This is a genomic window from Nonomuraea composti (assembly GCF_012034275.1).
GTDB classification, from domain to species: Bacteria; Actinomycetota; Actinomycetes; order Streptosporangiales; family Streptosporangiaceae; genus Nonomuraea; species Nonomuraea composti.
In genome coordinates this window covers 1-225,127 of the sequence record NZ_JAATEP010000002.1, presented here as the reverse complement: position 1 = coordinate 225,127, position 225,127 = coordinate 1, and the positions used below count along the sequence as shown (strand labels likewise).

General features: G+C 73.6%; 215 protein-coding genes and 1 pseudogene. 114 read left to right on the top strand and 102 right to left on the bottom strand.

Annotated elements, in window-relative coordinates; all coding sequences use genetic code 11:
* Positions 1–99: 99 nt before the first annotated feature.
* From HCN51_RS03875 to HCN51_RS03855, 5 genes are all read left to right on the top strand, one after another.
* Complete coding sequence (locus HCN51_RS03875; RefSeq protein WP_168006819.1) at positions 100–753, top strand: response regulator transcription factor; 654 nt, start codon at positions 100–102, stop codon at positions 751–753.
* Positions 750–1,925 carry an ATP-binding protein gene (locus tag HCN51_RS03870; protein ID WP_168006817.1) on the top strand — a complete coding sequence of 392 codons (1,176 nt, stop codon included), beginning with the start codon at positions 750–752 and terminating at the stop codon, positions 1,923–1,925. The genes HCN51_RS03875 and HCN51_RS03870 overlap by 4 nt, the downstream gene beginning before the upstream one ends.
* Positions 1,926–1,937: 12 nt before the next feature.
* Positions 1,938–2,534 carry an NUDIX domain-containing protein gene (locus HCN51_RS03865; RefSeq protein ID WP_168006815.1) on the top strand — a complete coding sequence of 199 codons (597 nt, stop codon included), beginning with the start codon at positions 1,938–1,940 and terminating at the stop codon, positions 2,532–2,534.
* A 267-nt stretch (positions 2,535–2,801) separates the two neighbouring features.
* A complete protein-coding gene (locus HCN51_RS03860) occupies positions 2,802–3,461 on the top strand; it encodes a lysophospholipid acyltransferase family protein (RefSeq protein WP_240972392.1) in 660 nt (219 codons plus the stop codon).
* Positions 3,462–3,538: 77 nt separating this feature from the next.
* Positions 3,539–5,113 carry a penicillin-binding transpeptidase domain-containing protein gene (locus tag HCN51_RS03855; protein ID WP_346433525.1) on the top strand — a complete coding sequence of 525 codons (1,575 nt, stop codon included), beginning with the start codon at positions 3,539–3,541 and terminating at the stop codon, positions 5,111–5,113.
* Positions 5,114–5,205: 92 nt separating this feature from the next.
* Here HCN51_RS03855 and HCN51_RS03850 read toward each other — a convergent pair whose 3' ends face one another.
* The 4 genes from HCN51_RS03850 to HCN51_RS03835 are packed head-to-tail and all read right to left on the bottom strand — an operon-like array spanning position 5,206 to position 8,029.
* The gene (locus HCN51_RS03850; protein WP_168006811.1) at positions 5,206–6,075 is read right to left on the bottom strand and encodes an alpha/beta fold hydrolase; all 870 of its coding nucleotides are present in this window, start codon (positions 6,073–6,075) and stop codon (positions 5,206–5,208) included.
* 2 nt (positions 6,076–6,077) lie between these two features.
* A complete protein-coding gene (locus HCN51_RS03845) occupies positions 6,078–6,731 on the bottom strand; it encodes a PadR family transcriptional regulator (RefSeq protein ID WP_080037670.1) in 654 nt (217 codons plus the stop codon).
* A gap of 51 nt (positions 6,732–6,782) precedes the next feature.
* The gene (locus HCN51_RS03840) at positions 6,783–7,595 is read right to left on the bottom strand and encodes an NmrA family NAD(P)-binding protein (RefSeq protein ID WP_168006809.1); all 813 of its coding nucleotides are present in this window, start codon (positions 7,593–7,595) and stop codon (positions 6,783–6,785) included.
* Positions 7,592–8,029, bottom strand: a complete 438-nt coding sequence (locus tag HCN51_RS03835) for a nuclear transport factor 2 family protein (protein WP_206066527.1) — start codon at positions 8,027–8,029, stop codon at positions 7,592–7,594. The genes HCN51_RS03840 and HCN51_RS03835 overlap by 4 nt, the downstream gene beginning before the upstream one ends.
* Positions 8,030–8,120: 91 nt before the next feature.
* Between HCN51_RS03835 and HCN51_RS03830 the strand changes: the two genes are divergently transcribed.
* Together HCN51_RS03830 and HCN51_RS62900 are read left to right on the top strand one after the other, a co-directional pair.
* Complete coding sequence (locus tag HCN51_RS03830) at positions 8,121–8,714, top strand: TetR/AcrR family transcriptional regulator (protein WP_168006807.1); 594 nt, start codon at positions 8,121–8,123, stop codon at positions 8,712–8,714.
* A 210-nt stretch (positions 8,715–8,924) separates the two neighbouring features.
* Positions 8,925–9,167 (top strand): OsmC family protein, encoded by a 243-nt coding sequence (locus HCN51_RS62900; RefSeq protein WP_240972391.1) that lies wholly within the window; start codon positions 8,925–8,927, stop codon positions 9,165–9,167.
* Here HCN51_RS62900 and HCN51_RS03820 read toward each other — a convergent pair.
* On the bottom strand, positions 9,156–9,878 hold the full coding sequence (locus tag HCN51_RS03820) for a TetR/AcrR family transcriptional regulator (RefSeq protein WP_346433523.1): 723 nt from the start codon (positions 9,876–9,878) through the stop codon (positions 9,156–9,158). The genes HCN51_RS62900 and HCN51_RS03820 overlap by 12 nt on opposite strands.
* Before the next feature lie 91 nt (positions 9,879–9,969).
* Between HCN51_RS03820 and HCN51_RS03815 the strand changes: the two genes are divergently transcribed.
* The 4 genes from HCN51_RS03815 to HCN51_RS03800 all read left to right on the top strand — a co-directional run bounded on the left by HCN51_RS03815 (position 9,970) and on the right by HCN51_RS03800 (position 13,228).
* Positions 9,970–10,716, top strand: coding sequence for a siderophore-interacting protein (locus HCN51_RS03815; protein WP_346433522.1), 747 nt, complete (start codon positions 9,970–9,972; stop codon positions 10,714–10,716).
* 47 nt (positions 10,717–10,763) lie between these two features.
* Entirely contained in the window at positions 10,764–11,603 is an 840-nt protein-coding gene (locus HCN51_RS03810) for a metalloregulator ArsR/SmtB family transcription factor (protein ID WP_168006801.1), read from the top strand.
* The gene (locus HCN51_RS03805) at positions 11,600–12,202 is read left to right on the top strand and encodes a dihydrofolate reductase family protein (RefSeq protein ID WP_168006799.1); all 603 of its coding nucleotides are present in this window, start codon (positions 11,600–11,602) and stop codon (positions 12,200–12,202) included. The genes HCN51_RS03810 and HCN51_RS03805 overlap by 4 nt, the downstream gene beginning before the upstream one ends.
* A gap of 96 nt (positions 12,203–12,298) precedes the next feature.
* Positions 12,299–13,228, top strand: a complete 930-nt coding sequence (locus tag HCN51_RS03800) for an RNA polymerase sigma-70 factor (protein ID WP_168006797.1) — start codon at positions 12,299–12,301, stop codon at positions 13,226–13,228.
* A gap of 343 nt (positions 13,229–13,571) precedes the next feature.
* On the opposite strand, the gene HCN51_RS03795 is transcribed toward HCN51_RS03800, so the two are convergent.
* On the bottom strand, positions 13,572–13,853 hold the full coding sequence (locus HCN51_RS03795; RefSeq protein WP_168006795.1) for a DUF3040 domain-containing protein: 282 nt from the start codon (positions 13,851–13,853) through the stop codon (positions 13,572–13,574).
* Positions 13,854–13,985: 132 nt separating this feature from the next.
* On the opposite strand from HCN51_RS03795, the gene HCN51_RS03790 reads away from it, so the two are divergent.
* The 5 genes from HCN51_RS03790 to HCN51_RS03775 all read left to right on the top strand — a co-directional run bounded on the left by HCN51_RS03790 (position 13,986) and on the right by HCN51_RS03775 (position 22,324).
* Positions 13,986–15,017 carry an Rv2578c family radical SAM protein gene (locus tag HCN51_RS03790; RefSeq protein WP_168006793.1) on the top strand — a complete coding sequence of 344 codons (1,032 nt, stop codon included), beginning with the start codon at positions 13,986–13,988 and terminating at the stop codon, positions 15,015–15,017.
* 463 nt (positions 15,018–15,480) lie between these two features.
* The gene (locus tag HCN51_RS03785; protein WP_240972390.1) at positions 15,481–17,421 is read left to right on the top strand and encodes an elongation factor G; all 1,941 of its coding nucleotides are present in this window, start codon (positions 15,481–15,483) and stop codon (positions 17,419–17,421) included.
* A gap of 101 nt (positions 17,422–17,522) precedes the next feature.
* Positions 17,523–17,645 (top strand): hypothetical protein, encoded by a 123-nt coding sequence (locus HCN51_RS61055; protein ID WP_277349896.1) that lies wholly within the window; start codon positions 17,523–17,525, stop codon positions 17,643–17,645.
* 83 nt (positions 17,646–17,728) lie between these two features.
* The gene (locus HCN51_RS03780) at positions 17,729–20,866 is read left to right on the top strand and encodes a S41 family peptidase (RefSeq protein WP_168006789.1); all 3,138 of its coding nucleotides are present in this window, start codon (positions 17,729–17,731) and stop codon (positions 20,864–20,866) included.
* 165 nt (positions 20,867–21,031) lie between these two features.
* A complete protein-coding gene (locus tag HCN51_RS03775) occupies positions 21,032–22,324 on the top strand; it encodes a glycosyltransferase (protein WP_168006787.1) in 1,293 nt (430 codons plus the stop codon).
* Here HCN51_RS03775 and HCN51_RS03770 read toward each other — a convergent pair whose 3' ends face one another.
* From HCN51_RS03770 to HCN51_RS03745, 6 genes are all read right to left on the bottom strand, one after another.
* On the bottom strand, positions 22,325–23,239 hold the full coding sequence (locus HCN51_RS03770) for a S1C family serine protease (RefSeq protein WP_168006785.1): 915 nt from the start codon (positions 23,237–23,239) through the stop codon (positions 22,325–22,327).
* Between the two features lie 24 nt (positions 23,240–23,263).
* Positions 23,264–24,322, bottom strand: a complete 1,059-nt coding sequence (locus tag HCN51_RS03765) for a class I SAM-dependent methyltransferase (RefSeq protein WP_168006783.1) — start codon at positions 24,320–24,322, stop codon at positions 23,264–23,266.
* A 108-nt stretch (positions 24,323–24,430) separates the two neighbouring features.
* A complete protein-coding gene (crcB, locus tag HCN51_RS03760; protein WP_080037654.1) occupies positions 24,431–24,787 on the bottom strand; it encodes a fluoride efflux transporter CrcB in 357 nt (118 codons plus the stop codon).
* Entirely contained in the window at positions 24,784–25,251 is a 468-nt protein-coding gene (locus HCN51_RS03755; RefSeq protein ID WP_168006781.1) for a fluoride efflux transporter FluC, read from the bottom strand. Before HCN51_RS03755 ends, crcB begins: the two co-directional genes overlap by 4 nt.
* A gap of 90 nt (positions 25,252–25,341) precedes the next feature.
* On the bottom strand, positions 25,342–25,803 hold the full coding sequence (locus tag HCN51_RS03750) for a cupin domain-containing protein (protein ID WP_168006779.1): 462 nt from the start codon (positions 25,801–25,803) through the stop codon (positions 25,342–25,344).
* A gap of 12 nt (positions 25,804–25,815) precedes the next feature.
* Positions 25,816–26,769: a helix-turn-helix domain-containing protein gene (locus tag HCN51_RS03745; protein ID WP_168006777.1), complete on the bottom strand. Its 954-nt coding sequence runs from the start codon at positions 26,767–26,769 to the stop codon at positions 25,816–25,818.
* Positions 26,770–26,795: 26 nt separating this feature from the next.
* Between HCN51_RS03745 and HCN51_RS58925 the strand changes: the two genes are divergently transcribed.
* Positions 26,796–27,143, top strand: a complete 348-nt coding sequence (locus tag HCN51_RS58925; RefSeq protein ID WP_346433521.1) for a hypothetical protein — start codon at positions 26,796–26,798, stop codon at positions 27,141–27,143.
* Here the strand turns inward: HCN51_RS58925 and HCN51_RS03735 are convergent.
* The 3 genes from HCN51_RS03735 to HCN51_RS03725 are packed head-to-tail and all read right to left on the bottom strand — an operon-like array spanning position 27,115 to position 32,017.
* Positions 27,115–27,627 (bottom strand): hypothetical protein, encoded by a 513-nt coding sequence (locus HCN51_RS03735; RefSeq protein ID WP_168006775.1) that lies wholly within the window; start codon positions 27,625–27,627, stop codon positions 27,115–27,117. The two genes, HCN51_RS58925 and HCN51_RS03735, sit on opposite strands and share 29 nt — an antisense overlap.
* Positions 27,624–31,640, bottom strand: a complete 4,017-nt coding sequence (locus tag HCN51_RS03730) for a proline-rich domain-containing protein (protein ID WP_168006773.1) — start codon at positions 31,638–31,640, stop codon at positions 27,624–27,626. The genes HCN51_RS03735 and HCN51_RS03730 overlap by 4 nt, the downstream gene beginning before the upstream one ends.
* A complete protein-coding gene (locus tag HCN51_RS03725; RefSeq protein ID WP_168006771.1) occupies positions 31,640–32,017 on the bottom strand; it encodes a YbaB/EbfC family nucleoid-associated protein in 378 nt (125 codons plus the stop codon). The genes HCN51_RS03730 and HCN51_RS03725 overlap by 1 nt, the downstream gene beginning before the upstream one ends.
* Positions 32,018–32,134: 117 nt before the next feature.
* Between HCN51_RS03725 and HCN51_RS03720 the strand changes: the two genes are divergently transcribed.
* Positions 32,135–32,440: a hypothetical protein gene (locus HCN51_RS03720; RefSeq protein ID WP_168006769.1), complete on the top strand. Its 306-nt coding sequence runs from the start codon at positions 32,135–32,137 to the stop codon at positions 32,438–32,440.
* Positions 32,441–32,750: 310 nt separating this feature from the next.
* Here the strand turns inward: HCN51_RS03720 and HCN51_RS03715 are convergent, their stop codons facing one another.
* Positions 32,751–34,316 carry an SMI1/KNR4 family protein gene (locus tag HCN51_RS03715; protein WP_168006767.1) on the bottom strand — a complete coding sequence of 522 codons (1,566 nt, stop codon included), beginning with the start codon at positions 34,314–34,316 and terminating at the stop codon, positions 32,751–32,753.
* A 446-nt stretch (positions 34,317–34,762) separates the two neighbouring features.
* On the opposite strand from HCN51_RS03715, the gene HCN51_RS03710 reads away from it, so the two are divergent.
* Complete coding sequence (locus tag HCN51_RS03710) at positions 34,763–35,476, top strand: HNH endonuclease family protein (RefSeq protein ID WP_206066526.1); 714 nt, start codon at positions 34,763–34,765, stop codon at positions 35,474–35,476.
* A 10-nt stretch (positions 35,477–35,486) separates the two neighbouring features.
* Here HCN51_RS03710 and HCN51_RS03705 read toward each other — a convergent pair whose 3' ends face one another.
* Positions 35,487–36,326, bottom strand: a complete 840-nt coding sequence (locus tag HCN51_RS03705) for a GDSL-type esterase/lipase family protein (RefSeq protein WP_168006765.1) — start codon at positions 36,324–36,326, stop codon at positions 35,487–35,489.
* A 218-nt stretch (positions 36,327–36,544) separates the two neighbouring features.
* Between HCN51_RS03705 and HCN51_RS03700 the strand changes: the two genes are divergently transcribed.
* Positions 36,545–37,774 (top strand): isochorismate synthase, encoded by a 1,230-nt coding sequence (locus HCN51_RS03700; protein WP_080037645.1) that lies wholly within the window; start codon positions 36,545–36,547, stop codon positions 37,772–37,774.
* A gap of 24 nt (positions 37,775–37,798) precedes the next feature.
* Here the strand turns inward: HCN51_RS03700 and HCN51_RS03695 are convergent, their stop codons facing one another.
* On the bottom strand, positions 37,799–38,419 hold the full coding sequence (locus tag HCN51_RS03695) for a YigZ family protein (RefSeq protein ID WP_168006763.1): 621 nt from the start codon (positions 38,417–38,419) through the stop codon (positions 37,799–37,801).
* 79 nt (positions 38,420–38,498) lie between these two features.
* Here HCN51_RS03695 and HCN51_RS03690 point away from each other — a divergent pair, with 79 nt between their 5' ends.
* From HCN51_RS03690 to HCN51_RS03680, 3 genes are all read left to right on the top strand, one after another.
* Complete coding sequence (locus tag HCN51_RS03690) at positions 38,499–38,858, top strand: hypothetical protein (protein WP_168006761.1); 360 nt, start codon at positions 38,499–38,501, stop codon at positions 38,856–38,858.
* 84 nt (positions 38,859–38,942) lie between these two features.
* A complete protein-coding gene (locus HCN51_RS03685) occupies positions 38,943–40,967 on the top strand; it encodes a hydantoinase/oxoprolinase family protein (protein ID WP_168006759.1) in 2,025 nt (674 codons plus the stop codon).
* Positions 40,964–42,592 carry a hydantoinase B/oxoprolinase family protein gene (locus tag HCN51_RS03680; RefSeq protein WP_168006757.1) on the top strand — a complete coding sequence of 543 codons (1,629 nt, stop codon included), beginning with the start codon at positions 40,964–40,966 and terminating at the stop codon, positions 42,590–42,592. Before HCN51_RS03685 ends, HCN51_RS03680 begins: the two co-directional genes overlap by 4 nt.
* A gap of 58 nt (positions 42,593–42,650) precedes the next feature.
* Here HCN51_RS03680 and HCN51_RS03675 read toward each other — a convergent pair whose 3' ends face one another.
* Complete coding sequence (locus tag HCN51_RS03675; protein ID WP_346433520.1) at positions 42,651–43,940, bottom strand: MFS transporter; 1,290 nt, start codon at positions 43,938–43,940, stop codon at positions 42,651–42,653.
* Complete coding sequence (locus tag HCN51_RS03670; RefSeq protein WP_168006755.1) at positions 43,937–44,518, bottom strand: ArsR/SmtB family transcription factor; 582 nt, start codon at positions 44,516–44,518, stop codon at positions 43,937–43,939. The genes HCN51_RS03675 and HCN51_RS03670 overlap by 4 nt, the downstream gene beginning before the upstream one ends.
* Before the next feature lie 112 nt (positions 44,519–44,630).
* Between HCN51_RS03670 and HCN51_RS03665 the strand changes: the two genes are divergently transcribed.
* Together HCN51_RS03665 and HCN51_RS03660 are read left to right on the top strand one after the other, a co-directional pair.
* Positions 44,631–45,251, top strand: coding sequence for a helix-turn-helix transcriptional regulator (locus HCN51_RS03665; RefSeq protein ID WP_168006753.1), 621 nt, complete (start codon positions 44,631–44,633; stop codon positions 45,249–45,251).
* On the top strand, positions 45,248–46,378 hold the full coding sequence (locus HCN51_RS03660) for an aminotransferase class I/II-fold pyridoxal phosphate-dependent enzyme (RefSeq protein ID WP_168006751.1): 1,131 nt from the start codon (positions 45,248–45,250) through the stop codon (positions 46,376–46,378). Before HCN51_RS03665 ends, HCN51_RS03660 begins: the two co-directional genes overlap by 4 nt.
* Here HCN51_RS03660 and HCN51_RS03655 read toward each other — a convergent pair.
* The 9 genes from HCN51_RS03655 to HCN51_RS03615 form a co-directional block, all read right to left on the bottom strand.
* Positions 46,373–47,224 carry a metallophosphoesterase family protein gene (locus HCN51_RS03655; RefSeq protein ID WP_428981527.1) on the bottom strand — a complete coding sequence of 284 codons (852 nt, stop codon included), beginning with the start codon at positions 47,222–47,224 and terminating at the stop codon, positions 46,373–46,375. The genes HCN51_RS03660 and HCN51_RS03655 overlap by 6 nt on opposite strands.
* Before the next feature lie 162 nt (positions 47,225–47,386).
* The gene (locus HCN51_RS03650; RefSeq protein ID WP_168006747.1) at positions 47,387–49,060 is read right to left on the bottom strand and encodes a PucR family transcriptional regulator; all 1,674 of its coding nucleotides are present in this window, start codon (positions 49,058–49,060) and stop codon (positions 47,387–47,389) included.
* Between the two features lie 34 nt (positions 49,061–49,094).
* Positions 49,095–50,129 (bottom strand): S-methyl thiohydantoin desulfurase domain-containing protein, encoded by a 1,035-nt coding sequence (locus HCN51_RS03645; protein WP_168006745.1) that lies wholly within the window; start codon positions 50,127–50,129, stop codon positions 49,095–49,097.
* The gene (locus HCN51_RS03640) at positions 50,117–51,163 is read right to left on the bottom strand and encodes a hypothetical protein (RefSeq protein ID WP_168006743.1); all 1,047 of its coding nucleotides are present in this window, start codon (positions 51,161–51,163) and stop codon (positions 50,117–50,119) included. The genes HCN51_RS03645 and HCN51_RS03640 overlap by 13 nt, the downstream gene beginning before the upstream one ends.
* Positions 51,160–52,467 carry an MFS transporter gene (locus HCN51_RS03635; protein ID WP_168006741.1) on the bottom strand — a complete coding sequence of 436 codons (1,308 nt, stop codon included), beginning with the start codon at positions 52,465–52,467 and terminating at the stop codon, positions 51,160–51,162. Before HCN51_RS03635 ends, HCN51_RS03640 begins: the two co-directional genes overlap by 4 nt.
* Before the next feature lie 344 nt (positions 52,468–52,811).
* Positions 52,812–53,570 carry an ATP-binding cassette domain-containing protein gene (locus tag HCN51_RS03630; RefSeq protein ID WP_206066525.1) on the bottom strand — a complete coding sequence of 253 codons (759 nt, stop codon included), beginning with the start codon at positions 53,568–53,570 and terminating at the stop codon, positions 52,812–52,814.
* Positions 53,567–54,598: an ABC transporter permease gene (locus HCN51_RS03625; RefSeq protein ID WP_168006739.1), complete on the bottom strand. Its 1,032-nt coding sequence runs from the start codon at positions 54,596–54,598 to the stop codon at positions 53,567–53,569. The genes HCN51_RS03630 and HCN51_RS03625 overlap by 4 nt, the downstream gene beginning before the upstream one ends.
* Complete coding sequence (locus HCN51_RS03620; RefSeq protein WP_346433519.1) at positions 54,595–55,578, bottom strand: sugar ABC transporter substrate-binding protein; 984 nt, start codon at positions 55,576–55,578, stop codon at positions 54,595–54,597. Before HCN51_RS03620 ends, HCN51_RS03625 begins: the two co-directional genes overlap by 4 nt.
* 104 nt (positions 55,579–55,682) lie before the next feature.
* Positions 55,683–56,462, bottom strand: coding sequence for a helix-turn-helix domain-containing protein (locus tag HCN51_RS03615; RefSeq protein ID WP_168006735.1), 780 nt, complete (start codon positions 56,460–56,462; stop codon positions 55,683–55,685).
* A gap of 63 nt (positions 56,463–56,525) precedes the next feature.
* On the opposite strand from HCN51_RS03615, the gene HCN51_RS03610 reads away from it, so the two are divergent.
* On the top strand, positions 56,526–57,332 hold the full coding sequence (locus tag HCN51_RS03610) for an SDR family oxidoreductase (protein WP_168006733.1): 807 nt from the start codon (positions 56,526–56,528) through the stop codon (positions 57,330–57,332).
* 36 nt (positions 57,333–57,368) lie between these two features.
* On the opposite strand, the gene HCN51_RS03605 is transcribed toward HCN51_RS03610, so the two are convergent.
* The 3 genes from HCN51_RS03605 to HCN51_RS03595 are packed head-to-tail and all read right to left on the bottom strand — an operon-like array spanning position 57,369 to position 59,905.
* A complete protein-coding gene (locus tag HCN51_RS03605) occupies positions 57,369–57,944 on the bottom strand; it encodes a helix-turn-helix domain-containing protein (RefSeq protein WP_168006731.1) in 576 nt (191 codons plus the stop codon).
* A complete protein-coding gene (locus HCN51_RS03600) occupies positions 57,941–58,678 on the bottom strand; it encodes an alanyl-tRNA editing protein (protein WP_168006729.1) in 738 nt (245 codons plus the stop codon). Before HCN51_RS03600 ends, HCN51_RS03605 begins: the two co-directional genes overlap by 4 nt.
* A 36-nt stretch (positions 58,679–58,714) precedes the next feature.
* The gene (locus tag HCN51_RS03595) at positions 58,715–59,905 is read right to left on the bottom strand and encodes an MFS transporter (RefSeq protein WP_168006727.1); all 1,191 of its coding nucleotides are present in this window, start codon (positions 59,903–59,905) and stop codon (positions 58,715–58,717) included.
* 86 nt (positions 59,906–59,991) lie between these two features.
* Here HCN51_RS03595 and HCN51_RS03590 point away from each other — a divergent pair, with 86 nt between their 5' ends.
* Genes HCN51_RS03590 through HCN51_RS03580 form a run of 3 tightly spaced genes read left to right on the top strand, consistent with a single transcriptional unit; the run spans position 59,992 to position 62,327 of the window.
* On the top strand, positions 59,992–60,966 hold the full coding sequence (locus HCN51_RS03590; protein ID WP_168006725.1) for a helix-turn-helix domain-containing protein: 975 nt from the start codon (positions 59,992–59,994) through the stop codon (positions 60,964–60,966).
* Positions 60,967–60,996: 30 nt separating this feature from the next.
* Entirely contained in the window at positions 60,997–61,740 is a 744-nt protein-coding gene (locus tag HCN51_RS03585) for an SGNH/GDSL hydrolase family protein (RefSeq protein WP_168006723.1), read from the top strand.
* Positions 61,737–62,327, top strand: coding sequence for a TetR/AcrR family transcriptional regulator (locus tag HCN51_RS03580; RefSeq protein ID WP_168006721.1), 591 nt, complete (start codon positions 61,737–61,739; stop codon positions 62,325–62,327). The genes HCN51_RS03585 and HCN51_RS03580 overlap by 4 nt, the downstream gene beginning before the upstream one ends.
* Before the next feature lie 6 nt (positions 62,328–62,333).
* On the opposite strand, the gene HCN51_RS03575 is transcribed toward HCN51_RS03580, so the two are convergent.
* Positions 62,334–63,479 (bottom strand): epoxide hydrolase family protein, encoded by a 1,146-nt coding sequence (locus tag HCN51_RS03575; RefSeq protein WP_168006719.1) that lies wholly within the window; start codon positions 63,477–63,479, stop codon positions 62,334–62,336.
* Between the two features lie 29 nt (positions 63,480–63,508).
* Positions 63,509–64,132 (bottom strand): HAD-IA family hydrolase, encoded by a 624-nt coding sequence (locus HCN51_RS03570; RefSeq protein ID WP_206066524.1) that lies wholly within the window; start codon positions 64,130–64,132, stop codon positions 63,509–63,511.
* A gap of 55 nt (positions 64,133–64,187) precedes the next feature.
* Here HCN51_RS03570 and HCN51_RS03565 point away from each other — a divergent pair, with 55 nt between their 5' ends.
* Positions 64,188–65,477: an ROK family transcriptional regulator gene (locus HCN51_RS03565; protein ID WP_206066523.1), complete on the top strand. Its 1,290-nt coding sequence runs from the start codon at positions 64,188–64,190 to the stop codon at positions 65,475–65,477.
* A gap of 45 nt (positions 65,478–65,522) precedes the next feature.
* On the opposite strand, the gene HCN51_RS03560 is transcribed toward HCN51_RS03565, so the two are convergent.
* From HCN51_RS03560 to HCN51_RS03540, 5 genes are all read right to left on the bottom strand, one after another.
* Entirely contained in the window at positions 65,523–66,386 is an 864-nt protein-coding gene (locus tag HCN51_RS03560; RefSeq protein WP_168006717.1) for an alpha/beta hydrolase, read from the bottom strand.
* A 62-nt stretch (positions 66,387–66,448) separates the two neighbouring features.
* Positions 66,449–67,417 (bottom strand): alpha/beta hydrolase, encoded by a 969-nt coding sequence (locus HCN51_RS03555; RefSeq protein WP_168006715.1) that lies wholly within the window; start codon positions 67,415–67,417, stop codon positions 66,449–66,451.
* A 177-nt stretch (positions 67,418–67,594) separates the two neighbouring features.
* Positions 67,595–69,856, bottom strand: coding sequence for a tetratricopeptide repeat protein (locus HCN51_RS03550; RefSeq protein WP_168006713.1), 2,262 nt, complete (start codon positions 69,854–69,856; stop codon positions 67,595–67,597).
* 97 nt (positions 69,857–69,953) lie between these two features.
* Positions 69,954–71,246 carry an alpha-amylase family protein gene (locus tag HCN51_RS03545; protein ID WP_346433518.1) on the bottom strand — a complete coding sequence of 431 codons (1,293 nt, stop codon included), beginning with the start codon at positions 71,244–71,246 and terminating at the stop codon, positions 69,954–69,956.
* A gap of 100 nt (positions 71,247–71,346) precedes the next feature.
* Positions 71,347–71,787: a MarR family winged helix-turn-helix transcriptional regulator gene (locus tag HCN51_RS03540; RefSeq protein ID WP_080037615.1), complete on the bottom strand. Its 441-nt coding sequence runs from the start codon at positions 71,785–71,787 to the stop codon at positions 71,347–71,349.
* A 97-nt stretch (positions 71,788–71,884) separates the two neighbouring features.
* Between HCN51_RS03540 and HCN51_RS03535 the strand changes: the two genes are divergently transcribed.
* The 3 genes from HCN51_RS03535 (at position 71,885) to HCN51_RS57965 (ending at position 73,103) form a co-directional block, all read left to right on the top strand.
* Entirely contained in the window at positions 71,885–72,199 is a 315-nt protein-coding gene (locus tag HCN51_RS03535) for a hypothetical protein (RefSeq protein WP_168006709.1), read from the top strand.
* Between the two features lie 37 nt (positions 72,200–72,236).
* Positions 72,237–72,764 (top strand): tetratricopeptide repeat protein, encoded by a 528-nt coding sequence (locus HCN51_RS03530; protein ID WP_168006707.1) that lies wholly within the window; start codon positions 72,237–72,239, stop codon positions 72,762–72,764.
* 120 nt (positions 72,765–72,884) lie between these two features.
* Positions 72,885–73,103 carry a hypothetical protein gene (locus tag HCN51_RS57965; RefSeq protein WP_206066522.1) on the top strand — a complete coding sequence of 73 codons (219 nt, stop codon included), beginning with the start codon at positions 72,885–72,887 and terminating at the stop codon, positions 73,101–73,103.
* Here the strand turns inward: HCN51_RS57965 and HCN51_RS03520 are convergent.
* From HCN51_RS03520 to HCN51_RS03510, 3 genes are read right to left on the bottom strand one after another with little or no spacing between them, the layout of a single operon-like run.
* Complete coding sequence (locus HCN51_RS03520) at positions 73,088–73,816, bottom strand: NAD(P)-binding domain-containing protein (protein WP_168006705.1); 729 nt, start codon at positions 73,814–73,816, stop codon at positions 73,088–73,090. The two genes, HCN51_RS57965 and HCN51_RS03520, sit on opposite strands and share 16 nt — an antisense overlap.
* The gene (locus HCN51_RS03515; protein ID WP_168006703.1) at positions 73,813–74,919 is read right to left on the bottom strand and encodes an LLM class flavin-dependent oxidoreductase; all 1,107 of its coding nucleotides are present in this window, start codon (positions 74,917–74,919) and stop codon (positions 73,813–73,815) included. Before HCN51_RS03515 ends, HCN51_RS03520 begins: the two co-directional genes overlap by 4 nt.
* Before the next feature lie 5 nt (positions 74,920–74,924).
* Positions 74,925–75,488 carry an NADPH-dependent FMN reductase gene (locus HCN51_RS03510; RefSeq protein WP_168006701.1) on the bottom strand — a complete coding sequence of 188 codons (564 nt, stop codon included), beginning with the start codon at positions 75,486–75,488 and terminating at the stop codon, positions 74,925–74,927.
* A 216-nt stretch (positions 75,489–75,704) separates the two neighbouring features.
* Here HCN51_RS03510 and HCN51_RS03505 point away from each other — a divergent pair, with 216 nt between their 5' ends.
* The 10 genes from HCN51_RS03505 (at position 75,705) to HCN51_RS03460 (ending at position 88,308) form a co-directional block, all read left to right on the top strand.
* The gene (locus HCN51_RS03505) at positions 75,705–76,121 is read left to right on the top strand and encodes a VOC family protein (RefSeq protein ID WP_206066521.1); all 417 of its coding nucleotides are present in this window, start codon (positions 75,705–75,707) and stop codon (positions 76,119–76,121) included.
* Between the two features lie 185 nt (positions 76,122–76,306).
* Positions 76,307–77,860: an ankyrin repeat domain-containing protein gene (locus tag HCN51_RS03500; RefSeq protein WP_168006699.1), complete on the top strand. Its 1,554-nt coding sequence runs from the start codon at positions 76,307–76,309 to the stop codon at positions 77,858–77,860.
* A gap of 387 nt (positions 77,861–78,247) precedes the next feature.
* On the top strand, positions 78,248–79,270 hold the full coding sequence (locus tag HCN51_RS03495; RefSeq protein ID WP_168006697.1) for a substrate-binding domain-containing protein: 1,023 nt from the start codon (positions 78,248–78,250) through the stop codon (positions 79,268–79,270).
* A gap of 65 nt (positions 79,271–79,335) precedes the next feature.
* The gene (locus HCN51_RS03490) at positions 79,336–80,586 is read left to right on the top strand and encodes a sugar ABC transporter substrate-binding protein (protein WP_168006695.1); all 1,251 of its coding nucleotides are present in this window, start codon (positions 79,336–79,338) and stop codon (positions 80,584–80,586) included.
* Between the two features lie 11 nt (positions 80,587–80,597).
* On the top strand, positions 80,598–81,527 hold the full coding sequence (locus tag HCN51_RS03485) for a carbohydrate ABC transporter permease (RefSeq protein WP_168006693.1): 930 nt from the start codon (positions 80,598–80,600) through the stop codon (positions 81,525–81,527).
* Positions 81,524–82,330: a carbohydrate ABC transporter permease gene (locus HCN51_RS03480; protein WP_168006691.1), complete on the top strand. Its 807-nt coding sequence runs from the start codon at positions 81,524–81,526 to the stop codon at positions 82,328–82,330. The genes HCN51_RS03485 and HCN51_RS03480 overlap by 4 nt, the downstream gene beginning before the upstream one ends.
* 17 nt (positions 82,331–82,347) lie before the next feature.
* Entirely contained in the window at positions 82,348–84,255 is a 1,908-nt protein-coding gene (locus HCN51_RS03475; RefSeq protein ID WP_168006689.1) for a glycoside hydrolase family 127 protein, read from the top strand.
* Position 84,256: 1 nt separating this feature from the next.
* On the top strand, positions 84,257–85,957 hold the full coding sequence (locus tag HCN51_RS03470; protein ID WP_168006687.1) for a CBM35 domain-containing protein: 1,701 nt from the start codon (positions 84,257–84,259) through the stop codon (positions 85,955–85,957).
* Between the two features lie 149 nt (positions 85,958–86,106).
* Entirely contained in the window at positions 86,107–87,096 is a 990-nt protein-coding gene (locus HCN51_RS03465; protein ID WP_206066520.1) for a LacI family DNA-binding transcriptional regulator, read from the top strand.
* A 159-nt stretch (positions 87,097–87,255) separates the two neighbouring features.
* The gene (locus tag HCN51_RS03460) at positions 87,256–88,308 is read left to right on the top strand and encodes a hypothetical protein (protein ID WP_346433517.1); all 1,053 of its coding nucleotides are present in this window, start codon (positions 87,256–87,258) and stop codon (positions 88,306–88,308) included.
* Positions 88,309–88,405: 97 nt separating this feature from the next.
* Here HCN51_RS03460 and HCN51_RS03455 read toward each other — a convergent pair whose 3' ends face one another.
* A complete protein-coding gene (locus tag HCN51_RS03455; protein ID WP_206066519.1) occupies positions 88,406–89,851 on the bottom strand; it encodes an MFS transporter in 1,446 nt (481 codons plus the stop codon).
* A gap of 127 nt (positions 89,852–89,978) precedes the next feature.
* Here HCN51_RS03455 and HCN51_RS03450 point away from each other — a divergent pair, with 127 nt between their 5' ends.
* Positions 89,979–90,320, top strand: coding sequence for an ArsR/SmtB family transcription factor (locus tag HCN51_RS03450; RefSeq protein ID WP_168006683.1), 342 nt, complete (start codon positions 89,979–89,981; stop codon positions 90,318–90,320).
* Positions 90,321–90,330: 10 nt separating this feature from the next.
* Here the strand turns inward: HCN51_RS03450 and HCN51_RS03445 are convergent, their stop codons facing one another.
* Entirely contained in the window at positions 90,331–90,990 is a 660-nt protein-coding gene (locus HCN51_RS03445; protein ID WP_168006681.1) for a VC0807 family protein, read from the bottom strand.
* Positions 90,991–91,031: 41 nt separating this feature from the next.
* Between HCN51_RS03445 and HCN51_RS03440 the strand changes: the two genes are divergently transcribed.
* Entirely contained in the window at positions 91,032–91,874 is an 843-nt protein-coding gene (locus tag HCN51_RS03440) for a PaaX family transcriptional regulator C-terminal domain-containing protein (protein WP_168006679.1), read from the top strand.
* Between the two features lie 108 nt (positions 91,875–91,982).
* On the opposite strand, the gene mobA is transcribed toward HCN51_RS03440, so the two are convergent.
* On the bottom strand, positions 91,983–92,900 hold the full coding sequence (gene mobA / locus HCN51_RS03435) for a molybdenum cofactor guanylyltransferase (protein ID WP_168006677.1): 918 nt from the start codon (positions 92,898–92,900) through the stop codon (positions 91,983–91,985).
* Between the two features lie 209 nt (positions 92,901–93,109).
* Between mobA and HCN51_RS03430 the strand changes: the two genes are divergently transcribed.
* From HCN51_RS03430 to rodA, 5 genes are read left to right on the top strand one after another with little or no spacing between them, the layout of a single operon-like run.
* Entirely contained in the window at positions 93,110–94,138 is a 1,029-nt protein-coding gene (locus tag HCN51_RS03430) for a rod shape-determining protein (protein ID WP_155126734.1), read from the top strand.
* A gap of 26 nt (positions 94,139–94,164) precedes the next feature.
* Positions 94,165–95,169, top strand: a complete 1,005-nt coding sequence (mreC, locus tag HCN51_RS03425; protein ID WP_168006675.1) for a rod shape-determining protein MreC — start codon at positions 94,165–94,167, stop codon at positions 95,167–95,169.
* Positions 95,159–95,962, top strand: coding sequence for a rod shape-determining protein MreD (gene mreD, locus HCN51_RS58915; protein WP_240972389.1), 804 nt, complete (start codon positions 95,159–95,161; stop codon positions 95,960–95,962). The genes mreC and mreD overlap by 11 nt, the downstream gene beginning before the upstream one ends.
* Positions 95,844–97,703 (top strand): penicillin-binding protein 2, encoded by a 1,860-nt coding sequence (gene mrdA / locus HCN51_RS03420; RefSeq protein WP_240972427.1) that lies wholly within the window; start codon positions 95,844–95,846, stop codon positions 97,701–97,703. Before mreD ends, mrdA begins: the two co-directional genes overlap by 119 nt.
* A 5-nt stretch (positions 97,704–97,708) precedes the next feature.
* Entirely contained in the window at positions 97,709–98,887 is a 1,179-nt protein-coding gene (gene rodA / locus HCN51_RS03415; RefSeq protein ID WP_346433516.1) for a rod shape-determining protein RodA, read from the top strand.
* Between the two features lie 39 nt (positions 98,888–98,926).
* On the opposite strand, the gene HCN51_RS03410 is transcribed toward rodA, so the two are convergent.
* A complete protein-coding gene (locus HCN51_RS03410; RefSeq protein WP_168006669.1) occupies positions 98,927–99,772 on the bottom strand; it encodes an NAD(P)H-binding protein in 846 nt (281 codons plus the stop codon).
* A gap of 82 nt (positions 99,773–99,854) precedes the next feature.
* Between HCN51_RS03410 and HCN51_RS03405 the strand changes: the two genes are divergently transcribed.
* Positions 99,855–100,775, top strand: coding sequence for a cupin domain-containing protein (locus HCN51_RS03405; protein WP_168006667.1), 921 nt, complete (start codon positions 99,855–99,857; stop codon positions 100,773–100,775).
* Positions 100,776–100,865: 90 nt separating this feature from the next.
* Positions 100,866–102,116, top strand: coding sequence for a cytochrome P450 (locus tag HCN51_RS03400; RefSeq protein ID WP_240972388.1), 1,251 nt, complete (start codon positions 100,866–100,868; stop codon positions 102,114–102,116).
* 82 nt (positions 102,117–102,198) lie between these two features.
* Here HCN51_RS03400 and HCN51_RS03395 read toward each other — a convergent pair whose 3' ends face one another.
* On the bottom strand, positions 102,199–102,813 hold the full coding sequence (locus HCN51_RS03395) for a TetR family transcriptional regulator (protein ID WP_168006665.1): 615 nt from the start codon (positions 102,811–102,813) through the stop codon (positions 102,199–102,201).
* Between the two features lie 70 nt (positions 102,814–102,883).
* On the opposite strand from HCN51_RS03395, the gene HCN51_RS03390 reads away from it, so the two are divergent.
* From HCN51_RS03390 to HCN51_RS03375, 4 genes are all read left to right on the top strand, one after another.
* On the top strand, positions 102,884–103,528 hold the full coding sequence (locus HCN51_RS03390; RefSeq protein WP_168006663.1) for an MSMEG_1061 family FMN-dependent PPOX-type flavoprotein: 645 nt from the start codon (positions 102,884–102,886) through the stop codon (positions 103,526–103,528).
* Positions 103,529–103,543: 15 nt separating this feature from the next.
* Positions 103,544–104,452, top strand: coding sequence for a PDR/VanB family oxidoreductase (locus HCN51_RS03385; RefSeq protein ID WP_168006661.1), 909 nt, complete (start codon positions 103,544–103,546; stop codon positions 104,450–104,452).
* 13 nt (positions 104,453–104,465) lie between these two features.
* A complete protein-coding gene (locus HCN51_RS03380; protein ID WP_168006659.1) occupies positions 104,466–105,272 on the top strand; it encodes an SIP domain-containing protein in 807 nt (268 codons plus the stop codon).
* Positions 105,273–105,342: 70 nt separating this feature from the next.
* Positions 105,343–106,200 (top strand): NmrA family NAD(P)-binding protein, encoded by an 858-nt coding sequence (locus HCN51_RS03375; protein ID WP_168006657.1) that lies wholly within the window; start codon positions 105,343–105,345, stop codon positions 106,198–106,200.
* Positions 106,201–106,272: 72 nt separating this feature from the next.
* On the opposite strand, the gene HCN51_RS03370 is transcribed toward HCN51_RS03375, so the two are convergent.
* Genes HCN51_RS03370 through HCN51_RS03360 form a run of 3 tightly spaced genes read right to left on the bottom strand, consistent with a single transcriptional unit; the run spans position 106,273 to position 107,996 of the window.
* A complete protein-coding gene (locus HCN51_RS03370; protein WP_168006655.1) occupies positions 106,273–107,010 on the bottom strand; it encodes a TetR/AcrR family transcriptional regulator in 738 nt (245 codons plus the stop codon).
* A gap of 39 nt (positions 107,011–107,049) precedes the next feature.
* Positions 107,050–107,454, bottom strand: coding sequence for a cupin (locus HCN51_RS03365; protein ID WP_168006653.1), 405 nt, complete (start codon positions 107,452–107,454; stop codon positions 107,050–107,052).
* Entirely contained in the window at positions 107,451–107,996 is a 546-nt protein-coding gene (locus HCN51_RS03360) for a YbhB/YbcL family Raf kinase inhibitor-like protein (protein WP_168006651.1), read from the bottom strand. The genes HCN51_RS03365 and HCN51_RS03360 overlap by 4 nt, the downstream gene beginning before the upstream one ends.
* A 101-nt stretch (positions 107,997–108,097) precedes the next feature.
* Here HCN51_RS03360 and HCN51_RS03355 point away from each other — a divergent pair, with 101 nt between their 5' ends.
* Positions 108,098–108,745, top strand: a complete 648-nt coding sequence (locus HCN51_RS03355) for a GntR family transcriptional regulator (protein ID WP_206066516.1) — start codon at positions 108,098–108,100, stop codon at positions 108,743–108,745.
* A gap of 72 nt (positions 108,746–108,817) precedes the next feature.
* On the opposite strand, the gene HCN51_RS03350 is transcribed toward HCN51_RS03355, so the two are convergent.
* From HCN51_RS03350 to HCN51_RS03310, 9 genes are all read right to left on the bottom strand, one after another.
* Entirely contained in the window at positions 108,818–110,020 is a 1,203-nt protein-coding gene (locus HCN51_RS03350; protein WP_168006649.1) for a thiopeptide maturation pyridine synthase, read from the bottom strand.
* Positions 110,008–111,300: a lantibiotic dehydratase C-terminal domain-containing protein gene (locus HCN51_RS03345; protein ID WP_168006646.1), complete on the bottom strand. Its 1,293-nt coding sequence runs from the start codon at positions 111,298–111,300 to the stop codon at positions 110,008–110,010. Before HCN51_RS03345 ends, HCN51_RS03350 begins: the two co-directional genes overlap by 13 nt.
* Positions 111,297–114,152 (bottom strand): lantibiotic dehydratase, encoded by a 2,856-nt coding sequence (locus HCN51_RS03340; RefSeq protein ID WP_168006644.1) that lies wholly within the window; start codon positions 114,150–114,152, stop codon positions 111,297–111,299. Before HCN51_RS03340 ends, HCN51_RS03345 begins: the two co-directional genes overlap by 4 nt.
* A gap of 119 nt (positions 114,153–114,271) precedes the next feature.
* Positions 114,272–114,451: a thiopeptide-type bacteriocin gene (locus tag HCN51_RS03335; protein ID WP_080037577.1), complete on the bottom strand. Its 180-nt coding sequence runs from the start codon at positions 114,449–114,451 to the stop codon at positions 114,272–114,274.
* Positions 114,452–114,498: 47 nt separating this feature from the next.
* On the bottom strand, positions 114,499–116,259 hold the full coding sequence (locus tag HCN51_RS03330) for a SagB family peptide dehydrogenase (RefSeq protein ID WP_168006642.1): 1,761 nt from the start codon (positions 116,257–116,259) through the stop codon (positions 114,499–114,501).
* A 134-nt stretch (positions 116,260–116,393) separates the two neighbouring features.
* On the bottom strand, positions 116,394–118,346 hold the full coding sequence (locus HCN51_RS03325; RefSeq protein WP_168006640.1) for a TOMM precursor leader peptide-binding protein: 1,953 nt from the start codon (positions 118,344–118,346) through the stop codon (positions 116,394–116,396).
* Positions 118,339–120,324, bottom strand: a complete 1,986-nt coding sequence (locus HCN51_RS03320; protein WP_168006638.1) for a YcaO-like family protein — start codon at positions 120,322–120,324, stop codon at positions 118,339–118,341. The genes HCN51_RS03325 and HCN51_RS03320 overlap by 8 nt, the downstream gene beginning before the upstream one ends.
* A 154-nt stretch (positions 120,325–120,478) precedes the next feature.
* Positions 120,479–122,137 (bottom strand): multicopper oxidase family protein, encoded by a 1,659-nt coding sequence (locus HCN51_RS03315; protein WP_240972387.1) that lies wholly within the window; start codon positions 122,135–122,137, stop codon positions 120,479–120,481.
* Positions 122,138–122,189: 52 nt separating this feature from the next.
* Positions 122,190–122,609, bottom strand: coding sequence for a hypothetical protein (locus tag HCN51_RS03310; RefSeq protein WP_168006636.1), 420 nt, complete (start codon positions 122,607–122,609; stop codon positions 122,190–122,192).
* A 109-nt stretch (positions 122,610–122,718) separates the two neighbouring features.
* Between HCN51_RS03310 and HCN51_RS03305 the strand changes: the two genes are divergently transcribed.
* Complete coding sequence (locus tag HCN51_RS03305; RefSeq protein ID WP_240972386.1) at positions 122,719–123,606, top strand: LysR family transcriptional regulator; 888 nt, start codon at positions 122,719–122,721, stop codon at positions 123,604–123,606.
* Here the strand turns inward: HCN51_RS03305 and HCN51_RS03300 are convergent.
* From HCN51_RS03300 to HCN51_RS03290, 3 genes are all read right to left on the bottom strand, one after another.
* Positions 123,572–123,964 carry a hypothetical protein gene (locus HCN51_RS03300; protein ID WP_168006486.1) on the bottom strand — a complete coding sequence of 131 codons (393 nt, stop codon included), beginning with the start codon at positions 123,962–123,964 and terminating at the stop codon, positions 123,572–123,574. The two genes, HCN51_RS03305 and HCN51_RS03300, sit on opposite strands and share 35 nt — an antisense overlap.
* A gap of 8 nt (positions 123,965–123,972) precedes the next feature.
* Complete coding sequence (locus tag HCN51_RS03295; RefSeq protein WP_168006634.1) at positions 123,973–125,001, bottom strand: NACHT domain-containing protein; 1,029 nt, start codon at positions 124,999–125,001, stop codon at positions 123,973–123,975.
* A gap of 124 nt (positions 125,002–125,125) precedes the next feature.
* Positions 125,126–126,352 carry an MFS transporter gene (locus HCN51_RS03290; RefSeq protein ID WP_168006632.1) on the bottom strand — a complete coding sequence of 409 codons (1,227 nt, stop codon included), beginning with the start codon at positions 126,350–126,352 and terminating at the stop codon, positions 125,126–125,128.
* A 229-nt stretch (positions 126,353–126,581) separates the two neighbouring features.
* Between HCN51_RS03290 and HCN51_RS03285 the strand changes: the two genes are divergently transcribed.
* Together HCN51_RS03285 and HCN51_RS03280 are read left to right on the top strand one after the other, a co-directional pair.
* A complete protein-coding gene (locus HCN51_RS03285; RefSeq protein WP_168006630.1) occupies positions 126,582–127,631 on the top strand; it encodes a LysR family transcriptional regulator in 1,050 nt (349 codons plus the stop codon).
* 231 nt (positions 127,632–127,862) lie between these two features.
* Positions 127,863–131,204 (top strand): 3-keto-alpha-glucoside-1,2-lyase-like domain-containing protein, encoded by a 3,342-nt coding sequence (locus HCN51_RS03280; protein WP_168006628.1) that lies wholly within the window; start codon positions 127,863–127,865, stop codon positions 131,202–131,204.
* 44 nt (positions 131,205–131,248) lie between these two features.
* Here the strand turns inward: HCN51_RS03280 and HCN51_RS03275 are convergent, their stop codons facing one another.
* A complete protein-coding gene (locus HCN51_RS03275; protein ID WP_168006626.1) occupies positions 131,249–131,827 on the bottom strand; it encodes a TetR/AcrR family transcriptional regulator in 579 nt (192 codons plus the stop codon).
* A 101-nt stretch (positions 131,828–131,928) separates the two neighbouring features.
* Between HCN51_RS03275 and HCN51_RS03270 the strand changes: the two genes are divergently transcribed.
* Positions 131,929–132,819, top strand: coding sequence for a TIGR03620 family F420-dependent LLM class oxidoreductase (locus HCN51_RS03270; protein WP_168006624.1), 891 nt, complete (start codon positions 131,929–131,931; stop codon positions 132,817–132,819).
* 12 nt (positions 132,820–132,831) lie between these two features.
* Here the strand turns inward: HCN51_RS03270 and HCN51_RS03265 are convergent, their stop codons facing one another.
* The 3 genes from HCN51_RS03265 to HCN51_RS03255 are packed head-to-tail and all read right to left on the bottom strand — an operon-like array spanning position 132,832 to position 135,085.
* Positions 132,832–133,281 (bottom strand): hypothetical protein, encoded by a 450-nt coding sequence (locus tag HCN51_RS03265; protein WP_168006622.1) that lies wholly within the window; start codon positions 133,279–133,281, stop codon positions 132,832–132,834.
* A 28-nt stretch (positions 133,282–133,309) separates the two neighbouring features.
* Positions 133,310–133,735, bottom strand: coding sequence for a GlcG/HbpS family heme-binding protein (locus tag HCN51_RS03260; protein ID WP_168006620.1), 426 nt, complete (start codon positions 133,733–133,735; stop codon positions 133,310–133,312).
* Between the two features lie 36 nt (positions 133,736–133,771).
* A complete protein-coding gene (locus HCN51_RS03255; protein WP_206066515.1) occupies positions 133,772–135,085 on the bottom strand; it encodes an MFS transporter in 1,314 nt (437 codons plus the stop codon).
* A gap of 86 nt (positions 135,086–135,171) precedes the next feature.
* Here HCN51_RS03255 and HCN51_RS03250 point away from each other — a divergent pair, with 86 nt between their 5' ends.
* Positions 135,172–135,615 (top strand): MarR family winged helix-turn-helix transcriptional regulator, encoded by a 444-nt coding sequence (locus HCN51_RS03250; protein ID WP_206066514.1) that lies wholly within the window; start codon positions 135,172–135,174, stop codon positions 135,613–135,615.
* Between the two features lie 34 nt (positions 135,616–135,649).
* On the opposite strand, the gene sigJ is transcribed toward HCN51_RS03250, so the two are convergent.
* Together sigJ and HCN51_RS03240 are read right to left on the bottom strand one after the other, a co-directional pair.
* Entirely contained in the window at positions 135,650–136,600 is a 951-nt protein-coding gene (gene sigJ / locus HCN51_RS03245) for an RNA polymerase sigma factor SigJ (protein ID WP_168006618.1), read from the bottom strand.
* 53 nt (positions 136,601–136,653) lie between these two features.
* Complete coding sequence (locus tag HCN51_RS03240; RefSeq protein WP_168006616.1) at positions 136,654–137,397, bottom strand: SDR family NAD(P)-dependent oxidoreductase; 744 nt, start codon at positions 137,395–137,397, stop codon at positions 136,654–136,656.
* Positions 137,398–137,529: 132 nt separating this feature from the next.
* Here HCN51_RS03240 and HCN51_RS03235 point away from each other — a divergent pair, with 132 nt between their 5' ends.
* Both HCN51_RS03235 and HCN51_RS03230 read left to right on the top strand, forming a co-directional pair.
* Positions 137,530–137,808, top strand: coding sequence for a hypothetical protein (locus HCN51_RS03235; protein WP_168006614.1), 279 nt, complete (start codon positions 137,530–137,532; stop codon positions 137,806–137,808).
* Positions 137,809–137,860: 52 nt separating this feature from the next.
* Entirely contained in the window at positions 137,861–138,244 is a 384-nt protein-coding gene (locus tag HCN51_RS03230; RefSeq protein WP_168006612.1) for a hypothetical protein, read from the top strand.
* Positions 138,245–138,248: 4 nt separating this feature from the next.
* On the opposite strand, the gene HCN51_RS03225 is transcribed toward HCN51_RS03230, so the two are convergent.
* The 4 genes and pseudogenes from HCN51_RS03225 to pdxR all read right to left on the bottom strand — a co-directional run bounded on the left by HCN51_RS03225 (position 138,249) and on the right by pdxR (position 142,249).
* A complete protein-coding gene (locus HCN51_RS03225) occupies positions 138,249–138,587 on the bottom strand; it encodes a metalloregulator ArsR/SmtB family transcription factor (protein WP_168006610.1) in 339 nt (112 codons plus the stop codon).
* Positions 138,588–138,646: 59 nt separating this feature from the next.
* Positions 138,647–140,044, bottom strand: coding sequence for an FAD-dependent oxidoreductase (locus HCN51_RS03220; RefSeq protein WP_168006608.1), 1,398 nt, complete (start codon positions 140,042–140,044; stop codon positions 138,647–138,649).
* An 84-nt stretch (positions 140,045–140,128) separates the two neighbouring features.
* A pseudogene (locus HCN51_RS03215) lies at positions 140,129–140,671 on the bottom strand (MFS transporter); the annotation flags it as partial.
* A gap of 159 nt (positions 140,672–140,830) precedes the next feature.
* Positions 140,831–142,249, bottom strand: coding sequence for a MocR-like pyridoxine biosynthesis transcription factor PdxR (gene pdxR, locus HCN51_RS03210; protein ID WP_168006606.1), 1,419 nt, complete (start codon positions 142,247–142,249; stop codon positions 140,831–140,833).
* 92 nt (positions 142,250–142,341) lie between these two features.
* Between pdxR and HCN51_RS03205 the strand changes: the two genes are divergently transcribed.
* The gene (locus HCN51_RS03205) at positions 142,342–143,637 is read left to right on the top strand and encodes an FAD-binding oxidoreductase (protein ID WP_346433515.1); all 1,296 of its coding nucleotides are present in this window, start codon (positions 142,342–142,344) and stop codon (positions 143,635–143,637) included.
* Positions 143,638–143,649: 12 nt separating this feature from the next.
* On the opposite strand, the gene HCN51_RS03200 is transcribed toward HCN51_RS03205, so the two are convergent.
* The gene (locus HCN51_RS03200) at positions 143,650–144,318 is read right to left on the bottom strand and encodes a class I SAM-dependent DNA methyltransferase (protein ID WP_168006602.1); all 669 of its coding nucleotides are present in this window, start codon (positions 144,316–144,318) and stop codon (positions 143,650–143,652) included.
* Between the two features lie 99 nt (positions 144,319–144,417).
* On the opposite strand from HCN51_RS03200, the gene HCN51_RS03195 reads away from it, so the two are divergent.
* The 4 genes from HCN51_RS03195 (at position 144,418) to HCN51_RS03180 (ending at position 147,196) form a co-directional block, all read left to right on the top strand.
* Complete coding sequence (locus HCN51_RS03195; RefSeq protein WP_168006600.1) at positions 144,418–145,398, top strand: patatin-like phospholipase family protein; 981 nt, start codon at positions 144,418–144,420, stop codon at positions 145,396–145,398.
* Between the two features lie 33 nt (positions 145,399–145,431).
* Positions 145,432–146,223, top strand: a complete 792-nt coding sequence (locus HCN51_RS03190; RefSeq protein ID WP_168006598.1) for an SDR family NAD(P)-dependent oxidoreductase — start codon at positions 145,432–145,434, stop codon at positions 146,221–146,223.
* Complete coding sequence (locus HCN51_RS03185) at positions 146,220–146,798, top strand: TetR family transcriptional regulator (RefSeq protein WP_168006587.1); 579 nt, start codon at positions 146,220–146,222, stop codon at positions 146,796–146,798. The genes HCN51_RS03190 and HCN51_RS03185 overlap by 4 nt, the downstream gene beginning before the upstream one ends.
* 140 nt (positions 146,799–146,938) lie before the next feature.
* Positions 146,939–147,196, top strand: a complete 258-nt coding sequence (locus HCN51_RS03180) for a hypothetical protein (protein WP_080037548.1) — start codon at positions 146,939–146,941, stop codon at positions 147,194–147,196.
* A gap of 83 nt (positions 147,197–147,279) precedes the next feature.
* Here HCN51_RS03180 and HCN51_RS03170 read toward each other — a convergent pair whose 3' ends face one another.
* The 6 genes from HCN51_RS03170 to HCN51_RS03145 all read right to left on the bottom strand — a co-directional run bounded on the left by HCN51_RS03170 (position 147,280) and on the right by HCN51_RS03145 (position 154,180).
* Complete coding sequence (locus HCN51_RS03170) at positions 147,280–149,319, bottom strand: MFS transporter (protein ID WP_346433514.1); 2,040 nt, start codon at positions 149,317–149,319, stop codon at positions 147,280–147,282.
* 71 nt (positions 149,320–149,390) lie between these two features.
* On the bottom strand, positions 149,391–150,839 hold the full coding sequence (locus HCN51_RS03165) for an ATP-binding protein (protein WP_168006584.1): 1,449 nt from the start codon (positions 150,837–150,839) through the stop codon (positions 149,391–149,393).
* A complete protein-coding gene (locus HCN51_RS03160; RefSeq protein ID WP_168006582.1) occupies positions 150,836–151,519 on the bottom strand; it encodes a response regulator transcription factor in 684 nt (227 codons plus the stop codon). Before HCN51_RS03160 ends, HCN51_RS03165 begins: the two co-directional genes overlap by 4 nt.
* Positions 151,516–152,043 (bottom strand): GerMN domain-containing protein, encoded by a 528-nt coding sequence (locus HCN51_RS03155; protein WP_206066513.1) that lies wholly within the window; start codon positions 152,041–152,043, stop codon positions 151,516–151,518. The genes HCN51_RS03160 and HCN51_RS03155 overlap by 4 nt, the downstream gene beginning before the upstream one ends.
* An 80-nt stretch (positions 152,044–152,123) precedes the next feature.
* Positions 152,124–153,404, bottom strand: coding sequence for an acyltransferase family protein (locus HCN51_RS03150; RefSeq protein ID WP_240972385.1), 1,281 nt, complete (start codon positions 153,402–153,404; stop codon positions 152,124–152,126).
* On the bottom strand, positions 153,404–154,180 hold the full coding sequence (locus HCN51_RS03145) for an SGNH/GDSL hydrolase family protein (protein ID WP_168006580.1): 777 nt from the start codon (positions 154,178–154,180) through the stop codon (positions 153,404–153,406). The genes HCN51_RS03150 and HCN51_RS03145 overlap by 1 nt, the downstream gene beginning before the upstream one ends.
* Before the next feature lie 178 nt (positions 154,181–154,358).
* Between HCN51_RS03145 and HCN51_RS03140 the strand changes: the two genes are divergently transcribed.
* A complete protein-coding gene (locus HCN51_RS03140; RefSeq protein WP_168007328.1) occupies positions 154,359–155,240 on the top strand; it encodes an aminoglycoside phosphotransferase family protein in 882 nt (293 codons plus the stop codon).
* A 17-nt stretch (positions 155,241–155,257) separates the two neighbouring features.
* Here the strand turns inward: HCN51_RS03140 and HCN51_RS61045 are convergent, their stop codons facing one another.
* On the bottom strand, positions 155,258–155,710 hold the full coding sequence (locus HCN51_RS61045) for a MarR family transcriptional regulator (protein ID WP_168006578.1): 453 nt from the start codon (positions 155,708–155,710) through the stop codon (positions 155,258–155,260).
* Positions 155,711–155,804: 94 nt separating this feature from the next.
* Between HCN51_RS61045 and HCN51_RS03130 the strand changes: the two genes are divergently transcribed.
* Together HCN51_RS03130 and HCN51_RS03125 are read left to right on the top strand one after the other, a co-directional pair.
* The gene (locus HCN51_RS03130) at positions 155,805–156,485 is read left to right on the top strand and encodes a flavodoxin family protein (protein ID WP_168006576.1); all 681 of its coding nucleotides are present in this window, start codon (positions 155,805–155,807) and stop codon (positions 156,483–156,485) included.
* Entirely contained in the window at positions 156,475–157,956 is a 1,482-nt protein-coding gene (locus HCN51_RS03125) for an MFS transporter (protein ID WP_346433513.1), read from the top strand. Before HCN51_RS03130 ends, HCN51_RS03125 begins: the two co-directional genes overlap by 11 nt.
* A 302-nt stretch (positions 157,957–158,258) precedes the next feature.
* Here HCN51_RS03125 and HCN51_RS03120 read toward each other — a convergent pair whose 3' ends face one another.
* Together HCN51_RS03120 and HCN51_RS03115 are read right to left on the bottom strand one after the other, a co-directional pair.
* Positions 158,259–159,371: an FAD-dependent oxidoreductase gene (locus HCN51_RS03120; RefSeq protein WP_206066510.1), complete on the bottom strand. Its 1,113-nt coding sequence runs from the start codon at positions 159,369–159,371 to the stop codon at positions 158,259–158,261.
* A gap of 134 nt (positions 159,372–159,505) precedes the next feature.
* Complete coding sequence (locus HCN51_RS03115) at positions 159,506–160,207, bottom strand: GntR family transcriptional regulator (protein ID WP_168006574.1); 702 nt, start codon at positions 160,205–160,207, stop codon at positions 159,506–159,508.
* 262 nt (positions 160,208–160,469) lie between these two features.
* On the opposite strand from HCN51_RS03115, the gene HCN51_RS61040 reads away from it, so the two are divergent.
* The 7 genes from HCN51_RS61040 to HCN51_RS03080 all read left to right on the top strand — a co-directional run bounded on the left by HCN51_RS61040 (position 160,470) and on the right by HCN51_RS03080 (position 167,911).
* Positions 160,470–161,672 carry a protein kinase domain-containing protein gene (locus tag HCN51_RS61040; protein WP_168006572.1) on the top strand — a complete coding sequence of 401 codons (1,203 nt, stop codon included), beginning with the start codon at positions 160,470–160,472 and terminating at the stop codon, positions 161,670–161,672.
* Positions 161,673–161,678: 6 nt separating this feature from the next.
* Positions 161,679–163,286, top strand: coding sequence for a WD40 repeat domain-containing protein (locus HCN51_RS03105; protein WP_168006570.1), 1,608 nt, complete (start codon positions 161,679–161,681; stop codon positions 163,284–163,286).
* A 70-nt stretch (positions 163,287–163,356) separates the two neighbouring features.
* Entirely contained in the window at positions 163,357–163,929 is a 573-nt protein-coding gene (locus tag HCN51_RS03100) for a dienelactone hydrolase family protein (protein WP_168006568.1), read from the top strand.
* A 100-nt stretch (positions 163,930–164,029) separates the two neighbouring features.
* The gene (locus tag HCN51_RS03095) at positions 164,030–165,178 is read left to right on the top strand and encodes a hypothetical protein (RefSeq protein WP_206066509.1); all 1,149 of its coding nucleotides are present in this window, start codon (positions 164,030–164,032) and stop codon (positions 165,176–165,178) included.
* A gap of 232 nt (positions 165,179–165,410) precedes the next feature.
* Positions 165,411–166,331 (top strand): histidine kinase, encoded by a 921-nt coding sequence (locus HCN51_RS58895; RefSeq protein WP_168006566.1) that lies wholly within the window; start codon positions 165,411–165,413, stop codon positions 166,329–166,331.
* 187 nt (positions 166,332–166,518) lie between these two features.
* Positions 166,519–167,145 (top strand): response regulator, encoded by a 627-nt coding sequence (locus tag HCN51_RS03085; protein WP_168006564.1) that lies wholly within the window; start codon positions 166,519–166,521, stop codon positions 167,143–167,145.
* A gap of 19 nt (positions 167,146–167,164) precedes the next feature.
* Positions 167,165–167,911 (top strand): enoyl-CoA hydratase/isomerase family protein, encoded by a 747-nt coding sequence (locus HCN51_RS03080; protein ID WP_168006562.1) that lies wholly within the window; start codon positions 167,165–167,167, stop codon positions 167,909–167,911.
* Between the two features lie 57 nt (positions 167,912–167,968).
* Here HCN51_RS03080 and HCN51_RS03075 read toward each other — a convergent pair whose 3' ends face one another.
* Positions 167,969–169,036 (bottom strand): hypothetical protein, encoded by a 1,068-nt coding sequence (locus tag HCN51_RS03075; protein ID WP_206066508.1) that lies wholly within the window; start codon positions 169,034–169,036, stop codon positions 167,969–167,971.
* Between the two features lie 84 nt (positions 169,037–169,120).
* On the opposite strand from HCN51_RS03075, the gene HCN51_RS03070 reads away from it, so the two are divergent.
* Positions 169,121–169,717, top strand: a complete 597-nt coding sequence (locus HCN51_RS03070; protein ID WP_168006560.1) for a TetR/AcrR family transcriptional regulator — start codon at positions 169,121–169,123, stop codon at positions 169,715–169,717.
* 73 nt (positions 169,718–169,790) lie between these two features.
* Here the strand turns inward: HCN51_RS03070 and HCN51_RS57960 are convergent, their stop codons facing one another.
* The gene (locus HCN51_RS57960; protein WP_206066507.1) at positions 169,791–169,964 is read right to left on the bottom strand and encodes a hypothetical protein; all 174 of its coding nucleotides are present in this window, start codon (positions 169,962–169,964) and stop codon (positions 169,791–169,793) included.
* A gap of 36 nt (positions 169,965–170,000) precedes the next feature.
* Here HCN51_RS57960 and HCN51_RS57955 point away from each other — a divergent pair, with 36 nt between their 5' ends.
* Genes HCN51_RS57955 through HCN51_RS03050 form a run of 4 tightly spaced genes read left to right on the top strand, consistent with a single transcriptional unit; the run spans position 170,001 to position 171,530 of the window.
* The gene (locus HCN51_RS57955; protein WP_206066506.1) at positions 170,001–170,264 is read left to right on the top strand and encodes a cytochrome P450 family protein; all 264 of its coding nucleotides are present in this window, start codon (positions 170,001–170,003) and stop codon (positions 170,262–170,264) included.
* On the top strand, positions 170,264–170,806 hold the full coding sequence (locus HCN51_RS03060) for a cytochrome P450 (protein WP_168006558.1): 543 nt from the start codon (positions 170,264–170,266) through the stop codon (positions 170,804–170,806). Before HCN51_RS57955 ends, HCN51_RS03060 begins: the two co-directional genes overlap by 1 nt.
* Positions 170,803–170,994 carry a ferredoxin gene (locus HCN51_RS62095; RefSeq protein WP_168006556.1) on the top strand — a complete coding sequence of 64 codons (192 nt, stop codon included), beginning with the start codon at positions 170,803–170,805 and terminating at the stop codon, positions 170,992–170,994. The genes HCN51_RS03060 and HCN51_RS62095 overlap by 4 nt, the downstream gene beginning before the upstream one ends.
* 2 nt (positions 170,995–170,996) lie before the next feature.
* Entirely contained in the window at positions 170,997–171,530 is a 534-nt protein-coding gene (locus HCN51_RS03050; RefSeq protein ID WP_240972384.1) for a hypothetical protein, read from the top strand.
* 4 nt (positions 171,531–171,534) lie between these two features.
* On the opposite strand, the gene hemC is transcribed toward HCN51_RS03050, so the two are convergent.
* From hemC to HCN51_RS58890, 3 genes are read right to left on the bottom strand one after another with little or no spacing between them, the layout of a single operon-like run.
* Positions 171,535–172,470 (bottom strand): hydroxymethylbilane synthase, encoded by a 936-nt coding sequence (gene hemC, locus HCN51_RS03045; RefSeq protein WP_080037530.1) that lies wholly within the window; start codon positions 172,468–172,470, stop codon positions 171,535–171,537.
* Between the two features lie 46 nt (positions 172,471–172,516).
* Positions 172,517–172,837 carry a VOC family protein gene (locus HCN51_RS03040; protein ID WP_240972383.1) on the bottom strand — a complete coding sequence of 107 codons (321 nt, stop codon included), beginning with the start codon at positions 172,835–172,837 and terminating at the stop codon, positions 172,517–172,519.
* A complete protein-coding gene (locus HCN51_RS58890; RefSeq protein ID WP_168006484.1) occupies positions 172,830–173,204 on the bottom strand; it encodes a hypothetical protein in 375 nt (124 codons plus the stop codon). Before HCN51_RS58890 ends, HCN51_RS03040 begins: the two co-directional genes overlap by 8 nt.
* On the opposite strand from HCN51_RS58890, the gene HCN51_RS57950 reads away from it, so the two are divergent.
* From HCN51_RS57950 to HCN51_RS02985, 10 genes are all read left to right on the top strand, one after another.
* Positions 173,128–173,763, top strand: coding sequence for an aldehyde dehydrogenase family protein (locus tag HCN51_RS57950; RefSeq protein ID WP_346433540.1), 636 nt, complete (start codon positions 173,128–173,130; stop codon positions 173,761–173,763). The genes HCN51_RS58890 and HCN51_RS57950 overlap by 77 nt on opposite strands.
* A gap of 9 nt (positions 173,764–173,772) precedes the next feature.
* A complete protein-coding gene (locus tag HCN51_RS03025; RefSeq protein WP_168006552.1) occupies positions 173,773–174,087 on the top strand; it encodes a PadR family transcriptional regulator in 315 nt (104 codons plus the stop codon).
* Position 174,088: 1 nt separating this feature from the next.
* Positions 174,089–174,589, top strand: a complete 501-nt coding sequence (locus HCN51_RS03020; RefSeq protein ID WP_168006550.1) for a hypothetical protein — start codon at positions 174,089–174,091, stop codon at positions 174,587–174,589.
* A gap of 59 nt (positions 174,590–174,648) precedes the next feature.
* Positions 174,649–174,936, top strand: a complete 288-nt coding sequence (locus HCN51_RS03015) for a DUF1905 domain-containing protein (protein ID WP_168006548.1) — start codon at positions 174,649–174,651, stop codon at positions 174,934–174,936.
* 578 nt (positions 174,937–175,514) lie between these two features.
* Positions 175,515–177,215, top strand: a complete 1,701-nt coding sequence (locus tag HCN51_RS03010; RefSeq protein WP_346433512.1) for an ABC transporter family substrate-binding protein — start codon at positions 175,515–175,517, stop codon at positions 177,213–177,215.
* Between the two features lie 92 nt (positions 177,216–177,307).
* On the top strand, positions 177,308–178,816 hold the full coding sequence (locus tag HCN51_RS03005; protein ID WP_168006544.1) for an ABC transporter permease subunit: 1,509 nt from the start codon (positions 177,308–177,310) through the stop codon (positions 178,814–178,816).
* Between the two features lie 35 nt (positions 178,817–178,851).
* On the top strand, positions 178,852–179,820 hold the full coding sequence (locus HCN51_RS03000) for an ABC transporter permease (protein ID WP_080037522.1): 969 nt from the start codon (positions 178,852–178,854) through the stop codon (positions 179,818–179,820).
* A 1-nt stretch (position 179,821) separates the two neighbouring features.
* Positions 179,822–180,865, top strand: a complete 1,044-nt coding sequence (locus HCN51_RS62090; protein WP_168006542.1) for an oligopeptide/dipeptide ABC transporter ATP-binding protein — start codon at positions 179,822–179,824, stop codon at positions 180,863–180,865.
* On the top strand, positions 180,862–181,860 hold the full coding sequence (locus tag HCN51_RS62085; RefSeq protein WP_168006540.1) for a dipeptide ABC transporter ATP-binding protein: 999 nt from the start codon (positions 180,862–180,864) through the stop codon (positions 181,858–181,860). The genes HCN51_RS62090 and HCN51_RS62085 overlap by 4 nt, the downstream gene beginning before the upstream one ends.
* 146 nt (positions 181,861–182,006) lie before the next feature.
* Complete coding sequence (locus HCN51_RS02985; protein WP_080037518.1) at positions 182,007–182,267, top strand: hypothetical protein; 261 nt, start codon at positions 182,007–182,009, stop codon at positions 182,265–182,267.
* A gap of 26 nt (positions 182,268–182,293) precedes the next feature.
* Here the strand turns inward: HCN51_RS02985 and HCN51_RS02980 are convergent, their stop codons facing one another.
* Positions 182,294–183,034: an SDR family NAD(P)-dependent oxidoreductase gene (locus HCN51_RS02980; RefSeq protein WP_168006538.1), complete on the bottom strand. Its 741-nt coding sequence runs from the start codon at positions 183,032–183,034 to the stop codon at positions 182,294–182,296.
* Between the two features lie 67 nt (positions 183,035–183,101).
* On the opposite strand from HCN51_RS02980, the gene HCN51_RS02975 reads away from it, so the two are divergent.
* On the top strand, positions 183,102–183,659 hold the full coding sequence (locus HCN51_RS02975) for a TetR family transcriptional regulator (protein ID WP_168006536.1): 558 nt from the start codon (positions 183,102–183,104) through the stop codon (positions 183,657–183,659).
* Positions 183,660–183,819: 160 nt separating this feature from the next.
* Complete coding sequence (locus HCN51_RS02970) at positions 183,820–184,692, top strand: M23 family metallopeptidase (protein WP_168006534.1); 873 nt, start codon at positions 183,820–183,822, stop codon at positions 184,690–184,692.
* Between the two features lie 22 nt (positions 184,693–184,714).
* Here the strand turns inward: HCN51_RS02970 and HCN51_RS02965 are convergent, their stop codons facing one another.
* Entirely contained in the window at positions 184,715–185,506 is a 792-nt protein-coding gene (locus HCN51_RS02965) for an enoyl-CoA hydratase/isomerase family protein (RefSeq protein WP_346433511.1), read from the bottom strand.
* The gene (gene paaZ / locus HCN51_RS02960; RefSeq protein ID WP_168006532.1) at positions 185,503–187,542 is read right to left on the bottom strand and encodes a phenylacetic acid degradation bifunctional protein PaaZ; all 2,040 of its coding nucleotides are present in this window, start codon (positions 187,540–187,542) and stop codon (positions 185,503–185,505) included. Before paaZ ends, HCN51_RS02965 begins: the two co-directional genes overlap by 4 nt.
* A 104-nt stretch (positions 187,543–187,646) precedes the next feature.
* Between paaZ and paaA the strand changes: the two genes are divergently transcribed.
* The 8 genes from paaA (at position 187,647) to HCN51_RS02920 (ending at position 194,374) form a co-directional block, all read left to right on the top strand.
* Positions 187,647–188,657 carry a 1,2-phenylacetyl-CoA epoxidase subunit PaaA gene (paaA, locus tag HCN51_RS02955; RefSeq protein WP_168006530.1) on the top strand — a complete coding sequence of 337 codons (1,011 nt, stop codon included), beginning with the start codon at positions 187,647–187,649 and terminating at the stop codon, positions 188,655–188,657.
* Positions 188,654–188,947, top strand: coding sequence for a 1,2-phenylacetyl-CoA epoxidase subunit PaaB (gene paaB / locus HCN51_RS02950; protein WP_080037512.1), 294 nt, complete (start codon positions 188,654–188,656; stop codon positions 188,945–188,947). The genes paaA and paaB overlap by 4 nt, the downstream gene beginning before the upstream one ends.
* A gap of 7 nt (positions 188,948–188,954) precedes the next feature.
* The gene (gene paaC / locus HCN51_RS02945; protein WP_168006528.1) at positions 188,955–189,872 is read left to right on the top strand and encodes a 1,2-phenylacetyl-CoA epoxidase subunit PaaC; all 918 of its coding nucleotides are present in this window, start codon (positions 188,955–188,957) and stop codon (positions 189,870–189,872) included.
* A 107-nt stretch (positions 189,873–189,979) separates the two neighbouring features.
* Positions 189,980–190,468 (top strand): 1,2-phenylacetyl-CoA epoxidase subunit PaaD, encoded by a 489-nt coding sequence (paaD, locus tag HCN51_RS02940; RefSeq protein WP_240972410.1) that lies wholly within the window; start codon positions 189,980–189,982, stop codon positions 190,466–190,468.
* 3 nt (positions 190,469–190,471) lie between these two features.
* Positions 190,472–191,554 carry a 1,2-phenylacetyl-CoA epoxidase subunit PaaE gene (gene paaE, locus HCN51_RS02935; protein WP_206066504.1) on the top strand — a complete coding sequence of 361 codons (1,083 nt, stop codon included), beginning with the start codon at positions 190,472–190,474 and terminating at the stop codon, positions 191,552–191,554.
* Positions 191,555–191,583: 29 nt separating this feature from the next.
* On the top strand, positions 191,584–192,774 hold the full coding sequence (locus HCN51_RS02930; RefSeq protein WP_168006526.1) for an acetyl-CoA C-acyltransferase: 1,191 nt from the start codon (positions 191,584–191,586) through the stop codon (positions 192,772–192,774).
* On the top strand, positions 192,771–193,529 hold the full coding sequence (locus tag HCN51_RS02925) for an enoyl-CoA hydratase/isomerase family protein (RefSeq protein WP_168006524.1): 759 nt from the start codon (positions 192,771–192,773) through the stop codon (positions 193,527–193,529). The genes HCN51_RS02930 and HCN51_RS02925 overlap by 4 nt, the downstream gene beginning before the upstream one ends.
* A complete protein-coding gene (locus tag HCN51_RS02920; protein ID WP_168006522.1) occupies positions 193,526–194,374 on the top strand; it encodes a 3-hydroxyacyl-CoA dehydrogenase family protein in 849 nt (282 codons plus the stop codon). Before HCN51_RS02925 ends, HCN51_RS02920 begins: the two co-directional genes overlap by 4 nt.
* Positions 194,375–194,431: 57 nt before the next feature.
* Here HCN51_RS02920 and HCN51_RS02915 read toward each other — a convergent pair whose 3' ends face one another.
* The 4 genes from HCN51_RS02915 to HCN51_RS02900 form a co-directional block, all read right to left on the bottom strand.
* The gene (locus HCN51_RS02915; protein ID WP_168006520.1) at positions 194,432–195,061 is read right to left on the bottom strand and encodes a TetR/AcrR family transcriptional regulator; all 630 of its coding nucleotides are present in this window, start codon (positions 195,059–195,061) and stop codon (positions 194,432–194,434) included.
* A 110-nt stretch (positions 195,062–195,171) separates the two neighbouring features.
* A complete protein-coding gene (locus HCN51_RS02910; RefSeq protein WP_206066503.1) occupies positions 195,172–197,682 on the bottom strand; it encodes a CBM35 domain-containing protein in 2,511 nt (836 codons plus the stop codon).
* Between the two features lie 402 nt (positions 197,683–198,084).
* Complete coding sequence (locus tag HCN51_RS02905) at positions 198,085–199,359, bottom strand: glycosyltransferase (protein WP_168006516.1); 1,275 nt, start codon at positions 199,357–199,359, stop codon at positions 198,085–198,087.
* The gene (locus tag HCN51_RS02900; protein ID WP_346433539.1) at positions 199,356–201,668 is read right to left on the bottom strand and encodes a glycoside hydrolase domain-containing protein; all 2,313 of its coding nucleotides are present in this window, start codon (positions 201,666–201,668) and stop codon (positions 199,356–199,358) included. The genes HCN51_RS02905 and HCN51_RS02900 overlap by 4 nt, the downstream gene beginning before the upstream one ends.
* 175 nt (positions 201,669–201,843) lie before the next feature.
* Here HCN51_RS02900 and HCN51_RS02895 point away from each other — a divergent pair, with 175 nt between their 5' ends.
* Positions 201,844–202,149: a hypothetical protein gene (locus HCN51_RS02895; protein ID WP_168006514.1), complete on the top strand. Its 306-nt coding sequence runs from the start codon at positions 201,844–201,846 to the stop codon at positions 202,147–202,149.
* A 28-nt stretch (positions 202,150–202,177) separates the two neighbouring features.
* Here HCN51_RS02895 and HCN51_RS02890 read toward each other — a convergent pair whose 3' ends face one another.
* Positions 202,178–202,840 carry a S1 family peptidase gene (locus HCN51_RS02890; RefSeq protein ID WP_168006512.1) on the bottom strand — a complete coding sequence of 221 codons (663 nt, stop codon included), beginning with the start codon at positions 202,838–202,840 and terminating at the stop codon, positions 202,178–202,180.
* A gap of 116 nt (positions 202,841–202,956) precedes the next feature.
* Here HCN51_RS02890 and HCN51_RS02885 point away from each other — a divergent pair, with 116 nt between their 5' ends.
* On the top strand, positions 202,957–204,252 hold the full coding sequence (locus tag HCN51_RS02885; RefSeq protein ID WP_240972381.1) for a PP2C family protein-serine/threonine phosphatase: 1,296 nt from the start codon (positions 202,957–202,959) through the stop codon (positions 204,250–204,252).
* A gap of 78 nt (positions 204,253–204,330) precedes the next feature.
* A complete protein-coding gene (locus HCN51_RS62080) occupies positions 204,331–205,203 on the top strand; it encodes a GAF domain-containing protein (protein ID WP_168006510.1) in 873 nt (290 codons plus the stop codon).
* 13 nt (positions 205,204–205,216) lie between these two features.
* Here HCN51_RS62080 and HCN51_RS02875 read toward each other — a convergent pair whose 3' ends face one another.
* From HCN51_RS02875 to HCN51_RS02860, 4 genes are read right to left on the bottom strand one after another with little or no spacing between them, the layout of a single operon-like run.
* Entirely contained in the window at positions 205,217–208,693 is a 3,477-nt protein-coding gene (locus tag HCN51_RS02875) for a hypothetical protein (protein ID WP_168006508.1), read from the bottom strand.
* Positions 208,690–209,502, bottom strand: a complete 813-nt coding sequence (locus HCN51_RS02870; protein ID WP_222107975.1) for a carbohydrate ABC transporter permease — start codon at positions 209,500–209,502, stop codon at positions 208,690–208,692. Before HCN51_RS02870 ends, HCN51_RS02875 begins: the two co-directional genes overlap by 4 nt.
* The gene (locus HCN51_RS02865; RefSeq protein WP_080037497.1) at positions 209,499–210,413 is read right to left on the bottom strand and encodes a carbohydrate ABC transporter permease; all 915 of its coding nucleotides are present in this window, start codon (positions 210,411–210,413) and stop codon (positions 209,499–209,501) included. Before HCN51_RS02865 ends, HCN51_RS02870 begins: the two co-directional genes overlap by 4 nt.
* The gene (locus HCN51_RS02860; RefSeq protein ID WP_168006506.1) at positions 210,410–211,717 is read right to left on the bottom strand and encodes an extracellular solute-binding protein; all 1,308 of its coding nucleotides are present in this window, start codon (positions 211,715–211,717) and stop codon (positions 210,410–210,412) included. Before HCN51_RS02860 ends, HCN51_RS02865 begins: the two co-directional genes overlap by 4 nt.
* A 252-nt stretch (positions 211,718–211,969) precedes the next feature.
* Here HCN51_RS02860 and HCN51_RS02855 point away from each other — a divergent pair, with 252 nt between their 5' ends.
* From HCN51_RS02855 to HCN51_RS02840, 4 genes are all read left to right on the top strand, one after another.
* On the top strand, positions 211,970–212,707 hold the full coding sequence (locus tag HCN51_RS02855) for a DeoR/GlpR family DNA-binding transcription regulator (protein WP_080037495.1): 738 nt from the start codon (positions 211,970–211,972) through the stop codon (positions 212,705–212,707).
* A 92-nt stretch (positions 212,708–212,799) separates the two neighbouring features.
* A complete protein-coding gene (locus tag HCN51_RS02850) occupies positions 212,800–214,371 on the top strand; it encodes an alkaline phosphatase D family protein (protein ID WP_168006504.1) in 1,572 nt (523 codons plus the stop codon).
* 13 nt (positions 214,372–214,384) lie between these two features.
* Positions 214,385–215,215 (top strand): discoidin domain-containing protein, encoded by an 831-nt coding sequence (locus HCN51_RS02845; protein WP_168006502.1) that lies wholly within the window; start codon positions 214,385–214,387, stop codon positions 215,213–215,215.
* Between the two features lie 14 nt (positions 215,216–215,229).
* Positions 215,230–216,654 carry an L-fucose/L-arabinose isomerase family protein gene (locus HCN51_RS02840; RefSeq protein ID WP_168006500.1) on the top strand — a complete coding sequence of 475 codons (1,425 nt, stop codon included), beginning with the start codon at positions 215,230–215,232 and terminating at the stop codon, positions 216,652–216,654.
* A gap of 2 nt (positions 216,655–216,656) precedes the next feature.
* Here HCN51_RS02840 and HCN51_RS02835 read toward each other — a convergent pair whose 3' ends face one another.
* Positions 216,657–218,258, bottom strand: a complete 1,602-nt coding sequence (locus HCN51_RS02835; RefSeq protein WP_168006498.1) for an ADP-ribosyltransferase domain-containing protein — start codon at positions 218,256–218,258, stop codon at positions 216,657–216,659.
* Between the two features lie 173 nt (positions 218,259–218,431).
* On the opposite strand from HCN51_RS02835, the gene HCN51_RS02830 reads away from it, so the two are divergent.
* The gene (locus HCN51_RS02830) at positions 218,432–219,103 is read left to right on the top strand and encodes a macro domain-containing protein (protein ID WP_168006496.1); all 672 of its coding nucleotides are present in this window, start codon (positions 218,432–218,434) and stop codon (positions 219,101–219,103) included.
* A gap of 15 nt (positions 219,104–219,118) precedes the next feature.
* On the opposite strand, the gene HCN51_RS02825 is transcribed toward HCN51_RS02830, so the two are convergent.
* Positions 219,119–219,973, bottom strand: coding sequence for an AfsR/SARP family transcriptional regulator (locus HCN51_RS02825; protein ID WP_168006494.1), 855 nt, complete (start codon positions 219,971–219,973; stop codon positions 219,119–219,121).
* A gap of 124 nt (positions 219,974–220,097) precedes the next feature.
* On the opposite strand from HCN51_RS02825, the gene HCN51_RS02820 reads away from it, so the two are divergent.
* Both HCN51_RS02820 and HCN51_RS02815 read left to right on the top strand, forming a co-directional pair.
* Complete coding sequence (locus HCN51_RS02820) at positions 220,098–221,054, top strand: GlxA family transcriptional regulator (protein WP_168006492.1); 957 nt, start codon at positions 220,098–220,100, stop codon at positions 221,052–221,054.
* A gap of 87 nt (positions 221,055–221,141) precedes the next feature.
* Complete coding sequence (locus HCN51_RS02815; protein ID WP_168006490.1) at positions 221,142–222,149, top strand: serine hydrolase domain-containing protein; 1,008 nt, start codon at positions 221,142–221,144, stop codon at positions 222,147–222,149.
* Here HCN51_RS02815 and HCN51_RS02810 read toward each other — a convergent pair.
* On the bottom strand, positions 222,142–225,127 hold a 2,986-nt coding region (locus HCN51_RS02810; protein WP_206066501.1), incomplete at its 5' end, for a CARDB domain-containing protein. The two genes, HCN51_RS02815 and HCN51_RS02810, sit on opposite strands and share 8 nt — an antisense overlap.

Sequence of the window (225,127 nt, the reverse complement as noted above, 5' to 3'; positions counted from 1 at the left end):
GTCCTCCTTCTGAAGGTGCGGCCCCACTTCAGACGACGGGGTGCTAGAACCGGATAAACCCTTATCCGCCGCTAACACGTGATCCGCCACGCTCGGGGCATGCGAGTGCTGGTCGTCGAGGACGAAGAGCGGTTGGCGGACGCGGTCGCGCACGGCCTGAGGCTGCACGCGATCGCCGTGGACGTCGCCTACGACGGGCAGGAGGCGCTGGAGATGGCGTCGTACGTGGGCTACGACGTCGTGGTGCTCGACCGTGACCTGCCCGGCGTGCACGGCGACGACGTGTGCAGGCGGCTGCGCGCGGACGGCCGGGGCGGGCGGGTGCTCATGCTGACCGCCGCGGGCCAGATCCACGACAAGGTGGGCGGGCTGGCGCTGGGGGCGGACGACTACCTGGTCAAGCCGTTCGCGTTCGCCGAGCTGGTGGCGCGGGTCAGGGCGCTGGCCCGGCGCTCGGCCAGGTCGGCGGCGCCGCTGCTCGAACGCGGCGGCATCGCGCTCGACCCGGCCCGCCGCACCGTCGCCAGGGACGGCCGCCCGGTCTCGCTCAACCGCAAGGAGTTCGACGTGCTGCGGGTGCTGCTGAGCGCGGACGGCGCGCTGGTCACCTCCGGCGAGCTGCGCAGGAGCGTGTGGGACGAGTACGCCGAGCCCGGCACGGGCGCGCTGCGCGTCACGATCACCTCGCTGCGCAAGAAGCTCGGCCTGCCGGCGGCGATCCACAACGTGCCCGGCAAGGGATACCGGCTGTGACCGCCCGTGCTCTGCGGTGGTGGAACGCCCGGCGGTTACGGCTGCGGCTGACCCTGCTGTTCGGCGGGCTGTTCCTGGTCGCGGGCTCGATCCTGCTCTGGCTGACGTACTGGATCACCGCGCGGGCCCTGGCGCAGAAGTTCGCGGTCGGCCCCGTGCGCGTCGCGGGCCCGCCGCCGGGGGCCGCCGCGCCGGCGCCGTACCCGGCCGAGGGGGACGTGGTGTTCCGGGCCGAGATCGAGTACCGGGTGGACGGCGTGCTCAGCGAGATGGTGCGCTGGTCGATGCTGGTGATGATCCTGGTCGGGATCATCGCGCTGCTGCTCGGGTACGTGGTCGCGGACCGGGCGCTGCGCCCGCTGGACCGGGTGACGGAGACGGCGCAGCGGCTGTCGGAGAGCACGCTGCACGAGCGGATCGGGCTGCGCGGCCCGCCCGACGAGGTGCGGCGGCTGGCCGACACGTTCGACGCGATGCTCGACCGGCTGCGCCGGGTGTTCGACGCGCAGCGCCGCTTCATCGCCAACGCCTCGCACGAGCTGCGCACCCCGCTGGCCGTCAACCGTACGGTGCTGGAGGTGTCGCTGGAGGAGCCGGCGGCGTCGGAGGACCTGAAGGCGCTGGCCAGGGCGCTGCTGGGCACCAACGCCCGCTACGAGCGGCTGATCGAGGGGCTGCTCCTGCTCGCGCAGTCCGAGCAGGAGCTCACCGTGCGCAGGGCGGTCGACCTGGAGCAGGTGGTGCGGACGGTGCTGGAGCAGATCGACCCGCGCTCACGCAAGCGGCCGGTCACGCTGCACCAGGACCTGCGGCCCGCGCTGGTGGAGGGGGATCCGCTGTTCCTGGAGCGGTGCGTGGTCAACCTGGTGGAGAACGCGATCAAGTACAACGTGCGCGGCGGGCACGTCTGGCTGACCGTGGCAGGGGAGCCGGAGGGCGGCTCGATCGTGGTGGAGAACACGGGGCCGCTGGTGCCCGCGTACGAGGTGGAGGACCTGTTCGAGCCGTTCAGCCGGATGCAGGGCGAGCGGGTGCGCTCCTCGCAGGGCTCGGGGCTGGGGCTGTCGATCGTGCGGGCCATCGTCAGCGCGCACGGCGGTACGGTGACGGCGCGGGCGCGCTCGGAAGGCGGGCTGCGGGTGGAGGTACGGCTGCCGCGCGCGGCGGCGTGAGATCCTGGAGCGGTGCTGACGCCCATCGACACGCTGCGCGAGCAGGTCACCGCCCGGCTGGCCGCCTTCGAGCGCAGGCAGGTGCCGCCGGCCGGCGGGGTGCGCAGGGCCGGCGTCACCGTGTGCGTGCTGGAGGACGGCGACGGCGCCCCGTACGTCGTGGTGATCAGGCGGGCCGCGCGCGGCCGCAACCCCGGGCAGTGGGCGCTGCCGGGCGGGCGGGCCGACGACGGGGAGCGGCCTGAGGACGCGGCGCTGCGCGAGCTGGCCGAGGAGACCGGCATCACCGGCGTCCAGGTGGCCGGGCTGCTCGACGACTTCGTCACCGACTCCGGGTTCGTGATCACGCCGGTGGTGGCGTTCGGCGGCCGGCAGCAGCCGGTGCCCGACCCCCGGGAGGTGGCGTCGGTGCACGCGGTGCCGCTGGAGCGCTTCCTCGCGCCGGGGGTGCCGCGCTGGCGGGGCGAGCTGCTGCAGATGCCGCTGGGGCCGTCCATCGTGATCCACGCGCCGACGGGGGCGATCCTGTGGCAGTTCGCGGAGGTGGCGCTGCGGGGGCGGGAGCAGCGCGTCTTCGATGTGGCGCAACCGCACTGGACCAGGACGTAAGCCCGCCAGGGGCGGCCCGAGGGGAGAGCGCGATTACCTTCAGGGGCGGGCGGTGTGCTTAACTCAAGATTGCCGATGTGGTTAGTGTCCCCCGGGCCGCAAATTACCGCCTTCACGGAATACCGTCCGGCTGGAGCCGTGTTGTGCACCTCGCCGAGGAGGCGACCGCCACATCGGCCTAACAGCTTTTCCCAGGCGTCCCGCCGCACCGGCGGGGCGCCTGCCCTATGGTGGGGTGGCCACCGGCCCGATGATCAGGAGAGCTCGTTGCTGTACGAAGTGGTCAAGTTCGCCGCCGCTCCGCTCGCGCACGCGATGTGCACGCCTCACATCTCGGGCGCGGCCCACGTGCCGAGGAGCGGGCCCGCGATCCTGGCCGCCAACCACCTGTCGGTCCTCGACTCGTTCCTGCTGCCGGCGCTGCTGCCCCGGCACGTGACGTTCACCGCCAAGAACGAGTACTTCGACGGCAACCCCGTCTCCGGCTTCTTCATGCGGCTGGGCGGGAGCCTTCCGATCGACCGGGAGAGCGCGCACGCCGCGCAGGCCATGCTCGACGACGCCGCCGCGCTGCTGGAGCGGGGCGAGCTGTTCGGCATCCACCCCGAGGGCACCCGCTCCCCCGACGGCCGCCTCTACCGCGGCAAGGTCGGCGTGGCCTGGCTGGCGCTCAAGACCGGCGCGCCGGTGCTGCCGGTGGCGCTGCGCGGTACGGAGAAGGTGCTGCCGTTCGGCTCGAAGGTGCCGAGGCCGGCGCCGATCGGCATCACCATCGGGGCGCCGATGCGGTTCGAGGGCGAGCACACCAGCGCGCGCGACCGGCGGCGGGTGACCGACGAGATCATGGCCGCCATCCAGCGGCTGTCCGGCCAGGAGTACGTGCCGACGTACGCGGCCAGTTACAAGGCTTCCAATGGAATGTCCTGATTTGGACGCTAGGCTCTGACACCTGTCGTCGAGAAGCAGGGGGCTGATCAGTGGCGCGGGGTCGTACGATCGCGATCGTGTCCGTGTCGGCCGTGCTCGCGGTGGGGGCCGCGGCCGGTGGCGCGTACTACGTACTGCACACGAGAGGCACGCCGGCCGAGACCGCGCAACGCTTCGCGGCGGCCTGGCAGGCCGGTGACAAGACCGCCATGGCGGCCCTGCTGGCCACGCCGAAGCAGCTCACCGCCTACGACCAGCAGCGCACCGCGCTCGCCGTCGAGTCGGCCGCGATCAAGCTGGGCAAGGTCACCGAGGGCGACGGCCGCGCCAGCGTCCCCTACACCGCCACCCTGAACATGAAGAACGTCGGCGAGTGGAGCTACCAGGGCGAAATCGACCTGGTGGTGGCCGACCGCACGTGGAAGGTCGACTGGAAGCCCGCCACGCTGCACCCGTCGATGACCGAAGGGGCCACGTTCTCGCTGGAGACGAAGTGGCCGGAGCGGGCCGAGATCACCGACGCCGACGGCGGCCGCATCGACACCGGCACGGTCGGCGGCTCCGTGCAGCAGCTCGTCGGCTACCTCGCCAAGGCGACCAAGAAGGACGTGGCCAGGCTCGGCTCCTCCTACAAGGTCGGGCAGCCCATCGGGGCCCACGGGTTGCAGGCGACCTTCCAGGAGCAGCTCGCCGGCACGCCCACCACCGAGATCAAGCTCGGTGACAAGACGCTGGAGACCATCGAGGGCACCGAGGGCAAGCCCGTCGAGACCACGCTCGATCCGCAGGCGCAGGCCGCCGCCGTCACCGCCGTCAAGCACATGAAGAAGCCCACCTCCCTGGTCGCGATCAAGGCTTCGACCGGTGAGATCCTGGCCGTGGTCAACAATGTGGGCGGGTTCAACCGGGCGCTCGACGGCCGCTACCCGCCCGGCTCCACGTTCAAGGCGGTCACCGCGATCGGGCTGCTCGCGGCCGGCCTCTCACCCCAGGACACCGTGACCTGCCCCAAGAACGTCAACGTCGGCGGGCTGCCGATCCGCAACTCCGACGAGGAGGCGTTCGGGTCGATCTCGTTCCTCGACTCCTTCGCCCACTCGTGCAACACGACGTTCGCGCCGCTGGCGAAGTCGAAGCTGGGCGCCGACAAGCTGCTGGAGGCGGCCGAGAACGTCGGCTTCAACCAGCCGCTGAACATCGGGGTGTCCGCCACCCGGCCCAGCTTCCCCAAGGCCGAGTCCGACGCCGAGCTGGCCGCCGAATCGTTCGGCCAGGCCCGCATCACGGCCAGCCCGCTGTCGATGGCCTCCGTCGCCGCCGCCATCGCCGACGGCACCTGGCGTCCGCCGACGCTGGTGCCCGCGATCAAGCAGAAGGCCGAGGAACGCAAGCTGCCCGACGGGGTGAAGGCCGGGCTGCACTCGATGATGTCGGCCGTCGTCACCAAGGGCACCGCCAAGTCGGCGGGGCTGCCCGCGGGCACCCACGGCAAGACGGGCACGGCCGAGTTCGGCACCGGCGAGAAGCTCGACACGCACGCCTGGTTCATGGGGTTCAAGGGGGACGTGGCGTTCGCCGTGGTCGTCGAGGGCGGGGGCGGCGGCGGCGCGGTGGCCGCGCCGGTCGCGGCCACCTTCCTCAAGAACCTCTGACGCGTGCTGGGCGCTCAGCAGCCGGCGCGCCCACGGCGGGCGGTGACGGGCTGACGGACGCTCAAGCTGCCGGGAGCCGGGCTGACGGACGCTCAAGCTGCCGGGAGCAGGAAGCGGCGGATCTCCGCCGCCACCCGCTCCGGCCGGCCGCGCTGGGCGGCGTTCTGCGTGGCGCCGTGATCGAGCCCCGCCAGCTCCACCCGCCGCGCGTGCGGCAGGACGCCCTCCAGGCCGGCGAGCGCGGCCCGGAGGTAGGGCCGGCTCTTGGTCCCGCCGAGCAGCAGCGTCTCGACCTCGACCGGCCGGTATCGCGCCAGGTCGCCGGTGGCCTCGGCCACGACCGTGATGTCCTGCCGCTGGGTCGGGGCCAGCTCCCGGAACGTCGGCTCCTCGCCCCCGCCCTTGTCCTGACTTTTCAGCATCAGCCCCGTCAGCCATTCCTGGACGGGGCGGGGCAGCGCGGCGAACAGCGGCGGGGCGAGCCGGGCGGCCCGCATGCCCGTGACGAGCGCCGCCGCCGTCCTGCCCGCGGCGATCTCCCGGTCGAAGCGCTCCAGGGTGCCGCCCAGATCGACGTCACCCAGGCCCAGCGGCGGCTCGAACAGGACGACCTTGCTCAGGGCGTCCGGCCGGGCGAGCGCGGTGTGCAGGGTGATGATCGCGCCCGCGCTGACGCCCACGGCGTACCGGGCGCCGGTGGCCCGCAGCACCGCGTCGAGGTCCTCGACCTCGCGCTCGATCCCGTACGCCGCCCCGGCGGGGCCGCTGCCGCCCCGGCCGCGCCGGTCGGGGAGGTAGCAGGTGAACTCGGTCGATAAGGCGCGGGCCAGGTCGATCTGGCTGTGGCCGGTCTGCATGGCGCCGTGCACGATCACCAGGCCGGGGCCCTGCCCGACCTCGCGATAGCTGATCGTGGTGCCGTCGGTGGCCGTGATGGTGCCGGTGGTGCTGGTCGTGGCCATACTCATTCCCCTTCTTCCGGGCGGCCGCGCTCCGCGAGGGCCGCCACGTCGGGCGACATCTCGCCTGACTGGTGGTATGTCCGCCATTCCTCCTGGCCGGGGAACGTGCCCCCGTCCAGCTCGGCCAGCACCGAGGCCACCCAGGCGGCCTGGGCCTCCAGCAGCGCCAGCGCGTACTCCGACTCGACGAGGAACAGCCGCGGCACCTCGGCCCGGTGCGCCTCCAGCTCCCGCCGATCCGCTTCGATCCGCTCCTCCAGCAGCTCCAACCGCCGCCGCAGCAGGGAGGCGACCTCATCAGGGCCGAGCCCGCCCATCACCGACAGGCCCGCCTCGAACGCCGACGGCTCCCGGCGCGGCTCGGCCAGCAGCTCCCTGGTCCAGTCGTCGGCCTCGCGGCGGCCCGCGTCGGTGACCCGGTAGACGGTCCGCTCGGGGCGGGCCCCCTGCCTGCCGCTCTCGACCGCCTCCAGCAGGCCGTGTTTCTCCAGGTTGCGCACGACGGTGTAGAGGGACCCCCACTTGATCGGCATGTCCTGGTCCTTGCCGCGGGCGCGCAGGACCGAGGCCATCTCGTAGGGGTGCATCGGGCGCTGGGTGACCACGGTGAGGACGGCCAGCGCCAGCAGGTTGCTCACCGGACGCCGTCGGGGCATCTCCGCTCACCGCCTTCGCTTCTTTACTCGTCTGCGAGTATACGTAGGCGATTATTCGTCCGCAAGGATCGCTTCGCGGAAGGGGCGGGGCGGGCGGCCGGTGACGCGTTCGACGGTGTCGGTGACGCGGTCCTCCGCGCCGCCCCGGATGTCGTCGTCGAGCGCGGCCAGCAGGGCGGCGTACTCCGGGGACAAGCCGCGCTGCGCGAAGTGCCCGGCCAGTTCCTCCACCGGCACCGCCCGATGACGCACCGGCCGGCCGTGCCGCTCCGTCAGCAGGGCCGCCACGTCGTCGTAGCTCAGCGCCTCCGGCCCGGTCAGGACGTGGTCGGTGTCGTGCGACCGCTCGTCGGTCAGCGCGTGCCCCGCGACGGCGGCGATGTCGCCCGCGTCGATGAACGCGACGCGCCCCTTCCCGGTCGCGGAGAGCAGGTCACCGTCCCGCTCGCGCAGCTCCAGGGACGGCCCGGTGAAGTTCTGCATGAACCAGGACGGCCGCAGCACCGCCCACTCGGGCACCGTCGTCCGGACCAGGCGGTGCACCTCCCCCAGCCCCGGCGCGCCCTCCGGCACGGCGGACGAGCTGAGCTGCACGACCCGCCGCACCCCCTGGCGCACGGCCTCCTCCAGAAACGGCTCGACGAAGGGGACGGGGTCGGCGACCCCGACCGGGCCGACGAGGTAGACGGCCGAGACGCGGCGCAGCGCGGGCGCGTACGTCTCCCGTTCGGTCCAGTCGAAGCGCACGTGCCGCGGATCCCCCCTGCGGCTGGCCGTGCGGACGGGCACGCCGCGCCCGCGCAGGAAGGCGGCCACGCGGGAGCCGGTCGTGCCGGTCGCCCCGAGCACGAGCACGCCGCTCATCGGGCACCGCCGGAGAAGGCGTCGTTCAGCGCGTCCGTGCCGCCCATGATCTCGGCGGCGGCGAGCGGGCTCCAGTAGTCGCGGTAGCTGCGGATCTCGCCGTCGCGCACGGTGATCACCGCGATGTACCGCATCGTGTACGGCCGGCCGGTGGCGGCCACGACGCCGGCGACCTCCATCTCGACGATCACCACGTCGGGGTCGACGCTCTGGTGCACGGTCTTCGAGGTGATCTCCCGGATGTCGAGGATGTCGGGGTAGTCGCGCAGGTACTCGTGGATCGCGGCCCGCCCTTCCACGCGCTGCGGGTAACCGGGCTGGGCGAAGGGGAACTCGATCACGCCGTCCTCGGCCCAGAGCCCGGCGAAAGCCGTCATGTCCTTGGCGAGCAGCAGGTCGAGGGCGTGGTCGACCAGCCCACGTGCGTTCATCATGAAGTCTCCTTACGTTCGGACGGTACGGTCCCGTCTCGTCGACAACGTACCACGGGACGGAACCGTCCCGTCCACTCGCTAGACTCACCCCATGACACGTCGCACCCCGACCGGCGCAGCCGTCCTGCAGCCGTCCGTCACCAGGGCCATCACCGAAGCCGTGCTGGACGAGTGGGCCGAGCAGGGCTACGGGAGGCTGTCCATGGAGGCGGTCGCCAAGCGGGCGGGCGTGGGCAAGAGCGCGCTGTACCGCCGCTGGCCGTCCAAGCAGGAGATGGCGATGTCGGTCATCTCGGAGTTCACCGTCGGCTCCGCGACCGTCCCCGACACCGGCTCGCTGCGCGGCGACCTGCGCGCGCTCCTCGACGTCCTGATGGAGTGGATGACCCACCCCCGCTTCCGCAGGATCCTGCCGGACCTGGTGGCCGAGGCGGCCCGCAACCCCGAGCTGGCGGACGCCAGCATCGCCATGATCGGCACGCCGCGGCGGGAGCGGGCCAGGCCGATGTTCGAGCGTGCGATCGAGCGCGGCGAGCTGCCCCCGGACACCGACGTCGAGCTCGCCCTCGACCTGGTCGCCGCCCCGATCTACTGGCGGCTCACCGTCCGGGGCGTGGAGGCGGGGCCCGGCTATCTCGACGCGCTCGCCGACACGCTGCTCGCCGCGTTGCGGGCGCGCGCATGAAACGGGCTTGAGCCTCGGCTTGAGTCTCCAGCGGGTGGAAGGTGCAGGCTGCCAGGCGTGAGTGACGGGCTCTACCCGATCGGCGAGCCGGCTCGCCGATCGGGCTGCCGGTGCGGACCATCAGGTTCTGGTCCGACAGCGGCGTGCTGCAAGCCGCTGGTCGGCTCCCCGTCGCAGTGTCACATGCTGTGGTGCCTTCACAAGTGCGCCATGGCCGGCGTGATCGTCACCGCGTACACCGACACCGCGACCGGCACCATGGCCACGACCGCCGACGGCGGCCGGTTCACCGAGGTGGTGCTGCGCCCGGCGGTCACCGTGGCGGCCCAGGAGATGGCCGAGAAGGCGCTCGCCCTGCACGCCGACGCCCACGAGTCGTGCTTCATCGCCTCCTCGGTCAACTTCCCCGTCCGGCACGAGCCGACCGTCCGGGTACCCTCGTCACAGGTCTGACGGGCCTTCGTAGTCGAATCCGAGCCTGGGCGCGATCTCGCGCAGGCACTCCTCGAACACCGCCTCCATGTCCGGATAGACGAAGTCGAGCTGGTTCAGCACCTCCATGCAGAGCAGGCCGTACAGCCTGATCCAGCACGACATGACCACGTGGATCGCCTCCACGGGCAGCCCCATGCCCGTGGCGTCCACGTACGCGTGCAGCTGCGACCTGATGGACGGATGCAGCTCCCCGGGGGCGGGCACCGGGAACGGCCGGCTCCGCCACAGCTCGGCGACCTCCTCCAGGAAGACCTGCTCGAAGTCGCGCCCGGCCAGCTCGCGCGGCGAGTCGGGCCGCCGCTCGGCGGTGATGGGGCTGGCGAACACCCACCCGAACTCCGCCCGGTGCGTGACGGCCCAGCGCCGCATCGCCCGGCAGGCCGCCAGCAGCCGCGGCCCGTGCTCCCCGGGCGGGCGGGAGTCGCGCCCGGCCTCCACCGCCGCCGTGAGCTCGCGGAAGAAGTCGGCCGTCACGGCGCCGACCAGCTCGTCGTGCCCGGCGAAGTAGTGGTAGAGCGCCGGGCCGCTCATGCCCATCTCCCTGGCCACCGCGTTGATCGTGACGGCCTGCGACCCCTGCTCGATCAGCAGCCTGCGGGCCGCCGCGCGGATCTCCGCCAGCGTCGCCTGCCGTACTCGTTCGCGCCTGCCGACGCCCTGTGCCGCCACTCGCCCACCTTCCTCACGATCCTTTGACATCTTAGGGCATCTATGTTTGCTTAATGCCTCTAAACATTCTTAGTGATCGTAAGGAGATGTCGTGGCACGCAACCCCTTGGCCGGCGCGTTCGCCAAGTACGTCATGCGGGCCCGGGTCACCGAGACCGGCCTGGTCACGCCCACCATGCGGCACATCCGATTGGCCACCGAGACGCCGATCGCGTTCCCCTACCGGCCCGGCCAGCACATCCGGGTGCAGATCAACGACCCGCTGTCCGTCCAGGGGATCCTGCGGCCGTCCGAGACGCTGCGCACGTACACGATCTGGGACCTCGACCCCGACCGGCGGGCGCTGGAGCTGCGCGCGCACCTCTACGGCGGGGACGGTATCGGGCTGCGCTGGGCGCAGGAGGCGGCGCCGGGGGACGCGGTGACGTTCTGGTGGCCGCAGGGCGACTTCTTCGTCCGGGACGAGGCGCCGTTCCACCTGTTCGCGGGCGACGAGACGGCGAGTGCGGCGTTCGGGCCGATGCTGCGCGCGCTCGGGGCGGGCGCGCGGGTGCACGGGGTGCTGGAGAGCGAGTCCCCCGAGCACGACCCGCTCATGCCGGGCCCGCACGAGCTGCGGCGCGTCCACCGTCGCGGCGCGCCGGCCGCGTCCTCGAAGACGCTGCTCGCCGCGGTGGCCGAGCTGGAGCTGCCGGGCAACACCGGCGCCGCCTACCTGGCGGGTGAGGCGCGTACGTGCCAGATGATCCGCGACTACCTGGTACGCGAGCGCAACTGGCCCCGCAAGGCCATCCACGTCAAGCCGTTCTGGGCCCCGGGCAAGCGCGGCCTGCACTGAAAGATATTCCTTGGCACGAATATTCTCCATGGTGAATACTTCTACCCATGGAGGCACTCCTCACCGCACTGGCCGACCCGGCCCGCTGGCGGCTCGTGAGCCTGCTGGCCGAGCGGCCCCGCCCGGTCGGCGTCCTCGCGCAGCTCGCCGGGGCGCGCCAGCCGCAGACCACCAAGCACCTGCAAGCGCTCGAACGCGCCGGCCTCGTCACCTCGCAACGCACCGGCCAGCGCCGCATCTACGCCCTCCGCTCCACTCCCCTGCGCGAGCTGGCCGGGGCGCTCACCCGCCTGGCCGACACCGCCGACCAGGCCGGCGGCTCCCGCGAGACCTTCGACCGTTACGCGCTCAGCCTCGACGCGGCACGGCAGGAGGCGGCGGAGCCGGGCTGGGCCGACGGGCGGTCGTTCAGATTCCAGCGGTCGCTGGCGGGCGGGCCCGAGCTGGTGTGGCGGCACCTGACCGAGACGTCCCTGCTCGCCCGCTGGTGGACGCCCGACGACCTGCGCGTCTCCGAGCTCGTCTTCGAGGCGCGGCCCGGCGGCCGGATCGTCCAGGAATACCGCGACATCGAAGACACCGACGGCTCCGACCAGGTCGCCGGCCGCGCGGAAGGCGTCGTCGAGCACGTCACCCCCGGCGAACGCCTCTCCTACCGACTCTCCCCGCAACTGCCCGGCGGCGGCCTCGCCTTCACCGCCCACGTCGATCTCACCCTCCGACCCACCACCACGGGCACCGACCTCGACGCGCACTGGCGGGTCACCGGCAGCACCGTCGAATCCGCCGACTTCATCGCGGGCATCGAGCTCGGCTTCGGCCAGAGCCTCGACAAGCTCGCCGCCACCCTCACCACGCACGACCACGACCTCAGGAGCACGACATGACACAGCAGAGCACCGGCCGCAGGGTCGTCACCAACATGAGCCTCTCCCTCGACGGCCGCTACGCCCGCCAGGACGACCCGGTCGACATGAGCTGGGTGATGCCGTACGCGGTCACCGACGTCGCCCGCGACCACCTCACCAGCCTCTGGCAGCCGGCCACGACGGCGCTGCTCGGCCGCGTGAACGCCGAAGGGTTCCTCGGCTTCTGGCCCACCGTGATCGGCATGGAGGGCGCCGACCCGCGCGACGAGGGGTTCGCCAAGTGGCTCGTCGACGCTGACAAGGTGGTGCTCTCCTCCACCCTGCGCGAAGCCCCGTGGGAGCGCACGACGATCGCCGACCGGCCGGCCGCCGACGTGGTCGACACCCTCAAGGCGGACGAGGGCGGCGACATCCTCGTCCTGTCCAGCGCCAGCGTCATCAAGGCGCTCCTGGCCGCCGACAAGGTCGACCGGCTGGCCCTGACGATCTTCCCGGTCTTCCTCGGCGGCGGGCCGCGCCTCTTCGACGACGGCCTGCCCGCCGCGCAGTGGAGCCTGGTCCGGCAGGCCGCGGGGGAGCATGGGACGCTGTCGCTGGTGTACGACCGGGTGCGGTGAGCGGCATGTGACGCGGGTCACCGTGGGCGGGTGTCACAGACCAGAGGGCGCCGGCATCTGATGAACGTGACAGTCAAGAGTGAACAGGAGCCGTCCATGGCCGACACGCCGGAACCCGACGCTTCGCCCGAGGATCGCGTTGCAGGCGCGGGCGATCGCCCCGACCCCGCGACCGAGGCGTTCGTCACGCACCGCAGGCTGCTGTTCACCGTCGCCTACGAGATGCTCGGCTCGGCCGCCGACGCCGAGGACGTCCTCCAGGAGACCTGGCTGCGGTGGGTGGGCGTGGACCTGGACGAGGTGCGCGACCATCGGGCGTACCTCGTGCGGATCACCACCCGGCAGGCGCTGGCCCGGCTGCGCACGCTCGGCCGCCGCAAGGAGTCCTACGTCGGGCCGTGGCTGCCGGAGCCGCTGCTCACCTCGCCCGACGTGGCCGAGGACGTCGAGCTGGCCGAGAGCGTGTCGATGGCGATGCTGCTCGTCCTGGAGACGCTGCAACCCACCGAACGGGCCGTGTTCGTGCTGCGCGAGGTGTTCGACCTCGACTACGACGAGATCGCCGAAGCCGTCGGCAAGACCCAGGCCGCCGTCCGCCAGATCGCCCACCGGGCCCGCGCCCACGTCGCCGCCCGCCGTCCGCGCGGCCCCGTCTCGCCCGCAGAGTCCCGCGACGCCCTCGCCGCCTTCCAGCGCGCCGTGGACACCGGGGACCTGCAGAGCCTGCTCGACATCCTCGCCCCGGACGTCGTCCTGCTGACCGACGGCGGCGGCATCAAGCAGGCGGCCCTGGCACCCATCGTGGGCGCCGCGAACGTGGCCGCCGTCCTGGGCCGGATCTCCGGCACCAGGTCGCTGGTGGCGGCCCAGGTCAACGGCTACCCGGCGCTGGTCGTCCGGATCGCGGACGAGCTCGACACGGTGGTGGCGCTGCGCATCGAAGGGGGGCTCATCACGGGCCTGTACGCCGTACGCAACCCGGAAAAGCTCTCCCACATGGAACAGGAGACCAGCCTGCACCGGTGATCGCGGGGCACAGAACCGACCCCGCACGCGCCCACCCCTGCACGCCGCCGGCCTGCACCACACACAGCCAGCAGGCCCCGCGGCCGACAGGACCACCAACCGCAGCCGGCGCAACCCACCGGCCAGCCGTCACACTCAACCATCCGCGGCCGCCGCCACTCACCGGCGGCCGCAGCCAGCACAGCCCACGACCCGCGCACGGCACGGCCAGAAACGTAGCCGACAGCGGCAGGAGTTGTGGACGGCAGAGCCAAGAGCTGCGTGCGGTAGGGGCATCAGCCGGCGACGGGAAGGCCGGAAACAGCGGGCGGCCGGGACAAGAGGCGCCCTGGTGTCGGGTGGGTCAGAAGGCCACGGCCAGGGCCATCGCCGCGGCGGCCTCGTGCCGGAGGAGCATGATCAGGAGCGTGGCCACCAGCGTGGCGATGAGCAGCCAGCTGATCAGGATGATGACCGTGGTCCGGCGCGGCCGCCGCCTCGGCGTGCGCTGCCCGCTCGACTTCGCCTCGCTGCGGCGCACCCGTTCGTTGAACGACTCAAGCCGAGCGACGAGTCGCGGATCGTCATCGACGAGGTGCTGCTCGATCTGGGCCAGCATCCGCTCCTCGTCCTGCGACCAGGCCATGGGTACCTCCCGAACGCAAGCTCTGTGGCGTCTTCCTGCCCAACCATGAAGATCATTAGCCCCCGCCTGACCACTTAATTGCACCCTCTTTTCAGTTTGCGATCAAGCTCGAACTGCTGTTCTAATCATGCCATGCGCTGGGACAACCTCCGCCTGACCGCCCCGGGCGGGGCCGACCCGACCGAGCCGCTCTTCGCCCGCGGCGCGGTCACCCGCACGTTCGACACGCCCGATTTCAGGGGGATGACCTTCTACGAGATCCGGGCCCGATCGATCATCAACCGCGTCCCGGGCGCGAGCCGCGTCCCGTTCGACTACACGATCAACCCCTACCGGGGCTGCGGCCACCGCTGCGTCTACTGCTTCGCCCGCAAGACCCACGAATACCTCGACCTGAATTCCGGCGCCGACTTCGACTCGAAGATCGTCGTCAAGGTCAACGCCGCCGAGCTCGCCCGCAAGGAGCTCGCCGCACCCCGCTGGGGCGGCCACCACGTCGCCATGGGCACCAACGTCGACTGCTACCAGCGCGCGGAGGGCCGCTACCGGCTGATGCGCGGCATCCTGGCCGCGCTGCGCGACGCCGCCAACCCGTTCTCCATCCTCACCAAGGGCACCCTGATCCTGCGCGACCTCGACCTGCTCACCGAGGCCGCCGACGTCACCGACGTCAGCGCCAACGTCTCGGCCGGGTTCGTCGACGAGGAGGTCTGGCGCGCCGTCGAGCCCGGCACCCCCAACCCGCACCGCCGCCTCGAAACCTGCGCGACCCTCAACGACAACGGCATCGCCTGCGGCGTCCTGATGGCCCCCATCCTGCCCTACCTCACCGACTCCCCCGCCCAGCTCGAACGCACCGTCAAGGAGATCGCCGCCGCCCGCGCCACCCACATCGCCCCCATCGTGCTGCACCTGCGGCCGGGAGCGCGGGAGTGGTGGCTGGGCTGGCTGTCCCGCGAGCACCCGCGCCTGGTGCCGCGCTATCTGGAGCTGTACGGGCGGGGGGCGTACGCGCCGAAGTCGTACCAGCAGCGGATCACGGGCCTGGTCAAAGAGCTGGCCGAACGCCACGGGGTCGGCCGCGCCACCCCAGCCATGGCCCGCCGCGTCCCCCGCCACCGCCCCGCGCTCCCGGAGGAGCCCGAGCAACTCCGCCTCCTGTGACACCCCGCCACGGTGCCTCGGGCAGTGAACTCCGCTGACCGCCCAGCGGGAACCGCCGATCACCCGGAGGGGCTGGAGTGGGCCGTCGCAGACGCCGCCGCGCGAGGATCGCCCGCCCACGGCCGAAGCGGTGGCACGCGGGCGTAGGGCTGCGACCCTCGGGGTGCAGAGCGGTGGCGCGCGGGGCGCTGGGCGGGCGCAGGGCGTAGTGCGGGGGCGCGTGCGGCGTGGAGCGGTAGCGCGCGGGGCGCTGAACGGTGGCATGTGCGGCGCAAAGCGGGGGCGCACTGGGCGTAGCGCGTGGGGCGTGGGGTGGAGGCGCGGGTGGAAAATCGTTGGATCGGGGGCGACCCCGGTGGCAGGATGGCCGGGCACGATCGGACGGCGATCAAGGAGCTTGGGATGCGGCGCGACCTCGGAATCTCCCAGCACAGCATCCGGACGAGAGTTTCCCGAGGGCTCCTTGATCGATCATGTCCTGAACATCGGCATCCTCGCGCACGTGGACGCGGGAAAGACCAGCCTCACTGAGCGGCTGCTGTTCGAGACCGGCGTCATCGACCGGCTCGGCAGCGTAGACGACGGCAGCACCCAGACCGACACCGGTGAGATCGAACGCCGGCGTGGCATCACCATCCGCACCGCCGTGGCCTCCTTCGTCCTGGGTGGCCTGCGGGTCAACCTGGTCGACACGCCCGGGCACGCCGACTTCGTGGCCGAGGTGGAGCGGGCGCTGGGCGTGCTGGACGGCGCCGTGCTGGTGCTGTCGGCCGTCGAGGGGGTGCAGCCGCACACCCGGGTCCTGATGCGAACCCTGCGCAAGCTGCGCCTGCCGACCCTGATCTTCGTGAACAAGATCGACCGGGCGGGGGCGCGGGAGCATGACCTGCTCGCCGACATCCGGCGCTGGCTCTGGCCGTCCTGCGTCCCGCTCAACACCGTGGACGGCATCGGCGGCCCCCGCGCCGTCACCCGTCCCGTCGCCGATCCGTACGAGGCCGCGGAGGTGCTCGCGGAGCGGGACGACGAGCTGCTGGAGCTGCTCGTCGAGGGCAAGGTGCCCGATGACGCGACGGTGCGGGCGGTGCTGGCGCGGCAGTGCGGTGCGGGTGTGGCGTATCCGGTGCTGTTCGGCTCGGCGATCACCGGGCAGGGGCTGCCCGAGCTGCTGGACGCCGTCGCCGAGTTCTTCCCCGCCGTGCCGCGGGTCATCCTGGAGGGCCCACCCGTGGGCACGGTGTTCGCGATCGAACGTGCGCCGTCCGGGGAGAAGGTGGCTTATGTGCGGGTCCGGTCCGGGGTGTTGCGGGTGCGGGAGCCGCTGACGTTCCATCGGGGACAGGGGCAGGGCGGCGGCGCCACGAGCAAGCCTGCTGGCACAAGGATAGGTGGCGGCGCGGGCGTGAACCGCGGGCCGGGCCCGCATGCGTACGAAGGCCGGTTGACCGCGTTGACCGTGGCGGGTGATCCGCGCGAGACCCAAGCCCTGGCCGGCGACATCGTCAAGATGTGGGGGGTGCCTGAGATCCGGGTCGGCGATCAGCTGGGCGAGCCGGAGCGGGCGGGTGTGGCGCGGCATTTCACGCCGCCGAGCCTGGAGACGGTGGTCAGGCCGCGCGTCCCCGGGCAGGAGCCGCGGCTGCATGCCGCCCTGCTGACGTTGGCCGAGCAGGACCCGCTGATCGGCACCCGGACGCTGGCCGGCGGCGACACCTCGGTCCTGCTCTACGGCGAGGTGCAGAAGGAGGTCATCGGGGAGACGCTGGCGCGGGAGTTCGGGGTGGAGGCGGTGTTCGAGCCGAGCCGCCCCGTGTACTTCGAGCGCCCGGCGGGCACCGGCGAGGCGGTCGAGGAGATGCAGCGCCAGGGTCGCAACGCGTTCATGGCGACCGTGGGCCTGCGGGTCGAGCCCGCGCCCAGAGGGTCGGGGGTCGGTTACCGGCTGGAGGTGGATCTGGGGTCGCTGCCATTGGCCTTTCATCGGGCGATCGAGGAGAGCGTCCGGCTGGCGTTGCGGGAGGGGCCGCACGGGTGGCCGGTGACGGACGTGCTGGTGACGCTGACCAGGACCGGGTACTCGTCGCCCGTGACGGTGGCGGGTGATTTTCGCGGGCGTACGCCGATCGTGCTCGCGCGGGCGCTGCGCCGGGCGGGCACGGTCGTGTACGAGCCGTGCCACCGGTTCGAGGCGGAGGTGCCGCTGGAGGCGTTCGGGCCGGTGACGGCGCAGCTCGCCGGGCTGGGCGGTGAGGTGCGGGACGCGCGCCGGCACGGTGAGGGGTGGGTGCTGGAGGGGGAGATCCCGGCGGCGGTGGTGCACGAGGTGGAGCGGCGGCTGCCCGGGTTGTCGCACGGGGAGGGGGTGTGGTGGTCGGAGCCCGCGGGTGATCGTCCCCTCAGATGACGACCCGGATACGTGGTATGTCGGGTTTCGGCGCTAGATGGGTATTAAGGGGCTTGGTGTACCAATCAGGTGCATCTCGTCCGTTACAGGGGGGAATTCCAATGGCTGACACGAAGAAGAAACCCGCGTCCAAGTCCGGCAAGTCGAAGAAGCAGGCCATCAAGACGAACCGGCAGGCCAAGGAGACGAAGCGGGAAGGCCGGAAGAGCACCGACGAAGGCTGAGCTTCGGCCGCCCGACGGTGACGTGATCGGACGGCCGCGGCCCGCGGGGTGCCCCGGCTGTCCGATCGACCAGTGGAGCTGCCATGTCGGCTTACCTGCGTTTCCCCACCGTCTTCCAGGACGTCGTGGTCTTCGCCGCCGAGGACGACCTGTGGATGGTCTCGGCCCGTGGCGGGCGGGCGTTCCGGCTGACGGCCGGGCTCGCCGAGGCCGGTTACCCGCGCATCTCCCCGCGCGGGGACCAGCTGGCGTTCGTCGGCCGCGAGGAGGGCCAGGAAGAGGTGTACGTGATGCCGTCCGGCGGCGGTGCGGCCCGCCGGGTGACCTTCCACGGCGCCCGCTGCACGGTGACCGGGTGGGATCCGCAGGGCCGCATCCTGTACGCCAGCGACCAGTCCCAGCCGTTCGAGGGCCGCAAGTGGCTGCACCGGGTGGCGCCGGGCGGGGTGCCGGAGCGGCTGCCGTACGGGCCGGCGAACGAGATCGCGTACGGACCGGAGAACATGATCGTGCTGGGCCGCAACACGGCGGATCCGGCGCGCTGGAAGCGGTACCGCGGCGGGACGGTGGGCGACCTGTGGATCGACCGGCGGGGCGACGGCGAGTTCGGGCGGTTGATCAGGCTGCCGGGCAACCTGGCCGCGCCGTGCTGGAGCGGCGGCCGGGTGTGCTTCATCTCCGACCATGAGGGTGTCGGCAACGTCTACTCGTGCACCCCCGACGGGCAGGACCTGCGCCGGCACACGCACCACGACGACTACTACGCCCGCAACCTGTCGGGCGACGGCCGGCGGCTGGTCTACCACGCGGGCGCGGACCTGTACCTGCTGGAGCCGGGCGAGCGGCCGCACCGGCTGGAGGTGCATCTGGCCAGCTCCAGGACGCAGCGCAACCGCAGGTTCGTCGAGGCCGCCGACTACCTCGACAGCGCCACGCTCAGCCCGGACGGCAGCGCGCTGGCGATCACGGCGCGCGGCAAGGCGTACGCGATGGCGAACTGGGAGGGCCCGGTGCGCCAGCACGGCTCCTCCGACGGCGTCCGCTACCGCTTCCTGACCTGGCTGAACGACGGGGTGCGGCTGATCGCGGCGGCCAGCGACGACGGCGACGAGGAGAAGCTGGTCGTCCTGGAGGGCGGCGAGGGCGGCCCGGGCACGGAGGTGGCCCGGCTGGGCCGGATCAACGAGCTGGTGCCCGACCCGGCGCACGACCGGGTCGCGGTCGTCAACCACCGCCACGAGCTGCACCTGCTGGACCTGGAGAGCGGGCGTTCGGAGCTGGTGGAGGCGAACCCGCACGGGCCGCCGGAGGATCCGGCGTGGTCGCACGACGGCGAGTGGCTGGCGTACGCGAGCCCGCTGAACGCCCAGACCACCGCGATCAAGCTGCACCATCCGGGGACGGGACGGACGGCGCAGGCCAGCGAGCCGGTGCTGAAGGACGCGATGCCGGCCTTCGACCCCCTGGGGAGGTACCTGTACTTCATCGGCCAGCGTGCCTTCTCCCCCGTCTACGACCAGCTCCAGTTCGACCTGGGCTTCCCGTTGGGCACCCGCCCGTACGCGGTGGCGCTGCGCGCGGACGTGCCGGACCCGTTCGTGCCCAGGCCGCGCCCGCTGCACGACAAGGACGACGACGAGCACGAGGACGAGGAGGACGGCGAGGACGGGGACGAGCCGGAGCCGCTGCGCGTGGACCTGGACGGGCTGAGCCGCCGGGTCACCGCGTTCCCCCTGCCGGAGGGCCGCTACGAGCAGGTGGCGGGGCTGAAGGGCAAGGCGCTGATCCTGACCAGCCCGCTGCACGGGGACGACACGCTGCACCTGTTCGACTTCGCCAAGGGCGAGAGCGAGACGTTCGCGGACGGGGTGTGCGGGTTCGAGCTGGGGCGCGACCACAAGACGCTGCTGTACCGGGCGGGGTCGAGGCTGCGCGTGGTGAAGGCGGGCGAGGTGCCGGGCGAGGAGGAGGCTCCGGGGCGGCAGAGCGGCTGGGTGGACCTGTCGCGCATCAAGGTGTCGGTGTGCCCGGAGACGGAGTGGCGGCAGATGTTCAGGGAGGCGTGGCGGCTGCAGCGGGAGAACTTCTGGACCGAGGACATGGCGGGCGTCGACTGGGCCGCCGTGTACGACCGGTACCGGCCGCTGGTCGAGCGGGTGACGACCCGGGGCGAGTTCTCCGACCTGCTGTGGGAGCTGCACGGCGAGCTGGCGACCAGCCACGCGTACGAGAGCGGCGGCGAGTACCGCCCCGGCCCCGACTACAGCCAGGGCAAGCTGGGCGTGGACTGGCGGCTGCTCGACGGCGTCTACCACATCGCCGCGATCGTGACGGGCGACCCGTGGGACCCGGAGGCGACCTCGCCGCTGAACCGGGTGGGGCTGGACGTCCGTACGGGTGACGCGGTCCTCGCGATCAACGGCGCCCCGATCGGCATGGGAACGGCCACCCCGAACGAGCGCCTGGTCAACCAGGCCGGCGAGGAGGTGGAGCTGACGCTGCGCCGCGACGAGCGCGTCTTCACCGTCACGGTGAAGACCCTGGCCGACGAGCGGCCGGCCCGCTACCGCGACTGGGTGAACCTCAACCGCGCCCGGTGCCACCAGCGCTCCGGCGGCCGGATCGGCTACCTGCACGTGCCGGACATGGGGACGGAGGGGTTCGGGGAGTTCCACCGGGGGTTCCTGGCCGAGTACGACCGGCACGCGCTCATCGTGGACGTGCGCTTCAACGGCGGCGGGCACGTGTCGTCGCTGCTGCTGCAGAAGCTGTCGAGGCGGCGGCTGGGCTACGACTACCCGCGGTGGGGCGACGCCGAGCCGTACCCGCCGGAGTCGCCGCGCGGCCCGCTGGTGGCGATCACGAACGAGTGGGCCGGCTCGGACGGCGACATCTTCAGCCACACCTTCAAGCTGCTGAAGCTGGGCCCGCTGGTCGGCAAGCGCACGTGGGGCGGCGTGATCGGCATCTGGCCGCGCCACACGCTCGCCGACGGGACGGTGACGACGCAGCCGGAGTTCTCCTTCGCCTTCGACGACGTGGGCTGGCAGGTGGAGAACTACGGGACGGACCCGGACATCGAGGTGGACATCACCCCGCAGGACTACGCCAGGGGCGTGGACACGCAGCTCGAAAGGGCCATCGATGTCACGCTGGAGCTGCTGGCCCAACATCCGCCGCACACGCCCGATCCCCGGCACAGGCCGCGCATGCAACCTTAATGACCTTTCCGGCGTCTAAAGATCATAGGTGGGGATAGTGCATCGGGGATGAACAACATGCACTCCGCCGACGGAGAGACGATAGGCCGGTGGTGAGGTGACCGTTCTCACCACCGGCCACGTGTGTTGAGAAGACTGCTTCCGCTACTGAGGGGGATCTGTCAGGTGCGCGCACTGGCACGCAAGGGCAAGTCGGCGATGCGACGGCTGTACCGGGGATACAACAGGCGCAAGGCGAGCAGCGCGCCGCCGCCCTCGACCCGGCAGGTCCGCATCCTGCTGCTGCACGCCTACGGCATGGGCGGCACGATCAGGACCGTGTTCAACCTGGCCAGTTACCTGGCCGAGCACCATGACGTGGAGATCGTCTCCATCTTGAAGGAGGCGGAGGAGCCGTTCTTCCCCATTGACCCGCGCGTGAAGTTCCGCTTCCTGGACGACCGGCTCGACCCGGGCCACGACCCGCTGCGCGCGATGTTGTCGAAGATGCCGAGCAAGCTGATCCCCAAGGAGGAGAACGCCTACCACCGCTTCAACCTGTGGACCGACTTCAAGCTGGCCCGCTACATCCGCTCCCTCGACACCGGCGTGCTGATCGCCACCCGGCCGGGCCTGAACCTGGCGATGGCGCAGTTAGCACAGCCCGGCGTGATCACGATCGGGCAGGAGCACGTGGCCCTGCGCACCCAGCCCGAGCCGGTCCAGGAGCTCATCAAGTGGCGTTACCGCCGCCTCGACGCCCTGGTCACGCTCACCAAGGCCGACCTGAAGGACTACCGCGAGACGCTGCCGAAGAAGCCGCGCAGGCTGACGCGCATCCCGAACGCGGTGCCGCCGATGACGGGCGACGTCTCCAAGCTCGACACCAAGGTGGCCGTGGCGGTCGGCCGGATGACCCGCATCAAGGGCTTCCACCGGCTGATCACCGCTTGGGAGACGGTCGCCGCCGCCCATCCCGACTGGAAGCTGCGCATCTACGGCGCCGGTCCGCAGGAGGCCAACCTGCGCCAGCAGATCGCCGAGGCGGGCCTGGAGGACAAGGTCGAGCTGCCCGGGCCGACCACCGACGTGGGGGCCGAGCTGGAGAAGGCGTCGATCTACGTGCTCAGCTCGCGGCACGAGGGCTTCCCCATGACGATCCTGGAGGCCATGGCCAAGGGGCTGGCCATCGTCAGCTTCAACAGCCCGCACGGGCCCAAGGAGATGATCACGCACGAGGTGGACGGGCTGCTGGTCAAGCCGCGGACCAACGCCAACCTCGCCGAGTCGATCATCCGGGTCATCGAGGACGAGCCGCTGCGCCGCAGCCTGGCCGCGCGGGCGCTGGAGACGGCCCGCACGTACGACGTGGACGTCATCGGCGAGAAGTGGGACGCGCTGCTGGCCGACCTGCTGGCCCGGCGCGAGGCCCGTTCCCGCCCGGCCACCTCGCCCGAGCTGCCGCCCCCTTGCCCGTGATCACACGCCGGTCAGCTCGACCGGCTCGGCGATGACGTCGACCAGGGCGCCGTTGCGGTAGACGGTGATCGGCAGCGGCTGCCCGATCGCCTCGGCGAACATCAGCCGCTGCAGGCTCTGCGCGTCCCCGACCGGGGTACGCCCGGCGCTCAGCACGAGGTCGCCGGCCCGCAGCCCGGCCCGGTACGCCGGCGACCCCGGCACCACCTCGACCACGCGCAGCGCCGCGCTCTGCCCGGTGCGCCGCCGCAGCTCCTCGGGCAGCGGCGCCGGCGAGGTCACCAGGCCGAGGAACGCCCGGCGCACCCGGCCGTCCCTGATCAGGGCCGCGATGATGGAGCGGGTCGTGCCGTTCACCGGCACGGCCAGCCCCACGCCGATGCCGGCGACCGCCGTGTTGATGCCGACGACCCGCGCCCGGGAGTCGGCCAGGGCGCCGCCGGAGTTGCCGGGGTTGAGCGCGGCGTCGGTCTGGATCACGTCCTCGATCAGCCGCATGCCGGCGCCGCTGCGTGCGGGCAGCGACCGCCCGAGGCCCGAGACCACGCCGGCCGTCACCGACCCGGTGAGGCCGAGCGGGTTGCCGACGGCGACGACGAGCTGCCCGACCACGAGAGCGTCGCTGTCGCCCAGCTCGGCGGGCGGGGGCGTGGCCGCCTGGGCCCTGATCACCGCCAGGTCCGACAGCGGGTCCCGCCCGACCACCTCGAACTCGCCGGAGGAGCCGTCGGCGAACGACACGGTGCCGGAGCGGGCGGAGCCGACCACGTGGGCGTTGGTCAGCAGGAACCCGTCGGCGTTGAACACGACGGCGGACCCGCTGCCCTGGCGGGTCCGCACGCCGGCCACCTTGGGCAGCAGCTCGGCCGCCACGGAGGTCACGACTTGGGAGTAGGCGTCGAGGGGATCCGCCATGGAAGCCTCCAGATGATTACCTGCTTACACGGTAACTCCTCCGGGGCGTGCCTCGTAGACGATGTTGAACGGGGTCTGCGCCACCCGCCGGAACCGGCCGAACCCGGCCTCGGCCGCCAGCCGCCGCACCGGCTCCTCGCCTGCCTGCGCGCCCAGCGCGTAGCCGCCCTCCTGCGACAGCGCGTTAGGCACGCACAGGAACGCCGAGAACCCGTAGTAGGCGCGGCCCACCGGGTTGAGGTTCTCGCTCAGCGACGAGCCCGCCGCCGGCTCCACGATCATCCAGGTGCCGTCGTCGCTCAGCTGCTCGCGAACCCGGCGCGCGGCGCCGAGCGGGTCGCCCATGTCGTGCAGCGCGTCGAACGTGGTCACCAGGTCGTACGGCCCGCCGTCGAACGTCTGCCCGCTGCCCACCCGGAACTCCGCCCGCCCGGCCAGCCCGAGCGCTTCGGCCCGCCGGCGGGCCTCCCCCACGGACGCGCCGTGGTAGTCCCAGCCGACGAACGCCGAGGCCGGGAACGCCTGCGCCATGATCGTGGTGGAGGCGCCGTGCCCGCACCCGACGTCGGCGACCTTGATGCCGGAGCGCAGCGCGCCTTCGACGCCGTCGAGCGCGGGCAGCCACTCGCCGACGAGGCTGTGGGTGTAGCCGAAGCGGAAGAAGCGCTCGCAGCCGGCGAAGACGTCCCCGTCGTGCTCGTGCCAGCCGAACCCCTTGCCGGTGCGGAACGCCTCGGTGATCCGCGGCTCCGCCTTCAGCGCGCCGAGCGCGAGCTGGAAGCCGCCGAGCACGGGGCCGTCCGGGTCGGTCAGCGCGTACGCCTGCTCCTCGGTCAGGAAGTAGCGGCCGGTCGCGGCGTCGTACTCGACGTAACCGCCGGCCGCCTGGCCGCGCAGCCACTCCTCGACGTAGCGCGGCGCCGTGCCGGTGCGGCCGGCCAGCTCGTCCGGCAGGTGCGGCCGGTCGGCGAGCGCCTGGTAGAGGCCGAGCCGGTCGCCGATGACGACGCCGCCCGCGGTGATGGTGGCGCCGACGTCGCTGACGAACCTGCCGAGGAACTCCATGAGGCGTTCTTCGTTCATCGTCGTGTCCTCCCTGATGGATACCGGCGACCGGCCGTGCCGCCCCCGTTTTCCCTGGAGGCGTGCCATCCCGTTCCATCAGGTGCCCCGCCGTTCCAGCGGCGGGGCTCAGAGCGCCTGCGCCAGCGCCGCACCGCAGTAGGCCGCGCCGAGCCCGGCCACGACGCTGGCCACCGCGTTGGCCACCGCGTGGAAGCGGGCCCCCTCCTCCGCCAGCCGCACCGTCTCGTAGCCCAGCGTCGAGTACGTCGTCAGCGCCCCGCAGAACCCCGTGCCCGCCAGCGCCATCACCGGGCCCTGCGCCGGCAGCGCGGCCAGGAACCCGAGCAGCGCCGACCCGGCGACGTTGACCGTCAGCGTCCCCCAGGGGAAGACGGTGTCGTGGCGCGCCTGCACGGCCCGGTCGGCCAGGTAGCGCAGCGGCGCCCCGACCGCCGCGCCCAGCACGATGAGCAGCACCGTCATCGCGCGCCCACCCCCGCCCTGACGCCGGCGACCCGCCGGGTCAGCCACATGCCCGCCGCCACGGCCGCGAGCGCCGCCAGCATGGTGGCGGCCAGGTAGACCAGCCCCGTCACCGGCGCGCCGGCCGCGACCGCCCGCTGCACGTCCACCACGTACGTCGAGAACGTCGTGTAGCCGCCCAGCACCCCCACCCCGAGGAACGGCCGCACCAGCCGATGGGCCCGCCGCACCTCGGTGATCGTCACCATGAGCACCCCGATGAGCAGGCATCCCGACACGTTGACCAGGAACGTCGCCCACGGGAACCCGCCGGCCTCGACCGGCAGCGCCGTCTGCGCGGCGTGGCGGGCCAGCGCGCCGAGCGCGCCGCCGGCCGCGATCGCGGCCGGCACCGGCCAGTGCAGCTCGGCCCGCTGGGCCGGCACGTGAAGATCGACGTCCGGATCGATGGGACGATCAGTCATACCGCGCACGTTACCTTCAGGTACACGGAGGGACGTGTCCGCCCCGGTAGCAGGCAGGGTCCTTCGGAGCGCGGTCGTACTGAAGGCGCTTCACGAGGCGTATTCGTTCGAGATCTCGGTGGCGTAGTTCTCCCACAACGGTTTCATGGTCTCGGCGTTGACCGGCTGCCCGGAATCGATCATGGCCTTGAAGTCGCGGAAGTACTGCACGTACAGGTCGGGCGTGAACGTGTTCAGCATGACCGCGTTGTCGTCGCCGACGTTGGCGAACGTGTGCGGCGCCCCGGTCGGCACGATGACCCAGGTGCCCGGCCCGGCGTCGTAGTGGTCCTCGCCGACGGTGAACCGGAACGTTCCCGCCAGCACGTAGAAGCCCTCGTCGTGCTGGGCGTGGCGGTGCTGCAACGGGCTCGGGGTGCCCGGTGGAATGGTGACCTCGGCGAACCCCAGCCGGTGGTCGGTGTGCTCGCCGTTCTCCAGGATCCGGATCTGCTGCGCCCCGCTGCCGAGGATCTCACCCTCACCGGGGCGGACGATGTTCACCTTCGCCACGACTTTTCCTCTCTATTGCCGACCTTGGTGACCACCATCCTGTTCCGGGCCGGCTGTGCCCGTCTTGGTCGCACGTGCACGGTTGCTGGTCATCAGTGCACGGGCGTTGTAGCCGTACGTCGCCTTGAACAGCTTGCTGAAATGGGCGGGATCGGAGAATCCCCACCGGGCGGCCACGGCGGTGACCGTACGTCCGCTTCCGGTCAGCTCAGCCCGGCAGCGCTCAAGGCGGCGACGGCGGATCAGGGCCGCGACGGTGAGCGGCTGATCCTCGAACAGCTTGTGCAGCCGGCGTACGGAAATGTGGTGGGCGGCGGCGATGCTGGGCGGGGACAGATCGGGATCAGCCAGCCGGGCCTCGATGTAGCCGGCGATCCGGTCCCGCAGCCGCTCGTCCGGGGCCGGTCGCCCGTCGCCCAGCCGGGCCTCCAGCGCGACCGCGATCAGCTCGACGACGGCCGACGCCGCCCTCAGCGCCTCCGCCTCACGGAACTCGGCCGCCGACCGCGCCGACTCCCGGGCCAGCACGGAGACGAGAGCGCCCGGACCGTGACTGCCGTCGATGCGCACGCCGATGAGCCGGTCGATCTGCGCGGGCCGGATCCGCAGCTCCCGGCGCGGAACCAGGAGGGTGACGTGCGTCGCGGCGGTGCTCTCGAACTGGATCGTACGCGTGGGATCGAGCAGCACCAGGTCGGCCGGCCCGAGTTCGGCGTCGCCGCGCCCCTGCTTGATCCGCGTCCGGCCCCGGCTCATCACCTTGATCGCCAGGTTCTCGCCGTCGGAGGCGGTGCCCTCCCGCCCGATGCAGGAGCTTTCGGGCGTGGCGAGGGAGACCAGCCGCAGCGGCCCGAGGTCACGGGTGGCGATCCGGCCCCGGAAACCGGCCCCGGCCAGCTTGTTGACCAGCGGCGGAAACCCGCTGGCGGCCAGCTCGTCCTGGAACGTCTCAAGGTCGCCGATCACCGGTCAACGATAACCGGCAACCCACCGTGGCCGCCTTCGGCCAGGCGCTCGCCACGGCGAAGGCCACTGATGCGCCGGCCCTGAGCGTGGCCAGGGTCGATCCGCGTGACCTGCCCGCGGAGCTCGCCCGACCGCTCCGGCAGCCTGCCTCCGCCGTCATCGACGCCCTCGGCGAGCTGCGCGGCGAGGGCGAGGGCGAGGGCATCGGCCACAAGATGCTCGCCCAGAACCTGCGCATGCGGGAGCGCAACGGCCTGGCCGAGCGAAGGCGCACCCGACGGTGCCGAATCGGCCCGCCGCCGCTTCGGCGCCTGACGGGCGCCGGGACCGCGGGCGGCTCAGCGATCAGGTCGTGTCGCGGGCGCCCACGGTGATCACGCCAGCCGTGTGCAAGGTGGTCAGCAGGGTCCAGTCGTCGGCCGGGTCGAGCCAGACCTGCAGCTCCGCAGGGCCGGACGGTCTCGGCAGCGCCCCGTCGGGCGCGTAGAAGGAGGCGACCAGGACGAGCGGGATCGGGGCCGTCCAGCTGGCCGGGGCCGGGGGCTCGTGACGGCCGCCGAGCAGCACCGCGCGTTCCGCCTCGCCGCACGCCTCGAGCCGGCCGGCCGCGAGCCGGGCCTGCAGCCTGACCTGGACGTCCAGGGCGAGCTCCAGCCGCGCCGCCGCCCGGTCGGCGGCGGTGGCGAGGCCGGGGTAGCCGGGCACGAGCATGCCGATGAGCTCGGACGGCTCGTCGGCGTAGCCGCGCAGGGCGCCGCCCGCGTGGATCATCTCGTAGCGGTAGGGACGGCCCGCCGCGTTCACCGGTGCCGGGGGCGGCGCCTCGGCCTCCGGGACGTTGCGAATGATCATGGTCATGGGGCCCGTGTCCCGTCCGGTGACTCGTCCTCCTGAGGATCGGCCCAGCGGGTGATCGCGTACAGGGCGGTGAGCTGCTCCTTGTCGGCGGCGCGCCAGAAGAGCTCGTCCATCAGTCGCCTGAAGGACAGGCTGCCCTCCGGCGTGGCGTCCGCCGCCGAACCGAAAGGACGCAGGCCGGCGTGGGCGCCCAGGGCGTCGTGCCGGCCGTCGTTCGGCGGCAGGTCCAGGATCGCGTTGCGGAACGCCGCCTCGACCAGCGCGAGCGACACCTTCACCTGCGCCTGGATCACGGCGGGATCGAGCGAGCCGTCCCACATCCGGAACTCGATGTGGTCCGTCGGCCGGCCCGCCACGCCGAAGGTGTTCACCGCCGACTCGCGCCCGTGCACGCCGGTCACCTGCGCGATCGAGCTGTAGCCCGCGGACGGCGGCGGATGGGGGCGGCACCACTTCTGCCCCCGGTGACCCTCCTGCTCCGGATTGTGCCCGAGCCGGTAGAGCGTGTCGGTGTGCCGGCCCGCGTAGTCGAGCACGCTGGTGTAGTTCGCCACGATGTGGTCGTAATCGTGCGTGCTCACGTGGATGTGCCCGCCCGTCCTGACGCTGGCGACGCCGCCGTGCGCCCGGATGATCTCGCAGGCCAGGCGGAGGTTCTCCCACGTCTCCGGCTCGTCGTACAGGATGGGCGAGACCAGCTCCCCCAGGACGGTGCTGTCCCTCTCCAGCAGCCACAGGCCGCGCCCGCCCGGCGGGCCGGAGCGGTAGCCCCTGTCCTTGGAGGTGTGGTAGGCGTGCGCGGAGGCGTCGGCCGTCAGGCCGGCCTCGTGCAGGGCGCGGGGGATGGCCAGCGCCCGGTCGGTCATGACGCCGCCCGGCAGGTCGTACTCGATCTCGAGGCCGAAGCCGCGCCCGCCGTCGCGCGCTCCCAGGGAGGCGGTGGCGTTCTCGTACGAGTAGGGGATCACCTGCTCGCCCGCGAGGCCGCGCGCGACCGCCCGGTCGTAGGCCCTCCTGTAGGCGGCGAAGTCGCGGGTGAACGACACCTCGGGCGCGTCCGGCCAGCGCTGCCACGCCCGCGCGCGGGCCTCCAGCGAGGCGACCATCCGCCGCTCGGCGATGATCCGCGGATCCGTGCCGAAGGCCGGCGCCAGAGCGCGGCGCAACCGCGACTGGTTCCGGTGGTGTTCCCGCTGGGCCTGGGCGTGGTGCGCGCTCGCCGCCTCCCTGGCCTCCCGCACGGCCGAAGGGGACAGGTCGTGCAGGCTCCTGGGGCTCCCCCACCCGTGCGGGGTCCTGCTCCCGTCCACGAGCGGTGCGGGGGTCTCGCCCACGGTCCGGGACGGCGCCAGCGCGTCCAGCACCTGCCGCCGGTCGATCGGGCCGAAGAGGTCGAGGCCGCTCTGCCCGGCCTCGGCCGTCCGCCGGGCCAGCTCTTCCACGGAGTGGCCGAGCCCCGCCTGGTCGGCCAGGCGGCGCAGCGGGTCGAACACCCAGATCCGGGACGGCGGCTCCGCGGCGGTGATCTCGGCGAGCCGGGCCAGCGCCCGCGCCTCGGCGTCGGCCGTTCGCGGCAGGCCGTACTCGGTGGCCAGGCGCAGCCCGTCCCACAGGTAGGGGTCCCGCGACCGGTGCGCGGTCAGCAGCTCGATCAGCTCGCGCACGCCGGCGGCATGCGCGGAGCCGGGCGCGTCCCCGGCCAGGCGGAGGAGCTGCTCCACCGAGCCCCCCTGGCCGACCTCCGTGGCCAGGCGCTCCAGCGGCAGGACGACCCGCCGCCCCATCCCCGTCTCCGGATGCCGCACGATGTCGTTCAGGGACGCGAGCAGCCGGGTGCCGTCGTCGCCGAGGCCGGTCAGGTTGTAGTTGTCGGCCACCAGCAGGCCGTCCCACAGCCGCGGATCCGTCTCCCGGAAGCCCCGCATGGCCTCTTGGAAGGCGTGCACCCCGGTCGTCGCCGCCGGCAGGAAGCCCTGGTCGTGCGCCGCCCGCACGAGCGGGAGCAGTTGCCCGACGGTCTGGACGCCGGCGTCCTGCAGCAGGGGCCGGGTGAACGCGCTGACCGTGCTCGCCGTGACCAGGGGCCCCATCGCCTCCACGATGATCCCGGCCGCGCGCGCGTCCCCGGCGGTCGTGGCGGGCAGCAGGGCCCGGTGCAGGTGGCCGAGCCAGCGGTGGCGATCCGCCGCCATCGTCCTGGCGAGCACGTCGGCCACCTCGGCGCGGCCGCGGGCGGCCTCCGGGGCCATGCCCTGGCTCTGGGCCTCGCGGTAGAGGTAGACCAGGGCGTCGATGTCGCGGCGCGCGCCGAAGAGCTGCGTCGCCAGGTCGTCGACGGCCCTGGTCGCGTTCTCCGCGCGCAGGCTCGTGCTCATCGTGGCCAGGGCGGCGGCGGTCGCGTCGCTTCGGTCCTGGACGGGCAGGCCCCGCATGATGTGCCGGCCGTGCTCCAGAAGTTGCGGGTCCGGCGGGCCGTCGCCCGTGTGCCGGCCGTTGAGCAGCTGCTCGATGCGGTTCTGTGCGCCGTCGCCGGGCGTCCAGCGGTGGACGATCGCCGCGGCCTCGGCGAAGTTGCGCGGTCGCGGATCCGCGATGGGAGCGTATCCGTCGGACAGGCGGTCACCGGGGGCCGGGCGGGCTGCCGGTACCGGGGGTGGCTCCGACCGTCCGGGATGCGGCCGGGCAGTCGTGGACGCCTGCTGGTCCGGCACCGGCTGGGTGCCGCGGTCCGGTGGGACGTGCACCGGCCCGCGCTCGGCGACGGCGGGACCGGACGCGGGCCGCTCGGCTGATCCGCCCGCCACGTGCGCCGGTGAGGGAGGCAGCGGCGTGTCGCGGCGCCGGACGACCTCGCCCACGATCGTCTCGCCCCGAGGCGGCGGAAGCGTGCCGCTCCCCGTCTCGCCCGCCGGCGAAGGCGAGCGGTCACCGACCGGCCCGATGCCGCCGTCGCGGTGAGGAGGCGCGTCCCGCGCATGCCGCGCGTCCTGCGCGTGACGGGCGAGGGTCGTGCCGTCATGCGGCCCGGGAGGCGAGCCGCCGGGCCGACCGCCGAGCTCGGCGGCGTCCGGCAGGGGCCGGTAGCTCACCCTGGCCGAAGCCGGCACGTCCAGGCCGCCCGCGACGCCCGACAGGAACGTGTACCCGAGGTGCGCGGCGTCGAGCTGCCCGCTGAGCGCGAGCCCGGGGACCGCGCCGGCGGTGCCCGTCACGCCGCCCAGCAGCGCCTGGCCGTACATGCTCTGGCCGAGCGCCACGACCTTGTCGCGGACGGCGAGCTCGGTCTTGGAGGCGACGTACACCATCTCCCGGCTCAGCAGCCGCGACAGCCCCGCGTTCGCGCCGGCGAAGAGCGCCCCGGTCAGCGCGCCGCTGCCGGCCGACATGGCCAGCGAGGCGTAGTCGAAGTCGCCCGCCTCGCGCACGCCCCAGAGCTGCTGGGCCACCTGCACGCCGAGGTCCAGGCCGCCCATGAGGCCGCCGAAGCGCAGCATGTTGATCAGGACGAGCCGCTTCAGCGTCTGGATGCTCACCCTGGTCAGCAGCGTGTGGTGCTGGATCAGCCCGAGCACGGCGGGGCCGTTCACGTAGATCCAGACCAGCAGCCTGACGATCATCGCGCCGAGCAGCGCCAGCGACGCGTAGATCATCCATTCGGTGTGCTGCATCCGCACGCCGTGCTCGCGCAGCGACCGCGCCTCCTCCCGCAGCGCCTGCTCCAGCAGGTCGAGCAGGGCCTGCGGGGAGCCGGGCCTGTCGTCGTTCCCGCTGAGAGCGGCGAAGACCTGCTCGAACGTCTCCTTCGCGGCCCCCTTCCAGACCCCGTCGCGCAGCAGCCGCATGACCGCGCCCGCGTCGTCGGCCCTGATCTCGGCCAGGGTGTCGGCGAGCTCCTCCATGGTCCGCGCCTCGGCGATGATCCCGGCGACGTCGGCCTCGGGCAGCGCCCCGCCCGTCAGCGGCTGCGCGATCGGCCTGACCACCTCGGGCACCCGGCTGAGGTCGAGCCCCACTAGGACGTTCCGGGCCGGGGCAGGAAGGACTCGAAGCCGGTCTCGTCCCCGAACAGGTCCTCGAACGGCAGGTCGGGGACGAGGGGCGCCATCAGCTCCTTCAGCTCACCGGAGACCTGCCGGGTGGCGTCGCCGATCTGCGCCACGATCGTGTCGGACAGCTCCGAGGGCGACAGCTTGCGGTAGACGCGCGGGTCGAGGTCGATCGCGCGCACCTCGCCGCGCGGGCCGACGGTGACGGTCACCATGCCGTCCTTCGACGTGGCCGTCGCCGACAGGTCCCGCATCCTCTCCTGCATCCGTCTGAGCTGCTCGGTCTGCTGGTCGACCTCCTGGACGAGCTGCTCCAGCAGCCGCCACTGCTCATCCGACGCCATTCGCCGACTCCACATCCGCCACTCGAACCTCAGGGGCCTCCAGACTGTCCCATCCTCTCCCACTTTCGCGACCTAGATCCACATTTAGGGGCGATAAACGGGCTACGCTGCCGTTTGATGGAGTTCGACGGGGTCGTCTACAGCAAGAGCGAGCTGCGCCGCCTGGCGCGCGGGACGAGCGACGTGGCGGGCCGCGTGTCCGGCACCGGCGCCCGCTACGAGACGTCCGCGAGCGCCGCCCGCGCGGCCGTGGGCGACGACGACTACGGCCGCGGCTACCGGCAGGCGCGCGGGACGCGGCTCGACGCCATCGGCGCCGGCCTGAACCTGCTGGCCGGCGCGCTCGGCCGGCAGGAGTCCCGGCTGCTGCGCGCGCTGCGCGCCTACCGCGACGGCGACGACGCCTCGACGATCCGCGGCTGACGAGCACGCCGCGCCCCCGCCGCCGCGGATCGGGCTGATGAAGCCGCGAACCTGCTGACCGCGTTGTCGCCGCCTTTGAGAAGTTGCCGCCCTTGGGAAGTCGCCGCCTTTGAGAAGTTGCCGCCCTTGGGAAGTCGCCGCCCTTGAGCTCGTCGGTCACGCGCGTTTCGTCCTCGCCCAGGCGGGCGCCCCTCCGTTCGGCCGCGCCCATGGAGCGGCTCACTGGCGTGAGGCGGCAAGCGACCGCGTGCCGTCATGACGCTCGGCGAGCTTCGCAGGGGCGCCCGGACGAGTCCTGCCGCACGAGCCCTCAGTCTGCAGAGCGCCAGTCCAGGCGGCCCTTCTCCACCCGCGGATGCCGGCCGCGCACCGGCTCGCCGCGCTCCAGGGCGCGGGCCGTGGCCTTGAGCAGGACCAGGTAGGAGGGCCAGACGTCGCTGTCACCGGTGTGCAGGCCGTCCTCGGCGTGCCAGCTGCCGGTGCGGCCTGTGTCCAGATCGACGAACAGGCTGCCGCCGGTGCCGTCGTAGCCGAACGGAATCAGGCGGCCGTGCCACCACTGCGCGCCCAGCTCGGGATCGGCGAGGATGATGTCGCAGTTGACCTGCCAATCGCGCCGCATCCCGCGGACCGACATGGGGGTGTGGATCGGCGGGAAGGTGAAGCCGCCGTCGCGTGCCCCGTCGTGGCGCAGCAGCGAGGCACGCAGGCCGTCGGGCAGGCGCGCGCCCATGGCGGCCTCGGCCCGGGCGATCGCCTGGGGCGTGGCCGGCGGGCGCAGGCTCTTGTAGGTGGCTGGCGCGTGCCGGGCCAGCCAGCGCTCGATGCGCCGCCAGGCGGCGTTCACCTCGGCGGTGACGGCGGCGCGCGGCATGCGCACGACAGGGGCGCGGCGGGCGGGCAGGCAGCCGGTGGCGCGCTTGTCCGCCTCAGTGGGCGGCTGCGCGGTCGGCGTGGGGGTGGGGGTCGCACGCGGCTCTCCCGCGCAGCCACCCGGTAGCGGGGCGGGCTCGGCGGCCCAGAGCAGCTCGCAGCCGCCGGTCACGGTCGGGTACGAGCCGCCCAGCGCGGTGCCGCCCTCCAGCGCGGCGGCCAGCGCCTCCAGCATCGCCGTGTGGGAAGGAAAGCCCATCGGGCCGTCGTAGCGCAGCCGCTCGCCGAAGGCGGCCTCGCCCACCCGGCCGGTGCGGGGCTCGACGAACAGGTCACCTCCCGCGGCGTCGCTGCCGGTCGTCAGCAGGCTGCCGTGCCAGGTGCCGTGCTCGGGGTCGGCGTCCGCCAGGTCACCGCGCAGGATGAGGCTGTGGCAGTTGCTCTCGTTGATGCTGTCCATGTCGCTGACCGGCAGCAGCCCGTACCCGCGCGGCAGCCGGAAGCCGTCGCCCAGGTTGCCGTCGGCGCCGTCATGGCGCAGGTAGGAGGCATACAGGTCGTCGGGCAGGCGGCGGCCCGCGTAGTGCTCCCACTTGGCCAGGTACTCCGGCTCGGCACCGAAGCGCAGCTTGCGCAGCGTGGCCGAGGCGTGCGCCCCGAGCCAGCGCTCGATGCGCCCCCACGCTGCCTCGACGCGGGCGGCCCGTGCCGGGTCCGGGGTGCGGACGGCGAAGGCGGGCTCGGGTGCCGGCCGGGTTTCGCCGGACGACGGCTCCTGCTGCCGTCCCACGTAGAGCGGCGGGCAGCCGATGGAGCGGGCCTCGGCGGGCGTGAGCATGGCGGCCGCCATGGCCGCGTCACGCTCGGCGGAGCCACAGGACATCGTGTCGCCGACGAAAGCGCAGAAATAGCTTTCGCCTTGGGGCAACGCGTCGGCGGCGAGGCAGCCCAGCAGCAGCACGGCCGCGAGCCCGGCGGCCAGTGGCCGAGGTAAGCCGATCATGGTCACCCACCCTACGGCAGCACGCCGGCAGAACCCCGGGAGCGCAGCCCGTGCCGACGGCCCCATAAGGGCAGGGGCGACACGGGGCCCCGCCCGGCGCCTTCGGAATCTCGCCGTGCATCAGCGTGGGCGAGACGTCGGCGATGCGCATCCGGAGCGCGGGCGGCGGCAGCGGCTTCGACGCCGCCGGGAAGGGCGGCGTCCGGTCACCCGCACGCGGTTGATGTTCGGCTTGCCTTCTCATCGACGGAGAAGGCCCCGCCTTCGCCCCATGCCCGGACGTCATGGGCATCCCGACGAGCTTGAGCGCCCGCACAGCCGTTCAAGGGCATCCTCAGGACGGCGAACAGATCGGTCATGTGACGATCGGTCACACAACCCTCCCTGTGTCAAAACAGCCGATGCCGGGAAATTCTCTAGACAACCTGGAGCTCATGGAGGCGCGCTTGAGCACCAAGGACGCTGTGGCGCTCCTTGCCGGAGCCGTCATCGTCGTTTCCTTCATCGGCAGTGCCAAGACCCCGCCGGCGACGGCGGCCAGCCCCCTGGGCAACATCAGCGGCACTCTGCCGGGTCTGGCACCCATCGTCTCCGACGCGGAGAAGTCGGAGGCACGGGGGCTCATCAAGCGGCTGCGCGTGAAGGCGCTCGGCCCGAACACCGGTTACGAGCGCACCCGGTACGGCGAGAACTGGGCCGACGACGCGATCGGGGTACCGTACGCGCGCAACGGCTGCCGTACCCGCGACGACCTGCTGGCCCGTGACGGGCGCAACGTGAAGTTCAGGGCGGGCTCCGACTGCGAGGTCGTCTCGATGGAGCTGACCGACCCCTACACCGGGCGGCTCATCTCCTGGCACAAGGACAACGCGGACGAGGTGCAGGTGGACCACGTGGTGCCGCTGAACTACGGGTGGCGGATGGGCGCGCCGAAGTGGCCGATGGCGAAGCGGCTCGACTTCGCCAACGACCCGCTGAACCTGCTGCCCGTCGACGGCGACGCCAACGAGCAGAAGGACGCCTCGGGGCCGGCGGGCTGGCTGCCGCCGCGCCGGGAGGTGCGTTGCGCCTACGTCACCCGGTGGGCCCAGGTGGCGCTCAAGTACGACATTCCCGTCACACCGGCCGACAAGAAGACGATGCTGGCGCAGTGCCGGTGACCGGGAGCCGCTAGCGAGGGTCGATCCAGGTGAAGCCCCGCGTGAAGGTGCGCTCGGCCAGCACCTTCTGCCCGGCCGTGTTGGGGTGGAAGTAGTCCCACTTGCTGACGTGGTCGAGGGTGAACGGGTAGGAGAAGACGGCTCCGCCGTCGGTGCGGCAGCGCGGCCCGTACGCGGCGCAGGCCCCGGCGGCGGCCCGGTTGTAGGCGATCACGCGGGCCCGCACCCGGGAGCGGCGCTGCTCGTCGGCGCGCGCGGTCGAGGAGGGAGCGGCCAGCATCGACTGGCACAGGCGGGCGGTCGTCCAGAACGTGCGCGCCAGCGCGTTGTCCTTGCCGACCTGCCACAGCCGGCGCACGTCGGGGACGCTGGCGAAGAAGACGCGGGCGCCGGGCACGCCGGAGCGCAGCGCGGCCAGCGCCGCGTCGAGGCGCTTGCGGTAGGTGGCGACGGGGGTCATCGCCTGCTCGGTACGGGTGCAGGCGTCTTGCGCGCCTATGAGAATCGTCACGTAGTCGGCCCTGGCCGCGATCGCCTGGCGCATCTGCCCGAGCAGGTCGGCGCTGGTCGCGCCGGGGGCGGCGAAGGTGAGGTTGTGCTTGTGGAGCGTTCCAGAGAGCTTGGCCAGGCGGGCATAGTGGCTGGCGACCTCGCCGTTGTCACCGGTGGACCACGAGCGGGCGGTGCAGGAGACGTAGAAGCCGCAGGCGTTGAAGCCGGTGGAGATGGAGTCGCCGAGCGCGGCCATGACGCGGGGCACGGGCTGCGCGGAGGCGGCGGAGGCGGGGAGGGGGCCCGAAGCGGTGAGGACGACGGCGGCGGCCAGCGCGGGCCCCAGGCGAGCGATCATGGGCTCCAAGGTAGGGAGCCGATGATCGGCTCACCATGGCCTCGGGGCAAGGCCTGCCAGTTCAGGACCGACTTCATATCGCCGCTTGACAGACCAGACCGAATCTGGTCCGTCCCAATACTCCTGGACACCCGGTTTTTTCTGGCTTCTTTGCCCGTAACCCCGCATTCACGGGGGTCCGAGTCGAACGTGTTCAGTTCCCGCATAGAGTGTCTTGGGTGAGTGTCGCGCTCGGAACAACCCGCCCGCTGCCGGTTCGCACCACCCCTGTTGGCGACCCCGGTGACCTGCTGGCTTCCCTCCCCCGTACGGCCCCCTACGCGTGGATCAGGAATGGAGAGGGCCTCGTCGGATGGGGAGAGGCGGCCCGCGTGGCCGTGCCCCCGGGGCCCGGCCGGTTCGCCTGGGCCCGCCAGTGGCTGGCCACCGTGCTCGGGGACGCGCAGGTGCACGACGACGTACGCACCCCCGGCTCCGGCGCGGTCGCCTTCGGCAGCTTCACCTTCGACGAAGACTCCCACGGCTCCGTTCTCGTGGTCCCGCGGGCCGTGCTCGCCCGCCGCGACGGCCACGCCTGGCTGACCACGGTCGGCGAAGCGCCGCTGGAGTCGTTCACCCCGGTCCGCGACCCGGGCCGCATCAGCTACGGCGACGGCAGCCTCACCGCCCCCGAGTGGGAGCACGTGGTGGCGCGGGCCGCGCGGCGCATCCGCGAGGGCGAGCTGGAGAAGGTGGTGCTGGCCCGCGACCTCGTCGCCACCGCCGAGCGGCCCATCGACGTGCGGCTGCTGCTGTCGCGGCTGGCCGCCCGCTACCCCGAGTGCTACACGTTCTCGGTGGCGGGCCTGGTCGGGGCCACGCCCGAGCTGCTGATCCGGCGCACGGGGCAGGAGATCGAGTCGCTGGTGCTGGCCGGCACGACCGCGCGCGGCACCGGCCCCGCCGACGACCTCGCGCGCGGTGCGGCGCTGTTCGCCTCGGCGAAGGACCGGCACGAGCACGAGTGCGCGATCGCCTCCGTGCGCCACACGCTGGCGCCCCTGTGCTCCTCGCTCACCACGCCCGACGAGCCCGAGCTGCTGGTCCTGCCCAACGTGCAGCACCTGGCCAGCCATGTCACCGGCCGGCTGGCCGACGGGGCGTCGGTGCTCGACGTGGTGGCCGCGATGCACCCGACGGCGGCCGTCGGCGGCACCCCGACCAAGACCGCGATCCAGGTCATCCGCGAGCTGGAAGGCATGGACCGCGCCGGTTACGCCGGCCCCGTCGGCTGGATCGACGCCAACGGCGACGGCGAGTGGGGCATCGCGCTGCGGTCGGGGCAGGTGCAGGGGCGGCGGGCGCGGCTGTTCGCGGGCGGCGGCATCATGGGCGACTCCGACCCGGCGGCGGAGCTGGCCGAGGCGCAGGCGAAGTTCCGCGTGATGCAGTACGCCCTGGAAGGCTGACCGGTCAGGCGGGCGCGTGGAGGCTCACGCCGGCACGTGGAGGTCGGCTCCCAGCGACACGCGGGCCCGGCCGGCCGTCAGGGTGGCCACCCAGTCGGTGAAGGCGGCCACCTCGTCGGCGCCGACCGCGACGTCGAAGGTGACCTCGCCCGCGTACGTCACCTCCCGCACCGCGTGGCGCGAGGCCCGCAGGTCGTTCTCCACCCGCCCAGCCTGGTCGTGCGCGACGGCCACGCGCACCAGCTTGGCCGGCACCATGCGCACGGGCTCGGCCCGGTCGAGCGCCTCGGTGACCGCCGAGCCGTAGGCGCGCACCAGCCCGCCCGCGCCGAGCAGGGTGCCGCCGAAGTAGCGCGTCACCACGGCCACCACGTCGCTGAACCCGCGGCCCACCAGCGCCTGCACCATGGGCGTGCCCGCGGTGCCGCCCGGCTCGCCGTCGTCGTCGCCCTTCTGGATGCGCTCCCCGATCACGTACGCGGTGCAGTTGTGGGTGGCGGCGGGATGCTCGGCGCGCCGCCGCGCGATGAACGCGGCGGCCTCCTCGACCGTGCGCGCCGGGGCCACCGCGCAGATGAAGCGCGAGCGCCGCGCCTCGGTCTCGTGCTCGACGACGGTCTTGAGTGTGAGGTACGGGGCAGGCACAGTCGCAAGGGTATGCCCTCGCCGCCGCGGCTCCGCGAGCTACCATCGCGTCATCCGTAAGGACCTACGGGAGGGTCTCATGGACACTGCGGACGACGTCATGCCCTTCGTCACGGCGGCGATCGACGCCTACGGCACGGGCGTGCTGGCCAAGACCAGCGAGCTGGCCGCGGACACGGAGGTGGCCCGCGGCTCGCGCATCCTGCAGCGGGTCTTCGGCCGGGGAGACGAGCGCGCCCACGGGGTGATCGGCCGGGTGGCCGGCGCCAAGCCCGACGACGAGTCGGGCCGGGCCGCGTTGCGAAGCGCGATCATGGAGGAGTTCCGGGCGGACCCGCTGCTGCGGCGGGAGGTGGCCGCGATGCTCGCCAGGGTGACCGTCACCGGGGAGCGTCCGGTGGCCGTCGGGGGTGAGCACCTGGCCGAGTCGGGTCACTGACCCCTGCCGGATGCACTGCCGGGCGCGTCGTGGTGTGCGGGCCGCACACCACGGCCGCTCCTTTCCCCCCTTACGGTGCATTCCATGAGCTATCGCGTCGCCATGGACATCGGCGGCACCTTCACCGACGTCGTGTGCTACGACGAGCGGACAGGTGCCGTGACGGCCTCGAAGGCGCCCACCACTCCGGGGGATCTGGCCGACGGCGTGTTCGCCGCGCTCGGCCGGGTCGTGGACGATCCGGCCGGCATCTCGTTCTTCGTGCACGGCACCACTCAGGGGCTCAACGCGCTGCTGGAGCGCAAGGGCGCCCGGGTGCTGCTGCTGGCGAGCAGGGGCGGGCGGGACGTCTACCAGATCGCCCGGGGCAACCGGGACCGCATGTTCGACCTGCGTTACCGCAAGCCCGAGCCGTTGGTGCCGCGCCAGGACGTCATGGAGGCCGGTGGCCGGCTCGACTACCAGGGGCGGGAGCTGGCGCCGCTGGACGAGGAGTCGGTGCGGGCGGCGGCGCGGCGGGCGCGCGCCGAGGGGTTCGACGCGGTGGCGGTGTGCCTGCTGTTCTCCTACGTCAACCCGGCGCACGAGGTCAGGGCGGGCGAGATCCTGCGGGCCGAGCTGGGCGAGGACGTGCTGGTGGTGCTCTCGCACGAGGTGGCGCGGGAGTGGCGGGAGTACGAGCGGACGTCGTCGGCGGTGCTGGAGGCGTACACGGGGCCGGTGGTGCGCCGCTACCTGGCCGGGATCGAGCGGCGCTTCGCCGAGCGCGGGCTGGCGGTGCCGGTGCACGTGATGCAGTCGTCGGGCGGGCTGGTCAACGCCTCGTACGCGATGCGCCGCCCGCTGCAGACGCTGCTGTCAGGCCCGGTCGGCGGGACGATGGGCGGGGTGGCCGCCTCCCGGCTGCTCGATCACCGCAACGTGATCTGCGTGGACATGGGCGGCACGTCGTTCGACGTGTCGCTGGTCGTGGACGGCCGCCCCGACGTCAGCAGCGAGGCGCGCATCGAGGGCTACCCGGTGCTGATGCCGATCGTGAACCTGCACACGATCGGCGCGGGCGGCGGCTCCCTCGCCTACGCCGAGGCGGGCGCGCTGCGGGTCGGCCCCGAGTCGGCCGGCGCGGTGCCGGGGCCGGCCTGCTACGGCAGGGGCGGCACGCGGCCGACCGTCACCGACGCGAACGTGGTGCTGGGGCGGGTGGATCCGGCGTGGTTCGCGGGCGGGCTGATGACGCTGGACACCGAGGCCGCCGGCGTGGCGGTGGCGGAGCTGGCCGGGGAGCTGGGGCTGGATCCGCTGGCGCTGGCCGAGGGCATCTGCGACGTCGCCAACGCCAAGATGGCGCAGGCCATCCGGACGCTGACGGTGGAGCACGGGGTGGAGCCCCGGGAGTTCGCGCTGGTGGCGTTCGGCGGGGCGGGGGCGATGCACGCGGCGTTCATCGCGCGGGAGCTGGGCATCTCCGAGGTGGTGGTGCCGCGCTTCCCCGGGGCGTTCTCGGCGTGGGGGATGCTGGAGGCGGAGGTGCGCAGGGATCTGACGCATCCGTACTTCCGGCCGCAGGACACCCTCGACGGCGCCGACATGTCCCGAAATCTCGCGACATTGGAGCGGGAAGCGCTCGACGCGCTCGCCGGGCAGGGCGTCCCCGGCGAGCGGCGGCGGGTGGAGCACGCCGTGGACCTGCGCTACGAGGGCCAGGACTACACGCTCACCATCCCCCTGCGCGACGCCGCCGAGCCGGCCGAGCCCGGCTTCCTCGCGCGGCTCGCCGCCCGCTACGCCGAGGCGCACACCGCCCGGTACGGGCACGCCACCCCCGAGGCGCCCGTCGAGCTGGTCATGCTGCGCAGCACCGGGTTCGGCTCGTTCCCGCGCACCGCCGCCCCGGCCGCCGTCACCGCCGAGAGCGCGGCACCCGACGTACGGGACGTCATCTTCGACGGCGCGGTGCACCGCACCCCCGTGCTGCGCCGCGCCGGACTGGAGGGCGAGCTGGCCGGCCCCGCCATCGTGGTGGAGGAGACCGCGACCACGGTCATCCCGCCCGGCTGCGTGGCCACCGTGGACGACAACGGCTTCCTCATCATGAAAGTGAACACGTGATCGACCCCGTCACCACCGAGATCATCCGCTGCGCGCTGCTGCAGGCCGCCGAGGACATGAACACCACCCTCATCCGCAGCTCCTACACCCCCGTCATCTACGAGGCCAAGGACTGCGCCGTCGCGCTGCTCGACCGCGACCACAACGTGCTCGGCCAGTCGTCCGGGCTGCCGATCTTCCTGGGCAACCTGGAGGTGTGCACCCGCGAGACCGAGCGCCTGTACGGGCGGGAGGTCTGGCAGGAGGGCGACGTGTGGGTGCTCAACGACTCCTACATCGGCGGCACCCACCTCAACGACGTCACCGTCTACGGGCCGATCTTCTGCGACGGGGAGCTGGCCGGGTTCGCCGCGTCGCGGGCGCACTGGCTGGACGTCGGCTCCAAGGACCCCGGCGGCTCCATGGACTCCACCTCCATCTTCCAGGAGGGCCTGCGGCTGGGCCCGGTGAAGGTGTACGCGGGCGGCGAGCCCTGCCGCGACCCGCACGAGGTCATCTCCCGCAACGTCCGCTTCCCCCATGCCACCCTCGGCGACCTGCGCGCCCAGGTGAGCTGCGCCATGACCGGCCAGCGGCGGCTGCGCGAGATCGTCTCCCGCTGGGGCCTGGACGCGGTGCACGCCGCCCGCGACGAGATCTTCGCCCAGACCGAGCGCATGGAACGGGCCGCCATCGCCGCCATCCCCGACGGTGTGTACGCGGCCTCCGGCTTCCTCGACAACGACGGCATCGACCTCGACACCCCGCTGCCCGTGAACGTGACCGTGACGGTGTCCGGCGAGAGCATGCACGTGGACCTGACCGACTGCGCCGACCAGGCGCTCGGCCCCGTCAACTGCGGCGCCGCCCAGGCCGTGGCCGCCGTCCGGGTCGGCTACAAGCTGCTGGTCTCCGGCGACGTGCCGCTCAACGGCGGCTCCTTCCGCCCCCTGTCGGTCGAGACCAGGCCCGGCTCCATGCTGGCCGCCGAGTCGCCCGCCGCCTGCCAGTACTACTACTCCCACCTGGGGCTGCTCATCGACCTGGTGGTCAAGGCCCTGGCCCCGGTGATGCCGGACAAGGCGGCCGCGGCCTCGTACGGAGACTCGATGATCGTGCAGTTCACCGGCACGGACCCGCGCACCGGCAAGCTGTACGTCTCCCAGGAGGCCACCGTCGGCGGCTGGGGCGCCTGGGACGGCGGCGACGGCGAGACCTGCCTGATCAACAACGTCAACGGCTCGCTGCGCGACATGCCGATCGAGGTCCTGGAGACCCTGTTCCCCGTCCGCGTCACCCGCTACGAGATCCGCCCCGGCACCGGCGGCAGCGGGCGGTGGCGGGGCGGGAACGGGGTGGTGCGGGAGTACGAGTTCTGCGGCGACACGTCGCTGTCGCTGTGGTTCGAACGCTCGGTCACCCCGGCCTGGGGCCTGGCCGGCGGCCAGGCGGGCGCACCCCCGCGCGTCACCCTCAACCCGGGCACGCCCGGGGAGCGCGAGATGCTCAAGGCGAACGCGCTGCCGGTCAGGGCGGGGGACGTGCTGCGGTGCGAGTCGGGCGGAGGCGGCGGCTACGGCCCCCCGGAGCTACGCGACCCGGCGGCCACGGCGGCCGACCTGGCCCAGGGCATGATCACCGGCTGACCTGCCCCTGACTCGCCGGACCCCGCTCAGCCGGGCCCCGCTCAGCCGGGACCCCGCTTCAGCCGGGACCCTGTGATCCCCCGGCCGGCGTCCCGGTGCCTCCTCCTGGCACTGGGGCGGCGGCCGGGCGGGCGCGGAGGCGGTCCATTTCCCGCCATTCCCGGCGCAGGCCGGTCACGCTCGTGACCAGCGCGTACGCGGTGCCGCACACCAGCAGCACCGGCGCCAGGCCCGCCAGCGACACCGCCGCCCCCGCCAGCAGGCCGCCGAGCGGGATGCCCGCCCACGCGAGCGACGTCTGCAACGCCCCCACCCGGCCCAGCAGCTCGCGCGGCACCCGCTCGTACGTGATCGCCCCCAGGATCGGGTTGAGGAAGCCGCCGGCGAACCCGCTCACGGCGAACACCGCCACGATCGCCCACACCGGCAGGCCGGCCGCCAGGGCGAGGAAGCGTGGCGGCCCGGCCAGCAGGAACGCCACGAAGAACACCGGCCGCCGCCGCATCCGGTGGGCCAGCGCCGCGGCGAGCAGGCTGCCGCCGACCGCCGTCAGGCCCATCACGCTGCTGTTCAGGCCCACGACGCCGGGGCCGTGGCCGGACTCCTTGGCCCACACGGTCACGAGGACCTGGGAGAAGGCGGCGTCGAGCAGGTTCGTGACGCCGACCACGACGGCCAGGGCGAGCAGCAGCGGCTGGCCGCGCAGGAACGCCAGGCCCTGCCCGAACCGCCGCCAGTAGCCCTCCCGCGAGGGGGACGCCGCCGGCGCTCCGTGGCCCATGCCGGGCGGCAGCGCCCAGGCCACGATCAGGGAGCCCAGCGCGAAGCAGCCGGCGCTCACGCCCAGGCTCGCCATCGGCCCGACCGCCAGGACGATCGCGCCGCCGGCCGCCGGGCCCGCCGTCTGGGCCAGCCGTTCGGTGACGCCCATGAGGCCGGTGGCCCGCTCCAGCGGCACCCGCCCGCGCTCGGCCGCCTCCGGGATCATGATCTCCTTGGCCAGGTCGCCCGGCCCCCGCGCCGCCCCGATCACCGCGACCAGCGCCACGAGGGCGCCCGGCGGCAGCGCGCCGAGCGCGTGCAGCAGCACCACCGCGCCGGCCGCCGCCGCGCTGACCACGTCGGCCGCCCAGGAGACGCGCCGCGGCCCCACCCGGTCGAGCATCGGCCCGGCCAGCGCCTTGACCAGCACATACGGGGCCATCTCGGCGAACGTCACCATCCCCGTGTACACGGCGCTGCCGGTGCTGACGTACACGAACCAGGGCAGCGCGATCGCCGAGACCCGCGTCCCGGTCAGCGCCACCGCGATGGCCGCCAGCACCCCCGCTAATGACCGGGACGTCACGGCTCCTCCAGCGGCTCCGGCAGGACCTCGGTGATGAGCGAGACCCGGGCGGCGCCGTCGGGGGCCGGCTCGCCGGGCACGTCCCTGCGGTAGCGGGAGATGACCTCGTCCAGCTCCTCGCGCAGCCGCAGGCCCTCCTCGGGGGTCAGGCGCAGCGCGTGCGAGCTGAGGTCGAGGACGCCGCGCCACTCCCTCGGCATGGTCTGCATCTCGTTCAGCGCCCGCTGGACGCGCAGGTTGTAGAGGGCGGCGACCGACTGCATGTACGCCAGCACCGCCTCCGGCTCCCGCTCGGCCAGCTCCTCGCCGGTCAGCCGGGTGGCGCGGTGCACCGAGCGCCACCACCGCTCGCGCGCGTTGCCGCGCTCCAGGTCCTCCTCCACGAACCCGGCCGCACCGAGCCGGCGCAGGTGGTAGCTGGCCGTGCCGGAGTTCACGCCCAGGCGCTCGGCCAGGCGGGTGGCGGTGGAGGGGCCGTGTTTGCGCAGCAGGTCCACGAGCTGGACGCGGACGGGGTGGGCCAGGGCCCGCAGGCCGCGCGCGTCGAGGACGACGACGCTCTTGTCGGGTTCGCTCATGCTCCGGAGCCTAGACCGCAAACACTTCTTCGCAAAGGATTGTTCGCGAAGAAGTGTTTGCAGTCCGCGCGGGGGTTGGACGGAATGTCCGGGGTGGACGTATCATCTGACCATGACGGATCCTCGCGTGCGGAGGTGGTCGCCGGTCGGCGCGGCGATCGCCCGGCTGCTCGCGCCGCACGCCGAAGTGGTCCTGCACGACGCCGCCACCGACCGCGTCCTCGCCGTGTGGAACCCCCTGTCCAGGCGTGCCACCGGCGACCCGTCGATGCTCGGCGAGCTCAAGCGCCTCGACCCCGCCGGCGACGACGTCTACGGCCCGTACGAGAAGCTGCTGTCCGACGGGCGGCGGCTGTCCTCCGTCAGCGCCGTGCTGCGCGACGACGACGGCGAGCCGTCGGCCGTGCTCTGCGTCAACCTCGACCGCACCCCGCTCGAACAGGCCGCCGCGCTGCTGGCCGCGTTCGCCGCGCCGACCGCGCCCCGCCCCGAGGCCCTGTTCGAGCAGGACTGGGCCGAGCGGGTGCACCAGATCGTCGGCGCGTACGTCCGCGAGCACGGGCGTCCGGCCGAGCGCCTCACCCGCGACGACCGGCTCGCCCTGCTGGCCGAGCTCGACGCGGCGGGCGTCTTCGCCGTGCGCCGCGCCGTCCCCGTCGTCGCCGGCGCGCTCAAGATCTCCCGATCCACCCTGTACGCGCTGCTCGCCGAGCACAGAAGGAGCCGGCCATGACCCGATTGCCCGACTTCAGGCTGGAGGTCTACTTCTCGCGCTGGGAGTTCACCGCGCGGCACCACCTCACCGCCTCCGACGCCCAGACCATGACCATGTCCGAGCTGCTCGCCCTCGCCGACGCCGACGACGCCCACGCCTGGGAAACGCTCTCCCTCGGCTACACCGAGACGTACGGCGACCCGGCGCTGCGCCAGGCCATCGCCGCCACGTACGACACCGCCGGCCCCGACGACGTCATCTGCTTCGCCGGCGCCGAGGAAGCGCTCTACCTCGCCATGCAGGTGCTGCTCGGCCCCGGCGACCACGCCGTCGTCATCACCCCCAACTACCAGGCCGCCGAGACCGTGCCCCTGTCACTGTGCGAGGTCACCGGCGTCCCCCTCGACCCCGGCCGCGACTGGGCGCTCGACCTCGACGCCGTCGAAGCCGCCCTGCGTCCGGCCACCCGCGTCGTGTCGATCAACTTCCCCAACAACCCCACCGGCGCCCTCATCCCCGCCGCCGACCTCGCCCGCCTGGCCGCCATGTGCGACGAGCGCGGCATCCACCTGTTCAGCGACGAGGTCTACCGCGGCCTCGAACTCGACCCGGCCCGCACCCTCCCGCAGGCCGCCGACCTGTCACCCACCGCCCTGTCGCTGAACGTCACCTCCAAGTCGCTCGGCCTGCCCGGCCTGCGGATCGGCTGGATCACCTGCCGCGACCGCGCCGTGCGCACCCGCCTCGAACGCGCCAAGCACTACACCACCATCTGCAACGCCGCGCCCAGCGAAGTGCTCGCCCGGATCGCCATCAAGGCCCGAGACCGCATCCTGGAACGCAACCGCGCCATCATCGCCGCCAACCTGCCCCGCTTCGAGGCGTTCTTCACCGAGTTCGCCGACCTGTTCGAATGGCGGGCCCCCGACGGCGGCTGCGTCGCCTTCCCTCGCTACCTCGGCCCCGAAGGCGTCGAGACGTTCTGCACGGACCTGGTCGAACGCGCCGGCGTACTGCTGCTTCCGGCCAGCATTTACCGGTCGCAGCTCACCGGTACACCTACCGATAGGTTCAGGATCGGCGTCGGCCGCGCCGACGCCGAGCCCGCCCTGAACGCCTTCGCCGCCTACCTCAAAGGGCTATGAAGCCGGCAGAACGTCGCGCAGCAGGCGGCGGTTGCCCGGGCGGGGCTTCCACTCCCTCGGGTAGCCGAGTGAGACCTCCTCGAAACGCACCCCGTCGTACCAGGTCACGCGCGGGATGTGCAGGTGGCCGTAGATCATCGCGGCCGTGCGGTGGCGGCGGTGCCAGTCGCGGGTCGCGGTCGTGCCGCACCACTGCGCGAACTGGGGGTAGCGCAGCACGTCCGTCGGCTCCCGTACCAGCGGGTAGTGGTTGAGGAACACCAGCGGGACGTCGTCGTCCAGCTCCGCCAGCCGCCGCCGCGTCAGCGCCAGCCGCGCCTGGCACCACGCCTCCCGCGACGGGTACGGGTCCGGGTGCAGGACGTACTCGTCGGTGCAGACCACGCCAGTGCTGTGGGCGTACGTCAGCGCGCTCTCCTTCGTGTGGTGACCCGGCGGCAGGAACGTGTAGTCGTACAGGAGGAACAGCGGCACCACCCGCACCGGGCCGCCCGCGCCCGCCCACAGCGGGTACTCGTCCTCCGGCGTGAGCACGCCCAGCTCGCGGCACACCCCCACCAGGTGCTCGTAACGCGCCACGCCCCGCAGCTCGGGCGGCTCACCCGGGACCGTCCACAGCTCGTGGTTGCCCGGCACCCACACGACCCGCTCGAACCGGCTCGCCAGCAGGCCGAGCGCCCAGGTGATGCTCTCCAGCCGCTCCCCCACGTCGCCCGCCACCAGCAGCCAGTCGCCGGGCGTGAAAGGCTTCAGCTCCTCCACGATCGCTCTGTTCTCGGCATAGCCGACGTGCAGGTCGCTGACCGCCAGCAGCCTGCTCTCGCCTGACAGCTCCGCCTCCGCCAACGGGGCCTCCTTCCGGGGGTGCCGTCTACGAGCATGCCACGCGCCCTCTCGGCGCGGCATCGAGCACGGCATGCAGTACGCGGCATTCGGCGGATCCTGCTGTGTATCCGGGTGGGCGTCCGGTGGGGCTCAGTGCAGCGTCCGCCGTGGCATCCGGTGGTCTCAGCGGAGCATCACGTGGCAGGCGAGCTGCAAGGCCAGGCGGGTGGGGGCGTCGTCGAGGTCGAAACCGGCGGACTTGATGCGGTCCAGGCGGGTGGTGATCGTGTTGCGGTGCACGCCCAGCCGCTCCGCCGCCCTCAGCGCGCCGCCCTCGTCCAGGACCGCGCCCAGCGTCTCCAGCAGCGTGCCGTCCCGGTCGATCGCCAGCAGCGGGCGCAGCACGACCGCCGCCGGCGCCCGCAGCGCCGCCGTCGGCAGCGCGCCGAGCAGCTCCGCCGGGCCCATCCGGTCCGCCCGCCGCACCACACCCGCGCCTCCCGCCACGTACGCCGCCGCCTCCGCCCCCAGCAGCGACTCCGCCAGCCCGCCCAGCCCCTCCACCTGCGCGCCCGCTCCCCCGGCGCACGGCCACGGCATGCTCCGCAGCGTCTCCCCCAGCCGCTCCGCCAGGTCGGACGGGCCCAGCGCCGACCACCCCGCCCAGCCGTCCCCTCTCGTCAGGACGGGCACCTGGCCGAGAGCGGCGGTGATCAGCGTGTACGCGAGCGGCCCGTCACCCGGCCCCACCGGCGCCGCCTGGCCGGGCTCCGCCAGCGGGCGGATCCGGTACGCGGTGAGCGGGCCCCTGATCGGCCAGCCGAGCGCGATCGCGGCCGCCCGCGCACTGCCGGTGTCCTCCACCCCACCCCGGGGTCGGGGTGCGGGGTCGGGGTCAGGGTCGGGGTCGGGTTCGGGTTCGGTGAGGAGGCGTTCCGCGAGGGACGCCTGCAGCGCGAAGTCGCGGGAGGCGCGCAGGCGTTCCCGCGCGGCCCACGCCGTCAGCGGGGCCACCGCCAGCTCCAGCACGGTACGCACCACGGCCGGCCAGCCCGGTGACCGGGACGAGCCGGCGGCGACCAGCGTCCCCAGCACTCCGCCCTCCTCGTCCGGCACCTCCACCTCGGCCGACCACCGGCTCCGACCGGCGGATGCGGCCTCGCCCGTCCCCTCATGCGGTGCCTCGCGCGATACGGCACGCGACGCTTCAAGGGGCGTGTCCCGCGATGCTTCGTACGGCTTGTCACGGGAGGTGTCCCCCATCGCGGCACGCGGCGTGTCCCGGCGGGCAGGCTGGTCGGTACGCGCGTCGCGGCGGCCCGCGAGGGTGGCGCCGTACCGGTCGAGGAAGGCGACCGAGGTGCCCGGCAGTTCCGCGTTCAGCACCCCGAGCACCCGGCGCGCCGACGCGCCCGCCCCCGCCAGGCGGGTGGCGCAGCGGGCCACGAGCTGGGTGCGGGCCGCGTCAGGGCGGGACGCGGCCGACGCCACCCGGACCGCGACGACCAGCGGGTCCTCGTCCACGAAGATCAGCGTGACGCCGAGCCGTTCGGCCAGCACCTCGCCCGAGCCCTCGCTCAGCCCGCCGGCGGGCGCGATCACGCACGCCGCCGCCTGCTCCCAGGCCCGGCGCATGGCCATCTCCACCGCCCAGCCGCCGCTGGCCGCCGTCCCGATCAGCACGACCGCCGTGTGCGGCGTCACCGTGGCGAACACCGACGGCTCGTCCACGATCCGCACCCCGCGCACGGGGTTCTCGCCCGCGCCGTACATGCGCGCCCCGGCCAGCGGCCCGGCGTTGACCAGCTCCGCCACCGTGACCGGCGCCTCCCACCCCGGCCCCCGCACCCCGCTCATCCCGAGCTCCTCACCGCACGCCCCCGGATCCCGGTCACAGGGTGATTCCGAACGCGCGCGGGCCGCCCAGGGCCAGGCCCTGGTCCGTGTGCCAGACCGGTGCGGCCCTGACCACCATGATGTCCACCTCCAGGCCGGGCTCGGCCTTGTCCACGTCCACCACCATCCCGTCGGCCGTCGAGATCATGCAGATCTGGTCCGGCACCGTCGCCACCACCGCCCCGTCGGCCAGTGCCAGCACGATCTCGTTGTGCGCCTCCAGCCGGACCAGCCGGCGCAGCCCCTCCGACTCGCGCAGCACGATGCTGGACGGCAGCGACGGCAGCGCCAGCTCGCCCCCGTGCCCCGTGCTGCCCTCGACCGCCTGGATGCGTCCCCGGCACAAGGTCCGCACCCCGTACGGGGCCGCCGCCGACCGGGGCGCGCCGGGCTCGCCGGCCCGCATGAGGAGGCTCACCGTGCCCGGCACCAGCACCCGCGCCAGGTCGCGCGCCGCCATCGGGTAGCACGCCGCCACCGCCCAGCCGCCGACCGACAGCACCACGGGGCGCAGCAGCTCCTCCACCCGGTCGGCCGCCGTCTCCAGCAGCACCAGCTCCCCGAGCCCGCCGGCCAGGGCCAGCGGCGCCGCGCTCATCCCGCCCAGCGTGTACGTGGTCTGCTCCACCAGCGGGAACACCCGCCCGGTTCCGTCGCCGTCCACTAGGGGCAGCCCCAGCCCGGCCGCCGCGATGAGCGGGATCAGGGCGTTCTCGGCCGCCAGGTTCAGCGCCGCCACCGCCCCGGCCCGCTCTCCGAGCCTGCGTTCCAGCGCCCGGACGGCCCGCTCCGGCTCGTCCCCGGCCGGCAGTTGCTCGCCCAGCGCCGTCGTGGAGCCGACCAGGCTGACCACCACGCACAAGGTGTCGGGCGCCAGCTCGCCGGCCGCCACCAGCTGCACGCCGCGCCCGACGACGGAGGCGGCCCAGTCGTAGGCCAGGTTGTACGAGGACTGCGCCGCCCCGGTCGCGAACAGCCGCGAACCCGCCGAGAACCGGCCGAGCCCGTCGCGGTCGATCAGCCGGCCCACGGCCGCCCGCCCGCCGTCACCCGCACCCGGTAGAGGCCGTCGGGCAGGTACGACAGCGGGTTCACGGTGATCTCGTCGATCGCGGCGGACCCCGGTGCCGCGCCCGCGCTGACGACGCGGGTGAGCGCCTCGTCCCTGGCGTCCCGCAGCACCCGGTCCAGCTCCGCCCGCCCCCTGGCCAGCACGATCCGCTCCACGTGCGCCTCGGGCCGCCCGAGTGCCGCCCCGTACGCGGCGGCCACACCGTCCGGAACCTCAGCCAGGCCGGGGCCCGCGTCACCGCCCCCGTCCGTGACCGCACCAGAAGCCCCGCCGCCACCCGAAGCCACGCCCCCACCTGACGCCGCGCCCGCGCCCGCGTCCGCGCCCGCGCGCTCGCGGAGCGCCGCTCGCCCCCGCGCCAAGCTGGCCACCGCCCCCCGGTCGCAGGTGAGCGGGAAGCGCCGGAAGTAGTGCGCCGACACCAGCCCGCCTCCCGACCGGGCGAAGTACGCCGGCACCCCCGGCAGCTCCCGCGCCACGTCGTCGGCGATCCGCCCCGCCTCGGGCCCGAGGGCCGCGTTGCGGATGGCGTCCGCCTCGCGCTCGCGCAGCCCGGGGTAGCCGAACTCGTACGACAGCGTGATGCGCGCCTGCGGCACCTCGGCCGCCACGATGGCCGCCACCTCCAGCTCGTGATCGGCCAGCATCGGCGACCCGGTCGCGGTCACGGCGAAGTCGGCCAGGCCGCACGTGGCCGCGAACCGCCGCACCGCCTCGGTGTCAAGCGGCGCCAGCGGCCGGCCTGTCACGCTGTGGCCGCCGCGCACGATCGTGGCGACGCCGGGCTCGACGACGGGCCGCAGCGCCTCGGGGCACGGCCCGCCCACCCGGATCGCCGCCACCGCGGCCGGGCGCACCCCGCCCAGGTCGGCCGCCACGCAGGCCCGCCACGCCGTACGGGCCACGCCGCGGGGCACCGGCCAGGAGGCAGCGCCGTCGCGGACCGCCACCACCGTCGGCGCGGACTCCCCGAGGGCGACGCCGAGGATCACTCCAGCTCGCGCCCTTCCGTCTCGGGCAACGGCACGGCCAGCAGCGCGGTCGCCACCATGAACGCGTTGATGATCAGCATCGTAGCGGTGAACCCGGTGGCGTTGGCGAGCAGCGCGCCGACCGCGGACGGCGCCACGGTGGTGGCGACGAGCTGCGCCGCCGTCGCCCACGAGTAGCCGGTGCCGCGCAGGGCGGTCGGGTAGAACTCGCCGTTCCAGGTGTTCCAGACGCCCCACGCGCCCATGCTGAAGAACGCCAGCACGAAGTTGCCCGCGTACAGGCCGAAGGAGGATCCGGCGGTGGCGAACCAGAGGCCGCCCAGCGCGGCCGCGACGACGTACACGAGGAAGACCGGCTTGCGGCCGAAGCGGCCGGTCAGCAGCGACGCGCTCACGTATCCGGGGATCATCATGAGCGCGCTCAGCGCGGCGAACCCCAGCGACGCCGACAGCGTCAGGCCCCGCTCCTGCAGCAGCGTGGGCAGCCACGTCTGCAGGCCCCAGTAGCCCCAGTTGAAGACGAAGTTCAGCGCCAGCATCACCAGCGTGATGCGCGCCAGCCCGCCCCTGAACAGGTCCAGCGGCCGCCCTGCCCGGTGCCGGGCCACCGTGAACGTCGCCTCGGCGTCGGGGCTGCCGAGCGAGCGCAGCACCGCCCGCGCCTCCTCCTGCCGCCCGCGCGCGGCCAGCCAGTACGGCGACTCCGGCACCCACGCCCTGATCGCGAACGCCCACAGCCCGGCCACCGCGCTGGCGATCACGACGACGTGCCAGCCGAGCCCGCCCAGCCCCATGGACGCGCCGATCGCGGCGAGCATGCCGATCGGCCACCCGATCGACAGGTACACGGCGGCCCGGCCGCGGTGCCGGGTCGGCAGCAGCTCCAGGAAGAGCGGGAACGTGATCGTGTAGACGCCGGCCAGCGCCAGCCCGGAGGCCACGCGCAGCGCCACCAGCACGGTCGCGTTCGGGGCGAACGCCGAGGCCAGGGCGACGACCCCGTACGCGAGCAGCGACCAGAAGGCCGTCGGCCGGCGCCCGATCCGGTCGGCGACCGGCCCCCACACGAGCACTCCGGGGATCATGCCGAACGCCACCGCCGACAGCACGATCCCGACGCCCGCCTCGTCGATGCCGAGCTTCGCGCCGAGGTCGCCGGAGACGTAGACGAGTGCGAGCTGCTCCCACGACTCGATGACGAACGCGACGAACAGCGCGAGCGCGATGAGCACGTGCCTGCGCGTGAACGGCATGCGGTCGAACGCCGCGCCGATCGGCAGGCTCGGTGAGTCGATGGCGGTCATGGTGCTCCTACTGAGGGGGCGGAATCTGGCCGCACCTTATGGCGGGCGGGTGGCGCCGCGCCTGTGCGTCCCGCCCTGTCGGGCCCCTCTGACCTGTGCGTCCCGCCCTCCGGGCCGGGTGCGTCCCGCCCTCAGGCCGGTGCGTCCCGCCGTCCGGGCCGGTGCGGGCCGCGCGCGGCGGCCCGCCCGGCCGCGCCGCCGCGTAATAACGGGCCCGGTGGGCGGCCCGGCCACGGCTCCGTACGGGAGGCCCGCACCTGCCGAGACCGCGTGGTGGTCATGCTGTTCTTGTGCCTGCCCGCAGGTCCGGCCGACCACCCGGGCACGTCAAAAGTCGGCCAAGCTCATTCGCGGCGCAGCTCGTGCGCCAGCTCCTCCAGCTCCGCCCCGCCCGCCATCAGCGCGGTCAGCTCCTGCGCGGTGATGTCGTCCTTGCCGTACTCGCCCATGCTCGTCCCCCGGTTGAGCAGCAGGAACCGGTCGCCCACCGGGAAGGCGTGGTGCGGGTTGTGGGTGATGAAGACGACGCCGAGCCCCCGGTCGCGGGCGCGGGCGATGTAGCGCAGCACCACGCCCGCCTGCTTGACGCCGAGCGCCGAGGTGGGCTCGTCGAGGATGAGGACGCGGGCGCCGAAGTGCACGGCCCTGGCGATGGCCACCGACTGCCGCTCGCCGCCGGACAGCGTCCCGACCGGCTGGTCCACGTCGCGGATGTCGATGCCCATGGCGCGCAGCTCCTCGCGCGCCACCCGCCTGGCCTTCGCCACGTCGAACCCCAGACCTTTACGTGGTTCGGAGCCGAGGAAGAAGTTCCGCCAGACCGACATGAGCGGGATCATCGCCAGGTCCTGGTAGACGGTGGCGATGCCGCGGTCGAGCGCCTCGCGGGGGCTGGCGAAGCTCACCTCCTGCCCGTCCACGAGGTACGTGCCGGCGTCGTGCCGGTGCACCCCCGACAGGATCTTGATGAGCGTGGACTTGCCCGCGCCGTTGTCGCCGAGCACGCACAGCACCTGCCCGGCCGCCACGCTCATCGACACCTCCCGCAGCGCCAGCACCGAGCCGAACGTCTTGCCGATGCCCCTGGTCTCGAGGATCGTCAATGCCGCACCTCCTCCGCGTACCGCCGGACCAGGCGGTTGGCCAGCGTCGCGAGCAGCAGCATCGCGCCCAGGAAGAACTTGAACCAGTCGGCGTCCCAGCCCAGGAACACGATGCCCTTGTCGGCCATCCCGAAGATCACCGCGCCGATGGCGGCCCCGATGGCGGAGCCGTACCCGCCGGTGAGCAGGCAGCCGCCGATGACGGCGGCGATGATGTAGATGAACTCCTGGCCGATGCCGATGTTGGCCTGCACGGAGGTGTAGCGCAGCGCCAGGATCGAGCCGACCAGCCAGGCGGCGAACGCCGTCGTCATGAACAGCGCGATCTTCGTACGGGCGGCGGGCACGCCCACCGCGCGCGCGGCCTGCTCGTTGCCGCCCACGGCGAAGATCCAGTTGCCGGCCCGGGAGCGCATGAGCACCCACGTGGCCACCGCCGTCACCGCGATCCACCACACGATCGCCACCCGGAACGACGTGCCGCCGACGTCGATCGTGCCGGCGAAGACCGCGTTCGCCACCTCGAACCCCTCGGCCCGGCGCAGCCCGCTGACCTGCACCGTCCCGGTGATCGCCTTCGTCACGCCCAGGTTGACGCCCTGGAGCATCAGGAACGTGCCCAGCGTCACGATGAAGCTGGGCAGCCGCGTCCGCGTGACGACCAGCCCGTTGGCGAGCCCGACGGCCAGCGCCACGACCAGGCCCACCAGCATCGCCAGCCACACGTTGAGCCCGAACCTGGTGGCCAGCGTCACCAGGATCAGCCCGCTCGTGCCCGTCAGCACGCCCGCCGACAGGTCGAACTCGCCGCCGATCATCAGCAGCGCCACCGCGACCGCCATGATGCCGAGCGTGGCGGCCGGGTCGAGCCAGTTGGCGATGCCGTCCGGCGAGCGGAACACCGGCGACTGCGCGGCGAAGAACACGAACACCACCACGAGCCCGACCACCGCGCCGAGCTCGGGCCGGATGAGCAGGCGGCGGGCCAGCCCGACGCGGGCGACCCGCTCGTCGGCCGCCACCGTCATCGGGTGCCCGCCTCGGCCAGCTTGGCCACCTGGGAGGCGTTGTCCTTGGTGACGAACCCGGGCCCGGTGTTGACCGGCAGGCCGCCGCCGACGGTGTTGAGGTTGCTCTTGTACAGGTTCAGGAACGTGATCGGCAGGTAGCCCTGGAGGTACTGCTGCTGGTCCACGGCGAACAGGACCTCTCCGTCGTTGATCGCCGCCACCACGTCCGCCGACAGGTCGAACGTGGCCAGCTTCGCCTGCGAGCCCGCGTCCTTGATGGCGTCCCTCGCGGCGACGGCGATGGCCGGGTTGAGGGCGAGCACGCCGTTGACCTGCTGGTCGGACTGGAGCTTCGCGGTGACCTTGGAGGTGACGTCGGCCAGGTTGCTCACGTCCACCTGCAGCCGCTCGACGGTGCCGCCCAGCGTCTGCTCGGCGCCCTTGCAGCGCTGGTCGAGGCCGACGTTGCCGGCCTCGTGGATGACGCACAGCAGCTTGGTGACGCCGGCCGCCTTGAGCTGCTCGCCCGCGCCGCGCCCGGCCACGTCCTCGGACTGGCCGACGTGCGTGATCGCGCCGAACTGCTTGGAGAAGTCGGCACCCGAGTTGATCGTCACGACGGGGATCTTCGCAGTGACGGCCTTGCCGATGGCCTCCTTCAGCGCGTCGGGGTTGGCCATCGACACGACGATGCCGTCCACCTTCTCGGAGACGGCCTGGTCGATGAGCTGCGACTGCTTGGCCGGGTCGCCGTCACCCTGGTAGGTGACCTGCACCCCGTACTGCTTGCCCGCGGCCTCCGCGCCGTTCTTGACCACGTCCCAGAAGGAGTCGCCGGGGGCGCCGTGGGTGATGACGGCGAAGCTCGCGCCGCTGCCCTGCGGGGCCGCGGAGGAGGCAGGCGGGGCGGCGCTCTGCTGCCCTCCCGCCCCGGAAGAGGAACAGCCGGTCACGGCGAGCGCGCCCAGCAGGGCCAGCACGATCGGGGTACGTCTCACAGGACACCTCCAAGACCAACGGGCTCGCCCTGGTTCTACCCCAATGTCATCTGTTCGTATAGACATGCTGACTTATACGCGGAGGCATGCGGGGCCGCCGCCGGTCAGAGCAGCCGGGCGAGCGCGGACTCGGAGGAGCTTCCCGGCTCCGCCTGGTAGACGATGATCACTTGGTGCTCGGCGCCGCCGACGGTGAGCGCCTGCCGCCGCAGGGCCAGCTCCCCGGCGACCGGATGGGCGAACCGCTTGAGCTCGTCGCGGGCGGGGCGCGCGTCGTGCAACGCCCACAGGCGGCGGAAGTGCTCGTCGGCCTCCAGCTCGGCCACGAGCCGGGCCGTCCGCGGATCGCGCGGGTCGGACTCGGCGCGCAGGGCCGCGGCCGTCTGCGCGGCGATCCGCTCCCAGTCGGGGAACAGCCGGCGGGTCCCGGGGTCGAGGAACACCTCCCGCGCCAGGTTGTGGCCGGGCTCGTACATCGGGGCGAGGGCGCGGGCCCACTTGTTGGCGGCCAGCACGTCGAAGCGCCGGTCGCGCACGTACGCCGGGCTGCCCACCCACGCGTCGAGCAGCCGGTGCACCTCCGCGCTGACCCCGGCCTCCGGCAGCGGCGCGGGATCGGGGGCGGCGAGGGCGAGCAGGTGCGCCGCGGCGTCGGCGTCCAGCTCCAGCGCCCGCGCGAGGGCCCGCAGCACCTGTGGCGACGGATGCCGGTCGACGCCCTGCTCCAGCCGGGTCAGGTACGGCTCGCTGATGCCGGCCAGGCGGGCCAGCTCGTCCCTGCGCAGCCCCGCCACCCGGCGCCGGCCGGGGCTGCTCTGCCGGGAGGGCCGGACCCGGGCCCGCCGGGCCTTCAGGAACTCGCCCAAGGCGTTGTCACCGGCCATACCGGCAGGGTAACCCTGGCGGGGTGCTGGTTACGCACCGGCGGCCCGTACAGGGTGGAACGCATGAAGAACTGGTTCATCACCGGCGCGTCCCGGGGGTTCGGCCGCATCTGGGCCGAAGCCGCCCTCGCCCGCGGCGACCGGGTCGCCGCCACGGCGCGCCGCCCCGAAGCCCTGCGCCGGCTTGCCGAGACGTACGGGGACGCCGTCCTGCCGCTCCCCCTCGACGTCACCGACCGGGACGCCGTCACCGCCGCGGTGCGGCAGGCCGCCGATGCCTTCGGCCGCCTCGACGTCGTCGTCAACAACGCCGGCTACGGCCTGTTCGGGATGGTCGAGGAGGTCACCGAGCAGCAGGCCCGCGCGCAGCTCGACACCAACCTGCTCGGCCCGCTCTGGGTCACCCAGGCCGCGCTGCCGCTCCTGCGCGCCCAGCACGGCGGGCACATCGTGCAGGTCTCCAGCCTCGGCGGGCTGGCCGCCTTCCCCACCCTCGGGCTCTACAACGCCTCGAAATGGGCGCTGGAGGGCATGAGCGAGGCGCTCGCCCAGGAGGTGGGCCCGCTCGGCATCCACGTCACGATCGTCGAGCCCGGCCCCTACGGCACCGACTGGTCGGGCGCGTCCGCGGTCCGTACCGAACCGATCGCCGCCTACGAGCCGATCCGCCGCGCCCGCCAGGCCGGCGCGACCGCCCGCGCACCCCAGGACCCCCGGGCCACCGCCGGCGTCATCCTCGAACTGGTCGACACCGACGAGCCGCCCCTGCGGCTCTTCCTCGGCACCTACCCCTATCCCGTCGTCGAGGCCGCCTACCGGCAGCGGCTGGAGACCTGGAACGCGTGGCGGTCACTGGCCGAAAAGGCATGACCGGAGCACACCCCACAGGGGGCGGTGGCCGGCCGCTCAACCGGCGACCGGTGAGGCGATGACGACGGTGACGTCGGCGGGGGTGTCGCCGGTGCTGTAGCGGTGCGGGGCGTCACCGGCGAAGGCCAGCATGTCGCCGGGCCGCAGGTGGCGGAGATCGTCGGCCGGGCCGGCGAAGAGGCTGCCGGAGGCGACCAGCAGGTGCTCGGTCGTGCCGGGAGCGTGGGGGACGCCGTCGACGGCGGTGTCCGGCGGCAGGCGCAGGCGCCAGATCTCCAGGCTGTGGCCCCCGCTGATGCGGCGCAGCAGCTCGCGGGTGGGCTCGCTCTCGCGGGCGGCCGTCGAGGCGAGGTGCACGGTGGCGGGGTCGCCGTGGCGGATGAGCAGGTCGGTGAGCGGGATGGCCAGGGCGACGGCGATGGCGTCGAGCGTGTCGAGGGTGGGATTGCCGAGGCCCGCCTCCAGCTGCGACAGGGTCGCCTTGCTCAGCCCGGTCCTGCGGGCCAGCTCGGCCTGGCTCATGCCGCGCTGCTGCCGGCGGCGCTGGATCTGGGCTCCGGCCGCGGCGGCGGCACTGCTGGCCGGGCGGCGGTCCCGGCCGGGCGCGCTCATCGCGGCGGCCTGTGCGCGGCGGTGTAGGAGACGCGGACGCGGCCCTTCTTCAGCTTCACGCCGGAGATGGTCACCTCAAGCAGGTCGGCCAGGCTGCGCACGTGGGTGCCGCCGCAGGGGGCGGCGTGCACGTCGCCGATCCGTACGACGCGGCGCCCCTCGTCGTCGCGGTGCGCGGTGACCGGCAGGTCGTCGGCCACCGCCGCGGCGACGAACGCGCGCAACCGGTCGGCGGCCCGCTCCCTCTCCCCCGCGTCGGCCAGCCGCGCCGCGGCCTCGGCCCCCGGCGGGGTGAGCTCGACGCGGGCCTGGCCGGGGAAATGATTGTTGCCCGCGAGCGTCCAGCCTTCGGCCCTGGCCGCCGCTTCGACGAGGTGACCGGCGGTGTGCAGCGCGGCGTGCAGCAGGCGCAGGCCGGCGTCGATGCGGGCGTGCACGAGATCGCCCTCGGCCAGGCCGTCCAGCCCGGCGCCCGCACCCTCGGCCGCGCCCTCTCCCGCACGGAGCACGACCAGGCCGGTCGCGGGGTCGCGTACCGGGACAACCTCGTGCTCGCCCAGCCAGCCGCGGTCGGCGGGCTGGCCGCCGCCCTGCGGGTGGAAGAGGTTGCGGCGCAGGGCGACCCACGCGCCGCCGGCCTCGTCGCGCCCGGCCGCGGTGACGCTGGTGTCGATGGCGGTGAGGTAGGTGTCCTCCAGGTAGAGGGCATCCTGCTTCTCGTTAAGGTGAACCATAAGTTCATCATAACGAACGCCACTGAGGAGGAGTGGTCAGAGTTTCGCTTCCGCCGGGCGTCGCGTGCGGGTGCGGGTGCGGGCGAGGAGGAACGTGGCCAGGGCGACGGCGATGATGCCGGCGCCGAACCCGCGGAACGTGGCCACCGGGCCCGAGGCGCGCACCACGAAGCCGGCGGCGATGGCGGGCAGGGAGATGGCGGCGTACGCGACGACGTAGAACGCGGACATGACGCGGGCGCGGTGCTCGGGCGGGGCCGCCGCGCCCAGCAGCCCCAGGGAGCCGCCGAGCCCGAGCCCGCCGCCGAGGCCGATGACCACGCTCGACAGGATGAACCCGGTCGCGCTGCCGGCCGAGACCGACAGGGCGAGCAGGGCGACGCCGGCGGCGAGCCCGAGCATGCCGATCGAGAGCTGGGCGAGCACCGGCAGGCCGCGCCCGCCGGCGGGGCCGGGGAGGCGGCGGGCCAGGGTGGGGGCCAGCGCGGCGGCCGTGCCCATGACGAAGATGGCCAGCCCGCCCGGCAGGTTGCCCGCCGATCCCATGAGGGCGGGTGCGAGCGCGGGCACCAGCGCCAGGTACAGGCCGACGATCGACCACGACGAGGTCACACCGAGCCCCGCCAGCACGAACGAGCCCACGATGTCTCTCGGCACGCCGGGCGCCGCCATCCGGAAGCCGGCCCGCGCGCCCAGGGTCTCCGGCCGCCGCCAGACGCCGGCGAGCAGGAGCAGGGTCACCACCGCGAGGACGGCGAAGGGCGTCAGGAGGGGTGCGGGCGCGTACTCGACCAGGACGGCGCCGAGCAGCCCGCCGCCGCCCATGCCGAGCCCGCTGGCCAGCGTGTTGAGCACCCCGGCGGTGGCGGGGCGCAGGTCGATCAGGGCGGCGCCGGCGGCGCTGATGGCGACGCCGGTGGCCACTCCCTGGAGGCCGCGCGCGACGAACAGCCAGCCCGTCCCGGACGCCGCGAGGAACAGCCCCAGCGAGACGAGCAGCCCGGCGAGCCCGGTCAGGATGGCCGGGCGCCGCCCCCACGAGTCGGAGATCCGCCCGAACAGCAGCAGCGCCGCGAGCACCCCCAGGCAGTACGTGGCGTAGATCAGCGACAGCGTGGACGTGGGGATCGCCCAGGCGGCCGCATAGAGCTTGTAGAGCGGGGACGGCGTGGCCGACGCGGCCAGACAGAGACCGATGACCCCGGCCTTGATGGTGATGTCGTTCACTCACCCCACCCTGGCGAAGGCGATCTCCGGCCACGAGTGGCAGGACTGCCCACCTTCGTCAAAATCCTGCCGCTAGGGTGGAAGGCATGAGGAGCCCCGGAGTGGTCGCGCTGGCCGTGATCGACGGCATGCCGATCTTCGAGCTGTCCATCGTGTGCGAGACGTTCGGCCTGGAGCGGCTCGATCTCGCCAACCCCTGGTACGAGCTGCGACCGGCCGCCGCCGGGCCGGTCCGCACCCGTCACGGGTTCGCGCTGACGCCGCCGTACGGGCTGGACGCGCTGGTGAGCGCGGACACGGTCGTCGTCCCCGCGCTCCCGGCCGACTACGTGGACGGGGACGCCCGGCTGGACCCGGAGCTGCTGGACGCGCTCAGGGCCGCGCACGAGCGGGGCGCGCGGATGCTGTCGCTCTGCACGGGCGCGTTCGCGCTGGCCGCGGCGGGCCTGCTCGACGGCCGCACCGCGACCACGCACTGGATGCGGACGGACCTGCTGCGCGCCCGCCATCCGCGCGTCCACGTGGATCCGTCCGTCCTGTATGTGGACGACGGCGACATCCTGACCAGCGCGGGCCGCAGCGCCGGGCTGGACCTGTGCCTGCACGTCATCCGCAAGGACCTCGGCTGGGAGGTCGCCAATCAGGTGGCCCGCCGCCTCGTCGTGCAGGCGCACCGGCCGGGCGGCCAGGCCCAGTACATCGACGCGCCGATGCCCCGCACCGACGGCGACGGGCTCGCGCCGCTGCTGCAGTGGGCGGCCGGGCGCCTGCACCGGCCGCTCACCGTCGCCGAGCTGGCCAGGCAGGCCGGGCTGAGCCCGCGCACGCTGGCCCGGCGCTTCCACGAGGCGACCGGCACGACACCGCTGCGCTGGCTGCACGCGCAGCGGCTGGCGCGGGCCAGGCAGCTCCTGGAGTCCACCGACCTGCCGGTGGACCGGGTCGGCGAGGAGTGCGGGCTGGGCTCTGCGGGCAACCTGCGCCACCACTTCATCCGCGCGGTCGGCGTGACACCGACCGAGTACCGCAGGGCCTTCCACGAGACCCGCCTGTCTTGCTGAAAGCGTACGAACGATCGTATCTTTTGTTGCATGACGACCCTGTACGCGGAAGAGTCGGACCCCTTCTGCCTGCCCGTCCAGAGCCCGGCCTGGCTGGCCGGAGCGCCCTGGCGCCGGTTCGCCACCATGGGCGACAGCCTGGCGGCCGGCACCCACGGCCCCAGCCCGGGCTACGCGGACATGGGCTGGTGCGAACGGCTCGCCGGGCTGCTCCGCCGCGTGCACCCCGACCTGGCGTACCTGAGCACCGCCACCATCGGGGCGACGGCGGCCGACACCCTCCACGGCCAGCTCGCCCGGGTCGCGGAGTTCGGCCCTGACCTCCTGCACGTGTCCTGCGGCGCCAACGACCTGTGGCGGCGCGCGCCCGACCGCGCCGCGATCGAGCGGGACCTGCGCCGGCTCTTCGCGGGCGCCGCCGCGACCGGCGCGCTGCTGACGACGTTCACCCTGGGCAGGGCGTTCGTGGTGGCGCGCTTCCCCGACTGGCACGACCGGGTGCGCGCGCTGAACGACGTCATCCGCGCCCTGGCCGCCGAGCACGGCGCGGTGCTGGCCGACATGTGGGACCACCCGGTCAACGACCGGCCGGGCCTGCTGAGCGCCGACGGCGTGCACTTCTCCGCCGCGGGCCAGGCCGTGCTGGCCGCCGAGCTGGTCAAGGGCCTGGCGGCGCACCTGCCTCGGCCGCCCGCCGGGGATGCGGGTGTGGCCGGTGCCCAAGCTCGCGTGGGTACGATCGTTCGCAGTCTCGACCGGGGAGGAGCCACATGACCGGCGATCAGCGCGTGGCACGCGGCACGCGCTCCAGGATGACGATCACCCGCCACGCCGTGGACGTGGCCTCCGTCGAGGGCCTGAGCGGCCTGTCCTTCGGCCGGCTCGCCACCGACCTGGGCATCAGCAAGGGCGGCGTGGCCACGCTGTTCCCCTCCAAGGAGCAGCTCCAGGTCGCCACGGTCGAGACGGCGCGCGAGGTGTTCCTGGAGGCGGTCGTCCAGCCGGCGTCGGCGGCGCAGCCCGGCCTCGCCCGGCTGCGGGCCCTGGTCGAGCGGTGGATCGCCTACGCCGAGGCGCCGCTGTTCCCCGGCGGCTGCTTCTGGGCCGCCGGCCTGCCCGACTTCGACAGCCGCCCGGGGCCGGTCCGCGACCTCCTGGCCGGCCAGCGGCGGGCCTGGCTGGGCCTGCTCGCCGAGCAGGTGTCGGAGGCCGTCGCCGCCGGGGAGATCGCCGACGCCGATCCCGAGCTCACCGCGTTCCAGATCGACGCGCTGCTGAACGCCGCCAACCTCGCCCTGCGCCTCGGCGAGCCGGGCGTCGCGGGCAAGGTCCGCCGCGCGATCGGCGGCCTGCTGATCTGAGAGGGTTCACCTTACTTTCCGGAAGAAGGCCCGCAGTTCCTCGACGAACAGGCCCGGCTGCTCGAACGCGGCGAAATGGCCGCCCTTGTCCGGCTCGTTCCAGTGCAGGATGTTCGTGAAGCGCCGCTCGGCCCACCGCCGCGACGGCCGCGGGTTCTCCCCGGGGAAGATCGAGCATCCCGTCGGGACGGTGACCCGGTCCGTCGGCGCGGCGGTGAAGAGCCGCTGGACGGCCTTGAAGCTCTCCCAGTAGAGCCGGGCGGCGGACGCGCCGGTGCCGGGCAGCCAGTAGAACATGAGGTTGTCGAGCAGTTCGTCGCGGGTGAGCACCTCGCCGTCCGTCCACGACCGGAACTTCTCGACGATCCACGCGCACAGCAGCGCCGGCGAGTCGACGAGGCCGTAGCCGATGGTCTGCGGCCGGGTGGACTGCTCCAGCGAGTACCCGTCGCCGTCCTCCTGACCCCGCTCCAGGTCGGCGATCGCGGCCCGTTCGGCCGGGGTGAGGTCGCCGAACGTGGCCGGGTCCGGGCCCGCCAGCGGCGGCACGAGGTGGATGCCGGCCACGCGGGCCGGATCCCGCAGGCCGATGAGGGTGCTGATGGTCGTGCCCCAGTCGGAGCCCGCCGCGCCGTAGCGGTCGTAGCCGAGGCGGGCCATCAGCGCGGTCCAGGCATCGGCGATGCGCTCGACGCCCCAGCCCGGCCGGTCCGGCTTGTCGCTGAAGCCGTAGCCGGGCAGGGACGGGCAGACGACGTGGAAGGCGTCCCGGGCGTCCCCGCCATGGGCGGTCGGGTCGGTGAGCGGGCCGATCACCTTGAGGAACTCCACGACCGAGCCCGGCCAGCCGTGCGTCAGGACGATCGGCAGCGCGTCCTCGTGCGGTGAGCGGACGTGCAGGAAGTGCACCCCGAGGCCGTCCAGGGACGTCCTGAACTGCGGGAACGCGTTCAGCCGCCGCTCGGTGGCGCGCCAGTCGTACTCCTCCGCCCAGTACCGGCACAACGCGCGCAGGTAGCCCAGCGGGACGCCCTGCGACCAGTCGCCGGCCGTCTCCTTCTCGGGCCAGCGGGTGCGCCGCAGCCGCTCGCGCAGGTCGTCCAGCTCCGCCTCGGGGATGTCGAGCCGGAACGGGGTGACGTGATCGGACATGCTGCCTTCCTCGCTCAGATGGAACGGTGTCACGGCTGCCGCAGCAGGTCGGCCAGCCGATTGAGGTCGGGCAGGGACAGGTCGCCGGGCAGCCCGCGCAGGGCCGCGACCGGCATGCCCGCCGCGCGGCCTGCGGCCAGCCCCGGCTCGGAGTCCTCCACCACCAGGCAGGCGGACGGCGCCACCCCCAGGCGGCGCGCGGCCTCCAGGTAGCCCTCGGGGTCGGGCTTGCCCGCCCGCACGTCGTCGATCGTCAGGAGCAGGGGCGCGTCGATCGCCGCCGCCCGCAGCCGCGCCCTGGCCAGGCGGCCGTCAGCGCTGGTCACCACGGCCCACGGCAGCCCGAGCCGGGCCAGCGTGGCGAGCAGCGGGTGCGCGCCGGGCGCCGCGGTGACGTCGGCCAGGTCCTCGTACTGCAGGGCGTGCTGCCGCCGCGTCGCCGCCGCGACCTCCTCGTCGTCCAGGCCGGGCAGGAGCCGCCGGATCGTACGGGCCGCCGGGCTGCCGTGGGCGACGGCGAGCACCGCGCCGAGGTCGACGTCGTACTCCTTCGCCCAGAGCGTCCAGGCCCGCTCCACCGAGGCGTCGGAGTCGACGAGGGTGCCGTCCATGTCCAGCAGGACCGCTCGGATCGCGGTGAGATCTGGTCGCACGGTGTCCCCCTTCGATTAAACTCGTGTATCGAGCATAAAGGAAGGAAAAGGACGCATGGCAACCGCACGGAGCCGCTCCCGGTCCGCGCGCGCCACGGATCTCCGCTGGCGCGGCGCGCTGGCCGTGCTCGACGAGATGCGCCGCGAGCCGGGGGTGACCAGGGCGGCCGTCGCGCGGCGGCTCGGCCTCAGCACCGGCTCCGCCACAGAGATCACCTCCCGGCTGCGCGACCTCGCCCTCCTCGCCGAGACCCCCGCCGCCCCCGCCTCGCGGGGCCGCCCGACCAGCGTCCTCGTCCCCCACCCTGAAGGGCCCGTCGTGATCGCCGTCGACCTGCGGCAGGAGGACTGGCGCTGCGCCGTCGCGGCCCTCGACGGCCGGCCCGTCGTCGCGGACGGAGGCCCCCACCACAGCCGGGCGCCCGAGCGGGTGATCGGGACGGTGGCGCGGGCGGTCGGGCGCCTGCGCGACCGTTACGGCGAGCGGGTCCGGGCGATCTCCGTGGCGGTCGCCGCGACCGTGCGGCACGGCACCGTCGTCCAGTCCTCCGTCCTCGGCTGGGACGCGGTGGACCTGGCCGCCCTGGCCGGGAACGCGGTGGTTCCGGCCCCGCCGACCGGGGACGCGGCGGACCCAGCCGTCCCGACCGGGGACGCGGGGGGCCTGATCGCACGGGTCGGGGACGCGTCCGCCCCGCTGCTCGTCGGTAACGACGCCACCCTCGCCGGGCTGGCCGAGGCGCGGCACGGCGTCGCGGCGGGGGCGGCGGCCGTTCTGCACGTCACCGTGGAGGTGGGCGTCGGCGGCACCCTGGTCCTCGACGGCCGGCCCCTGCACGGAGCGACGGGCGCGGGTGGCGAGTTCGGGCACCTGCCGTTCGGCGATCCCGGGCTGCGCTGCCCGTGCGGCGCCTCCGGGTGCTGGGACCTGGAGGTCGACGGGCGCGCCATCGCCCGCCACCTCGGCGACCCCCCGCCCCGCGACCCCCGCACGTACGCCGAGCAGGCCCTGGCCCGAGCCCCGGCGGACCCGGCCGTGCGGGACGCCGTCGGCCGCGCCGCGACCCGCCTGGGCCGCGGCCTCGCCGGGCTGGTCAACGCCCTCGATCCCGCCGTCGTCACGCTGGGCGGCCTCGCGCAGCCGCTCCGGGCCGCGGCCGAGCCGGAGTTCACCGCCGCCCTGGCCGACGGCCTCATGCGGTTCCGCCGCCCGGCCCCGCCGCCCGTGCTGCCCGCCGCCCTCGGCCGGGACGGGGCCCTGCACGGGGCGGCGGTGACCGGGCTCGACCACGTGCTCACCGAGGACGGCCTGACCGCCTGGGCGGCCCTGCGCTCGTCCACGTGAAGTGCTCTCACGGCGGCGAGCGGCCGTGCGGGGCGACCGCTCCTGTCAGGCGTGGGCGAAGCGCTGGACGAAGGTGAGGGCGGTGTCGCACACCTCGCGCCAGCCGCTGTCGATGGTCAGCGAGTGGCCGCGGCCCGGCAGCTCGACGATCTCGGTGACGTGGTGCTCGTTGCGGGCCTGCTTCTTGTAGGAGGCGTGGGTGATGGCCCACGGCACGGTGTGGTCCTTCTCACCGGAGATCAGCAGCAGCGGGCCGCGGTGCTCGGCGGTGCTGTCCACCTTGGTCTCGCTCCACGGGTTGAAGTTGGCCACCGCGGCCTGGAACAGCGGCGCCCCCGGGGCCGGGACGGCGAACGTCTCGTACAGGTGCCGGGCCTCCTCCTCGCTGACGGCGTTGGCGAAGGCGTAGCGGAACTGCTCGTAGGTGAGCGGGACGGCGCGGTGGACGTTGGCCGGGTTGGTGAGCACCGGCGCGGCCGAGCGCAGGGACGAGACCGGCAGCGGCAGCACGCCCTGGAACGGGGCGGGGTCGATGGCGACGGAGGCGCACGACAGGCCGCGCCCGGCGAGGATCTGGGTGAGGAGCCCGCCGAAGGAGTGGCCGACGACGGCGGGCCTGCGGTCCAGCTTGCCGATCAGGTCGCCGAAGTGGTCGGCGACCTGGGCGACGGTCTTGTGCGCGAACACCTCGGGGTGGGCGTTCGCCTCGGAGACGGTGGCGGGGTCGTCCGGCCAGCCCGGCGCGACGGGCGCGTAGCCGGCCTCGGCGAACACCTGCGCCCACCGGTCCCAGCTCGTGGGCAGCAGCCACAGGCCGTGCACGAAGACGACCGGGATCCGGCCGGAGGCGTTCGCCTGCTCGATCTGGGCGAGGTCACGGGCGTAGGACGCCTCGGAAGTCGATGACATGGTTCCGTCCTTCGGAAGAGAGGGGTGGGGGCGTGGCCGGGACGGCGGTCGTGGCCGTCCGCTCAGCCTTCGTGCAGGGCGCGGCGCAGCGTGCCGGCGGCCAGCTCGATCGCGGAGGAGGCCGCCTGCGTCTCGCGCAGCGCGTCGAGCATGACGAAGTCGTGGATGATGCCTAGGTAGCGCACGGCGGTCACCGGCACCCCGGCGGCGCGCAGCTTGCCGGCGTACGCCTCGCCCTCGTCGCGCAGCACGTCGGCCTCGGCGGTGATGATCAGCGCCGGCGGCAGGCCGGCCAGCTCTTCCGTGGTGGCGCGCAGCGGGGAGGCGGTGATCTCGGCCCGCTCCTGCGGGGAGGTGGTGTACTGGTCCCAGAACCACCGCATGGCGTCGCGGCGCAGGAAGTACCCCTCGGCGAACCGCTCGTAGGAGCCGGTGTCGAAGGAGGCGTCCGTCACCGGGTAGAACAGCACCTGCCGCACCAGCGGCAGGCCGCCGCGCCGCTTGGCCAGCAGCGTCAGGGCGGCGCTCATGTTCCCGCCGACGGAGTCGCCGGCGACCGCGATCCGGGCCGCGTCCAGGACCCTGCCGGCGCCTTCCTCGACGATCCACCGGGCCGCCGTCCAGCACTGCTCGACGGCGACCGGGTAGCGGTGCTCGGGTGACCGGTCGTACTCGGGGAAGACCACGGCGGCGTCCGCTCCGACCGCCAGCTCGCGTACCAGCCGGTCGTGGGTGTGGGCGTTGCCGAACACCCAGCCCGCACCGTGGATGTAGACGATCACCGGCAGGTCGCCCGTGCTGCCCGCCGGGCGGACGATGCGGGCCCTGACCTGCCCGGTGGGCCCACCCGGGATCGTGATCCACTCCTCGTCCACGGCGGGCTTGGCGGTCGGGCCGGACTGGACGTCGTCGACGGCCTTGCGGCCCTCCTCCGGAGGGAGCTGGAACAGGAACGGCGGCTGCGCGGTCGCCTCGGCGAAGCGGGCCGCGGCGGGCTCCAGGACGGGCCCGAGGGGGACGTGGTCGGTCATGTTCTGCCTGTTCGTCGTGGATGGCGAGATGCATCGGCCGGCAGCGGCGTCATCGGCCGATGTGAACAGCCAAGCAGCCGGCGGCGCCGGCCTCCAGGCAGAACGGAGGCAGAAAACCGTTCCTCCGGGCCTCCAGCGGCCCGGTGCGCCTCCGGGCCTCCAGCGGCCCGGTGCGCCCTACGCCGGGTGGACGGAGAGCTTCGCGCGCAGGCGGTCGGCGCCGGAGTGGTCGAGCGGGATGAGCAGGTCGAGGGCCTGCTGCCAGGTGGTGCCCGCGGCGTTCGCGTCGCCGAGCGCGTGGTAGGTGTCGCCGAGGTGCTCCAGGACCTCGGCCTCGAGGTGCGAGCGGCCGGTGTTGCGGTAGAGGCCGAGGGAGCGCCGGTAGCAGTCGATCGCGCGGTGGTGGTCGCCGCGGTGGTGGTGGACGTAGCCGAGGGTGTCCCACGCCGAGGCTTCGCTGGCCGTCATGCGCTGCTCGGCGAGGAGGGCGACGGCCTGCTCGCCATGGGCGAGGGCGTCGTCGTACCGGCCGAGGAGAGCCTGGTACCAGGCGACGGAGGCCAGCTCCCTGGCCTCGCCGGGCCGGTTGCCCTCGTCGCGGTAGAGGCCGAGGGCGGCGAGGGCGTGGGCGAGGGCGTCGTCGTGCTCGCCGAGCTTGCCGTGCAGCCAGCCCAGGTCGTGGTGGAGGCGGGCCTGATCCAGCGGGCGGGCGAGCGTGCCGGGCGCGCGCAGGAGCGCGCGCAGGCGTTCCTTGGCCTCCCCGGACCGGCCGAGGTGGTGCTCCTGCCGGGCCACCCAGCCCACGACGGCGCTGGCGTACGGCTCTCCGCCGGGATCGCGGCGCACGGCGTCGGCGGCACGGGTCAGGTACGCCAGCGACTCCCGGCCGAGGGACCACGCGTGGTCGATGAAGGTGTCCACGGTGGTCCAGACGAGCTGCCACACGTGGACGTCGAACCCGCCCAGGAGCTCCGCCCGCTGCTGCGCCGCCCAGAAGACCCGCAGCTCCCGGTTGTACCAGGCGGCCGCCTGCTCGCGGTCGTGGAAGACGTCCACGACCGTGCCCGGCTGGACGGGCGGCGGCTCGATGGGCGTGGAGACGACCGGATAGATGATCTGGTCGGCGGCGTGCGCGCTGTGCAGGAGATGGTCCAGCAGCCGGTGGAACGCCTGCCTGCGCTCGGCGGCGCTCTCGTGCTCCTGCGCGGTTTCCGCCGCGTAGACGCGCAGCAGGTCGTGCAGGCGCCAGCGGCCCGGCGCGTGCTCGGTGACCAGGTGGGCGGCGGTGCACTCGTCCAGCAGGGCACGGGCCCGGCGGGCCGGCAGGGCGGCGAGCGAGGCGGCGGCCGGCAGCGTGATGTCCGGGCCCGGGTGCAGGCCCAGCAGCCGGAACAGGCGGGCGGCGGCAGGGCTGAGCGCCTGATAGGACCAGGAGAACGTGGCGCGCGGGTCGATCCCGTCGGGCGTGTGGAAGGCGTCCAGGGTGCCGTGCGCGGCGCGCAGCTCGGCGGCGATGTCGGCGAGCGCGAACGAGGGCCGGGCCGCGGCACGGGCCGCCACGACCGCCACCGCCAGGGGGAGGTGCCCGCACAGCTCCGAGATCTCCGCCACCGCCTGCGGCTCGGCGGCCACCCGGTGCTCCCCCAGCCTGCGGGCCAGGGCCTCCCTGGTCTCGGCGGCCGTCCAGACGTCCAGGGTCAGCGTGCGCGCGCCATGGGTGGCGGCGAGGCCGGTGAGCTGGTTCCGGCTGGTGACGATGGCCAGACAGCCCGGTGTGGCGGGGAGCAGGGGACGGACCTGCTCGCTGTCGCGGGCGTTGTCCAGGACGACCAGCACCCGCCGCCCGGCCAGCTTGCTGCGGAACAGCGCGGCGCGGTCCTCGGTCGCGGCCGGGATCCGGCTGTCGGCGACGCCCAGCGCGAGCAGGAAGCCGCCCAGGACCTGCCCCGGATCCAGCACCTGGTCACTCTGGTCGAAACCCCGCAGGTCCACCCAGAGCTGCCCGTCCGGATACGAGCCCGCGATCCGGTGCGCCCAGTGCAGGGCCAGGGCCGTCTTGCCCACGCCCGCCATCCCGCCGATCGCCCCGATCACCACGGTCCGCGCCCGCTCGCCCTGCTGGTCCAAGAGGTCGAGCGCCTGCCGGAGCTCGGCGCGGCGGCCGGTGAACACCGGCAGCGCGGCCGGAAGCTGGGCCAGCGCGCCCGCACGGGGACGGGGCCGCACCAGGGCGAGGAACTCCGCCCGGTCGTCGGCCGCCAGCTTCAAGCCGTCGGCCAGCGCCTCGGCGGTGCGGCGCTGCGGTGAGCCGACCTTGCCCCGCTCCATGTCGCCGATCGCCCGGACGCTCACCCCTGAGGCGTCCGACAGCTCCTCGATCGTCATCCGCGCCCGCGCGCGCAGCTCCCGCAACCGGGAGCCGAAATCCCGCTCAGCCACTTCGCAAAGCCCCCGCACGACGGTCCCGCCAGGGGCACGATCATCACATGGCGGCGGCGCGCCCCGCCCGGCCGTCTCACATGCCGGTCGCGCCCGCTCACGGCGGGGAGATGACGGCCCAGCCGTGCGGCGCGACCGCCCCGGCGAGGTTCGCCGTGGCGGCGTCGGAGTCCAGGATCGGTGCGACAGGAAGGGGGAGCTCGGCGTCGTCCAGGTTGAGCGCGAGACCGAGCTCATGGCCGTCCGCCGCGAGCGTGATGACGTACTGCCGGTTCCGCAGCACCTCCGCCTGGCTGCGGGCGCGGTGCAGCCAGGGATGCCGGCGCCTGAGCCCGAGCAGCCGCTGGTGGAGCCGCAGGATGCCGGCGTCGGCGGCCTCCACCGTGTCAGGGCCGAGCGGCGGGAAGGCGGGCCTGATCGCGTCGTCGCCGCCGGCCCGCTCCTCCTTGGTCGCGCGGAGGCCGAACTCGTCGCCCGCGTAGACGGCGGGGGTGCCGCCGAGGAGCGCGAGCAGGGCGATGGCGTGCGGCAGGTGGCGGGGGTCGGCGATCTGGCTGGCGATGCGGGTCACGTCGTGGTTGCCGACGAAGGTGGCGGGCGCGAACGTGGCCAGCATCGCGTTGTGCCGCTGCAACGCCCAGTCGAGCTCGAAGAAGTTGTGGTGCTCGATGCTCGACCAGATCGCCTTCCACAGCTCGTACTGGGTGACGGTGTCGGCGGTGCTCTCAGCCACGAACGCGGCGTAGTCGCCGTGAATGACCTCCGCCTCGAACCAGACGTCCGGATGACCGCGGCGCACCTCCGGCAGGACCTCCGCCCAGAAACCGGCGGGGACCTGGTAGGCGGCGTCGAGACGCCACGCGTCCGCGCCCCGGTCGAGCCAGTGCCGCATCACGTCGATCACGTACGCGCGCACGCCGGGCTCGTCGTGGTCGAGCGCGACGAGCTGGTCATGCCCCTCGAACGTGTCCAGCCGGACCCGCCCCCGCTCGTCGGCGGAGCTGCGGAACCAGCGCGTCGCCGCACCGCCCGGCCCCTGCCGCAACGCTTCCCGGACGCGGGGATGATCGCGGCCGACGTGGTTGAAGACGCCGTCGAGCTGGAGCCGCAGGCCGCGCTCGTGGGCCGCCGCGGCGAGCTTGTCGAAGTCACGGTCGTCGCCGAGGCGCGGGTCGATGGCGAAGTGGTCGAGCGTGTCGTACCCGTGCGTGCTGGAGGCGAAGATCGGGCCGAGCGCCACCCCCGACGCGCCCAGCGCCACCGCGTGATCCAGCCAGCCGAGCACCTGCAGCAGCCGGTGCTCGCCGGGGCGGGCGGGGCCGGTGGGCGGCTCGGGGAAGGCGCCGACGAAGCCGAGCGGGTAGATCCGCCACCAGATCGCGTGCTTCACCCAGGTGGGCTCGGGACGCTCAAGGGGCTCAGGCCGGTCTTCGGGCTCAGGACTCACAAGGCGCTCCGGCCGGTTGAGGGGCTCAGGACTCACGAGGGGCTCAGGACTCACGAGGGGCTCCGATCCGGTCGAGGAGCCGGGCGGCGTCGTCGAGGAGGCGCAGCTCGTCCGGGGTGAAGCCGTCGAGCGCGGCGGTGAGCCAGCGGTCGCGCAGGGCCATGTCCTCCTCGAACGCCTTCCTGCCGGCCGGCGTGAGCCGGAGCCTGCTGCGGCGGCCGTCGTCCGGGTCCACGACGCGCTCGATCAGGCCGTCGGCGGCCAGCTCGGCGAACACGCGGGTGAGCGACTGCGGATGTTGCCGCTCGTCCCGGCTGATGCGGGACGGGGTGCTCTCCCCCTCGCGGGCGAGATGGCTGAGCACCGCGATCTTGTTGTTGCTCAGCGCCGACTGCTCCCGATCGACCCGCAGACGCCGCGCGAGCCGCAGCACCGCGGCCCGCAGTCGCGGCGCCATCGCCTCCCGGTAGGTTTCCTCATCCACATTTATTACGCTATCACTTACTAAATCGGGTGAGGGCGGGAGGTGGTGGAGGATGCGGCACCCCTGGCGCGCCGCGACACGGACAGGCGCCGCAACGATGGCGGTGGTACTGCCCGCTTTCTGGTCGATGATGCAACTGCGCACCTGGCTGGCCGTCCCGGTGGACGCGGTGGTGTTCGCCGTCATGCTCGCACTCGCCCTCCCGCGCGGCCTCGCCCGGTTACGGCCCGGCGAGCTGCCGGCGGCGCTGGCGGCCCTCGGCACCGGGACGGCCGTGGCGGCCGGGTGCGGGATGCTCCTCGACCACGCCGACTGGCACCTGGTTCGCGAGGCGGGACCCGGCTCGCGGCCGGCGGGGGTCGTTCGCGCTCCTGACCGCGAAGGTCCGCATGATCCACATCTGGACAGCTAGGCTGACCGCGGTGACCACGACGGTGAAGGAGCCGCGGATGACCGCCGATCCCACGCTGACCCGCATCGGCCATGGCGTGGAGTTACATCACCACCAGGGCCGGCCGGACGCCGCCCGCGAGCTGTTCCAGCAGGTCTGGGACGACATCGGTGGCGAGCAGGGCGATCCCCTGCACGTCTGCGTGCTCGCCCACTCGATGGCCGACGTACAGGATGACGTACGCCAGGAGCTGGAGTGGGACCTGCGGGCGCTGTCCGCCGCCGGGCGGGTCACCGACGAGCAGGTGGCGCAGGCCGGGGTGCCGCTCTCGGTGGCGGGCCTGTATCCGTCGCTGCACCTGAACCTGAGTGAGTGCTATCGCAGGCTGGGTGACCTCGATCGGGCCCGGGAGCATTTCCAGCAGGCCAGAGCCGGGATCGGCGCGCTGGCCGACGACGCGTACGGGCAGCTCATCAAGGACGGCCTGGAGCGGGTGGCCGAGCATTTGGGCGAGACCGTCACCCCTGACGGGGGCGGGTCAGGCGCGGTCGAGAACGAGCAGGAAGGGGCCAGACCGCGTTCTTGACCGCGCGGGTGCGGTGGTGCCGGGCTCGAGAAGTTCGCGCCCCGCACTTTTCAGGGTGCGGGGACGAACAGCTCGCGGTTCACCAGCTTCGTGCTCGCGCCGCCGGCTCCGGCGTTGTCGATGACGACGGTGACGTCGCCCGCCAGGGCCGCGGCCGCGGTGATCCAGCGCGGCCTGCAGATCCTCGGTGACCACTGGGCCTTCCTCGTGCTGCGCGAGATCTTCGCGGGCCGGCACGGCGCCGCGGAGCTACCACCTGACGGAGTCCGGGCGGGACCTGCGGGTGCCCGCGGGCGAGGTGAGCATCCTCATACCGGCACCCCCTACGAAGCGGCCTGACCGCCGCCGCGCGAGCCGAGCACCTTTCCGCCCCGCGCGCCAAGCACCTCCCGGCCGCGCCGCGACTCGGGGAAGCGGTCCAGCATGGCGCGTAGTTCGGCCGCGCCGGCGTTCGCGCCGAACGGTTCCGTGCCCGGCTCCATGCGGACGCCCTCGGCGAGCGGGCCGGCGGTGACCGGGTCGAAGCCGAGGGCGTCCACGATCGAGGCGGCCACCGCCACGTCGTCCGGGTCGTCCCCGGCGACGGCGATGGCGCGGCGGCCGGGCGTGCCGGCGGGGCGGGCGCCTTCCTCCAGGTCGTGGTAGCCCATGTGGTTGAAGGCTTTGACGACCCTGGCGTGCGGCAGGAACGCCTGGACGATCTCGCTGGAGGACGTGCGCGGGTCGGTGAGGTCGTCGCGGACCCCGTCCACGTCCGGCCAGTGGTTCATCGCGTCGAGCACCAGCTTGCCCCGCAGGGCCTCGGCGGGGACGCCGCGATGCTTGCCGAGTGGCAGGGCCAGCACCACGACGTCCGCCTCCGACGCGGCCTCGGCGGCGGTCACCGCGACCGCGCCCGGCGTGACGATCTCGACGATGAGGGAGATCCGCGCGGCCGGCCCCGAGCCCGCGATGAGGACGCGGTAGCCGGCCGCGACGGCGAGCCTGGCCAGCACGGTGCCGACCTTGCCCGCGCCGAGGATGCCGACCGTACGGACAGCACCGGGGGTCACGCGGTCTCCCCGGCGAGGTCCACGGCGGGTTCTGCGGAGGGTTTCGCGGAGGGTTCCGCGGCGAGCAGTTCGCGGACGCGCGGAGCCACCTCGCGGCCCAGCAGCTCGATCGTGCGGGCACGGACGTCGCGGGGCAGGTGCATGATGTCGTACTTGAGGTCGAAGCGGCTCAGGTGGAGATCGCGGGCCACCCTGACGATCTTGCGGGCGACCGTCTCGGGTGAGCCGACGAAGAGCGCGCCGTGCTCCAGCTCGGCCTCGTACCGTTCCCGGTCCGGGGCGTAGAAGCCGCGCTCGGCCGCGAGCGCCTCGACGACCGGCCGCCAGTACCGCCACCACGTCTCGACGGCCTCCTCGTCGGTGTCGGCGACCAGGCCGAGCGAGTGCTGGCCGATCGGCAGCTCAGGGTGGCCGGAACGTTCCAGTGCCGCGAGGTACAGCCGGACATTCCGGGCGAAGCGCTGGGGCCGTCCGCCGATGACGGCCATCATGAGGGGCAGGCCGTGGCGGGCGGCGCGCAGCACCGAGTCGGGGCTGCCGCCCACGCCGATCCAGGTGGGGATGCCGCCCGGCCGCATCCGGGGGTGCAGCCGCTGCCCGGTGAGCGGCGTCCGTACCGTGCCCGACCAGGTCACCTCCTCCTCCCGCTCCAGCTTCAGGAACAGGTCGAGCTTCTCCTCGAACAGCCGCTCGTAGTCGGCCAGGTCGTACCCGAACAGCGGGAACGACTCCGCCGCGGAGGCGCGGCCCAGCACGATCTGGGCGCGGCCGTCCGAGACCGCGTCGAGGGTGGAGAACTGCTGGTAGAGCCGGACCGGGTCGTTCGTGCTCAGCACCGTCACGGACGTGCCGAGCCCGATGCGCCGGGTCGCGGTGGCGATCGCGGCCAGCAGCACCGGGGTCGCCGAGTCGTTGTGCCCCTCCCGGTAGTGCTCGCCCACGCTGAAGACGTCCAGCCCCGCCGCCTCGGCCAGCCGGGCCTCCGCCACGAGCAGGCGCACCGTCCCGGCGTCGTCGAGCACCCGCCCGCCGTCCGTCGCCACCTCCCCGAACGAGTTGAGCCCCAGCTGGAATCCCGCGTTCACGGTTCCTGTCGCGCGCATGGAGGTCAGGCCGCCTGGCGCAGCGGGGCCAGGGCGCGGCTCCAGGCCACGACCTCGTCGAGCATCGTCGCCAGGGTCGCCGCCTGCCGGTCGCCGGCGGCCAGCTCGCTGAAGTCCTGGAAGTCGGTGAACAGGGACAGCGCCACGTTCGTCCGCACGGCGGCGAGCTTCAGCTCACCGCCGATCAGCCGCAGATGCTCGGCGGCCCTGGCGCCACCGACGCTCCCGTACGACACGATGCCGAACGCCTTGTGGTTCCATTCGGCGAACAGGTAGTCGATCGCGTTCTTCAGCACGCCCGACGTGGAGTGGTTGTACTCGGGTGTCACCATGACGAAGCCGTCGAAAGAGGCGATCTTGGCGGCCCACGCCTTGGTGTGCTCGTTCCGGTACTGGCCGTACGCCGGCGGCATCGGCTCGTCGAGGTGCGGCAGCGGGTAGTCCAGCAGGTCCACCAGCTCGTACGTGGCGTCGGTGCGCCGCGAGGCGTGCTCCAGCACCCAGTGCGCCACCTGCTCGCCATTGCGGCCCGGGCGGGTGCTGCCGAGGATGACACCGATTCTGAGCATGACGAAGTCCTTTCACCTTGGACGGGGATGAGCAGCCACGATGGCGTGCGTCTCCTGACTACACGCCCGAGATCGGTCACTTCAATGGAACCGGAGTCACACGAAGGGAACCGACGACACGGCGGCCCGTCCGGCACCGATGAGTTCGGCGGACGCGCGGAGTCTCCTCTTCGGCGAGCCGGGCTTCCACGAGCTCCGGCGGAGAGGAGATCGGCCATGGCAGTGGGCATCTTCGCGGGCATCCCCGTCCGCGACTGCAAGAGCGCGGTCGAGTGGTACACGAAGCTGTTCGGCAAGCAGCCGTCATTCTGGCCGCACGACGCCGAAGCGGTGTGGCAGCTCGCCGACGACCGGTACGTGTACGTCATCGAGGACGCCGCCCGCGCCGGGGGCGGGGTGGGCATGATCTGGGTGGACGACCCCGCCTCCGAGGTGGACCGGATCGCCGAGCGCGGGCTGCGGCCGGTGGACGTGGAGCGGCACGGCGGCGTCAGCAAGTGGGTCTTCCATGACGCGGACGGCAACGAGATGGGCATCGGGGGCGAGACCGCCGCGTCCGTCGCAGGCGAGGCCGCCGCGTCCGTCGCAGGCGAGGCCGCCGCGTCCGTCGCAGGCGAGGCCGCCGCGTCCTGACTCCTCGGCGCGACGGGCGGCGGTTGCCCGCGCGCGCAGCCCGTCACTACTCTGGAGGGAGCGTGCGAGGGCGCTGCCAGTCCGCGGGCAGGGATCTTCCCACCTCGATCAGCGCGTCACCGCACAGGGCGAGAGCCACCTCTTTCCGGCCGGGCGAGCGGACCTCGGCGACGAAGGAGGTCGCGATGCCCGAGCGCCATCCCGAACGCCGTTCCGAGCGCGATCCGGAGCACCACTCCGAGCGGCAGCCCGAGCACCGCTCAGGGCGCCAGCCTGAGCACCACCTCGGGCGCCATTTCGAGTTGCCGGCCCGTCCGAGCCTGGAGTACTACCGCAAGCAGGCGAAGCAGCTGCGGCGTGCCTACGCGGCGGGTGATCCGGCCGCCGTGGCGCGGGCCGTCGACGTGCTCGGCGACCGGGCCGGCGGGCGGTTCCTGCTCAGCGACGCCCAGTTCGTGCTCGCGCAGGAGCACGGGTTCCGCACGTGGGCCGAGTTCCGCGGCCACGTCGAAGGTGATGGCGGCGGCGCTGATCGGCCGGTCTCCCGCCTCATGGGCGTCAGGCCCGGCATCTACGACTCGATGGCCGCCACCCTGCTCGCCGAGCTGCGCCGCGGCGATCCGGGCGCGCTGCGGCGGTTGCGCGCCTACGTCCCCCGGCACGCCGACACGCCCCCCGGCGCCCTGCCCGGGCACGCCGACACGACCCCCGCCACCGTCCCCTCGGACACCGGCACGACCGCCGGTCAGGCTTCCGGTGTGGGCGTCGAGTTGCGGGATGCGCGGCTGGTCATCGCGCGGGAGCTGGGGTTCCCGACCTGGCAGGAGCTCGTGTCGTACACCGAGAAGTCGCGGCGCGAGCTCGGCGAGCGGCGGGAGGCGCGGCGGCGGTTGCGGCGGGAGGTGGAGGCGTTGCTGGCGGGTGACGTCGAGCGGCTGGCCACGCTGACGGCCGGGCAGGCCGACATCCTGCTGCAGATGCTCGCGGGCCCCGAGCCGTTCCCGGGTGTCCGGCTCGGGAAGGAGCTGGGTGTGCCGCGTGCCGCCGCCGAGGTCCTGGTCGGTAAGGCCACCGATCTGGATCTTCCGCTTGTGCAGGCGGCGCGCTCCGGGCGGGTCGCCTGCGTGCGGCTGCTGCTCGACGCGGGTGCCGACGCCGGTGTGCGGAAGTGGGGTGCCACTCCGCTGGAGCACGCCGTCTACCACGGTCACACCGAGGCCGTCGATCTGCTCGCCGAGCGCGCGATCGTCCCTGGCGCCTTGTGGACGTATGCCGCCTGCGGGCGGCTGGACCTGGTGCGGGGCTGTTTCGGTGTGGACGGCGGTCTGCTCCCGGGCGCCGCGACGGCGCGCCCCGACCTCGCCGACACCGGCGCGGGCTTCCCTTCGCGACTGCCGCCGACCGGCGATCCGGAGGAGATCGTCGGTGAGGCGTTCGTGCATGCGTGCCAGCACGGCCGGGTCGAGGTGGTGCGGTGGCTCCTCGATCGCGGCGTGCGTCCGGACGTCGCGCCCTACCTGGGGCGGACCGGCCTGCACTGGGCGATCCTCGGCGGCCGGCTCGGAGTGGCCCGCCTGCTCCTGGAACGCGGCGCCGACCCGTCCGTGCGCGACGACCTGCTGCGGCTGGACGCGAGCGGCTGGCTGGGCATCGCCTACCCGGCCCGCCCGGACGATCCGGTGGCGCAGCGGCTGCGCGACCTGCTCGGCGCCCGAGCACACGGCGGCTTCGCGAACTGACCGGCTCCCGGCAAGGTCCGGAGCGACCATGATCGGCGTCCGAGCGCGCAGCCATTCCGTTCCCCAACGCCCGGCCGCCCGCGACCTGATCGAGCCCCCGTCGCGCAGCGACTCCGTGGGCTGTGCGGGCCGGGGGCGCGGGTGGCGGCAGGTCACGATTCGGCATCAGCCGGGACGTGCCACCTTGACCGCCACCGCCGTTGGCGGGATTGTCTAGGTCATTCGTTGAACCGGTTCGCTAACAGCAGCGGCGGCCGGCCCGTGAGATCCCGGGCCACGTGCCAGCGGAAGCCTGCCCGACAAGCCTTCGAACGCGTGACCCGGCCAACGATGAAGGAGTTTCTGCGGCAAATCGTCGAACCGGTTCGACGTTGAGTGGAGGTGGAAGTGGCGACGATCGGGGACGTGGCCCGGGAGGCCGGCGTCAGCCGGAGCACGGCGTCGTACGCGCTCTCGGGCAAGCGGCCGATCTCGGACGAGGTCCGCCGGCGGGTGCTGGCGGCGGCCGAGGCGCTGGCGTACACGCCGAACGCGGGCGCCCGCGCGCTGGCCACCGCCCAGACGAAGGTTCTCGGCCTGCTCGCCCAGTTCCACGAGGACGAGTTCGCGCCGGCGATGATGCAGTACATCCTGGGCGTCACGAACACGGCCCGCGACCTCGGCTACGACACCCTGCTGGTCACGGAGGCCGACGGGGTGCGGGCGCTGCGCCGCGTCACGGACTCGCGCATGGTGGACGGCGTCGTCCTGATGAACATCGCCGAGCAGGACGCCCGCCTGCCCATCCTGCGGGCCGCGCCGCAGCCGGGCGCGCTGGTGGGCCTGCCGGGCGACTGCTCGGGGCTCGACGTGTTCGACCTCGACTTCGAGGAGGCCGGCCGGGTCATGGTGGACCACCTGCACCGGCTCGGCCACCGCGAGCTCATCCTGGTCTCGCAGCCGGAGCACGTGGTGGAGCGGGGCGGCGCGTACGTGTGGCGCCTGCGCGACGCCGCGCTCGAACGCGCCCGCCAGCGCGGCGTGACCCTGCACGCCGTCTACGGCGAGTCCCGCCAGCCGGCGGTGGGGCGGCTGCTCAACCAGCTCCTGGACGCCCATCCCGAGGCCACCGGCCTGCTGATCAACAACGAGGCGGCCGCGGCGGCGCTGCCCTCCGTCACCTACGCGCGGGGGCTGCGGGTGCCCGAGGACCTGTCGGTCATCGGGCGTTACTCGGCCGAGTTCGCCGCGACCTTCTCCCTGCCCTATTCGCACATCGAGAGCGCACCCGACCGGCTGGGCGCCATGGCGGTGCGTCAGCTCGTCCGCCGCGTGGAGTCCCAGGCGGCGCGCGAGGAGCCGTTCGTGGTGCGCTTCATCTCTCCCGAGCTGGTCTCACTCGGCAGCACCGCACCCCCACTCCCCCGCTGACCTGGGGAAGACAGCCCTACCCGTTCTAGGGCGCTCATTGTGAGCGCTAACACTGGAGTACTCGGATGAACCGTACGTCCGCGAAGGCCGCCGTTCTCGGCACCGCCGTCCTGGCCCTGACCGCCTGTGCCTCCACCCCGCCCCAAGGCGCCACCACGGCCGAGGCGAAGGGCGGCGCGTACACCTGGTGGGACCCCTACCCGCAGCACGACGCGGGCTCCGCGTGGGCCAAGCGGGTCGGCGCCTGCGGCCAGCAGGCCGGCGTCACCATCCAGCGCACCGCCTACGACACGACCGCCCTCACCAACCAGGCCCTCCTCGCAGGTCAGGAGGGCAACGCCCCCGACGTCATCCTGCTGGACAACCCGGCCGTCTCCACCCTGGCGGACGCCGGGATGCTGACCGCGATGTCCGACTTCGGCCTCGAAGTGAACCGGTTCGACAAGAACCTCATCGCCGCCGGCGAGCTGGACGGCAAGACGTACGGCATCCCGATCGGCGCCAACACCCTCGCCCTCTACTACAACAAGAAGATCCTCGACGCCGCCGGCGTGGACCCGGAGACGATCAAGGACTGGGCGTCGCTGAACGCGGCGCTGAAGAAGGTCAAGGAGGCGGGCAAGAAGCCGATCACGTTCGCGGCCATCGGCACCGAGGAGGGCTCGTTCCAGTTCCTGCCCTGGTTCTGGGGCGCCGGCGCGCAGCTCACCCAGCTCGACTCGCCGCAGGCGGTCGAGGCGCTGCAGTTGTGGAGCTCCTGGCTGAAGGACGGCCTGGCGCCCAACTCCGTCATCAGCAACTCCCAGAACACCACCTGGGAGGAGTTCCTGACCGGCGAGTTCGCCTTCGCCGAGAACGGCACCTGGCAGATCGACAGCGCCGCCAAGGCGGGCTTCCCGACCGGCATCGTGCAGATCCCGGCCAAGGCCGGCGGCACCGCGCCCACGCCGACGGGCGGCGAGTTCATCACGGTGCCGGTGCAGAAGGACACCAAGCGCTACGACGTGACCAAGAAGATCCTCGAGTGCATGACCACGCCCGAGGGCCTGGTCGAGACCGGCACGACGTTCGCGTACTACATCCCCTCCACCGCCGACGGGCAGCAGGCGATCCTGGCCAAGGAGCCGAGCCTGAAGCCGTGGGTCACGGCGGTGCAGTCGGCCAAGGGCCGCACCAGCGACAACCTCGGCACCAAGTACCCGAAGATCTCCGAGGCGCTGTGGACCGGCGTGCAGAAGGCGCTGAGCGGCGCGGCGAGTCCGGCCGACGCGCTCAAGGAGGCGCAGGCCCAGGCCAAGCAGGCCACCGGCAACTGATCGGATCGTCCATGGCTTCCACTGTCGGGACGCTCGCCCGCCCGGGACACCGGGCGGCGCGGCGGCCGGTGCGCTGGACCGCGCTGGCGTTCCTCGCACCCCTGCTGGTCTACCTGCTGCTCTTCTACGCCTACCCGCTGTATCGCAACATCGAGCTGAGCCTGCACGACTACACGCCGCGGGCCTTCATCCAGGGCAACCCGGAGTTCACCGGCCTGGACAACTACGCCGCGATCCTGTCCGACGACGCGTTCCTGCGCGCGCTGGGCAACACGGCGCTGTTCACGCTGGTGTCCATCGCCGCCCAGTACGCGCTCGGGCTGGCGCTGGCGGTCTTCTTCCACCGCGGCTTCCGGCTGTCGGCGGTGCTGCGGGCGATGTTCCTGGTGCCGTGGCTGCTGCCGCTGATCGTCTCGGCGTCCACCTGGTCGTGGATGCTCAACAGCGACAACGGCATCGTCAACGCGGCCCTCCAGGCGTTCGGGATCGGCCAGATCAACTGGCTGACCTCGCCCGACACCTCGCTGCTGGCGGTCACGATCGCCAACATCTGGCTCGGGGTGCCGTTCAACCTGGTCATCCTGTACGCGGGGCTGCAGAACATCCCGGCCGACCTGTACGAGGCCGCCGGGCTGGACGGCGCGAACGCCTGGCAGCGGTTCTGGCGCATCACGTTCCCGCTGCTGCGCCCGGTGTCGGCGATCACGCTGCTGCTGGGCCTCATCTACACGCTCAAGGTCGTCGACATCATCTGGATCATGACCAGGGGCGGCCCGGCCGACGCCTCGACGACGCTGGCGATCTGGTCGTACCGGGAGGCGTTCGGCACCGGCCAGCCGGACTTCTCCCCGGCGGCGGCGGTCGGCAACCTGCTGATCCTCATCGCCTTCGCCGCCGGGCTGATCCACGTCCGCCTGCAGCGCGGGGAGGAGCGGGCATGAGGCACTGGAAGACCCTGGCGGGCATCGTCCTGGTCGCGCTGATGCTCTTCCCGGTCTACTGGATGGTCAACGTCTCGCTCACGCGGACGGGCGACATGCGGGCCGACCCGCCCCACTGGTTCCCGTGGAACCCCACCTTCGAGGGGTACGCGGCGGCGTTCGGCCAGCAGCTGCCGGCCCTGGCGACCAGCCTGTTCATCGGCCTGGGCACGGTGGCGCTCACGCTGGCGGTGTCGCTGCCGGCCGGTTACGCCCTGGCCAAGCTGCGGCCGCGGGGCGGGCGGGCGATCGACTTCCTGCTGCTGGTCGCGCAGATGATCCCGGCGGTCGTCATGGCGATGGGCTTCTACGCGATCTACATCAGGCTCGGGCTGCTCAACACCGTCCCGGGGCTCATCGTGGCCGACTCGACGCTGGCCGTGCCGTTCGGGGTGCTGCTGTTCCGGGCGTTCATGGCGGGCATCCCCGGCGAGCTGCTGTCGGCGGCGCAGCTCGACGGGGCGAGCACCTGGCGGACGTTCCGCTCGATCATCCTGCCGCTCAGCCGCAACTCCATGATCACCGTGTCGCTGTTCACGTTCCTGTGGGCGTGGTCGGACTTCATCTTCGCCTCCACGCTCAACCGCAACAGCGACGTCATCCCGATCACGCTCGGCATCTTCCGCTACATCGGCAACAACACCACCCAATGGAACTCGATCATGGCGACCGCCGTGATCGCGTCCGTGCCCGCGGCCTTCCTCCTGGTCCTCGCGCAGCGTTACATCGCCGCCGGGGTCACCGCGGGCGCCGTCAAGGACTGACAGAAAGGTTTCGCCCTATGAGCAGCCCCGTGCTGCCCTCCCACGGCCGGGTGCGCCCCCTCGGGCTCGCCCAGGTCACCCTCACCGGCGGCTTCTGGGGCGAGCGGCAGGCCGTGAACGCCACGGCCACGCTCGCCCACTGCGAGTCGTGGATGGAGCGCCTCGGCTGGCTGGCCAACTTCGACCGGGTCGCCGACGGCACCACCGGACCCGACCGTCCCGGCTGGCCGTTCTCCGACTCGGAGGTCTACAAGCTGCTGGAGGCCCTGTGCTGGGAGGCGGCGCGGACCGGCGACCCGGGGGCGGAGGCCGCGATCAAGCGGCTCACCGCCCGCGTCGCCCGCGCCCAGGACCCGGACGGCTACCTCAACACCTGCTTCGGCCACGGCGACCAGCCGCCGCGCTACAGCGACCTCGAAGGCGGCCACGAGCTGTACAACACCGGCCACCTGTTGCAGGCCGCGGTCGCCCGCCTGCGCACGCACGGCGAGGACGACCTGGTCCGCCTCGCGCGGCGGGCCGCCGACCACGTGTGCCGCACGTTCGGCGCGGACGGGCGGGCCGGGATCTGCGGCCACCCGGAGATCGAGGTGGGCCTGGCCGAGTTCGGCCGCGCCCTGGGCGAGGAGCGTTACGTCGAGCAGGCCCGCCTGTTCCTCGACCGGCGCGGGCACGGGACGCTGCGCGACATCCCGCTCGGCCGCGCCTACTTCCAGGACGACGTCCCGATCCGCGAGGCCGAGGTGTGGCGCGGCCACGCCGTCCGCGCCCTCTACCTCACGGCGGCGGCCGTGGACGTGGCGGTCGAGCGCGGCGACGACGAGCTGCTGCGCGCGGTGGAGCGGCAGTGGGAGCGCTCGGTCGCGCGCCGGACGTACATCACGGGCGGGATGGGCTCGCGCCACCAGGACGAGGGCTTCGGCGAGGACTGGGAGCTGCCGCCGGACCGCGCCTACTGCGAGACCTGCGCCGGCGTCGCCTCGATCATGGTGTCGTGGCGGCTGCTGCTGGCCACCGGCGAGCCCCGCTACGCCGACCTCGTCGAGCGCACCCTCTACAACGTCGTGGCGACCTCGCCCAGCTCCGACGGCCGCGCGTTCTTCTACGCCAACCCGCTGCACCAGCGCACCCCCGGCCGGCCCGCCGACCCGGACGAGGTGAGCCCGCGCGCCGAGGGCGGCACCAGGGCCGCCTGGTTCGACGTCTCCTGCTGCCCCACCAACGTCGCCCGCACCCTGGCCAGCCTGCACGGCTACCTCGCCACCACCGACGACGACGGGCTGCAGCTCCACCAGTACGCCTCCTGCGAGATCCGCGCGGAGCTGCCGGACGGGCGGCCGGTCGGCGTGGACGTCGAGACCCGCTACCCCGAGTCCGGCACCGTCCGCCTGCGCGTCGCGGCCGGCACCCCCGGCCCGTGGACGCTCACCCTGCGCGTCCCCTCCTGGGCGGCGGGCGCCACCCTCACCGAGGACGGCCGCACCCGGCAGGTCTCCCCCGGCCTCGTCCGCGTCCGCCGGGCCTTCCGCGCGGGCGAGCCCATCACCCTCGACCTGCCCGTCGAGCCCCGCTTCACCTGGCCGGACCCGCGCATCGACGCGGTGCGCGGCTGCGTCGCCGTCGAGCGCGGCCCCGAGGTCCTGTGCGCGGAGTCCCGCGACCTGCCGGACCCCGCCGCCCTCGACGCGCTCGTCATCGACCCCGGCTCCGCGCCCCGCGCCGGCGACGGCGGCGCCCTCGTCCGCGCCCTGCTCCCCGCCCGCCCCGGAGGGGACTGGCCCTACCTTTCCCGCCCGGCCACCCCGCCAGGGGACGCCGGATGGATCGACCTCCCGCTGCGGCCCTACCACTCCTGGGCCCGGCGGGGCCCGGCGGGCATGCGCGTATGGCTGCCCGCCTCCACCCCCCACCCCGAAGGAGAGTGACATGCGTCCACGTGCCAGCTCGCTGATGTTAGCGCTCACTATCGTCGCCACGTCGGTGACGGTCGCGGCCTCCCCCGCCGCCGCGGCCGGCGCCACCCTCACCGTCAACGTCGCCCAGCCGTTCCGCCCCGTCACCCACGTGGCCTCCGGCGGCCTGTACGGCCTGGCCGAGAACTCCCGCCCCGCCGACTCCACCCTGCTGCCCCTCAAGGTGAACTCGCTGACGCAGCCCGCGCCCGGCGTCGGCCAGAAGCCCAACGGCCAGCCGCCCGGCGGCGACTCCCTGCTCGTCGCCCCGCAGGCCACCCGGGTCGGCGCCGGCGAGTTCATCCGGATGCCCGACATCTACCCCGACTTCCCCTACAAGTGGGTGAGCTGGAACGACTGGCTGGCCAAGGTCGACACCATGGTCCGGGCCCGGCTCAACGCCACCACCGTCACCAACGTCATCGGCTGGGAGCTCTGGAACGAGCCCGACTACACCTGGAACACCGCCGCCGCCGGCGCCTTCAACGACGGCTGGACGCGCACGTTCCGCGCGGTGCGCGCCCTCGACCCGCAGACGCCGATCGTCGGCCCGAGCACCGCCGTCTACAGCCGCTCGTGGATGCAGTCGTTCCTCACCCACGCCCGCGACACCGGCACGCTGCCCGACATCATCTGCTGGCACGAGCTGCAGAACCCCGCCAGGATCGCCGGCGACATCGCCGACTACCGCAACCTGGAGGCCTCGCTCGGCATCAGCCCGCGCCGCATCTCCATCAACGAGTACGCCGCCCCCGCCGAGGTGGACGTGCCCGGCCGGGTGGCCGGCTACGTCGCCAAGTTCGAGCGGGCCGGCGTCGAGTCCGCGCACCGCGCCTTCTGGTACGAGTACGGCACCATGAACGGCCTGGTCGTCAACAACAACCAGCCGACCGGCACGTGGTGGCTCTACAAGTGGTACGGCGACATGGCCGGCAACATGGTCACGACCACGCCGGGCGGGCAGAGCGGCCTGGACGGGTTCGCCGCCTACGACCCCACCCGCAAGATCGTCAACGTGGTCTTCGGCGACGAGGCGGGCACCAACACGATCAACCTGACCGGTCTCGGCGCGCTCGGCTCCAGCGTCCGCGTCACCCTCCTGTCCACGCCCGCGAGCGGCCGCTTCACCGGCGTCGCCGCCCCCACCACCGTCTCCACCGGCACCCGCACGGTCTCGGGCGGCCAGCTCAGCGTCTCGGTGCCGAACATGGTGGCCACCAGCGCGTACCAGCTCGTCGTCGAGCCCGCCGCCGGCGTGCCCGCCTACCAGCAGCGTTACGAGGCCGAGAACGCCTCCGTCTTCCGCGCCCAGCGGCTCACCTCCGCGAGCGCGTCCGGCGGCGGGTACGTCGGCCGCATCGACAACTCCGGCACCCCGCGCACCGACAGCTACGTCGACTTCGTCGTCAACGTGCCGACCGCCCGCGCGTACACGATGACGATCGGCTACGCCAACGGCACCGGCGCCACCGCCACCCAGGGCCTGGCCTACAACGGCGGCGCCTGGAGCACGGTCAGCTACCCGCCGACCGCCGGGTGGGGCCAGTTCGGCGCCACGGTCAGCACCACCGTGACGCTGCGGGCCGGCTACAACGTGATCCGCCTGGCCAAGGGCTCGCCCTACTTCGCGGGCGGCACCGGGTACGCCGAGCTCGACTACATCCAGCTCACCTGATCCTCCGCGGGGAGGGCCCGGGGTGGCGGCCGGGCCCTTCACCCGCGCTCGTGGACCGTCCGCGCCGCGATAAACTCGGGGACCGACGACGGCCTCCGCCAGGAACGGCCACGACGAACCCACGGAACACGGGGCGCGACATGGTGACCATGGAGGACGTTGCCCGGCTCGCCGGGGTGTCGAAGATGACCGTCTCCAACGTGGTCAACAACCGCGGCGGCGTCGGCGACCTCGTACGCCAGCGGGTGCTGGAGGCCATCCGCGAGTCCGGCTACCGCGTCAACGTCTCCGCCCGCACCCTCAAGTCCGGGCGCACCGGCGTCATCGGCCTGGCCGTGCCCGAGATCGACCTGCCCTACTTCAGCCACCTCGCCGACCTCGTCATCGACGCGGCCGCCCGCCGCGGCTACCACGTCGCCATCGAACGCACCGGCGCCGCCGAGACCGGCGAGGCCGACGCCCTCGCCCACTCCCGCCTCCTGCAGTTCGACGGCCTGATCCTCAGCGCCGTCGCCCTCGACGGCCTCGACGAGCGGCTCACCGAGGCGGGCTACCCCATCGTCATGCTCGGCGAGCGCGACTTCGGCGGCCGGTTCGACCACGTCTCCATGCCCAACGAGGCCGGCATCAAGGCGGCCACCGGCCACCTCGCCGACCAGGGCTGCCGCCGGATCGGCATCGTCTCCGGCCCCGCCCGCGAAGGCGTGAACGTGGTCACCCGCCGCTACCGCGCCTACCTCGACGCCCTCACCGAACGCGGCCTCGCCGCCGACCCGCCCCTGCTCTTCCCCCTCGACCGCATGACCATGGAAGCCGGCCGCGCCGCCGCGCACCGCATGGTCGACTCCGGTCACGAGGTGGACGGGCTGGTGGCGGTGACCGACACGATCGCCATCGGCGTCCTGCGCGGCCTGGCCGACCGCGGCCTGCGGGTCCCGGACGACGTCCGCCTCATCGGCTTCGACGACGTGCCCGAGGCGCGGTTCCTCGTCCCGTCGCTGTCGACCGTGGCGCCCGACCATCGGTGGATGGCGGAGAAGGCCGTCGAACTGGTGGTGCAGCGCGTGCACGCCCCCTCCCGGCCCACCGGCGAGTACGTCGCCCCGTTCGACCTCATGATCCGCGAATCCACCCGCTGACCTGGCGACCGTCGCTCCGCGTGGGTGCGGCGCGATCGTCGTGGTCAGGGACGGCGGTGACGTCCCCGTCGTCGCGGGGATCGTGGACCCGGCGGTGGACCGGGCCGGGTGCGGGGAGGGCCGCACTCCACCGGCGGTTTCCTCGTAAGCTACCCGTCCGTGCGCTCCATCAAGGTCAGGACGATCGTGCTCGCCGCCCTCCTCGGACTGGCGGCGCCGACCGGCTGCGCGTCGTCGCCGGAGCCGCCGTCGCTGCCCCCTGACCAGGTGTACGCGCACGCGGCGGCGGGCGAGGACTCGCGGGCCGTCCCCGTACCGGCCGGCGGGACGGCCGCGGCGCTCACCCGGCCGCTGACGCGGGCGGGCTGGTTCTGCGCGCAGGTCAGGAGCAACGCCGACGGCCGGGCCTTGTGGTGCAGGATCGGGCACCGCGACGAGACGGGCAGCGTGCGGCCCCAGAGCGCGCAGTTCCTGCTCGACCGGCAGGACCGGCTCGCCTGGGCGTGGTTCCCGGCGCCGGCGGACGGGACGTACCAGCGGGGCGAGCCGCCCCAGGTCGCCGACGCCGCCGCGCCCGCGCTCGACGCCGTCTGGCCCGGCGCCGGTGACCGCGTGCGGCGGGAGATCGACGCGTTCGCCCGCGCCCAGCCGGACCCGGTGGTGTGGCACGACGGCGCCCCCCGCGCCTCCTGGCGCGACGAGCACGCGGACTACGGCTTCTCCGACCTCGACGGCCTGCTCGTGACCGCCGCCGGCGCCGCCGTGCGGCGCTGGCCGTTCGGCGCCGAGCACTACGCGGCCACGATGAGCTCCGCCGTGGACGATCTCAAGGCGGGCGGGTACGACTGCTTCTACCCGCCGCAGCAGTCGTGCACCCGCGTCCAGTCGAACGGCTACTTCCACGTCACGCTCCGCGGCGACCAGATCGTCACCGCGCGGTTCGGCATCGGCAGCTCGATCCAGGCGGGGCGGCAGCGGCACCCGCTCACCGAGGAGTTCCCGCGCGGGCTCACCTTCCTGAGCGAGGCCGTGCGCGGGCCGGTCACCGCGCGGATCGAGCAGGCGCGGCGGTCCGGGACGGGGTTCACCGGCATCGTGGCGGGGACGATCGTCGTCATCGACGCGGATCTGGGCCGGGTGCACGCGGGTGATCTCGTGGCGTACTTCGACATCCAGCTCGGCGCACCGCTGGCGGCCACCCTACCCGCGTGACCGCCGGCGGCGGGCCGGAGCGCCCGCTGGGCCGTCGCCCCGGGGTGCTCCGGCCGTGGCGGCAGCCGCAGGCCGCCGGCGGAGGCCGCTGCTGTGCTCAGCCGGCGCTCACGGGCGCCTCCTCGCCGCGTCGGCGCAGGGCGAGCGTGATGAGGAGGCCGGCGATCATCCCGGCCGCGGTGAGCAGGACGACCAGGAACTCGCCGTCGGCCGTGGCCGCGCGCAGGGCCTGGCCGGTCTTGCCCTCGGTGCCGAGGTCGGCGATGACGGTGAAGACGGCCAGGCCGATGGCGTTGCCGATGTTGAGGGCGGTGGAGGCGATGCCGTTGGCGACGCCCTGCTCGTGGGCGGCGGTGCCGGTGGCGGCGGCGATCCACATGGCCGTCCAGACGATGCCCTGGCCGAGGCCGGAGACGATGAGGCCGGGCACCAGCAGCCCGTAGGAGGCCTCGGCGTCGAAGCCGAGGGCGAGGACGGCGGTGCCGGGCACGCCGATGGCGAAGCCGATCAGCAGGGTGGCGCGGGTGCCGAGCCGGGTGGCCAGCCGCTCGCCCGCCTGGGTGCCGGCCGCGATGGCCAGGGAGGGGATGAGGAAGGCCAGGCCGGTCTGCAGGGCGCTGTAGCCGTGGATGCTCTGCATCAGGACGGTGAGGAAGTACGGCAGGACGCCGAAGGTGGCCATGTAGATGAAGGTCACCAGCATGCCGACGGTGAGGCTGCGGTTGCGGAACAGCCGGAACGGCATGAGCGGGTCGGCGCTGCGGGCCTCGACCAGCGCGAAGGCCACCAGGAGCACGGCGGCCAGCACGAAGGCGCCGACGACCAGCGGGCTGCCCCAGCCCAGCTCGGGCCCTTCGACCAGGGCGAAGACGAGCAGGGTCGAGCCGCCGGTGACGGTCAGCGCGCCGGGGATGTCGAACCTGCGCCGCTCTCCCCTGGCCGGGTCGCGCGGGATGACGGCCAGGGCGGCCAGCGCGACCAGCCCGGCCAGGGGGACGTTGACGTAGAAGACGGCGGGCCAGCCGAAGTGCTGGGTGAGCAGGCCGCCGAGCAGCGCGCCGATGGTCAGCCCGCTGGCGCCGGCGCCGCCCCAGACCGCGAGCGCGCGGTTGCGCTGCGGGCCCTCGGCGAACAGGCTGTTGAGCAGGGCCAGCGTGGCGGGCAGGAGGAGCGCGCCGCCGATGCCCTGCACGGCCCGGGCGACGATGATGACGGCGGGGCTGCCGGCCAGGCCGCCCGCCAGCGACGAGACCGCGTACAGGGCCAGGGCGAGCACGAAGACGCGGCGGCGGCCGAGCAGGTCGGCCGCCCGGCCGCCGAACAGCAGGAAGCCGCCGGCGAAGACGACGTAGGCGCTCACGACGAGTTGCTGGGTCTGGCCGGGGAAGCCCAGGTCGGCGCCGATCTGCGGGAGCGCGACGAACACGATGTTGAGGTCGAGCGCGTAGATGAGCTGGGCCAGGGCGAGGAGCGCGAGGGTCCAGCCGAGTCGCGGCTTGACGGCGCCCGCCGAGGGTGCGGGCAGCACGGAGGGAGTGGACATGTAACGCCCTTCAAGGGAGGCGGTGACAGGCATGCGGGAGCCCGTCATGACAGTACGCGTACATACGTACAGTCGTACTATGCCAGAAGAAAGGGCGATAGTTCGACAATCGCGGTACAGTTGGACCATGGCCTTCCGTCATCCCGACCGCGACCAGATCCGCATCGAAGACGTCCTGTCGGCACTGGGGAACGGCGTGCGCCTGGCCGTCGTCCGCATCCTCGACGCCGGCGGCGAGCACAACTGCACCAGCGTCCTGAACACGCTGGGCATCACCGCGAAGTCCACCATGACCCACCACTGGCGGGTGCTGCGCGACAGCGGCGTCATCTGGCAGCAGCCCTCAGGCCGGGAGAACCTGCTCGTCCTGCGGCGGGACGACCTGGACGCCCGCTATCCCGGGCTGCTGGACGCCATCCTGTCCGGCGCCCGCACCGACGAGGGCCACGCCGCGGCCCGCGCGCGCTAGCGCCGTACGGTCACTGCGACCGGGCCGCGGCCATGCGGGCGCGGCCCCGCTTCGCCATGAAGATCGTCCAGGTGATCAGGGCCGCCACCACCACGATCGGCAGCACGTTGCCGACCAGCAGCATCGCCTGGGTCGGCAGCACGTACGCCAGCGGCACCCCGACGATCGCCTCCAGCAGGAAGGCGCCGCCCCACACCCCCGTCAGCAGGTACTGGGTGCGACGGAAGCCCGGGTACTGCCACAGGCCGTTCCAGTAGGCGAGGCTCTCCGGCGTGCCGTCGGTGGCGAACTTCCTGCCCAGGTAGAACATGATCGGCCGGGACAGCGCCAGGCTGCCCAGGAACGTCAGCCCCAGCAGCCCGGTGATCGCCGCGTCCTTGACGAAGAACAGCCGGGGGCTGTCGAACACGAGCGCGCCCAGCGCCCCGAGCAGCAGCAGGACCAGCATCATCAGGCCGAACTCGTCGACGCGCCGCTTCACCGCGAGGTACAGGACGAGGTCGGCGACCGGCCACAGCGATGCCAGCAGCAGCGCGGTCACCGGCGCGTAGCCGCGATCGGTCAGCATCCCGTAGGTCACGAACGGCAGCACCACGCCGAACAGGACCGACGGGAGGAGGTTGAGCAGCGACGACAGGGCCCTGCCACGCCGGTCCTGGCTTTCCGTCATCTTCGAGCCCACCCTTTCATGTGCCGTATACACTCACGACCGTGAGCGAAAGCGTAACAGGTCATGAGGGCCCGGCCAATGTCTCGCGGGGCGCCAACACCGCGCTCGTCCCGTTCCTGTACGGGGTCGCCAGGCGCGAGTCCCTGCCTGGGGTCGTCCTGGTGCGGCTGCTCACCGATCTGGGGCTGAGCGCGGGCGCGGCGCGTTCGCTGATCGCCAGGATGCGCGGCGACGGGCTGCTCACCGCCACACCGCGCGGCCGGGGCGCCGACTACCACCTCGCGGGCAACTTCCTGGCCGACTTCCGCCGCGCCGGCGACCGGCGCGGCACGCCGCCACCCACCTGGGAGGGCCGCTTCCACGCGATCTTCTACACCGTGCCCGAGGCGCAGCGGGCCTACCGCGACCGGCTCCGGCGCGCCGCCACCCTGGCCCGCTACGGGCTCATGCAGCCGGGCGTGCTGATCTCGCCCACCGACCGGCGCGCCCAGCTCGCCGCCGAACTCGGCGGCCCGCCCCCGGCCGGCACCGTCTACTACGGGCACGTCGGGCTGTCCGCGGCCGACGCCGCCGAGATCGCCTACCGGGCGTGGGACCTGGGCGAGCTGAACGACCGCTTCCGCGACCACGCCGCCCGGCTGCGCGCCGCCGTCCGGACCTGGACCGCCCCTCTCGGGCCGGACGGGGCGACGCTGGCCGCCTACGTCCGGCTGTTCGGCGGCGCGCTGGTGGACACGGTGCGGGTCCCGCCGCTCCCGGCCGAGCTGCTGCCGCGCGACTGGGCCCTGCCCGCCCTGCACGCCGCCATCGGCGAGGTCTTCACCCGGTGCGGGCCGCCTTCCCAGGAGTACGTGGCCCGGCTGCTGGCGGAGGCGGGCGCATAGCCCTCCGTCCGGCGCCGGGCACGGGGTCGCCCGGCCGCCGCCGGCGCTCGCGGCCATCGCGTGCGCCCCGGCCTCGCGGCGCTCGCGACCAGCACGTGCGCCTCGGCCTCAGCGGGCGGCGTCGGCCGGGTGGAAGGCGATGGTGTCGCCCGTCACCAGAGGGAAAGCCTCCTCGGGGGTGACCCGGCGCCCGTTGAGCGCGACCACCACGTGCCGGTCCAGGAGCAGCCCGACCGCCCTCGCCGCCGCCCCGAGCGTGGCGGCGGGGACGGTGTGCGGGCCGCCTCCGCCGTGCTCCGCTCGTCCGGCGAGCGGTCCGTCCCCATCGTTCTGCGCGCGAGCGGCGCGCGGCCCCTCTCCGCAGTTCCTCGCGAGGGCGCCGAAGACCTCCACGACGACCTGCGGCGGACGGCGGGCCCTGGCGGTCGCGTAGTCGTCCGGGGAGTTGACGTTCAGGACGGACTCCAGCGCCGGGTCGTGCCGGGCGAGCTCGGCGTCGGCCAGCAGCTCCGCCTCGCCGAGCCGGCTCACCTCGCAGTGCTGGAACAGCATGCCCGGCCGCAGGTCCCCCGCGTCCAGCAGGTCCTTGATCAGCCCCGCCAGCGAGGTCCGGTACGCGGCGGCGAGCGGCTGCCGGAAACCCCCGGCGACCGGCAGCGCGACGTCCACCCCGGGGGTCAGGCCGCGCAGGACCCGCCGGATGAAGGCCGGGTGCAGGAACGGCAGGTCCGTCGAGCACACGAACGCCGCCTCGGCCCTGCCGGCGACCGCCGCCAACCCTACGGCGAGCCCCTGCATGGGGCCCAGCCCTTCCACCGGGTCCGCGGCCACCGAGACCCCCGGGGGCAGCGGCGGCAGCTCCTGCCCGGGTGCGGCGACGACGACCACGGGCCCGCCGACCGTCCTGGCGAGGATGGCGGCGGCCCGGTACAGCAACGTCGAGCCGTGCCACTCCAGCCACGCCTTCGGCCGCCCCATCCGCGTGGAGCGCCCACCCGCGAGCACCACGCCCGCCGCAGTCCGCATGCCCGCATGCTAGGCCACCCCACCGCCGACCGGCGGTGGGGCCAGCGCCGGTCGGTGACAAATCGCATGATCGTCTTGTAGAAAAGCTAATATTTCGGTTATAACTTTTCTCGACTCAGACAGGGAGAGTTGGTCGAACTGATGGACGTCCGGCGCTCTCGACCCGTCGGCGCGGGCGGAGAGCCGGGCGTTCTCTCATGGGGGGAGACATGTCCTTGCTCGATCTCCTCGGCCGTGACATGGCTGTCGACCTGGGCACGGCCAACACGCTCGTGTACGTCCGCAACCGCGGCATCGTCCTGGACGAGCCGTCGGTGGTGGCGGTGAACACCAGGACGGAGAAGATCGTCGCCGTCGGCCACGAGGCCAAGCAGATGATCGGCCGCACCCCGGGCCACATCGTGGCGATCCGGCCCCTGGCCGACGGCGTCATCACCGACCTCGAAGTGGCCGAGCAGATGTTGCGCTACTTCATCCAGAAGGTGCACCGCCGCCGCCACTTCACGCAGCCGCGCCTGGTCGTGGCCATCCCGAGCGGCTGCACGGGGGTCGAGCAGCGCGCCGTGAAGGAGGCCGGCTACCAGGCGGGGGCGCGCAAGGTCTACATCATCGAGGAGCCGATGGCCGCCGCGATCGGTGCCGGGCTGCCGGTGCACGAGGCGGTCGGCAACATGGTCGTCGACATCGGCGGCGGCACCACGGAGGTCGCGGTGATCTCCCTCGGCGGCATCGTGACCGCCCGCTCGCTGCGGGTCGGGGGTGACGAGCTCGACGAGGCGATCATCCAGTACGTGAAGAAGGAGCACGCGCTGCTCCTCGGCGAGCGCACCGCCGAGGAGGTGAAGATGGCGCTGGGCTTCGCCTGGCCGCAGCGGGACGAGCCGAAAGCCGACATCCGGGGCCGTGACCTGGTCAGCGGCCTGCCGCGGACCGTCACGATCTCGGCGGGCGAGGTGCGCGAGGCGATCGAGGAGCCGGTGCACGCCATCATCGACGCCGTGCAGACCGCGCTCGACCAGTGCCCGCCCGAGCTGGCCGGCGACCTGGTCAAGAGCGGCATCACCCTGACCGGCGGCGGCGCCCTGCTGCGCGGGCTGGACCGGCGGCTGGGCGACGCGACCGGCATGCCCATCAGGACGGTGGAGAACCCCCTGCACTCGGTGGTGCTGGGCTCGGGGCGCTGCGTCGAGGAGTTCGACCGGCTGCAGGGCGTGCTCATGCCGGAGCCCCGGAGATAACGCGGACACGAGGAGTTGACGAGGAGATGACCGTGCGGACTCTGCGCGATCTCCCCCGCGTGGAGCGGACCCTGCGTGCCCTCCCCCGCGTGGAGCGGCGGCCCCGCCTGCGCCCGTTCGGCGGCTCCGGCCGGGTGCGCGGGGTGTCCGGCTCCGGGCGGGTGGCGGGCGGGAGCGCCGCCGGGCGGCGCGGCCGCGTGGTGGTCGTGCTGTCGCTGAGCGCCGTCGTGCTGGCCACCGCCGACCTGCGCGGGCACGCCTCCGTGCTGCGCGCCGCCGGCGCCGCCGTGGCGGGGCCCGCCGAGCAGGTGCTCGCGGCGGTCACCGCGCCCGCGCGGGCCCTGTCCGGCGACGATCAGGTACGCGTCCAGGAACTGGAACGCAACAACGCCCGCCTGGCCGCCGAGCTGTGGGCCGAACGCGCGGCCCGCGCCCGCGAGGCCGGCCGCGACCGGCTCCAGGCCGCCCATCCGCGCATGACGCTGGTGACCGCCGGCGTCGTCGCGGTGCGCGGGGACGTGGTGACGATCGGTGCGGGCACCCGGGACGGCGTGCGGCCCGACCTCGCCGTGGTCACCGCCGACGGCCTGGTCGGCCGGGTGGTCGAGGCGGGCCCGGACGTCGCCACCGTCCTGCTGCTCACCGCACCCCACGCCTCCGTCGGCGTCCGCGTGGCCGGCCCGAACCCGATCGGCACGGCCACCGGCCGCGGCGGTGACCGGTCCGGGCAAGCAGGCACAGCCACCGGCCGCAGCGGCGACCGGTCCGGGCAGATCGGCACGGTCACCGGCCGTCGGGGTGACCGGCTGCTCTCGTTGCGGCTGCTCGACGCCGACGCGCCGCTGCGTCCCGGGCAGCGGGTGGTGACGCTCGGGTCGAGCGGCGGCTCTCCCTACCCGCCCGGCATCCCCGTGGGGACCGTCGAACGCGTCGATCCCGTCCGCGACCAGCTCACCCGCACCGCTCTCGTACGCCCCGCCGTCGCCTTCAGCACCCTCGACGTGCTGGGCGTGATCACCGATGCGGATTAGGGTCGCGGCGGCGGTCGCGCTGGCCCCGCTGCTCCAGGTGGCCATTCTGGAGCGGCTGCCGGTCCGGCCCGATCTGGTCATGCTGGTGGCCGTGACGGCGGGCCTGGCTCGGGGGCCGAACGCCGGGGCGGTGACCGGGTTCGCCGTGGGTCTCCTGGCGGACCTGGTCCCGCCCGCGCCCCCGCCGGTCGGCCGGACGGCCCTGCTGCTGTGCCTGCTCGGCTACGGCATGGGCCTGCTGGGCGGCCGGCTGCGGGATGGGGGCACCGGCCTGCGCGATGCCGGCACCGGCCTGGGCAATGTCGGCACCGGCCTGCGCAGTGTCGGCACCGGCCTGGGCGGGCGTGGCACGCGTTTCCCGGGCCGCCCGCGCGACCGCGGCCTGACCCCCCGATGGGCCACCGCCCTCATCGGGGCCGCGGCCGGCAGCCTCGCCGCCACCGCGTACGCCCTGCTCCTCGACGGCCTGCCCGAGCACGCCGGCCTCCTCCTGGACGGCTGGCCGGGCCGGGCCCCGCTGGCCGCTCTGCCGTTCAACCTGCTCGCCGGCCCCCTGGTGTGGCTGCTGATCGCCGGGCGTGGCCGGGCACCGTTCAGAAGGCACTCCGATGCGACGTTCTCAACCCTTCCGGCTGCTGCTGGCGCACGTGCTGGTGGCAGCGCTGTTCCTCGTCCTGCTCGGCCGGCTCTGGCAGGTGCAGATCCTGGACGGCGAGCGGTACACGGCCGCGGCGGTCGCCGACCACGTACGCCACGTCGTCGTCCCGGCGGTTCGCGGGCGCATCCTCGATGACCGGGGCCGCCCGCTGGCCCGGAACAAGGCGGCGATGACGGTGTTCGCGGACCGGGTGGCGCTGACCCGGCAGCCCGATCGGGGCCGGGCGACGCTGCGCGAGCTGGCGAAGGCGCTCGGCCGCCCGTACAAGGACCTTCAAGACCGGATGCGGTTGTGCGGGCCGCGGACGCGTCAGCCGTGCTGGGCGGGCTCGCCGTACGAGCCGATCCCGGTCGCCGAGGGCGTCGGCGAGCGGGAGGCGATGCAGATCGCCGAGCGGCCGGAGGACTTTCCCGGCATCACGGCCGAGCCGCGGCCGGTGCGCGACCATCCGCGCGGCGCGCTGGCCGCGCACGTGCTCGGCTACCTCGCCCCCGGCGACTCGAACGACCTGGTGGGCAAGGACGGGCTGGAGGCGACGTACGAGAGCGACCTGCGCGGGAGACCGGGCAGCAGGAAGGTGGTCGTGGACAGCGCGGGGCAGGTGCTGCGCACGCTCGGCGAGCAGCCGGCGACGCCGGGCGCGACCGTGGTGACCAGCATCGACGCCGACGTGCAGGCGGTCGTGGAGCGGGCGCTCGAACGGGCGGTGCGCAAGGCGGGCAAGGCCGACTCGGGGGCGGCGGTGGTGCTGGACGTGCGGACCGGCCGGGTGGTGGCCCTGGCCGCCGCCCCCTCCTACGATCCGGAGATCTGGACGGGCGGCATCGGCGAGGCCGACTACCGGCGGCTGACGTCGGGTGCGGGGAGCCCGCTGGTGTCGAGGGCGGTGCAGGGGTTGTGGCCGCCGGCCTCCACGTGGAAGGTGGTCTCCACGGCCGCCGCCGCGAAGGCGGGCTACGACCTGCGGGGCCGTTACGACTGCCCGGGTTCGTACCGGATCGGGGACCGGTCCTTCCGCAACTACGGCGGCGCCGATCTCGGCGTCATGGACCTGCGCCGGGCCCTGGTCGTGTCGTGCGACACGATCTTCTACCGGTTCGCCGAGCGGCTGCAGGGCGGCACCGCGATGCAGGACATGGCGAGGGGCTTCGGGTTCGGCGTGGCGACGGGGGTGGACCTGCCGGGCGAGGCCGCCGGGCGGGTGCCCGACCCGGCCTGGAAGAAGGCGTACTGGAAGCAGACCAAGGACCGGTCGTGCAGGGCGGCGCGGACCGGCTACCCGCAGGAGAAGGACGCCGCCAGGGCGGCCTACCTGAAGGCGGTCGCGGCGGAGAACTGCGCGCACGGCTACGTGTGGACCGCCGGCGACGCCGCGAACTTCTCCATCGGCCAGGGCGACGTGCTGGTCACGCCGCTGCAGCTGGCGCGCGCGTACGCGGCGCTGGCCAACGGCGGGACGCTGTTCAGCCCGCGGGTCGCCAAGGAGGTGCGCGGCCCGGACGGCACGCTGCTGCGCGAGGTGACGCCGCCGGTCGCCGGGCGCCTGCCGGTCCCGGCCGCGACGCTGGAGTTCATGCGCGACGCCCTGGCGGAGGTGCCGAGGTCGGGCACGGCCGCCGGCGCCTTCGACGGGTTCCCGCTCGGCAAGCTGCCGGTGGCGGGCAAGACGGGCACCGCCGAGGCGTACGGGGCGGAGGACACGTCCTGGTTCGCCTCGTTTGCGCCCGCCGGCAAGCCCCGGTACGCGGTGGTCGTCGTGGTCTCGCGCGGCGGCGGCGGTGGCGAGGCCGCCGCGCCCGCCGTACGGGAGATCTGGTCCGGCATGTACGGCCTGGAGGGCCGCAAGCCCGCCCTGCCCCGGGACAAGCGATGGTGAGCGTGGTGCGCCGGCTGGACTGGCGCGTCTTCGTGCCCGTGACCGCGCTCGGCGTGCTGGGCGTCCTGCTGGTCTGGTCGGCGACCAGGCCCCGCATGCAGGTGGCGGGCCAGGACCCGCAGACGTACCTGAAGAGCCAAATCGTGCACGTGCTCGTCGGTCTGACCGTGATGACCGCGCTGGCGCTGGCCGGGCCCGCCGCGTTGCGGGCCTGGACGCTGCCCGCGTACGCCGTCTGCCTGCTCGGCCTGGCGGCGGTGCTGACGCCGCTGGGCCGCACCGCCAACGGCGCGCAGTCGTGGCTGTCGCTGGGCGGGCTGGACCTGCAGCCGTCGGAGCCGGCCAAGGTCGCGCTGGTGCTCATGCTGGCCGTGCTGCTCGGCGACCGCGCGGACGGCCGGCGCGGGCCTCGCGTGCTGCCGGCCCTGGTCGCCGCCGCGCTGCCGCTGGGCCTGATCATGGCGCAGCCGGACCTCGGCACCGCGATGATCATGGTGGTGACGGCCGGCGGCATGCTGGTGGTGGCCGGGGTGCGGCGCCGGGTGCTGCTCCTGCTGGCGGGCGCGGGCGTGGGCGCCGCGGCGGCGGCCTGGTTCCTCGGGCTGCTGCGGCCCCACCAGGTGCAGCGGCTGCTCACGTTCGCCGACCCGATGGCCGACCCGCAGGGCGCCGGCTACAACGCGGCCCAGGCGCTGGTGACGGTCGGCTCCGGCGGGCTGTTCGGCCGGGGGCTGTTCCGGGGCGAGCAGACCGGCGGGCGGTTCGTGCCCGAGCAGCACACCGACTTCGTCTTCACCATCGCCGGCGAGGAGCTGGGCTTCGCCGGCGCGGCGCTGATCCTGGTCCTGCTGTGGGCGGTGCTGCGGCGCGCGCTGCGCATCGCCGGCGAGAGCCTGACGCCGTTCGGGACGCTGGCGGCGGCGGGCATCGCCTGCTGGCTGGCGACGCAGACGTTCATCAACGTCGGCATGGTGCTGGGGCTGGCGCCGATCGTGGGGGTGCCGCTGCCGTTCGTGTCGTACGGCGGCTCGTCCATCGTGGCCTGCATGGCGGCGGCCGGGGTGCTGATCGCGGTGCACCGCGAACGCGTCCGGCCGAGTGCGCTCCCGGGCGCGTTCCCCGGCACGTTCACCCGCTCGGCGCCGCTCGCCCGATCGGTGCGGTCGCCGGCCGGGCTGAGGTGAGCCGGACCATGCCGGCAGCGGGTGGGTGGCGGCCCCGTGTCAGGTGGGCCAGCCGCCCTCGGCCGTGGTGGCCTTGGTGAACTCGGCGAACGTCCTCGCGGGGCGGCCGAGCGCGCGCGGCACCCCGTCGGAGACGTAGGCGTCCGTGCCGTTCCTGAGCGGCTCGATGACGTCCGCGAACGCCGCCGCGTCCGCGGGCGGCCAGCCCTGGTGGACGAGCTCCGCGACGTACTCCTCGGGCGAGATCGGCACGTACCGGAGCTCGCGGCCGGTGGCCTCGGAGATGGTGGCGGCCGCCTCGGCCAGGGTCACCGCCTCGGGGCCGGACAGCTCGTAGACCTGGCCCGCGTGCCCGTCCCCGGTCAGCGCGGCGGTGACGACGGCGGCGATGTCCTCGGCGTCGACGAAGCTGGCGGCCCCGTCGCCGGCCGGGAGCCGCAGCTCGCCGGCGCGGACGGCGTCGGCGAAGAAGCCCTCGCTGAAGTTCTGCGCGAACCAGCCCGGCCTGGTGATCGTCCACTCCAGGCCGCTCTCCCGCACCGCGGCCTCGCTGTCGAGCAGGCCCTCCAGGACGCCGTCGCGGTCGTTGGCGTAGCCGGGCAGGTCGATGCCGCGTCCCGAGGCCAGGACGATGCGCCGCACCCCGTGCCGGGCGGCCCGCTCGACGAACGGGCGCACCAGCTTCGTGCCGTCCACCTGCACGATGTAGGCGGCCCGCACGCCGCGCAGGGCGGCGTCCCAGGTGCCGGAGTCGGCCCAGTCGAAGGCGTGCTCGCCGCCGCGGGCGGCCGCCCGGACCGGCAGTCCTTGGGCGCGCAGGCGGCGCACGACGCGGCGGCCGGTCTTGCCGGTCGCTCCGGTGACGAGAATCGGTTGCTCAGACATGGCGCCCAGTCAACCGGCCGGCGCTGAGACGTTCCATGGCTGGAAGGCTCACGTCGATGTCTCAGCGTCTAGGCTGGCGGTCGTGGATGCCGTGTCGGAGCTGCTGGCGGAGGTGCGGGCGCGCGGCGCCGTCTTCCGTCGGGCGGTCATCCGCCCGCCCTGGGCACTGAGGATGGGGAGCGGCGCCCCGCTGACGCTGGCCACGATGCTGCGCGGCCACGCGTGGGTGGTCGCCGACGGCCACGAGCCGGTACGCCTCGCGGCCGGCGACATCGCCGTCGTCCGGGGCGACGCGCCCTACACGGTGGCCGACGACCCGGCGACCGCGCCCGCCCTGGAGGTGACCGCCGCCGACTACTGCCCGGGCGCCGGCGGCGTCGAGCGCGCCGCCACCCTCACCTGTGACGCCCCGGGTGAGGAGGGTGCCGTGCTGGTCAGCGGGACGTTCGAGCGCCGGGGCGAGCTCAGCGAGCGGCTGCTGCGCGCCCTTCCGCCGGTGCTGGTGGTGCCGGCCGAGGCGGGCCCGTTCCCCTCGGCGGGGGTCGTCGCGGAGGAGATCGCCCGCGACCGGCCGGGGCAGCAGATGGTGCTGGACCGCCTGCTGGACCTGATGCTGGTCTCCGCGCTGCGCGCCTGGTTCGCCAGTCAGGACGCGAGCGTCCCCGGCTGGTGCCGGGCCCTGGACGATCCGGTCGCGGGCGCCGCGCTGCGGCTGCTGCACGACGCGCCCGCCCATCCGTGGACGGTGGCGGAGCTGGCGGCCGAGGCCGGGGTGTCGCGGGCGGCGCTGGCCCGGCGGTTCACCGCGCTCGTGGGCGAGCCGCCCATGGCGTACCTGGCGGGCTGGCGCGTCGCCCTGGCCGCGGACCTGCTGCGGGAGAGCGACCTCACGGTGGCCGCGATCGCGCGCAGGGTCGGGTACGCGAACGCGTTCGCGCTGAGCGTGGCCTTCAAGCGGCTGCGCGGCGTCCGGCCCAGTGATCATCGCCGTGCCCGTCCCTAGGCTCTTAGATCCGCTTGCGTATCTTATTTCGGTGATCTACGGTGTCCCCGGTTAGATACGCGAACGTACCTTATCGAGAACGGGACGCCGATGACCGACGACAGCCTGACCGAGGAGCCCGCGGGCGTGAGCACCGCCACGATGCGGCGGATCCTGCCGGCGGACCTGGTGGAGCGCGGGCGCGACCCGTTCTCCCCGCCGCCCGGCCTGCGGGGGCACGGCCCGGTCCGGGAGGTGGAGCTGCTGAACGGCGCGCGGGCCTGGCTGGTGACGGGGTTCGATGAGGCCCGTACGGTGCTGGCCGACCCCCGCTTCAGCGCCGACAAGCTGCGGCACCAGGACGCCACCTCGCTCCGGCCGCCGCAGGCGCCGCCCGAGGGCGAGCGCACCGACGGGGCCTTCGTCTTCATGGACCCGCCGGAGCACACCCGGCTGCGGCGGGTGCTGACGGGGCAGTTCACGGTGCGGCGGATGCGGGAGCTGGAGTCGCGGGTCAGGCAGATCGCGGTCGAGCACGTCGAGGCGATGAAGGCGGATGGCAGAGGGACGGCCGACCTGGTGCCCGCGTTCGCGTTGCCGCTGCCGTCGCTGGTCATCTGCGAGCTGCTGGGCGTCCCCTACGCCGACCGCGCGGAGTTCCAGGAGCGGACGGCGGTCGGGCTGAGCGCGAGCTCGACCATGCGGGAGCAGGCGGCGGCCCGCGCCGGGCTGCACGCGTTCATGGGCCGGCTCGTGGCGGCCAAGCGCGCGAACCCGGCCGGCGACCTGCTGTCCGGGCTCGTCCACGACGCCGACCCGCCGCTGACGGACGCGCAGCTCGTGGACGTCGCCCTGCTCCTGCTCACCGCCGGCCACGAGACCACGGCGAACATGCTGGGCCTCGGGACGTTCGCCCTGCTGGAGCATCCGGACCAGCTCGCGGCCCTGCGCGCGGAGCCGGAGCTGATCGGCGACGCGGTGGAGGAGCTGCTGCGATTCCTGTCGATCATCCAGCTCGGGGTGAGCCGGGTCGCCAAGGAGCCGGTGACGCTGGGCGGCGTCGACCTGCCGGCCGGCACGACCGTGGTGATCGCCACGCCCGAGGTCAACAGGGACCCGCGCCACTGGCCCGACCCCGACGTGCTCGACCTGCGCCGCGCGCGCACGCCGCACCTGGCCTTCGGGCACGGCGTGCACCAGTGCCTCGGGCAGCAGCTCGCCCGGATCGAGCTGCGGATCGGGCTCGGCGAGCTGATCACCCGCCTGCCGGGCCTGCGCCTGGCGGTGCCGGCCGCGCAGGTGCCGGTGCGCGACGAGATGCTGATCTTCGGGGTGCACTCGCTGCCGGTCACCTGGGCCTGAACGATCACCCGAGCCTGAGCCGTCGCCTGGGCCTGGGCGGTCACTTGAGCCTGGGCGGTCACCTGGGCGTGAGCCCCGCCGTTCAGGCCGTCAGGTAGCGGGTGAACATCGCGACGAGCTCGTCCTCCAGGCGTTGCAGGTCGATGGGCTCGTGCTCGGCCACGACCTGGTGGACGACCAGCTCGATCGTGGCGTTGATGATCCGGGCGGCCGTCTCGAGGTCCGACACCCGCACCTCCGGGTAGCGGCGCAGCAGGTCGCGGGTGTGGGCGTTGCGCTCGTTCTTGAACTGGTAGACGCGCTGCAGCAGCTCTGGGGAGCGCGGCGCCTGCTCGACCATGACGCGCAGCAGCCGCGGGTCCTCCAGGTGGTTGGCGATGGCGGCCTGCACGAACAGGCGCATGAGGCCCTCGGCCGTGCCCGGCAGCTCCCCCGTCTGGCGGCGGGCGGCCTCCTCCTCACCGCTGTCGAGGTGGGCGAGCATCAGCTCCAGCAGGATCGCGTCCTTGTTCGGATAGTACTGATAGAGCGATCCGATCGACACGCCCGCGTACTCGGCGATGCGGTTGGTGGTGCCGGCGGCGTAGCCGTACTCGGTGAAAACCTGAGCAGCCGCCTCCAGGATGCGCCGGCGCGTGAGCTCGGCGCGGACCTGGCGCGGCTGTTTGCGCGGGTGAAGCCGTGGGTCCCTCGACACCGGTGACCTCCTGCGGAAGGGCGAAGAAAGCGAGTAGCGCAAGAACTGAATGATTGCTCATAATGGTGCCATGACCAGGCAAAATGCGCCACTCATCGAGCGGCGGCCGCGCCGGGTGTCCATGGAACAGGTCCGCGACAGGCTCGGCGAGCCCGACGCGATGATCAAGAGCAAGATCCAGGACCACATCGACGAGCACTCCCGCCGCTTCATCGCCCACTCGCCCTTCCTGACGATGGCGACCGCCGACGCGTCCGGCCGGGCCGACTGCTCGCCCCGCGGCGACTACCCCGGCTTCGTGAAGGTTCTCGGCGAGCACCTGCTCGCCATCCCCGACCGGCCCGGCAACCGGATCGCCGACTCCTTCCGCAACCTCGCCGAGAACGACGGGATCGGGCTGCTGTTCTTCGTCCCCGGCTCGCGGGAGACCCTGCGCGTCAACGGCCGCGCGTACGCCACCGACGAGCCCGACGTGCTCGTTCGCATGCAGACCGAGGCGCGGGAGCCGGAGCTGGCCATCGCCGTGGAGGTCGAGGAGGTCTACTTCCACTGCGGCCGGGCGCTCATCCGCTCCCGTCTGTGGGACCCGGCCAGCCAGGCGCTCGCCGACGAGCTGCCGTCGCTCGGCGAGGTGGCGGCCGCGCAGTTCGGGATGGACATCGATCCGCGGCTCCTCGAGGCACGCCTCGAAGAGGGCTACCGGCAGCTGTACTGACAGGGACGGACGACCATGCAGCTCACCATCCTCGACCGCATCGACCGTCCCGCCGAGGACGTCGTCGCCCTCATCCTGCGCGGCGCGCACGGCCCGCTGGCCCCCTGGGAGCCGGGCGCGCACGTCGACCTCGCCCTGCCCAACTGGCTGACCAGGCAGTACTCCCTGTGCGGCGACCCGCGGGACCGCGAGCGCTACCGGATCGCGGTGCGCCACGAACGACTCAGCCGGGGCGGCTCCGACTACATCCACCGCTACCTGCGGCCGGGCCGCACGCTGGAGGTGTCGCTGCCGCGCAACACCTTCCCGCTCGTCCCCGCCCCCTCCTACCTCTTCCTCGCGGGCGGGATCGGCATCACCGCCATCCTGCCGATGCTGCGGGCCGCCGCCGACGCGGGCGCGTCCTGCTCGCTGGTGTACGCGGGGCACACGTACGCGTCCATGCCGTTCGCCGGTGAGCTGCGCGCCGCCTACGGCGACCGGGTGACGGTCGTGGCCACCGGGCACGACGGCCGCCCCGACCTCGCCGCGCTCGCCGCCGGGCTGGATCCGGAGACCGTCGTGTACTGCTGCGGCCCCACCTCCCTGCTGGACGCCTGCGAGGCCGTCTTCCCCGCCGAACGATTGCACGTCGAGCGGTTCCGCCCCCGGCCCAGGACGTTCGGCCCGGACACCGCGTTCGACGTCGTGTGCGCCCGGTCGGGACGGACCGTGCCGGTGCCCGCCGGCGAGTCGCTGCTGAACGCCCTGACCCACGCCGGCCTGCCCGTGCCCGCCGGATGCCGGGAGGGGGTCTGCGGCAGTTGCGAGGTGACCGTCCTGGAGGGCGAGCCCGAGCACCGCGACGACGTGGGCGCCGCGCCGGGCCGCATGTACGCGTGCGTGTCCCGCTCGCGCTCGGCCCGCCTCGTCCTCGACCTCTAAGGAGCGTTTTCCGGTGCTGCCGAAGGTACGCATGCCCGAGTCCCGGCACATGATCACTCTGGAGGTCGTCAGGAACACCCGGCTGAGCCCCCACTTCACCACCGTCACCCTCGGCGGCCCCCAGCTGGAGCGGCTGCGCCCGACGGGCTTCGACCAGACCGTACGGCTGTTCTTCCCCCGCGACGGGCAGCCGGGGCTCACGATGCCGACCCTGTCGAACGAGGCGTGGATGGCGCAGGTGCTCCTGCAGCCGAAGTCGCGCCGCCCGTGGGTGCGCAACTACACGATCCGGCGGGCCCGGCCGGAGGCGAACGAGGTGGACATCGAGTTCGTCCTGCACGGCGACGCGAGCCCGGCCTCGGCGTGGGCGCAGCGGGCCCGTCCCGGCGACCCGGCGGGCATCTTCGACATGGGCATCTCCTACCTGCCGCCGGCCGGCGCCGCCTGGCACCTGCTCGCCGGGGACGAGAGCGCGTTGCCCGCCATCCTGGCGATCCTCGACAGCGCGCCGGCCTCGCTCGTCGCCGAGGTCTTCCTGGAGGTGCCGTCGAGCGCGGACATCCGTACGGACGTGACCGCGCCGGAGGGGGCGCGGATCCACTGGCTGCCCCGGGACGGCTCCGGCGCCATCCCGGGCGCGCTGGCCCTGGAGACCGTCAAGCGGGCCTCTCTGCCCGATGGGCGGTTCTACACGTGGGTCGCCGGCGAGTCCCGCCTGGCGACCGGGCTGCGCCGCCATCTGGTGAACGAGCGGGGCGCGGCCAAGGGAGACGTCGCGTTCTTCGGCTACTGGCGGCACGGCAGGGCGATATCAATGTAACCCTTTTAATGTTTTCATTGATATTTCCAATGGTACTCTTGGGGCGTTTCCAACGCATGGGAGTACGTACATGATCATCGTGACCGGTGCCACCGGACAGCTCGGGCGCCAGATCGTCGAGCGGCTGCTCACCCGCGTTCCCGCCGACCGGATCGGCGTCAGCGTGCGCGACCCCGGCAAGGCGCGGGCGTTCGCCGACCAGGGCGTACGGGTGCGGCGCGGCGACTTCGCCGACCCCGCCACGCTCGCCCACGCCTTCGAGGGCGCCACCCAGGTGCTGGTCGTCTCGATCGACCGGTTCGGCGCCGACGCCGTGGCGCAGCACCGCGCCGCCATCGACGCGGCCGTCACGGCGGGCGCCCGCCGGGTCCTCTACACCAGCCACATGGGCGCGAGCGCCTCCTCGCACTTCCAGGCGTGCCGGGACCACGCCGCCACCGAGGAGGCGCTGCGCGGGTGCGGTGTGCCGTACACCGCGTTGCGCAACGGGTTCTACGCCGCCAGCGCGCTGCGGTTCTTCGACCAGGGCCGGCACGGCGACCAGCTCGCGCTGCCCGCCGACGGGCCGGTGAGCTGGACCTTCCACGAGGACCTGGCCGAGGCGGCCGCCGCCGTCCTGGCCGACGAGGGGCGCTTCGACGGGCCCACTCCCCCGTTCACGGCGGGGCGGGCGTTCACCTTCGACGACCTCGCCCGGGTCGCCGGTGAGGTGACCGGGCGGGCCGTCACCCGGGTCGCCGTGCCCGACGACCGGTTCCAGGGGCAGCTGACGGAGCACGGCGTGCCCGCCGAGTACGCGCGGCACCTCATCGACATCTTCCTGGCCGCGCGCGCCGGGGAGTTCGCCGCCGTCGATCCGGCGCTGGGCACGTTGCTCGGCCGCGAGCCCATCTCCCTGGAGAGCGCCCTGCGCAAGCACCTGATGTGACGGCAGGGCTTACCGGGGCTTACGCCGCGCTCATGGCGGCTTGTGCGGGGCTTGTGCAAGCCCCTGGCCCGGCTATCCGCCGGCGGCCAGGCGGTCGAGCCATTCGCCGAGGAGCCGCTGCTCGGCCTCGCTGAGCACGGTCTGCTGGGGCAGCGCCGCCCTCAGTGCCCGGGCGGCACCCGCGGGGCCCGGCTCCCGGACGGCGGGGCGTTCGGTCGTGACGGCGGTGACCATGGACTCGCGCATGGCGCTCAGCAGGGCCGGGTCGCGACGCTCCTCGGGCAGCGACAGCCAGGTGAGCACCGCGCCGCGGGCCGTGGCGTGGATCAGGGCGGCGGCCAGCCGCTCGTCCACCCGCAGCCGGCCGGCGGCGGCCAGGCGGCGGATCCGCCCGTGGAGGATCTCCATGCCGGTCCTGAACGCGGCCGAGCTCGTGCCGCGCCGGGGCTCGCCGTACATCACCGCGTAGAGCGCCGGGTTGGCCAGCCCGAACTCCACCGCGAGGTCCCACCCCGCCCGCAGATCCTCCACCGGGTCTTCCGGGGTGGGGAAGGCGCGCTTGGCCTCCAGGAACCTGGCGTAGCCGTGCTCGGCCACGGCGTCGAGCAGCCCGTCCATGTCGTCGAAGTGCCGGTAGATCGCGGGGGGTTGCACCCCGGCCGCCGCCGCGACCGCGCGGGTGGTGACCGCCTCGCGCCCCTCGCGCGCCAGGAGGTCGGCCGCGGCCTCGATCACCCGCTGACGGGTCAGCTCCCGCCCGCCGGCGGGCCCCTCCGGGGCGGGGGTGCCCGCCTTCGTTCTCCTGGCCATGAAGGCGATGATACCGGCCTCGCCGTATCGATGTGAGTATCACCGATCCTTCGGGGCGCGGTCAGCGCGTTCCTCCAGCCGCGCGCCGCCCGGCAGGGTGATCGTCATGATCGTGCTGGGGATGTCGAGCTGGATCCGGCGCCACCGGCCGCGCGGGACGATCGCGGCGGTGCCTGCCGTCAGCCTGATCTCCTCCTCCTGACCTCCCGGACGTTCGGGGCGCAGGTAGAGGCGGATCTTGCCGATGATGCAGGAGACGACCTCCTCGGCCTCGGTGATGACCTGCCAGTGGTCGGCGTGCACGTCGGCGCCGGTCTTGGCATGGAACGCCGTCAGCTGCCAGCCGTCACGGCCCGAGTCCACGGGGACCTTTCCGGTGTGGATGCGGCCGCCTTGGCGCAGGTGGATACCGGCGTCGAACAGCTCGATCGGGGTGACCGTCATGCGACTCCAGCGGTCGCGGTCTCGGCGGTGGCCGTCAGGACCCCTCGGGCCAGGAGGTGGCCGGAGATGGTGAAGCCGAGATAGGCGGGGGTGGCGTCGGCCGGGACGCCGATGTGCTCGACGTCGAGGGCGTGCACCACGACGACGTAGCGGTGCGGGCCGTGCCCGGCCGGCGGGGCGGCGCCGATGTAGCGCGGCAGCCGGGCGTCGTTCGGCAGTTGGTACGCGCCGGCGGGGAGGCCGGACCCCGTGTCGTCGCCGGCGCCCTCGGGCAGCTCGGTGACCCCGGCCGGGATGTCGGCCACCGCCCAGTGCCAGAACCCGGAGCCGGTCGGCGCGTCCGGGTCGTACACCGTCACGGCGTAGCTCTTCGTGCCCTCGGGCGCGCCGCTCCACGACAGGTGCGGGGAGACGTCCCCGCCGCCCGGGAGCGCGGCGGACAGCTGCGCGGCGGGCCAGGGCTCGCCGTCGGCCAGCATGGCGCTGGTGACGGTGAAGGAGGGCACCTCGGGAAGGCGGGCGAAGGGGTTGTTCACGCTCATCGTGTCGTTCCTCTACGGATGTGGGGATGCCGCTTCGATCGCGGACACATCGACGATAACACGAATAATCGATTATTTGTCGAATCGTCTATGATGGCGACATGACGCAAATGCTCTCCGAGCGTGTCCACGCCCGCCTCCACGAGGCGATCATGAGAGGCGAGTACGCTCCTGGGGCCGCGCTCAAGCCGCAGGAGCTGGCCCAGCAGCACCAGGTCAGCCTCGCCGTCGTACGCGAAGCCCTGGTGCGGCTGGTCGGCGAGGGCATCGCGGTCCGGCTGCCCAACCGCGGCTTCGCCGTCCCCCACTTCTCCGACCGGCGCTGGCAGGAGATCGCCGAGGCCCGCCGCACGATCGAGCCCGCCATGCTGCGCCTGGCCATCGAGCGCGGCGACCTCGACTGGGAGGCCCGCGTCCGCGCCACCCACCACCGCCTCGCCCGCACCCCCGTGTACGTGCCGGAGGAAGGCGAGTACTACAGCAGCGCGTGGTCGGAGGCACACCGCGTCTTCCACCGCACCCTGCTGGACGGATGCGGCAACCCCGTCCTGCTGGACACGTTCGACCGCTTGTGGACGGCCAGCGAGCTCGCCCGCCGCTGGTCGGCCCAGCGCACGCCGGAGCGGGACGGGCTGGCGGAGCACCGCCGCCTGGAGGAGGTCGCCCTGGCCCGCGACGCCGACACCGCCGCCGAGGTCCTGGCCCGGCACCTGACCCTCACCGCCGCCGGCCTGATCGCCTGCCCCTGACCACCAACTCCTGACACGGCATGACCGTCCGCCCTGAGACGCCCGGCGGCTCGGCTCATGCCCTCGCGGGGATCACGTCACAGGCTGGGTGCCCCCATCGGCCGTCGCTCCGGCCCCGGCCGAGGCGAAGCGGCGCAGCGAGTCCAGCCCCGACAGCCCGTAGACCTCCTCCACCGCGTCCGCCAGCAGGTGGCACGTCCTGAACCGGTCGAGCGGGGTGAGCCCGAGCCGCGTCAGATGCAGATACGTGTAGTTGAGCAGCACCCGGTACCGCCGGAAGGCCGGGCTGCTGAAGATCGCCTCGTGGTAGGCGGGGTTGTCGAAGACGAGGCGTTGCAGCTCGCTCGGCTCACGCTGCGGCGCGCGCGGCTCCCCGGGCCGGGCCGCGAACGCCTCACCCGGCTCGATCGTCGGCTGGACCAGCCGCCCGTCCTCCATCATCGCCGCGATCTCCGGCCGGTAACGCTCCAGCAGCGCCGCCCACTCCCGTACGAACGGCACAGGCGGGGCACCGGCGTCGTCGAGGCAGGCGACGACGTCCCGGACCCGCCGCGTCAGGGCCGCGCGCCGCTCGCGGAACGTGCGCTCGAAGGACGCCCGGGCGGCGCCCGGGTCGGCCGCCCACGTGAGGTACCCCTCCGCGTGCATCCGGAACGACAGGTAGCTGCGGTCGATGCGCTGCGAGGTGTGCGCGATGGTCAGCATGAGACTCAGCGCCAGCCCGGTCTTGCCGTCGCGCCCCGCCCGCACGTGCTCCAGCATGTCGAACAGCAGCGGGTCGGCGTCGGCGTAGAACGCGGCCAGCAGGTCCGCCTCCTCGTCGGTGCCGAGGACGTGCCGGCGGGAGTCGTACGGCGCGTCGCGGATGGAGTTGTCCGGCGGCCAGGGCGTGAGCGGCCCGCGCTCCTGCTCCCGCATGGCGAGCAGGCGGTGCCGGGGCAGGCTCTCGTCCGGGTCGAGCGCGACCGTCGAGGGATGCTCACGCAGGTACCCGCCGACGACCTCGTCCACGCGCGGGCGCACCACCCGCTCCCACACGGCCGGCGCCACCTTGACGTTGATCCGCAGGTGCGGGCCCTGCCTCCAGTGCCGCAGCACGTACGCCGCCGCGACCTCGCCCCGCAGGCCGTCGAGCAGCGGCCGCACGGCGTCCAGCAGCAGGGCGTCCTTGTCGGGCGCGTGGTAGTAGACGTGCACGCAGTGCCAGGCGGGGGTGTCGGGCGCGGGCGAGCACGCCGGGGCCTCGGACGCGGGCGAGCGGGTCAGGGGGACCACCTCCTGGGGTCGGCGAGGCCGGCGACGGCGCGGCCCGCCAGGAACGTCGTGTGCTGCTCGGCTCCGGCACGCAGCCCCAGCCGGTTGTGGAACAGGTGGACGCACCGCATCAGGATCAGCGACACGGTGCGCCGCTCGGGCGGCGCGGCCAGGGCGAGCGGCGCGTGCGGCGAGCCCGAGTCGCGAGGAGCACAGCGGCCCTCGGCGTGCAGGGCGTCGAGGTCGTCGCGCAGGGCACGCAACGACGACGCCCACGCGGCCAGCAACCCGCCGGCGGACTCCGGCGCGTCCCACAGCCTGCGGGTCTGGGCGAGCAACGCCTCCTCGCGCCGCCGCCAGTCCTCCTCCATGGCAGCGGTCACCCCGGAAGGCGCCGCCTCAGCCGCTGTTCCGGAGGGCACCGCCTCGGCCGTCGGTGTGACCGGGTCACGGACGGCCATGACCGGAGGGTGGGTGGCGGGAGGGAGGCCGGGGGTGCGGGTGGCGGTGGCGAGGCGGTGGGCGGCGGAGGGGAGGTCGGGCTCGCAGGCGGCGATCGCCATGGTCAGCGCGGCCAGCCCGATCGCCGTGCGGCGGCCCATGTCCGTGCCGGCGCCCAGCACGTCGAGGGCGAGGCGGCTGGACACGGCGAAGTGGCGTTCGGCGGCGGCCACGCAGGCGGCGTCGCCGTACGCCTCGTACTCGGGCCGGTAGCCGATGAACGCCACCGTGCCGGGCGGGCGCAGCCGCTCGTCGTAGTCGGCGCGGCGCTCGCCCCGGGCCATGGCGGCGGCGAAGGCGCGGTAGGCCGCCGGGTCCACCTCCGGGGACGGGTGGCCGGCGAAATGGGCCGCCGCCCGCTCGCGTACCAGGTCGCGGACGCACTGCTGCCGTGCGGGGTCGGGCACTTCCAGGCGCAGGCGTACGTGCTGGCCGCCCTCCCAGTAGCGCAGGAAGAAGGCGCGGCGGATCGTGCCGTCGGCCACCAGCTCCCGCGTCACCGGGTCCACCACGCCGGTGATCAGCGGGTCGAGGTCGCCGAAGTGGAACAGGTGCGCGCTGACCCACCGGTTCTCGGCGTCCAGCCAGGCGGTGTCCGGGGCGACACCCGACCGGACAGGCGGGACGGCGCCAGGCGCGCCGTCCCGCCGGCGGGGCCGGACACCGTCAGGCGCGACATCCGGCCGGCGAGGCCGGGCACCGTCAGGCGCGACATCCGGCCGGCGAGGCCGGGCATCGGATGCGGCGGCGTCGGGGTGGTGGTTCTCGGCGTCGCTCGGGTGCGTGGGGGCCGCCGTCATGATGCCGGCCTGGTGGAGAGCTGGATGACGTACTCGGTGACGCGGGCGTCGGCGCCGTACCGGGGTGCTTGGGAGGGGTCGGGCAGGGCCTCTTCCAGGACCAGCAGGGCAGCCGGGTCGCGAAGCGTGCGGACGAAGCCGGTCAGCAGCAGGGGGTTGGTGACGTCCACGTACATGGGCTTGCGGTCCTTGCTCAGCAGGCCCGCCAGTAGGCCCTGTCCCAGGTCCACGACCCGGGCGAAGAAGCGGCGCGGCACCCCGTGCCGGGCCAGCCATTCGGCGAGTCTGGGCAGGTAGGCGGCCTCGCTCTCCCCCTTGGCCGGCACCGGGAACGCCCCGGCCCGCAGCCGCCACGCCGCCCGCGCGACCGTCACCCGCCCGATGTCCATGCGGGGCCAGCGCTCCACCGCGCCCTCGGCGGGCGGCTCGCTGCGGGTGCGGAACACCCAGCCGGGCACCATCGCCGTGGACGGCTCCCCGAACACCCGCACCAGGAACTGCAGCCACGGCGGCAACCAGTACTGGGCGGTCATGCCCAGGTGCACGGGCCGCACCGGGCGACCCGCGCGGTCGAGCAGGGTCAGGCGGTCGTGTTCCCGGTCGTAGGCGACGGTGAGCTCCGCAGGCGTGACCGGCGGGAGGTGCGAGTCGGGGGCGGTGAAGGGGTGGTCGAGGGCGACGTCGGCCGTGGCGGGCCGGACGTTGAGCCCGCCGCCGACGAGACCACGGCACTCGGCCACCATGACGTCGCCCTGCGCCGCCCGCAGGTCCGCGACGGGTGGCGCCGCGCCACCGGCCAGCGTGACGAGCCGGTGCAGCCGCGACAGGCCGCGACCGTACCCGGCGGAGACCGAGTTGACGACGGCGCGCACGCCGCTGGGGTCCGGCACGGCCTGGACGTAGCAGCAGATCGAGCCGGGCGCCCGGACGAAGCTCGGCCAATCCTCCGCCAGGGCGGCCAGGCGGGCGGCCGTGAGATCCACCACGGGCACGCGGCCACCGGGTTCCGCGCCGTCCATGCCGCCCGCCGCGTCGGCCGCGCCGTGCCGGATGCCGCCTGTGCCACTCATCGCGCCACCCGTGCCGGGCATCGGGTCGCTCGGGCCGGGCATCGGGTCGCTCAGGCCGGGCATCACGTCGCTCGGGATGGGGCCGGCGCCGAGGCGTTCCCAGAAGCCGCGCCGCAGCTCGGTGAGGCGTCTCAGGCCGGGCGGCGGGTCGGTGTCCGGCAGCGCGCGGGTGCCCGCGACCGGGTCGCGCAGCATGGCGCGCAGCAGCGCGCCGCCCGCGCCCGGCGTGCCGCTGTGGATGTCGCGGTACAGGGCCATGGCGTGGAGGCGGCTGGTGGGGCCGAACCGGTCCAGGAAGTACGCGGTTGCGGCGATCTTGACGGGCAGGTCGGGGTCGAACAGGCCGAGCAGCCCGCGCAACGCGTCGAGGTCGTCGCAGACGCCGCGCCAGGCGGTGGCGTTCAGCCGTCCGGCGACGCCGGGGATGACGGCGCTGTGCCAGAGCAGGTTCTTGTCGGGCAGGGACGGGCCGGGCGGCAGCACCTCCCGCAGCGCCGCCCGGACGATCCCGGCGGTCTCCGGGCCGCCGCCGCACGCCCCAGCGAGCCCGCTGGGTTCGGCTGCGACACCGCTTGGTGTCGCAGCGATGCCACCGGCTGCCGCGGCGATCCCGGCGGGTGCCGCCTCCATCGTCTTCCCGTCGTTACCGGGCTCGGCCTGGAGGGCTTCGGCGGCGCGGGTCACGGCCAGCGTGTACGGGGCGGGGCCGCCGGCCGCCAGCCACGACGCCAGCTCCCCCAAGGGATCGGGCCCTTGCTCGTCGTACGGCGGCACGTATTCCAGGAGCCCCGCCTCGGCCAGGGGTTCGATGCCGGGGGCGGCGGCGAGGGTGGCGTCGGAGTGCCGGCGTACCCATTGAAGGGCCTGCCGGACCTGCGGGGTCGCGGGGACCGAGGACAGGGGTTCGCCGGGCCCGGGGCTGAGGAACCAGATGCGGTCGCCGTCGTCGGCGGCGGACGGGTTGACCCGGAGCCGGGCCCGCTCGCGTACCCGCCGGTGCCGGGTCAGCACCGCCCACAGCGGGCGCAGGACCGCCCGGTCGAGCTCGGCCATGAGCTGCCAGGACGGCTCGCCGCCCGTGCGCACGGCCGGCCCGTCCGTGTCCCACCGGCCGAGCCCGCTGAGGGTGAACGTGGCGTACGGGCTGGTCTTGACGCTGGCCCTGGCCAGGTAGCGGGCCAGCCGCAGCAGCTCCTGACGGTCGGGCGGCCGGTCGGCGGGCCCGGCGAGCCAGGCTTCGAGGCGGCCGGCCAGCACGGCGCTGCCCTGGGCGAGCCCGTGCCGGAACCCGGCGTCGGACACCGCCGCGCGCAGCACCGCCGTCTTCTCGCGCGTCTCCTCCGCCAGTACGTCCGGGAGCGCCGCGCGCAGCTCGTCGGCGCGCCGCCGCAGGGCGGTCCACGCGCCGATCCTGGCGGCCAGGCTCGCGGGCAGGGCGGCCAGCACCTCGGCGGACGCGGCCCGCCCGCTGGGCCGCCGCCCCGCGAACACCGCGCGCCGCAGCGCCACCAGCCCGGCCCGCAGCGGTCCGGCCGCCACGCCGCCGATCACCTCGTGCAGCGGATCCGACAGCTCCGCGCCCTCCCGCCGCAGCCGGGACGTGACGTTGGTCAGCTCGTCCACGAGCCGCCACGTGCGGGTGCACCGCATCCGGTCGAGCCCGGCCACCGGCAGCCCCGCGACGCGGACGGCCAGGACGGGCGACAGTGCATAATCGGGATCAGCGAGCCTTACACGGTCACCGTCCTCCGCGACGGGGACGGCGTGCGCTACCTGGGTCAATGGAACGCGCTCCTCGGAAGGGTTCGTCAGGGGCCGAGGGCGCCCACGGCACGGGCGCCCTCGACCCTGCTCGTCATCCCGGTGGCCGCGACGGGCTCACCGGAGGGCCGACGCCGGCTCTACAGCTCCGGAGCCCAGCAGCTCATGGCCGTCAGGTACGACGAGCAGTAGCCCGGGGAGGACGAGGCGCCGGTCTCGATGGTGCCGTGGCCCTCCGCCACGATGGAGTCGGCCGACACGACGTCGATCGAGTCGATCTCCAGGCCGCGCAGGTCGAGCTTCAGGTTCTCAGCGGACATGTGCATCTCCTTCTGTCTTTTCTTTCGGTACGAAGCCGTCGAACGGGTCACGCTGTCGTCGGGGTGTCCATCACCTCCTGGTGGACGGGGGCGGGGATCGGGCGGGTCACCAGGGGCCCGCCGGTCGGTGGGGTGCCCATCACCAGGAAGGACAGGCTCCTCAAGGGGGTCCGGGCGAGGCCGAGCACGTCGTCGGTGGTCTCGTTCGCGCCGTCGGAGTGGATGCGGGTGGCCAGACCCAGCGCGGTGGCGGCCAGGGCGGCCCTTTGGGTGATCAGGCCGGTCTCCATCTGCTGCATGCGGTACCAGCGGTCGCCGAACGCGGGCGCGCCGGCGACGGGGTCGCCCACGGGGATGAGCACGGCGGCGGCCCCGCGCAGCGCCACCCGGGTGTTGGGCAGCAGGGGGCCGGTGGTCACGGCGTCGATCGAGGTGGCCGACGCGTGCAGCGTGTGGCCGGCCGGGTCGTACCAGTAGGCGCCGCGCGGCAGGCCGTCCACGCGCAGGCACAGCACGCACACGGCCGTCGCGGCCGGCCCCGCGCTGGTGCCGGGCAGGTCGGACGGGTAGCCGGCGCAGGCCGCCGCCAGCACCGCGCCGAGCGCTCCTGCCGGGAGGGGGACCGGGCGGTAGCCGGCGATGGGCGAGGCGCGGCGTGCGACGGCGGCCGTCGGGTGGGGCACGGGCCGGAGGGCTGGGAGGGGGTGGGTCGCTCGTACGGGCGGACGGGGCGGGGCGGGCCGGTCCGATGAGCGGGCGGCTGCGGGAGCGTGCGGGGAGGCGCCGTTCGCGGGGACGGGCGGGGCGGCGGAGGCGAGCGCGCAGGCTCGGTGCAGGGTCGCGGCGAGGCCGTCGGAAGGCATGGCCTGGGGAAGGGGCCTGCTCTCGCTCGCCACCGGCCGCGACATCAGCTCATCAGGCGACGGTGACGGCGACGGCGACGGCGGCCCAGGGGCGCGGGAGGCGGTCGCCTGCGGAGAGGCGGTCGGCTGCGGAGAGGCGGTCGGCTGCGGAGAGGCGGTCGGCTGCGGAGAGGCGGTCGGCTGCGGGGAGGCGGTCGGCTGCGGGGAGGCGGTCGCCTGCGAGGAGGTGGTCGGCTGTGGGGAGGTGGTCGGCTGCTCCTGCGAGGCGGGGGGCGGGGGGGGGGGCGGGGGGGGGGGGTTCGTGGGCGGGAGGGTGAGGGTGAGGGCGGCGAGGGTCGCTTCGCGGGTGCTGTCGAGGCCGAGCAGCCGGTCCACCTGGCCGTCCGCGAACCGCAGGTGCGCCTCGCCGGTCAGCCCCAGCCGCTCCCCCACGGCCAGCGCCTGCGCGATGAGCACCCCGGTCTCCTGGCAGATCAGGCGGTAGCCGAAGTCGCCGTACTTGAACATCGACCGCCAGAACACCGCGGACAGCACGATCACCGCATCCGCCTGAGGGCCGCCCGCGAGCAGGCCGGTCAGCGCCGGGACGTGGTCGCCGCCGCGGACGCGCTCCAGCACGTGGTGCACCGGGTCGTAGTGGTACAGGGCGGCGGGCAGGTGCGGCTCGCGCGCGGCCACGTACGCCTCGATCGGGTAGAGGCCGCCGCCCGATGGTGCGGGCCGGCCGGCGAGCAGCATCGGGGGACGTCCCAGAGGCTCGCCGCCGTCGCCGAGGTGGTGGGACCAGACGATGCGCGTCAGCCCGAGCAGGTCCCGCAGCAGCTCGCCCAGCAGCCCGAGCCCGGACCCTGTCCAGGGGAGGCGGACGCGTTCGGCGGCCGGGTAGCGCTTGTGGCGGGTCGGAGCGGCGGCCCAGTCGATGGTCAGCGGGCCCCGGGTCCGCATGGCGGCCAGGTAGCGGCTCGTCGCCGCGCCGGGCGCCGCACTCGTAGCCGTGCTCGTAGCCGCACTTGTAGCCGTGCTCGTAGCCGTGGTCGTGTGCACGCGGGCTCTGCCTCGCTTCCTTCGGTGGGGGCCGGTCAGGGGAACGGGTGCGGGTACGGGTTCAGGTCCTCGGGGCGCAGGTCGCGTTCGCGGTGGCCGAGGAGCCGGGGCAGGGTCAGCAGCCGGGGCAGGCCGTGCACGCGCCGGTAGCGGTGCCCGAACGTCATGGAGACCGTCCCCGGCACGAGGACCTTCGCCGCGTACATGCCGCACGCCCGCGCCTCGGGCGAGGTGATGTCGACGGCGATCACGTCGAGGCCGGTGGCCAGGTAGCGGCCGGCCAGCTCGGCGACGTCCGCGCAGAGGTCGTCGTGGCGGGGCCAGGCGGCGCGGGCCGTCACCTCGGACAGGGACAACATCGGGCCGTCCAGCGGCAGGAAGCCGAGCCGGCCGAACGCGTCCGGGTGGGCGTAGGTGAGGGGGTGGTGCTCCAGCAGCCGCACCTGGTCGGAGTCGGCCACGAGCCGCGCGGACGTGGCGGGGTCGTAGCGTTCGAGGTGGCTGGCCAGCATCGGGCTCAGGTCCTCAAGAGCGCGGCGCAGCGCCCGCTCCGGGTCGAGGTGCGAAGCGGAGCCGCACAGCGCGTACGGGCGGCCGGGCCCGCCGAGCGCGTCCACGGCCATCACCCAGAACACCGGCACCCGCTGCTCCATCAGCGCCGCGAACGCGTGCACGTCGTAGCCCAGCCGGTCCCGTACCCGCTGGGCGAGCATCGGGATGCGGCGGTCGGCCGCCGAGCCGAGGTCCACGCGCGGGACGGGCAGCCGGGCGTACCAGGTGGCCAGGGCCGCGTCACGCTCGGCCACCTCCAGCAGCCCGTACAGGACGGCCTCGGCCGGGTGGCCGCCCAGGGCGCAGCCGTTGGAGCACTCGTAGGCGAAGCCGAGGTCGTCGCGGGGGCGGGGGCCGAAGAAGGCGTAGCTCTCCGGCACCAGCACCGGCGCGTCCCGGCCGAACGAGTACGCCCACACCCACGTCGTCGGGCGTTCCGGGTCGAACCGGGTGAACAGAAAGCCGGGCTGGTCGTACCAGTCGTCCGGGTAGAGGCCGAGCGTGCGCGGGTCGAGCGCGTGGCCGGCGATGTCGCTGTACGCGGCGCGGACGGTGGTCCGCCGGCTGCGCGGATGGATGCCGGCGATGCGCTCCAGCGCCTCGGCGACGGCAGTCGCCCGGGCGGAGGCGAAGTCGTCGCTGCGGCCGTAACCGTGGTGGCTCTCGTGCTCCGTCCGGGACGGGCTGAGCCGCGCCACCGCCATCGGGCCGCCGCCGCGCTCCTGCGCCACGACCGCCTGGACGATGCCGGTCTCCGCGTCCACGAACAGCCGCTCCAGCTCCGCTCCCCTGCCGGCGATCCCGCCGACCCTGAACGTCCCCGGGTCCGGCTTGGGCGCCGGGCGCGGGACGTACCGTCCGGCATGCGGCCCGTCGTCCGTTCGCGTGCCGCAGTCGGGGCACAGCGGGTCGGGCAGGAACGCGTGCCGGCGCACCGCGCCGGTCGGCAGGCGGACCTTCAGCAGGGCGCCGTCGGTACGCGCGGAGCCGGGGTCGCGGCGCAGCCGGCGCACCTCGTCGGCGACCAGCGCGGCGACCGTCCGCGACACGAGCGGGGTGAGCAGCGTGGTCGGCCGGGAGTCGAGGTCGGCGGCCCACTGGGCGCGCAGGGCGTCGCGGGCCCGCGCGTCCGGGCGGTTGCCGGCCCGCCTGCGCGCCACGCACGTCGGGCAGCCCGGCCTCCCGGGGCGGACGGCGGGGCCGACCAGCGCCCAGCCCGCCTCGACCCGCACCGGCAGCCACGGCACGGCCCGCTCCGCCGCCCGCCTGGCCACCGCCGGGTACGGCCGCATGTCGTCGGCGTCGCTCGCCACCACGATCGCGCCGCCGGCCGGCTCGGCGGCCAGTGCCTGCCTGATCGCCGCGTGCAGGCGCCCTTCGCCCAGGACGGTCACCAGGCCGGGGCCCGCGGCGGGCGCGACGACGGCCTCAGTCATCGAGCAGCACGATTCGGACGACGAACGGCAGCAACCGGGACACCTCCGGATCCGCGTGCGACGGCACCGCCACCGGCACCTTCCCCGCCCGGCGCAACGCCCCGGCCATCGCCCGGACGGCCTGCGCCGGGTCGCCGTCCGGTGGCCACAGGGGGTGGGGTCGTGCGTAGACGTGCTGGCCGGGAGCCCTGGACTGCCGGCGGAGCAGCAGCCGTTCCAAGCCGTCGCGCAGCGCGTCGGGGAGGGTGGCGGCTACGGACACCTGCGCCTCCTGGCGGGGAACCGTCAGGGCGACGGCGGGAACGCCGAGGACGGCGGTGAGATCGTGGATGTCCGGCGTCTCGCCTGCCAGGGCCAGCTGCCGCAGCAACGCCTCCGCCTCCGGCTCGTGCGGGGGGTCGGTCGGCGTGGGGAGCGTTGCCGCCTGCGATGCGTTCGAGAGGTGATCTCTCAGAAGGTCCTCGCAGTGGGCCCGCAGCCCAGCGGCCAACGCCTCCACCCAGCTCAGCCCGGCCCCGGCCCCGACCGGCGCCCGCCCCTCCGCGGCCGGTTGGGCTGGGGGGCTGGGGAGGTGGAGGGCGGTGGCGGGCACGCTGCGTGGCCGGCCGTCCGGCAGGTTCACCCCCCAGACCACCCCCTCCCCGTCGGGGTGGTCCAGGGCCGGCACACCGTACGTGGCCAGGGCGGCGAGCAGGCATCGCAGCCGGGCCGTCCGCTGGTCGGGACCCCAGCCGAACGACTGCCGCGCCGGCGCCCAGCCGGGCAGCACGCCGAACGGGTCGGAGACGACCGCCTGGCACACCGCGACCGGCGATTGCGTGAGGGCTTGCTCGTCGAGCATTCCGAGCACGCCCAGCCGGGAGTCGACCAGCTCGGCGGTGAGGGCGAGCAGCCCGTCCGCCTCGACGGCAGCCATCGCCTTCTCCAGAGGCATCCCAGAGTGGGCAGGCGCCGGCGCGGCTGGGCGCAGGGCTGCCAGTGCCTCCGTCAGCTCTCTGACCGGTTCAAGGGCCACCCGCTGAGGACGGGTGGTGGTGGCGCGCGGGTGGGGCAGGAAGCGGTGCGGGAGGGTGTCGAGCGTGCGCAGGTCCACCCGGACGAGCTCGCGTTCCGGGCCGGTGTCGAGGCCGGTCACGCGGCTGAAGCAGGCGAGCGCCAGGATGGCGGCGACCACCGTGGGCACCGGCCCGGTCAGCAGGTCCTCGTCCGGCGGGGCCGGGGTCGCGGCGGGCAGCCCGGCGAGCCGGTGCCAGCCCGACTCGGCCGCCGTCTCCGAGGGCCGCCCCACCGGCCCGATCCAGACCTCAGCGGGGCCGGCGAGTGCCTGCCCCAGCATGATCCCGGCGGCCTCGCAGGCTCGGGCCGTCGCCACCAGGTCGTCGAGGTCCGCGCTCACCTGGAGCACGATGTCGGCGTGCTCGGCGATGGTCCGCAGGTCGCGGGAGAAGGGCAGCGTACGGATCTCCTGGGCGGGATCGCGTCGGGAGGCATCCGCGACCCGGCGAGCCCGTTCGGTGGCGGGGGTGATCACTGTGACGTGGCGCCAGCCTGAGCCGACGCAGGCCGCCGCCAGCGCCTCCAGCAGCGGCCCCGCCCCCACCAGCGCCAGCCGGGCGTGCCGGATGCGTTCGAAGCGTTCCTCGGGCGAGTCGAGGGCGTAGCCGATGAAGGCGATCTCCTCCGCGTACGCCTCCAGCTCCGCCTCCGTCAGCCCGTGGGGCCGGGGGTGGCGGGCGTCGACCACGAAGCGCTGCTCGGCGAGCTGTCCCACCAGGCGTTCGACCATGGTCCTGCGGTCGGCGGGCAGGCTCGCGGTGAGCTCGGCGAGGGTGTGGTGGCCGGTCAGGGCGGGGGCCAGGCGGGTGAGCCAGGCGTACGCCTGCCGGCCGCGCAGCGTGCACGCACCGTAATCACTGTGGACGTAGGCGCCGTCGGGGCATTCGACGAACCGTACGTCGTGCCTAAGCTGCGGTCTCATCGCCGAATCGGCTTTTGGGAGCGCTCCCATGAGTGGGATATTACGAATGGAAAGCGTTTATGTAAACCCCGTATCACCCCTTTTAAGTGCGCCCGATGGCAGTTATAATCACCATTTCTCATTTCCAATTACGGAATGTCACTTACCGGAAAGGTCACACGATCTCGAGGTTGGCCATCATGGCCATGTCCTCGTGCTCGGCGTTGTGGCAGTGGAAGAGGAAACGTCCCCGGTAACCGTCGAAGCGGGTGATGATCTCCACCGCTTCGCCCGGGCGCAGGGAGACCGTGTCCTTGAGGCCCGCGTCGTGCGGCAGGGGCGGCCGGCCGCTGCGCGAGAGTACGCGGAAGCCGACCAGGTGCAGGTGCACGGGATGGTGGACGTCGGCGACCAGCCGCCACACCTCCACATCGCCCAGGCCGGTGGTGACGTCGGCCCGCGCCGGGTCGAACGGCAACCCGCCCACCAGCCAGCCGCGACCCCCGTGCAGCTGCCCGGCGCGGAAGGCGAAGTCGCGCACCCTGACGGCGTCCGACCGCCGCCATGCCGGCAGATCGGTGGACAGGACGCCGGGGACGCGGCTGTCGTCGGCGGCCTTGCGGGCGACCCGAAAGGCCATCACGTCACGGGTACGGCCGGTGCCCAGCCGGTTGAGCAACCTGACCCGGCTCCCGACCGGAACGCCCGAGAAGTCGATGACCACGTCGTAGCGCTCGGCGGGGGCGATCGGCAGGAGCCGGTGCGTGACCGGCGCCGCCAGCAGCCCCTGGTCGGCGCCGACCTGGACGAGGTCCAGCCGGCGCCCGTCGTCGGTGACCGCTTCCAGCTCGTAGTGGCGGGCGTTCGAGGCGTTCAGCACGCGCAGCCGGTAGCGGGCCGCGTCGACCTCGTGCACGGGCCACGGCGCGCCGTTCACCAGGATCACATCACCCAGGACGCCGGCGAGGTACGGCTCCTGCACGCCCGGCCGTTCCCGCAGCGTGGGGTCGAGGGACGGGTACAGGAGACTGCCGTCGGCGGCGAAGGCCCGGTCGGCGATCATGAGGGGGAGCTCGCGCGGCCCGGCGGGCAGGCCGAGCGCCTCCTCGGCGTCGTCACGGACGATGTGCAGCCCGGCCAGGCCGCGCCAGATCGCCGGGGCGGTGAAGTCCATCCGGTGGTCGTGGTACCAGAGGAGGGTGGGCCGCTGGTCCAGGGGGAAGGTGTAGTCGCGGGTCAGCTCGGTCACCACCGCCCGCGCGTCCTTCATGCCGTGACCCGCCTGCATGCCGTGACCCGCCATACCGTGCCCGGCATGCGTGTCGTGGCCCGCGTGTGCGGTGGCTCCCGTCCAGCCTGCGGGCAGGACGAGGTCGGTGGGGTAGCCGTCCGAGGCCGCCGGCGTGCGCCCCCCGTGCAGGTGCACGACCGTCGGGACGGGCAGCTCGTTGCGGTGCGTGACGGTGATCTGCCGGCCGCGGCGCGACTCGATCGTGGGTCCGGGGAACGTGCCTCCGTACGTCCATAGCGGGGTCCGGACGCCGGGCAGGATCTCCGCGCTCGCCTCCCGCTGGACGATCTCGTAACGCCCGGGGGCGACCGGCTCCAGCGTGGCCGGGATCGGCAGCGGCACCTGGTACGGAGGCGGCAGCGGGACGGCGCTGCGCAGCTCGGCACCGGTGACCGACGGCCGCCGGGCCAGCGCCGCCGAGGTGGACAGGGCGGTGGCCGCCATCAGCCCGAGCGCCCCGCCGATCCCCAGCACCCGCCGCCGGCTCATCCCGCGCTGCGCCGTGCTCATCCCGCGTCCCTCCTCGCGTCCCGCCGTGCTCATCCCGCGTCCCTCCTCGCGTGCCGCCGGGCTCACCCCGCACCCCTCCTGACGCTCAGCCATGATCGGCCTCGATCCTGCGCGCGAGGGGCCGGCGCCAGACGGCGATGAACTGCACGACCACCGCCGCGACGGTCATCACGCCGAGCGGGAGGTGCAGCCACAGCGCCCCGTCCAGCCCGGCGAAGTACTGCACGGTCTCGGCCGCCACGATGGCGAGGGTGCCGGTGAACGGCCACGCGCGGCGCAGCCGTACCCAGACCACGATCGCCACGACGACCTGCACGTAGCCGATGGAGGTGACGACGTCGGCGCCGAGCGCGTGCCGGCCCAGGCTGTCGTAGTCACCCGTCAGGTACACGCCTGCGAATACCGGCTGCGCGGCGATCGCGACGGCGTGCGCGCTGACGACGGCCCGCAGGGTCCATCCCGCGGGGGACGTGCCGGATCTCAGGCTGTCGGCCACGGTGGCCATCAGGAGCCTCCTCAAACTCTGTTCTCGCTTGTCGAGCACGCTCGACGATATGATCCCGGAGTTATCCTGTCTAAGATCAATATCGCTATGGCGTTATGTCGCGGGAGGCATGATGGACCTGAACACGCTCCGGCAGTTCGTGGTCGTGGCGCGGCTGGAGCACCTGAGCCGCGCCGCCGACGAGCTGCGCGTCGCCCAGCCGTCGCTGAGCCGCACCATCAGCCGGTTGGAGAGCGAGCTGGGCACGCCGCTGTTCGAGCGGGCGGGCCGGCTCCGGCTCAACGACACGGGCCGGCTCTTCCGCGACTACGTCGAGCGTTCGCTCGGCGAGCTCGACGCCGGGCGGAGGGCGGTGGCGGAGGCCGTCAGCGAGGGGGTGGGCGGGGTGCGGCTGGCGTCGGAGACGTTCCTCACCCTCACCGGGCCGCTGGCGGCCTTCAAGCGCGCCCATCCCGGCATCGAGGTCGGCCTGCACTGGACCCCCGCCGAGGACATGGCGCGCCGCCTGCGCGCCCAGGACGTCGACCTGTGCGTGGCCTCGCAGCCGATCCCCGTGGAGGGCCTGGAGTCGGTGCGGCTGTTCGAGGACCCCGTGGGGGTGGCCACGCCGCGCGATCACCGGCTGGCGGGCCGGGCGTCCGTGAGCGTCGACGAGCTGGCCGGCGAGCCGTTCATCACCGCCCGCAGGGGGCACTGGATCCGGCGGCTGCTCGACCGCCTCTTCGCCGCGCGCGGGCTCACGCCGCGGATCGTGTGCGAGAGCGACGAGCCCAGCGCGATCGCCCAGCTGATCAGCGCGGGGCTCGGCATCGGCCTGGTGCCCGGGTTCGCCCGCCACAGTGCCGCGCAGACCGCCGCCGTCTGGATCCCCGTGGACGATCCCGGCTGCCGCCGCACGGTGACCCTGTACTGGGGGGCCGACAGCCACCTGTCCACGGCGGCCCGGCTGATGCGCGCCACGATCACCGGCTGGGACTGGGCCGCCCCCGCGCCGTAGGCCCGGCGTCCGCCAGGTGGTCCTGCAGCTCGCGGTGGCGGAACTGGTAGGAGACGCCCGCCTGCCGCATCAGCCCGGCGCCGCAGCACCACGACGGGAAGCGGCCGAGCCGCCACGGCAGCCACCGCCCGTTCCAGCGCCCGGTGGCGGCGAGCAGCCCGAGGTAACGCGGCCCGACGACGCCGATGAGCGCGCCGGTGGCGGTGTCGACGAACGACACGGACGACACGGACGACACGGTCAGGAACGCGAACGCGAAACTGGTGCTCCCGTCCAGGCCCGATCCGAGGAAGAGCAGGAAGGCGCAGAGCCCGATCGTGAGCATGCCCATGAGAGCGATCACCAGGTCCGAACGCACGATGCGCGTCATGGGCCGCGGCCCAGCTGGCGGTGATCAAGGGGATCACCGCCGCCGGCACAGCCGCGAACGGAAAGCCCTCCGGCATCCAGGCCAGCGACGCCACGACCACGGCCAGCGCGATCGTGGCCGCGATGGCCGTGCCGGCGATCCGCGCGCCGCGCGGTCCCGCCAGCGGCCACAGCTCGTGCAGGACGAGATCCGACTTCGCCGCCCCCGGCCTCGTCCAGGTGACCGGCCAGGGCCGAGAGCCACCTTTGGACGTTGCGGACCGTGTAACCGAGATGCCCGGGATGCGAGCGCACGGCCGCGTGCACGAACCAGCCGGCCAGGTGCGCGCGGATCGCCTCCTCCGTCGCCAGCCCGAGGGCCAGCAGCTCGGCGGGGTCACGGGCGTAGGCGCCGTCCGGGTCGCGCTGCTCGTACACGACCGCGGCCGCGGTGAGCCGCCACGGCGTGCGCAGGCCGCACGCCAAGACGCCGGCGGGTGCGGCGCGCACGGCGTCCAGGACGGGACGCCAGCGGCCGGGGTCGTCCGCCCGGCCGCGCAGGAACGCGGCGATGTCCGCCGGTCGCAGCGGGCGCAGCTTTACCCGGGCCGCGTCCCTGAGCCGCACGTCGCGCGCCGCCAGCGCCTCGTAGTGGCCGGAGCGGCAGGTCACGACGACATCGGCCTTCGTGTCGGCGTAGCGGTAGTCGTTCAGTGCGCGGATGGCGTGGCCGGCGCGGGAGGCGTACTCGGGGGACGGGCTCCGGTCCATCTCGTCCAGGCCGTCGATCATCGGCACGACCAGCCGGCGCTCGACGACCTTGGCGGCGGCGGACAGCCGAACGGGCACCGCCTCGCCCGGCCGGCGCTCCCTCAGCATGGCGATCATCAGCTTGACCGCCAGCCGGTCCGCGACCGCGCCCGCCTCCTCCTCCCGCTGCAGGCGCAGGCCGCGCCAGGTCAGCCACAGGGACGGGACGCTCACCGCCGGCGACACCAGCCCGATCGTCGCGCCGAGCGGGTCGATGCCGCCGACGGGTGCCCGCACGGTAGACCTCTTGGCGCGGGCGGCGCCTCAGGTGGCGGGCCGGGGATGTCCCTAGCCCGGCCGCCTCATCGTCCGCTGCCGGCAGAGGCGACGGCGGAGGCGACGGCGGAGGCGACGGCGGGGGTCACCCTCGCGGCTCCGAGGTCACCCGGCCGTCCCTCCGGGCGTCCGCCCGGTCGTCACTCCGTGCGTCCGCCCGCCCGAACAGCCACGTGAGGACGGCCGCGGCGGCGACGAATACGGCGGCCAGCGGCGGGAGGAGGGTGGCTCCGCCGGCGTCGAGGGCGAGACCGCCGGCCGCGCCCGACAGCGAGACCGCCAGGTAGAGGGCGGACTGGTTGAGGGAGGCGGCCATGGGCTGCGTGCCCGGCGGGGCGTAGCTCATGATCAGGTGCTGCTGCGGCGTGGTGACGGTGAAGGAGAACACGCCGCCGACCGCGATGGCCGCCACCGCCGTCGCGTACGAGCCGCGCAGCGCCGGCACCAGCAGGAAGACGAGGGTGAGGAGCAGCGTGCCGGTGATCACGACACGGCGGGGGCCGGTGCGGTCGGTGAAGTGCCCCGCCAGCAGGTTCCCCACGGTGCCGGCCACCCCGAACACCAGCAGCAGCACGGCCACGCGGCTCCCCTGGCCGCCGGTGGCGGGCTCGTACACGGCGCTGAGGTAGGTGTACGGCACGTAGATGCCGGTGAACGCGACGACCGTGGTGGCGAGCACGCCGAGCACCCGCCGGTCGGCGAGCGGGGCGAGCCGCTGCCGCCAGCCGCCGGCCGGGCCGCCGCCGACGTCGGGCAGGCGGACGGCGATGATCGGCACCACGACCAGGGCCAGGCCCGTGACCAGCCACATCGTGGCCCGCCAGCCGAGCGCCGCCCCCACCGCCGTGCCGAGCGGGGCGCCCAGCGCGAGCGACGACGTGAGGCCGAGCATGACGATCGCGATGGCCCGGCCGCGGCGTTCGTCCCCGGCGATCGCCGCCGCCGTGGCGCTGGCGGTCGCCGCGTAGAGCGACGCGCCGCCCGCGGCGACCGCCCGTGACACCAGCACCAGCGCGTACGAGGGCGCCAGCGCCGTGATGACGTTGCCCACGGCGAACAGCGCCAGCCCGGCGGGCAGCACGACGCGCCGCGACCAGCCGGCGGTCAGGGTGGCGAGCACGGGGGCCAGGACGGCGTAGGCGATGGAGAAGACGGTGACGAGCTGGCCCGCCGCGGCCACGCTGACGTCGAGGGACCGGGCGATCTCGGGCAGGATGCCGGCGACGACGAAGCCGTCCGTACCGACGGCGAACGTCCCGAACGCGAGGACCGCCGCGTGCGTGCGCCAGCCCCGGCTGAGGTCGGCCTTCACCTGCCCTCCCGCCCGCCGGGCTTAGTGGTACGGACGGGGACGCCCGGGCAGGCGGGCACGATATTGACGATCACGAATGTCTCCATGACGGATGGATCCAAGACAGGAAGGACCCCGGTGCGGGATCACGGGGGTCGGCGGCCCGGCGATGGGGCCGCGGGGTCCAGTCAACCCGTCACCGGGGAGGACCTGAAGGATCGATCGGATCAGTATTGATAGCCTTGCGGAGATGAATGATCTGGAGGTGCGGCAGCTCAGATACTTCGTGGCGGTCGCGGAGGAGTTGCACTTCGGGCGGGCGGCCGAGCGGCTGGGCATGGCGCAGCCCCCGCTGTCGCGCGCGATCGGCCGGCTGGAGCGCCGCGTCGGCGTGCGGTTGCTGGAACGCACCACCCGTCACGTCGCGCTCACCCCGGCGGGAGAGGTCTTCCTGCGCGACGCCCGCATCGCCCTCGACACGATCAACGCCGCCGTCCGGCGCGCCCGGCACGCGGGCCGGCCCGAGCCGCGGCTCCGGCTCGCGCTCAAGGCCGACCACGACGCCGGGCTGCTGCCCCGGATCCTGTCCGCCTACCACAGCGAGGACATCGCGCCCGTGGTGGAGCTGGTGCACGGGGCGCGGGGCGAGCAGGCTCCGGCGCTGCGCGACGGGCGGGCCGACGTCGCGCTCGTGAGCGGCCCGTTCGACGATCGCGGCCTGGACCACGAGCCGCTGCTGACCGAGCCCCGCCTGGTCGCGCTCGCGGCCGGCGACCCGCTGGCCGCCCGTCCGAGCCTGCGGCTGTCCGACTTCGCCGGCCGCCGCCTGCCCAGCGGCGCGCTCGTCGAGCAGCCGGGGCTCCCGTCCCCGCACGCCGGCTCGCGCTCCGGGCTCGGCTCGGAGACCGGCTTGGGCTCCGGGCCCGGCTCGGACACCGGCTCGGGCTCCGGACTCGGCTTGGGCGCCGGCACCGGCGCGGCCGCCGCCGCCGTCACTGTCCCCGGTCAGGACGCGGCCCGGCGCGAGCGCGTCACCACCTCCCGGCAGGGCGCGCTGGACATCACGCAGATCTTCGAGCTGGTGGAGCTGGGCTCGATCGTCTGGTTCCTGCCCGCCTCGATCGCGCGCCGCTACCCGCGGCCCGAGATCGCCTACCGGGCCGTGGAGGATCTGGAGCCGGTCACGCTGTCGGTCGCCTGGCCGCAGGAGGCCCGTTCGGGAGCCGTCGCCTGCTTCGTCCGCAAGGCCACGGAAGTCGCGGCCGCCGCCCGCTCAGCGTCCGCCTCTCAGCCTGCGTAGGCCGCTCGACCCCGCACCCCTGCGCGCGACCGCCCGCCCCTTCCGCCCCGACATATCACGACTTTCATCGATTTTCGGCGGAAGCCTATGGGCAAGATGAAGATCTCGTCTTATATTACGGCGCAGAGCAGCGTAATTCCCTTCACCTCCCAGCGGATGAGCCCCAGCATCCGCCGACACGGACGCCCGCGCCGGCAAACGCGGCACCCCCCCTCCGAGATGGGATAGGTCATGCGGAAAATCCCCCTGTTATCCCTCTTACCGCTCCTCCTCACCTGCCTGGTCGTCCCCGCCCCCGCGCACGCCGAGGTCCCCCCGCAGGAGCCCGGCGTCACCCTGCGCACGTACGACGTTCAGGTGGAGCTGTCCAAGATCTGCACCCTCAAGCCCGGCCAGACCCCGAACGTGGACAAGCTGATGCCCACGATCGACTGGACCTCCGACGCCGACTTCGGCCTGACCGACATGTTCGTCACCGAGGTCGTCGGCAACATCAGCATCGCGGCGGCCGGCACGTACGAGTTCCGCCTCACCAGCGACGACGGCTCCCGCCTGCGCATCGACGACACCGTCGTGGTCACGAACGACGGCCGGCACGGCCCGATCGCCATCGACGGCACGATCACGCTGACCCCGGGCTACCACGCGCTGCGCGTCGACCACTTCGAGCACCTGTACGGCCAGCAGCTCAAGCTGGAGTGGAAGCCGCCCGGCGCCGCCGACTTCGCCCTGGTGCCGGCCTCGGTGCTGAGCACGGACGCGGACGTGGTGCGGGTCACCGCCCCCGGCCGCAAGGAGTGCGAGAGCGGCGCCGACTCGCCGGGCGACGGGCTGCCGCTGCAGTCCGTACATCCTGACCTGAAGCTCACCGACCTGCGCCCGGCCGGGTTCGAGCCGCAGGTGAGCGCGATGGACTGGCTGCCGGACGGCCGGCTGGCGATCGCGACCTGGGGCGGCTCCGAGAACCGGCTCGGCGAGGTCTACCTGCTCGGCAACGTCACTGGCGCGACGTCGCCGGAGCGGGTGACGACCAAGCGGATCGCGAGCGGGCTGCAGGAGCCCATGGGCATCAAGTACGTGGACGGCAGGCTGTACGTCTCGGAGAAGTCCCGCCTGGTGGAGCTGAACGACACCAACGGGGACGAGGTGGCCGACGACCTCCGTACCGTGGCGACCTGGCCGTTCGGGGGGAACTTCCACGAGTTCGCGTTCGGCATGCTCTACCGGGACGGCCACTTCTACATCAACCTGTCCGTCGCCATCGACTTCGGCGGCGCCACCACCGACCCGCAGCCCGCGCGCGACAGGGGCACCACCATCAAGGTCAGCAAGGCCACCGGCAAGGTCGAGTACCTGGCGGGCGGCCTGCGCACGCCGAACGGCATCGGCTGGGGCCCCGAGGGTGAGCTGTTCGTCACCGACAACCAGGGCGGCTGGCTGCCGGCCTCGAAGCTCGTCCACATCAAGAAGGACCGCTTCTTCAACCACTACACCAACCCGGACGGGCCGTTCGAGGAGCAGCCGGTGAGCGCGCCGGTGCTGTGGCTGCCGCACAACGAGATCGCCAACTCGCCGAGCAATCCGGTGGTGCTGAAGCGGGGCAGGTTCGCGGGGCAGGTGCTGTTCGGCGACGTCACGTACGGCGGGATCCAGCGCGCGTACCTGGAGAAGGTCGGCGGCGAGTACCAGGGTGCGGTCTTCCGCTTCACGCAGGGGCTGGAGGCGGGGGTCAACCGGATCAGCCTCGGCCCCGACGGCGCCATCTACGCGGGCGGGCTGGGCGCCGGCGGGAACTGGGGCCAGCCGGGCAAGCTCACCTACGGCCTGCAGAAGCTGACGCCGGGCGACGCCAAGGCGTTCGACATCCTCAAGATGCGCGCGGTGGAGGGCGGCTTCGAGCTGGAGTACACCCAGCCGCTGTCGGCGGAGACGGCCGCCGCGCTGGCCTCCCGCTACCAGGCCGTCCAGTGGCGGTACGTGGCGGCCTCCACCTACGGCGGCCCGAAGGTGGACGAGGAGCCGCTGACCGTCACCTCCGCCAAGCTGACCGCCGGCGGCAGGAAGGTCCGGCTCGCCATCGACGGGCTGAAGCCGGGGCGCGTGGTGCACCTGCGCTCGCCGCGCCCGTTCAGCTCGGCGTCGGGGCAGCCGCTGTGGAGCACCGAGGCGTGGTACACGCTCAACTCGCTGGTCGGCGGCCAGGCGGCGGCGCACACCACGTACGAGGCGGAGAGCGCGTCGCCCAGCGGCGGCGCGAAGCTGAACACCGACCACGCGAGCTACTCGGGCAGCGGTTTCGTCGACGGCTACTGGAGCGCGGGCGCCTCGACGCGGTTCGCCGTGCGCGTCCCGGAGGCCGGCACGTACCAGGTGGGCCTGCGCTACTCCAACGGCCCGCACCCTGCGCCCGGCACGAAGTCGCTGAGCGTGTACGTCAACGGCGCCAAGGTCCGGCAGGTGCCGCTGGCCACGACGGAGACGTGGGACCAGTGGGCCACCCGCATCGAGCCGCTCGTCCTGAAGACGGGCGCCAACACGATCGCCTACACCTACGACGGCGGCGACGCGGGCAACGTCAACCTGGACGCGATCACCGTGTCCGGGCGCCCGGTGCAGGAGGCGGAGCAGGCGGCGCTACGCGGCGGCGCGGCGGTGAGCACGGACCACCAGGGCTACACCGGCAACGGCTTCGTCGGCGGCTACACGGCGCAGGGCGCGAGCACGACGTTCACCGTCCGGGCCGGCACCGCCGGCCGGCACAACGTCGGGCTCCGCTACGCGGCCCCCGAGGGCACGTCGGTGAGCGTGTACGTCAACGGCGCCAAGGTCCGGCAGGTGCGGCTGGCCGCCACCGGCGGCTGGGACGACTGGGCCGTCCAGACCGAGCCGCTCGACCTCAAGCGCGGCGCCAACAAGGTCGCCTACCGGTACGACGCCGGCGACAAGGGCGGGCTCAGCCTCGACCACCTCACGGTGGCGAAGGCGGAGCGGATCACCCTGTTCGACGGCTCCAGCCTCGCCGCCTGGGAGAAACGGTCGGGCGGGGCGGCCACGTGGCCGATCGCGGACGGCTCCGTCGAGTCGTACGGCGGCGACATCCGCACCCGGCGCACGTTCGGCGACTTCAAGCTGCACGTGGAGTGGTACGAGCCGGACTACCCGCCGGACGTGACCGGCCAGCAGCGCGGCAACAGCGGCGTCTTCCTCCAGGAACGCTACGAGGTGCAGGTGCTGGAGTCGTACGGCGACACCACGCCGGCCGCCAACGAGGCGGGCGCCATCTACAACAAGCGCGCCCCCGACCGCAACATGGCCACCGCGTCCGGCACGTGGCAGACCTACGACATCACCTTCCGCGCGGCCCGCTACACCAGCGCGGGCGTCAAGACCGACGACGCGCGGGTGACGGTCGTCTGGAACGGCGTCACGGTGCACGACGACGTGCCCATCGACGGCGGGACCGGCGACCACCTCCCGGAGAGCGCGGCGTCGGGCGCGATCCGCTTGCAGGATCACGGCGATCCCGGCGAGAACCCCCGCTTCCGCAACGTGTGGATCGAACCGGTCTCCTGACCCCGTACCTCAGGCCGCCCGCTCGAGGTGAGCGGGCGGCCTCGCTATCGGGGGCTGAGGCCGTCGAAGAGCAGGTCGAGGAGGCGGTCGAGGTCGGTGGGGGCCTGGCGCGGGCTCTGCTCGTGGGCCCACGCCACCCCGAACACCATCGTGGTCAGCTCGGCCACGGTCAGGTCGGCGCGGATGTCGCCGTCGCGCTGGGCGCGGGCCAGCAGGGCCTCCCCGGCCGCGCGCATGGAGGCGCACGAGGCGTGCAGGGCGGAGGACTCGTCGCGCAGGGTCGCCGACAGGGCGGCCGTCAGGCCGCGGAACGTGGTGCCGGCCTCGGCGAAGCCGCGCGCCCACGTGCGCAGCGCGGCCCGGGGGGAGGCGTGGTCGAGCAGGGCGCGGGCGGTGGCGCCGAGCGTGTCGAACCGCTCCCGGAGCACCTCTTCCAGCAGCGCCTCGCGGGTGGGGAAGTGCCGGTAGAGGGTGCCGATGCCGACGCCGGCGCGGGCGGCGACGTCCTCCAGGGACGCGGCGACGCCGTCGCGGTCGAAGGCGGCGCGGGCCTCGGCGACCAGGCGGTCGCGGTTGCGCCGGGCGTCGGCCCGCAGCGGCCTGGCGGTCGTCTCGCTGTCCATGCCGTCTCCTTCACCCGTTGCCAATCGGAGCCTGCCTCCGTATCGTAGCCCGGGTGGCAAGCGGAGGCTGCCTCCGAAAATATGGCGAAGGGTGAAGGCTGATGGACCTCGGGGAGACCAGGGACCGGCTCGGCGCGTACGGCGTGTGGATCGCGCCCCAGACGCTGGTCGGCACGCCGGTGGGCGTGCAACGCGAGCAGTTCGCGCGGATCGAACGGCTCGGGTACCGGTCGTTGTGGACGGGCGAGCCGCCCGCCGAATCACCGGCCGGCGGGCGGGAGATCTTCACGCAGCTGGCGGTCGTCCTGGCCGCGACCGAGCTGCTGGTCGCCGGCTCGGGCATCGCGAACGTGAGCGTCCGGCAACCGGCGGCCACGCACACGGCGGCGGCCACGCTGGCCGAGGCGTACCCGGGCCGGCTCGTGCTCGGGCTCGGCGGCCGCGCCGGCGAGCGGCCGCTCAGCGGGCTGCGCGACTACCTGGACGCCATGGACGAGGCCGCCACCCGCCTGCTGCCCGGCGTCGCCTACCCCCGGGTGCTGGCCGCGCTCGGCCCCAAGGCGCACCGGCTGGCCGCCGAGCGGGCGTCCGGCGTGCACCCGTTCCTGCAGCCGGTCGAGCACACCGAGGTCGCCCGCGCCGCGCTCGGCCCCGGCCCGCTCGTCGTCCCGCACCAGGCCCTCGTCCTCGACCCCGACCCCGTCACGGCCAGGGGACGCATCCGCGCCCTGCTGCGCGCCGGGCAGCGCGACATCGAGACCCCGTACACGGCGAACTACCGGCGGCTCGGCTACGGCGACGACGACCTGGCGGGCGACCGCAGCGACCGGCTCGTGGACGCCACGCTGGCCTGGGGCGACGAGGAGACGGTCGCCCGCCGCCTGCGCGCGCACCTGGACGCGGGTGCCGACCACGTCCTGCTGCATCCGCTGGCCGGCGACCATCCCGCCGCGGTCGACGCCCTCGAACGGCTGGCTCCCCACCTGCGCTGAGCCGCCGCCGGGTCACCCCGGCAGCAGGCCGATGGCGGTGCCGAAGGTGCGCCGGTCGTCCTCCGGCAGGCAGCGGGCGGCGTGCACCATGTGCAGGGCGGCGGCGAGCCACGTGCCGTCCTCGCGGGTGCCGAGGTCGGTGAGGTAGGCGGGCAGGACCAGCGCCAGGGCCTTGAGGCCGGCGTACTGCCCGGGCGGCACGTCGGCCACGTGCCGGGCCGCCCGCTCGAAGTGCTCGCGGGCCCTGCCCGGCTCGCCGGCATCCGTGAACGCCTTGGCCAGGTTGAGGTGCAGGGACGGGTAGAAGGCGCGGACGAGGTCGTCGCCGACCAGGTTCGCGCGGTCCAGGCACTCCTGGTTCCCGTGCAGGGTCAGCGCGGCGCGAGATGCACCTTCCGGGCGAACGCGCCGATGCTCATCGGGCCGTTGGTGTCGCCCATGGGAGCGATGGTCGGCATTCAAGCGACTTGAAGGTCAAACCCGGCGGAACCTAACGGTCGAGAGCCGCCAGGCCCGCTTCGGCGATCTTCACGTCGTCGCTCCAGTGGCCGCCGCACACGCCGACCCCGCCCACGACGTGGCCGTCCAGGATGATCGGCACCCCGCCCCCGAACGCCACCAGCCTCTCGACCCCGGCCGGCGCCCCCAGGGCGAGCGGGGCGTCGTCCTTGATGAACTCGTGCCACCGCTCGGTGCTCATCCCGAAACCGGCGGCGGTGTACGCCTTGTCCTGCGCGACCTGGATGGCCATGACGGGGGCGCCGTCCATGCGGGCGAACGCGGTCAGGTGGCCGCCCGCGTCCACGACCGCCACGGCGTACGCGACCGGGGTGCCCTGCGCGGCCCGCACGGCCGCCTCGACGACGGCCTGGGCGGCGGCGTGGCTGACGGACGGGCGCTGGATGGTGTGCTGCATCGGTCTCTCCTCACATGAATGACGGGAACGGGGAGGTCATCGCGCCTGGACGGGCTCGGCGGGACCAGACGGGCGCCGCTGCTCGACGGCGCCTGCGGGACCGGCGGATGGCCGCTGCTCGGGCGCGTCGCCAGGGCCGGCGGGGCGCTGCTCGGGCGCGTCGCCGCGGCCGGCGGGGCGTCGTCGCTCCGCGCGTACCGGGATCACGGCCATGGCGGCCAGCGGGAACGCCGCGGCGAGCGCGAAGGCGGCGGCGTAGCCCCCGGAGCCGATCACGGCGGCCATGAGCGGCGGTGTCGCGGCGGCGACCGCGTTCTGCGCGGTGTTCTGGATGCCCAGCGCGCGGCCGGCCCACTGGCGCCCGGCGTGCTCGGCGACGGCGGTGAACGCCAGCCCGTTGGGGCTGACCGACACGATCGACGCGGCCACCACGGCGCCCACGCCGATCGCGGACCCGCCGGCCGCGCCCGCCGCCAGCACCCCGGCGACGACCGCGATCGCCCCGGACACGATCCGCATCGGCCGCAGCCGGCCGCCCACCCGGTCGGACCACCAGCCCGAGGCGAGCCGCGCCACCGCGCCCCCGACCTGCGCCAACGCCAGGACGTGACCGGCCTGGGTGGCGTCCCAGCCGCGCTCGTCCACCAGGAACACCAGGGCGAACGTGGCCACCGTGAACTGCGGCACGATCAGCAGCGCGCTGGCGCCGTGGATCCGCCACAACACCGGCGTCCGGTACGGCGATCCGCCGCTCTCCTGCGGGGACGCCGCCGCCCGGGCCGGATCGCGTACCGCGACCGCGACCAGCACCGCGCCGGCCAGGCAGAACGCGGCCATGAACGCCAGCGCGGACCCCCGCCCCGCCGCGGCCGTCGCGGGCAGGACGAGCGCCGCCACCGCGACGCCGATCGGCTGCGCGGTCTGCCGCAGGCCCATCGCCAGCCCGCGCTCGTGCGCGGCGAACCAGCCCAGGATCAGCCGCCCGCTGGACGCGTGCACCGACCCGCCGGCCGCGCCGGCCAGCAGGAAGCAGAGCCCCAGCGCGGCGACGCCGTGCACCTGGGTCGCGACGGCCAGCACCGCGCCCGCACCGGCCAGCCCGCCGGCCAGGACCCACCGCTCGCCCCATCGGTCGGCGGCGGCTCCCCAGGCGATCAGGCTGACCAGCAGCCCTGCGGTGGGCGCCGCCGCGAGCAGCCCGGCCGCTCCCAGCGACAGGCCCTCCTCGCGCAGCGCCGGGATCAGGTACGGCAGGCCGAACTGGAACGCGCAGCCCGCGATCATGGCGAGCATGCCCGCCACCAGCACCATCCATCGCCGCCGGTCCTGCCCGGCTTCCTCGCCCGCCATGACGTCCCGCCTTTCCTCGTCGGGTGTTCGATGGCTGATAGTTAACAGTAAGCATGCTGATAGTCGCAACCTGATTTGCCGCTAGCATGGACGTCGTGCACTACTCCGAGCGGCTCCTCGCCTACGTCAAACGCGCCGAGCAGACCACCCAGCTCGCCAAGGAGAGCGTCCTGCGCTCGTACGGGATGACGCCGGCCCAGCAGTCGGCGCTGGCCATCCTCAGCGACCACGACGGCATCACCTCCGCCGAGCTGGCCCGCAAGGTCGGGGTCACCGCGCAGACCATGAACAGCACCGTCGGCCGGCTGGAAGCCCGCGGCCTCATCACCCGCAGCCCGCACCCGATGCACGGCAGCCTCATCGAGATCCGCCTCACCGAGGCCGGGCGCGAGCTCTTCGACCGCGCCGACGCGCGGGTGGCCGAGCTCGACCACGAACTCGGCGCCGACCTCACCCCCGAGGAACTGGCGGACCTGAAACGCCTGCTGGCCCGCGTCAGCGACACAGCGGCCCGCCTCGCCAAGCCCTGACCAACGCCAGGCGCACCCGGCGGCGGCGGGTGCGTTACTTCTGGGGCAGCAGTGCCACGTCCGACACCGGGCCGAGGTGGGTGAGCTTGTCGGGGTTGGCGATCGAGTGGATCGCCTGGATCACGCCGTCAGGGGCGATGTCGAGCCCGACCACGCTGGCCACGCGCCCCTCCGCGTCGTGCATGACGACCCCCGGCCCGCCGTTGACCCAGGCCGGCCGGTAGGAGACGCCGAGCAGGGAGACGCGGCGGAGGCCGGCGATGAGGAGCCGGGCGACGCGCTGCGCGTCGGTCGCCGGTTTCGCGATCGCCTGCACCTTGCCGCCGCCGTCCCCATGGAGGACGACGTCGGGGGCGAGCATGCCGAGCAGGGCGTCGAGGTCGCCGCCCGCGGCGGCGTCGAAGAAGCGGCGGGCGAGCTCCTCCCCGTGCGCCCGCCGCGCCGGGGGCGGCGCGCCGTGGCGCCCGCACCCTCCGGCGGCGACGCGCTGCCGGGCGCGGGCGAAGATCTGCCGGCAGTTGACCTCGGTCTTGCCGGTGACCCTCGCCACGTCCGGGTAGGCGTACCCGAACACCTCGCGCAGCACGAACACCGCCCGCTCCACCGGCGACAGCGACTCCAGCAGCACGAGGAACGCCATCGACAGCGAGTCGGCCAGCTCGGCGTGCTCGGCGGGCCCGGGGGCCGCGCCGGCGGGGGCGACGACCGGCTCCGGCAGCCACTCCCCCACGTACGTCTCCCGCCGCACCCGCGCCGACCGCAGGTGGTCGATGCCGAGCCGGGTCACCGCCGTCGTCAGGTACGCCTTCCGGTCGGCGATCACGGTGCCCGCCTGCTGCGCTTTCGTCAGGCCGAGAAACGCGTCCTGCACGATGTCCTCGGCGTCGCCCACGGATCCCGTCATCCCGTACGCGATGGAGAACAGCAGCGGCCTGTACGCGTTCGCGCTCGTCTCATCCCCCGGCCCGGACACAGGCTTCCTCATCTCCTCGGCTGGCGTGCTCATCGGCGGGCGCCAGCGTATCCGAGAGGTTCCGGCTACCAGGCGATGGGGCCGAGCCGGTCGACGAAGATCCCGCTGGGCCCGTCGGGGCCGAGCGTCGCGAGCCTGACGATCGAGTCGGTGCCTTCGGTGACGGTGAGCTGGCCGGTGTGGTTGTTCATGTCGGTGGCGGCGAACTTGTGGTTGGCGACCTCCCCGGGGGTGGCGATGTTGAACTTGATGTGCGGGAGCGCCTGCGCGTACCGGACGGTGATCATGTTCAGGGCCGTCTTGGACGAGCTGTAGGCCAGCTCGTGGAACTTGAAGGCGTTCTGCTCCGGGTCGGTCACGACCGAGAAGGCGCCGACGGCGCTGGACACCATGACCACGCGCGGGTGGTCCGCGGCCTCGAGCAGGGGCAGGAACGCGTGCGTGACCCGGATCGGCCCGTAGACGTTGGTGTCGTAGACGCCGTGGATCTCCTCGACCGTGGCCCGCGCGGGCGTGATGCCCCTGCCGGGCGCGCCGGCGTTGTTGATCAGTACGTCGAGCCGGTCGGTGTGCTCACGGACCAGGCGCACCGCGGCTGCCACCGACTCGTCGGAGGTCACGTCCAGAGGCACCATGACCACGCGCGCCCCGCCGGCGGCGAGCTTCCCGGCGGCCTCCCGGCCGCGGCCCTCGTCCCGCGAGCCGAGGAAGATCGTCCACCCCAGCTCGCCGAGCCGCCGCCCCGCTTCGAGGCCGAGCCCCTTGTTGCCGCCAGTGATCAGGACCGAGGTCTGCTGTGTGTTCGTCATGCCCTCTCAAGACGGGACACCTCTGCGGGCTGTGACAGGGTGTGAGCGAGGTCACACGCCGCCGCGGGCCCGGCCTCGACCACGTGCGCCGTGAGCTGCGCGGTTGCCGAGGCGGTGCGGCAGGAGTAGCTCATGCATATGAGCTGGCCGACGATCGAAGCGGACCAGGTCGCCGCGCTGGCGAGCGTCGTGCAGGCCGTGGCCGTGTGCCCGCCATCATCCTGGCCGCGTTCACGCTGCGCAGGGACGGCAGCGACAGCTGAATGGACCGGCTGCTGGAGCTCCACCAGGAGCTGGTGTCCGGCGATCTCCGCGGCGAAGCGGCACAAGTACCCGTACCTGCACGACTGGGGCCGCAACCGGAGCAAGGACTTTCCCCAAGCGGCGGGTTCATCGTCCGACGTCGACTGACAGCTCTCCCGACGTCTACGATCATGCTGGTTCCGCGGGACGGGAGGGCGCGATGAGGGGCCGTGTGGTGGCGTTCCTGGGGGTGCTCGTCGTCGCGGGGCTCGTGATCGAGGGCATCGTGGCGCTGCGTGACACCGGTGACCAGCGGCTCGTCGACTCTGCGGCGCAGCTCGAAGCGTTCGCCCGCACGGTGCGAAAGGGGGAGCGGCTTGGGCCTCGGACCGTCGGGGGGATGGAGTTCGAGGAGGTGCGGCGCGAGCGCGGCGTGGTCGTCTTCCAGCGCGGCGAGTCGCTGCACAGCCCCTACGGGTACGCCTGGAGCCCGCAGGGCGATCCGGGCCGGGTGCTGGAGGGGGTGGAGTGGTCGGCGGATGACGTCGAGCAGCGGTTCGAGCACCTGCACGGCGCCTTCTACTCCTGGCAGGCGCGGCGCTGACGGCTCACACGGTGGCCAGCGGGGTGAACAGGGCCCCGAGCCTGCTCACCGTCTCGGGGATGACGCGGTAGTACACCCAGGTGCCGCGCCGCTCGCCGTCGATGAGGCCGACGGTGCGCAGCACCTTGAGGTGGTGGGAGATGGTGGGCGCCGTCAGGTCGAAGGCGTCGGTCAGGTCGCAGACGCACGCCTCGCCGCCGGCGTGGGAGCCGATCATCGACAGCAGGCGCAGGCGTACGGGGTCGGCGACCGCCTTGAGGAGCGTGGCCAGCTCGGCGGCGTCGTGCTCGGTCAGCGGCTCACGGGCGATGGGGGCACAGCACGCACCCGTGGTGGCGGTCACGACGGCACCTCCTGCTTCGACATGTGTCTAAATGATATCGCGCACGCCCGCGGGGATGGTCAGCCGCAGCAGCCTCCCACGCGGGAGGCGGACACGTCGGCCAGCGGGAGCGGGGTGGACAGGAGGCCGCCGCTGATGCCGGTGGCCAGGCCGACCCGCTGCTCCTGCGCCTCGGCCAGGCTGGAGGAGCAGACGCCGGTCTCGGGCAGCTCCAGCCGGACGTCCCGGGCCGCCTCCCAGTCGCCGGCCAGGGCGGCGGCCACCGAGCGGGCCTGCTCGTAGCCGGTGGCCAGCAGGAACGTGGGGGCACGGCCGTAGCTCTTGACGCCGATGGCGTAGTAGCCGTCCTCCGGGTGGGCCAGCTCGGCGGCGCCGTGCGGCGGGACGGTGCCGCAGGAGTGCGCGTTCGGGTCGATCAGCGGGGCCAGCGTGCGGGTGGAGCCGAGGACGGGGTCGAGGTCGAGCCGCAGCTCCCCGGCGATGGAGTGGTCGGGGCGGTAGCCGGTGGCGGCCACGACGCGGTCGGCGGTGACGGCCTGCTCGGCGCCGGACGGGGCGCGGCTGATCACCCGTAGGCACTGGCCGTCCCGTTCGACGGCGTGGGTGAAGAAGCCGGTCACCAGGCGGATGCGGCCGCTCTCGACGTGGGCGTGCAGGCGGGTGCCGAGCGCGCCGCGGGCGGGCAGCGCGTCGGCGTCGCCGCCCCCGTACGCGCGGCTCGCGCTCCCCGCGCGGATGGCCCAGGTGATCGTGGTGCCGTCGAGCTGGGCGAGGGCGAGCAGCGTGGTGGCGGCCGAGTGCCCGGCTCCGACGACCAGGACGTGCTTGCCGGCGTAGCGGTCGCGGTCGGCGCCGAGCACGTCGGGCAGCGCGTGGTCGATCAGATCGCCGGCCTCGCCCTCGCCGTGGGCGGGCAGGCCGGACGCGCCGAGCACGTTCGGGGTGGTGTAGGTGCCGGAGGCGTCGATGACCGCGCGGGCGTGCAGCTCGCTTCCGTCGGCCAGGCGGATCAGGAACGGCGCTTGCTCCCTGCCGTTGGTACGGACGCGGTCGTAGCCGACCCTGCTGATCGCCGTCACCTTCGCACCGAAACGCACCTTGTCGCCGAAGAGTCCGGCCAGCGGGGCCAGGTAGTCCTCGATCAGCTCGGCGCCGGTCGGGAGCCACTCCGGGTCAGGCGCGGTCCAGCCGGCGGCCTCCAGCAGGCGGCGGGCGGCGGCGTCGATGTCGTACTTCCAGGGGCTGAACACGCGCACGTGGCCCCATCGGGCCACCGACGCTCCCGCCTGGTCCCCCGCCTCCAGCACGACAAAGCCGAGGTCGCGTTCGGCCAGGTGGGCCGCGGCGGCCAGGCCGACCGGGCCGGCGCCGATCACCGCGACGGGCAGGTCGGCGGGCCGGGCGGCCTGCGTGCTGGGCTCCGGCTCGACGGCGGTGGGGCCGCAACATCCGCTCATGGCACATCTCCCTCTGTTTCGATGAATGTCTAAGTACAGGCAGGATCTCCTATGGATTTGAAGGTTGTCAAATTAGATGGATGTCTAAACAGTTTTCCGTGAGAAGCCGCGGCTGCCGGGCGCCAGGGCCGCCGCGGCGGGCGCGAGGAAGCACACCAGCGCGCAGCCCGCCAGGACCGGCACCAGGCCGAACACGTCGATGGCCGGGGCCAGGCAGGCGAGACCCACGGGGGCCAGGCCGTAGGACACCAGGAAGTCGAGCGAGGAGACGCGGGCGAGCAGGCGCGGCTCCACCTCGCGCTGCGTCGCGGTGAACCACGGCACGTTGAACAGCTCGATGCCCAGGCCCGCCACGGCGTAGGCGGCGAAGACCACCGCCGGATGCACCGGCAGCACCAGGCTGAGCGGCGCGAAACCGTACAGGGCCAGGCCGGCCAGGGCGGTCCAGCCCTGGGCGCGCGGGCTCCAGCGGGCCACGAGCAGCGCGCCCGCCAGCGCGCCGAGGGTGTAGGCGGTGAGGGCCGCCGCGAGCACCGCCTCCGTTCCGTAACGGTCGCGGCTGACCAGCGGGAGCGCCACGCCGGTGACGGAGTAGCCGGTGAAGATGACGGCGGCCAGCGCGGAGACCAGCAGCAGCAACAGCGCCAGCCCCGGCCCCTGGCCGGCGAACGACGCGGCCACGTCGGCCACGTGCCGCCGCGGGTCATCCTCCCGATCGGCGATCCGCGTCAACGGCCGCCGGTACGTGCTGGTGGAGGTCGGCGGCGCCGAGACCGTGTGGGTGGCTCAGGCGGGCGGCAGGACGCGGCACAACGCGTCGAGCGCGGTTTCGTAGCGGTGGTCGGGTGGCGTGGCGTAGCCGACGACCAGGCCGTCGAAGGCCGACATGGTGGCGTCGGGGTGGCGGTAGCCGGCCAGGCCGTCCAGGGCGACCGAGTGCCGGGCCGCGGCCTCGACGGCGGCGGGCTCGGTCCCGGGCGGCAGGCGCAGCACCGCGTGCAGGCCGGCGGCGATGCCGGTGGTGGCGATGTGCGGGGCCCGGGCGGCGAGGGTGGCGACGAGGCGGTCGCGGCGGGCCCGGTAGCGCTGGCGCATGCGGCGGACGTGCCGGTCGTACTGGCCCGACTCGATGAGGTCGGCGAGCGTGAGCTGGTCCGTCACGCTCGCCCACGCCTCCCGCTCGCCCTTGGCGTCCAGGACGGGGGCGACCAGGTGGCCGGGCAGCACCATCCAGCCGAGCCGCACCGCCGGTGACATGCTCTTGCTGACCGAGCCGAGGTGGACGACCCGCTCGGGGTCGAGGCCCTGGACGGCGCCGACCGGCTCGCGGTCGTAGCGGAACTCGCCGTCGTAGTCGTCCTCCAGGACGAGGCCGCCGCAGGAGCGGGCCCAGTCCACGGCGGCGGCGCGCCGCTCGGGGTGCAGCGGCCCGCCGGTCGGGAACTGGTGCGCCGGCGTGAGCAGCGCCGCCCGTACCCCGTCGAGGGTGCGCAGCTCGGTCGTGCGGGCGCCGTGCTCGTCGAGCGTGAGCGGGACCGTGCGGACGGACGCGGCCGCGAGGACGGCGCGGTGGAAGGCGAGGCCGTAGGACTCGACGGCGAGGGGGCCGCGCAACACCCGGCCGCCGAACAGCAGCCGCAGCGCGTGCGCGACGCCGGAGCAGATCACGATCAGGTCGGGTGTGGTGCGCACGCCGCGGACCCGCGCCAGGTATCCGGCCAGCGCCCGGCGCAGCTCCAGACGGCCCTGCGGGTCGCCGGGGCCGAAGGCGTCGTTCGGGGCGGCGTGCAGCGCGCGGCGGGCGGCGGCCAGCCAGGAGGAGCGGGGGAAGGAGGAGGCGTCGGGCCGGCCCTGCCTGAGGTCGTGAGCGGGCGGGGCCGGGCGGGCGAGGGTTTTGACCGGTACGCGCGGCGGCCGGGCGGGCTCGGCGCGGGCCGCCACGCGGGTGCCGGAGCCCTGCCGGGCGACCAGCCAGCCCTCGGCGACCAGCTCGGCGTAGGCGTCGGCGACGGTGTTGCGGGCCAGGCCGAGGTCGGCGGCCAGGGAGCGGTAGGGAGGCAGCCGGGTGCCGGGGGGCAGGCGCCCGTCCCGTACGGCGTCGCGCAGCGCGCGGGCGAGGACGGCGCGGCGGCTGCCGGGGCCGGCCAGGTCCAGGTGCAGGTCGGTGCCGAGCCGTTCGGCCGGATTGACCCAGGAATCTGCCACAGAAATGCACCCTATCCCGGGTCTTTTCCGGCAATAGCGTGGGGAGCACGACGCACAAGATGCGGCGCTTTCCCCCTGATGAGGAGATCCTTGTGGACACCTTGCGTTCCGCCGTCCGCGGCCCGGTCCTGCTGCCCGGCGATCCCGGCTTCGACGCGGCCCGCCGCCCCTGGAACCTGGCCGTCGAGCAGCCGGTCGCGGCCGTCGTCGAGGCCGCCGACGCCGACGACGTCGCCGCGCTCGTCCGGCACGCCCGCTCCGCCGGGCTGAGCGTCTCCGCGCAGCCGAACGGGCACGGCGCCACCGGCCGCGCCGCCGGCACGATCCTGCTGCGCACCGGCCGCCTGGACACCTTGGAGATCGACCCGGCCGCCCGCCGGGCCCGGGTCGGGGCGGGCGTGCCGTCCGGCCGGTTGCAGGCCGCGGCCGCCCCGCACGGGCTGACCGGGCTGCCCGGCAGCTCCCCCGTGGTCAGCGTGGCCGGCGTGGCGCTCGGGGGCGGGCTGAGCTGGTTCGGCCGGGCGCACGGGTGGGTGGCCGACGCGGTCACCGCGTTCGACATCGTGGACGCGGAGGGGCGGCGGCGGCACGTCACCGCCGGCTCCGACCCCGAGCTGTTCTGGGCGCTGCGCGGCGGCGGCGGTGACTTCGCCGTCGTCACCGCGCTGGAGCTGGCCCTGCACCCGGCGCCGCGCCTGTTCGGCGGCCGGGTCCTGTGGGCGGGCGGGCACGCCCCCGAGGTCATGGACGCCTTCCGGCGGATCACCGCGGGCGCACCCGACGAGCTGACGGTCTGGCTGGACCTGCTGCACTTCCCCGGCGCCGACCCCATGGTGGCCATGGACGCCACGTACCTCGGCGGCGCGGACGCGGCCCGCGACCTGCTCGCCCCGCTCGACCGGCTGGCCCCGCCGCTGTCGGACAGCAGGCGCGTCATGGCCGTCTCCGAGCTGGGCGGCATCACCGCCGAGCCCACCGACCCGGGGCCGGGCCTCTCGCGCGCCGAGCTGCTGACCGAGCTGGACGACGCGGCGGCCAAGGCCCTGCTCGCCGACCCGATCGCGCCGCTGCTCAGCGTGCAGCTGCGGCACCTGGGCGGCGCGTTCACCCGCCCGTCCGACACCCCGCAGGGGCCGCTGACCGAGCCCTACGCGCTCTACATGTTCGGCATCCCCGCCGACCCCGCGACCGCGGCGGCCGTCGCCGGGCGGCAGCGCGCGCTCGCCGAGTCGCTGCCGGTCAGCGGGCGCAAGCCGCTCACGTTCCTCAACCCGGACGAGAGCGCGGCCGACGCGTTCGGGCCCGCCGCGCTGGAGCGGCTGCGTGCGGTCAAGCAGCGGTACGACCCGGACGGGGTCTTCCGCTCCAACGTCCCCGTCGGCGGCTGAGTGCGCGAGAGGTCAGGGATTGCGGGCGAAGAGCACGGCCTGCGGGACGCGCTCGCCCGGGTCGAGCAGCAGCTCGGCCTCGACCGTGAAGCCCGCCTCGCGCAGCCACGCCGCCACCCTCTCCGGCGGGCGGCGGTGGACGTGCACCCGCATCGGGTGGCCGCCGTAGCCCTGCGTCTTCAGGGGCGACTCGTCGCCGACGTGGAAGCCGGCCAGCACCGTCCCGCCCGGCCGCAGCACCCTGCGGAACTGGCCGAACACCCCAGGAACGGCATCGTCCGGGACGTGGATCAGCGACCAGAAGGCGAGCAGCCCGGCGAGCGAGGCGTCGGGCAGGTCGAGCGCGGTCATCGAGCCCACCTCGAAGCGGATCCCCGGGTGGTCGCGCCGGGCCACCTCCACCATGGCCGGGGACAGGTCGATCCCGAAGGCGTCGAGACCCAGGTCGCGCAGGTGGGCCGTGACGTGCCCGGGCCCGCAGCCCACGTCCGCCACCGGCCCGCCGCCTCCGGCGCGCACCAGGTCGGCGAACAGGGCCAGGGCCGCCCGCAGGTACGGGCGCTCGCCCAGCGCGCCGCGCAACTGGCCGGCGTAGTCGGCGGCGACCGTGTCGTAGGAGGTCCGCGTGTCCTCCAGCCAGTCACCCTCGCCCGTCGCCGGTGTCCCGTCCGTGCTCCTCATGCGGCAAGATCCTAGAAGACCGATCCCCCGCGCGGGCGGGCCGCGGCGGCGGCGTACTCTGTCGTGGTCCTTTCGACCCCGCCCCCGAGGAGATGCGCTGTGGAGGACGTCAGGAGCCGGCACCGGATGCTCGCGGTGCTCGCGCGCCGCGCGGCCGAGTCGAGCCGGCCCGGCGAGCGGAGCGACGGCCACCGGGTGGCGCTGGCCATCGAGGGCGGCGGGATGCGCGGCACCGTGTCGGCCGGCATGGCGCTGGCGCTCCAGCAGCTCGGGCTGCTGCCGCTGTTCGACGCCGTCTACGGCGCCTCGGCGGGGGCGATCTCGGGCGCCTGGCTGCTCAGCTCGCACCCCGAGGGGCTGCGCGGCTGGACCGACCCGGCGTTCGCCAAGGCGCTGATCCGGCGGGGGAACGTGCTGCGCGCCCGCCCCGTCGTGGACGTGCGGACGCTGATCGAGACCGTCTACGTCCGCGACTTCCCGCTCGACTTCGCCTCCGTGCTGGCGGCGCCGATCGAGTTCCATCCGCTCGCGACCGACGTCCTGACGGGCGAGGCGGTGGACCTGCACGGGTCGCTGACCGACGAGCGCGCCCTGCGGCTCGCGCTGCGCGCCAGCGCCGCGCTGCCGCTGCTGGCCGGCCCGCCCGTCGCGTTCGGCCACCGGCTCCTGTACGACGCGGGCGTGGCCGAGTCGATCCCGTTCCGCCAGGCGTTGAAGGACGGCGCCACGCACGTGCTCGTGCTGCGCTCCCGCCGCCTGGTCGACCGGGCCTCCCCGCGCACGGCGCCGTCGTGGGGGGCGCGGCTCATCACCGGGGTCGGCCTGCGCCGGCACACCCCGGCGCTGCGCACGGCGTTCCTGTCGCGGGACGAGCGGCTGGCCGACGACGACCGCCTCCTGGCCGAGCACGACCTCGACGGCCCGTCCCTGAGCGAGGGGCCCGCCGTCCTGTCCATCCGCCCGCCGGACACCTCCCCCGCGATCAGCCGGCTGGAGAGCGGCGCGACGCTGCTGCGGGCCGCGTTCGAGGTGGGGCACGCCGCCGCGAGCGCGGTGCTCAAGGGTGTCGCCACCCCTTGAAACTAGAGCAATTCTTCAGAAAAATGCTCTGGCATGGCCTCTGTGATGGTGGTGACCGGCGGGAACCGCGGCATCGGGCACGCGGTGTGCGAGCGGCTGGCGGGCGACGGGCACAAGGTGCTCCTGGTCGCGCGGGATCCGGAGCGCGGGCGGCGGGCGGCGGCGAGCATCCCGGGGGACGTCGAGTTCGTGGCGGGCGACCTGTCCACGACGGCCTCCGTGCGGCGGCTGGCCGACGAGCTGCGGTCCCGGTGCCCGCGCGTGGACGTGCTCATCCACAACGCGGGCCGCTGGCCGAGCCGCCGGGTGCTGACCAGTGACGGGGTGGAGGAGTCGTTCGCGGTCAACCACCTGGCGCCGTTCCTGCTCAACCACCTGCTGGAGGATCGGCTCGGGCGGGTGGTGCAGGTCAGCGCGGGGCTCTACGTCAAGGGCCGCGCCGAGCCGGGGCGCACCTCGGTCGGGGCGGACTTCTCAGCGATGCGCACGTACGCGGACACGAAGCTGTGCAACCTGCTGACCGTGCCGCTGTTCGCCGAGCGCTGGCGGGAGGCGGGCATCACGATCGACGCCGTGCACCCCGGCGTGATCCGCACCGGGCTCGGCGATCGCGGCGGCCCGGCCGGCTGGCTGCTCAAGGCCGTCAAACGCAAGTGGGCGACGCCGGAGGAGGGCGCCGGCCCCGTCGTGGCCCTGGCGGGCGGCACGGGCACCGGCCGCTACTTCGACCGCGCCGAGGAGGCTCCGCTGCAGGGGCCCGCCCTGGACGGGGAGCTGGCCCGGCGCGTCTGGGCCGAGGCCGAGACGCTCACGGCGGTGCGGTGACCCGGCACAAGCGCAGCGAGGAGACGGTCAGGAAGCTGCTCGACACGGCCCTGGAGATCTACCCCGACGACTTCACGCTCAGGGCGCTGACCGCGCGCAGCGGCGTCAGCATGGGCAGCGTCTACCACCACTTCGGCAGTCTGGAGGGGCTGGCGGCCGCCCTCTACAGCCGGTGCATGGGGGCGCTGCTCGACACGCTGGTGGCCGCCGTGCGGGAGGCCGCCGACGCCCGCGACGGCGTCCGCCGGGCCGTGACCGCCTACCTCGGCTTCGCCGCCGGCCACGCCGACCAGGCCCGCTTCATCCACGCGGCGCCGTACGCGATCGACCTCGGCCCGTACGCCGAGCGGATCGCGGCGGACAAGGCGCCCCGGCTGGGGTGGCTGAACGCCTGGATCCAGCGCCACATGGACGCCGGCACGGTCGCGCGGCTGCCCGTGGCGCAGGTGGAGATGCTGCTGATCGGGCCGGTCGCCGAGGTGACCAGGCGCTGGCTGGCGGGAGCGCCGGAGATCGACCTGGACGAGGCGGCGCGGGTCCTGCCCGAGCGCGTCTGGCGGTCGCTGAGCGCCTGAACGCGCCGACCTTTTATTGGTGACCGTTGTGAATCTCTGAATGTGCGGCGCCAATAAGCTCCGCCGAACGTGCACTAGTACATGGAGCGCGATTTACGCCCTTCTTATCGTGGCTACCAATCTCACGAAAGGAAGGGATCATGCGGAAACTCCTCGCGAGCGGCGCTCTCGCCGCTTCGCTGGCCGTTACCGGATTCGCCGTGGCGTCCCCCGCCCAGGCGAGCGTCACCAGCGACGCGACCGTGGCCGGCGCGTCCGTCGGCTGCCCGCCGGGTTACTACTGGCACAAGCACTGGTACAAGAAGTGGTACAAGCCGGGCCACTGGTGGAAGGGCCACTACCACAAGAAGGGCCACTACCACTACACGTACAAGTGGCGCTGCGACAAGAAGCACTGATCTCCACTGAAAAGGCCCTCCGGCTCCGGTCGGCGGGCCTTTTCGCCGTTCTCTTCACGGCGGGTCAGGCTCTTTACGGCGGGTCAGGCGGTGCGGCCGGCCAGGTTCTGGACCCAGGTCGAGACGCCCTGCATGAGCACGTCGAGCTCCTTGCGCAGGTCGGCGTTCTGGGCCTGCAGCTCGACGGTCGCGGCGTTCAGCTCGGCGTTCTCGGCGCGCAGGCCGTGGTTCTGGGCGCGCAGGGCGGTGTTCTCGGCGTGCAGGGCGGTGTTCTCGGCGTGCAGCTCGGCGACCTGCCTGCTCAGTGCGGCGATCTGGGCGCTCTGGTCGGCCGGCTGGACGCGCGGCACGGTGGTCTCGCTGAGGGGCGTGGGGTTCGGCCGCTGGTACGGGGTGTTCTCGGAGAAGTACATGGTGTCCTCGGGGTCGACGGTCTCGGAAGGCGGGGCCTGCTCGGTCTCCGGGCGGCCGTGCCGGGGCGGGCGGAACGCGTCCCGCCACGGGCCGAGCTCCTCGTGCCCGATCCGCACCGGTGGGGGCGGCCAGACCTGGGTGGGCGGCGGCACGGCGGGCCGGGCGGGCGGGTCCGCCGGTGCGGTCACGACGGTCGAGGTGGCCAGGCCGACCAGCGTGGCCAGGGCGGCCGACGTTTCAGCCGGGGAAGGCGACGGGGTGGCTGGGAAGGGTGCCGGGGGTGGTGAAGGGGTGGCCGGGGGCGGTGAAGGGGCGGGGGCGGGCCGGGTCTTGGGCACGGTCAGGGTCACCAGCGCGGCCGCCAGGGCGACGCCGCAGCCGACCAGCAGCGCCGTGCGGAACCCCGGCTCCGACGGCAGCACGTGCCCGCCCGCCGTCACCGTCAGCTGCGACAGGATGACGCCGACGACCGCGGCCGACACCGAGGTGCCGATGGAGCGCATCAGGGTGTTGAAGCTGTTGGCGGAGGCGGTCTCGCTCCGGGGCACGGCACCCATGATCAGGGCGGGCATGGCGCCGTAGGCCAGGCCGACGCCGACGCTGCCGATGCTGCCGGCGACCATCAGCCCCCACGCCCAGCCCATGAGGCCGAACGCGGCTCCGTACCCGAGCGCGATGATCAGCCCGCCGGCGAACAGGGTCGTCCTGGGCCCCCGGGCGGCCGACAGGCGGGCGCCGAGGGAGGAGACCGCCATCATCATCAGCCCGGACGGCGCCAGCCACAGCCCGGCGGCCAGCATCGACTGGCCGAGGCCGTAGCCGGTGGCCTCGGGGAGCTGGAGGATCTGGATGACGACCAGCGACTGCGCGTACATGGCGAAGCCGACCAGGACGGAGGCGACGTTCGTGAGCAGGACCTGAGGGCGGGCGGTGGTGCGCAGGTCCACGAGCGGGTCGCGGGCGCGCAGCTCCCACAGGCCCCACAGCAGCGCGACCACGACGGAGGCGCCGAGCAGGCCGAGCGTGGTGCCGCTCCCCCAGCCCCAGTCGGCGCCCTTGGAGACGCCCAGCAGCAGGCACACGAGCGCGACGCCGAGGCCGACGGCGCCGGCGGCGTCGAGGCGGCCCCGGCCGTGCGCGGGCGTGGCCGGGACGAGCAGCCAGATCAGCACCGCGACCAGCACGCTCAGCGCGGCCGAGCCCCAGAACAGCCACCGCCAGTCGGCGTACTCGGCGACGGCGGCGGACAGGGGCAGGCCGAGCGCGCCGCCGATGCCCATCGACGAGCTCATCAGCGCGATCGCCGGGCCGACGCGCTGGGGCGGGAGCAGGTCGCGCAGCGCGCTGACGCCGAGGGGGATCATGCCGACGCCCAGCCCTTGCAGGCCGCGCCCGACGATCATCGGGACGAGGGAGCCGGCCAGCGCGCACACCACCGACCCGGCGATCAGGGGCACCGAGCAGGCGAGCATCATGCGGCGCTTGCCGTACAGGTCGCCGAGCTTGCCCACCACGGGGGTGGCGACCGCGCCCACCAGCAGCGTCGCGGTGATCACCCAGGAGGTGTCGGCCGCGCCGGCGCCGAGCAGCCGGGGCAGCTCGCCGACGAGCGGCACCACGAGGGTCTGCATGAGCGAGCCGACGATGCCGGCCACGGCGAGCACGCTGACGATCCCGCCGCCGGAGCGTGAGGTAGGCGCGGAGTGCACGTTATGTCCCCTTATTGCCTGTTAAGTCCGTTTGGACTATACACAGGATGTGTAGGGTGCACATTCCGGGGCTACCCGGCGGCGTCCCTGGTCTGCCTGGGCAGGGTGAGGGTGAGCACCGCGCCGCCACCGGGGGCGTTCGCGGCAGTGAGGGTGCCGCCGTGCAGGCGGGCGTTCTCGGCGGCGATGGCCAGGCCGAGGCCGCTGCCGTCGGACCTGGCGCGGGCGGTGTCGGCCTTGGTGAAGCGGTCGAAGACGTGCGGCAGCAGGTCGCCGGGGATGCCGGGCCCGTCGTCGGAGACGGTGACGACGATCCGGCCGGCGTCGGCCCGCACCCGGACGAGCACCCGCACCTGCGGGCCCCCGTGGCGCAGCGCGTTGCCGACGAGGTTGGCGAGCAGGACGTCCACGCGGCGCGGGTCGAGGCGGGCGCGCAGCCCCGGCGGGAGGTCGGTGCCGACGCGATCCTGCCAGTGCCGCAGCGCGAGCGTCTTGGCGACGAGCTCCGCCACGTCCACCTCGTCCAGGTTCAGGACGGCGGCGCCCGCGTCGAAGCGGGACACCTCGATCAGGTCCTCCACCAGGCGGGTGAGCTTGCGGGTCTCGTCGCTGACCAGTTGCACGGCCTCGGCGGTGAGCGGCGCCAGACGCCCGGAGGCGGCGTCGGCGTCGAGGACCCCGGTGACGGCGCTCATGGCCGCCAGCGGCGTGCGCAGCTCGTGCGAGACGTCGGCGGCGAACCGCCGCGCCCGTGCCTCCATCGCGCGCAGCGCCTCCGCGTCGGCCTGCAGCGTCGCCGCCATGGTGTTGAACGTGCGGCCGAGGTCGGCCAGCTCGTCGTCCCCCTTGACGGTCACGCGGGTGTCCAGGCTGCCGCCCGCCACGCGCTCGGCCGCCGAACGCAGCCTGCGTACCGGACGCAGCAGCCGGCGCGCGGCCAGCAGCGCCAGGACGACCGAGGCCGGGACGACGGGCAGCGCCCCCGTGCGGGCCGCGGCGGCCAGGGCGTCCACGTCCCGCTGCTGGGAGGCCAGCGAGAAGGAGGCGAACACCACGAGCGGCGGAGGGCCCGACGGGCGGGAGGCGGCGGTGACCGGGAGCGACACCGCCAGCCAGGGTGTCCCCGCGTGATGGAAGCGCTGGGCCAGCGCGGTCGCCGCCGACGCCGCCCCGGCACGCAGCTGCGCGGGCAGCGGCGGCGCCTGCCCGCCCGCCGTCACCAGCGGGCCGCCCCGGTAGGACAGCGCGGTACGCCAGCCGCGCGCACCACCCGCCCGCTCCAGCTGCGCCGCCAGCGTACGCAGCCGCGCCGCGCCCGGATCGGCCGGCAGGTCCGGCACCCGCGCCGCCACGTGCGCGCGCAGCTCCCGCAACGCGTCCGCCTGGGCGCGCGCCACGATCGCGCTCTGCCCCTGCCGGAACGTGAACGCGGCCGCGGTCAGCGCGCTCACCGCCGACACCAGCAGGAACGCCACCACGAGCTGCGCCCGCAGCCCCCGCACCAGGGACGGCCGGATCACAGCGGCCCGAACCGGTAGCCGAACCCGCGCACCGTCTGGATGTAGCGGGGGCTGCGCGGATCGTCCTCGATCTTGGAGCGCAGCCGCATCACGCACGCGTCCACCAGCCGGTAGTCGCCGTGGAAGCTGTGCTCCCACACCTGCTCCAGCAGCTGCTGCCGGCTGAACGTCTGCTCCGGCGCCGCCGACAGGAACAGCAGCAGCTTCAGCTCCGTCGGCGCCAGCGCGACCTCCGTCCCGTGCTTGAGCACGCGCAGCGCCACCCGGTCCACGAGCAGGTCGCCGTGCGTGCTGCGGGTCCGGCCGTCGGAGGCGGACTGCGTGGTACGGCGCAGCACCGCGCGCATGCGGGCCTCGATGACCTCGCTGCTCGCCGGCTTGATCACGTAGTCGTCGGCGCCCGCCTCCAGGCCCACCACCACGTCCACGTCGTCGTCGCGGGCCGACAGGATCACGATCGGCACCTGGCTGAACGCCCTGATGCGGCGGCAGGTCTCCAGGCCGCTCATGCCGGGGAGCATCAGGTCCAGCAGCACGATGTCGGGCGCGCTCGCGACCAGCTCGGCCAGGCCGTCCTCGCCGGTGGCGACGAGCAGCGTCTCGTGCCCCCGGTGGCGCAGGCCCAGGCTCACGCCCCGGCGCACGGCCGGGTCGTCCTCGATCACCAGCACCCGGGTCATCCGAAGCCTCCCTGCTCGACGGGGACGGCCGCGCCGGTCGCGTCACATCTGACCGGCCAGGAGTTGCCCTTCATACCGGGCTCGTACACCTCCACGATCGGGTCACCGCCCGCGGCGGCGGCGGCCGTACAGACGAGCTGGCTCACCGCCATGTGGCGCAGGTCGCGCACCAGCCACGGCAGGCGCAACCGCACCCTCTTGCCGGAGGTGCCCTCGGACGTCCCCCCGGACATGGCCGCCTGGAGAGGCTCGCGTGCGGCGGGCAGCTCGGTGGCCAGCCCGCGCGCCCGCTCGTCCGCTGTGGGGCCGGCCAGCAGCGCGTCCATGGCCTGGCGCAACCGGTCGCCCGCCTGCGCGGGGCGGGAGACCGGCCAGGTGCCTTCGGGGGTGACGAAGTACACCTTGAGCAGCGTGCCGCCATCGGCCGTGAGGCCGCCCCTGACCGGCTCGCCCGCGGGGCTCGCGCCGGTGTCGGCGATCCCGCACGCCGCCGGCGCCATCGCGACGAGCAGCGCCATCGCCACGCGACACCGGGTGGCCAGAGTGGCTTGTGGCGGTTTTCCGGGCATGTGCTCGCTTCCCATCCTCGGCATGCGGTCTCCGGCTACGGCGCGCCGACCCGGCTCACGTCGACCGTTCCGGCGCCCGGCCGCGGCCAGGGGATCGCCGCCCACAGGCCCGCCGCCAGCAACGCCGCGACGGTCAGCGCCGCCCATCCGCGCCGGCCGGTGGCCCAGGGGGCGCGCCGCCGTACCGGGTCCTCGACGGCGGCCTTCGAGACTACCGCAGCGAGCAGCGACAGCCCGATGGCGGCGACCGCCCGTCCCGCGTCGCCGCCCGGCTCGCGCGGCAGCACCAGCAGGAAGATCGGCCAGTGCCACAGGTACAGGCCGTAGGACAGCTCGCCCAGCCGTCGGGGTACGGCGCTGCCGGCCACCCGCCCCACCAGACCGCCGGGACCGCCTGCCAGGCCGGCCAGGAGCACGATCAGTGCGGCGCTCGCCAGGGAGTGCGCGAACATCCCGCCCTGGAACAGGCCCGGCGCCCGCTCCCCGTCGGTGAGCGCCCACGAGACCACCAGCCCGCACAGCAGCACGCCGGCCAGCACCTCCACGGCGGCGCGCGGCAGGGCGGCCACGGCGTTCCGGACGGGTGCGGTCGCGGCGGCCGCACCGAGGAGCAGGGCGAACGCCCGGGTGTCGGTGCCCTCGTAGGCGCGGGTCGTGTCCACGGCCATCCCCAGCCGGAGCATGACCACGAACGAGACGATCGCCCCTGCCACCGCGACGAGCGCGACCCGCCGCGGCCCGCCCGGCCCCCGGCCGGCGAGCGCCACGACCAGCGGCCAGACGAGGTAGAACTGCCACTCGACGCCGATGCTCCACAGGTGGGCGAACAGGCGGGTGCCGGAGGCGTTCCAGTAGCCGATGCGTTCGGCGATGTAGTGCCAGTTCACGCCCTGGACGGCCACCCAAGGGGCGTCCCGCAGGGCGGGGGCCAGCAGGTCGGGCCGGGCGCACGCCCACGCCAGCGGCGGCGCCGACACCGTCACGACGGCCAGCGCCGGCAGGAGCCGCCGAGCCCGGCGCCCCCAGAACGCCGCCAGATTGAGCCGGCCGCGCCTGCCCAGCTCGTCCAGCAGCAGGCCGGTGATCAGGAATCCGGACAGGACGAAGAACAGGTCCACCCCCAGGAACCCGCCGCGCAGGTACCCGGCGTGGAACAGCAGGACCGCGACGACCGCGAGCCCGCGCAGCCCGTCCAGCGCGGCAATGTGCGGGCGGCCGGCGGCCGGCTGCACCAGGCCCGCGACCGGCTTCACCAGCCCGGCGGCCGGCTTCAGCAGGTCGGCGAGCGGCCTCATCGGGCCGGTGACCGGCGCCATCACCCGCAGCCGAGCTTGACGAAGCGCTCGTCGCCGGTCCACCGGCCGGTGGCCCAGGTGGCGGGGGCGGCCGGGGTGAAGCGGGCCAGCTCGCCCAGCCGCCCCCCGAACCACGTGGCGAACGCGGCCGAGCCCTGCTGGCAGGAGTGGATGCCATCCTTGGCGCGCTGGGCCTTGGCGGCGGCGTAGTCGTCCCCCCACAGCTCGGAGGCGTCCAGGTAGCGGGCGCGGGCGTCGGACTTGACGGCCTTGGCGGCCATCTCGGGCGCGCTCCTGATGGCCTTCTCGTACGGCCGGTAGAACTCGCCCAGCTTGAACGGCGGCGCGGACACCAGCACGAGCCGGGCACCGGCGTCCCCGGCCGTGCGGGCCAGCTTGCGGTAGGCGGCCAGCTGCTGGGCGGGGGTGCCCCAGTCGTAGGTGGTGATCTGGTACGCGATCACCGTCGGGCGGAAGGCGGCCACGTTCTCGCGCAGGGCCTTCCAGGTGTCCTTGGCCGCCATGGTCGTCACCGGGTGATCGCCGGCGACGACGTTGCCGCCGCCGTCGGACGTGGCGTCCTTGAACGCCGCGCCTCCGGCCTCCAGCGCCGCCTTCAGTGCCGGGGCCTGCGCGCCCGCGATGGAGTCGCCCATCCACAACACCCTGACCCCGTTCGCGGCCGCCGCCCGCGGGCTCGCGCCGGAGGAGGGCGTGGCGGAGGCTCCGCAGCCGGCGAGCGCCGCCACGAGCAGGATCGCCGGTGCGAGACGAGAAGTGAGGTTCGTCGGTTGCATGGCCCTCACGCAACCAGGCGGATCCGGGGGCGGGCGGCGTTGTCATCGTTTCATCACATGATGCGGGAACGGCCGTCACGTACGGGTCCGGGCCCGGCGCATATCGCGTTGACAGGATCTTCGGCGGCCCGGCAGGCTTCCACCGGACGTACCAGGCAGGAGGGGCGCGCGCGTGACCATGCACGACGACCAGGTGGACGTGTCCGTCGAGCTGGCCGCCGGCCTGGTGCGCGAGCAGTTCCCGCAGTGGCGCGGGCTGTCCCTGCGCCCGCTGCGGTCGAGCGGCACGGTCAACACCATCGTCCGCATCGGCGAGCACCTCACCGCCCGCTTCCCCCTGCGCCTGGCCGACCCCGCCACCACCCGGTCGGCACTGGAGCAGGAGGCCCGGGCGAGCGCGGAGCTGGCGCGGGTCTCGCCGTTCCCGGCCCCCGAGCCGGTGGCGCTGGGCGAGCCCGGCGCCGGCTACCCCATGCCGTGGTCGGTGCAGAGCTGGGTCCCCGGAACCCCGGCCACGGACGCCGACCCGGGCAGGTCGGAGCCGTTCGCGGAGGACCTGGCGGCCTTCATCGCCGCGCTGCGCGCGACCGACACGCGCGGCCGGCGCTTCAGCGGGAGTGGTCGCGGCGGCGAGCTGACCGACCACGACGCGTGGATGGAGAGGTGCTTCGCGGAGAGCGAGGATCTCCTCGACGTGCCTCGGCTGCGCCGCCTGTGGGACCGCTTTCGGCGCCTGCCGCGCGGCGGCGCGGACGTGATGAGCCACGGCGACCTGATCCCCGGCAACGTCCTGGTCGCGGACGGCCGCCTCGCCGGCGTCCTCGACGGCGGCGGCTTCGGGCCGGCCGACCCCGCGCTCGACCTGGTCAGCGCCTGGACGCTGCTGGAGTCCGGGCCGCGCGAGGTGCTGCGCACGTCCCTGGGCTGCGGCGACCTGGAGTGGGAGCGGGGCGCGGCCTGGGCGTTCGCGCAGGCCATGGGCATGGTCTGGTACTACGTCGACAGCAACCCGACGATGAGCGAGACGGGCCGCCGCACCCTCGACCGGATCCTGGAGTAGGCGCCCGCGCCCTCCTGTCAGGACGGGGCGCGGCGGTCGCGGCGGGTGTCGACGTTCGTGGCCAGCGTCGTGAGCAGGCGCGGCACCTCCTGCACGACCTCGGCGGGCAGGCCCGCCACCGTCTCCTCCGCGAGGTCGCACCACATCCGCCTCAGCCGCTCGGCCAGCTCCCGCCCGCTGCCGGTCAGCTCGACGACGCTGGCCCGCCTGTCGGCGGCGGCGGGGCCGCGGCGCAGGTGGCCGGCGGCTTCGAGCTTGCGCGCCATCAACGTCACACTGGGCGGCTCGATGCCCAGCGCCTCGCTCAGCTTCGCCTGGATCATCGGGCCGCTGCGCGCCAGCTCCAGCACGAGGGCCTCCTGCCCCGGATGCAGCTCGAGCGGGGCCAGCAGCTCGGCCACCCTGGCCCGGTGGCGCAGGCTCAGCCTGCGGATGGCCTGGTTGACGGCATCGGCCTGCTCGTAGTCCACGGCGACTCCCTTGACAACAATCGTTAGGTGCATAACATTATGCGCATAATCTTATCCGCGTAACTAATTCTAGCGATGTCCTGAGGAGATCTCCATGACAACGAAGATCGCCGTCATCTACTACAGCGCGACAGGCACCGTGCGCGCCCTCGCCGAGGCCCTGGCCGACGGCGCCGCCTCGGCGGGAGCCGAGGTCCGGCTCCGGCCGGTCGCCGAGCTGACCGCCGACGGCGGGAACGCCGCGGTCGCCGAGCCGACCGCCGACGGCGGGAACGCCGCGGTCGCCGAGCCGACTACCGACGGCGGGAACGCGGTCGCACCGGCCTCGGTCGAGGACCTGGCGTGGGCCGACGCGTACGCCTTCGGCACCCCGTCCCGCTTCGGCACCCCGGCCGCGCCGTTGAAGCACTTCCTCGACCAGGCCGTGGGGCTCTGGCGGGAGGGCGTCCTGGCCGACAAGCCCGTCACCGCCTTCACCTCCGCCCACAACCGGCACGGCGGCAACGAGGCGACGCTGCTGTCCCTGGCCAACGTCTTCTACCACTGGGGCGCGCTGATCGTTCCGCCCGGCTACACCGACACGGCCGTGTACGCCGGCGGCGGCAACCCGTACGGCGCCTCCGCCGTCTCCGGCCCGGGCGGCGACGACCTGAAGGACGCCGTCCTCGGCGCGGCCCGCTACCAGGGCGCGCGGCTGGCGCGCACCGCGATCCGGCTCCAGGCCGGCGCCTCCTCCCGCCCCGTCGAGACCGGGGCGGTGCCCGGTGGCGCATGACCGCAGCCACGCCGCGCACCGGCCCCCCACCACCGCCCACAACGCTGCTTCGGCCGCCGCAACCCCGGCCATCGACGCTAGCGCCGGGATGCCGGGCGCCGGATCGCCCCGCCTGGCCTGGATGATCCTGGTGCTCGCCTGTGCCTGCCAGTTCATGGTCATCCTGGACTCGTCCATCGTGAACGTCGCCCTCCCCTCGATCGCCCGCGACCTGCGCTTCTCCCCCACCGGGCTGGCCTGGGTGGTCGACGGCTACCTGCTCACCTTCGCCGGGTTCATGCTGCTCGGCGGCCGGGCCGCCGACCTGTTCGGCCCGCGCCGGACGCTGGGCGCGGGGCTGGTGCTGTTCTCGGCGGCCGGTCTCGCGGGAGGGCTGGCCGCCGACGCCGAGGTGCTGGTGGCCGCCCGGATCGCGCAGGGCGTGGGGGCCGCGCTGATGGCCCCGGCGACCCTGGCGATGATCACCACGTACTTCACCGAGCCCCGCGCCCGGGCCCGGGCGTTCGGCGCCTGGTCCGCCTCGGGCGGAGTGGGCGGACTGGCCGGCGCGCTCGCCGGGGGCGCGCTGACCACCGGCCTGTCCTGGCGGTGGGTCTTCCTCGTCAACGTGCCGATCGGGGCCGCCCTGATCGCGGTGGCGCTGGTCGCGCTGGCGCGCACGGCCGCCCGCCGGGAACCGCTCGACCTGCTCGGCGCCGCTCTCGGCACGGCCGGCCTGGCCGCCCTGATCTACGGGGTGATGCGCGGCGGCGGGAACGGCTGGACGTCCGTGGCGGTGGCCGGGCCGCTCGCGGGCGGGCTGGTGCTGCTGGCGCTGTTCGTCGCGGTGGAGGCCCGGGTCGCGAAGCGGCCGATCGTACCGCTGCGGCTGCTGCGGATCCGGGGGGTGGCCGCCGGCAGCGCCCTGCTCGTGCTGTTCGGCGCGATCGCCATCGCCATGTGGTACTTCAGCGCCGTGTTCCTCCAGGACGTCCTCGGATACAGCGCCCTGGCCGCCGGGCTCGGGCAGACGCCGGCCGCCGTGGCGTTCCTGCTGGTCGCGCGGTGGGCCGCGGCCCTGCTGACGCGCGTCGGGGCGCGCGGCCTGGTGGTCGCAGGGAGCGGGCTGTTCGTGGCCGGGTTCGGCTGGCTCGCCTGGGCCGACGCCGGCAGCGGTTACGCCGCCGCGGTGCTCGGGCCGACCCTCCTGGTCGGGGCCGGCATCGGGCTGGTCTTCCCCACCCTCATGGCGGCGGCCACCGCCGGCGCGCCCGAGCGTGACGCCGGGGTCGTCGGCGGCATCGCGGCCACCGCGCAGCAGGTGGGCGGCTCCATCGGCCTGGCGGCGCTGGCGACGGCGGCCGGCGGGTCATCGGCGGCCTCCTATGACCGGGTGTTCCTGATCGCCGCGGGGCTCGGCGCGGCGATCGCGGCCGTGAGCCTCTTGCTGCCGGGATCGCCGCGGGGCTCGGCGCGGCGATCGCGGCCGTGAGCCTGTTGCTGCCGGGCCAACCGGCGAACGGCCGCCGCCGGGATCGGTGACGGGCGGGCGCCTTCCGCACCTGGTTGGCTGGGACGCATGAGAACCCCTTGGGCAGAGCTCCCGGCCGTTCTGAGACGCGAGGCCGAGGCCCGGCTGGGTGCCGTCGTGCGGGAGTTCGAGGAACGTCAGGGCGGCTTCTCCGGCGGCGTGCTCGGCATGGTCACGCTGTCCACCTGCGCGCCCGCCGTGAGCGCTCGCGGCGGGCGACGGTCAGCTGGCTCCGGCGCCGCTGGCGTGCCAGGTAGGCACCGTCACGGGGAGAACCGCTCCGGACGGAAGTCCGCGAGCAGCTCGTCCCTTTCCCCGGTGAGGATCTCGGCGGCGAGCAGCCGGCCGAGGACCGGGCCGAGCGTGACGCCGCTGTGCGTGACGGCCTCGTAGTAGCCCGGCAGGGACGGCACCGCCCCCACCGAGGGGAACCCGTCGGCCGGGATGGGCCGGTTCGACACCCGCGTCTCACCGGCGCGGGCCTCTCCGAGCTCCGGGAGGACGTGCCGCGCCATCTCGTGCAGCCGCCGGCCGAGCCGCTCCGGAGCTTCGCCGGTGTCGATGAGCGCGTCGACCTCGCGGCTGTGCAGGACCATCGAAGCGTCCCCGTTGGGGCGGATCTCGATGTGCGGCGCGTGCATGACCCGCCGCACCGGCACCCGGTCGCAGCCGATCCGGGTGACGGCGCCGGGCTCCCTGCGCATCGGCAGGTGGCGTCCGGCAAGCTCGGCGACCTGGGAAGCGCTGGGGCCGGCCGCGTTCACGACGGCGTCGACGTCGAGACGGCTCCCGTCGGACAGCGTGACGCTCCGGACGCTCCCGTCGATGCCGATGCCGCTGACTGCGACGCCGAAGCGGTGCTCGGCACCGGCGGTCTGCTCCACCAGGCGGCCGACGAGCCGGCGCCCGTGCACCCAGGATTCGTCCGGGTAGAACACGACGGCGGCCTCGTCGGGCAGGGTGAGCGCGGGTTCGAGGCGGCGGCGCGCCTCCGCCCCCGTGCACACCTCGACCTCGTAGCCCCACTCGGCCAGCAGCCCGGCCGTCTCCAGGAGTTTCGCCTCCGCCGCGGGGTCGTCCGTCCAGCGCAGGTGGCCGCTGGGATACCACCACGAGCCCGGGCCGATGGTCTGCGCGAGCGCGCGGTAGGCGGCCATGCCCGCGCGGTTCAGGTCGTAGTAGGGCCTGGTCACGGTCTTGTTGCTGGCGTTGACCCACGCGAAGGACCAGTCGGTGACGCCCTCGCCCGGCCGTCCCGCGTCGATGAGGATCACCTCGGCGCCCTGCCGCGCCAGGTGCCAGCCCACGCAGGCTCCGAGGATGCCGACGCCGATCACGGCGACCCGCCGGGGTCGCTGCACGGACCCGATGCTCACGCGCGCTCCCTTCCCCGATCACGGGCGGACGCCCGTACCCAGCATGCAAGCACGCGGGACGGGCCAGGCAAAGGCTCAAGATCAGGCGAACGTGACGAGCTGCGGCAGCCTCGCGGGCCCGGGGCGGGGGCCGCTCAGGGCTCGCCGGCCGGGGCCGGATCGGAGTGTTGCTGGCGCAGGCGCCAGGCGGCCTGGGCGCCGAGGCTGGTGTCGATGTGCTCCCGCATGACCGCCGCCGCCGAGTCGGCGTCGCCGGCGATGACGTACTCCAGCAGGGCCTCGTGCTCGGCCGCCTTGCGGTCGCGGGCCTCCTGGCCGCGCTCGACCTCCAGCGCGAGACGGCGGTAACGGTCGGCCTTGTCCCACAGCCCGTCGAGGGTCTGGATGAGCAGGTCGTTGTGGGAGGCGGAGTACAGCGCGCGGTGGAACGTGCGGTGGGTGAGGAGCTGCTCGTACGCGGGGTTGCCCGGCAGCGGCCTGAGGCCGTCGAGCGCGGCGCGCATGGCGGCGATGTCGGCCTTGGTGCGGCGCTCGGCGGCCAGCGCGACGGCGAGCGGGTCGAGGCTGCGGCGCAGCTCCAGCAGGTCGCGGGCCTCCTCGGCGGCCAGGGGTGCCACGCGGGCGTCGCGGTGGGCGTCCAGCTCGACCAGCCCCTCGCTCTTGAGGCGGCGCAGCGCCTCGCGCAGCGGGGTGGTGCTGATGCCGATCTCGCGGGCGAGCCGGCCCTGTGGGATGACCGAGCCCGGCTGCAGGGTGCCGGACAGGATCAGTTCCTTGACGCGGAGGTAGGCGTAGTCCGCCTTGGTCGTGAAGAGCTCCGCCGCCGATTCGCTCATCGCTGTCCTGTCCCGTCGGCCGATGACGGTTATAACCTACACCGTTGCTACGCAGGTGGCGGGACGAGCCAGTGCTTTCCGAGTTCCGTGACCTCGTGACCTTCATAGCTTATAACTCCTGAGTATCCAGGGCGGCGTTGTGCCCGACGAGCTGGGTCCGGCGGCGGGACGAGAAGCGCTGCTCGTGGCCGGCCAAGATTTCGGCCCATCGGCCCCGACGAGAGGCGGCAACTTCGGCTCGTCGGGTGGCGTCTAACCCGCCGTGGATCCATTGCTGCCGGGAGACCCGCCCCGCGTCGAGGGATATTGGCTGGCCGGGCGGCTGGGCGCGGGCGGGCAGGGTGTCGGGTACGAGGCGTACGACGACGCCGGCACGCGGGTGGCCGTGAAGGTGCTGCACCCCGAGGCGCGGGACCGTTTCGCGAAGGAGGCGGAGGCGGCACGCCGGGTGGCGTCGTTCTGCACGACGAAGGTGCTGGCCGTCGACCTCGACGGGGACAAGCCGTACATCGTCAGTGAGTTCGTGCCGGGGCGGAGCCTGCGCCGCGTCGTTCAGGGCGGGCGCAGGTTCGCGGGGGACGACCTGTACCGGCTCGCGACGGCGGTGGCGACGGCGCTGACGGCCGTGCACGACGCGGGCGTGATCCACGGCGACCTCAAGCCGGACAACGTGCTGCTCGGCCCGGACGGGCCGCGGGTGATCGACTTCGGCATCGCCCGCACCGACGACATGTCGCTGACCAGGAGCGGCGAGGTGAAGGGCACGCCGAGTTACATGGCGCCGGAGGTGTTCACGGGGCAGCGGGCGGGCGCCGCGGCGGACGTGTTCGCCTGGGGTGCGGTGGTGGTGTTCGCGGCGACGGGTGAGGATCCGTTCCACGCGGACAATCTGGGCGGCGTGATGCACCGGGTGCTGTCGGCGCAGCCGGATCTGAGCGCGTTGCCGTCCCGGCTGGCGGGGCTGGTGGCGGCGGCGCTGGCCGGGCTGCTGGTGATCGCGGTGGCGGCCGGGGGCGTGGCGTTCGTGCAGGGGCGGCGGGCCGCCGAGCAGGGCAGGACCGTCGCCCGGCAACGTGACCAGGCCGTCGGCCGCCAGGTCGCCGCGCAGGCGGACCGGCTGCGCACGACCGACCCGGTCACGGCGATGCTGCTGAGCGTGGCCGGGTGGCGGCTGGCGCCGGGCCCCGACACCAGGCGGAGCCTGATGGGCTCGCTGACCATGCCGGAGCGCGCCGCCTTCCACGATCCCGCCGTCAAGGGGGTGTCGGCGAGCGCGTCGGCGGCCGCGGGCCGGATCAGGGTCGTGGCGAGCGGAGACGGCGTGCGCGTCTTCGACGTGCCGGGCAGGCGGCAGCGGGCGTCCTGGACGTGGCCGCGCGGGTTCGCCGCGCTGCCGGGAGGGGCGGCGCTCAGCCCGAGCGGCGCGACCCTCGTCATGCTCGACGGGCTCACCATGTCGGCCTGAGACACGATGACGGGCAGGAAGCTGCGCGAGCACCCGGTGCCGGAGGGCACGCCGCGCCCGGACCTGGCGTTCGGCGACAACGAGGACCTGGTGAGCGTGACGCGGTCGGGCTCGGTGGAGCTGGTCTGGAACGTCAGGACCGGCCGCGCGTACGAGCCGCGCATGGAAGCGACGCCGTCGCCGGCGATCGCGGCCTCCGGCGAGTACGTGGCGGGCTGGGGGCTCAACGAGGGCATGAAGGTGATCCGCCTGTCCGACCTGTCGGTGCGGTCGTGGTCGCCGCGCAAGTGCCAGGCGATCGCGTTCTCCCCGGACGGCACCCGCATGTACTGCGCCAACGGCACCATCCACACCTGGGACACGCGCACCGGCCGCCGGATCGCCGGCGACGACGAGCCGTTCTGGGAGGGGTCCGAGGACGGCGGCCGCCTGTGGGTGTCGGCGGCCGGCACCCGGCTGCTCGGCCTGCTCAAGAGCACGATCAGGGTCTGGAACACCGCCGACGGCGAGGAGCTGTTCACCTACCACGCCGAGGGCGAGCCCGAGCAGGCGTGGATCGACGGCACGGGCACCGTGCGCTACCTGCTGGACCACGCGATCGTGACGCTCGACGCCGGCTCCCACGGCATGACGGCCAGGCTGCCGGACCGGGCGCGGATCGCCGGCCTCGGCGACGGCCCCGTGATGATCGTCGCCAGGCCGGACGACCTCCTGCGCACCTGGGAGGGGCGCCGGCTGGGCGAGCCGCTGCCCGGCTCCCAGGACGTGGCCCCCATCGAGGTGGACCCCCAGGGCAGGAGGCTCGTGGGCGTGCGGAACCTGACCACCGTGCAGGCGTGGGACCTGACCACCCGGCGGGCGACGTGGAGCTGGCCGGTCCCGCGCATGCAGAGCGTGGTGGACCTGGCGTTCACCCCGGACGGCGGCAGGCTGGTGCTGTCGCTCGCCGAGAACAGCGAGCGCAACGCCCGGAACGAGCTGCTCGTGCTGGACGCCGCGAGCGGCAAGGTGCTCAAGCGGCACCGGCTCGACACCGCGACCGGCACCATCGAGGTGACGAACTCGGGCACGGCCGTCGTCACCAACGTCGGCCGGATGCTCGACCTCGGCACCGGCAAGCTGACCGGCTCCGGCTTCACCAGCGGGGAGAGCGCCGCCATCGCGGTCAGCCGCACCCGGCCGCTGGCCGCCTTCGGCTCGGCCGCGGTGCAGCTCTGGGACCACGCCCAGGGCGCCGAGCTGTCGCCGCTGCTGCGCCCGGCGGGCGCGCTCACCGTCAGCGACATCGCCTTCAGCCACGACAGCTCGCTGGTCGCCGCGGTCAGCTCGTCGCGCGAGGACGCGTACGCCGTGCACGTCTGGGACGTGGCCACCCGGCAGGAGCTGGCGGCCGTGCCGATCGGGTTCGGGGACGAGCTGCGCTTCAGCGCCGACGACGGCGTCCTGTACGCGGGGGTGCGGGGGTATCCGACGATCACCACGATCCCGGTCAGAGGGGACGCGGTGGCCGCGCTGGTGTGCGAGCGCGCGGGCCGGACGTTGTCGGCGCGGGAGTGGTCCCAGTACCTGGGCGGCGTCCCGTACCGCGACCCTTGCGCGCGGCCCGGCCGCTGAGCGGCGCCCCGGCCCCGGCCGGCACCGCCTCCTGGCGGCGTCGGGCGCGCGCGGTGGCTAAGCTGCGCGCATGGCACGCGTTCTCCTCTTCCACTCGATGTACGGTCTCCGCCCCGCCGTCCACCAGGCGGCCGACAGGTTGCGGGCGGCCGGTCACGAGGTGCACGTCCCCGATCTGTACGACGGCCGGGTCGTGGACACCCCCGAGGAGGGAATCGCGATCAAGGACGAGATCGGCCGCGACGAACTGCTGAAGCGAGCGGTGGCCGCCGCCGCCCCGCTGTCCGAGGAACGCCTGGTCTACGCCGGTTTCTCGCTCGGCGCGGCGATCGCCCAGAACCTCGCGCTGGGCGACGAGCGGTCACTCGGCCTGCTGCTGATGCACGGCACCTCCGACCTGGCCGACGGGGTCTCGGCCGACGACCTGCCCGTGCAGCTGCACGTCGCCGACCCCGACACGTACGAGCCGGCCGACTGGCTGAACCACTGGTACCTGACCATGCGCCGGGCCAGGGCCGACGTGGAGGTCTTCCGGTACCCGGGCGTGGGGCACCTGTTCACCGACCCCGACCTGCCCGACCACGACGCCGAGGCCGCCGAGCGCGCCTGGGCGATCGCCCTCGACTTCCTCGCCGACCTGTGAGCGTTCCTCCGCCGAAGGATTGACCAGCGGCACCGCGCCGCGCGGGAGATCTGCCGAACGGCGGATGGGCGCGGCGGCCGTCCGGCGCGAGGCTTGAGCCATGAGGAAGATCATGGCGACCTGGCCCCGCTGGGCCGGGTACGCGGCGGCCTGCTGGTCGCTGTGTTACGGAGCGCTCGGGCTGTACTGGGCGCTCGGCGGGACCGGGTTCCCGTTCGGCAAGGCCGACCCCGACTGGGAGCCCGGCCTGTCGGTGCTCGGCGCGGTGACCCGGGAGGTGGCGGCGCCGCTGATCGCGGTGCTCGGCCTCCTCGGCGGGGCGTGCGGGCTGGCCATCGCGCGAGGGGTGCGGCGGGGCCGGCCCGTGCTGCTCGGCTTCGCGTGGGCGGCGGCGGCCGGGCTGACCGTGGTGGTGCCCGACAACCGGGTGCTGATGCTGGTCGCCTACGCGCCGCTGCTCGCCGTGTGGGCCTTCACCGGCGTGCCGGGCGGGCAGCCGATGTCGGAGCTGGTGCCGTGGTCGCGGGTCAACCTGTTCGTCGTGCTGGTGGGCGGGCTGCTGTGGGCCCTGGCGGCCCTCGCCCACCAGCGGCGCACGTCCGGCAGGTGCACGACCTGCGGACGGGGCGGGGGTCGTATCGCGCAGTGGACGGGCCCTGAGGCGGCGCGGCGCTGGGGGCGGTGGGCCGTGGCGGTCGCGGCGATCATCCCCGCCGGCTACGACGCCAGCCGCTTCGCCTGGGCGGCCGGCATCCCGCTGGGGATCACCGACGAGTTCTGGCACTGGCTGGACGAGTCGGGGCTGCGCTGGGCCGGGCTGTTCCTGAGTCTGATGGGGCTGGGCGGGGCGATCCTCACGCTCGGGCTCGTGCAGCGGTGGGGCGAGGTCTACCCGCGGTGGATCTGGTTCAGAGCGGGCCGGCGGGTGCCGCCCATGCTGGCCGTGATCCCCGCCTCCATCGTGTCGGTGATCGTGTTCTCCGGCGGGCTGACCTTCTGGCGGCTGCGGTTCGCGAACGACCTCGAGTGGGACATGTGGGCCACGTGGGCACCGTCCCTGACCTGGCCGCTCTGGGGCGCCGCCCTGGCCGCCGCCACCCTCGCCTACCACCTGCGCCGCCGCGGCACCTGCCGCACCTGCGGCCAGGGCGACCCACCACCGGCGACCCCCGCCCCGAACCTGGTGACGGGCCCGGTCGCGGGGCCGGTCGCAGGGCCGGTCGCAGGGCCGGTCGCGGGGCGTGATTAGGCTCGCGCCTGTGAAGTGGCGCGACAGAACGGCCGGCTGCGGCGGCACGGGGGCGCAGCCGGCCAACCACGCTGGCGCGGAGACGCAGCCGACCGATCACGGCGGCGCTGGGACGCGGTCCGCCGGCCCGAGCGGCGCGCACACGCGGCCGGCCGGTCGGGGTGGCGGTGGGTGGCGGGTGCTCGCTCGGCGTCTCGCCGATGGGGTGGTGCGCCGGGTCACGGTGGCTCGGGTGGCAGGGGGTGCCGGGGCGGTGTCGCTGGGCGTCACGCTGGCGTACCCGCTGACCGGAAGGGCGGGGGTCAGTGCGGGGGCGCTGGTGGCGGAGGCGGCGGTGCTGGTGGTGCTCACCGCCGTCACCGTCCGGCGCTCCCCCGCCCGCCAGGCGGCCGTCTCCGCGCTGCTGAGCGGGTCGGCGGTGGCGCTCGTCCTGTTGCGGGCCGTGTGGCCGGGCCCGCCGCAGCTCGTGCTCGGCGCGTGCGCGGCCTGGGCGCTGGGTGCCGTGGCGGCCACGGGGGTGGGGCTCTACCTGCGCAGGCTGGACGACGACCGGCGGCGCGCGATCGAGGAGGCCACCCGGGCGCAGCGGCTCGGGCTGGCCCGCGACCTGCACGACTTCGTCGCCCACGACGTCAACGGCATGCTGGTGCAGGCGCAGGCCGCCCAGGTGGTGGTGGGCGAGCTGCCGGAGCCGGTGGCCGACGCGTTGCGGCGCATCGAGGACGCCGGCCAGCGGGCGCTGGCCTCGCTCGACCGTACGGTGCACGCGCTGGGCGAGCGGGGGCCCGGGATCGGGGGGCTGGCGCGGCTGGCCGACGCGTTCTCGCCGGACGTGCGGGTGGAGCTGGCCGTCGCGCCCGGCCTGGCCCTGCGGCACGAGGTGTCGTCCCTGGCCTACCGGGTGGTGACGGAGGCGCTCACGAACGTGCGCCGGCACGCGCCGCGGGCCACGATGGTGGTGGTGGAGATCGGCGAGGAGGGTGGTGTCCTGCGGGTGCGGGTGGCGGACGACGGCGGCGGCAGCTCGCCGAGCACCAGGGTCGGCGGCTTCGGCCTGTCCGGCCTGGGCGCCCTGCTGGAGGCCCGCGGCGGCAGCCTGACGGCGGGCCCGCACGGCCACGGCTGGCGGCTCGTCGCGGAGATCCCGGCATGACGGCCGGCGAAAGGTCTCACAGGACGACCGCACGGAGATTCCAGCAGGACGACCGCGCGGAAGGCATAAGGACGACCCACGCGGAAGACACGACGACGACCCGCGCGGAAGGTGCGAGGACGGTCCGCGCGGGAGACACGAGGGCGGTCCGCGCGGGAGGCGGGATGACGGTCGCGCGGGAGGCGACGTGACGACGCGGATCCTGCTCGCCGACGATCAGGACGACGTGCGGATCGGGTTCCGGCTGATTCTCGACGCGCAGCCCGACATGACGGTGGTGGGCGAGGCCGCGGACGGGGCGCGGGCGGTCGAGCTGGCCCGCCACCTGCGCCCCGACGTGGTGCTCGCCGACGTCCGGATGCCGGGGCTGGACGGGCTGGAGGTGACCAGGCGGCTGGCGGCCGAGACGCGGGTGATCGTGGTGACCACGTTCGACCTGGACGAGTACGTCCACACGGCCCTGCGCGAGGGCGCGTGCGGTTTCCTGCTCAAGCGTTCGGGCCCCGCGCTGCTGGTGGAGGCGGTGCGCGCGGCGATGGCGGGTGACACGCTGATCAGCCCGCAGGTGACCGTACGCCTGCTGCGGGGCTTGACCCGCCAGCCACCTCCGCCATTGGAGGATCCGCTGACCGCCCGCGAGCTGGAGATCGCCCGCCTGGTGGCGCGCGGGCACACGAACGCGAGGATCGCAGCCGAGCTGACGATCAGCGCGGGCACGGTGAAGACGCACATCGCGCACATCCAGCGCAAGGTCGGCGCCGCGAACCGGGTGGGGATCGCCGCCTGGGCCTGGAGCACTGGCCAGGTGACGTGATGTGGTGGAGGATCGCTCCATGATCGAGACCGCCGACCACGCCGGCATCGCCGTCCTGACCCTGGCGCACGGCCCGGTGAACGCCCTGGACCTGGAGCTGCTGACCGCCGTTCCGGAGGTGCTGGCCACCGTCGCGGGCGCCCGCGCCGTCGTGCTGACCGGCCGCGGCCGGGCGTTCTCGGCGGGGGTGGATCTGAAGCGGATCGTCGAGGGCGGCCCCGAGTACGTCGAGCGGTTCCTGCCGGCGCTCAGCGCGGCGGCGCTGGCCCTGTTCGAGCATCCGAGGCCGGTGGTGGCGGCGGTCAACGGGCACGCGCTGGCCGGCGGGTGCGTGCTGGCGGCGGCGTGCGACGCCCGGCTGATGTCGGGCGGCACGATCGGCCTGACGGAGCTGGCGGCGGGCGTGCCGTTCCCCACGGTGCCGCTGGAGATCATGCGGCACGCGGCCGGCCCGGCGCTGGAGGCGATGGTGCTCGGGGCCGGCCGGCTGGATCCCGGCCGGGCCGTCGCGATCGGCCTGGTGCACGAGGTCGTCGAGCCGGACCGGCTGCTCGCGGAGGCGCTGCGGCGAGCCGAGGCGCTGTGCGCGGCGCCGCCCGACGTGTACGCCTTCGCCAAGCGCCAGCTCCGCGCCCCCGCGCTCGAACGCGTCCGCGCCGCCCGCGACCGGGACGACCCCGAGGTGCTGGCGATGTGGAGCTCCGAGCGTACGCACACGATCCTGCGCGACTACCTCGCCGGTCTCAGTAAGAACCGGTCCCAGTAGGAGCCGGTCCCAGTAGGAGCCGGTCCCAGTAGGAGCCGGTCCCAGTAGGAGCCGGTCTCAGCAGGAGATGAACCCGTACAGCGCGAGGTGGTTCGACTTCGTGCCGCTGACCGTGTGGTCGACGCTCGACGGCAGCACCGTCCCCTTGACGAACAGGTAGTCGATCTTCTTGGTGCCCATGGTCGCCTTCGCGCCGTAGCCGGTCATGCCGAAGCCGCCGAGCGTGGCGGGGGCGATGCCGGTGCGGTTGGCGTCGATGCCGATGACGCGGATGGCCGAGGAGTTCATGAGGCTCGTGGCGTCGGCGCCGACGTGGATGCCGGAGCCCGCGATGCCGATGTCGCCGGCGCCCGCGCAGGCGTTCTTGCCGTTCTGCTCGGGCAGGTGCATGGTGGCGGCGAACACGGTCGTGCCGGTCTCCCTGATGGTGAACTTCGCCGCGATGGCGCTGGTGCGCTTCCACTTGTACGCGTACGCGGCGCCGTCGTCCTTGCTCGGCGGCTTGTACAGCGTGCAGCCGGCCCCGTTGTCGTAGGCGGTGCCGGGCTTCAGCCAGCCGGCGCTCCAGTACTTCGAGGTGGCGGCCAGGCTCAGCGTCCTGGTGTTGTAGAGGATGGCGTTGGTCTGCTTCTTCTTCAGGTCGCCGAGCTCCTGCTGGCTGCAGTGGTGGGAGCCGCCCCACGGCTCGGGGTCGTCCCAGGCCACGATGGCCTTGTACGTGCCGGCCGGGTGACCGAACTTCGCGGAGAGCTGGTCGGCGTAGGCGGTGGCCTGGCCGGTGCCGCGTACCTGCTGGACGATCAGCAGGTCGGGGGCCCGCACGCCGGAGGTGCCGGTCGCGCCGTCGTCGTCGACCAGCATCGAGGTGAGGTGGTCGGGGCCGGAGATGCGGGTGCAGGTGCCGTCGGGGTTGTTGCGGACGAGGTTCTCGATGTTGTTGCTGTAGACCCGTAAGACGCGCTCGGTCGCGGCTGGCGTGGCGGGCGCGGCGAGCGTGGCGGGCGCGGCGGACGCGGCGGGCGCGGCGGACGCGGCGGGCGCGGCGGGCGCGGCGGGCGCGGCGGGCGCGGCGGGCGCGAGGGTGGTCGTGGTGAGTGCGGCGGCGAGCATGAGACGGACGATCATTGCGGCAGCGTATCTCCGCATCCGTCCACTGTGTCAGGGAGCGCCCCTTGCGCCGGGCACGTCCCTGAACTAGCGTCTGGACACATGTCCGGTGAAGCGATGACCGAGCCGACCCGCCGCCGGTTGTCCGAGCGGCAGGCCGACACGGTGCGCCGCCTCACCGACGCGGCTGTGGCGGAGGTCCGGGCGACCGGGTTCGACGGGTTCACGGTCCGCAACGTCGCACGTCGGGCGGGGGTCGCGCCGGCCACCGCGTACACGTACTTCACTTCCAGGAACCACCTCGTGACCGAGGTGTTCTGGCGGCGGCTGCGCGCCCTGCCGCCGGTCACCGCGTCGGCGGGACAGCCTCGGGAGCGGGTCGTCGCGGTGCTGCGGGAGATCGCGCTGCTCGTCTCCGACGAGCCGGAGCTGGCCGCCGCGTGCACGAGCGCGCTGCTCGGCACCGACCCCGACGTGCGGGAGCTGCGGCTGCGCATCGGCCGGACGATCCACCGCCGCCTGCTGGCCGCGCTCAGGCCGGACGCCGGCAGCGGCGCCCGGCCGACACCGGAGGAGGCGCGCGTGCTCAACGCCCTGGAGTTCGCGTACGCGGGGGCCCTCCTGCACGCGGGCATGGGTTACAGCTCTTACGCCGAGATGGCCGACCGGCTCGCCGAGGTGGCCGAGCTGCTCTTCTGAGGTCGTGGTCGCCGTACAGGGCACTTGGTACGACCCGTACGACTACGCGCTCCACGAGGACCCGTACCCCCGCCTACCGGCGGCTGCGCGAGCGGGCGCCGCTGTACCGCAACGACGAGCTGGACTTCTGGGCGATCTCCCGGCACGCCGACGTGTCGGCCGCCTTCCGCGACCACGAGCGGTTCTCCAGCGCCAACGGCGTCTCGCTCGACCCGAGCGCGTGGGGCCCGGCGGCGCACCGCACCATGTCGTTCCTGGCCCTGGACCCGCCCGCGCACACAGGATGCGCGCCCTGGTCTCGAAGGGGTTCACGCCGCGCCGGGTGCGCGAGCTGGAGGGCGACATCCTGCGGCTGACCCGCCGGCATCTCGGCCCGGCGCTGGAGGCGGGCGAGTTCGACGCGGTGGCGGATTTCGCGGGCAAGCTGCCGATGGACGTGGTCTCCGAGCTGATGGGCGTCCCGGAGAGCGACCGCGACGAGGTGCGGCGGCTGGCCGACCTCGTCGTGCACCGCAGGGAGGGGCTCAACGACCTCCCGCCGGCCTGATGGAGCTGCTCCACCCCGCCGTGCTGCGCGGCGTCGTGGCGGAGCTGGACGAGCTGTACGCCGGCGGCGCCGAGGTCGGCTTCCAGGCGTTGCGCGAGATCCCGCTGCTGGAGTCGGCCATCAAGGAGGCGCTGCGGCTGCACCCGCCGCTCATCCTGCTGCTGCGCGTCGCTAAGACCGAGCAGCAGGTGCTTCGGCACCGCATCCCGGCCGGAACGCTCGTCGGATGCAGCCTCGCCGTCTCCGACCGGATCCCGGAGGACTTGCCCGACCCCGACGCCTTCGATCCCGCCCGCTACGCGCAGCCGCGCGAGGAGGACCTGGTCAACCGGTGGACGTGGGTGCCGTTCGGGGCGGGCAGGCACCGGTGCGTGGGCGCGAACTTCGCGATGATCCAGCTCAAGGCGATCTTCTCGGTGCTGCTGCGCGACTGGGAGTTCGAGCCCGTCCAGCCGCCCGACTCCTACCGCGGCGACCACTCCAAGATGGTCGTCCAGCTCACCCGGCCGTGCCGGGTCCGCTACCGCAGGCGCAGGTCGTGAAGCTCGAAGCCGACCCGGACCTGTGCCAGGGGCACGCCATGTGCGCGCTGGAGGCGCCGGACGTCTTCGAGGTCCCGCGCGCGGGAAAGGTGCGCATCCTCGTCGAGGAGCCCGACGAGTCGATGCGCGCCCAGGTGGAGGCCGCCGTCCGATACTGCCCGACCCGGGCGCTGACGCTAGGAGGCTGATCGTGTACGCGCGTGACGAGCTGGAGGAGATGGTGCGGCGCTGGCTGGAGGCCAACCGGCGGTGCGAGGAGCGCGGCGACTGGCGCCTCCTCGCCGACTTCTCCACCTACGGCTGGAGCGTCGGCCCCGGCCAGGACTTCATGGCCGTCGGCCGGCAGGAGATCCGCGACCTCGCCCTCGGCTCCGAGATGGGCGGCCTGGACGGGTGGTCCTATCCGTACCAGAGCATCCTCATCGACGAGCGCAGGGGCGAGGTGGTCGGCTTCTGGAAGCAGATCGCCGCCGCCCGCCGGCCGGACGGCAGCCCGTACGAGGTGCCCGGGATCGGGGGGAGCTGCTTCCGGTACGGCGGCGGCTTACGGTGGTGCTGGCAGCGCGACTGGTTCGACGTGGGGAACGTCACGGCCGTGTTCGTCGAGATGCTGAAGGCCGGGGTGCTGTCGGACGGGATGCGGCGGCGGTTGGAGCGCGCGTCGTCCGGCGCCCCCGTCCCCGGCTACTACGCGAGGGCGGAGACGCCCGTGCCCCTGTGGTGACCCGTCAGTGCGGGATCGCGTCGATGACCTGGCGGGCGCCCTGGCGCAGCAGCGCGACGGCGACGGACGTGCCCAGCGTGGCCGGGTCGAGCGGGCCGGCCCACTCGTGCGCGTCGAGGACCGTCTTGCCGTCGGGGCTGAAGACGCGGGCCCGCAGCGACAGGCGGCCGTCGCGCTCGGCGCGGGCGTAGCCGGCGATCGGGCTGTTGCAGTGCCCCTGGAGGACGTGCAGCAGCATCCGCTCGGCCGTCACCTCGCGCCACGTGTCGGGATCGCCCAGGCCGGCCACCGCCTCGATGGTCTGCTCGTCGTCCTCCCGGCACTGCAGGGCGAGCACGCCGGCGCCGATCGGCGGGCACATCGTCTCCAGCGGCAGCGCCTCGGTGATCCGGTCTGACCGGCCGATCCGCTCCAGGCCCGACACGGCCAGCAGCAGCGCGTCGGCCTCGCCCGCGTCGAGCTTCTCCAGCCGCCGGTTGGCGTTGCCGCGCATCGGCACGCAACGCAGGTGCGGGTGCGAGGAGGCGAGCTGCGCGACCCGCCGCACCGACGACGTGCCGATGCGGGTGCCGGGCGGCAGCTCGTCGAGGGTGAGGCCGCCGGGGTGCACGAGAGCGTCGCGCAGGTCGTCCCGCTTCAGGAAGGCCGCCCACGTGGTGCCGGCGGGCAGCGGCCGGTCGGCGGGGACGTCCTTGACGCAGTGCACCGCGAGGTCGGCCTCGCCGGCCAGCAGGAGGGCGTCCACCTCCTTCGTGAACGCGCCCTTGCCACCGAGCTCCGACAACGCGCCCGGCCACCTGTCGCCCGACGTCGTGACCGGCACGACCTCCGTGCGCACGCCGGGATGCGACGCGGCGAGCTCGCGCCGGACGCGCTCCACCTGGGCCAGCGCCATGGGTGAGGAACGGGTGGCGATGCGGATCAGCTCAGGGACGGCCATCTGTCGATGGTATCCGCCGTTCCCTCCAGGCTCGGTCGAATCCGCGTCATGAGACGGGCGCCTGCGCGAGCGACAGGCTGTTGCCGTCGGGGTCGAGGATCTCCACATGGCGTACGCCGTTGGCGTACGCCTCCACGGGCTCGTGCTCGATGCCGTGTGCGGCCAGCCGGGCCAGGATCTCGTCGAGATCGTCCACCCCGAGCGTGATCATGGTGCCGCCCACCCGCGCCGCCCGCACGTCCCGGTCGTCGAGGACCAGCCACGCGTTCTCACCGACCCGCCACAGCAGCTCCGCGCCGATGATCTCGTCCGCCGGGCGCCCGAGGAACGCCTCGTACCACTTCCGCGACGCCGCCACGTCACTCACGCACACCACGCTGTACAGGTCCACCGCGCCCGCTCCTCATCCATTCGTGTCGCCAGGAGGACCATTCCCGCGGCCGGAACTCATCGCCGGCCGGGCTCGCGATCCGGCCGCGGCACGTGGGGCGTGCCGTCACGCATCGGGGGAAGCGGAAGCGGGCGGCCGTCGTGCCGCGGGTCATCGCGGTGATCGGCGCCTCACCGACGGGCCCGGTGTCGTCGTCGATGACGACCTCCCACCGGCAGTGCGGCACCCGGTCGCCCGGCACGCGCGGCGGCCGGTGCACCGGGCGGATGCGGGCCCTGGGGTTGACGGCCTGGGCGGTCCAGTCGAACGTGCCGTCCTCGATGTGGTGGCACATGCCGCGCACGGCCCGCTCCCCGAACGCCCTGGCCGCGGGCAACACCGTCGTGCTCAAGCCCGCGCCCGACACCCCGTGGTGCGCGGCCGTGCTCGGCCGGCTGCTCGTCGAGGAGACCGGCCTCCCGCCGGGCGTCGTCAACATCGTCACCGGCCGCGACCACGCGCTCGGCGCGCTCCTGGCCGCCGACCCGCGCGTGGACCTGGTCTCGTTCACCGGCTCGACGGCGCCGGGCCGCGCGGTGATGCGCGGCGCCCTCGGCGCGCTGGCCGCCAGGGGCCCGAACGACGTCCTCGACATCCAGATCCCGGCCGCACTCCGCAACGCCGCCCTCACCGCCGGCGAGCTGCGCGAGATCGCCATCTTCCTCACGCACTACACCTCACGCACTACATCGGCTGGCCTCTGGGCGCCCGCCTCGGCGTCCAGATCGACCCGCTCATCGCGGCGCACGAGAAGCGGTCGGACAGCGGGCCGGATGAGTGACGAGGAGGGGGCCCACGGTGCCGGGCCGCCTGACGTGCGATCGCCGTGCGGCGCCGCCGCGCCGGCCGCGTTCCGGCCGTAGAGTGTGATCATGCAGCCGTTGCCGATGATCACACCGGCCGTCGTGGACGTGATCGAGGCGCTGATGGCCGATCTCGACCCGCGCTGGGCGCTGGAGATCGTCAAGGCCAGCGGGTGCTCCCCCGGGACGGTCTACCTCGTGCTGGATCGGCTGGAGCGGAGCGGGTGGGTGGTTTCCACCTGGGAGGACTCCGTTCGGGAGGGGCCGCGGCGGCGGCTCTACCGGCTCAAGGGGGATGCCCTGCCCGCCGCGCGGCGGGCCGTCGCCAGGCCCGCCGTCGTGCAGGATCCGACGAGCCGGCCGCTCCCCCATCCGGGGGTCTGAGGTGAATCCGCTGGTACGAGGCGTCATCGTCACCGCCGCCGCGATCCTGCCGGGGAAGGCGCGGCGCCAGCGTTACCTGGAGCAATGGCTGGCCGACGGCGAAGGGGCGGCGGAGGTGGGGATCCGGCCGCTGTCCGTGGCGCTGGGGGCGCTCAGGGCCGCGCTGGTGATGAACCTGACCCGGCACTCCGTCGTGCCGCTCGGGCTGGCGGTCGTCCTGGTCGTCGGCGGGGTCCGGATGGCGACGGCCACTCCCGACCGGGTGATCGGTACCGCGCTCGCGATGGCGGGGGTGGCGTTGCCGTTCCTGCTGCTGGTCATCCGGCGGTTCACCGAGCGGGACACGCTCGGCGACTGGGAGGACGCGCTGGCCGCGAGGCAGGCGGGGCTGTCGAGGGGCGGCGACGGCGGGCCTGGTGGGGGGCGGGTGTCCGGGTTGGTCCTGGGTGCCGTGATGGTGGTCCTGGTCGCGCTGCTGCTGGTCCTCCTGCTGGTCAGGTGAACGACCGAGCGCGACGGCCGGTGATGCCCTGAGCGCCCGCCCGGCCCTATCCTGTGGCCGTGAACATCGAGTTCAGCGGCGAGATGTGGTACTGGCGGGGCCCCGCGCCGTGGCATTTCATCACCGTCCCCGATGAGGAGTGCCAGGACGTCGAGGCCGTGGCCGCCTCGGTGAGCTACGGCTGGGGCATGATCCCGGTGACGGCGCAGATCCGGGAGACGCGGTGGAAGACGTCGATGTTCCCGAAGGACGGGCGCTATCTCGTGCCGGTGAAGGCGGGGGTGCGCAGGGCGGAGGGGCTCGACGTGGGTGATGTGGTGACCGTCCGCCTGACCGTCGGGCCTTAGGGGCGCTACGGACGCCATTCGCCCGAGGGCGATACGCGGTTACGAGTGACCGGGAAAGGCCCGCCCAATTACGGAGCGGAACCGGCTGAATTGCTTAATAGTGATCGCCCGAAGCGTCGCCGAAAGGGCGGCATGTACGCCGAGCGGATTGGGTTTGATCACGTTGTACGGAGTGGCGCGTCCGGCGCGCACGCTTCCAAGGAATGGTGCGGGCGCGTGACAGCACGGAAAAGACGCCTTATCAAGAGCACGAAAGACCGCCTTTCGCCTCACCCTTAAGAGCACCCAAAAGCCTCCTCAGCAGGGTTTCCACCGCTGCGACGGCTTTTGCGCAAACCCTGGCACACCGAGCCTCGGTCTGTCTACAGTGTGGACAGCGAAAAGTGGATTTCCCTGACATCTGATTACAGAACGGACAGCCGTCGATCTCAAGTTCGCAACAGTCTGGACTTGGCTATTTGTCCGAAACGTTGGCCGATGATCCTGTTGCGCATTAACCAGCAGCGCTGACCCTAGTTCGGACACAAAGGAGAGCTGTCGTGACCCATAGGCGGAGACTTGGGACATTCCTCACGGCGGTGACAGCAGGCGCGCTTCTGCTGTCCGCTTGCGGCCAGAGCGGCAACGAGGCGGGCAAGCCGTCGGCCTCGGCCACGGGGGGCGCGGCTTCGGGGCAGACCATCACCTACGCCGGCGAGCAGGAGTTCAACTCCTACAACAGCATGGCCGTGAACAACCTGGTCAACAGCACCGCCATGCAGCGGGTGCTGCTCGGCTTCTGGTACTACGGCGAGAACGGCGTGGTGACCCCGGACAAGGACTTCGGCACGTACACGAAGACCTCCGACGACCCGCTGACGGTGGACTACGAGTTCAACGCCAAGGCCGTCTGGTCCGACGGCAACCCCATCGACTGTGACGACGCGCTGCTGTACTGGGCGGCCAAGTCCGGCAAGATCAAGGGCTTCCAGGTCGACGGCACCACCGGCGTCGAGCTCGTCAAGGCCCCGGCGTGCAAGGCCGGCGACAAGAAGTTCTCCTTCCAGTACTCCGAGCCGTTCGCCGACTGGGAGAGCAACGGCCCCGGCGCCGCCGACGTGCTGCCGGCGCACGTGGCGTACAAGGCCGCGGGCATGAGCGAGGCCGACTTCATCGCCGCCGTGCAGGCGGGGGACGCCAAGAAGCTCGAAGCGGTGATCAAGTTCTACAACGAGGGCTGGGTCATCGAGGGCGGCATCAAGGACATGTCGCTCTTCCCCGCCTCCGGCCCGTACAAGATCTCCGCCATGCAGCCCGGCCAGTCGCTGACCCTCTCGGCCAACGACAAGTGGTGGGGCGCCAAGCCGGCCACGCCGACCGTGGTCATGCGCGTGATCTCGCAGGAGGAGCAGGCCCAGGCCCTGCAGAACCGCGAGGTCAACCTGATCGAGCCGCAGCCGAACCCCGACCTGCTCGCCCAGCTCCAGGGCATGCAGGGCGTGACGGTGAAGACGGGTGACGCCTACACCTACGAGCACCTGGACTTCAACTTCGACAACAGCCCGTTCAAGGACAAGACGCTGCGCGAGGCGTTCGCCAAGTGCGTGCCCCGGCAGCTCATCGTGGACAACCTGATCAAGCCGCTCGCGCCGCAGGCGCAGGTGCTGCAGGTGCGCAACGTGCTGCCGTTCGAGGCCGACTACGCCACCGTCTCCCAGGGCAGCGGCTCCGAGGCCTACGCCCAGCCCGACATCGAGGGCGCCAAGGCGCTGCTGGAGAAGGCCGGCAAGGTCGGCCTGGAAGTGAAGATCGGCCACAACCTGCCGAACCCGCGCCGTACGCAGGAGGTCCAGCTCATCGCCGACTCCTGCAACAAGGCGGGCTTCAAGATCACTGACGCCGGCGACGAGAAGTTCTTCGAGGCCGGCGGCCCCCTGGCCACCAACACCTACGACGTGGCGCTGTTCGCCTGGACCGGCTCGGCCGAGGTGAGCAGCTGGAGCTCGACGTACACCACCGCCAAGGAGTGCAGCGAGGCCGGCAAGGAGAACAACAACGGCTGCTACTCCAACAAGCAGGTCGACGCGCTCATCAAGAAGCTGAACGCCGAGATCGACAAGACCAAGCACCCGGCGATCATCGCCGAGATCGAGAAGGTCCTCTGGTCGGACCTGGCCACCATCCCCCTGTTCGCCCACCCGAACATGCTCGCGTGGGACGAGAAGTTGCAGAACATCGTGCCGAACCCGGCGCAGTCGTCCGTGACCTGGAACATGGACAAGTGGGCCCTGGCCCAGTAGCCGCCCGATCACTCTGAATCACCGGCGCGGGGCGGAGGGCGTGCCTGTCCCCGCCCCGCGCCAGCACCACACATGAACCAAGGGGGATAAGAGTGATCGCCTTCATCGCGCGAAGACTGATCGTCTCCTTCTTCGTGCTCCTGGCGGCCACCATGGTCATCTACGCGTTGACGGCGCTCGCGGGCGACCCGCTGGAAGACCTGCGGGAGCTGCCGGGCCCCGACCGGGACAGGAAGATCGCCGACCGGGTCGAGCGGATGAACCTCGACGTTCCCCTGCCGCTCAGGTACCTGAGCTGGCTCGGCAACCTGTTCCGCGGCGACCTCGGCGTCAACCGGGACGGCCAGGACGTGTCGGTCCTGCTCGGCAACGCCCTGTCGGCCACGCTCCAGCTCGTCGTGGCCGCGACCGTGCTCGCGGTCGTCATCGGCGTCATCGTGGGCATCGTCTCCGCGCTGCGCCAGTACAGCGCCTTCGACTATTCGGTCACCTTCACCGCGTTCGTCTGCTTCTCGCTCCCGCTGTTCTGGGTGGCGGTGATGCTCAAGCAGTACATCGCGATCGAGTTCAACGACTGGCTGCGTGACCCCGTCATCTCGCCCACCGTCATCGCCGTCGCCTCCCTCGTCGGCGGGCTGATCTGGGCCGCCGTCCTCGTGGGCGGGCGGCGGGCGCGGCTGGCCGCGTTCGCGCTCGGCGCCGCCGCGACGGCCGTGACGCTGACGCTGCTGTCGGTGACCCGCTGGTTCGCCGATCCGGGCATCGGCGTGATCGGCCTGGCGGTCCTGGCGGGCGGCACGGCGGTCGGCGTCACCGCCCTGATCTCCGGGCTGCGCTACCGCGACCCGCTCTACGCCGCGCTCTCGGCCGCGGGGATCGGCGTGATCCTGTCGCAGGTGCTGGATCCGGTGCTGGCGGACCCGAGCTGGCTGGAGATCATCGGCCTGGCGCTGCTGACGGTGGCCGTCTGCGCCGGGCTCGGCTACGCCCTCGGCGGGCTGCTGCGCCGCCAGGCGATCCTCGCCGCCGTCCTGACGGGGCTGGTCACGGCGGGGCTGACCTTCCTCGACCGCATGCTGCGCGGCTTCGCCGACTACAGCGACTACGTACGGGGCCGCCCGATCGCCACGATCGGCTCCAGCACCCCCAACTTCAAGGGCGACTTCTGGCAGACCAACCTGGACGTGGCGGGTCACCTGCTGCTGCCCACCATGGCGCTGATCCTGATCTCGCTGGCCACCTACACGCGCTACAGCCGCTCCAGCATGCTCGAGGTGATGAACCTCGACTACGTGCGCACCGCGCGGGCCAAGGGCCTGCCCGAGCGGACGGTGGTCACCAAGCACGCCTTCCGCAACGGGATGATCCCGATCACCACGCTGATGGCCTTCGACTTCGCGGGCGTGATCGGCGGTGCGATCGTGACCGAGAACGTCTTCGGCTGGCAGGGCATGGGCAGCCTGTTCCTCAGGGGGCTGCAGCAGGTGGACCCGGCTCCGGTGATGGCGTTCTTCATCGTCTCGGGGAGCGCGATCGTGCTGTTCAACATGCTCGCCGACATCATCTACGCCTACCTCGACCCCCGGATCAGGCTGTCGTGAGCTCGCAGTTCACCGATCACTCAGGAGAACCACCCATGGCGATCAGTGCGCAGGCCGCGGGGGCCGCGCAGGGCATGACCGTCGTCGCACGCACCCAGACCCAGCTCGTCCGGCGCCGGTTCTTCCGGCACCGCGCGGCGCTCATCGGCATGCTGGTCTTCGGCGGCATCGTCGTGCTGGCGTTCAGCTCCATCGGGTTCGGGCCGCTGCCCGGCTGGTGGGACAAGAGCTACCTGGCCACCGGGGCGGTGGTCGACCAGGGCCGGCCGACGCTGAGCCTCGTACCGCAGTTCCTGGGCGGCGAGGGGCTGCGCTGGGGCGAGCATCCGTTCGGGCAGGACAACATCGGCATCGACTACTTCGCGCTGACCATGCGCGGCACCCAGCAGTCGATCATCGTGGCGTTCATCGTCGGGTTCGTGGCCACGACGGTCGGCACGCTGGCCGGCGCCTTCGCCGGATATTTCAGGAAAAAGGTTGAAGCGATCCTCATGCGGCTCACCGACGTGATGATCACCATCCCGGTCCTCATCATCGCCGCCATCGTCGGGCGCTCGTTCGGCGACTCCGGCATCGTGGTCCTGGCCATCTGCATCGGCCTGGTGACCTGGCCGACGCTGGGCCGGCTCATCCGCGGCGAGTTCCTGTCGCTGCGCGAGAAGGAGTTCGTCGAGGCCGCCCGCGCGCTCGGCACCTCCTCCAGCCGCATCATCTTCCGCCACATCCTGCCGAACACCGTGGGCGTCATCATTGTCAGCGCCACGCTGGCCATCGCCAACGCGGTGCTGCTGGAGTCGGCGCTGTCGTTCCTCGGCGTCGGCGTGCAACCCCCCGACGTCTCGCTCGGCCAGCTCATCGACACCTACCGCAGCGCGATGACCACCCGCCCGTGGCTGTTCTGGTGGCCGGGCGTGTTCATCATCGCGATCGCGCTGTCCATCAACTTCATCGGCGACGGTCTGCGCGACGCGTTCGACCCCCGACAGACCCGGGTGCGTGCCTGACATGACGAATCACCCCAGCGAGACCGGTGAGATCCTGCGCGTGGAGGACCTGGCCGTCGAGTTCCCCACCGAGGACGGGCTCGTCCAGGCGGTCCGCGGCGTCTCCTACTCCCTGCACGAGCGCGAGGTGCTCGGCATCGTCGGCGAGTCCGGCTCCGGCAAGTCCGTCTCGTCGCTGGCCGTGATGGGGCTGCTCCCCCGCGGCGCCCGCGTCCGCGGCCGGATCCTCTACCGCGGCGACGACGTGCTGAAGCTGCCCGCCCGCCGGCGCCGCGGCCTGCGCGGGCGCAAGATCGCCATGATCTTCCAGGACCCGATGACCGCGCTGAACCCCGTGCACACCGTCGGCGACCAGCTCGCCGAGGCCGTCCTCGCGCACGACCTCGTGCCGCGCAAGCAGGCGCTCGCCCGCGCCAAGGAGATGCTCGACCTCGTCGGCATCCCGCAGGCCGAGCAGCGGCTGCGCAGCTACCCGCACGAGTTCTCCGGCGGCATGCGGCAGCGCGCGATGATCGCCATGGCGGTCATCAACAACCCCGACGTCATCATCGCCGACGAGCCCACCACGGCGCTCGACGTGACCGTCCAGGCACAGATCCTGGAGAAGCTCCTGGAGGTCAAGGACGCCGTCAACGCCGCGATCGTGCTCATCACGCACGACCTCGGCGTGGTCGCCGGCATCGCGCACCGGGTGCTCGTCATGTACGCCGGCAAACCGGTCGAGATCGGCGTCACCGACACCATCTTCTACCGGCCGCGCATGCCGTACACGGCGGGGCTGCTCGGCTCGATGCCGTCCCTGGAGACGTCCGGCGGGCGGCTGCGGCCCATCAGCGGCGCCCCGCCGTCCCTGATCAACCTGCCGTCCGGCTGCCCGTTCTCGCCGCGCTGCCCGCTGGCCGAGGACCGCTGCCGCGCGGAGGAGCCCGCGCTCGCAGAGGTCGACGAGGGCGGGCACTACGCCGCCTGCCACCACTGGGACCAGCTGGCCGCGGTGGCGGACCCCACCGCGTTGTTCCGTACGGAGAGTGAGCCCGTCACATGAGCGATCAGCAGCACCTCCTCGAAGTGGAGGACCTGGTGATGAGCTTCCCCGTGCGCGGCGCGGGGTTCCTGCGCAAGGTGTCGGGCCACATCCAGGCGGTCAGCGGCGTGTCCATGCACGTCGACCAGGGCGAGACGCTGGGCGTGGTCGGCGAGTCGGGGTGCGGCAAGTCGACGACGGGCCGGGCCATCCTGCAGCTGCACAAGCCGACGTCGGGCTCGGTGCGCTTCGAGGGCACCGAGCTGACCACGCTGGCGCCCAAGCGCATGCGCGCGGTGCGCCGCGACATGCAGATCGTCTTCCAGGACCCGTACGCCTCGCTCAACCCGAAGCTGCCGGTGAACGACATCATCGCCGAGCCGCTGAAGGTGCACGACCGGTGGCGCGACACCGGCCCGGCCAAGGTGTCGGAGCTGCTGGAGCTGGTCGGGCTCAACCCGGAGCACGGCAACCGGTACCCGCACGAGTTCTCCGGCGGCCAGCGCCAGCGCGTCGGCATCGCCCGCGCGCTCGCGCTGGAGCCCAAGCTGCTCGTGCTGGACGAGCCGGTGTCGGCGCTGGACGTGTCCGTGCAGGCCGGCGTGATCAACCTGCTGGAGGACCTCCAGGACACGTTCGGCCTGTCGTACATCTTCATCGCGCACGACCTGTCGGTGGTCCGGCACATCTCCGACCGGGTCGCGGTGATGTACCTCGGCAAGATCGTCGAGATGGGGCGGCGGGACGACGTCTACGACCGGCCGGTGCACCCGTACACGCAGGCGCTGCTGTCGGCGGCGCCGACGGCGAACCCGGAGGAGGAGCGCCGCAGGCAGCGGATCATCCTCACCGGCGAGGTGCCGAGCCCGCTGGATCCGCCGAGCGGGTGCCGGTTCCGTACGCGCTGCTGGAAGGCCCAGGACATCTGCGCCACCGAGGAGCCCGCCCTGATCGACCGGGGCACCGGCCATCCGGCCGCCTGCCACTTCCCGGAGGTCAACACGAAGGTCGTGTGAGCGCGCCCAGGCCGAGATCGACTTCTTCCTGTGGTGGGCGCGTCCGCGGCGATGAGTGATCGAAAGGAGCAGAACCCTGCCGGCGTCAGGGGCCGTGGCTACCTTGGGTGAAAGGCGGTTCTGGGACTATCCGGGGGGATGATCCTGTGACGTTCTCGACGATTCTGGCGGCGTTCTTCGTGCTCGCGGTCCTGGTGATTCTCGTGAGCATGGTCACCTCGCTGACCGGCCGCTCGCGTCCCGCGCGGCGGCGGTCCGGCCGCCCGTACGCCGGCGGCACGTACTCAAGCGGCACGTCCTTCGGCTTCATGAGCGGGGGCTACTCCGGAGGTGACGGCGGGGGTTACTCGGGGGGCGACTGCGGCGGGTCCTCAGGGGGCGACGGCGGCGGGGGCGGGTGCTCCTGACGGCCGCCGCCCCGGTGGCGGGGCGGTCAGGCGGCCGACCAGCCGCCGTCCACCGGCACGATCGCGCCGTTGACGAACGAGGCGGCGTCCGAGGCCAGGAAGAGCGCCGCCTCGGCCATCTGCTCGGGCTGGGCCAGGCGCTCCCCCAGGGCGAGCACGGGGCCGAGGCGGGCGGCGCCGGCGGGGTCGAAGGAGGCGCCGTTGGCGATGTTGGTCATGGTCGGGCCGGGCAGGATGGCGTTGCAGCGGATGCCGTCCTTGGCGTAGGCCCAGGCCACGCTGCGGGTCAGGCCGACGACGCCGTGCTTGGAGGCGGTGTAGGCGGCGCCGGCCGCGCCGCCGCGGATGCCCGCCTCGGAGGCGGTGTTGACGATCGCGCCGCCGCCCTGGGCGAGCATGTGCGGCAGGACCGCGTGGGTGACCAGGAACGTGCCGGTCAGGTTCACGCGCAGGACGCGCTCCCACTGCTCGACGGGGATGTCGGCGGGCAGGGCCATGGTGTCCATGATCCCGGCGTTGTTGCACAGCACGTCGATCCGGCCGTACGTGCCGATCGCGGTCTCGACCAGCGCGGCCACCGAGGACTCGTCGCCGATGTCGGCGGTGACGGCGGTGCCGCCGACGTCCGTGGCGGTGCTCGCGGCGCTGCCGGGATCGATGTCGCAGGCCACGACGCGGGCGCCGGCCTTGGCGAAGGCGACGGCCATGGCGCGGCCGATCCCGGATCCGGCGCCCGTCACGAGGGCGACACGGTCGTCGAAGGTCATGGTGAAGGATCGTCCTTTCGGTCGGGACACAACCGGACTGTATCGTCCGGTTGGTACCATAGCCGTCGTGACCGCTGCCCGTCGACCCAACCGCGGCCCGAAGGCCGCGGCGCACAACCGGGCGGCGCTGATCGCGGCGGCGCGCGAGGCCTTCGCCACCGCCGGTTACGACGCCCCGCTCACCGAGGTCGCGCGGGCGGCCGGGGTCGGCCAGGGCAGCCTCTACCGGCACTTCCCCGACCGGGTCAGCCTCGCGCTGGCCGTCTTCGAGGGCAGCATCGCGGAGCTGGAGTCGCTGGCGGCCAAGCCGGGCACCACCCTCGACGAGGTGCTGGCGCTGGTCACCGAGCAGGCCGTCGCGCAGACCACGTTCGTCACCATGGTGAGCCTGCCGCCGCAGCCCGACCCGCGCATCCTGGCCGTGCGCGACCGGCTGGCGCGGCTGCTGGAGTCGGGGCTGGCCGAGGCGCAGCGGGCGGGCCGGGTGCGGGCCGAGGTGAGCACCGATGACCTGGTGCTGGCCGTCGGCATGCTCGCCCTCATGCTCACCGAGGTCCCGGCCGACGAGCGCACGCGCACCGCCGAGCGGATCTGGCGCATGCTCCGGCACGGCATCGAGACCTGAGCCCCGGAGTCTCACCGGGAAGCCGGAAAGTTTCAATCATCAGGGATTGATGAAGAGAACTTTCGAGGATATCTTCACGATCAAGCCGCCCCTCCACCGGGGGGCGGAGAGATTGGGCGTTCGACCGTTACCCTCCACCCCCTCCCGCACGAGGTGAAGCATGCCCAAGATCGGAAAGGCCGCGCTGCTCGCGGCCCTCGCCCTCGCCGCCGCGCTGCTGCCGCGGCCCGCGTCCGCGGACCCCGTGGAAACTCTGGCCACCAGCCACAAGAGCCCGTTCAACTGCGGAAAGACGTTCTACGCCAACAACTGGACGCCCGATCACAGCCCCTCCGGCGCCATCGACTGGCAGGACTACGGAGGCGACGACATCAACGGCGAGACCGTGCGCGCCACGGCCGCCGGCACCGCGTACTTCTACGACGCCGGCAACACCAGCTACGGCAAATGGATCGAGATCCGGCACGGTGACGGCACCCGGACCCGCTACGCCCACCTCGCCACCATGGTGCGCGCCGCCGGCGGCTCGCTGAGCGTCGGCCAGGGCACCGCGATCGGCACGGTCGGCTCCACCGGCGGCTCCACCGCCCCGCACCTGCACTACGAGCAGCGCACCTCCACCGGCGCCGTCGACACCAGCCCCACCGTGGACGGCGTCACCGTGTCGCTGGGCCAGAAGAAGGCCGTCACGAGCACCAACGCGTGCGGCGGCAACCCGTACACGCCCGAAGAGGTGTGCGGCAGCGGCTACGGCGTCATCGACTCGGCCGCCCTCACCGGCGGGCGCGTCTACCTGCTCTACAACTCCGGCAACAGCGCCAACTGCGTCGTGACCCTGAAGACGACGAACGTCGGCACGCCGTCGTCGATGTCGGCCTTCCTCGAGCCGCAGGGCTCGACCAGGACGACGAACTCGGGCAGCTTCGGCTACTACGCCGGGCCCGTCATCCGGTCGGCCCCCGGGCAGTGCGTCAGGTGGGGCGGCTCGATCGGCAGCAGCACCTACACCAGCCCCTTCGAGCACTGCGACTGATCCCAAGCCCTCCTTGGCGAGGTCAGCGGCCCTCGAAGGTGGGTTTGCGCTTGCCGAGGAACGCCTCCACCGCCCCCGCGTGATCGGCGGTCAGGCCCAGGCGCGCCTGCGCCTGGGCCTCGGCCCGCAGCGTCGCCCCGAGGTCGCGCTCCCACGACTGCGCAATGAGCCGCTTGGTCTCGGCGTAGGCGGCGGTCGGGCCGGCCGCGAGCCGGGCCGCCAGCGCCCGGCCCTGCGCCGCGACCTCGTCGCGCGGCACCACCCGCCCCGAGATGCCCCAATTGACCGCCTGCTCCGCGCCGAACGGCTCGGCGAGCAGGACGAGCTCCCTGGCCCGCGACTCCCCCACCGCCCGGGTGAGCGTCGAGGACAGCCCGGAGTCGCAGGTCAGGCCGATCGCGCTGAACGCCGTACCGAAGACCGCGTCCTCCGCGAGGACCCGCAGGTCGCAGGCCAGCGCGAGGGCCAGCCCCGCGCCCACGCAGGTGCCGTTCACGGCCGCGACGACCGGCTTGGGCATCGTGGCCAGCAGCCTGATGACGGGCGCGTAGTCCTCCTCGACCGTGTCGAACGCGTGCGCGGGGTCCTCGCGCAGCGCCGCCGCGTGCTCGGCCAGGTCTTGCCCCGCGCAGAACGAGCCGCCCGTGCCGGTCAGCAGCACGGCCCGGACGGCGTCGTCGGCGGCGACGTCCTCCAGCGCGCCGCGCAGCGCCGTCTTGGTCTTGCCGTCGAGCGCGTTGCGGCGTTCGGGACGGTTCAGCGTCACGACGGCCACGGCGCCGTCGCGCTCGACGGAGACCGGGGCCCCGTTCACGACGCCTCCCAGGTCTTGGCGACCAGCGTGAGCACGTCGTAGGTGGCGACCGGCGCGCCGTCCTGGTTGGTGACGACGGCGTCCCAGCGCACCTCGCCGTAGTCGGCGTTGCCGCGCGGCGTGATCTGCTTGACGGTGAGCGTCACGGCGATGCTGTCGCCGGCCTTGACCGGGGTGAGGAAGCGCAGGGAGTCGACGCCGAAGTTCGCGAGGACGGGGCCGGGCGCCGGGTCGACGAACAGCCCGGCGGCCAGCGACACCACGAGGTAGCCGTGGGCGACGATGCCGCCGAACAGCGGGTTGCGCGCGGCGGCCTCGGGGTCGGTGTGCGCGTAGAAGGTGTCGCCGGTGAACTCGGAGAAGTGGTCGATGTCGGCCAGCGACACCGTGCGCGGCGCGGAGGCGATCGTGTCGCCGATGCGCAGCTCGGCCAGCGACTTGCGGAAGGGGTGCACCTGCGACTCGGTGCGGGCGGCGCCCGTCGTCCAGCGGCCGGTGATGGCGGTGAGCTGGTCGGGCGACGCCTGGACGGCGGTGCGCTGCATGTGGTGCAGGACGCCGCGCACGCCGCCCAGCTCCTCGCCGCCGCCGGCCCGCCCGGGGCCGCCGTGCACGAGCACGGGCAGCGGGGAGCCGTGCCCGGTGGACTCCTTGGCGTCGTCGCGGTCGAGCACGAGGACGCGGCCGTGCCACGGCGCGAGCCCGAGCACGACGGAGCGCGCCACGCCGGGGTCGTGGGTGGCGAGGGAGGCCACGAGGCTGCCCCTGCCCCTGGCGGCCAGCGCCACCGCGTCGTCGAGGCCGTCGTAGCCGATCACCGTGCTCACCGGCCCGAACGGCTCCACGTCGTGCGGCTCGACCGCCCCTGGCCGGGCGCGCAGCACGAGCGGCGTCATGAACGCGCCGCGCTCGGGGTCGCCGTCTAGCAGGGCCGCGCCCTTGGGGTCGCCGAAGGCGACCTCGGAGCCGGCCAGCAGCGCCTCGACGGCCTTGCGCACCTCCTCGCGCTGGCCGAGGCTGGCCAGCGGCCCCATCCGGACGGCGTCGTTGCGCGGGTCGCCGACGCCCACCTTGCCGAGGCGGTCGGCCAGCGCGTCCACCACCTGGCTCGCCAGCCCCGTGGGCACGAGCACCCGGCGGATGGCGGTGCACTTCTGGCCGGCCTTGACCGTCATCTCGGTCACGACGCCCTTGACGAACAGGTCGAACTCCGGATCGTCCGGCCCCACGTCGGGGCCGAGGATCGAGCAGTTGAGCGAGTCGGCCTCGACGTTGAGCGCCACGCCGCCGTCGAGCACGTTGGGGTGGCGGCGCAGGATGCCCGCCGTGTGCGCCGAGCCGGTGAACGCCACGCAGTCCTGGATCGTCAGCTCGTCGAGCAGCCCGCGCGCCGACCCGGCGAGCAGCTGCAGCGTGCCCTCGGGCAGGATGCCGGACTCGATGATGTACCGGACGGCCAGCTCGGTCAGGTACGCGGTCTGGCTGGCGGGCTTGACGATCGTGGGCAGCCCGGCGAGGAAGGCGGGGCCGAGCTTCTCGAGCATGCCCCAGACGGGGAAGTTGAAGGCGTTGATCTGGACCGCCACGCCCGGCCGGGAGGTGTAGAGGTGCTGGCCGGCGAACGTGCCGCCCTTGCCCAGCCGCTCCAGCCCGCCGTCGAGGACGACCGTGTCGTTCGGCAGCTCCCTGACGCCCTTGCTGCCGTAGCTGAACAGGGTGCCGATGCCGCCGTCGACGTCGACGGCCGTGTCGCGGGCGGTGGCGCCGGTGCGCACGGACAGCGCGTACAGCTCCTCCTTGCGCTCCAGCAGGTGCTTGGCCAGCGCCTTGAGCAGGCCCGCCCGCTCGTGGAAGGTCAGGGATCGCAGTGCCGGCCCGCCGGTGTCCTTGGCGTGCCTGACCATGGCCGCGACGTCCAGCCCCCGGCTGGAGATCCGCGCGACCTCCTCGCCCGTGGCGGCGTCGAGCAGCGGTTCACCGTCGTCCGCCGCGCGGAACCATCGTCCGGCGGCGTAGCTCTCCAGCAGCGCGCTCACGCTGTCTCCTTTCCCCGGGACCTGTTGCGCGAAGACCCCGACCCGTGTCACGGTATTACTGACCGAGCGATAAGTAAATAAGCACGATGTGTCTCGGAGGGAAGATGACGACGATCCCGGCGGAGCCGGACCTTCAGGCCGCGTTCGACGCGACCATCGACCGCCACGACCGGATCGAGCCCCGGGACTGGATGCCGGACGCCTACCGCAAGACGCTCGTCCGCCAGATCGCCCAGCACGCGCACTCCGAGATCATCGGGATGCAGCCCGAGGGCAACTGGATCGGCCGCGCGCCCTCCCTGCGGCGCAAGGCGATCCTGCTGGCCAAGGTGCAGGACGAAGCCGGTCACGGGCTCTACCTGTACTCCGCGTGCGAGACCCTGGGCGTCTCCCGCGCCGAGCTCACCGATTTGCTGCTCAGCGGCAGGCAGAAATATTCCTCGATCTTCAACTACCCGACCCTGTCCTACGCCGACGTCGGCACGATCGGCTGGCTCGTGGACGGCGCCGCGATCTGCAACCAGGTGCCGCTCTGCCGCACCTCCTACGGCCCGTACGGGCGGGCCATGATCCGCATCTGCAAGGAGGAGTCCTTCCACCAGCGTCAGGGGTACGAGCTGCTCATGACGATGATGCGCGGCACCGACGAGCAACGCGCCATGGTGCAGGAGTCGGTGGACCGGTTCTGGTGGCCGGTGCTGATGATGTTCGGGCCACCCGACGCGCAGTCGCCCAACAGCGCGCAGTCCATGGCGTGGGGCATCAAGCGCAACTCCAACGACGAGCTGCGCCAGAAGTTCGTCGACATGACCGTCCCGCAGGCCGAGGCGCTGGGCGTGACGCTGCCCGACCCCGGCCTGCGCTGGAACGAGGAACGCGGGCACTACGACTTCGGGGAGCCCGACTGGCAGGAGTTCGCGGCGGTCATCCGGGGCGACGGGCCGTGCAACGCGCAGCGGCTCGCGCACCGCAGGGCCGCCCACGAGGAGGGCGCCTGGGTCCGCGAGGCCGCCACCGCCTTCGCCGAGCGCGAGGCCGCGGCGCGTGAGAGTGCGGCGCGCGAGCAGGCCGAGGGCGCCTCGGGCCCGGCCGCGCGGGAGGGTGTCGCCCGATGAGCGCCGACCGGCGGGAATGGCCGCTCTACGAGGTGTTCGTCCGCGGCAAGCGCGGGCTCAACCACGTGCACGTCGGGTCGCTGCACGCCCCCGACGACACGATGGCCCTGCGGCACGCCCGCGACGTCTACACCCGCCGCAACGAGGGCGTCAGCATCTGGGTCGTCCGCGCCGACGCCATCACCGCCTCCAGCCCGGACGAGAAGGACCCGCTGTTCGGGCCGAACGGCGACAAGGTCTACCGGCACCCGACGTTCTACGACATTCCCGACGACGTCCCCCACATGTGAGGAACCCATGAGCGACGAACACGGCAGCGTCTTCGATGGCCTGCTCGGCGGCGACTCCTCCCAGTGGGCCTTCGGCACCGACTTCGAGGACCCGCTGGCCGGCGTCGACACCACGACGCCCGACGGCGTGGACCCCGCCGAGCTGGCCGCGTACTGCCTCATGCTCGGCGACGACGCCCTCATCATGTCGCAGCGCCTGTCGGAGTGGTGCAGCCGCGCGCCCGACCTGGAGGAGGACATCGCGCTGGCCAACATGGCGCTCGACCTGCTCGGGCAGGCCCGCCTCCTGCTGGCCAGGGCCGCCGCCGCGGACCCCGGCGTCGTGCCCGCCCTGCCCGAGGGGTCGCCGGTGCCGCCGGAGGACGCGCTCGCCTTCTTCCGCGACGACCGCGACTTCAGGAACGTGCGGCTGGCCGAGGTGCCCAACGGCGACTTCGCGCACGTCGTGGTGCGGCTGCTGCTGTTCTCCACGGCGCGCCTGGCGTTGCTGGAGCGGCTGCGGGCGAGCCGGGACCACGTGCTGGCGGCGGTCGCGGGCAAGGGCGTCAAGGAGGTCGCCTACCACCGGGACTGGGCCGGGCGCTGGTTCCTCACGCTGGCCCAGGGCACCGAGGAGTCGCACCGCCGGCTGCTCGCCGCGCTCGACGCCCTGTGGCCGTTGCGGGGCGAGCTGGTCGCCGCGCACCCGCTCGAACGCTCCCTCGCGATGGCGGGCGTCGGCGTCGATCCGGCCGAGCTGCGCGAGGAGGTGGACGCCGTCCTCGACCAGGTGCTCACCGTCAGCGGCGTCCCCCGTCCCGGACGGGCGCCCCTGGCAGGCGTCGGCGGCCGGACCGGACGCGACGGCCTGCACACCGAGGCCCTGAGCCGGCTGCTCGCCGAGATGCAGGTCGTCGCCCGCGCCCACCCGAGCGGGCGCTGGTGACCGCCGACCGGCCCGCGATCGCACGGCGCGACGCGGGAACGCCGGGCCCCCGCCACCCCTCCGCCACGCCCCGCGGCTCCGAGGCGACGGAGGTCGGGCGGCGGGCGCTGGAGGTGGCCGGGCAGGTGCGGGATCCCGAGATGCCGATGCTGACCCTCACCGACCTCGGCGTGCTGCGCGGCGTCGAGGTGGAGCGGGACGCGGACGGCGAGGTCGTCGTCGCCTCGATCACGCCCACCTACACCGGCTGCCCCGCCATGGCGACCATGCGCGACGACCTCGTCCACCGCCTTCAGGACGCCGGGTTCGACCGCGTCGAGGTGCGGGTCGTGCTCGACCCGCCCTGGTCCAGCGACTGGATCTCCGAGCGGGGCCGCGCCGCCCTGCGCGCCGCCGGCCTGTCGGCGCCCGGCCCCGCCCCCAGACGTCCCGGGCCGGTGCTGCTCACGCTCGGCCCGCCGCGCCCGGCGCCGCCCTGCCCCCGCTGCGGGTCGGCGGCCACCCGGCTCACCTCGGAGTTCGGCGCCACCGCCTGCAAGGCCCTCTACCGCTGCACCGCCTGTCTCGAGCCGTTCGAGCACGTCAAGGAGATCTGAGCGATGACCATGCTCGCGCCCGCCGCGTCCAGGGCCGCCGTCTTCCACCCGCTGACCGTGGCCTCGGTGGACCGCCTGTGCGAGGACGCCGCCGCGATCACGTTCGCCGTCCCCGACGACCTGCGCGACGCCTACGCGTTCAAGGCCGGGCAGTCGCTCACCCTGCGCCGCGTGATCGACGGCCGCGAGCACCGCCGCTCGTACTCGGTCTGCGCCCCCGCCGGCGCCGCGCCGCGCATCGGGGTGCGGGAGATCCCCGGCGGGCTGTTCTCGTCCTGGCTGGTGCACGAGGTGCGGCCGGGGACCGTGATCGAGGTGCAGCCGCCCACCGGCTCCTGGCAGGCCGACCCCGGCCTCGGCGAGCGGCACCTGTGCGTCGCCGCCGGCTCGGGCATCACCCCGATGTTGTCGGTCGCCTCGACGGTGCTCACCCACCCCGGCGCGCAGGTCTCCCTCCTGTACGGGAACCGCACCAGCCGCACCGTCATGTTCGCCGAGGAGCTGGGCGACCTGAAGAACCGCTACGGCCCCCGGCTCCAGGTCGTGCACGCGCTGTCGCGGGAGCCGCGCGACGTCGAGCTGCTGTCGGGGCGGCTCGACGGTGAGCGGCTGCGGCGGCTGCTGACCTGCCTCGTCCCGGTCGAGGTGTTCGACCACGTGTGGCTGTGCGGGCCGCTCCGGATGGTCGAGGAGGCCAGGACGGTGCTCGCCGGCCTCGGCGTGCCCGGGGAGCGGGTGCACGTCGAGCTCTTCTACGCCGACGCCCCTCCCCCGCCGCCCCGCCGCGCCGGCGCCGAGCTCGCCGGCGCGACCACCGAGCTGACCACCGTGCTGGACGGCCTGCGCACCACCTCGACGGTCTCCCGCGAGACGACGCTGCTCGACGGCGCCCAGGCCACCCGGGGCGACCTGCCGTTCGCGTGCAAGGGCGGGGTCTGCGGGACGTGCCGCGCCGTCGTGCGGGACGGCGAGGTGGACATGCGCCGCAACTACGCGCTCGAACCGGCCGAGGTCGCCGCCGGGTTCGTGCTGACCTGCCAGACGTACCCGGCCGGCGACCAGGTCACCGTCGACTACGACGCCTGACGCCTCTTCATCGACCACAGGAGCTGCACGTGCCAGAATCGTTCGTCGTCTCCGGCGTCCGGACGCCGATAGGCCGTTACGGCGGCGCGCTCGCCCACGTCCGTCCCGACGACCTGGCCGCCCTCGTCGTGCGGGAGGCCGTCGCCCGCGCCGGGATCGAGCCCGGCCTGGTGGACGAGGTGGTGCTGGGCGCGGCCAACCAGTCCGGCGAGGACAACCGCAACGTCGCCCGCATGGCCGCCCTCCTGGCGGGCCTGCCCGACTCGGTGCCGGGCTTCACCGTCAACCGGCTGTGCGCCTCCGGGCTCACCGCCGTCACCACCGCGCGCGCCCTCATCGCCGCCGGGGACGCGGACGTGGTCGTCGCGGGCGGCGTCGAGTCGATGACCAGGGCGCCGTGGGTGATGGAGAAGCCCGCGAAGGCGTTCGCCAAGCCGGGGGCGACCTTCGACACCTCCATCGGCTGGCGCTTCACCAACCCGCGCTTCGACGCCGCCACCACCGCCACGATGCCGCAGACCGCCGAGACCGTCGCCGAGCGCTGGGGGCTGGGCCGGGAGGAGTGCGACGCGTTCGCGCTGCGGTCGCACCAGCGGGCGGTGGCGGCGGCCAAGGAGGGCCGGTTCGCCGACGAGATCGTCCCGGTGCCGGTCGGGGGCACCGCCGAGGACGTTCTGGTCGAGGTGGACGAGGGGCCGCGCGCGGACACGAGCCCGGAGCGGCTGGCGCGGCTGCGCCCGCTGCACGGCCCCGGCGGTGTCATCACCGCGGGCAACTCCAGCTCGCTCAACGACGGCGCCGCCGCCGTCGTCGTGGTGAGCGAGCGCTTCCTCGAACGGCACGGCCTGACGCCCCGCGCGCGGCTGGTCGCCGCGGCGCACGCCGGGGTGCCGCCCGAGATCATGGGCATCGGGCCCGTCCCCGCCACCCGCAAGGTGCTCGAACGCGCCGGCTGGGACGTCGCCGGCCTCGACGCCGTCGAGCTGAACGAGGCGTTCGCCGCCCAGTCGCTGGCCTGCGTCCGCGACCTCGGGCTCGACCTCGAACGGGTCAACGCCGACGGCGGCGCGATCGCCCTCGGGCACCCGCTCGGCGCCTCGGGCGCCCGCATCCTGGTCACGCTGCTCGGCCGGCTGGACCGCACCGGCGGCCGGCGCGGCCTGGCCACGCTGTGCGTGGGCGTCGGCCAGGGCAGCGCGCTGCTGGTGGAGCGGCCATGAGCGGCGGGAAGGCGCTCCTTGTCGAGGAGGGCGCGGACCGGGTGGTGTGGCGGCTCAACCGGCCAGAGGTGCGCAACGCGATCGACCGCGACCTCGTACGGGCCCTGCACGACGCCTGCGCCGCCGTCGAGGAGGACCCGAAGATCGTCCTGATCGTCGGCGAGGGCACCACGTTCGCCGCCGGCGCCGACATCGCCCAGCTGCGCGAGCGCGGCCGCGACGACGCGCTGCGCGGCATCAACTCCAAGATCTTCGACCGGATCCACAAGCTGCCGATGCCGACCATCGGCCTGCTCGACGGGTACGCCCTGGGCGGCGGCGCCGAGCTCGCCTACGCCTGCGACTTCCGCATCGGCACGCCCCGCACCCGCATCGGCAACCCCGAGACGGGCCTCGGCATCCTGGCCGCCGCCGGCGCCGCGTGGCGGCTGGCCGCGCTCGTCGGGGAGCCGCTGGCCAAGGAGATCCTGCTGGCCGGCCGCGTACTGACGGCCACGGAGGCGCTGGACGTGCGCCTGCTCAACGAGGTCGTCGAGCCCGGCGACCTGCGGGCGGCCGGCCACCGGCTCGCCGACCGGATCGCGGCGCAGGCGCCGCTGGCGACCCGGCTGATGAAGGCGGTCCTGCACGCGCCGCGCGCCGCCCACCCGTTCGTGGACGACGTGGCGCAGGCGGTGCTGTTCGAGACCGAGGAGAAGCACGCGCGCATGACGGCGTTCCTGGAGCGCCGCACCAGGAAGGGAGAGCAGCGATGAGCGGTGACCTGCCCACGCCCGTGGGAGTCGTCGGCGGCGGGCGGATGGGGGCCGGGATCGCGCACGCGTTCCTCGTCGCGGGCGGCCACGTCGTGATCGTGGAGAGCTCGGAGGAGACGGCCGCCGCCGCGCGCGCCCGGGTCGGCGACAGCCTGGCCAAGGCCGCCGCGAAGGGCACGCTGGCCGAGCCGGCGCAGGCGGCCGCGGCCCGGCTGCGGGCCACCGCCGACCCGGCCGGGCTGGCCGGGTGCGAGCTGGTCGTCGAGGCCGTGCCCGAGGACGCCGCGTTGAAGACCGAGGTGCTGGCCCTGGCCGAGAAGCAGGCTCCCGGGGCGGTGCTCGCCACCAACACCAGCAGCCTGTCCCTGGCCGGGCTCGCCTCCGGCCTGGCGGCGCCCGGCCGGTTCCTCGGCCTGCACTTCTTCAACCCCGTCCCGGTGAGCGACCTGGTGGAGATCGTCGCGGCCCCCCGTACCGAGCCCGAGCTGCTGGAACGGGCCCAGCGGTGGGTGGCGGCGCTCGGCAAGACGCCCATCACGGTCACCGACTCGCCGGGGTTCGCCAGCAGCCGGCTCGGGGTGTGCCTGGCGCTGGAGGCGATGCGGATGCTGGAGGACGGGGTCGCGAGCGCCGCCGACATCGACACCGCCATGACCCTCGGCTACCGCCACCCGGTCGGGCCGCTGCGCACCACGGACCTCGTCGGCCTGGACGTGCGGCTCGCCATCACCGAGCACCTGGCCCGCGAGCTCGGCCCCCGCTTCGAGCCGCCGCGCATCCTGCGCGACCTCGTCGCCGCCGGCCACCTTGGCCGCAAGACGGGACAGGGCTTCTACACCTGGTGACACCACGACCGGCCCGGGGGCTCGTGGGGCTTCCACGGCTCCCGGCGCGGCCGGGGCTCAGGGCTCGTGGCGGGCCAGGCCGTCGAAGGCGATGGAGGTGATCGCGTCGGCGACCATCGCCTGGTCGTAGGCGCCGCCCGGCCGGTACCACTCCACCAGCGAGTTCACCATGCCGAACAGCAGCCGGCTCACCAGCGCGGGCGGCACGTCGTCGCGCAGGGCGCCCTCGGCGACGGCCTCCGCGACGAGGTCGGCCAGGCGGTCGTCGAGCCAGCGCCGCCGTTCGAGCGCGGCCAGCTCGATCTCGCTGTTGCCGCGCACCCGCAGCAGGAGCGTGACCGACGGCTGGTGCGCCACCAGCACCTCCACGCTGCGCCGCACCACCTCGCGCAGCCGCTGGTAGGCGCTCACCCCGGGCGGCCGCCGCGTCGCCTCGGTGACGACGGTGGTGAGCTCGTCGAGCGCGTCGTCGAGCGCCTGGCCGAGCAGCTGCTCCTTGCTGGTGACGTGGTGGTAGATGGCCGGCTTGGTCAGCCCGAGCTCCTTGGCCAGGTCGCCCATGCTCGTGGCGTCGTACCCTCGCCGGTTGAACAGCTCGACAGCGGCGCGCAGGATCGCCGACTGGTCATGGCCGGGACGGCCCCGCCGGCGGCGGGGGGCCGGTTCGGCCTGTTCAGTCGTGGTCATCCTCGCAGCATCTCACGCGCCGAGCGGCGCCCCGCACGAGCCGGGCACGCCGCCCGCGTCGGAAGGGCGCCCTGGCCCGCCGGATGGGGTCCGGCGGGCCGGGGTGGTGGCTAGGCCTGGTTGTCCACCTCCAGGACGAAGCGGGCGAGCTCCAGCCGGTCCACGTTCGGGCCGAAGGCGTTCGCGTTCCCGAGGACGAGCGGGCCGCTCGCGGTGGTCAGGGTGAGCGGGGTGGCCTGGGGCCAGAAGTTGTCCCAGGCGTAGTTGTGCCGGAAGACGCCGCGCGTCGTGGCGCCGCCGGTCTCGGTGATGTCGAGGAAGCGGCTGATGACGTCGGTGTTGTACGGGTGGCCGGTGTTCCTGTCGGCGTTGGCGTAGTGGGTGACCAGGACGTACTGGCCGGGGCCGAAGCCGGCCGGGCGGTCGAGGGTGAGCGTGTTGGCGGCGCCGTTGCCGAGGTCGCTCACGTACGCGCCGGCGGAGGCGTTGGAGCCGCCGGTGGCGCCGGTGACGTGGGCGGTGCCGGACAGGCGGGCCCGCTCGGCCTCGACCCGGTGGACCGCCGTGTCCGCCTGCGCCGCCCGTACCGTGACCAGCTCGCGGAGCTGGAGCCCGGACGGCCCGCCGACGTCGATCTTGGAGATGCCCGCCGGGAGGTACACGCGGACGCGGGAGGCGCCGTCGCCGGGGCGGGCCGCGCGGACGCCCGGGACCGCGCGCCCGTCCACGCGGACGTCGAGGTCGCCGGCCCGGCCGGCGCGGTAGGACAGGGTGAGGTCGTGGTAGCCGTCCTCGGCGGCGGCGGCGAAGAAGGTGGCGCGGGCGTCGCCGCCGAGGGTGATGGCGGGGCCGGCGCCGGTGCGGGTGAGGCGGGCGCCGCCGGAGAGCCGGGCCTCGTCGGCCGGGTGGGCGGCGCGGCGCGGGCCGGTGATCTCGGTGAGGTCGAACTTGTCGAGGGTGACGTCGCTGCCGGGCAGCAGGGTGCTGCCGTCGGCGCTGGTGCGCAGCGAGAGCCGGTGGGTGCCGGCGGTCAGCTCGATCTCGACGTCGGTGCGGCCCCGGTAGGTCCAGCCGAGGGTCGCGGAGTACTGCACCGTCCGGTCGAGCTGGTCGTCCACGAACAGGGCGTGCCGGCCGGGCGTCTTGTTGGCGCCGTGGTAGATCCCGAGGCGGTAGCGGCCGGTGCGGGGGACGGTGACGGCGAACGTGACGGCCGAGTCGGGCTTGCTCATGGAGCCGACGTCGCGCTTGCCGGAGGTGGCGTAGCGCTGCGGGTCGGCGGTGGTGTCCTGGTCGTAGGCCTGGGCGGAGGTGAGGGTGGCGGACTCGGCCTCGATCGACGCCGTCCAGGGCGCGTCGGGCGCGGGGGCGGGGCCGGCCGACGGGACGACGACCACCCGGTAGGCGGCCATGACGTCGCCGCCGGGCAGGTCGACGCTGAGCCTCCCGCCGGTCACGGCGGTGCGGCGGGCCGCGACGACGGGCGGCTCGAGCGCGTCGCCCTCGTACCCGCTCCAGGTCGTCCTCGACACCAGGACGTCCACCTGCCGGCCGAACACGGCGGGGTCGAGGCCGGTCACGTCGAGACGGACGGGCGCGGCGCCGCCGCCGACCAGGACGGTGCCGCGCCGCGCCGGCTCGTCGAGGGCCGCGAGCGCCTGCACGGTGTCCGGGACGTTCGGCCGGGGCGGGATGGCCCTGACCGTCTGCCCGGTCAGGTCGGCGTACCACTTGAGCAGCCACCAGCCGCCGTTGGCCTGGCGGGTGCGCACGGCGTGGTCGTCGAGGTTGCCGGCGTAGGTCCAGTACGCCATGTCGGCGTCGACCTTGGTGTCCTCGAACATGGAGATCCACTGGATGAGCTGGCCGGGGACGGACATGTCGCGCCGGTTGCCGTACTCGTCGATGTTGACGGGCAGCGGGGCGATGCCCAGCTCGCGTTCGAGCGCGCGGTAGTGCTCGTAGTGGCCGCGGTAGTCGGCCAGGCTGGAGCGCGACAGCTCGTGCCAGGCCATGATGTCGGGCAGGTACCCGGCGCTCTTCGCCCAGGTGAGGAAGTCGCGCAGGCGGCCCGGGTTGTACCTGGCCTCGTTGGGGCCGACGATCCTGGCCTGCGGGTCGATGGAGCGGATGCGCCCGACCACGGCCTTCCAGTCGCTGTAGAACTTCTCCTTCTGCGCGGCCCAGTCCTGGTACCAGATGCCGTCGGGCTCGTTGAACGGCACCCACACGAACTTCGCCGTGTCCTTCGGCCGTTCGCGCACCACCTTGCGCACCATCGTGTCGACCTTGGCCAGGTAGTCGTCGATGCCCAGGTTCTCGTACGGCCAGCGGCTGTAGACGTCCTGCATGTAGACGACGATCTCCTCGCCGCCCGCCTGGAAGAAGCCGTCGGCGATGACGAGCGCGTCGCCGTTCGGGTGCTGGTCGCCGTCGGGGGCCTTCTGGGCGACGGTACGGGGGCGGGCGCCGGCGAGCAGCGAGCCGCCGGGGACGCCCGGGTCGGACAGGCCGTACAGCATGCCGGTCGCACCGCCGTGGACGGGGCCCGTGCGCTGGGCGAAGTCCACGGTGACGACGTCGGGGGCGGCTGCGGCCGCGGGGCCGTGGATCACGGTCATGGAGGCTAATGCCAGGACGGCTGCGACGGTGAGGGCTCGCCGGGCTGAGCGGTGTCGTTGCATGGGTGTCCTCTCGGGGGGCTCCACGGGGTGTGACCGGTCACACGCGTGCCTAGCGTGACCGGTCACACGCGACGACGGAAGCCCCCGTCACCGGATCGTTACACGCACGTTTCGTGTGCCGGCACCGTCCGGCACCCTGCGCCGGCCCGCCGGACGGTGCAGGGCCTGGTGCGGGGGCAGGCGGAGTCAACGGCGCCGCACACCCGCTCCGGTCAAGGGCAGGCGGAGGAAGATCGGGCCGAAGTGAGCCCCTTCGGCACCGAGACAGGCGCGACAAGGTGAGGCCGGCGGGGCGAGGGGGCGGATCGGGGAACCCCGGTTGGCGCTGGGGCGGGTGGGTCAGGCGGCGCCGAGGGCGGTGGGTTCCTGGGGGAACAGGCCGTCGAACACCGTCGTCCGGTCGAAGGTCATCGCGCGGGTGCGGGCCCGTAGCTCCAGGTCGTGCCGCTCCCCCGCCGACAGCTCCAGGACCACCCGGTCCACCGCGTCCGCCAGCGCGGCGACGTCGCCGGGCGGGACGATGACGGCGGTGTCGCCGACCGCTTCCAGGGTGCCGCCCGTCGGGGTGGTGACGATGGGGCCACCGCCGGCGAGCATCTTCTCGGCCAGCGCGATGCCGAACGTCTCGACGAAGTCAGGCTCCGGCTTGGTCGGCAGCACGTACGCCGCGCAGCCCCGCATGAGCAGCACCTTCTCGCGGTCGTCCACGTCGGTGAGGAACAGCACCCGCTCGTCCTGCCCGGCCAGGGCCCGCGCCTGCTCCAGCATGGGCCCGGTGCCGGCGACGACGAGCTTCACCCGCGACCAGCAGCGCATCCGGCCGTAGGCGGCGATCAGGTCGTCGATGCCCTTGGCCTTGGTCACCCGGGACAGGAACAGGAGGTACCCGTCCCGTTCCAGGCCGCGCGCGGCGAGCGTGGCCTGGAACGCCGCCGGGTCCGGGTCGAGGAAGGCGGAGGAGTCGATCGGCGGGTAGCTGACGGTGACGCGGCGCCGGCACTGCTCGGCGAACGTGGTGCCGCAGCGGGCGTCCACCTGCTCGGCGGAGGCGACGATCTCCTCGCGGGTGTAGTCGGAGACGGCGACGACCTCGTCGTTGGCCAGGAACGTGGTGAACAGCACGGTCGCCGCCCCGAACCGGCCCTCCCGCAGGCAGGACCTGATCACGTTGGTGACGTCGGAGCCGACCGCCTTGGCGACGGTACGCACGTGGGGCGCGTACCCGGCGGCGCGGGCGGCGGCGACCGCGTCCAGGACCACCGAGGTGTGCGGGGCGAGGTACATGGACAGGCAGACGGTGGCGTACGGCTCGGCGAGCAGCTCGACGAGGCGGCCGGTCAGCCCGGCCTGGAAGCGCCCGTCGGGCACCCGGTAGTCGCCGACCGGCTCGGGCCGCTCCACGGTGATCCCGTCGCTGTACGGCAGCAGCCGGTCCAGGGGCTTGAGCGGCAGCCCCGCCGCCTTCAGCGCCGGGATGGGCCAGGTCAGCAGCCGTACGTCGGCGAACCCCCGGGTCAGCGCGACCTCGGCGAGGTTGCGTGCTTCGCCGGAGTGGCCGCAGATGACCGGATCGGCCCTGACCACGATGACGAGGCGGCGTGGGAGGTGAGTCATCGCGTTTCCTCCGGGGGTGGGAGCGGGTCGGGCGGGGAGGGCCGGCGCGGGCCGGACAGGGCGGGCGGGTGCGGGCCGGACGAGGAGGGCCGGCGCGGGTGAGAAAGGGCGGGCTTGCGGGGGTCGGACAGGGAGGGCGGGCGACGGTCGCGTCCCCACGCGGACGGCTCCGGGCCCAGCCGCAGGCGCAGCACCCCGCCCTGGTGCACGGCGGCGGCGCTGAGGTGGGTGGCGTGCAGGGGTTTGCCGTTGAGCGTGGCCTCCTGGACGTACTGCGGCGGCGGGTCCCGGTCGAGACCTTCGGCGCCGATCGGGGTCTCGCGGTGCCCGACGGCCTCGATGACGAACTCGTTGTCGCCGGCCCTGAGCACGGCGCGGGAGAAGGCGGGCGCGTTGACGAGGAACAGGTTCTGGCCCGCGACGGGGAACAGCCCGAGCGACGCCCAGACGTACCAGGAGCTGAGGCCGCCGGAGTCGTCGTTGCCGGGCAGCCCGCCGGGCCCGGTGCCGAACTGCCAGGTCAGCGCCGCCTGCACCACTTCAGCGGTACGGTCGGGGCGCCCGGCGTAGTGGTAGGCCCACGGCGCCTCCATGTCGGGCTCGTTGTTGAGTCCTTCGAAGCGGTTGAGCGCGTACCCGGCGGCCATCTCGGTGGCGGGCGGGCGCCGGCCGGGCCGTTCGACGGGCTCGGCGCCGTAGCCGAAGAAGCGGTCGAGCTGGTCGGCGAAGGCGCGGTCGCCGCCGGCCAGGGCGATGCGCGCGGCCATGTCGTGCAGCAGCCGGAAGGAGTAGTTCCACTTGCCGCCCTCGTAGAACTCGGAGTCGCGCAGCAGCCCGGTGCCGTGGTCGAAGGCGTTGCGCCAGTGGCGGGCGCGTTCTTCCAGGTCGTCGGCCAGGCCGGGGTCGTTGAGCGCGCGGGCGACCTGGGCGGTGCAGTGGTGGGCGTAGGCGAGGTCGAGGGTGTGGGTGATGGGGTGGACCATGCCGCGTTCGTAGAAGTCCTCGCCGTAGCCGCGCCGCAGGTCGCCCACCATGTGCACGAGCGCCCAGCTCCAGTCGATGCCGGCGCGGCCGAGCGCGTGGGCGTCGGCGAGCGCGGTGTGCGCGAGCGCGCTGGCCTGGCGGAAGAACCGGTCGGCGCCGCGCGACATGCGGTAGCCGATGGGGAAGTTGCCCTCCTCCTCGCACACCCTGATGAGCGATTCCAGCAGGTCGGCGGCGCGGTCGGGGGCGATGGCGGCCAGCAGCGGGAGCTGGGTCTTGTAGATGTCCCACATGGTGCACACGTCGAACGCGAACGGGCCGGGGGTCGGCCAGAACGGGCTCTCGTCGTCGGCGAAGCACGGCTTGATCAGCGCGTGGTAGAGGGCGGTGGCCAGCACGGTACGGCGGGCGGGCGTGCCGCCCTCGACCTGGACGCGGTCGAGGTGGCCGGCCCAGCGGGCGCGGGTGCGGAACAGCACGGCGTCGAACGCCTGGTCGGTGTGCCCGCACTCGCGTTCGAGGTTGAGCCGGGCCTGGTCGCAGCCGCGCAGGGAGAACCCCATCCGCACCTCGACGGTCTGGCCGGGCGCGGCGGGGCCCATGAAGAGCATGCCGAAGGGGCGCAGCGTGGTGTGCCGGATGCTGTCGAAGTCGAGGCGGGTGCCGCCGTCGATGAGGCGCCGGTCGTACCAGAGCATCTGCCGCCAGCCGGGGCTGTCGACCTCGACGTACACCGACAGCGGGACGCCCTCCATCACGACCGTGCCCTGGGCGCGGCCATGGCCCATGCTCTCGACCTGGGCGCGCACCGGCACGGTCTGGCCGAGCTCGATGGCCAGGCCGCCGCACGACAGGTCGACGACGACGCGGGCGCTGTCGTGCTCGGGGAAGGTGTAGCGGTGCACGGCGACCTTGGTGCCGACCGTGAGCTCGCAGCGGATGCCGGTGTCGAGGGTGGCGGCGTAGTAGCCGGCCCGCGCGACCTCGTCGTACAGGGGCCAGGACTCGCCGAGCGCGTCGAGCGGCTGCACCATCGGGGTGACGCGGACGTAGTTGTAGTACTTGCGGATGGCGCCGGTGCCGGACTGCTGGAAGTGGGTGAAGCCGGAGGCCTGCAGCCGCTCGAACATCTCCTCGGGCACGCCCTCGGTGTTCTTGGCGTAGCGGCCGTAGCCCGTGGGGTACGCGCCGGAGTAGGCGCAGGCCGACACCATGCCGAGCGGTGACGTGGCGCCCGGGTGGGTGTTGCCCACCTGCGGTTTCGGCCACCACCAAGTGGCGGCCAGACCGCGCGCGCGTGGCAGGTCCGTGGCCGCCGTACCGATGAAGGGATCGACGTTGTCCAGGATGGCGGGACTCTATCCGAGCGGGGGCCGCCCGTAGGTTTCGGCGAGGTGAACTCCTCCCGCGTGTCGTGATGGAACGTCCCTGGCACGGGCTGGAACCGGATGTCACGCCATTCAGGTGCAGGTCCATCACGCACTCACCAGGGGAGATCCCATGACAAGCCTGACGAGGAAGCTGCTCGGCGCGCTGGCCGCGGCGGCGCTGGCGGGCTCCGGCGTGGCCGCCGCCACCACGCTGCCCGCCTCCGCCGCCGCCGTCGTGAGCGGCACGCTGTTCACGGGGATGGGGCAGAGCCTCGACGAGGACACGGCGCTCGCCATCGCCGAGGCCGGCGCCAGGGCCGACGCGGCGGCGCACGGGTTCACGGAGTGCGACGTGTTCGAGTCGGTGAGCGCGCAGAGCCCGAAGCTGGTGTGGACGGCGTGGGTGACGGTCCGCTGCCTGGCTCTGAGCCGGTAACGCGTACGGCGCTGAGCCGGCAGGGCGCTCAGCCGGTCACGAGCGTGAGCCCGTAGGCCGACAGGGCCTCCGCCACCGGCTGGAAGTACGTGGACCCGCCGGTGGCGCAGCTGCCCGTGCCGCCGGAGGTGATGCCCTGGGCCTGGTCGCCCGACAGGAAGGGCGCCCCCACCGTGCCCGGCTCCGCGCACACGCTGGTGCGGACCAGGCCGGTGACGGTGCCGTCGGGGTAGGTGATGGTGGCGTTGCGCTGCTGGACGACGCCGCAGTGCCAGCCGGCGACCGGGCTCGCCTGGCAGACGGCCGAGCCCACGGCGGCGGAGGCCGCGCCGCGCACGATGCGCTCGGAGCCGAGGGCGGCGACGGTGCCGCGCGGGGTCCAGCCGGGGTAGAGGGACACCCAGGCGTAGTCGTCGCCCGGGTAGGAGGAGGCTTCGAAGACGCCGATCGGCGTGCCGCCGTAGCCGGTCAGGGCGATGTCTCCCGGACGGCCGCAGCGCCCGGCGGTGAGGAACCCGCCGGTGCTGCCGCGCCGCACGGTGAACGCCACGAGGCAGCGTCCCTTGCCCTGGACGACGTAGGTGTCGCCACCGCGGATCTCGCCCTGCGCGGCCCGCGCCTGGCCTGGCGACCCGATGAGGACGAGGGCGGCGGCGAGGACGAGCGCGGCGGCCGGCCGGAAGAACCTCATGAGAACCTCCCGCGCCCACCGTAACCGCGCCGGGCCCCCGATGTCCCTACCAGTTGAGCGGGGGGCACGGCGATATGACCGCACGGGTGACGACCCCGGACCGTTACGTTGGGTACATGACCGCTCACAATCGCGTGCAGGCGTCCGGCTCGGCAGCGCCGGCGGCGCAGCGTGCGGCGATGTTCGGCGCGCTGATCTCCGCGAGTCACACGAGCACGCTGGAGCAGATCCCGGCCCTGGTGGCCGAGCAGGCCGGCCGGGTGGGGCTGCGCGACGTCCTCATCTACCTGGCGGACCTGCAGCAGGAGGTGCTGTCGCCGCTGATCGCCCAGCCGGCCCCGGCCGGGGAGCGGGAGTCCGGGGAGATCAGCATCGAGGGCACGGTCGCCGGCCGCGCGTTCCAGCACGGCCGGATCCTGCCCGCCTCGGCCCGGCATCCGCGCCGGTGGTGGGTGCCGCTGGTGGACGGCACCGACCGGCTCGGCGTCCTGCGCGTCACCGCGCCCGGCGCCGACGCCGAGACGCTGCGCGACATGGAACGCCTGGCGGGCCTGGTCGCCCTGCTCGTGGTCTCCAAGCGGCCGCTGAGCGACACCTACGCCCGGCTGGTGCGGCGCCGTCGGATGAGCGTGTCGGCGGAGATGGAGTGGCGGCTGATGCCGCAGCGCACGTTCGCCACCGAACGGCTCGTCGTCAGCGCGGTCATGGAGCCCGCGTACGACGTCAGCGGCGACGTGTACGACTACGCCTTCGAGGGGCGGGCCGCCCATCTGGCGATCTTCGACGCGATGGGGCACGACACCGCCGCCGGGCTGACCGCCAACCTCGCCGTGACGACCCTGCGCAACAGCCGCCACGAGGGCCACGACCTCGTGCGGGCGGCGCGGCGGATCGACGACGCGCTCACGGCGCAGTTCGGCGGCGAACGGTTCGCCACCGGCGTCATCGCCACGCTCGACATCCCCAGCGGCGAGCTGGCCTGGGTCAACTGCGGCCACCACCCGCCCGTGATCGTCCGCAGGCGTTCCACCATCGAGCTGGAGGGCGACCCGGCGCCGCCGGCGGGCACCGGCCTGCACCTGCCGGTCACGGAGTGCCACACCCAGCTCCAGCCGGGCGACCGGCTCCTGCTCTACACCGACGGCATCACCGAGGCCCGCAACCGCGAGGGCGAGGAGTTCGGCATGGACCGGTTCGCCGACTTCCTCATCCGGCACCAGGCCGACGAGCTGCCGGTGCCCGAGACGTTGCGGCGGCTCATCCACCACCACCTCGACTACCACGAGCACCGGCTGCGCGACGACGCGACCGTCCTGCTCGTCGAGTGGCCCGGCACCCCGTACACCAGGAAGGAGGCCGAAGCCCTCACCGGCGTCCCCGAGGGGAGCGCCCCTCCGCCGTCCCGCCGCTGAGCCCGGGTGGCAGTCCCGCCGCCCGGCCGCTAACCTGCGCGGTGGTGCCGGAGCCCGGACGGAGCGACACTCGGAGATGTGGATCCGGACGTCGGTGACCGCAGGAGACAAACGGAGCGCCTGATCGCCAGGGCGCAGGCCGCGCGTCGCCGCGCGGAGGAACGCCAGCTCGACGCGGCCGAGAGCCGGCAACGGCTGGAGCAGCGCGAGGTCGAGACGCGCAGGCGACTGGAGCGGGAGTGGGCCGGCGCCGCACGCTTCGGCGTGCCCCGCGGCGCTCCCCCCGCCACTCTCGTCCCTGCCGCGCCGGATCCTGCCGTTCTCGATCCTGCCGCGCTCGATCCTGCCGCGCTCGATCCCGCCCTACCCGATCCTGCCGTGCTCGATCCTGCCGGGCCCGATGTCGCCGGATCCGATCCGGAAGGGCCCGGTCCCGCGTCTCCGGATCACGCCCTCGTCGGCCGCGCCGTTCTCGACCCGGCCGTGCTCGGCCCTGCCCGGCCCGATCCCGCCGAGCTCGGCGCCCTGGCGGACGCCGGGCTGCGCGTCGCGCTCGCGCTCACCGGCGCCGACATGGGCAACGTGCAGCTGCTCGACCGGGCGACGGGTGCGCTGACGATCGTCGCCGATCGCGGCTTCCAGCAGCCCTTCCTCGACTTCTTCGCCGTGGTCGACGACGACGGCTCCGTGTGCGGCCGGGCCCTGAGCACCGGAACGCCCGTCGCCGTCCGCGACGTCGAGCAGGACGCGCAGCTGGCCGGCACGCCGGCGTCCCGGGTGCTGCTGGAGGCGGGGGTGCGCGCGGTGTGCTCCACCCCCCTGCTCGACCGGTACGGGGTGCCGCTCGGCATGCTGTCGGTGCACCATCGCGGCCCCCATGAGTGGACCCACGCGGACCACCTCCTGCTGGGGCTGCTGAGCCGCCACCTCGCCCGCCTGCTGGACCCGTGACCCGCGCCGCCCGCTAACCGGTCGTGCGCAGGAGGACGGGGCCGAACAGGCCGGTGGTGCGCTGGCCGGGGAAGACGAAGTGGGTGGGGCTGACCTCGTCCATGAACGGGGCCAGGGTGCCGAGGACGAGGATCTCGACGAGGTTGTCGCCGTCGTCCAGCTCGACCTCGAACACGTACGGGGAGCACACCCGCACGCCGCAGGGCCGGCCGTTCACGCTCACCTCGGCGCTGCCCCTGACGCGGCCCAGGTCGAGCAGCGCGGGGCCGGAAGAGGCGGGCACGGTAGTCCGGTACCGCACGCCGCCGCTGTACCCGGCGAGCCCCTGCTCCTCCCAGTCGCCCAGCCGCATCCGCCCGGGCCCGCACGTGAACCGGACGGGCCCGGCGAGCGCCGCGCCCGCCTGCGCGCCCGGCACGGTGCGCACCACGAGCTCGACCGGCCCCAGGCACGCCCCCGGCTCCGCCGGCGCGGCACGCGTCACCGGCGGGCCCTGCGTTCCTGACTCCGGCGGCGTGGCCGGCCCCCCTGGCGATGCCGGCCAGCGCAGCTCGCAGGGTCCCAGGGCGTTCACCTCGATGCCGGTCGCGCCGGGCGGCGGATCGAGGAGGAAGCGTTCGGTCCGGGGGCGGGCGCCGGGGACGGCGAACGTGGCGGGCGGCGCGACCGGCCCGCCGTCCAGCCAGCCCGCCTCCGGCAGCGGGTGCGGCCGGGGCAGCAGCCAGAGCGCGGCCGGGTCGCCGTGCTGGCGCCGCCGCACGCGGGGGGCGGGCGACCAGTGGGGCCCGGAGACGGCCAGCCCGTCCACCAGGACCCAGCCGTCGGATTCGACCCGCACGGAGTTGGGCCCCTCGCGCAGGAGGTGGGTGACGTCGTAGCGGCGCAGGCGCGGGATGTCCGCCTCCGCGTACGGATCGAAACCGCCCTGCCTGCCCGCTTCGACCCCGTTCACCAGCACCCGGCAGAACGCCGTGGACGCCACCTGCAGCAGCGCGGGCCCGTCACCGGCGTGGACGACGGCCTCCAGCGGCGTGCCCGCGATCCACTCGGGCCGGACGGCGTCGGCGGGGTCGGACACGAGGCAGACGTACGCCCGCAGGTCGTGCTCCTCGTCCGGCACCAGCGACAGCTCCAGGAGGTGCGCGCCGGGCGGGAGCGGCGAGCGGGTGACGGCCGCGTAGCCGCGGTCGTCGAGCGGCTGCTCGGCCCCGTCGACGCGGAGCGTCTTGGCGGCGCCGGCGCCGATGGCGAGCGGCCCGCCGCCCTCGGGGACGGTGATGACGGTGCGGAAGCGCGCCCGCGCCCCGGCGGCGACCCGCCCGAACGCGAGGAATTCGACCGGCACCCGCCCCTTGGGCCCGAGCGTGTCGCGGTGCACGGGGTCCTTGCGCAGCCCGCGCGAGGCGGACCAGACGGAGGGCGTCCACGGCCCGTCGCCGACTTGCTGCTCGCCGCGCGGCCCGAACGTGACGTCCACCGGCTCGCCACTGGGCGTCCGCAAGGTCCAGCACTCAACGCCCGAGGAGCCGAAGTCGGACCACGTGTCGTCGAGGGTGGGGACGAGCTCGGCATCCCATTGGTCACCCAGGTGCCGGGAAACCGGGTACGCGGGCCGCGGCGCGGGCTCGGCGTCGGTGCCGTCGAACACCAGCAGCGCGGCGGGCCCGTCGTCGAAGGGCACGGCCACCCGTACGGTGTCGCCGTCGCGGGTGTGCGGCAGCGGCACGGGCTCGCCGCCGGTGAAGGGGCGCAGCAGCAGCGGCGTGCCGGTGACGCCGCGCACGGTGACCGGCAGCTCGCGCGCGTACCGGGCGGGGTCGAAGTCGATGAGCGCGTCCAGCCAGCCCAGGTCCACCCCGCGTTCCTCGGGCCGGCCGACGCGGATGCGGCTGGCCATGGGGAACGCGGCGGGCAGGAACACGAGCGTGGCCGGCCCGTCCTCGCGCACCAGCGCGGGCACGGGCGCCTCGACCCGGCGCTCCAGCCCGCCCAGCGCCTCCCCCACCTGGTCGGCGGACGCCACGAAACGGGCTCCGGGGGAAGGTGTGCCGACGGCGACGAGCAGCCCTCCGTCGGCGGCGAACTCGGCCAGCCGGGCGGCGACGTCCTCGTCCAGGTGGGTGACGGCGGGCAGGATGATCGCCCGGTACGCCTCGGTGGAGACGGTCAGCCGCCCGTCCTTGACGACCGCGCGCCGCACCGAGTCCTCGTCGACGACGTCGGCGTCCAGCCCGAGCCGGTCGAGCACCCCGGGCGCGGTGGCGAACCAGGCCATGTCGCCGACCAGCTCCCGGTAGACGTCCTGGGCCCGCGCCGCCGCGGCGTCGGCGGCGCCGGTGGGGCCGACGCCGGCCTGGGCGGTGGCGGTGGGCAGCAGGACGGCCACGTCGCAGGCGTGGCGGCCGAGCGACAGCCCCGCGCACAGCCGCGTGACCGCCGCCGCGAAGACGTGGTGGTGCCGCCAGTAGGGTTGCCGCCAGTCGGTGGACGGCGGCGCCCACTCCCACCAGCCCCGCTTGGTCGTGTAGTAGACGGCGTGCGGGTTGTAGAGGGTGGCGCCGGCCCGCAGCCACGGCAGCAGCCAGTCGAACGTCTCCTCCAGGGTGCCGCCCCACCCGCTGGAGTGGAACGCCTCGATCCAGGTGCGCGGCCGGCCGTACAGGTGGGCGAGGGAGGAGTGCAGGCGGGCGTCGCCGTGGTGGTCGGAGCCGGGCGCGCCGAACCAGCGGTGGGTCCGCGCGTAGTCGGCGTACAGCCGCACCCCGTCCACGGGATGCCCGGCGCGGGCCGGGTCCTGCTGGTCGCAGCCGTGCACGAGCCCGTGGCGGGCGTGCCAGTCGGCCAGGGGACGGAAGAACGCCTCCTCGGCCAGCTCGGCCCGGGTGCGCTGGTAGGCGAGAGGGTCCTGCGGCGAGTACGGCCGCCCCCTGCGGGCGAGGTGCTCGTCGGCGAAGCGGGCGGACCAGGTGGGCAGCGCCGGCAGCTCGTCCTGGAACGACCCGGCGATCACCTTGCCGAACCAGTGGCCGATCCGCCGTTCGAACGCGCCGTGGACGCGGTCGATCAGCACCGCGCACGCCTCGCGCGACAGGTAGTCGAAGCCGCGCGAGGTGACGGTCCCGTCGGGGGCGAGCCACTGCCCGGCGAAGTCGGGCCGCTCCTGCACGAGCCGCGCCTGGAGGTCGGCCCCGGAGAAGCCGAGCTGGTCGTAGAACCACAGGCGCACGCCCAGCTCGTACGCGTCCGCGCACACCCCGTCCAGCAGTTCCCACCAAGGCTCGGACAGGAACGGCGGGTCGTCGGCGTCGGCCCCGAACGTCGGCCCGGAGGGGGCGAGGTTGAGGATGACCAGGTTGTGCACTCCTCCGGCGGCCAGCCGTTCCATCTGCCAGCGCAGCCGGTCGCGGCGCAGCGGCTCGCCGCTCCACCACCAGATGGCGGCCGGCGAGTACGCCCGGGGCGGCTGCCGGAAGACGTCGAAGACGTTCATCCTTTGAGCCCGCTCGCGAAGCCCTTGATGACGTAGCGCTGCAGCGCCAGGAACACCAGCACGATCGGCAGCGCGCCGAGCACGAGGCCGGCGAAGACGAGGCCGTGCTGGGAGACGTACTGGCCGACGTAGGCGAACACGCTGACCGGGACGGTCTCGTAGCCGGAGCCGCCGAGGTAGACGAGCGGGGTGAAGAAGTCGTTCCAGATGAAGACGGCGTTGAGGATGAGCACGGTGCCGGTGATGGGCCGCAGCAGCGGGAAGACGACGCGGGTGAACGCGACGAGGTGGGAGGCGCCGTCGATCTGGGCGGCGCTGGCGTACTCGCGGGGCAGCGCCCGGATGAAGCCGGTGTAGAGGAAGACGGTGAACGGGAGCTGGATGCCGGTGTAGAAGAGGATCATCCCGGCGTGCGTGCCGATCAGGCCGAGGTCGTTGACCAGCTCGTACAGGGGGATCATGCCGAGCTGGAACGGCAGCACGATGCCGAGCAGGAACAGGACGTACAGGCCGTAGCCGAGGCGGGTCTGGACGCGGGCCAGGAAGTAGGCGGCGAACGAGCCGAGCGCGATGAGCGCCACGAGGCTGGCCGCGGTGATCACGGTGCTGTTGACGAGGGACGGGCCGAGCGCGGCGGCGGACCAGGCGCTGGCGAAGTTGTCGAGGGTGGGCGGGCTCGGCGGGGCGAGCGGCGAGCGGGCGATCTGCCCGGGGTCCTTGAGCGCGAGCGAGACCAGCGTGTAGACGGGGAACAGGAACGCCACCGCCACCGCGATCATGACGATCTCCAGCACGAACGTCCTTCTCACACCGCCACCTCCCGGCTGCGCAGGTAGGAGACCTGGATGAGCGACACCGCGGCCACGAACAGGGCCAGCACGAGGGCGACGGCGGTGCTGTAGCCGAACTTGCCGAAGACGAACGCCTGCTTGTAGAGCACGGTGGACAACGTCTCGGTGGCGTACCCGGGGCCGCCGTTGGTGGCGGCGAAGACCTGGTCGAACAGCTTCAGCCCGCCGATCGTGGAGAGCATCAGGTTGATCGTCAGGGCGGGCGCGAGCAGCGGCCAGGTGACGTAGCGGAAGCGCTGCCCGGTGCCGGCGCCGTCGATCATGGCGGCCTCGTGCAGCTCACGCGGGACGCCTTCGAGGCCGGCCAGGAAGATGACCATGGAGTAGCCGGCGTTCTGCCAGACGACCATGCCGGCGATCGACCACAGGGCTATCGACGGGTCTCCGAGCCAGTCCACGTGCAGGCCGAGCAGCCCGTTGAGGCCGGCCGACGGGTCGGGGTTGTAGATGTACTTCCACAGGAAGGCCACCATGACGGGGCTGACGACGACGGGCGCGAAGAAGATGACGCGCAGCAGGGCCCGGCTCTTCAGCTTGACGTGCACGCCGAGCGCGAGCAGCAGCCCGACGCCGTTCTGCACGACCACGATGGCCACGGTGAGCAGCAGCGTGTTGCCGATCGAGCCCATGGCCTGCTCGTCGGCGAGCAGGGTGCGGAAGTTCTCCAGGCCGACGAACGACATGTCGCGGCCGATGCCGCTCCAGTCGGTGAAGGCGTAGACGACGCCGGCGACGGCCGGGTAGAGCACGATCAGCGCGTACACGGCCAGGGCGGGCGCGGCGAACAGCCAGGACGGGGCGGCCGCGGAGAAGCGCCGCCGCCGCCGGACGTGCGCGGGACGGGCCCGGCCCGCGGTTACGGGAGTCACTTGCGGTACGCCTCGTCCATCTTCTTCAGCGCCTCGTCGATCGTGGAGTCGCCGGCCAGCAGCTCCTGGACGACCGCGAAGTGCACGGGCTGGACCTCGGCGTTCGGCCAGCGCTGGTCCATGAACGGCACGGCGCGGTCCTTGGTGAAGGGCAGGAACGACTGGACGGCCGGGTCGATGGTGGAGCTCGCGTCCTGGGTGAGCGGGATGGCGGCGATGGCCTTGGCCCAGGCGTTGATGTTCTCCTGGCGGCCGAGGAAGTCGATGAACGCCTTGGCCTGCTCGACGTTGCGGCCCTTGGCGGCGGCGCCGAGCCCGACGACGACGCCGGCCGGGATCCACACCTGGGCGGCGTCGTCGGCGCCGGGCAGGGGGAACATCGACAGGTCGTCGGGCGAGGCGGCGGCCTTGCGGAAGTCGGGCAGCACGGCGGAGACCTGGACGGCCATGCCGGCCTTGCCGGTGGCGACCATGGCGGTCTGCTGCTCGAACGTGGTGCCGTTCGGCTTGTCGTTGAAGTAGCCGCGTTTCTGCAGCTCCAGGTACATCTCCAGGGCCTGGTGCCAGCCGGAGCCGGCGAAGGTGGCCTGCCCGGCGAGCTGCTTGTCGTCGAAGGTCGGGTCCTTGGCGTAGACGGTGGAGGGCACCAGCGCGTACGTGATGAGCTGGGTGACCCACGGCGTCTGGGCGCCGAGGGCGATGGGCGTCACCCCGGCCTTCTTCAGCTTGTCGCACACGGCGAGGAACTCGCTCCACGTGGTGGGCGGCGCGTCGATGCCGGCCTGCTGGAAGACCTTCTTGTTGTAGACGGCGCCGATCACGGACGATCCGGCCGAGTACAGGTAGGTCTTGCCGTCGAGCTGGAAGGCGGGCTTGAACCCGGCGGGGATCGTCTTGGTCCACGCCTGCGCCGACAGGTCGGCCAGCAGCCCGGCCTGGGCGATCTGGGTCATCGACATGGCGCTGCCGTTGCCGGGGTAGACGACGTGCAGGTCGGGGGCGTTGCCGGCGCCGAGCTGGGTGCGCAGGGAGGTCTGCACCTGGTCGGTGGGGGCGTAGGAGGCGGTCAGGCGGACGGTGGGCGTGGCCTTGCCGTAGGCGGCGGCCAGCTCGTCCATGGGGGCTTTCTGGTCGGCCACGCCGATGAACTTGAGCTCGGTGGTGGCCCCGCCGCCGCCGGTGGTGGCGGTGGTCTCCGGCCTGGTGGAGCAGGCCGTGGTGGCGAGGGTGGCCGCGGCCAGACCGCCCATCATGCGCAGGAACTGGCCGCGGCTGACCCTGGCGTGGTGCAGCAGGTCGGTCATGTCGCTGTCTCCTCGGTCGTGCGATGTGCTGAGATCCCCCGAGAGCACCCGGCGGTACGGGGCCGGGTGGCGATGCGAACGTTTTAAGGCTTGTTAAATTAACAATCAAACATGTTAAAAATGGCGGTGGGTGGAGGGTACGAGTCGCCCGAGCGGGGTGTCAAGGGTAGGATGCGCAGCCGTCCGAACAGGGTGGAGACATTGGTGAATTCGCGTCAGCACACCTCCAGCAGGTCCACACGGTGGCAGGGCATGGCCGAGCACATCGTGCGCCAGGGCTCCGCCTCCGTGACCGAGCTCGCCGAGAGCTTCGGCGTGAGCCTGATGACCGTCCACCGCGACCTCGACGAGCTCGAACGCCAGGGCATGGTGCGCAAGGTCAGGGGCGGCGCGACCGCCCAGGCCAGCAACGTGTGGGAGAGCAACATCGCCTACCGGCTCAAGGCCCACACCGCCGAGAAGGACGCGATCGCCCGGGTCGTGGCCGGCCTGATCGAGCCGGGCAGCTCGCTGATGCTCGACGACTCGACCACGGCCCTGGCCGTGGCCCGCCACCTGGGCGAGCTGGCCCCGCTGACCGTGGTGACGAACTTCCTGGAGGCGATCAGGCTGCTGGCCGGCGAGCGCGACCTCCGGCTCATCGCGCTCGGCGGTGAATATCACGCCACGCATGATTCGTTTCTGGGGCTCGGCTGCGTGGACGCGGTCGAGGCGGTGAACGTCGACCTGGTCGTGGTGTCCACCTCGGCGGTCTCCGAGCAGTACGCCTACCACCAGGAGCAGGAGATCGTGCTGGTCAAGCGGGCGATGCTGCGCTCGGGCTCGCGGCGGGTGCTGGCCGTCGACGGCTCCAAGCTGGCCCGCGTGGCGCTGCACCGGGTGGCCCCGCTGGACGACTTCGACGTGGTCGTGGTCGACGCCAACGCCCCGGCCGACCTGCTCCAGCGGCTGCGCGACCACCACGCGGACGTCCGCGTGGCCGAGATGTAACGCCGAGAGGCGTTATTTGTAACTTGTATCTTGTTAAGAACCGGTCGGCTTGCTAGAAAGTGAGGGCTTCGTCCCCCAGCCTAGGAAGCAGCATGCCGCACCCTTCACGCCGGGGTTTCCTCGGCTTAGGCAGCGCCGCCTTCGCCCTCGCCTTCACGACGAACCTGGCCGACCCGTGGACCGCGCCCGCCGCCGCCCGGACCACCGACTACCCCTTCACGCTCGGCGTCGCCTCCGGCGACCCGCTCCATGACCGGGTGATCCTCTGGACGCGGCTGGCGCCCCGGCCGCTGGAGCCGCTGGGCGGCCTGCCGTACAACCGGATCCGGGTCGACTGGGAGCTCGCCGAGGACGAGGGCTTCACCCGCCGCGTCCGCGCCGGCTCGGCCTGGGCCACCCCCGAGTACGGCCACTCCGTGCACGTGGACGCCAGGGGCCTGCGGCCAGGCCGCGAGTACTTCTACCGCTTCCGCTCCGGCGGCGAGCTCAGCCCCACCGGCCGCACCAAGACCGCGCCCGCGCCGCGCAGCAGCCCCGACGCGCTGCGGCTGGCGTTCGCGTCGTGCGCCTCGTGGCAGGACGGCTACTACAGCGCCTACCGCCACCTCGCCGACGAGAGCCCCGACGTGGTCTTCCACCTGGGCGACTACATCTACGAGTACGGCATCGTGCCGATGGGCGGCAACCGCAACGTCCCGGTGCCCGAGCAGTTCCGGGTGCAGTGCGACACCCTCGACCGCTACCGCGTCCAGTACGGCCTCTACAAGAGCGACCCCGACCTCCAGGCCGCCCACCACCGCGCCCCCTGGATCGTCACCTGGGACGACCACGAGGTGCTCGACAACTGGGCCGGCCGCTTCGGCCCCGGCGGCGAGGTGACCGAGCAGGACTACCTGATCATCCGCGCCAACGCCTTCCGCGCCTTCTGGGAGAACATGCCGGTCCGCGTCCCTGCGGTGGAGGGGCCCGACGCGCGCATCTACCGCCGGTTCACCTTTGGCGACCTGGCCGAGTTCAACGTGCTCGACACCCGGCAGTACCGCGACGACCAGGTCTGCGGCGACGGCCAGCAGGTGGACTGCGCCGACCGGCTCGACCCGGCCCGGCAGATGCTCGGCGCCGAGCAGGAGGCGTGGCTGCTCGACGGCCTCGGCGCCTCCCGCGCCAAGTGGAACGTCATGGCCCAGCAGATCGCCATGATGCAGCTCGACTACGACCCCGGCCCGGCGCAGCGGCTCAGCATGGACCTGTGGGACGGCTACAAGGCCGCCAAGGACCGTCTGCTCACGGGCCTGGTCGAGCGCCGGGTCAGCAACCCCGTCGTGCTGACCGGCGACATCCACTACAACCTCGCCGGCGACCTGCGCACGAACTTCGACGACCCCGCCGCGCCACCCATAGGCGTCGAGTTCGTCTGCACCTCGGTCAGCAGCGGCGGCAACGGCAACCCCGCCACCGGCGTCCCGCCCGGCGGCTCCGACCCGGCCAACCCGCACCTGCGCTTCTCCAACTACCAGCGCGGCTACGTCTCCTGCGAGGTCACCCGCGGCCAGTGGCGCTCGGACTTCAAGGTCGTCCCGTACGTGGACCGCCCCGGCGCCCCCGTCTCCACCCGCGCCAGCCTGGTCACGCTCGACGGCGTGCCCGGCCTCCAGGTGCTCTAGGAAGGAGCCGACCATGCGCGTTCTCGCCGCCGCCCTGGCCGTCGCCGCCGCCGTGACGACCACCGCCGCCGCCGCGCCCGAGCGGCTGACCCCCGTCGCGGGCGCGGACAAGCTGGTCGCGCCGCTCGGCGTGGACCCGGCCTGCCCCGCCAAGATCAAGATCGGTATGCGCAGCGACGCGCGCAAGGCGTCGTACGCCACGATGAACGTCGAGGTGGACCCGCCGCTGACCGCCTCGCGCACGATGCTGACCAGCTACCTGCCGCCCGGCCACCAGGTCATGGCGAGCCTGCTGGTCGCCGTCCCGCCCGGCACCCAGCAGGGCACGTACGGGCTGCGCCTGCGCACCCAGGACCGCACGCTGGAGGTGCCCGTCGAGGTCGTGCCCGTGGACGGGCTCGACAACGGCGGCAACCTCGCGCTGCGCCGCCCCGTCACCGCCTCCTCCCAGCACACCAACGCCAACTACCCGCCGTGCAGCGTCGCCGACGGCGACCGCTCCTCCAACGGCTGGGCCGGCGGCAACGGCTGGAACGACGCCACCGCCCGGGCCTGGCCCGACACGCTGTCGATCGCGCTCGGCGGGCCGCGCCAGGTCTCCCGCGTCGATCTCTACACGCTGGACACCGAGCGTTACCCCGCCTCCCGGTACGGGCTGCGCGACTGGGACGTGCAGGCGCAAGTGGACGGGCAGTGGCAGACGGTCGCCCAGGTGCGCGGCAACACGGCGGGAACGGCCCGCTCGGACTTCGCCCCGGTCACCGCGGACGCCGTCCGCATCGTCGCGCTGGCCTCGAACGGCGCCAACGACTACACGCGCGTCATCGAGGTCGAGGCCCGCTGAAGGGAGCAACCCCCGTGAACACCTTTCCCCGCATCACCCCGCGCCGCGTCAAGGTGGGCCTGGTCGCCGGTGGGCTGGGCGCCTACTGGCCGCAGTTCCCCGACCTGCTGCCCCAGCTCCAGCGCTCGGCCGAACGCGTCTCCGAGCGCATGCGCGGCTTCGACGCGGAGATCGTGGACGTCGGCTTCATCTCCGACGCCCAGGAGGGGGCGCAGGCGGCCGAGAAGCTGCGGGCCGCGGGCTGCGATCTGATCGTCGGGTTCCTGACGACGTACATGACGGCCACGATGCTCGTGCCGATCGCGCAGCGCAGCGGCGCGCCGGTGCTGCTGATCAACCTGCAGCCGACCGAGTCGATGGACCACGCCACCTTCGACACCGGCCAGTGGCTGGCCTACTGCGGCGCCTGCCCGCTGCCGGAGATGGCCAACGCGTTCACCCGTTGCGGTATCCCGTTCCGCTCGGTGTCGGGCTACCTGGAGGACGAGCGGGCCTGGGAGCGGATCGGCCGCTGGATCCGCGCGGCCGGCGTGCGCGCGGCGCTGCGCCACGGGCGGCACGGCCTGATGGGCCACCTCTACCCGGGCATGCTGGACGTGGCCACCGACCTGACCCTGGTGAGCGCCAACTTCGGCGGTCACGTGGAGGTGCTGGAGTTCGACGACCTGCGGGTGCGGACGGAGAAGGTCAGCGACGCCGAGACGCGCGAGCGGGTCGAGCTGGCCCGCGAGGTGTTCGAGCTGGCCGAGTCGGTCAACGAGGAGGACCTGGCGTGGGCGGCCCGCGTCTCGGTGGGCCTGGACCGGCTGGTGGCGGACTTCGCGCTGGACAGCCTGGCCTACTACCACCGCGGCCTGGACGGCGAGATCCACGAGCGGCTCGGCGCCGGCATGATCCTCGGCGCGTCCCTGCTCACCGCGCGCGGCATCCCGGCCGCCGGTGAGTACGAGCTGCGCACCTCCCTGGCCATGCTCATCATGGACAGGCTGGGCGGCGGCGGCTCGTTCACCGAGCTGCAGGCGCTCGACTTCGCCCGCGGCCACGTCGAGATGGGCCACGACGGCCCCGCCCACCTGGCGATCAGCTCCCACCGGCCGCTGCTGCGCGGCCTGGGCGTCTACCACGGCAAGCGCGGCTGGGGCGTGTCGGTCGAGTTCGACGTCAAGCGGGGGCCGGTGACCGCGTTCGGGCTGCGCCAGGCCAGGGACGGCGGCTACGGCTTCGTCGTCTCCGAGGGCGAGGTCGTGGCCGGGCCGCTGCTCCAGATCGGCAACACCACCTCCCGGGTCGACTTCGGCTGCGACCCCGGCGAGTGGACCGACGCCTGGAGCGCCAGCGGCATCTCCCACCACTGGGCTTTGGGCACCGGCCACCGCCTGGCCGACCTGCGCGCGGTCGCGGACCTGCTCGGCGCGGAGGTGACCCACGTGCGGCCCTGACGTCAGGCGACCAGGTGCTGCTCGTCCAGCTCCGTCAGCGTCACCGTGCACAGGCCGCCGCGCTCGGCCCGCACCCCGGTCACCTCCAGCTGCGTGCCGGGCGCCAGGATGAACTCCTCCTCCCCGGTGAACGCGGAGAACCCGCGGATCCCCACCGCCCTGCGCGGCCGCACCTCGAAGAGCGTGCGCTTGCCGCGCCGCCCCAGGAACGCCTGCGCCACGCCGAGCTCCGACGTGCACGAGGACACGCCCCACCACGTCACCGTCCGGCCGAGCGGGTACTGCGCCCGCAGGTCCAGCGCCACGCCGCGCCACAGCGGCTCCGTCCGGGCCGGCAGGCGCGACACGGCCGAGAACAGCAGCCGCAGGTACGGCAGGTAGGGGACGATCCGGGTGCGGTCGGGGTCGCGGAGCGTGGCGTTGATCCGACGGTAGAAGGCCGACTCGCAGGTGTAGAGGTACAGGGCCGCGATCTCGTCGGCGGACAGGCCGCAGGACTCGGCGGCCGGCAGGCGCTCGCCGAACCGGTGCGCCTGCTCCACGTACCAGTCGAGGCCCGCCAGCAGCTTGGCCACCGGGGCGACGGACTCGCGGAAGGGCAGCAGCGGGGTGCCGAAGACGCCGCTGATCGCCGGCAGGTCCAGGCCCTCGTCCTTGACGCCGGCCAGGCGCTCCAGGTAGAGCTGGTGCAGCTCCATCGTGGAGGCGATGAACGCGCCCATCCGCTCCGCCGTGCCGGGGTCCTGCTCGGCGGCGGCGTCGTTCCAGCCCTTGCTGGGCAGCCAGTCGATCTCGCCGGCGCCGAGCGCGGCGAGGGCGGCGTTGACGTGCGCGAAGTGCTCCCCGTCGCAGAACAGGTCTCCCTGGGCGGCCGGGTTGGCGTGGTCGAGGTGCCGCACCTCGACCTCGGGGTACTTGCGCTGCAGCCGCAGCACGACCTGCTTGAGGCTGCGCGCGTGCACGCCCCACCACGCGAACACCACGCCCCGGTCCTGCTCGGGGGCCTCCCGCTTGGCCCGCAGGATCTCCTCGACGATCTCCTCGACGACCGGCCGCCAGAACGCCGTGTGCCGGTCGGTGGCCAGGGCGCCGTCGCTGTTGGCGGTCAGCGCCGCGTTCAGGAGCAGCACGCCCTGGGTGAGCATCGCCTGGAACCACTCCGGCGGCTGCACCGTGTCGTGCTGCTTCAGCAGCTTGCGGAGGTCGGCGATCGGCGTTTTCTTCGGGATGCCGTGCTTCCACATGGCCGCCGCCTTGATGATGCAGCGGATCGAGACCGTCTTGCCGAACTGGCTGTCGGCCCAGTCGTGGAAGGTGTTGTCGAACATCGCGATGCCGGTGGCGCTCTCGGCCCGCGGGTACGGGTTCTGCCCGAAGACCACGACCCTCCACTTGTGCGGCGGATTGGGCTTGAGCGCCTGGAAGGTCAGCTCCCGCACGGGCACGACGTTCGGCCCGCGGTTCGCGCCGATGAACGTGGCCGCGGCCGGCTGCGCCTCGATGACGGGCTTCAGCAGCGGCAGCCACGGCTCCCCGCCGCCGGTGAAGAGCTCGGCCAGGGCCAGCGGGTCGTTCGGGTCGGCGGGGGCGTTGTCGTCGCTCATGGGTCGGCTTTCAGACTGGACGGCACAAGATCGGATTGGGGGGAATTGTGCCGCATGTACGGACCGGACGCGACGTCATCCGCCGAGCCCCGCGCAAGATCCGGAATTGTCGGTACGGCGCGCTATCTTCGTGCCCTCTTACAAGATCCGTCTCATCGCCCCCGGAGTGATCCATGACCGTCAAGCACGTGCGGCCACCGCTCAAGGTCGTCCTCGTCGACGTCAACCCGCAGGTGGTGCAGGAGTGGCTGGCGGCCTTCGCCGACACCCCCGAGGTCGAGATCCGCAAGGGCTCGCTCCTCGAGCAGCACGCCGACGCCTGGGTGAGCCCCACCAACGCGCGCGGCCGCATGGACGGCGGGGTCGACGCCGCCATCAAGCGCCACCTCGGGGCCGGCATCCAGCTCCGCGTCCAGCGCGCGATCCGCGACCGGTTCGGTGGCTCCCTGCCGGTGGGCAGCGCCGTCTGCGTGCCGTCCGGGGCCACCAACCCGAGGTTCCTCATCTCGACGCCCACCATGGTGGCCTCGGCCCAAGACGTCAGCCAGACGCTCAACGTCGCGCTGGCGTGCGCCGCCGCCTTCCAGGCCGTCCACATGCAGAACGAGCGGGAGCCGGGCAGCATCCGCTCGGTCGCCCTGGTCGGCATGGGCGCCGCCACCGGCCAGGTGCCGCCCCGGGTGTGCGCGAACCTCATGTGGAGCGGCTACACGCTGTTCCACGACCACACCTTCGGCGACTACGACGAGCTGCGCGCCACGGTCCAGGGCCAGCTCGACGACCTCGACAACGAGCCGCAGGAACGCGTCCGCATCAAGCCCCCGGCCACCCGCGCCCGCGCCTGAGCGCCCGTCCGCGCGTCACCTGCCGGGCCTGCCGGATCCGTTCGACCTGTTCAGCCCGTACTCGCCGGGCCGGTGACCCCATCGTCCCCGGGCGGGGGCGGTGCCGGGCGGGTCGAGCGGGCGGCCGGCGAGCAGGTCGGCGTGCGCCCGGCGCAGCTCGCGGTTGGGCTCCACGCCCAGCTCGCGGGTGATGACGGCGCGGATGCGCGCGTACCAGCGCAGCGCCTCGGCCTGGCGGCCGCAGCGGTCGAGCGCGACGAGCAGGCGCAGCGCCAGCGACTCGCGCAGCGGGTGCCGCACGACCTGCTCGCTCAGCTCGGGCACGGTGTCGGCGGCGCGGCCGGCGAGGAGGTCGAGGTCGGTGCGCCGTTCGAGCGCGGTGAGATAGCGCTCGGTCAGGCGCGGCGCCTGCACCTCCTCCAGCCAGCGGGAGCTGACGCCGTCGAACGGCTGGCCCCGCCACAACGCCAGGGCCTGCTGGAGGAGCGGGCGTTCGCGGGGGGAGCCGCGCTCGGCGGCCGCCTGGCCGAGGATCCGCTCGAAGCGCAGCGCGTCGACGCCGTCGGGGTCGGCGTGGAGGAGGAGCCCGTCCTGGCGGGTCTCGATCCGCTTCCTGCCTAAGGTCTCGCGCAGCCTGGCCGCGTAGATCTGCAGGCTGCGGCGGCTGTTGCGGGGCTGCGCGTCCGGCCAGAGCGCCTCGGTGAGCAGCTTCATGGACACGGGGGCCGAGGCGGACATGGCCAGCACGGCGAGCAGGGTCCTGAGCCTGCCGGTGGTCAGCGGCACCGGCCGCCCGTCCACGGCGACCTGCAGCACGCCGAGCACCCCCACGGTCAGCCCGTGCGGAGCCGGAGCGGGCTGCTCACGCATCGAACCTCACCTCCTGCGAGCAGCATCGGCGCCGGACGGGGCGGGGTGGCGGGGATGGCGGGCGGCTCGTCCGTTCCGCTGGGGATCCTGTCCGTACGGCTCGGTACGGGCCTACGGTGTTGGCATGGCGGAGCCGTTGATCGTGATGGTGGCCTATGACGGCGTCGAGCTGGTGGACATCGCGTCCGTGACGTCGGGTTTCGACTACGCGAACCGGCTGGGGGCGAGCCCGGCGTACGAGGTGCTGCTGGTGACGCCGCTCGGGCGGCCGGTGCGCTGCGACTCCGGGATCGAGGTGCGCGGGCAGGGCCGCCTCGACGGCGTGGCGGGCCCGATCGACACGCTGATCGTCTCGGGCGGGCAGGGACACGAGGCCGCCGCCGCCAACCCCAGGCTGGTGGGCCAGGTGACGCGGCTGGCCGGGCTGGCGCGGCGGGTGGCGTCGGTGTGCACGGGCGCGACGGTGCTGGCCGCCGCCGGGCTGCTCGACGACCGCCGGGCCACCACGCACTGGTACGAGGCGGCCCGGCTCGCCGCGCGCTTCCCGAAGGTACGGGTGGATCCGGCGCCCATCTTCGTCAGGGACGGCGAGGTCTCCACGTCGGGCGGGGTCACGGCGGCGCTCGACCTGACGTTGTCGTTCATCGAGGAGGACCACGGGCCCGAGATCGCCCGCCGGGTGGCCATGGGCATGGTCACGTACCTGCAGCGGCCGGGCGGGCAGACGCAGCTCAGCCTGTTCACGAACCTGCCGCGCTCCGACCAGGCCGTGGTGCGGCGGGTCATCGACCACGTCATCGGCCACCTGGACGGCGACCTGGGCGTGGCGAAGCTGGCCGCGTTCGCGGGGGTGAGCGAGCGGCATCTGAACCGGTTGTTCGCCGAGCACGTCGGCAGGACCCCGTCGCGGCTGGTGCGCGACATGCGCATGGAGGTGGCCTCGCACCTGCTGACCAGGACGAGCGAGCCGCTCGCCGCGATCGCGCGCCGCTGCGGCTTCGCCTCCGCCGAGACCTTCCGCCAGGCGTTCGTGGCGTGGGCGGGCGTCCCGCCGTCCCGGTTCCGGGTGGCCGAACGTTAGCAACTCGCGTTGACTAACCTCGATGTAGTCAACTACGGTTGCTTATACCCGGACAAGGGCGCTCCCCCATCACGCGCAGGAGGAACGATGACGCATGCCCAGCTCCAGCACGCCCTCGACCAGGCCGTGGCCGGCGGCGGCGGCCCCGGCGTCCTCGCCGAGCTGGAGATCGACGGCACCCGGGCCTGGTCCGGCACGGCGGGCGTGGCGGACCTGACGACCGGCCGCCCGCGCCGGCCCGGCGAGCACTTCCGCATCGGCAGCTTCACCAAGGCGTTCGTCGGCATGGTGGTCCTGCGGCTGGCCGCCGAGGGCGAGCTGGCCCTGGACGACACCGTCGCGCGGTGGCTGCCCGGCGTGGTCGAGGAACACCTCGGCGGCGACGGCACGGCGATCACGATCAGGCAGCTCCTCAACCACACCAGCGGCCTGCCCGACGCCTTCCCCGGCCAGACCCCGCCCGCCCCGGAGAAACCCGGCACCCGCTTCATCTACTCCAAGGTCAACTACAACCTGGCGGGGCTGATCGTCGAGCAGGCGACGGGCGGCACGCTCGCCGGCGAGATCGAGCGCCGCCTCGCCCGCCCCCTGGGCCTGACCGGGACGTACCTGCCGGGCACTGACAACACGCTGCGCGCCCCGCACGCCCGGCACTACTCCAAGGCCGACGAGCTCGGCAACCCGGTGGACGTCCACGACGTCACCGGCGCCGACCTGAGCTGGGCCGGCGCCGCAGGCGGCATGGTCTCGACCGCCGCCGACCTGCGCCGTTTCCTCCGCGAGCTGCTGCGCGGCCACCTCCTGCCGCCCGAGCAGCAGCGCGAGCTGTTCACGACCGTCCCGACGGACGGCGCCGGCTGGGTGCCGGACACCGCCTACGGGCTCGGCGTCTACTCCCAGCGGCTCCCGTGCGGGGTGACCCTGTGGGGCGGCGGAGGGTACATCCAGGGCTCGATCACGTACGCGATGGGCGACCGCGACGGCACCCGGATCCTCGTGGCCAACCTCAACGGCGACTGGAACGACTTCCTGGCCACCTTCACCGCCCTCTACCAGGTCTGCTACTGCGGCTCCAGGGCCGCGGACCTCAGTTGATCACGAAGGTCGAGCCCGGCTCCTTCACGATGTCGCCGGTGGCCGAGTTCGTGATGGTGACGCCGGTCAGGGTCGCGCTGCCGCGCGCGCTGCCCTGGACGAGGATGCCGGCGCCGTTGTTCGACCGGTCGACGCGCACGTTCGTGATCGCGACGTTCGGCATGGCGCCGCCGCCGCCCTTGAACTGGATGCCGTCGTAGGTCGAGTCGTGGATCTCGGTGTCGCGGATGGTGACGCCGGTGATGTCCCTGTTCTGGGCGAACAGGGTGATGGCGCCGAACTTCTGCGCCTCGCCCCAGAAGACGCCGCCGCAGCGGTAGAGGGCGTTGCCGGCGATGAGCGTCTGGCCCGAGAACGGCAGGGGATTGTGGTCGGTGGCCAGCATGATGCCCGGATAGTTCATGGTGTCGTAGATCAGGTTGTTCTCGATCCTGTTGCCGTGGCCGCCGTAGACGGCGATGCCGTTGGCCCGCCACGGGAGCTGCACGGTGTTGTTGAGGAACTGGTTGTCGTGCGCGATGTCCACCGCCGGGTCCTTCACGTACGGGTTCGCCCAGACGGCCAGCGCGTCGTCACCCGTGGTGCGGAAGGAGGAGTTGAAGACGCGCGAGTTGCGGGTGCCGTTGCTGAAGTTGATGCCGTCGGCGTAGGTGTTGCGGATGCGCATGCCGCTGAACTGCAGGCCGTCGGCGGGCCCCCACAGCTCCGGGATGTTGTCGTAGTCGCGGCCGACCCACACGCCCACGTTGGCGTGCTCGATCCACACGTTCGAGATCTTCGTGTTCCGGCCGAACCGGCCGTTCAGCCCGACCCCGCCCTCGGCGCCGCCCGGGCCGCCGCGGATCCGGCCCGAGCCGAAGATGGCCAGGTCGGAGATCTGCACGTTGTCGTCGATGTCGAAGCCGAAGTTGCCCTCGTGCGGGTGGTTGATGCCGCCCGTCGCCAGGTGCGGCTCGGTCAGCGTGTAGAGCTGCGAGTGCCACATGCCGGCGCCGCGGATCGTCACGTCCCTGATGCCGACCTGGTTGTACGGGCCGCGGTTCAGCGGGTCGTCGGTGAGGATCTTCTTCTCCTGCCGCCACTGGCCCGGCGGGATCCACACGCAGTCGATGACGCCGTTCTGGTCGTCGGTGACCGCCCGCTGGATGGCGGCCGTGTCGTCGTTGCCGTCGTCGGGGACGGCGCCGTATTCGGTGATCGAGGTGCACGCGGCCGGCTTGGTGGCCGCCGGGGCGACGTCCTCCAGGTCGATCAGGTCGATGATGTAGAACGCGGCGGTGTCGCCGGCGTCCCGCTGGAGGCGGAACTTCGTGCCCACCGGGTACGAGCGTGACAGCAGCGCGTGCGACTCGTCGAACAACCTGCGGGCGTCGGCCTGCGGCGTGTTCGTCAGCGCCTCCGGGTCGTCGCTGGTGCCGTACAGCCAGCTGTGCTTGGAGGAGAGCGTGAGCTTGCGGGCGAACGCGCCGTCGATGTAGAGGCTGATCGTGGCGTCGATGCCGCCGCCGCCCGGCGCGTCCGGGATCGAGTTGCGCACCACGATCGAGTTGGCCGGGTTGGCGGAGGTGAACTCGACGTACTGGCCGGTGCTGTCGAGCCGCACCGACTTCCTGCCGGAGGACTCGGTGGCGAAGTTCGTGTGGCCGAACGTGCGCAGCGGGTCCGCCTGCAGCAGGGTGCCCTGGTAGGCGGCGGACTCGGCCTCGTACTCGACGTACGGCACCGAGGCGCCGCGGCCGACGGTGATCGCCTGCGAGAGCGTGTTGTTGCTCTCGTCGGTCTCGGTGACGGCGCCGGTCGCGTCGGCGGTGGCGACGATCGTGGCGCCGCCGGTGGTGGCGGTCCAGGCGCCGGTGACGGCCACGTTCGCGGTCGCGCCCGCCGCGATGGCCGCCGTGCTGGTGTCGAGCGTGGTGCCGCCCACCGTCAGCCGGGTGATCGTGGTCGTGCCGGTCGTGGTGGTGCCGCGGTTCTGCACGGCCACGGTGAACGTGACCCGCGCGCCGGCGGCGGGGTTGGGCGGGGTGGGGCTGATGCTCAGCACGCGCAGGTCGGGGCCGGGGGCTTCGGCGACTGTCAGGGAGGTGGGCGCGGTGTGGGCGTTGTTGGTCTCGTTCTGCTCGGGGACGTTCCCGTCCTCGTCCACCTTGGCGGAGACCTCGTACGTACCGGCCCTCCTTGTCCCGATATTTACGGACACGCTGGTGGAGGCGCCGGCGGCCAGCGCGCCCACGTCGGCGCTGCCCGCCCTGGCGCCGCCCAGGTAGAGGTTCACCGAGGTCGCGGCGGAGGCGGCGGTGCCCGCGTTCCTGATCGTGGCCGACACGGTGATCGCGGTCGTGGCGGTGGGCGCGGCGGGCGTCCAGGTGAGGCCCGTGACGACGAGGTCGGGGTTGGGGGCCGGGGTGCCGAAGATCTGGAACTCGGCGACCTGTCCGCTGGGGGCGCCGGAGTTCGCGGTGAACTGCAGCCGCACGTCGGCGGCCTTGCCGGAGACCGGGATGGTCACGCTGTTGCCGGTGGCCGGGTCGAAGGTGTAGGTGGCCTGGGCGGCCAGGGTGGTGAAGGAGGTGGCGGACTGCTCGCGGCCGAGCACCTGCACCGTCTGGGTGCGGCGGCCCCAGACCGGGTCCGGGTTCAGCTTGAGAGTGACGGCCGTCAGATCGGCGTTCGCACCCAACTGCGCGGTCAGCGTGGCCGGGTAGGCGCCGCCCTCCCAGTACGTCTGCGGGTTGTCGTCATTGGCGTTCGCGGCGGCATAGGTGTGGGTGTGCCCCGACTCGGTCATGGTCTTGCCGAGAGCCAGGTTCGGGCCTCCAGGACCGGGGTTGTCCGGGGCACTCCCCCACACCTCCAGCTCCGAGAGCTGCCCCGCCGGCCAGCCGGAGTTGGCCGTGATGTGCACGCGGACGTAGCGGGCCGTGGTGCCGGCGGGCAGCGTGACGGTGGCCGCCGGGCTGATCGTGTAGGTGGCCGAA

Excerpts from the sequence above, each read along its gene's own strand:
- HCN51_RS02845 (WP_168006502.1), top strand. The coding sequence starts at position 214,385 with ATGCGCGTTCTCGCCGCCGCCCTGGCCGTCGCCGCCGCCGTGACGACC.
- HCN51_RS03810 (WP_168006801.1), top strand. The coding sequence starts at position 10,764 with ATGGAGGCACTCCTCACCGCACTGGCCGACCCGGCCCGCTGGCGGCTC.
- HCN51_RS03720 (WP_168006769.1), top strand. The coding sequence starts at position 32,135 with ATGGAGTTCGACGGGGTCGTCTACAGCAAGAGCGAGCTGCGCCGCCTG.
- HCN51_RS02970 (WP_168006534.1), top strand. The coding sequence starts at position 183,820 with ATGCCCAAGATCGGAAAGGCCGCGCTGCTCGCGGCCCTCGCCCTCGCC.
- HCN51_RS03400 (WP_240972388.1), top strand. The coding sequence starts at position 100,866 with ATGACCGACGACAGCCTGACCGAGGAGCCCGCGGGCGTGAGCACCGCC.
- HCN51_RS57965 (WP_206066522.1), top strand. The coding sequence starts at position 72,885 with ATGACGACGGTGACGTCGCCCGCCAGGGCCGCGGCCGCGGTGATCCAG.
- HCN51_RS57955 (WP_206066506.1), top strand. The coding sequence starts at position 170,001 with ATGCGCGCCCTGGTCTCGAAGGGGTTCACGCCGCGCCGGGTGCGCGAG.
- HCN51_RS03200 (WP_168006602.1), bottom strand. The coding sequence starts at position 144,318 with ATGAGGAGCACGGACGGGACACCGGCGACGGGCGAGGGTGACTGGCTG.
- HCN51_RS03790 (WP_168006793.1), top strand. The coding sequence starts at position 13,986 with ATGCGCTGGGACAACCTCCGCCTGACCGCCCCGGGCGGGGCCGACCCG.
- HCN51_RS62090 (WP_168006542.1), top strand. The coding sequence starts at position 179,822 with ATGACGAATCACCCCAGCGAGACCGGTGAGATCCTGCGCGTGGAGGAC.
- mreD (WP_240972389.1), top strand. The coding sequence starts at position 95,159 with ATGCGGATTAGGGTCGCGGCGGCGGTCGCGCTGGCCCCGCTGCTCCAG.
- HCN51_RS03285 (WP_168006630.1), top strand. The coding sequence starts at position 126,582 with ATGAATGATCTGGAGGTGCGGCAGCTCAGATACTTCGTGGCGGTCGCG.
- HCN51_RS03025 (WP_168006552.1), top strand. The coding sequence starts at position 173,773 with ATGCAGCCGTTGCCGATGATCACACCGGCCGTCGTGGACGTGATCGAG.
- HCN51_RS03325 (WP_168006640.1), bottom strand. The coding sequence starts at position 118,346 with ATGACTGAGGCCGTCGTCGCGCCCGCCGCGGGCCCCGGCCTGGTGACC.
- HCN51_RS61055 (WP_277349896.1), top strand. The coding sequence starts at position 17,523 with ATGGCTGACACGAAGAAGAAACCCGCGTCCAAGTCCGGCAAGTCGAAG.
- HCN51_RS03530 (WP_168006707.1), top strand. The coding sequence starts at position 72,237 with ATGACCGCCGATCCCACGCTGACCCGCATCGGCCATGGCGTGGAGTTA.
- HCN51_RS03220 (WP_168006608.1), bottom strand. The coding sequence starts at position 140,044 with ATGAGCGGATGTTGCGGCCCCACCGCCGTCGAGCCGGAGCCCAGCACG.
- HCN51_RS03315 (WP_240972387.1), bottom strand. The coding sequence starts at position 122,137 with ATGAGCACGGCGGGACGCGAGGAGGGACGCGGGATGAGCACGGCGCAG.
- paaA (WP_168006530.1), top strand. The coding sequence starts at position 187,647 with ATGACGACGATCCCGGCGGAGCCGGACCTTCAGGCCGCGTTCGACGCG.
- paaB (WP_080037512.1), top strand. The coding sequence starts at position 188,654 with ATGAGCGCCGACCGGCGGGAATGGCCGCTCTACGAGGTGTTCGTCCGC.
- HCN51_RS03115 (WP_168006574.1), bottom strand. The coding sequence starts at position 160,207 with ATGAGCGAATCGGCGGCGGAGCTCTTCACGACCAAGGCGGACTACGCC.
- HCN51_RS02910 (WP_206066503.1), bottom strand. The coding sequence starts at position 197,682 with ATGACCGTGATCCACGGCCCCGCGGCCGCAGCCGCCCCCGACGTCGTC.
- HCN51_RS03560 (WP_168006717.1), bottom strand. The coding sequence starts at position 66,386 with ATGTCATCGACTTCCGAGGCGTCCTACGCCCGTGACCTCGCCCAGATC.
- paaE (WP_206066504.1), top strand. The coding sequence starts at position 190,472 with ATGACCATGCTCGCGCCCGCCGCGTCCAGGGCCGCCGTCTTCCACCCG.
- HCN51_RS03305 (WP_240972386.1), top strand. The coding sequence starts at position 122,719 with ATGATGGACCTGAACACGCTCCGGCAGTTCGTGGTCGTGGCGCGGCTG.
- HCN51_RS03650 (WP_168006747.1), bottom strand. The coding sequence starts at position 49,060 with ATGAGCGGGGTGCGGGGGCCGGGGTGGGAGGCGCCGGTCACGGTGGCG.
- HCN51_RS03330 (WP_168006642.1), bottom strand. The coding sequence starts at position 116,259 with ATGCGGACCCGGGGCCCGCTGACCATCGACTGGGCCGCCGCTCCGACC.
- HCN51_RS03490 (WP_168006695.1), top strand. The coding sequence starts at position 79,336 with ATGAACCGTACGTCCGCGAAGGCCGCCGTTCTCGGCACCGCCGTCCTG.
- HCN51_RS03500 (WP_168006699.1), top strand. The coding sequence starts at position 76,307 with ATGCCCGAGCGCCATCCCGAACGCCGTTCCGAGCGCGATCCGGAGCAC.
- HCN51_RS03105 (WP_168006570.1), top strand. The coding sequence starts at position 161,679 with ATGACGGGCAGGAAGCTGCGCGAGCACCCGGTGCCGGAGGGCACGCCG.
- HCN51_RS03235 (WP_168006614.1), top strand. The coding sequence starts at position 137,530 with ATGCATATGAGCTGGCCGACGATCGAAGCGGACCAGGTCGCCGCGCTG.
- HCN51_RS03705 (WP_168006765.1), bottom strand. The coding sequence starts at position 36,326 with ATGATCGCTCGCCTGGGGCCCGCGCTGGCCGCCGCCGTCGTCCTCACC.
- HCN51_RS03355 (WP_206066516.1), top strand. The coding sequence starts at position 108,098 with ATGACGCAAATGCTCTCCGAGCGTGTCCACGCCCGCCTCCACGAGGCG.
- HCN51_RS03270 (WP_168006624.1), top strand. The coding sequence starts at position 131,929 with ATGGACCTCGGGGAGACCAGGGACCGGCTCGGCGCGTACGGCGTGTGG.
- HCN51_RS03260 (WP_168006620.1), bottom strand. The coding sequence starts at position 133,735 with ATGCAGCACACCATCCAGCGCCCGTCCGTCAGCCACGCCGCCGCCCAG.
- HCN51_RS03255 (WP_206066515.1), bottom strand. The coding sequence starts at position 135,085 with ATGGCGGGCGAGGAAGCCGGGCAGGACCGGCGGCGATGGATGGTGCTG.
- HCN51_RS03875 (WP_168006819.1), top strand. The coding sequence starts at position 100 with ATGCGAGTGCTGGTCGTCGAGGACGAAGAGCGGTTGGCGGACGCGGTC.
- HCN51_RS03510 (WP_168006701.1), bottom strand. The coding sequence starts at position 75,488 with ATGCTCAGAATCGGTGTCATCCTCGGCAGCACCCGCCCGGGCCGCAAT.
- HCN51_RS03755 (WP_168006781.1), bottom strand. The coding sequence starts at position 25,251 with ATGACTGATCGTCCCATCGATCCGGACGTCGATCTTCACGTGCCGGCC.
- HCN51_RS62085 (WP_168006540.1), top strand. The coding sequence starts at position 180,862 with ATGAGCGATCAGCAGCACCTCCTCGAAGTGGAGGACCTGGTGATGAGC.
- HCN51_RS03600 (WP_168006729.1), bottom strand. The coding sequence starts at position 58,678 with ATGGTTCACCTTAACGAGAAGCAGGATGCCCTCTACCTGGAGGACACC.
- HCN51_RS03480 (WP_168006691.1), top strand. The coding sequence starts at position 81,524 with ATGAGGCACTGGAAGACCCTGGCGGGCATCGTCCTGGTCGCGCTGATG.
- HCN51_RS03320 (WP_168006638.1), bottom strand. The coding sequence starts at position 120,324 with ATGAGACCGCAGCTTAGGCACGACGTACGGTTCGTCGAATGCCCCGAC.
- HCN51_RS03735 (WP_168006775.1), bottom strand. The coding sequence starts at position 27,627 with ATGACCATGATCATTCGCAACGTCCCGGAGGCCGAGGCGCCGCCCCCG.
- HCN51_RS03190 (WP_168006598.1), top strand. The coding sequence starts at position 145,432 with ATGGCCTCTGTGATGGTGGTGACCGGCGGGAACCGCGGCATCGGGCAC.
- HCN51_RS03610 (WP_168006733.1), top strand. The coding sequence starts at position 56,526 with ATGAAGAACTGGTTCATCACCGGCGCGTCCCGGGGGTTCGGCCGCATC.
- HCN51_RS02980 (WP_168006538.1), bottom strand. The coding sequence starts at position 183,034 with ATGACCTTCGACGACCGTGTCGCCCTCGTGACGGGCGCCGGATCCGGG.
- HCN51_RS03180 (WP_080037548.1), top strand. The coding sequence starts at position 146,939 with ATGCGGAAACTCCTCGCGAGCGGCGCTCTCGCCGCTTCGCTGGCCGTT.
- HCN51_RS03445 (WP_168006681.1), bottom strand. The coding sequence starts at position 90,990 with ATGACGGAAAGCCAGGACCGGCGTGGCAGGGCCCTGTCGTCGCTGCTC.
- HCN51_RS03360 (WP_168006651.1), bottom strand. The coding sequence starts at position 107,996 with ATGAGCGTGAACAACCCCTTCGCCCGCCTTCCCGAGGTGCCCTCCTTC.
- HCN51_RS03575 (WP_168006719.1), bottom strand. The coding sequence starts at position 63,479 with ATGTCCGATCACGTCACCCCGTTCCGGCTCGACATCCCCGAGGCGGAG.
- HCN51_RS03565 (WP_206066523.1), top strand. The coding sequence starts at position 64,188 with ATGGCAACCGCACGGAGCCGCTCCCGGTCCGCGCGCGCCACGGATCTC.
- paaC (WP_168006528.1), top strand. The coding sequence starts at position 188,955 with ATGAGCGACGAACACGGCAGCGTCTTCGATGGCCTGCTCGGCGGCGAC.
- HCN51_RS03470 (WP_168006687.1), top strand. The coding sequence starts at position 84,257 with ATGCGTCCACGTGCCAGCTCGCTGATGTTAGCGCTCACTATCGTCGCC.
- HCN51_RS03665 (WP_168006753.1), top strand. The coding sequence starts at position 44,631 with ATGACGGATCCTCGCGTGCGGAGGTGGTCGCCGGTCGGCGCGGCGATC.
- HCN51_RS03140 (WP_168007328.1), top strand. The coding sequence starts at position 154,359 with ATGCACGACGACCAGGTGGACGTGTCCGTCGAGCTGGCCGCCGGCCTG.
- HCN51_RS03160 (WP_168006582.1), bottom strand. The coding sequence starts at position 151,519 with ATGACCCGGGTGCTGGTGATCGAGGACGACCCGGCCGTGCGCCGGGGC.
- HCN51_RS02915 (WP_168006520.1), bottom strand. The coding sequence starts at position 195,061 with ATGACCACGACTGAACAGGCCGAACCGGCCCCCCGCCGCCGGCGGGGC.
- HCN51_RS03250 (WP_206066514.1), top strand. The coding sequence starts at position 135,172 with ATGGACGTCGTGCACTACTCCGAGCGGCTCCTCGCCTACGTCAAACGC.
- HCN51_RS03850 (WP_168006811.1), bottom strand. The coding sequence starts at position 6,075 with ATGGCCACGACCAGCACCACCGGCACCATCACGGCCACCGACGGCACC.
- HCN51_RS03690 (WP_168006761.1), top strand. The coding sequence starts at position 38,499 with ATGGACACTGCGGACGACGTCATGCCCTTCGTCACGGCGGCGATCGAC.
- HCN51_RS02905 (WP_168006516.1), bottom strand. The coding sequence starts at position 199,359 with ATGACTCACCTCCCACGCCGCCTCGTCATCGTGGTCAGGGCCGATCCG.
- HCN51_RS03410 (WP_168006669.1), bottom strand. The coding sequence starts at position 99,772 with ATGTCTGAGCAACCGATTCTCGTCACCGGAGCGACCGGCAAGACCGGC.
- HCN51_RS02895 (WP_168006514.1), top strand. The coding sequence starts at position 201,844 with ATGACAAGCCTGACGAGGAAGCTGCTCGGCGCGCTGGCCGCGGCGGCG.
- HCN51_RS03715 (WP_168006767.1), bottom strand. The coding sequence starts at position 34,316 with ATGATCGGCTTACCTCGGCCACTGGCCGCCGGGCTCGCGGCCGTGCTG.
- HCN51_RS03800 (WP_168006797.1), top strand. The coding sequence starts at position 12,299 with ATGGCCGACACGCCGGAACCCGACGCTTCGCCCGAGGATCGCGTTGCA.
- HCN51_RS02825 (WP_168006494.1), bottom strand. The coding sequence starts at position 219,973 with ATGCGTGAGCAGCCCGCTCCGGCTCCGCACGGGCTGACCGTGGGGGTG.
- HCN51_RS02815 (WP_168006490.1), top strand. The coding sequence starts at position 221,142 with ATGACGCATGCCCAGCTCCAGCACGCCCTCGACCAGGCCGTGGCCGGC.
- HCN51_RS03130 (WP_168006576.1), top strand. The coding sequence starts at position 155,805 with ATGACAACGAAGATCGCCGTCATCTACTACAGCGCGACAGGCACCGTG.
- HCN51_RS03390 (WP_168006663.1), top strand. The coding sequence starts at position 102,884 with ATGACCAGGCAAAATGCGCCACTCATCGAGCGGCGGCCGCGCCGGGTG.
- HCN51_RS03465 (WP_206066520.1), top strand. The coding sequence starts at position 86,107 with ATGGAGGACGTTGCCCGGCTCGCCGGGGTGTCGAAGATGACCGTCTCC.
- HCN51_RS03725 (WP_168006771.1), bottom strand. The coding sequence starts at position 32,017 with ATGGCGTCGGATGAGCAGTGGCGGCTGCTGGAGCAGCTCGTCCAGGAG.
- HCN51_RS03345 (WP_168006646.1), bottom strand. The coding sequence starts at position 111,300 with ATGACGGCGGCCCCCACGCACCCGAGCGACGCCGAGAACCACCACCCC.
- HCN51_RS02820 (WP_168006492.1), top strand. The coding sequence starts at position 220,098 with ATGGCGGAGCCGTTGATCGTGATGGTGGCCTATGACGGCGTCGAGCTG.
- HCN51_RS03310 (WP_168006636.1), bottom strand. The coding sequence starts at position 122,609 with ATGGCCACCGTGGCCGACAGCCTGAGATCCGGCACGTCCCCCGCGGGA.
- HCN51_RS03280 (WP_168006628.1), top strand. The coding sequence starts at position 127,863 with ATGCGGAAAATCCCCCTGTTATCCCTCTTACCGCTCCTCCTCACCTGC.
- HCN51_RS03780 (WP_168006789.1), top strand. The coding sequence starts at position 17,729 with ATGTCGGCTTACCTGCGTTTCCCCACCGTCTTCCAGGACGTCGTGGTC.
- HCN51_RS57960 (WP_206066507.1), bottom strand. The coding sequence starts at position 169,964 with ATGGTGCGGTGCGCCGCCGGGCCCCACGCGCTCGGGTCGAGCGAGACG.
- HCN51_RS02890 (WP_168006512.1), bottom strand. The coding sequence starts at position 202,840 with ATGAGGTTCTTCCGGCCGGCCGCCGCGCTCGTCCTCGCCGCCGCCCTC.
- HCN51_RS03060 (WP_168006558.1), top strand. The coding sequence starts at position 170,264 with ATGGAGCTGCTCCACCCCGCCGTGCTGCGCGGCGTCGTGGCGGAGCTG.
- HCN51_RS03145 (WP_168006580.1), bottom strand. The coding sequence starts at position 154,180 with ATGCAACCGACGAACCTCACTTCTCGTCTCGCACCGGCGATCCTGCTC.
- HCN51_RS03605 (WP_168006731.1), bottom strand. The coding sequence starts at position 57,944 with ATGAGCGCGCCCGGCCGGGACCGCCGCCCGGCCAGCAGTGCCGCCGCC.
- HCN51_RS03095 (WP_206066509.1), top strand. The coding sequence starts at position 164,030 with ATGAGGAAGATCATGGCGACCTGGCCCCGCTGGGCCGGGTACGCGGCG.
- HCN51_RS03430 (WP_155126734.1), top strand. The coding sequence starts at position 93,110 with ATGTCCTTGCTCGATCTCCTCGGCCGTGACATGGCTGTCGACCTGGGC.
- HCN51_RS03450 (WP_168006683.1), top strand. The coding sequence starts at position 89,979 with ATGGCCTTCCGTCATCCCGACCGCGACCAGATCCGCATCGAAGACGTC.
- HCN51_RS03475 (WP_168006689.1), top strand. The coding sequence starts at position 82,348 with ATGAGCAGCCCCGTGCTGCCCTCCCACGGCCGGGTGCGCCCCCTCGGG.
- HCN51_RS03535 (WP_168006709.1), top strand. The coding sequence starts at position 71,885 with ATGGCGGTGGTACTGCCCGCTTTCTGGTCGATGATGCAACTGCGCACC.
- HCN51_RS02920 (WP_168006522.1), top strand. The coding sequence starts at position 193,526 with ATGAGCGGTGACCTGCCCACGCCCGTGGGAGTCGTCGGCGGCGGGCGG.
- HCN51_RS02830 (WP_168006496.1), top strand. The coding sequence starts at position 218,432 with ATGACCGTCAAGCACGTGCGGCCACCGCTCAAGGTCGTCCTCGTCGAC.
- HCN51_RS03075 (WP_206066508.1), bottom strand. The coding sequence starts at position 169,036 with ATGATCGTCCGTCTCATGCTCGCCGCCGCACTCACCACGACCACCCTC.
- mobA (WP_168006677.1), bottom strand. The coding sequence starts at position 92,900 with ATGCGGACTGCGGCGGGCGTGGTGCTCGCGGGTGGGCGCTCCACGCGG.
- HCN51_RS03840 (WP_168006809.1), bottom strand. The coding sequence starts at position 7,595 with ATGAGCGGCGTGCTCGTGCTCGGGGCGACCGGCACGACCGGCTCCCGC.
- HCN51_RS03795 (WP_168006795.1), bottom strand. The coding sequence starts at position 13,853 with ATGGCCTGGTCGCAGGACGAGGAGCGGATGCTGGCCCAGATCGAGCAG.
- HCN51_RS03485 (WP_168006693.1), top strand. The coding sequence starts at position 80,598 with ATGGCTTCCACTGTCGGGACGCTCGCCCGCCCGGGACACCGGGCGGCG.
- HCN51_RS03585 (WP_168006723.1), top strand. The coding sequence starts at position 60,997 with ATGACGACCCTGTACGCGGAAGAGTCGGACCCCTTCTGCCTGCCCGTC.
- HCN51_RS02835 (WP_168006498.1), bottom strand. The coding sequence starts at position 218,258 with ATGAGCGACGACAACGCCCCCGCCGACCCGAACGACCCGCTGGCCCTG.
- HCN51_RS03635 (WP_168006741.1), bottom strand. The coding sequence starts at position 52,467 with ATGACCGCCATCGACTCACCGAGCCTGCCGATCGGCGCGGCGTTCGAC.
- HCN51_RS03615 (WP_168006735.1), bottom strand. The coding sequence starts at position 56,462 with ATGGCCGGTGACAACGCCTTGGGCGAGTTCCTGAAGGCCCGGCGGGCC.
- HCN51_RS03070 (WP_168006560.1), top strand. The coding sequence starts at position 169,121 with ATGTCCGGTGAAGCGATGACCGAGCCGACCCGCCGCCGGTTGTCCGAG.
- HCN51_RS03275 (WP_168006626.1), bottom strand. The coding sequence starts at position 131,827 with ATGGACAGCGAGACGACCGCCAGGCCGCTGCGGGCCGACGCCCGGCGC.
- HCN51_RS03515 (WP_168006703.1), bottom strand. The coding sequence starts at position 74,919 with ATGCGCGCGACAGGAACCGTGAACGCGGGATTCCAGCTGGGGCTCAAC.
- HCN51_RS03000 (WP_080037522.1), top strand. The coding sequence starts at position 178,852 with ATGGCGATCAGTGCGCAGGCCGCGGGGGCCGCGCAGGGCATGACCGTC.
- HCN51_RS03080 (WP_168006562.1), top strand. The coding sequence starts at position 167,165 with ATGATCGAGACCGCCGACCACGCCGGCATCGCCGTCCTGACCCTGGCG.
- HCN51_RS03100 (WP_168006568.1), top strand. The coding sequence starts at position 163,357 with ATGGCACGCGTTCTCCTCTTCCACTCGATGTACGGTCTCCGCCCCGCC.
- HCN51_RS03240 (WP_168006616.1), bottom strand. The coding sequence starts at position 137,397 with ATGACGAACACACAGCAGACCTCGGTCCTGATCACTGGCGGCAACAAG.
- HCN51_RS03375 (WP_168006657.1), top strand. The coding sequence starts at position 105,343 with ATGATCATCGTGACCGGTGCCACCGGACAGCTCGGGCGCCAGATCGTC.
- HCN51_RS62900 (WP_240972391.1), top strand. The coding sequence starts at position 8,925 with ATGGCCGGCGTGATCGTCACCGCGTACACCGACACCGCGACCGGCACC.
- HCN51_RS03590 (WP_168006725.1), top strand. The coding sequence starts at position 59,992 with ATGAGGAGCCCCGGAGTGGTCGCGCTGGCCGTGATCGACGGCATGCCG.
- HCN51_RS03765 (WP_168006783.1), bottom strand. The coding sequence starts at position 24,322 with ATGAACGAAGAACGCCTCATGGAGTTCCTCGGCAGGTTCGTCAGCGAC.
- HCN51_RS03845 (WP_080037670.1), bottom strand. The coding sequence starts at position 6,731 with ATGCCCCGACGGCGTCCGGTGAGCAACCTGCTGGCGCTGGCCGTCCTC.
- HCN51_RS03830 (WP_168006807.1), top strand. The coding sequence starts at position 8,121 with ATGACACGTCGCACCCCGACCGGCGCAGCCGTCCTGCAGCCGTCCGTC.
- HCN51_RS03660 (WP_168006751.1), top strand. The coding sequence starts at position 45,248 with ATGACCCGATTGCCCGACTTCAGGCTGGAGGTCTACTTCTCGCGCTGG.
- HCN51_RS03670 (WP_168006755.1), bottom strand. The coding sequence starts at position 44,518 with ATGAGCGAACCCGACAAGAGCGTCGTCGTCCTCGACGCGCGCGGCCTG.
- HCN51_RS03455 (WP_206066519.1), bottom strand. The coding sequence starts at position 89,851 with ATGTCCACTCCCTCCGTGCTGCCCGCACCCTCGGCGGGCGCCGTCAAG.
- HCN51_RS03365 (WP_168006653.1), bottom strand. The coding sequence starts at position 107,454 with ATGACGGTCACCCCGATCGAGCTGTTCGACGCCGGTATCCACCTGCGC.
- hemC (WP_080037530.1), bottom strand. The coding sequence starts at position 172,470 with ATGGCCGTCCCTGAGCTGATCCGCATCGCCACCCGTTCCTCACCCATG.
- HCN51_RS02860 (WP_168006506.1), bottom strand. The coding sequence starts at position 211,717 with ATGACCGACCTGCTGCACCACGCCAGGGTCAGCCGCGGCCAGTTCCTG.
- HCN51_RS03555 (WP_168006715.1), bottom strand. The coding sequence starts at position 67,417 with ATGACCGACCACGTCCCCCTCGGGCCCGTCCTGGAGCCCGCCGCGGCC.
- sigJ (WP_168006618.1), bottom strand. The coding sequence starts at position 136,600 with ATGAGGAAGCCTGTGTCCGGGCCGGGGGATGAGACGAGCGCGAACGCG.
- HCN51_RS03805 (WP_168006799.1), top strand. The coding sequence starts at position 11,600 with ATGACACAGCAGAGCACCGGCCGCAGGGTCGTCACCAACATGAGCCTC.
- crcB (WP_080037654.1), bottom strand. The coding sequence starts at position 24,787 with ATGACGGTGCTGCTCATCGTGCTGGGCGCGGCGGTCGGGGCGCCGCTG.
- HCN51_RS03335 (WP_080037577.1), bottom strand. The coding sequence starts at position 114,451 with ATGTCCGCTGAGAACCTGAAGCTCGACCTGCGCGGCCTGGAGATCGAC.
- HCN51_RS02875 (WP_168006508.1), bottom strand. The coding sequence starts at position 208,693 with ATGAACGTCTTCGACGTCTTCCGGCAGCCGCCCCGGGCGTACTCGCCG.
- HCN51_RS03230 (WP_168006612.1), top strand. The coding sequence starts at position 137,861 with ATGAGGGGCCGTGTGGTGGCGTTCCTGGGGGTGCTCGTCGTCGCGGGG.
- HCN51_RS02850 (WP_168006504.1), top strand. The coding sequence starts at position 212,800 with ATGCCGCACCCTTCACGCCGGGGTTTCCTCGGCTTAGGCAGCGCCGCC.
- mreC (WP_168006675.1), top strand. The coding sequence starts at position 94,165 with ATGACCGTGCGGACTCTGCGCGATCTCCCCCGCGTGGAGCGGACCCTG.
- HCN51_RS02855 (WP_080037495.1), top strand. The coding sequence starts at position 211,970 with ATGGCCGAGCACATCGTGCGCCAGGGCTCCGCCTCCGTGACCGAGCTC.
- HCN51_RS02925 (WP_168006524.1), top strand. The coding sequence starts at position 192,771 with ATGAGCGGCGGGAAGGCGCTCCTTGTCGAGGAGGGCGCGGACCGGGTG.
- HCN51_RS03370 (WP_168006655.1), bottom strand. The coding sequence starts at position 107,010 with ATGGCCAGGAGAACGAAGGCGGGCACCCCCGCCCCGGAGGGGCCCGCC.
- HCN51_RS03770 (WP_168006785.1), bottom strand. The coding sequence starts at position 23,239 with ATGGCGGATCCCCTCGACGCCTACTCCCAAGTCGTGACCTCCGTGGCG.
- HCN51_RS02885 (WP_240972381.1), top strand. The coding sequence starts at position 202,957 with ATGACCGCTCACAATCGCGTGCAGGCGTCCGGCTCGGCAGCGCCGGCG.
- HCN51_RS03685 (WP_168006759.1), top strand. The coding sequence starts at position 38,943 with ATGAGCTATCGCGTCGCCATGGACATCGGCGGCACCTTCACCGACGTC.
- HCN51_RS03385 (WP_168006661.1), top strand. The coding sequence starts at position 103,544 with ATGCAGCTCACCATCCTCGACCGCATCGACCGTCCCGCCGAGGACGTC.
- HCN51_RS03835 (WP_206066527.1), bottom strand. The coding sequence starts at position 8,029 with ATGATGAACGCACGTGGGCTGGTCGACCACGCCCTCGACCTGCTGCTC.
- HCN51_RS03580 (WP_168006721.1), top strand. The coding sequence starts at position 61,737 with ATGACCGGCGATCAGCGCGTGGCACGCGGCACGCGCTCCAGGATGACG.
- HCN51_RS03505 (WP_206066521.1), top strand. The coding sequence starts at position 75,705 with ATGGCAGTGGGCATCTTCGCGGGCATCCCCGTCCGCGACTGCAAGAGC.
- HCN51_RS03150 (WP_240972385.1), bottom strand. The coding sequence starts at position 153,404 with ATGGCGCCGGTCACCGGCCCGATGAGGCCGCTCGCCGACCTGCTGAAG.
- HCN51_RS03625 (WP_168006739.1), bottom strand. The coding sequence starts at position 54,598 with ATGACGGTGGCGGCCGACGAGCGGGTCGCCCGCGTCGGGCTGGCCCGC.
- HCN51_RS57950 (WP_346433540.1), top strand. The coding sequence starts at position 173,128 with ATGCGGGCCCTGGGGTTGACGGCCTGGGCGGTCCAGTCGAACGTGCCG.